Origin of the sequence: Pseudomonas putida, assembly GCA_041071465.1 — a bacterium.
Taxonomy (GTDB): Bacteria; Pseudomonadota; Gammaproteobacteria; order Pseudomonadales; family Pseudomonadaceae; genus Aquipseudomonas; species Aquipseudomonas putida_P.
In genome coordinates this window covers 1,557,896-1,788,581 of record CP163498.1, presented here as the reverse complement: position 1 = coordinate 1,788,581, position 230,686 = coordinate 1,557,896, and the positions used below count along the sequence as shown (strand labels likewise).

178 protein-coding genes, 2 tRNA genes, 18 pseudogenes and 2 riboswitches (2 of these 200 cut by a window edge) are annotated in these 230,686 nt (G+C 62.7%); of the genes and pseudogenes, 113 read left to right on the top strand and 85 right to left on the bottom strand.

Annotated elements, in window-relative coordinates; translation table 11 throughout:
* Together betB and betI are read right to left on the bottom strand one after the other, a co-directional pair.
* Window positions 1–356, bottom strand: the 5' portion of a protein-coding gene (betB, locus tag AB5975_08260) for a betaine-aldehyde dehydrogenase (GenBank protein XDR21811.1). It extends 1,117 nt beyond the left edge of the window; the window shows 356 of its 1,473 coding nt (coding positions 1–356); it begins with the start codon at window positions 354–356; the stop codon falls past the left edge of the window.
* Window positions 357–395: 39 nt separating this feature from the next.
* Window positions 396–1,052 carry a transcriptional regulator BetI gene (gene betI / locus AB5975_08255; protein ID XDR21810.1) on the bottom strand — a complete coding sequence of 219 codons (657 nt, stop codon included), beginning with the start codon at window positions 1,050–1,052 and terminating at the stop codon, window positions 396–398.
* A 533-nt stretch (window positions 1,053–1,585) separates the two neighbouring features.
* Here betI and AB5975_08250 point away from each other — a divergent pair.
* The 3 genes from AB5975_08250 (at window position 1,586) to AB5975_08240 (ending at window position 8,379) form a co-directional block, all read left to right on the top strand.
* Entirely contained in the window at window positions 1,586–3,532 is a 1,947-nt protein-coding gene (locus AB5975_08250; protein ID XDR22942.1) for a BCCT family transporter, read from the top strand.
* Between the two features lie 168 nt (window positions 3,533–3,700).
* A complete protein-coding gene (locus AB5975_08245) occupies window positions 3,701–6,502 on the top strand; it encodes a DUF6543 domain-containing protein (GenBank protein ID XDR21809.1) in 2,802 nt (933 codons plus the stop codon).
* Window positions 6,499–8,379 carry a hypothetical protein gene (locus AB5975_08240; protein XDR21808.1) on the top strand — a complete coding sequence of 627 codons (1,881 nt, stop codon included), beginning with the start codon at window positions 6,499–6,501 and terminating at the stop codon, window positions 8,377–8,379. The genes AB5975_08245 and AB5975_08240 overlap by 4 nt, the downstream gene beginning before the upstream one ends.
* A 47-nt stretch (window positions 8,380–8,426) precedes the next feature.
* On the opposite strand, the gene AB5975_08235 is transcribed toward AB5975_08240, so the two are convergent.
* From AB5975_08235 to gpmI, 4 genes are all read right to left on the bottom strand, one after another.
* Window positions 8,427–9,194: a divergent polysaccharide deacetylase family protein gene (locus AB5975_08235; GenBank protein XDR21807.1), complete on the bottom strand. Its 768-nt coding sequence runs from the start codon at window positions 9,192–9,194 to the stop codon at window positions 8,427–8,429.
* Between the two features lie 8 nt (window positions 9,195–9,202).
* Window positions 9,203–10,519, bottom strand: coding sequence for a S41 family peptidase (locus AB5975_08230; protein ID XDR21806.1), 1,317 nt, complete (start codon window positions 10,517–10,519; stop codon window positions 9,203–9,205).
* 78 nt (window positions 10,520–10,597) lie between these two features.
* Complete coding sequence (locus AB5975_08225) at window positions 10,598–11,914, bottom strand: murein hydrolase activator EnvC (GenBank protein ID XDR21805.1); 1,317 nt, start codon at window positions 11,912–11,914, stop codon at window positions 10,598–10,600.
* A 142-nt stretch (window positions 11,915–12,056) separates the two neighbouring features.
* Window positions 12,057–13,592: a 2,3-bisphosphoglycerate-independent phosphoglycerate mutase gene (gene gpmI, locus AB5975_08220; protein XDR21804.1), complete on the bottom strand. Its 1,536-nt coding sequence runs from the start codon at window positions 13,590–13,592 to the stop codon at window positions 12,057–12,059.
* 206 nt (window positions 13,593–13,798) lie between these two features.
* On the opposite strand from gpmI, the gene AB5975_08215 reads away from it, so the two are divergent.
* The 3 genes from AB5975_08215 to secB are packed head-to-tail and all read left to right on the top strand — an operon-like array spanning window position 13,799 to window position 14,993.
* Entirely contained in the window at window positions 13,799–14,212 is a 414-nt protein-coding gene (locus AB5975_08215; GenBank protein ID XDR21803.1) for a rhodanese-like domain-containing protein, read from the top strand.
* 1 nt (window position 14,213) lies between these two features.
* Window positions 14,214–14,468 (top strand): glutaredoxin 3, encoded by a 255-nt coding sequence (gene grxC / locus AB5975_08210; protein ID XDR21802.1) that lies wholly within the window; start codon window positions 14,214–14,216, stop codon window positions 14,466–14,468.
* Window positions 14,469–14,507: 39 nt separating this feature from the next.
* Window positions 14,508–14,993 (top strand): protein-export chaperone SecB, encoded by a 486-nt coding sequence (gene secB / locus AB5975_08205; protein ID XDR21801.1) that lies wholly within the window; start codon window positions 14,508–14,510, stop codon window positions 14,991–14,993.
* 58 nt (window positions 14,994–15,051) lie between these two features.
* On the opposite strand, the gene trmL is transcribed toward secB, so the two are convergent.
* Window positions 15,052–15,513 (bottom strand): tRNA (uridine(34)/cytosine(34)/5-carboxymethylaminomethyluridine(34)-2'-O)-methyltransferase TrmL, encoded by a 462-nt coding sequence (gene trmL / locus AB5975_08200; GenBank protein ID XDR21800.1) that lies wholly within the window; start codon window positions 15,511–15,513, stop codon window positions 15,052–15,054.
* Between trmL and AB5975_08195 the strand changes: the two genes are divergently transcribed.
* A complete protein-coding gene (locus AB5975_08195) occupies window positions 15,512–15,949 on the top strand; it encodes a hypothetical protein (protein XDR21799.1) in 438 nt (145 codons plus the stop codon). The two genes, trmL and AB5975_08195, sit on opposite strands and share 2 nt — an antisense overlap.
* A gap of 457 nt (window positions 15,950–16,406) precedes the next feature.
* Here the strand turns inward: AB5975_08195 and ntrC are convergent, their stop codons facing one another.
* The 3 genes from ntrC to glnA form a co-directional block, all read right to left on the bottom strand.
* Complete coding sequence (gene ntrC, locus AB5975_08190; GenBank protein ID XDR21798.1) at window positions 16,407–17,843, bottom strand: nitrogen regulation protein NR(I); 1,437 nt, start codon at window positions 17,841–17,843, stop codon at window positions 16,407–16,409.
* Window positions 17,840–18,925 carry a nitrogen regulation protein NR(II) gene (gene glnL, locus AB5975_08185; protein XDR21797.1) on the bottom strand — a complete coding sequence of 362 codons (1,086 nt, stop codon included), beginning with the start codon at window positions 18,923–18,925 and terminating at the stop codon, window positions 17,840–17,842. The genes ntrC and glnL overlap by 4 nt, the downstream gene beginning before the upstream one ends.
* A gap of 364 nt (window positions 18,926–19,289) precedes the next feature.
* On the bottom strand, window positions 19,290–20,696 hold the full coding sequence (gene glnA, locus AB5975_08180; protein ID XDR21796.1) for a type I glutamate--ammonia ligase: 1,407 nt from the start codon (window positions 20,694–20,696) through the stop codon (window positions 19,290–19,292).
* 427 nt (window positions 20,697–21,123) lie between these two features.
* Here glnA and thiI point away from each other — a divergent pair, with 427 nt between their 5' ends.
* Together thiI and typA are read left to right on the top strand one after the other, a co-directional pair.
* Window positions 21,124–22,578, top strand: coding sequence for a tRNA uracil 4-sulfurtransferase ThiI (thiI, locus tag AB5975_08175; protein XDR21795.1), 1,455 nt, complete (start codon window positions 21,124–21,126; stop codon window positions 22,576–22,578).
* Window positions 22,579–22,706: 128 nt separating this feature from the next.
* Window positions 22,707–24,527 carry a translational GTPase TypA gene (gene typA / locus AB5975_08170; GenBank protein ID XDR21794.1) on the top strand — a complete coding sequence of 607 codons (1,821 nt, stop codon included), beginning with the start codon at window positions 22,707–22,709 and terminating at the stop codon, window positions 24,525–24,527.
* 113 nt (window positions 24,528–24,640) lie between these two features.
* Here typA and AB5975_08165 read toward each other — a convergent pair whose 3' ends face one another.
* Window positions 24,641–25,045, bottom strand: a complete 405-nt coding sequence (locus tag AB5975_08165) for a YkgJ family cysteine cluster protein (protein ID XDR22941.1) — start codon at window positions 25,043–25,045, stop codon at window positions 24,641–24,643.
* 184 nt (window positions 25,046–25,229) lie between these two features.
* Between AB5975_08165 and AB5975_08160 the strand changes: the two genes are divergently transcribed.
* The 5 genes from AB5975_08160 to AB5975_08140 all read left to right on the top strand — a co-directional run bounded on the left by AB5975_08160 (window position 25,230) and on the right by AB5975_08140 (window position 30,593).
* A complete protein-coding gene (locus AB5975_08160; GenBank protein XDR21793.1) occupies window positions 25,230–27,680 on the top strand; it encodes a glycogen/starch/alpha-glucan phosphorylase in 2,451 nt (816 codons plus the stop codon).
* Window positions 27,681–27,936: 256 nt separating this feature from the next.
* A complete protein-coding gene (locus AB5975_08155; GenBank protein ID XDR21792.1) occupies window positions 27,937–28,947 on the top strand; it encodes a class 1 fructose-bisphosphatase in 1,011 nt (336 codons plus the stop codon).
* 3 nt (window positions 28,948–28,950) lie between these two features.
* Window positions 28,951–29,547 carry a DUF924 family protein gene (locus AB5975_08150; GenBank protein XDR21791.1) on the top strand — a complete coding sequence of 199 codons (597 nt, stop codon included), beginning with the start codon at window positions 28,951–28,953 and terminating at the stop codon, window positions 29,545–29,547.
* 222 nt (window positions 29,548–29,769) lie between these two features.
* Window positions 29,770–30,024, top strand: coding sequence for an outer membrane protein assembly factor BamE (gene bamE, locus AB5975_08145; GenBank protein XDR21790.1), 255 nt, complete (start codon window positions 29,770–29,772; stop codon window positions 30,022–30,024).
* Window positions 30,021–30,593 carry a lipocalin family protein gene (locus tag AB5975_08140; GenBank protein ID XDR21789.1) on the top strand — a complete coding sequence of 191 codons (573 nt, stop codon included), beginning with the start codon at window positions 30,021–30,023 and terminating at the stop codon, window positions 30,591–30,593. The genes bamE and AB5975_08140 overlap by 4 nt, the downstream gene beginning before the upstream one ends.
* 31 nt (window positions 30,594–30,624) lie before the next feature.
* On the opposite strand, the gene AB5975_08135 is transcribed toward AB5975_08140, so the two are convergent.
* Window positions 30,625–31,989, bottom strand: coding sequence for a formimidoylglutamate deiminase (locus AB5975_08135; protein ID XDR21788.1), 1,365 nt, complete (start codon window positions 31,987–31,989; stop codon window positions 30,625–30,627).
* Between the two features lie 145 nt (window positions 31,990–32,134).
* On the opposite strand from AB5975_08135, the gene hutC reads away from it, so the two are divergent.
* From hutC to AB5975_08065, 14 genes and pseudogenes are all read left to right on the top strand, one after another.
* Window positions 32,135–32,845 carry a histidine utilization repressor gene (gene hutC / locus AB5975_08130; GenBank protein XDR22940.1) on the top strand — a complete coding sequence of 237 codons (711 nt, stop codon included), beginning with the start codon at window positions 32,135–32,137 and terminating at the stop codon, window positions 32,843–32,845.
* Window positions 32,842–33,414: a HutD family protein gene (locus AB5975_08125; GenBank protein XDR21787.1), complete on the top strand. Its 573-nt coding sequence runs from the start codon at window positions 32,842–32,844 to the stop codon at window positions 33,412–33,414. Before hutC ends, AB5975_08125 begins: the two co-directional genes overlap by 4 nt.
* Before the next feature lie 202 nt (window positions 33,415–33,616).
* Window positions 33,617–35,290, top strand: coding sequence for a urocanate hydratase (hutU, locus tag AB5975_08120; GenBank protein ID XDR21786.1), 1,674 nt, complete (start codon window positions 33,617–33,619; stop codon window positions 35,288–35,290).
* 107 nt (window positions 35,291–35,397) lie between these two features.
* A complete protein-coding gene (hutH, locus tag AB5975_08115) occupies window positions 35,398–36,930 on the top strand; it encodes a histidine ammonia-lyase (GenBank protein ID XDR21785.1) in 1,533 nt (510 codons plus the stop codon).
* A 159-nt stretch (window positions 36,931–37,089) separates the two neighbouring features.
* Window positions 37,090–38,493: an amino acid permease gene (locus AB5975_08110; protein ID XDR21784.1), complete on the top strand. Its 1,404-nt coding sequence runs from the start codon at window positions 37,090–37,092 to the stop codon at window positions 38,491–38,493.
* Window positions 38,494–38,508: 15 nt separating this feature from the next.
* Entirely contained in the window at window positions 38,509–39,714 is a 1,206-nt protein-coding gene (gene hutI / locus AB5975_08105) for an imidazolonepropionase (protein ID XDR21783.1), read from the top strand.
* Window positions 39,715–39,724: 10 nt separating this feature from the next.
* Window positions 39,725–40,527 (top strand): annotated as a pseudogene (gene hutG / locus AB5975_08100) (N-formylglutamate deformylase).
* Between the two features lie 77 nt (window positions 40,528–40,604).
* On the top strand, window positions 40,605–41,576 hold the full coding sequence (gene pip, locus AB5975_08095) for a prolyl aminopeptidase (protein XDR21782.1): 972 nt from the start codon (window positions 40,605–40,607) through the stop codon (window positions 41,574–41,576).
* Window positions 41,573–42,010 carry a D-aminoacyl-tRNA deacylase gene (gene dtd, locus AB5975_08090; GenBank protein XDR21781.1) on the top strand — a complete coding sequence of 146 codons (438 nt, stop codon included), beginning with the start codon at window positions 41,573–41,575 and terminating at the stop codon, window positions 42,008–42,010. Before pip ends, dtd begins: the two co-directional genes overlap by 4 nt.
* A 263-nt stretch (window positions 42,011–42,273) precedes the next feature.
* A pseudogene (locus AB5975_08085) lies at window positions 42,274–44,012 on the top strand (glucan biosynthesis protein G).
* A complete protein-coding gene (gene mdoH / locus AB5975_08080; protein ID XDR21780.1) occupies window positions 44,005–46,578 on the top strand; it encodes a glucans biosynthesis glucosyltransferase MdoH in 2,574 nt (857 codons plus the stop codon). The pseudogene AB5975_08085 and the gene mdoH overlap by 8 nt, the downstream one beginning before the upstream one ends.
* 252 nt (window positions 46,579–46,830) lie before the next feature.
* Window positions 46,831–47,628: a transporter substrate-binding domain-containing protein gene (locus AB5975_08075; protein ID XDR22939.1), complete on the top strand. Its 798-nt coding sequence runs from the start codon at window positions 46,831–46,833 to the stop codon at window positions 47,626–47,628.
* A gap of 79 nt (window positions 47,629–47,707) precedes the next feature.
* A complete protein-coding gene (locus AB5975_08070; GenBank protein ID XDR21779.1) occupies window positions 47,708–48,670 on the top strand; it encodes an amino acid ABC transporter permease in 963 nt (320 codons plus the stop codon).
* Window positions 48,663–49,397, top strand: a complete 735-nt coding sequence (locus AB5975_08065) for an amino acid ABC transporter ATP-binding protein (GenBank protein ID XDR22938.1) — start codon at window positions 48,663–48,665, stop codon at window positions 49,395–49,397. The genes AB5975_08070 and AB5975_08065 overlap by 8 nt, the downstream gene beginning before the upstream one ends.
* A gap of 34 nt (window positions 49,398–49,431) precedes the next feature.
* On the opposite strand, the gene AB5975_08060 is transcribed toward AB5975_08065, so the two are convergent.
* The 11 genes and pseudogenes from AB5975_08060 to ubiE all read right to left on the bottom strand — a co-directional run bounded on the left by AB5975_08060 (window position 49,432) and on the right by ubiE (window position 59,537).
* On the bottom strand, window positions 49,432–51,375 hold the full coding sequence (locus AB5975_08060; protein ID XDR21778.1) for a methyl-accepting chemotaxis protein: 1,944 nt from the start codon (window positions 51,373–51,375) through the stop codon (window positions 49,432–49,434).
* A gap of 162 nt (window positions 51,376–51,537) precedes the next feature.
* Window positions 51,538–53,453 (bottom strand): annotated as a pseudogene (locus AB5975_08055) (methyl-accepting chemotaxis protein).
* Window positions 53,454–53,553: 100 nt separating this feature from the next.
* A complete protein-coding gene (locus AB5975_08050) occupies window positions 53,554–54,261 on the bottom strand; it encodes a 16S rRNA (uracil(1498)-N(3))-methyltransferase (GenBank protein XDR21777.1) in 708 nt (235 codons plus the stop codon).
* Window positions 54,258–55,046, bottom strand: a complete 789-nt coding sequence (gene tatC, locus AB5975_08045; protein ID XDR21776.1) for a twin-arginine translocase subunit TatC — start codon at window positions 55,044–55,046, stop codon at window positions 54,258–54,260. The genes AB5975_08050 and tatC overlap by 4 nt, the downstream gene beginning before the upstream one ends.
* Window positions 55,043–55,423 (bottom strand): Sec-independent protein translocase protein TatB, encoded by a 381-nt coding sequence (gene tatB / locus AB5975_08040; GenBank protein XDR21775.1) that lies wholly within the window; start codon window positions 55,421–55,423, stop codon window positions 55,043–55,045. Before tatB ends, tatC begins: the two co-directional genes overlap by 4 nt.
* 3 nt (window positions 55,424–55,426) lie before the next feature.
* Window positions 55,427–55,697, bottom strand: a pseudogene (locus tag AB5975_08035) (twin-arginine translocase TatA/TatE family subunit).
* A 25-nt stretch (window positions 55,698–55,722) separates the two neighbouring features.
* Window positions 55,723–56,058, bottom strand: coding sequence for a phosphoribosyl-ATP diphosphatase (locus AB5975_08030; GenBank protein XDR21774.1), 336 nt, complete (start codon window positions 56,056–56,058; stop codon window positions 55,723–55,725).
* A 1-nt stretch (window position 56,059) separates the two neighbouring features.
* A complete protein-coding gene (gene hisI / locus AB5975_08025; protein XDR21773.1) occupies window positions 56,060–56,452 on the bottom strand; it encodes a phosphoribosyl-AMP cyclohydrolase in 393 nt (130 codons plus the stop codon).
* Between the two features lie 72 nt (window positions 56,453–56,524).
* Window positions 56,525–58,147, bottom strand: a complete 1,623-nt coding sequence (gene ubiB / locus AB5975_08020; GenBank protein ID XDR21772.1) for a ubiquinone biosynthesis regulatory protein kinase UbiB — start codon at window positions 58,145–58,147, stop codon at window positions 56,525–56,527.
* Window positions 58,144–58,767 carry an SCP2 domain-containing protein gene (locus AB5975_08015; GenBank protein ID XDR21771.1) on the bottom strand — a complete coding sequence of 208 codons (624 nt, stop codon included), beginning with the start codon at window positions 58,765–58,767 and terminating at the stop codon, window positions 58,144–58,146. Before AB5975_08015 ends, ubiB begins: the two co-directional genes overlap by 4 nt.
* Complete coding sequence (gene ubiE, locus AB5975_08010; GenBank protein ID XDR21770.1) at window positions 58,767–59,537, bottom strand: bifunctional demethylmenaquinone methyltransferase/2-methoxy-6-polyprenyl-1,4-benzoquinol methylase UbiE; 771 nt, start codon at window positions 59,535–59,537, stop codon at window positions 58,767–58,769. The genes AB5975_08015 and ubiE overlap by 1 nt, the downstream gene beginning before the upstream one ends.
* Before the next feature lie 124 nt (window positions 59,538–59,661).
* Between ubiE and AB5975_08005 the strand changes: the two genes are divergently transcribed.
* On the top strand, window positions 59,662–59,937 hold the full coding sequence (locus tag AB5975_08005; protein XDR21769.1) for a polyhydroxyalkanoic acid system family protein: 276 nt from the start codon (window positions 59,662–59,664) through the stop codon (window positions 59,935–59,937).
* A gap of 12 nt (window positions 59,938–59,949) precedes the next feature.
* On the opposite strand, the gene AB5975_08000 is transcribed toward AB5975_08005, so the two are convergent.
* Entirely contained in the window at window positions 59,950–64,647 is a 4,698-nt protein-coding gene (locus tag AB5975_08000; GenBank protein ID XDR21768.1) for a DUF6543 domain-containing protein, read from the bottom strand.
* A 177-nt stretch (window positions 64,648–64,824) separates the two neighbouring features.
* On the opposite strand from AB5975_08000, the gene AB5975_07995 reads away from it, so the two are divergent.
* Together AB5975_07995 and AB5975_07990 are read left to right on the top strand one after the other, a co-directional pair.
* Window positions 64,825–65,244 (top strand): phasin family protein, encoded by a 420-nt coding sequence (locus AB5975_07995; protein ID XDR21767.1) that lies wholly within the window; start codon window positions 64,825–64,827, stop codon window positions 65,242–65,244.
* A gap of 10 nt (window positions 65,245–65,254) precedes the next feature.
* On the top strand, window positions 65,255–66,031 hold the full coding sequence (locus AB5975_07990; GenBank protein XDR21766.1) for a phasin family protein: 777 nt from the start codon (window positions 65,255–65,257) through the stop codon (window positions 66,029–66,031).
* A 121-nt stretch (window positions 66,032–66,152) separates the two neighbouring features.
* On the opposite strand, the gene AB5975_07985 is transcribed toward AB5975_07990, so the two are convergent.
* From AB5975_07985 to gshB, 14 genes and pseudogenes are all read right to left on the bottom strand, one after another.
* Window positions 66,153–66,767, bottom strand: a complete 615-nt coding sequence (locus tag AB5975_07985; GenBank protein ID XDR21765.1) for a TetR/AcrR family transcriptional regulator — start codon at window positions 66,765–66,767, stop codon at window positions 66,153–66,155.
* 13 nt (window positions 66,768–66,780) lie between these two features.
* Window positions 66,781–68,462: pseudogene (gene phaC / locus AB5975_07980) on the bottom strand (class II poly(R)-hydroxyalkanoic acid synthase).
* A gap of 52 nt (window positions 68,463–68,514) precedes the next feature.
* Window positions 68,515–69,366, bottom strand: coding sequence for a poly(3-hydroxyalkanoate) depolymerase (phaZ, locus tag AB5975_07975; GenBank protein ID XDR21764.1), 852 nt, complete (start codon window positions 69,364–69,366; stop codon window positions 68,515–68,517).
* 61 nt (window positions 69,367–69,427) lie between these two features.
* Window positions 69,428–71,106, bottom strand: a pseudogene (gene phaC, locus AB5975_07970) (class II poly(R)-hydroxyalkanoic acid synthase).
* 268 nt (window positions 71,107–71,374) lie between these two features.
* Window positions 71,375–71,752 (bottom strand): gamma-butyrobetaine hydroxylase-like domain-containing protein, encoded by a 378-nt coding sequence (locus AB5975_07965; GenBank protein XDR21763.1) that lies wholly within the window; start codon window positions 71,750–71,752, stop codon window positions 71,375–71,377.
* An 88-nt stretch (window positions 71,753–71,840) separates the two neighbouring features.
* Window positions 71,841–73,184: an ATP-dependent protease ATPase subunit HslU gene (hslU, locus tag AB5975_07960; protein ID XDR21762.1), complete on the bottom strand. Its 1,344-nt coding sequence runs from the start codon at window positions 73,182–73,184 to the stop codon at window positions 71,841–71,843.
* Window positions 73,185–73,260: 76 nt separating this feature from the next.
* Window positions 73,261–73,791: an ATP-dependent protease subunit HslV gene (gene hslV / locus AB5975_07955; protein ID XDR21761.1), complete on the bottom strand. Its 531-nt coding sequence runs from the start codon at window positions 73,789–73,791 to the stop codon at window positions 73,261–73,263.
* A gap of 256 nt (window positions 73,792–74,047) precedes the next feature.
* On the bottom strand, window positions 74,048–75,319 hold the full coding sequence (locus AB5975_07950; protein XDR21760.1) for a dihydroorotase: 1,272 nt from the start codon (window positions 75,317–75,319) through the stop codon (window positions 74,048–74,050).
* Window positions 75,316–76,320 (bottom strand): aspartate carbamoyltransferase catalytic subunit, encoded by a 1,005-nt coding sequence (locus AB5975_07945; GenBank protein XDR21759.1) that lies wholly within the window; start codon window positions 76,318–76,320, stop codon window positions 75,316–75,318. Before AB5975_07945 ends, AB5975_07950 begins: the two co-directional genes overlap by 4 nt.
* A 12-nt stretch (window positions 76,321–76,332) precedes the next feature.
* On the bottom strand, window positions 76,333–76,851 hold the full coding sequence (gene pyrR, locus AB5975_07940; GenBank protein XDR21758.1) for a bifunctional pyr operon transcriptional regulator/uracil phosphoribosyltransferase PyrR: 519 nt from the start codon (window positions 76,849–76,851) through the stop codon (window positions 76,333–76,335).
* Window positions 76,852–76,900: 49 nt separating this feature from the next.
* Window positions 76,901–77,326, bottom strand: coding sequence for a Holliday junction resolvase RuvX (gene ruvX / locus AB5975_07935; protein XDR21757.1), 426 nt, complete (start codon window positions 77,324–77,326; stop codon window positions 76,901–76,903).
* On the bottom strand, window positions 77,326–77,895 hold the full coding sequence (locus AB5975_07930) for a YqgE/AlgH family protein (GenBank protein ID XDR21756.1): 570 nt from the start codon (window positions 77,893–77,895) through the stop codon (window positions 77,326–77,328). The genes ruvX and AB5975_07930 overlap by 1 nt, the downstream gene beginning before the upstream one ends.
* A gap of 166 nt (window positions 77,896–78,061) precedes the next feature.
* Window positions 78,062–78,967 (bottom strand): TonB family protein, encoded by a 906-nt coding sequence (locus AB5975_07925; GenBank protein ID XDR21755.1) that lies wholly within the window; start codon window positions 78,965–78,967, stop codon window positions 78,062–78,064.
* A gap of 91 nt (window positions 78,968–79,058) precedes the next feature.
* On the bottom strand, window positions 79,059–80,012 hold the full coding sequence (gene gshB, locus AB5975_07920) for a glutathione synthase (GenBank protein XDR21754.1): 954 nt from the start codon (window positions 80,010–80,012) through the stop codon (window positions 79,059–79,061).
* A gap of 154 nt (window positions 80,013–80,166) precedes the next feature.
* Here gshB and AB5975_07915 point away from each other — a divergent pair, with 154 nt between their 5' ends.
* The 7 genes and pseudogenes from AB5975_07915 (at window position 80,167) to AB5975_07885 (ending at window position 89,714) form a co-directional block, all read left to right on the top strand.
* A complete protein-coding gene (locus tag AB5975_07915; GenBank protein ID XDR21753.1) occupies window positions 80,167–80,568 on the top strand; it encodes a PleD family two-component system response regulator in 402 nt (133 codons plus the stop codon).
* A 47-nt stretch (window positions 80,569–80,615) separates the two neighbouring features.
* Complete coding sequence (gene pilH / locus AB5975_07910) at window positions 80,616–80,981, top strand: twitching motility response regulator PilH (GenBank protein ID XDR21752.1); 366 nt, start codon at window positions 80,616–80,618, stop codon at window positions 80,979–80,981.
* Window positions 80,978–81,532: a chemotaxis protein CheW gene (locus AB5975_07905; GenBank protein ID XDR21751.1), complete on the top strand. Its 555-nt coding sequence runs from the start codon at window positions 80,978–80,980 to the stop codon at window positions 81,530–81,532. Before pilH ends, AB5975_07905 begins: the two co-directional genes overlap by 4 nt.
* 47 nt (window positions 81,533–81,579) lie before the next feature.
* The gene (locus AB5975_07900) at window positions 81,580–83,604 is read left to right on the top strand and encodes a methyl-accepting chemotaxis protein (protein ID XDR22937.1); all 2,025 of its coding nucleotides are present in this window, start codon (window positions 81,580–81,582) and stop codon (window positions 83,602–83,604) included.
* A 22-nt stretch (window positions 83,605–83,626) separates the two neighbouring features.
* Window positions 83,627–88,569: pseudogene (locus AB5975_07895) on the top strand (Hpt domain-containing protein).
* Complete coding sequence (locus AB5975_07890) at window positions 88,562–89,035, top strand: chemotaxis protein CheW (GenBank protein XDR21750.1); 474 nt, start codon at window positions 88,562–88,564, stop codon at window positions 89,033–89,035. Before AB5975_07895 ends, AB5975_07890 begins: the two are co-directional and overlap by 8 nt.
* Window positions 89,036–89,096: 61 nt before the next feature.
* A complete protein-coding gene (locus tag AB5975_07885) occupies window positions 89,097–89,714 on the top strand; it encodes a hemolysin III family protein (protein XDR21749.1) in 618 nt (205 codons plus the stop codon).
* Here the strand turns inward: AB5975_07885 and AB5975_07880 are convergent, their stop codons facing one another.
* The 3 genes from AB5975_07880 to AB5975_07870 all read right to left on the bottom strand — a co-directional run bounded on the left by AB5975_07880 (window position 89,715) and on the right by AB5975_07870 (window position 92,586).
* Window positions 89,715–90,434 (bottom strand): 16S rRNA (uracil(1498)-N(3))-methyltransferase, encoded by a 720-nt coding sequence (locus AB5975_07880; protein ID XDR21748.1) that lies wholly within the window; start codon window positions 90,432–90,434, stop codon window positions 89,715–89,717.
* Window positions 90,435–90,608: 174 nt separating this feature from the next.
* Window positions 90,609–92,015 carry an adenosylmethionine--8-amino-7-oxononanoate transaminase gene (locus AB5975_07875; protein ID XDR21747.1) on the bottom strand — a complete coding sequence of 469 codons (1,407 nt, stop codon included), beginning with the start codon at window positions 92,013–92,015 and terminating at the stop codon, window positions 90,609–90,611.
* A 79-nt stretch (window positions 92,016–92,094) separates the two neighbouring features.
* Complete coding sequence (locus AB5975_07870; GenBank protein ID XDR21746.1) at window positions 92,095–92,586, bottom strand: hypothetical protein; 492 nt, start codon at window positions 92,584–92,586, stop codon at window positions 92,095–92,097.
* Window positions 92,587–92,796: 210 nt separating this feature from the next.
* Here AB5975_07870 and AB5975_07865 point away from each other — a divergent pair, with 210 nt between their 5' ends.
* The 3 genes from AB5975_07865 to AB5975_07855 all read left to right on the top strand — a co-directional run bounded on the left by AB5975_07865 (window position 92,797) and on the right by AB5975_07855 (window position 96,011).
* Window positions 92,797–94,647, top strand: a complete 1,851-nt coding sequence (locus tag AB5975_07865) for a flavin monoamine oxidase family protein (GenBank protein XDR21745.1) — start codon at window positions 92,797–92,799, stop codon at window positions 94,645–94,647.
* A gap of 201 nt (window positions 94,648–94,848) precedes the next feature.
* The gene (locus AB5975_07860) at window positions 94,849–95,400 is read left to right on the top strand and encodes a cytochrome b (protein XDR21744.1); all 552 of its coding nucleotides are present in this window, start codon (window positions 94,849–94,851) and stop codon (window positions 95,398–95,400) included.
* 32 nt (window positions 95,401–95,432) lie between these two features.
* Entirely contained in the window at window positions 95,433–96,011 is a 579-nt protein-coding gene (locus AB5975_07855) for a YceI family protein (protein ID XDR21743.1), read from the top strand.
* A gap of 85 nt (window positions 96,012–96,096) precedes the next feature.
* On the opposite strand, the gene AB5975_07850 is transcribed toward AB5975_07855, so the two are convergent.
* The 5 genes and pseudogenes from AB5975_07850 to ahcY all read right to left on the bottom strand — a co-directional run bounded on the left by AB5975_07850 (window position 96,097) and on the right by ahcY (window position 102,593).
* The gene (locus AB5975_07850; GenBank protein XDR21742.1) at window positions 96,097–97,989 is read right to left on the bottom strand and encodes a DEAD/DEAH box helicase; all 1,893 of its coding nucleotides are present in this window, start codon (window positions 97,987–97,989) and stop codon (window positions 96,097–96,099) included.
* Window positions 97,990–98,206: 217 nt separating this feature from the next.
* Window positions 98,207–98,994: pseudogene (locus AB5975_07845) on the bottom strand (substrate-binding periplasmic protein).
* 51 nt (window positions 98,995–99,045) lie between these two features.
* On the bottom strand, window positions 99,046–100,122 hold the full coding sequence (locus AB5975_07840) for a hypothetical protein (protein XDR21741.1): 1,077 nt from the start codon (window positions 100,120–100,122) through the stop codon (window positions 99,046–99,048).
* Window positions 100,123–100,215: 93 nt separating this feature from the next.
* Window positions 100,216–101,061: a methylenetetrahydrofolate reductase [NAD(P)H] gene (gene metF, locus AB5975_07835; GenBank protein XDR21740.1), complete on the bottom strand. Its 846-nt coding sequence runs from the start codon at window positions 101,059–101,061 to the stop codon at window positions 100,216–100,218.
* 122 nt (window positions 101,062–101,183) lie between these two features.
* Window positions 101,184–102,593, bottom strand: coding sequence for an adenosylhomocysteinase (gene ahcY / locus AB5975_07830; GenBank protein ID XDR21739.1), 1,410 nt, complete (start codon window positions 102,591–102,593; stop codon window positions 101,184–101,186).
* Window positions 102,594–102,613: 20 nt separating this feature from the next.
* Window positions 102,614–102,710: riboswitch (S-adenosyl-L-homocysteine riboswitch) on the bottom strand.
* Window positions 102,711–102,889: 179 nt separating this feature from the next.
* Between ahcY and AB5975_07825 the strand changes: the two genes are divergently transcribed.
* Window positions 102,890–103,291, top strand: a complete 402-nt coding sequence (locus tag AB5975_07825) for an acyl-CoA thioesterase (GenBank protein XDR21738.1) — start codon at window positions 102,890–102,892, stop codon at window positions 103,289–103,291.
* Between the two features lie 32 nt (window positions 103,292–103,323).
* Here the strand turns inward: AB5975_07825 and AB5975_07820 are convergent, their stop codons facing one another.
* Complete coding sequence (locus AB5975_07820) at window positions 103,324–104,559, bottom strand: cation:proton antiporter (protein ID XDR21737.1); 1,236 nt, start codon at window positions 104,557–104,559, stop codon at window positions 103,324–103,326.
* 180 nt (window positions 104,560–104,739) lie between these two features.
* Between AB5975_07820 and AB5975_07815 the strand changes: the two genes are divergently transcribed.
* Both AB5975_07815 and AB5975_07810 read left to right on the top strand, forming a co-directional pair.
* Window positions 104,740–105,573, top strand: coding sequence for an EamA family transporter (locus tag AB5975_07815; protein ID XDR21736.1), 834 nt, complete (start codon window positions 104,740–104,742; stop codon window positions 105,571–105,573).
* 27 nt (window positions 105,574–105,600) lie between these two features.
* The gene (locus tag AB5975_07810) at window positions 105,601–105,987 is read left to right on the top strand and encodes an MAPEG family protein (GenBank protein XDR21735.1); all 387 of its coding nucleotides are present in this window, start codon (window positions 105,601–105,603) and stop codon (window positions 105,985–105,987) included.
* 50 nt (window positions 105,988–106,037) lie between these two features.
* On the opposite strand, the gene AB5975_07805 is transcribed toward AB5975_07810, so the two are convergent.
* Entirely contained in the window at window positions 106,038–107,189 is a 1,152-nt protein-coding gene (locus tag AB5975_07805; GenBank protein XDR21734.1) for a murein transglycosylase A, read from the bottom strand.
* 119 nt (window positions 107,190–107,308) lie between these two features.
* On the opposite strand from AB5975_07805, the gene AB5975_07800 reads away from it, so the two are divergent.
* A complete protein-coding gene (locus AB5975_07800; GenBank protein ID XDR21733.1) occupies window positions 107,309–107,767 on the top strand; it encodes a cytochrome c in 459 nt (152 codons plus the stop codon).
* Window positions 107,768–107,837: 70 nt separating this feature from the next.
* Here AB5975_07800 and AB5975_07795 read toward each other — a convergent pair whose 3' ends face one another.
* From AB5975_07795 to AB5975_07780, 4 genes are all read right to left on the bottom strand, one after another.
* Entirely contained in the window at window positions 107,838–108,230 is a 393-nt protein-coding gene (locus AB5975_07795; protein XDR21732.1) for a DUF1090 domain-containing protein, read from the bottom strand.
* 131 nt (window positions 108,231–108,361) lie between these two features.
* A complete protein-coding gene (gene ligB, locus AB5975_07790) occupies window positions 108,362–110,062 on the bottom strand; it encodes an NAD-dependent DNA ligase LigB (GenBank protein ID XDR21731.1) in 1,701 nt (566 codons plus the stop codon).
* A 145-nt stretch (window positions 110,063–110,207) separates the two neighbouring features.
* A complete protein-coding gene (metK, locus tag AB5975_07785; protein XDR21730.1) occupies window positions 110,208–111,398 on the bottom strand; it encodes a methionine adenosyltransferase in 1,191 nt (396 codons plus the stop codon).
* Window positions 111,399–111,416: 18 nt separating this feature from the next.
* Window positions 111,417–112,409, bottom strand: a complete 993-nt coding sequence (locus AB5975_07780) for an ArsR/SmtB family transcription factor (protein ID XDR21729.1) — start codon at window positions 112,407–112,409, stop codon at window positions 111,417–111,419.
* Between the two features lie 228 nt (window positions 112,410–112,637).
* On the opposite strand from AB5975_07780, the gene tkt reads away from it, so the two are divergent.
* The 9 genes and pseudogenes from tkt to AB5975_07735 all read left to right on the top strand — a co-directional run bounded on the left by tkt (window position 112,638) and on the right by AB5975_07735 (window position 122,062).
* Window positions 112,638–114,635 carry a transketolase gene (gene tkt, locus AB5975_07775; GenBank protein ID XDR21728.1) on the top strand — a complete coding sequence of 666 codons (1,998 nt, stop codon included), beginning with the start codon at window positions 112,638–112,640 and terminating at the stop codon, window positions 114,633–114,635.
* Between the two features lie 190 nt (window positions 114,636–114,825).
* A pseudogene (gene epd, locus AB5975_07770) lies at window positions 114,826–115,886 on the top strand (erythrose-4-phosphate dehydrogenase).
* 12 nt (window positions 115,887–115,898) lie between these two features.
* Window positions 115,899–117,062 (top strand): phosphoglycerate kinase, encoded by a 1,164-nt coding sequence (locus AB5975_07765; protein ID XDR21727.1) that lies wholly within the window; start codon window positions 115,899–115,901, stop codon window positions 117,060–117,062.
* Entirely contained in the window at window positions 117,062–117,313 is a 252-nt protein-coding gene (locus tag AB5975_07760) for a hypothetical protein (GenBank protein ID XDR21726.1), read from the top strand. The genes AB5975_07765 and AB5975_07760 overlap by 1 nt, the downstream gene beginning before the upstream one ends.
* Window positions 117,314–117,376: 63 nt before the next feature.
* The gene (locus AB5975_07755) at window positions 117,377–117,706 is read left to right on the top strand and encodes an MliC family protein (GenBank protein XDR21725.1); all 330 of its coding nucleotides are present in this window, start codon (window positions 117,377–117,379) and stop codon (window positions 117,704–117,706) included.
* Between the two features lie 100 nt (window positions 117,707–117,806).
* Window positions 117,807–118,871, top strand: coding sequence for a class II fructose-bisphosphate aldolase (fba, locus tag AB5975_07750; protein ID XDR21724.1), 1,065 nt, complete (start codon window positions 117,807–117,809; stop codon window positions 118,869–118,871).
* Window positions 118,872–119,087: 216 nt separating this feature from the next.
* Window positions 119,088–121,213: pseudogene (locus AB5975_07745) on the top strand (putative bifunctional diguanylate cyclase/phosphodiesterase).
* 39 nt (window positions 121,214–121,252) lie between these two features.
* The gene (locus AB5975_07740; GenBank protein XDR22936.1) at window positions 121,253–121,753 is read left to right on the top strand and encodes a M48 family metallopeptidase; all 501 of its coding nucleotides are present in this window, start codon (window positions 121,253–121,255) and stop codon (window positions 121,751–121,753) included.
* Window positions 121,754–121,765: 12 nt separating this feature from the next.
* Window positions 121,766–122,062 (top strand): helix-turn-helix domain-containing protein, encoded by a 297-nt coding sequence (locus AB5975_07735; protein XDR21723.1) that lies wholly within the window; start codon window positions 121,766–121,768, stop codon window positions 122,060–122,062.
* A gap of 114 nt (window positions 122,063–122,176) precedes the next feature.
* On the opposite strand, the gene AB5975_07730 is transcribed toward AB5975_07735, so the two are convergent.
* A complete protein-coding gene (locus tag AB5975_07730; protein ID XDR21722.1) occupies window positions 122,177–122,629 on the bottom strand; it encodes a GNAT family N-acetyltransferase in 453 nt (150 codons plus the stop codon).
* A 153-nt stretch (window positions 122,630–122,782) separates the two neighbouring features.
* Between AB5975_07730 and AB5975_07725 the strand changes: the two are divergent.
* A pseudogene (locus AB5975_07725) lies at window positions 122,783–123,519 on the top strand (substrate-binding periplasmic protein).
* Between the two features lie 33 nt (window positions 123,520–123,552).
* Here AB5975_07725 and yccS read toward each other — a convergent pair.
* The 7 genes from yccS to AB5975_07690 form a co-directional block, all read right to left on the bottom strand.
* Window positions 123,553–125,736, bottom strand: a complete 2,184-nt coding sequence (gene yccS / locus AB5975_07720; protein XDR21721.1) for a YccS family putative transporter — start codon at window positions 125,734–125,736, stop codon at window positions 123,553–123,555.
* Window positions 125,737–125,819: 83 nt separating this feature from the next.
* Complete coding sequence (locus AB5975_07715; GenBank protein ID XDR21720.1) at window positions 125,820–127,001, bottom strand: NAD(P)/FAD-dependent oxidoreductase; 1,182 nt, start codon at window positions 126,999–127,001, stop codon at window positions 125,820–125,822.
* A gap of 128 nt (window positions 127,002–127,129) precedes the next feature.
* Window positions 127,130–128,467 carry an ATP-dependent RNA helicase DbpA gene (gene dbpA / locus AB5975_07710; GenBank protein XDR22935.1) on the bottom strand — a complete coding sequence of 446 codons (1,338 nt, stop codon included), beginning with the start codon at window positions 128,465–128,467 and terminating at the stop codon, window positions 127,130–127,132.
* A gap of 112 nt (window positions 128,468–128,579) precedes the next feature.
* Window positions 128,580–130,007 (bottom strand): multidrug transporter subunit MdtD, encoded by a 1,428-nt coding sequence (gene mdtD / locus AB5975_07705; GenBank protein ID XDR21719.1) that lies wholly within the window; start codon window positions 130,005–130,007, stop codon window positions 128,580–128,582.
* Window positions 130,008–130,116: 109 nt separating this feature from the next.
* Entirely contained in the window at window positions 130,117–131,436 is a 1,320-nt protein-coding gene (locus AB5975_07700; GenBank protein ID XDR21718.1) for a TldD/PmbA family protein, read from the bottom strand.
* Window positions 131,436–132,878, bottom strand: a complete 1,443-nt coding sequence (locus tag AB5975_07695) for a TldD/PmbA family protein (protein ID XDR21717.1) — start codon at window positions 132,876–132,878, stop codon at window positions 131,436–131,438. Before AB5975_07695 ends, AB5975_07700 begins: the two co-directional genes overlap by 1 nt.
* Window positions 132,879–132,909: 31 nt before the next feature.
* Entirely contained in the window at window positions 132,910–134,712 is a 1,803-nt protein-coding gene (locus AB5975_07690; GenBank protein ID XDR21716.1) for an acyl-CoA dehydrogenase, read from the bottom strand.
* Between the two features lie 756 nt (window positions 134,713–135,468).
* Here AB5975_07690 and AB5975_07685 point away from each other — a divergent pair.
* Both AB5975_07685 and AB5975_07680 read left to right on the top strand, forming a co-directional pair.
* Window positions 135,469–135,603 carry a hypothetical protein gene (locus AB5975_07685; GenBank protein ID XDR23067.1) on the top strand — a complete coding sequence of 45 codons (135 nt, stop codon included), beginning with the start codon at window positions 135,469–135,471 and terminating at the stop codon, window positions 135,601–135,603.
* Between the two features lie 114 nt (window positions 135,604–135,717).
* Window positions 135,718–135,981 (top strand): DUF3077 domain-containing protein, encoded by a 264-nt coding sequence (locus tag AB5975_07680; GenBank protein XDR21715.1) that lies wholly within the window; start codon window positions 135,718–135,720, stop codon window positions 135,979–135,981.
* A 135-nt stretch (window positions 135,982–136,116) separates the two neighbouring features.
* On the opposite strand, the gene AB5975_07675 is transcribed toward AB5975_07680, so the two are convergent.
* Both AB5975_07675 and AB5975_07670 read right to left on the bottom strand, forming a co-directional pair.
* Window positions 136,117–137,766 (bottom strand): ATP-binding cassette domain-containing protein, encoded by a 1,650-nt coding sequence (locus AB5975_07675; GenBank protein ID XDR21714.1) that lies wholly within the window; start codon window positions 137,764–137,766, stop codon window positions 136,117–136,119.
* Window position 137,767: 1 nt separating this feature from the next.
* Window positions 137,768–138,922, bottom strand: a complete 1,155-nt coding sequence (locus tag AB5975_07670; GenBank protein XDR21713.1) for a YcaO-like family protein — start codon at window positions 138,920–138,922, stop codon at window positions 137,768–137,770.
* A 634-nt stretch (window positions 138,923–139,556) separates the two neighbouring features.
* Here AB5975_07670 and AB5975_07665 point away from each other — a divergent pair.
* Window positions 139,557–139,667, top strand: a pseudogene (locus AB5975_07665) (DUF3077 domain-containing protein).
* A gap of 432 nt (window positions 139,668–140,099) precedes the next feature.
* Here AB5975_07665 and putA read toward each other — a convergent pair.
* Entirely contained in the window at window positions 140,100–144,053 is a 3,954-nt protein-coding gene (gene putA / locus AB5975_07660; protein XDR21712.1) for a trifunctional transcriptional regulator/proline dehydrogenase/L-glutamate gamma-semialdehyde dehydrogenase, read from the bottom strand.
* 357 nt (window positions 144,054–144,410) lie between these two features.
* Here putA and putP point away from each other — a divergent pair, with 357 nt between their 5' ends.
* The 9 genes and pseudogenes from putP (at window position 144,411) to AB5975_07615 (ending at window position 155,079) form a co-directional block, all read left to right on the top strand.
* Window positions 144,411–145,889, top strand: a complete 1,479-nt coding sequence (gene putP, locus AB5975_07655; GenBank protein XDR21711.1) for a sodium/proline symporter PutP — start codon at window positions 144,411–144,413, stop codon at window positions 145,887–145,889.
* Between the two features lie 106 nt (window positions 145,890–145,995).
* Complete coding sequence (locus tag AB5975_07650) at window positions 145,996–146,832, top strand: 23S rRNA (adenine(2030)-N(6))-methyltransferase RlmJ (protein XDR21710.1); 837 nt, start codon at window positions 145,996–145,998, stop codon at window positions 146,830–146,832.
* Between the two features lie 107 nt (window positions 146,833–146,939).
* A complete protein-coding gene (locus tag AB5975_07645) occupies window positions 146,940–148,697 on the top strand; it encodes a carbamoyltransferase (protein XDR21709.1) in 1,758 nt (585 codons plus the stop codon).
* Window positions 148,681–149,810, top strand: a pseudogene (locus AB5975_07640) (glycosyltransferase). Before AB5975_07645 ends, AB5975_07640 begins: the two are co-directional and overlap by 17 nt.
* Complete coding sequence (locus AB5975_07635; protein ID XDR21708.1) at window positions 149,810–150,706, top strand: antimicrobial resistance protein Mig-14; 897 nt, start codon at window positions 149,810–149,812, stop codon at window positions 150,704–150,706. The pseudogene AB5975_07640 and the gene AB5975_07635 overlap by 1 nt, the downstream one beginning before the upstream one ends.
* On the top strand, window positions 150,703–152,106 hold the full coding sequence (locus AB5975_07630; GenBank protein ID XDR22934.1) for a PIG-L deacetylase family protein: 1,404 nt from the start codon (window positions 150,703–150,705) through the stop codon (window positions 152,104–152,106). Before AB5975_07635 ends, AB5975_07630 begins: the two co-directional genes overlap by 4 nt.
* A gap of 48 nt (window positions 152,107–152,154) precedes the next feature.
* A complete protein-coding gene (locus AB5975_07625) occupies window positions 152,155–153,111 on the top strand; it encodes a glycosyltransferase (GenBank protein ID XDR21707.1) in 957 nt (318 codons plus the stop codon).
* 65 nt (window positions 153,112–153,176) lie between these two features.
* Window positions 153,177–153,950, top strand: a complete 774-nt coding sequence (locus AB5975_07620; protein ID XDR21706.1) for a glycosyltransferase family 2 protein — start codon at window positions 153,177–153,179, stop codon at window positions 153,948–153,950.
* A gap of 37 nt (window positions 153,951–153,987) precedes the next feature.
* A complete protein-coding gene (locus AB5975_07615; GenBank protein XDR21705.1) occupies window positions 153,988–155,079 on the top strand; it encodes a glycosyltransferase in 1,092 nt (363 codons plus the stop codon).
* A 3-nt stretch (window positions 155,080–155,082) separates the two neighbouring features.
* Here AB5975_07615 and AB5975_07610 read toward each other — a convergent pair whose 3' ends face one another.
* The gene (locus AB5975_07610) at window positions 155,083–155,688 is read right to left on the bottom strand and encodes a toluene tolerance protein (protein XDR21704.1); all 606 of its coding nucleotides are present in this window, start codon (window positions 155,686–155,688) and stop codon (window positions 155,083–155,085) included.
* 100 nt (window positions 155,689–155,788) lie between these two features.
* Between AB5975_07610 and AB5975_07605 the strand changes: the two genes are divergently transcribed.
* The 3 genes from AB5975_07605 (at window position 155,789) to hldE (ending at window position 160,340) form a co-directional block, all read left to right on the top strand.
* Window positions 155,789–156,964: an O-antigen ligase family protein gene (locus AB5975_07605; protein XDR21703.1), complete on the top strand. Its 1,176-nt coding sequence runs from the start codon at window positions 155,789–155,791 to the stop codon at window positions 156,962–156,964.
* A 15-nt stretch (window positions 156,965–156,979) separates the two neighbouring features.
* Window positions 156,980–158,788, top strand: coding sequence for a lipid A export permease/ATP-binding protein MsbA (gene msbA / locus AB5975_07600; protein XDR21702.1), 1,809 nt, complete (start codon window positions 156,980–156,982; stop codon window positions 158,786–158,788).
* Window positions 158,789–158,918: 130 nt separating this feature from the next.
* Entirely contained in the window at window positions 158,919–160,340 is a 1,422-nt protein-coding gene (gene hldE, locus AB5975_07595; GenBank protein XDR21701.1) for a bifunctional D-glycero-beta-D-manno-heptose-7-phosphate kinase/D-glycero-beta-D-manno-heptose 1-phosphate adenylyltransferase HldE, read from the top strand.
* Window positions 160,341–160,370: 30 nt separating this feature from the next.
* Here the strand turns inward: hldE and AB5975_07590 are convergent, their stop codons facing one another.
* The 4 genes from AB5975_07590 to AB5975_07575 form a co-directional block, all read right to left on the bottom strand.
* Window positions 160,371–161,339 carry a metal ABC transporter ATPase gene (locus AB5975_07590; GenBank protein XDR21700.1) on the bottom strand — a complete coding sequence of 323 codons (969 nt, stop codon included), beginning with the start codon at window positions 161,337–161,339 and terminating at the stop codon, window positions 160,371–160,373.
* A 52-nt stretch (window positions 161,340–161,391) separates the two neighbouring features.
* Entirely contained in the window at window positions 161,392–162,204 is an 813-nt protein-coding gene (locus AB5975_07585; GenBank protein ID XDR21699.1) for an aldo/keto reductase, read from the bottom strand.
* Entirely contained in the window at window positions 162,201–163,376 is a 1,176-nt protein-coding gene (locus tag AB5975_07580) for an NAD(P)/FAD-dependent oxidoreductase (GenBank protein XDR21698.1), read from the bottom strand. Before AB5975_07580 ends, AB5975_07585 begins: the two co-directional genes overlap by 4 nt.
* Before the next feature lie 78 nt (window positions 163,377–163,454).
* On the bottom strand, window positions 163,455–163,787 hold the full coding sequence (locus AB5975_07575) for a multidrug efflux SMR transporter (GenBank protein ID XDR21697.1): 333 nt from the start codon (window positions 163,785–163,787) through the stop codon (window positions 163,455–163,457).
* 87 nt (window positions 163,788–163,874) lie between these two features.
* On the opposite strand from AB5975_07575, the gene AB5975_07570 reads away from it, so the two are divergent.
* Both AB5975_07570 and waaA read left to right on the top strand, forming a co-directional pair.
* Window positions 163,875–164,765 (top strand): LysR family transcriptional regulator, encoded by an 891-nt coding sequence (locus AB5975_07570; GenBank protein ID XDR21696.1) that lies wholly within the window; start codon window positions 163,875–163,877, stop codon window positions 164,763–164,765.
* Between the two features lie 11 nt (window positions 164,766–164,776).
* Complete coding sequence (gene waaA, locus AB5975_07565) at window positions 164,777–166,048, top strand: lipid IV(A) 3-deoxy-D-manno-octulosonic acid transferase (protein XDR21695.1); 1,272 nt, start codon at window positions 164,777–164,779, stop codon at window positions 166,046–166,048.
* Window positions 166,049–166,138: 90 nt separating this feature from the next.
* On the opposite strand, the pseudogene AB5975_07560 reads toward waaA, so the two are convergent.
* Window positions 166,139–167,574: pseudogene (locus AB5975_07560) on the bottom strand (TolC family outer membrane protein).
* A 160-nt stretch (window positions 167,575–167,734) separates the two neighbouring features.
* Window positions 167,735–167,841, top strand: a riboswitch (TPP riboswitch).
* Window positions 167,842–167,996: 155 nt separating this feature from the next.
* On the opposite strand from AB5975_07560, the gene thiC reads away from it, so the two are divergent.
* Together thiC and cytX are read left to right on the top strand one after the other, a co-directional pair.
* Entirely contained in the window at window positions 167,997–169,877 is a 1,881-nt protein-coding gene (gene thiC / locus AB5975_07555) for a phosphomethylpyrimidine synthase ThiC (protein ID XDR21694.1), read from the top strand.
* Window positions 169,878–170,042: 165 nt separating this feature from the next.
* Complete coding sequence (gene cytX, locus AB5975_07550) at window positions 170,043–171,326, top strand: putative hydroxymethylpyrimidine transporter CytX (GenBank protein XDR21693.1); 1,284 nt, start codon at window positions 170,043–170,045, stop codon at window positions 171,324–171,326.
* On the opposite strand, the gene AB5975_07545 is transcribed toward cytX, so the two are convergent.
* A complete protein-coding gene (locus AB5975_07545; GenBank protein XDR21692.1) occupies window positions 171,295–172,041 on the bottom strand; it encodes an RsiV family protein in 747 nt (248 codons plus the stop codon). The genes cytX and AB5975_07545 overlap by 32 nt on opposite strands.
* Before the next feature lie 185 nt (window positions 172,042–172,226).
* On the opposite strand from AB5975_07545, the gene AB5975_07540 reads away from it, so the two are divergent.
* The 9 genes and pseudogenes from AB5975_07540 to AB5975_07500 all read left to right on the top strand — a co-directional run bounded on the left by AB5975_07540 (window position 172,227) and on the right by AB5975_07500 (window position 181,481).
* Window positions 172,227–172,844 (top strand): NUDIX domain-containing protein, encoded by a 618-nt coding sequence (locus AB5975_07540; protein ID XDR21691.1) that lies wholly within the window; start codon window positions 172,227–172,229, stop codon window positions 172,842–172,844.
* Window positions 172,835–173,287, top strand: coding sequence for a DUF1249 domain-containing protein (locus AB5975_07535; protein XDR21690.1), 453 nt, complete (start codon window positions 172,835–172,837; stop codon window positions 173,285–173,287). The genes AB5975_07540 and AB5975_07535 overlap by 10 nt, the downstream gene beginning before the upstream one ends.
* A gap of 85 nt (window positions 173,288–173,372) precedes the next feature.
* Window positions 173,373–174,173 carry a 3',5'-cyclic-AMP phosphodiesterase gene (cpdA, locus tag AB5975_07530; protein ID XDR21689.1) on the top strand — a complete coding sequence of 267 codons (801 nt, stop codon included), beginning with the start codon at window positions 173,373–173,375 and terminating at the stop codon, window positions 174,171–174,173.
* Between the two features lie 110 nt (window positions 174,174–174,283).
* Window positions 174,284–174,892, top strand: coding sequence for a YqiA/YcfP family alpha/beta fold hydrolase (locus tag AB5975_07525; protein XDR21688.1), 609 nt, complete (start codon window positions 174,284–174,286; stop codon window positions 174,890–174,892).
* 35 nt (window positions 174,893–174,927) lie between these two features.
* Complete coding sequence (parE, locus tag AB5975_07520) at window positions 174,928–176,832, top strand: DNA topoisomerase IV subunit B (protein XDR21687.1); 1,905 nt, start codon at window positions 174,928–174,930, stop codon at window positions 176,830–176,832.
* Window positions 176,829–177,814 (top strand): annotated as a pseudogene (locus tag AB5975_07515) (esterase-like activity of phytase family protein). The gene parE and the pseudogene AB5975_07515 overlap by 4 nt, the downstream one beginning before the upstream one ends.
* Complete coding sequence (locus tag AB5975_07510) at window positions 177,811–178,329, top strand: TIGR02281 family clan AA aspartic protease (protein ID XDR21686.1); 519 nt, start codon at window positions 177,811–177,813, stop codon at window positions 178,327–178,329. The pseudogene AB5975_07515 and the gene AB5975_07510 overlap by 4 nt, the downstream one beginning before the upstream one ends.
* A 10-nt stretch (window positions 178,330–178,339) precedes the next feature.
* Window positions 178,340–180,598, top strand: coding sequence for a DNA topoisomerase IV subunit A (gene parC, locus AB5975_07505; protein XDR21685.1), 2,259 nt, complete (start codon window positions 178,340–178,342; stop codon window positions 180,596–180,598).
* A gap of 172 nt (window positions 180,599–180,770) precedes the next feature.
* Window positions 180,771–181,481, top strand: a complete 711-nt coding sequence (locus AB5975_07500) for a membrane integrity-associated transporter subunit PqiC (protein XDR21684.1) — start codon at window positions 180,771–180,773, stop codon at window positions 181,479–181,481.
* 78 nt (window positions 181,482–181,559) lie between these two features.
* Here the strand turns inward: AB5975_07500 and AB5975_07495 are convergent.
* Window positions 181,560–183,019: pseudogene (locus tag AB5975_07495) on the bottom strand (AhpA/YtjB family protein).
* 134 nt (window positions 183,020–183,153) lie between these two features.
* Here AB5975_07495 and serB point away from each other — a divergent pair.
* Window positions 183,154–184,368 carry a phosphoserine phosphatase SerB gene (gene serB / locus AB5975_07490; GenBank protein XDR21683.1) on the top strand — a complete coding sequence of 405 codons (1,215 nt, stop codon included), beginning with the start codon at window positions 183,154–183,156 and terminating at the stop codon, window positions 184,366–184,368.
* 108 nt (window positions 184,369–184,476) lie between these two features.
* Here serB and asd read toward each other — a convergent pair whose 3' ends face one another.
* From asd to AB5975_07475, 3 genes are read right to left on the bottom strand one after another with little or no spacing between them, the layout of a single operon-like run.
* Window positions 184,477–185,340: an archaetidylserine decarboxylase gene (asd, locus tag AB5975_07485; GenBank protein XDR21682.1), complete on the bottom strand. Its 864-nt coding sequence runs from the start codon at window positions 185,338–185,340 to the stop codon at window positions 184,477–184,479.
* A 9-nt stretch (window positions 185,341–185,349) separates the two neighbouring features.
* A complete protein-coding gene (locus AB5975_07480; GenBank protein ID XDR21681.1) occupies window positions 185,350–186,159 on the bottom strand; it encodes a rhodanese-like domain-containing protein in 810 nt (269 codons plus the stop codon).
* Window positions 186,160–186,203: 44 nt separating this feature from the next.
* On the bottom strand, window positions 186,204–187,739 hold the full coding sequence (locus AB5975_07475) for an HDOD domain-containing protein (GenBank protein XDR21680.1): 1,536 nt from the start codon (window positions 187,737–187,739) through the stop codon (window positions 186,204–186,206).
* A gap of 131 nt (window positions 187,740–187,870) precedes the next feature.
* On the opposite strand from AB5975_07475, the gene motA reads away from it, so the two are divergent.
* Both motA and motB read left to right on the top strand, forming a co-directional pair.
* On the top strand, window positions 187,871–188,722 hold the full coding sequence (gene motA / locus AB5975_07470; GenBank protein ID XDR21679.1) for a flagellar motor stator protein MotA: 852 nt from the start codon (window positions 187,871–187,873) through the stop codon (window positions 188,720–188,722).
* Window positions 188,723–188,725: 3 nt separating this feature from the next.
* Complete coding sequence (gene motB, locus AB5975_07465) at window positions 188,726–189,778, top strand: flagellar motor protein MotB (GenBank protein ID XDR21678.1); 1,053 nt, start codon at window positions 188,726–188,728, stop codon at window positions 189,776–189,778.
* Window positions 189,779–189,867: 89 nt separating this feature from the next.
* On the opposite strand, the gene AB5975_07460 is transcribed toward motB, so the two are convergent.
* The gene (locus AB5975_07460) at window positions 189,868–190,347 is read right to left on the bottom strand and encodes a molecular chaperone Tir (GenBank protein XDR21677.1); all 480 of its coding nucleotides are present in this window, start codon (window positions 190,345–190,347) and stop codon (window positions 189,868–189,870) included.
* Between the two features lie 134 nt (window positions 190,348–190,481).
* Window positions 190,482–191,513 carry a small ribosomal subunit biogenesis GTPase RsgA gene (gene rsgA, locus AB5975_07455; GenBank protein ID XDR21676.1) on the bottom strand — a complete coding sequence of 344 codons (1,032 nt, stop codon included), beginning with the start codon at window positions 191,511–191,513 and terminating at the stop codon, window positions 190,482–190,484.
* 152 nt (window positions 191,514–191,665) lie between these two features.
* Between rsgA and orn the strand changes: the two genes are divergently transcribed.
* A complete protein-coding gene (gene orn / locus AB5975_07450; protein XDR21675.1) occupies window positions 191,666–192,208 on the top strand; it encodes an oligoribonuclease in 543 nt (180 codons plus the stop codon).
* A gap of 91 nt (window positions 192,209–192,299) precedes the next feature.
* The gene (locus AB5975_07445) at window positions 192,300–192,911 is read left to right on the top strand and encodes a trimeric intracellular cation channel family protein (GenBank protein XDR21674.1); all 612 of its coding nucleotides are present in this window, start codon (window positions 192,300–192,302) and stop codon (window positions 192,909–192,911) included.
* 25 nt (window positions 192,912–192,936) lie between these two features.
* Here the strand turns inward: AB5975_07445 and queG are convergent, their stop codons facing one another.
* Window positions 192,937–194,001: a tRNA epoxyqueuosine(34) reductase QueG gene (gene queG, locus AB5975_07440; GenBank protein XDR21673.1), complete on the bottom strand. Its 1,065-nt coding sequence runs from the start codon at window positions 193,999–194,001 to the stop codon at window positions 192,937–192,939.
* Window positions 194,002–194,066: 65 nt separating this feature from the next.
* Between queG and AB5975_07435 the strand changes: the two genes are divergently transcribed.
* The 13 genes and pseudogenes from AB5975_07435 to AB5975_07375 all read left to right on the top strand — a co-directional run bounded on the left by AB5975_07435 (window position 194,067) and on the right by AB5975_07375 (window position 209,034).
* Entirely contained in the window at window positions 194,067–194,927 is an 861-nt protein-coding gene (locus AB5975_07435; GenBank protein XDR21672.1) for an NAD(P)H-hydrate dehydratase, read from the top strand.
* A complete protein-coding gene (gene tsaE / locus AB5975_07430) occupies window positions 194,915–195,388 on the top strand; it encodes a tRNA (adenosine(37)-N6)-threonylcarbamoyltransferase complex ATPase subunit type 1 TsaE (protein XDR21671.1) in 474 nt (157 codons plus the stop codon). Before AB5975_07435 ends, tsaE begins: the two co-directional genes overlap by 13 nt.
* 11 nt (window positions 195,389–195,399) lie before the next feature.
* Window positions 195,400–196,830, top strand: a complete 1,431-nt coding sequence (locus tag AB5975_07425) for an N-acetylmuramoyl-L-alanine amidase (GenBank protein XDR21670.1) — start codon at window positions 195,400–195,402, stop codon at window positions 196,828–196,830.
* Entirely contained in the window at window positions 196,830–198,728 is a 1,899-nt protein-coding gene (mutL, locus tag AB5975_07420) for a DNA mismatch repair endonuclease MutL (GenBank protein XDR21669.1), read from the top strand. Before AB5975_07425 ends, mutL begins: the two co-directional genes overlap by 1 nt.
* A gap of 1 nt (window position 198,729) precedes the next feature.
* Window positions 198,730–199,701, top strand: coding sequence for a tRNA (adenosine(37)-N6)-dimethylallyltransferase MiaA (gene miaA / locus AB5975_07415; GenBank protein XDR21668.1), 972 nt, complete (start codon window positions 198,730–198,732; stop codon window positions 199,699–199,701).
* A gap of 94 nt (window positions 199,702–199,795) precedes the next feature.
* Entirely contained in the window at window positions 199,796–200,056 is a 261-nt protein-coding gene (hfq, locus tag AB5975_07410) for an RNA chaperone Hfq (GenBank protein XDR21667.1), read from the top strand.
* A 12-nt stretch (window positions 200,057–200,068) separates the two neighbouring features.
* On the top strand, window positions 200,069–201,370 hold the full coding sequence (gene hflX, locus AB5975_07405) for a ribosome rescue GTPase HflX (protein XDR21666.1): 1,302 nt from the start codon (window positions 200,069–200,071) through the stop codon (window positions 201,368–201,370).
* Window positions 201,371–201,466: 96 nt separating this feature from the next.
* Window positions 201,467–202,647, top strand: a pseudogene (gene hflK / locus AB5975_07400) (FtsH protease activity modulator HflK).
* Window positions 202,647–203,516, top strand: coding sequence for a protease modulator HflC (gene hflC / locus AB5975_07395; GenBank protein ID XDR21665.1), 870 nt, complete (start codon window positions 202,647–202,649; stop codon window positions 203,514–203,516). The pseudogene hflK and the gene hflC overlap by 1 nt, the downstream one beginning before the upstream one ends.
* A gap of 300 nt (window positions 203,517–203,816) precedes the next feature.
* Entirely contained in the window at window positions 203,817–205,004 is a 1,188-nt protein-coding gene (locus tag AB5975_07390) for an ATP phosphoribosyltransferase regulatory subunit (GenBank protein ID XDR21664.1), read from the top strand.
* A 56-nt stretch (window positions 205,005–205,060) separates the two neighbouring features.
* Window positions 205,061–206,353, top strand: coding sequence for an adenylosuccinate synthase (locus tag AB5975_07385; GenBank protein ID XDR21663.1), 1,293 nt, complete (start codon window positions 205,061–205,063; stop codon window positions 206,351–206,353).
* Window positions 206,354–206,539: 186 nt separating this feature from the next.
* The gene (locus AB5975_07380; protein XDR21662.1) at window positions 206,540–208,474 is read left to right on the top strand and encodes a methyl-accepting chemotaxis protein; all 1,935 of its coding nucleotides are present in this window, start codon (window positions 206,540–206,542) and stop codon (window positions 208,472–208,474) included.
* Window positions 208,475–208,563: 89 nt separating this feature from the next.
* Window positions 208,564–209,034, top strand: a complete 471-nt coding sequence (locus tag AB5975_07375) for a DUF2867 domain-containing protein (GenBank protein XDR21661.1) — start codon at window positions 208,564–208,566, stop codon at window positions 209,032–209,034.
* Between the two features lie 50 nt (window positions 209,035–209,084).
* Here AB5975_07375 and AB5975_07370 read toward each other — a convergent pair whose 3' ends face one another.
* The 4 genes from AB5975_07370 to AB5975_07355 all read right to left on the bottom strand — a co-directional run bounded on the left by AB5975_07370 (window position 209,085) and on the right by AB5975_07355 (window position 212,124).
* Window positions 209,085–210,650, bottom strand: a complete 1,566-nt coding sequence (locus tag AB5975_07370) for an ABC transporter permease (GenBank protein XDR21660.1) — start codon at window positions 210,648–210,650, stop codon at window positions 209,085–209,087.
* Window positions 210,650–211,663, bottom strand: a complete 1,014-nt coding sequence (locus tag AB5975_07365) for an extracellular solute-binding protein (GenBank protein XDR21659.1) — start codon at window positions 211,661–211,663, stop codon at window positions 210,650–210,652. Before AB5975_07365 ends, AB5975_07370 begins: the two co-directional genes overlap by 1 nt.
* A 199-nt stretch (window positions 211,664–211,862) precedes the next feature.
* Window positions 211,863–211,949: transfer RNA gene (locus tag AB5975_07360), tRNA-Leu, on the bottom strand.
* A gap of 88 nt (window positions 211,950–212,037) precedes the next feature.
* Window positions 212,038–212,124: transfer RNA gene (locus AB5975_07355), tRNA-Leu, on the bottom strand.
* Window positions 212,125–212,395: 271 nt separating this feature from the next.
* On the opposite strand from AB5975_07355, the pseudogene rnr reads away from it, so the two are divergent.
* The 7 genes and pseudogenes from rnr to dnaB all read left to right on the top strand — a co-directional run bounded on the left by rnr (window position 212,396) and on the right by dnaB (window position 219,556).
* Window positions 212,396–214,968 (top strand): annotated as a pseudogene (gene rnr, locus AB5975_07350) (ribonuclease R).
* A complete protein-coding gene (gene rlmB / locus AB5975_07345) occupies window positions 214,965–215,711 on the top strand; it encodes a 23S rRNA (guanosine(2251)-2'-O)-methyltransferase RlmB (protein XDR21658.1) in 747 nt (248 codons plus the stop codon). The pseudogene rnr and the gene rlmB overlap by 4 nt, the downstream one beginning before the upstream one ends.
* Window positions 215,712–215,996: 285 nt before the next feature.
* On the top strand, window positions 215,997–216,422 hold the full coding sequence (gene rpsF / locus AB5975_07340; protein XDR21657.1) for a 30S ribosomal protein S6: 426 nt from the start codon (window positions 215,997–215,999) through the stop codon (window positions 216,420–216,422).
* Window positions 216,423–216,450: 28 nt separating this feature from the next.
* Window positions 216,451–216,681: a 30S ribosomal protein S18 gene (gene rpsR, locus AB5975_07335; protein ID XDR21656.1), complete on the top strand. Its 231-nt coding sequence runs from the start codon at window positions 216,451–216,453 to the stop codon at window positions 216,679–216,681.
* A gap of 33 nt (window positions 216,682–216,714) precedes the next feature.
* A complete protein-coding gene (locus tag AB5975_07330; protein XDR21655.1) occupies window positions 216,715–217,578 on the top strand; it encodes a hypothetical protein in 864 nt (287 codons plus the stop codon).
* 20 nt (window positions 217,579–217,598) lie between these two features.
* Window positions 217,599–218,045 (top strand): 50S ribosomal protein L9, encoded by a 447-nt coding sequence (gene rplI, locus AB5975_07325; protein ID XDR21654.1) that lies wholly within the window; start codon window positions 217,599–217,601, stop codon window positions 218,043–218,045.
* A 113-nt stretch (window positions 218,046–218,158) separates the two neighbouring features.
* Window positions 218,159–219,556 (top strand): replicative DNA helicase, encoded by a 1,398-nt coding sequence (gene dnaB, locus AB5975_07320; GenBank protein ID XDR21653.1) that lies wholly within the window; start codon window positions 218,159–218,161, stop codon window positions 219,554–219,556.
* 42 nt (window positions 219,557–219,598) lie between these two features.
* Here dnaB and AB5975_07315 read toward each other — a convergent pair whose 3' ends face one another.
* The gene (locus AB5975_07315) at window positions 219,599–220,537 is read right to left on the bottom strand and encodes an RHS repeat-associated core domain-containing protein (GenBank protein ID XDR21652.1); all 939 of its coding nucleotides are present in this window, start codon (window positions 220,535–220,537) and stop codon (window positions 219,599–219,601) included.
* A gap of 476 nt (window positions 220,538–221,013) precedes the next feature.
* Here AB5975_07315 and AB5975_07310 point away from each other — a divergent pair, with 476 nt between their 5' ends.
* Window positions 221,014–223,314, top strand: coding sequence for a YgiQ family radical SAM protein (locus AB5975_07310; GenBank protein XDR21651.1), 2,301 nt, complete (start codon window positions 221,014–221,016; stop codon window positions 223,312–223,314).
* Window positions 223,315–223,357: 43 nt separating this feature from the next.
* Here AB5975_07310 and AB5975_07305 read toward each other — a convergent pair whose 3' ends face one another.
* Window positions 223,358–223,945 (bottom strand): TIGR00730 family Rossman fold protein, encoded by a 588-nt coding sequence (locus AB5975_07305; protein ID XDR21650.1) that lies wholly within the window; start codon window positions 223,943–223,945, stop codon window positions 223,358–223,360.
* A 349-nt stretch (window positions 223,946–224,294) separates the two neighbouring features.
* Here AB5975_07305 and azu point away from each other — a divergent pair, with 349 nt between their 5' ends.
* Window positions 224,295–224,744: an azurin gene (gene azu, locus AB5975_07300; GenBank protein XDR21649.1), complete on the top strand. Its 450-nt coding sequence runs from the start codon at window positions 224,295–224,297 to the stop codon at window positions 224,742–224,744.
* Window positions 224,745–224,858: 114 nt separating this feature from the next.
* Here azu and nadE read toward each other — a convergent pair whose 3' ends face one another.
* Together nadE and pncB are read right to left on the bottom strand one after the other, a co-directional pair.
* Window positions 224,859–225,686 (bottom strand): ammonia-dependent NAD(+) synthetase, encoded by an 828-nt coding sequence (nadE, locus tag AB5975_07295; protein XDR21648.1) that lies wholly within the window; start codon window positions 225,684–225,686, stop codon window positions 224,859–224,861.
* Between the two features lie 3 nt (window positions 225,687–225,689).
* Complete coding sequence (gene pncB, locus AB5975_07290) at window positions 225,690–226,895, bottom strand: nicotinate phosphoribosyltransferase (GenBank protein ID XDR21647.1); 1,206 nt, start codon at window positions 226,893–226,895, stop codon at window positions 225,690–225,692.
* A 448-nt stretch (window positions 226,896–227,343) separates the two neighbouring features.
* Here pncB and AB5975_07285 point away from each other — a divergent pair, with 448 nt between their 5' ends.
* The 3 genes from AB5975_07285 to livM form a co-directional block, all read left to right on the top strand.
* Window positions 227,344–228,480: a branched-chain amino acid ABC transporter substrate-binding protein gene (locus tag AB5975_07285; GenBank protein XDR21646.1), complete on the top strand. Its 1,137-nt coding sequence runs from the start codon at window positions 227,344–227,346 to the stop codon at window positions 228,478–228,480.
* 154 nt (window positions 228,481–228,634) lie between these two features.
* A complete protein-coding gene (locus tag AB5975_07280) occupies window positions 228,635–229,549 on the top strand; it encodes a branched-chain amino acid ABC transporter permease (protein ID XDR21645.1) in 915 nt (304 codons plus the stop codon).
* A gap of 5 nt (window positions 229,550–229,554) precedes the next feature.
* Window positions 229,555–230,686: the 5' portion of a high-affinity branched-chain amino acid ABC transporter permease LivM gene (gene livM, locus AB5975_07275; protein XDR21644.1), read on the top strand. It continues 170 nt past the right edge of the window; only the first 1,132 of its 1,302 coding nucleotides appear in the window; its start codon is at window positions 229,555–229,557; its stop codon lies off the right edge, out of view.

Genomic DNA, 230,686 nt, shown 5'->3' with positions numbered 1-230,686 from the left:
AGGCCTGCGTAGTATTCCAGCACATCGGCGCCGGTAACGATGTCGACGTAGCGGGTTTCGGAGTACGACTTGCCGGTGTCCAGGGTTTCCAGCTGAGCCAGTTCATCGTTGCGCTCGCGCAGGATGTCGACAGCGCGGCGCAGGATGCGCGAACGCTGCATGGCGGTCATCGCAGCCCAGACCTTCTGGCCACGCTCGGCGCTTTCCACGGCCTTCTCGACGTCGGCCTCGGTGGCACGCTGTACGTGGGCGAGGACTTCGCCAGTGGCCGGGTTGATGGCTTCGAAAGTGGCATCGCTGCCAGCGTCGACGTAAGCGCCATCAATGTAGAGTTTTTGCGTTCCGAAACGGGCCATAGTGTCCTCGCAAGTGCAGTGTGTGGTTTGGCTAGCGCGTCACGCTCCTGCCGGGTTGGCAAGGGCCGTGCGCGCTTGTTCAGCGGCCTGGTCGTTTGTGCCCAGGGTGTGCTGTTTAGCCAGTTGTAGATCCATGTATTCGTAAGCGATCCGTATTGCCTGGTCGGTGTCGAATGCATCACCCGACAGGGCACCACGCAGCCACAAGCCGTCGATCAAGGCCGCCAGGCCGCGGGCTGCCTTGCGCGCATGGTAGAGCGGCAGGGTGCGGCGGAACTGGCAGCACAGGTTGGAATACAAGCGGTGGTCGTTGATCCGCTGCAACCTGTGCAAATCGGGCTGGTGCATGCTGGAAGCCCAAAAGGCCAACCAGGTTTTCATTGCCGGGCCGTTCACCTGGCTGGCATCGAAGTTGCCCTCGATGATCACTTTCAGGTGGGCACGCGGGCTGTCGTCCGTCAGGGCCTGGCGACGTGCTCTAACGCCTTCGTTGAGCATGCTCATGATGTAACCCATCGTCGCTGCGATCAGGCCATTCTTGTCCCGAAAGTAGTGACTGATGATGCCGTTCGACACACCGGCCAAACGGGCAATCAGCGCAATGCTGGCGTCCCCCAGACCGACCTGATCGACCGCCTGCAATGTGGCTTCGATCAACTGCTGGCGGCGGATGGGTTGCATACCGACCTTGGGCATCTTGCTATCTCCTCAGGCCTGCGAGCAGACGACAGGCGGCTGACTCGGCGAAGGCCAGTCTATTTTGTTTTGATTGAACGTTCAATCAATAAAGAATAAGCTCTGCGACAATTTGTGCCATTGACAGTTTTTCAGGCGGTCGAGAAGGCACGGATTGACACCCCAGGAAATCGCGTAACCCCCGGAATACAAGGCGTTGACGGGCATGAGCGATGCGAAATGCAGATTCTGCCGCGCGGCTTTTGGCCCTGCGGCAGGCCCTTGGAGCGGGCGGGGTGATCTGTGACGAATGCGCGCACCTCTGCGGATGCGTGGCATTTTCAGCAGGCCACCTGTCTGTTTTTTTGCAACGTATCGATTCGGGATCACGGTTTCCAGGGTGCTTTTATAACACCTGACGCAGTGGGGATATTCCACCAATTGCTCGGGAAAGACTGATTAGCCTCCACAGCCGTACTGCCCGGAGCATTCGTGCAATGAGTTCTGCCTCACTTACCAAGCCCCCCGCCGAGAGGGTACGGGTCAACCGCGTGGTGTTCTTCACCTCCGCGCTGATGATCCTTGTTCTGACTGCCTTGCTGATCGCTGTACCCGAAACCGCGGGCCAAGTGCTGGGCGTGGCCCAGAAATGGCTGACGCGTACCTTTGGCTGGTACTACATGCTGGTCATCTGCGGCTACTTGCTGTTCGTCGTCTACCTGGCCTTCTCCGACTACGGCAGCCTCAAGCTGGGTGGCAAGGATGACCAGCCTGACTTCAGCTATGGCGCCTGGGCGGGCATGCTGTTCTCGTCCGGTATCGGTATTTCGCTGCTGTACTTCGGCGCTTCCGAGCCGCTGGACCACTACTTCAACCCACCGGAAGGCACCCCAGCCAGCCTCGAGGCCGCGCGCCAGGGCCTGCAGCTGACCTTCCTGCACTGGGGCCTGCACGGCTGGGCGATCTATGCCCTGGTCGGCCTGGCCGTGGGTTACTTCGCCTACCGCCACAACCAGCCGCTGGCCCTGCGTTCGGCGCTGTACCCGCTGGTCGGCGAGCGTTGGGTCAAGGGTGCTGCCGGCAACGCCGTCGACATCTTTGGCATGTTCGTCACCCTGCTGGGCCTGGTGACCAACCTAGGTATCGGCTCGATGCAGGTATCCTCGGGCCTGGAATACCTGTTCGGCATGGACCACAGCAAGACCAACCTGCTGGTGGTGATCCTGGTCATGGCCGGTGTGGCCACCGTGGCTGCGGTGTCGGGTGTGGAAAACGGCATTCGCCGCCTGTCCAACCTGAACATCATGCTGTTCAGCGGCCTGCTGATCTTCGTGCTGCTGGGCGGTGAAACCCTGCACCTGCTCAACGGCTTCGTGCAGAACGTCGGCGACTACCTGAACGGCATCGTGCTGAAAACCTTCGACCTGTATGTGTACGAAGGCGAAGCCGGCAAGTCCGAGCGCTGGCTGGGCCTGTGGACCGTGTTCTATTGGGCCTGGTGGATCTCCTGGGGCCCATTCGTCGGTATGTTCATTGCCCGTATCTCCAAGGGCCGCACCGTGCGCCAGTTGGTGATGGGTGTGCTGTTGATCCCGCTGGGCTTCACCTTGGCGTGGCTGTCGATCTTCGGCAACACCGCACTGGACTTGGTGATCAACCAGGGCGCCGTGGAGCTGGGCAAGACTGCGCTGGAACAGCCGTCGATGTCGATCTACCAACTGCTGGAATACTTCCCGGCAGCCAAGATCGTGATTGGTGTGGCGGTGTTCGTCGGCTTCGTGCTGTTCCTTACCCCGGCCGACTCCGGTGCGGTGATGATGGCCAACCTGTCGTGCAAAGGCGGCAAGGTCGACGAAGACGCCCCGCACTGGATGGTGGTGTTCTGGTCGGTGGTTATCACCCTGGTCACCATCGGCCTGCTGTTCGCCGGTAACTTCGAGGCCATGCAGACCATGGTGGTGCTGGCGGGCCTGCCGTTCTCGGTGGTGCTGGTACTGTTCATGTTCGGGTTGTACAAGGCCATGAAGCAGGACGTGGCAGTCGAGCAGGAGCGTGCCGAGCTGGCCGCCCGCGGTCGCCGCGGCTTCAGCGAGCGCCTGAGCCAGCTGGAGCTGCAGCCGACCCAGGCCGTGGTGCAGCGGTTCATGGACAAGCAGGTCAGCCCGGCGCTGAAAGAAGCGGCCGCACAGCTGCAGACCCTGGGCTTCGAGGTAGAAACCCGGGTTGGCCAGTCGCGCAACATGATGGGCCTGCGGGTGATGATGGAAGAGGGCAACCCCTTCGTCTACGAAGCCAGCCTGGACGGTTACCTGGCCGCGCCGAGCGAGGCGCCGGTCGAAGGCGAGCCGGAGGTGCAGCAGCGCTTCTACCGCGCCGAGGTGTACCTGCACGACGGCAGCCAGGAATACGACCTGATGGGCTTCACTCGCGAACAAATCGTGCGTGATGTGCTGGATCAGTTCGAAAGCCACCGCCAGTTGCTGGGGCGTGTGTACAGCTGATTGCTGTTGCTGTGAGGCAGAGGCCCGGTTCGAAGGAATCGGGCCTCTTTTGTTTCCTGCAGGTGATCGTTGAGCCGGGTGAATGACTTGTGCAGCATTAATTAGTGCCTCCCGCCTTTCGCGAAAACGCACCCTGGGTGATTCATTCATCACCCAGGGTGACCTCGCATGCCAATCGAAACCAGAACCACACCGGACTACCAGCGCGCGGTGTCGCTGGCGTTCGCTGATCGCCCGACCCTGCGCCAGCTGGCCTCGCAGCAGGCCTTGCAAGTGCTGGCTGCGCATCTAGGTAGCATTGCCGCTGCCGAGTTACCGGATGCAGGCCCTGTCATCCTGGATATCCCCTACGACGGGGCTGTCACTGGCCAGTACCGCCCTTATGATTCCTGGTTTTCGCGGCCACTGGTCGATGCCTTGCTCGATGCCCTGCGCCAGGGCTGCACGTTGGAGGCGATGGGGCTGGCAGGTGGAACTTTCTCTGTCCGGGTTGCACTGCCGTACGTTATGCGTAATACCGCCGGCGAGCCGTTGGAATTTACCTCGGTAGCTGCGGACGGCGTACTGGCTGAGCTGAACCGACTGGTGTCGACACTGCCAGAGCGGTTTCGCCAGGCCCAGGTCGCCTATTGGGCGGCCGTCGGCTTCCATGGCGTTAGCCGGGATCGCTGGCTTGCGCAGGTCATCAAGTCGACCCTGCTGCAAAGCCTGCCCCTGCAAGACCTCGATGCCCAGCAACGTGACTGCGTATTGGGGCTGCTCAAGGGTGGGGCGCAGCTACCTTCGGTGTTCAGCGTCGAGGTGCAACTGAATGATGGCGCTGACAGCGTCGACCTTTTGCAGACGCAACTGCTTGTGCGCGGTGAGTGGGACGAAAGCGAGCAGGTGCTGTGGTGTGCCCCCAGTGGGGTGGTCAAAGGGTTTTCCGGCTACGATGCCTTCGCCACCGCATTGCGCGATGAGTTGGCCGAGACCCAGCGTTTTACCTCGTTGACTTGGCGCCGCCATGAATGCACTGGCGACGTGTTTTCCGTGCAGTGCACCCTGTTGCTTGAGCGCATGCTGGGCCAGGTGGATCGCTGGCAGGTTTCGACGTTCAATGATGTGGCGTCGCTTGAGCATTTCTATTCGAGCGCCAGCGACCCCGCGCAGTGGTTCATCGCGGGTTATCACGCAGCGGACGAGGCCGACGTTTCGACCCCTTTGGGGCTCTACCGCGCACAGGCGCAGGATAAATTCGCGTTCCAGCGCGGGCTGTTCGAGCTGGCTTTGGCGCAGGCCGAGTCGCTAGGCAGCTCTGCCCTCGAGGGTGTCGAGGACCTGCACAGCTACACTGATGCGCAGCTCAGGCAGCAGATGCTGCTGGATCAACCCGATGAAACGAACTACCACGCCGCCGATTTGCTGCTGACCCTGACCACAGCGCGGGGCGTGCCCGGAGGGGTGGGTGTGGGGCCTGGGGATGGCGTCATCGAAACCCGCAGCATCACGCTGACCGAATTTGCCATCGGCAACCTGAGCGTGCTGGGCGATGCGGTGATCACGAAAATCGAGCATCGTGACGAGCAACTGATCGCCCCCTGGTTGACCGGCGACTATCTACGATCACTGGTCGAGCGTGTCGATATCGGCGGTCGCTATCCCACCTATGTATCCGAACAGCTCGACCCCGCCCTGCAGCCAGAGCGGGTCACCCGCTTTGCCCGCGAATGGCGCTGCTCCCTGCTGTTCAGTGCCCTCAGCGCCAAGCTGGGCGGCACGCTGAGTGAGGTAGGTCTGCAAGCTATCGTCGACTACTGTGCCGGACGGTTGGATGCCCAGCGCCCCCGAACCACGCTCATGCCGCTGGCGTTTCAGCGTGCGGTGGATCATCCGGCTCCGGATCTGGTCATGGGCATGTTCGTGCTGCACTCGGTCGAGCCGTTTTCGTTGGTACTTTATCGGCCGCTGTATGGCCAGCAGGGCTTGACCGAGTTTTCGGGCTTTGAGGCGCTGATGGAGGCGGTTCGCGACAATAAGGCGCTGCGCGAAAGTGTCCTGCAATGGCTCGATCCCCAGGCTCGCGCGGTATACGACCATGGCGGATTCTTCGAGCCACACCTGGGGGCGCCGATCATCGATACTTCGCTGTTGCCGGGCCGGGCAGATCCACCGACCTTAATCCAACTACCCTGGGTAGCGGATGTCGACCGGCTGATGTACGACGGCAATCGCCGCTTGCTGGTCGAGTTGGCCGGCCGGCAATCGGTCTCTACTCGCCAAAGCCGTTGGGCCCTGTTACGGCAGGGCGCCTGGCTGTTGTTCGATGTGGCCACACTGTTGCTGCGCGGGCCGATTGCCACGGTCGCCTGGCTGGCGCAGTCGGTGCTGGGGGCTATGCGCGATGCGCAGGCATTCTCCGAGGGCAGCGCATTCGAGCGCAGCGCGGCGGTGGTGGATGCGCTGCTGAATCTGGGCATGGCGTTGGTGCATGTACGCTTGCCATCGGTCGACCCTGTCGGGCCGACGCGCATGACAAAACCACTGCCACGGCTTGCCATGGCCAGCACGGACAGCGCGCTGGCGGTAATGCCCGTACAAGGCGAGGCGTCTCAGCTGGCCAATCGTACCAGTCAGGTGCTGGATTTCTCCTGGCGAGGTGCACAGGGGGTCAATGTACTGACCTCCCAGCAGCGCACATCGCTTCGCCGTCTGGCTTCGGCCGTGGAACTGACGGGGGTGTCGCCGGATGCCTTGGGGGTCTATCAGGTGCAGGGCCGTCAATACGTCATCCTTGCCGGTGATACCTACCAGGTCGAATTGCAGGGAAGCGCTGCACGCATCGTTGGGCCGCAGGATGCGCATGGGCCCTGGCTTGTCCGGGGCCAGGGAAACTGGCGCATCGATACCGCGCTGAGACTGGTGGGGGCGGGCCGAAGAGTCGCCTGGAGCTGGCGCAAAGGAAGAACAAGAGCGATTTCGAGCAGTTGAACCAGCGCCAGAACGAGTTGCTTGCAGAGCGCAACACCCTGGGCAATTTCTTCGAGGCGAGCAAGGACAAGGTCAAGGCCAAGGAAGCAGAGCTCGATCGGCTGCGCCAGCATGCCCAGTCGATCACCGATTCGAGCCTGGCAGCGAAGTTCGATGAGCGGATTGCCAGCGTCCAGGGGGAAGTTGCCATTGCGAAGGCGCTTTCCCTGGATGACCTCAAGAAGATGGTGGACTGCACCATAAGGTTGGATGACGTGATGACTTCAATGAGTGAGCAGCGCTTTGCGTCTCAGGCGTTGTTCGCTGTGCTGCCCCGTCAGCGGGGCATCATACGTCATGAGTTGATCGATTACGGCGTGGGGTTCTACAACGAAGCCGTGATGCAGGTGAACGAGGCGGATCTGCCTGATGTGCTCAATGGCATGGCCGCCAAGCCGGAGAGTGCCGAAGAGCTCAATCACTATCGGTTTGCCAGGGCGAAGTTGGAAAAGGTGCTGAGCTGGCAGCTGGATCTGATCGAAGTGTCCGAGGTGCTGGATGTGCTGATTGAGAGCTTGCAGAGCGACGGTCTCGTGCTATGGGACGCGGTGCTCGATACGAGGGTGGAGAAGCGTACCGTCCTGAAGTTTCTGCAGGATAGCCGCAAGCTCAGCGGTATCGGCTTGCGCCTGCGGAGCTTGCTGGACCTTGGTGAACTGAGCCTGACGCGTGAGGCCCCGGTGGACGAGCGGGAATTGATTCAGGCGCTGGATTATCTGGCTGGTGACGAGCTCAAGAGTGCAGGCGCCGCCCATGAAGAGTTGATCACCGCCGACGGCCTGCCATTGACCACTCAACAGCAGGTACTGAGCAGTACCTTGGATACCTACCAGAGCACCCGGGCACGCTTGGATTATCTGGCCGAAACATCTCCCGAGCTGTTGGTAGAGGCCAAGGTCGCGCAATACAAGGACGTGCTGCACAGGCTGACCAGCCAGGCCGAACAGCTGCTTGCGCAGGTGGTGCGCGAGCTTGAGCTATCGACTCCGGCGCAGCCCAAGACGCGTCTGTATGCCCAGCGCCCTGGCACCTTGCGCATAGCGCGTACCTATGACGGGCGCAGTGTAGTGGGCGAGGAAGTCGAGGTTTCTGGCGAGCGGGTTGTTCAGCAGCATGATGTCACGGGTCAGGTGCTGCGCACGTTCCGCCAGGACGGCGATAGGTTCGTTGAGCAACGTCCTGCGGTGGCGGAGGAGCAAGGCACCGAAGCAGCCGTCAATGCAGGGCTCGCCAGGGGTAAGGCCAGGGCCGCGCTGAAGCAGGTCGATGGTGTGATTCGTCTTGTGCGCAAGTATGCCAAGGCAGAAGACCCGTTTGGTATCCGTACCATCATCGACCATCATGTCAGCCAGCTGGAGGAGGCTGGGAAGCTGCTGAAGCGGGCTGGCATCGAAAGCGAGTTTGGCAGTCGCCTGGCCGACGACATCGAGCGCCTGGAATCGGTGCAGCGGGATTACCTGATTTCCACTTACACCTCGACCAGCCATCCTTCGGCCAACAGCCTCCGGTTTCTGGTGGAGCAGGAGCAGGTCCGGATCACTCGGACCGTGACCCGCAAGCCACTGGGCGCCGGTGATTTTCTCGATGTGTTCGAGATTCGACGCGTGCCCGCGCCCGGCAAGGCCAAGGGTGCGGGGTTATGGGAAGCACACTTCCACTACCCGGCCGCCGACACGCCTGTGCGGCAGTTCAGCAAGGGACATCTCAAACTGTGGGCGCAGCGCACGCTGGGGCGGGAGGCACAGCTGCGCGCTGCTGCCAGCGCCGGTGAACTGCTGGCCATTTATCGCGGTAATCTGCGCTGGGCGGATGTCGAGGGTCTGATTCCCTTCGAGTGAAGAGCTGGCGCGCACTTACTGCAGGCAAGTGCTTGTGCTACCGGCCTTCAGCGGTTCTGATACACGCCCTGTCGGCCATGTGCCGGCATCGCCTTGTTACTGCGTTCGGCGATCATCTGGCGCAGTGGGATCAGCTCGATGCCTTGGTGTTTGAGACCAGGCATCGCGCTTTCCAGCACTTGCAGCGTCTGCGGGTAGGGATGCCCGATCAGCACAGCCGACCCCTGCTTGCGGGCGAGCGCGACGCCTTGTTGCAACTGGGCGGCGATGGCCTCCGGGGTGCGCACGTCGTCCAGGAATACATCCCGCGACACGTGCGCCAGGCCAATGCGTTGGGCCTCGGCCGCCGCCACGGTGGCGGCGCTGGTGCGGCTGTCGACGAAGAACAGGTGGCGTTGCTGCAGTTCGCCCATCAGCCAGGCCATGGGTTCACGTTGTGCCGTCATGCGGCTGCCCATGTGGTTGTTGATGCCCGCTGCGTAGGGGACTTTGGCCAGGGCGGCTTGCAAGCGGCTGGCAAGTTCCGGCAATGGCGCGCCGGGGTGCCAGGCGTAGGGCCCGGTGGCCGGGTCCATGGGCATGTGCAGGATCACCGTCTTGCCGGCCCTGTGGGCCTGGCGGGCGAAATCGCTGGCGTGGGGGGTGTCGGGCATGATCGCCATCGTGACTGGGCCGGGGAGGGCGAGGGTGCGGTTGTCGCGCTCGCTGCTCTGGCCCAGGTCGTCGATGATGATGCTCAGGTAGGCCTTGGCGGCCGGCGCCGCTTGCGCGACTCCGGCCAACAGGCACAACAACAGACACAGCAGGTAACGCATCGCGTGAATCATTTGCCCGAGGTGATGTTCAGCCCTTTGAGCAGGCTCAGCGCCTGGCTCAGTTGGAAGTCATCGTCCTGCGGACGTTCCTTGCGTTTGCTGCTGCCCGTCGGGCGGTCGGCGCCGCCGTTGCCGTTGCCCAAGTGGCCCTGCAGGTCGGCTTCCTTGAAGTTTTCGGTGTCGACTTCGGCGGTGAGCTTGGCCGGGCGCACCTCGATGTCCGGTACGATGCCCTGGGCCTGGATCGAGCGGCCGTTGGGGGTGTAGTACAAGGCGGTGGTGAGTTTCAGGGCACGGTCGTTGGCCAGCGGCAGCACAGTCTGCACCGAGCCTTTGCCGAAGCTGTCGGTCCCCATCAGCACGGCGCGCTTCTGGTCCTGCAGTGCGCCGGCGACAATTTCCGACGCCGAGGCACTGCCACCGTTGATCAGCACCACCAGGGGTACGCCTTCGCTGGCGTCGGCCGGGTCGGCCGAGAAGCGCAGCTCGGAGTTGGCGATACGGCCCTTGGTGTAGACGATCAGGCCCTTGGTCAGGAAGTGGTCGGCCACTTCCACGGCCGACTGCAGCACGCCACCTGGGTTGTTACGCAGGTCCAGCACTACCCCGCGCAGCTTCTTGCCGTTGTCCTTGCGCAGCTTGGCCAGGGCTTTGCCCACTTCGTCGCCGGTCTTGACCTGGAACTGGGTGATACGGATGTAACCGTAGTCGTTCTCCAGCAGTTGGCTCTTCACGCTCTTGACCTGGATGACCGCGCGGGCCAGGGTCACATCAAACGGGTTGCCGCCATCGCGCACCAGGGTCAGGGTGATTTTTTCGCCGACCTTGCCGCGCATCTTGTCGACCGCTTCGGTCATGGTCTGGCCGCGTGTCGGGGCACCGTTGATCTTGACGATCAGGTCACCCGCCTGCACGCCGGCACGTGAGGCCGGGGTGTCGTCGATCGGCGACACCACCTTGATGAAGCCATCTTCCTGGCCCACTTCGATGCCCAGCCCGCCGAATTCGCCGCTGGTGCTCTCCTGCAGCTCCTGGAAGTCCTCGGGGCCAAGGTAGGCCGAGTGCGGGTCCAGGTTGCTGAGCATGCCCTTGATGGCGTTTTCCAGCAGGGTCTTGTCGTCTACCGGTTCGACGTAGGCGGCCTTGATACGGTCCATGACCTCGGCGAAGGTGCGCAGTTCTTCCAACGGCAGTGGTGCCTTGGCGGTCACCTCGGTGGCGGGCACTGCGGCAGCCTTGGCCGGCTCGGCGGCAGTGGCCAGGGGCGCGCCGACCGCCAGGGCGATGGACAGGGCCAGCTGGGTGAGACGAGGCGAGTGCAGCATGTCGAACGAACTCCTGATCCTGTAAGCGCTCCCTGGGGAGCATCGGCGCAGCACTCAGGCTACGCCGTAGAAATTTGACTAGCCCCGACACCACTGCGAGGGGTCGGTAGGCCGACCCTGCTGGCGAATGGCGAAGTACAAGCCTGCCGCGTCCTGGCCACCGCTGTCGCCAACGGTGGAAATGGCTTCACCAGCCTTGACGATATCACCGGCGCTCTTGAGCAGGCTCTGGTTGTGGCCGTACAGGCTCAGGTAACCGTTGCCATGGTCGAGAATGACCAGAAGCCCGGCGCCGCGCAACCAGTCGGCGAATACCACGCGCCCGCCGTGCACCGCACGTACCTGGGTGCCTGGGTTGGCGCTGATCATCACCCCGTCCCACTTGGCACGGGCATCGCTGCCACGGGCATCACCGAAGCGTGCCAGCAGTCGACCATTGACTGGCCATGGAAGTTTGCCCCGCGCGGCAGAAAAAGCGCCGCCGTAGTTCGCGCCATCGCTGGAAACCAGCGGGCCGAGGGTGGTGCGGGCTTTTTTCGGCGGCTCCACAGGCTCTGCAGGCTCACGGGCTCGGTCGCGTGCGGCGGCGGCGGCCAGCGCTTCCTGCTGGCGGCGCTTTTCCGCTTCCTGCTGCGCCAACAGGGCCTTCTTGCGTGCTTCTTCGGCTTCGCGGGCCTGGCGAGCGAGGGTTTCCTCGATGGTCTTAAGCACCTTGGCCAGGTCGGCCTGGTCCTGTTCGCGCGATTGCAGCTTCTGGTCGCGGTCCTTGACATCGCTGTTGAGCTTGGCCAGTACCTGCTGGCGCTTGCTGCGCTCGGTTTCCAGGGCCTGGCGACGGCTGTCGAGGTCAGCGCGTTGGGCCAGCAGCTGTTGTTGCTGGCTGGCAATGTCCTGCTCGACGTTGGCCAGTTGGCGCAAGGTCTCGTTGAAGGTGCGCAATTGCTCCAGGCGCGCCTTGCTCAGGTAGTCGTAATACGTGAGGGTGCGGGCGAACTTCTCGGGGTTCTGCTGGTTGAGCAGCAGTTTGAGGTATTCCTCGCGACCGTTGTTCTGGTAGGCCGAACGGGCCTGAATGGCGATCAGCCGCTGTTGTTCAACGCGGGCGCTCTGGAGTTTTTTTTTCTCGGTATCAAGGCGCTCCAGCTCGCCTTCAGTCTTTTTTAGTTCTTGCTGCAGGGCCTCCACCTGCTTTTCGAGGTTGCCGATGTCGGTCTCGGTGGCTTTGAGGTCCTTTTGCACACCGGCCTTTTCTTCCTGGAGCTTGCCCAGCGTCTTCTTGAGCTCGGCAATGTCCTGGCGGGTGGCGTCCAGTTGCTGCTGGGTCTGCGCACGCTCATCGGCAATAGCCGGGCTGAGCAGGCAAGACAGGGCTAGGAGAATCAGGGCGCGAAGCATGGGGTTTGGCGTACCAAGGATGGAGACTGGCCTAGTATGCCCGCCTGGGCCGGCAAAAAAAACGCCTCGCTGCGGGTGCAGAGGGGCGTTTGTCCGGAATTCATGTGCCATTGGGGCTGCATGGCAGCCCCAGCGCCTGGGATCAGGCGTCGACCAGAATCGAAGTACCGGTCATTTCCACCGGCTTTTCCAGCCCCAGCAGTTGCAGCATGGTCGGCGCCACGTCGGCCAGTACGCCACCGTCGCGCACTTTCAGGTTGCGCTTACCCACATAGATGAACGGTACCGGCTCGGTGGTGTGCGCGGTGTGCGCCTGGCCGGTGCATTCGTCTTCCATCTGCTCGACGTTGCCGTGGTCGGCGGTGATCAGGGCTTCGCCGCCGACTTTCTCCAGTGCATCGACGATGCGGCCGACGCAGGTATCGAGTGCTTCGACGGCCTTGACCGCAGCTTCGAACACGCCGGTATGGCCGACCATGTCGCCGTTGGCGTAGTTGACCACGATCACGTCGAAGCGCTGCTGCTCGATGGCTTCGACGATGCGATCGGTCACTTGCGGTGCGTTCATTTCCGGCTGCAGGTCATAGGTGGCGACCTTCGGCGACGGGATCAGAATGCGCTCTTCGCCCTCGAACGGCTCTTCGCGGCCGCCGGAGAAGAAGAAGGTGACGTGGGCGTACTTCTCGGTTTCGGCGATGCGCAGTTGGGTCTTGCCGTTTTTTGCCAGGTACTCGCCCAGCACGTTGTTCAGGCTGGAGGGCGCAAAGGCTGCCGGTGCAGGGATTTTTGCCGAGTACTGGGTCAGGCCGATGTAGGCCGCCATTTTCGGCAGGCGCGCGCGGGCAAACTCAGTGAAGTCCGGCTCGACAAACGCACGGGACAGCTCGCGAGCACGGTCGGCGCGGAAGTTCATGAAGACCACGGCGTCGCCGTCCTCAACCTTGACGGCTTCGCCGATGCGCGTGGCTTTGACGAACTCGTCGCTTTCGTCACGGGCGTAGGCCGCTTCCAGGCCGGCCTGGGCGGTGTCGGCCGTGTATTCGGCTGTGCTGTCGACGATCAGGTTGTAGGCGGCGCTGACGCGGTCCCAGCGGTTATCGCGGTCCATGGCGTAGTAGCGGCCGATCAGGCTGGCGATGCGGCCCTTGCCCAGTTTGGCGAAGGTGGCGTCGAGCAGTTCGATCGACGACTGTGCGCTGCGTGGCGGGGTGTCGCGGCCATCGAGGAAAGCGTGCAGGTAGATCTTTTCCGCTCCGCGCTGCGCAGCCAGTTCGGCCATGGCCACCAGGTGGTCCTGGTGGCTGTGTACGCCACCATCGGACAGCAGGCCGAGGATGTGCACGGCCTTGCCGGCACTGGCTGCCTTGTCCACGGCACCGGTGAGCACCGGGTTTTTGAAGAACTCGCCATCGCGGATGGCTTTGGTGACGCGGGTGAAGTCCTGGTAGACGACGCGGCCGGCCCCCAGGTTCATGTGACCGACTTCGGAGTTGCCCATCTGCCCGTCCGGCAGGCCGACATCCATGCCCGAGCCGGAAATGAGGCCATGCGGCAAGGTAGCGCGCAGGCGATCATAGACCGGCGTATTGGCGGCAAAGATGGCGTTGTGTTCGGGGACTTCGCTGTGGCCGAAGCCATCCAGGATGATCAGGACCAGGGGTTTGGGCGTACTCGTCATCAATCAAACTCACGGTTGTTCAAAGATGATAAAGACACGCATTTTAGGGCAAATACGCCACCTGCGGCGAATATTCGTCCTGTTCCCTGACCAGCGCGGCCAATGCGGCAACATGAAGGTACCTTTCCGGCCGGCCCGTCGGGCTTTGGTGGCACTGGGGGGCTGTGTATACTGGCCGGCATTTTCAATCGCCTGGAACACCGCTGATGGTTGCTCACCTGATTCAATTCGCGACAGATCACTACATCCTGGTTGCGATCTTCCTCATTCTGCTGGTCCTGCTGCTGATCAACGAAATCCGTCGCGGCGGCCAGAGCCTGAGCAATGGCCAGCTGACGGCCCTGGTCAATGCCGAGAAGGGCCTGGTGGTCGACATTCGCCCGGCCAAGGAATATTCGGCCGGTCACATCGTCGGTGCGATCAACATTCCGCAGGACAAACTGGCCGCCCGCATGAGCGAGCTGGAGAAGCACAAAGAAAAGACCCTGATCGTCGTCGACGCAATGGGCCAGCAGTCCGGCACCCACTGCCGCGAACTGCTCAAGGCTGGCTACACCGCCGCCAAACTGAGCGGTGGCGTTTCCAGCTGGAAAGCCGATAACCTGCCCCTGGTGAAGTGATATGAAGCCCGTCATCGTCTATTCCAGCGACTACTGCCCCTACTGCATGCGCGCCAAGTACCTGCTCGAGAGCAAGGGCGTGGCCTTCGAGGAAATCAAGGTGGACGGCAAGCCGCAAGTTCGCGCCGAGATGAGCCAGAAGGCCGGCCGTACGTCGGTGCCGCAGATCTGGATCGGCAGCACCCATGTCGGTGGATGCGATGACCTCTATGCCCTGGAGCGCGCCGGCAAGCTCGACGCGCTGCTGGCGGCCTGATTTGCACTGCATTCAAAAACATTAGGATAAGGATCTGCCATGACTGACCAACAGACCAACGGCGCTGCTGCAGAAGACAACAGCCCTCAGTTCTCCCTGCAACGCATCTATGTGCGTGACCTGTCGTTCGAAGCCCCGAAAAGCCCGCAGATCTTCCGCCAGACTTGGGAGCCGAGCGTTGCGCTGGACCTGAACACCAAGCAGAAAGCCCTGGAAGGCGACTTCCACGAGGTGGTGCTGACCCTGTCGGTAACCGTCAAGAACGGTGACGAAGTGGCCTTCATCGCTGAAGTGCAGCAGGCCGGTATCTTCCTGATCGCCAACCTCGATGCGCCTTCGATGAGCCACACCCTGGGCGCGTTCTGCCCGAACATCCTGTTCCCTTACGCCCGTGAAACCCTGGACAGCCTGGTGACCCGCGGTTCGTTCCCGGCGCTGATGCTGTCGCCTGTCAACTTCGATGCCCTGTACGCGCAAGAAATGCAGCGCATGCAGGAAGCGGGCGAAGTGCCGACCGTGCAGTAATTCTGCCTGTATCGAAAAAGCGCCTCTAGGGGCGCTTTTTTGTTGCCTGCAAGGGCGATCAGCTACCAGCGAACCCGTTCTGCCGCCATGCCTCGTACACCGTCACCGCCACGGTATTGGACAGGTTCAAGCTACGGCACCCCGGCCGCATCGGCAGGCGCAGGCGTTGTTCGGCCGGCAGGCTGTCCAACACCTCGGCCGGCAACCCGCGGCTCTCTGGCCCGAACAGGAACGCATCGCCCGGCTGGTAAGCCACTTCGTGGAAGGGGTGCGAGCCCTTGGTGGTGAAGGCGAACAGCCGTGGGTTGCCCAGGCTTTCCAGGCATCCGGCCAGGCTCTCGTGGCGCTTGAGCGTGGCATACTCGTGGTAGTCCAGCCCCGCGCGGCGCAGGCGCTTGTCATCCAGTTCGAAACTGATGGGTTCGATCAGGTGCAGGTGGCAGCCGCTGTTGGCGCACAGGCGAATGATGTTGCCGGTATTCGGCGGAATTTCTGGTTGAAAAAGGATGACGTGAAACATGCACGGCTCCAAGCGTGAAGATGACGGGCATTCTACCCCTGAACCGGACGTGCGTTCGAAGGCCTTCCCGCGGGTGATGCTGTCGTTGGCGATTGTCGGCTTGATGGTGGGGCTAATGATTGGTCGCCTGACTACGCCCGACGAGCGTGAGCTGCAGCAGGTGCAAGTGGTGCAGGACGGCCTGCAGCTGTGGTTCAACGAAGAGCCCAAGCTGCACGGCGAGAACGTGGAAGGTACAGTGGCATTGCTGTTCCAGGCCCAGGGCAAGGCCCAGCAGGGGCAACTGAGCCTGCAGGGCAAGCCGGTGAGCTGGCGGGTACAGAACAGCCAGGAAGGGTTGTTGCTGACGGTGGTGGCCGCGCGCCCCCTGCACGGCGAGTGGAGCGGTGCAGAGGACGACGGGCGCTGGCGTGTGCAGGTGAAATTGCACGAATAAAAGAGGGGATTTCCCGGCCTGCCTGTACCAGGGTCCCCAAAAGGGGTGCTGCGTATAAAGGGGGGATTTCCCGGCCTGCCTGTACCGAGGTCCCCAAAACGGGCGATGCTGCGAATAAAAGAGGGGATTTCCCGGCCTGCCTGTACCAGGGCCCCCGAAACTGGGTATGTATTAGCTATTGCAGGGGGCGTGCCAGTTTTGCAAAGCCCGTGAATGTTGGGCTTTGAGGTGGAATTGGCCGGGTTTTGAGGGGATTTGTGCCTTTGAGCGGTGCATGGGGCACAGGATCGGTGCATCGGGGCTGAAAAGCCGGGCCTGCTTCGCAGGCCTATCCCGACACAAGGCCGCTCCCGCAGGGATAGCACCGCCTCTGAACTGAGCGGCGTCCTGTGGGAGCGGCCTTGTGTCGCGATGGGCTGCGCAGCAGCCCCAGAGATCTTACGGGCTAACCCAGCACTCAGTGCTCGTCACCTTCCTCGTCATCCCCACCTGCCACATTCATCCCCAGCTCCTTGATCTTGCGCGTCAGGGTATTACGCCCCCAACCCAGCAACAGCGCGGCATCCCGGCGCCGTCCGGCGGTGTGCTTGAGCGCCGTCTCGATCATGATCCGTTCAAAGCTGGGCACTGCGCTGTCCAGCAGGTTGGTCTGCCCGCGCGCCAACGCCTGGTCGGCCCACTGGCGCAGGGCCTGCTCCCAGTTGGTCACCGGTGCGGCGTCCTGTGGCAGGTTCAGAAGCTCGGGCGGCAGGTCGCCGATCAGCACTTCGCGGCTGGAAGCCATCACGGTGATCCAGCGGCAAGTGTTTTCCATCTGCCGCACGTTGCCCGGCCAGGGCAGGTTGCGGATGAACTCTTCGGTCTCAGGCTTGAGGACCTTCGGCTCGACCGCCAGCTCCTGAGCGGCCCGGGCAAGGAAGTGGCGGGCGAGCGCGGGGATGTCTTCGCGGCGGTCGGCCAGGCGCGGGATATGGATACGGATCACGTTCAGGCGGTGGAACAAGTCCTCACGGAACTTGCCGGCTTGCACCAGTGACTCCAGGTTCTGGTGGGTGGCGGCGATGATGCGCACGTCGACCTTGACCGGTACATGGCCGCCCACACGATAGAACTCGCCATCGGCCAGCACGCGCAGCAGGCGGGTCTGGGTGTCGGCAGGCATGTCACCGATTTCGTCGAGGAACAGCGTACCGCCATCGGCCTGCTCGAAACGGCCCCGGCGCAGGTTGGCAGCGCCGGTGAAGGCCCCCTTTTCATGGCCGAACAGCTCCGATTCCATCAAGTCCTTGGGGATGGCGGCCATGTTCAGGGCAATGAACGGCGACGCCGCGCGCGGGCTGTGCCGGTGCAGGGCGTGGGCCACCAGCTCTTTGCCGGTGCCGGACTCGCCGTTGATCAGCACGGTGATGTTGGAGTGGCTGAGGCGGCCGATGGCGCGGAACACCTCCTGCATCGCCGGGGCTTCACCGATAATTTCCGGGGTACGCGCCAGGTTCTGTGGCACATCCAGGCCCTGCTGTTCCTGAGCGTGCTGGTTGGCACGCTTGACCAGCGAGACCGCTTCGTCGACGTCGAATGGCTTGGGCAGGTACTCGAAGGCCCCCCCCTGGTACGAGGCCACCGCGCTGTCCAAGTCGGAATGGGCGGTCATGATGATCACCGGCAGGCGCGGGTGCTGTTCGCGGATCTGTGCCAGCAAGTCGAGGCCGCTGGCGCCAGGCATGCGAATGTCGGAGATGATCACGTCCGGTTGCTGGCGCGCCAGGCGCCCCATCACACCGTCTGCGCTGTCGAAGCTCTGGGTGGTCATGCCTTCTTGTTGCAGGGCTTTTTCCAGGACCCAGCGGATGGAGCGATCATCGTCGACGATCCATACGGTTTCACTTCGGCTCATGAGGCGGTGGCTCCTTGTTCCAGGGGCAGGTAGATCGAGAAGGCGGTGTGGCCTGCGTGGCTTTCACACTCGATCAGGCCCTGGTGCTGGCTGATGATGTTCTGGGTAATGGCCAGGCCCAGCCCGGTGCCGTCCGGGCGGCCACTGACCATGGGATAGAAGAGAGTGTCCTGCAGTTCCGGCGGGATGCCCGGGCCGTTGTCGATGATCTCGACCCGCGCCACCAGGCGGTGGCGCACGTGGCCGATGGTGAACTGGCGCAAGGCGCGACTGCGCAAGGTAATGCGGCCCAGCCGCAGCTCATTCTGCGAGCTGATCGCCTGCATGGCATTGCGTACGATATTGAGTACGGCCTGGATCATCTGCTCGCGGTCGATCAATACGTCCGGCAGGCTAGGGTCGTAATCGCGCACCAAAGTGATGCAGCCCTGGCTTTCAGCGTCGACCAGGCTGCAGACCCGCTCGAGCACTTCGTGAATGTTGGTCATGGCCAGCGATGGCAGCTTGTTCGAGCCGAGCATGCGGTCGACCAGGTTACGCAGGCGGTCGGCCTCTTCGATGATCACGTTGGTGTAGTCGCGCAGGCCTTCCTCGGGCAGTTCGCGGGCCAGCAACTGGGCCGCGCCACGGATGCCGCCAAGGGGGTTCTTGATTTCATGGGCCAGGCCGCGCACCAGCATCTTGGTGGTTTCCTGCTTGCTCAGCTGAGCCTCTTCCTTGGTGATGCGCAGCAGCCGGTCGCGTGGGTGCACCTCAAGCAACAGCAGGGTCTGGCCCTGATGCAGGATTGGCGTTACCGCGTAGTCGACGGTGATGGTCTGCCCGGTCAGCGAAGTGAGCTGTGCTTCACGCTTGGTGAATGGGTGCGCCTGCTCGACCGCCTGGCGCAGCGAGCTGAGTGCCTCGGTCGATTCGGTGAACAGCTCGCTGATGAACTGCCCATGGCTACGCTGGCCACTGACGGCCAGCAGCATTTCCGCTGCCGGGTTCATGTACTCCAGGCGCAGCTCGGCGTTGAGCAGCAACGTGGCGGTAGTCAGGTTGTCCAGAAGCAGACGGTGCTGTGCATCGCTGATGGTCATAAGGCGTCGTTGACCTCTTTTGGCGCTTGCCCGGCACTGCTTTGGCCTGGGCCGGACGCGGGGTGGTTCCGCTGGTGCGAGACTCTCGGCAAGAAAATGCAAGAAACAAACCAAAGCTCCGAAAAGAAGCGGAATTTGCCGATAAAGGCCTGGATCTGCGCAACTTCGGACCAGAAAGTCTGGATGAAACGTTTAACTTGACCCAGATTGGGGAGCAAATGAGGGCACGGTGTCAATTTGTGCACCAAGATAGAGCATAGCGTGATGGCGGGGTGGCGGTGCTTCTGCAGGGCGTGCAGAAACGAAAACGGCCTCCCGAGGGAGGCCGTTATGATCACGTCACCGGCACGAGGCGCCGATCAGATCAGCAGCTGTAGTACAGCTCGTATTCCAGCGGGTGTACGAAGGTGCGGACCTTGATTTCCTCTTCGCTCTTCAGCTCGATGAAGGCATCGATGAAGTCGTCGGAGAACACGCCGCCCTTGGTCAGGAACGCGCGGCCTTTGTCCAGCTCTTCCAGAGCCTCTTTCAGGCTGCCGCACACTTGCGGGATGTTCTTGGCTTCTTCTGGTGGCAGGTCGTACAGGTTCTTGTCGGCCGCGTCGCCTGGGTGGATCTTGTTCTGGATGCCATCCAGGCCAGCCATCAGCAGGGCCGCGAAGGCCAGGTACGGGTTGGCCGATGGGTCCGGGAAGCGGGCTTCGATACGGCGGGCTTTCGGGCTGCCGACGTAAGGAATACGGATCGAGGCGGAACGGTTGCGAGCCGAGTAGGCCAGCATTACCGGGGCTTCGAAGCCTGGGACCAGACGCTTGTAGGAGTTGGTCGACGGGTTGGTGAAGCCGTTCAGGGCCTTACCGTGCTTGATGATACCGCCGATGAAGTACAGGGCGGTGTCGGACAGGCCGGCATAGCCTTCACCCGAGAAGGTGTTCTTGCCGTCTTTCCAGATCGACATGTGTACGTGCATGCCCGAGCCGTTGTCGCCGTACAGAGGCTTAGGCATGAAGGTGGCGGTACGGCCGTAGGCGTCGGCAACGTTGTGCACGACGTATTTCAGCGCCTGTACTTCGTCAGCCTTTTTCACCAGGGTGTTGAACTTGACGCCGATTTCGTTCTGGCCGGCAGTCGCCACTTCGTGGTGGTGAACTTCAACGGTCTGGCCCATTTCTTCCAGTGCGTTGCACATGGCAGTACGGATTTCGTGGTCGTGGTCGAACGGCGGAACCGGGAAGTAGCCGCCTTTCACGCCTGGACGGTGGCCTTTGTTGCCGCCTTCCACGTCAGCGTCGGTCATCCACGAGCCTTGCTCGGAGAAGATCTTGAACATCGAGCCGGAAATGTCCGACTTGAACTTCACTTCGTCGAAGATGAAGAACTCAGGCTCTGGGCCGGCGAAGACGGTGTCACCGATGCCGGTGCTCTTCAGGTACTCTTCGGCACGCTTGGCGATGGCGCGTGGGTCGCGATCGTAGCCCTGCATGCTCGACGGGTCGACGATGTCGCAGGTGATGATCAGGGTTGGCTCTTCGGTGAACGGGTCCAGGACGGCAGTGTCGTCGACCGGCATCAGGATCATGTCGGAGGCTTCGATGCCTTTCCAGCCAGCGATGGAGGAACCGTCGAACATCTTGCCGACTTCGAAGAAGTCTTCGTCCAGCGCATCACGCGACGGCATGGTCACGTGGTGCTGAATGCCTTTGGTGTCCGTGAAACGCAGATCAATCCACTTGACGTCATGATCTTTGATGAGTTGAACCGACTTCGACATGTTGTCCTCCGGATGGTCTAGAGCGCGGTGGGCCGCTGCCCTGGAAAAAGGGTGTTGCCGGGCGCGGATAGTCGGCCAAGCTTACCTGCCTCACAAGGGAGCAAATTGCATGCCAGTGCCCGAAAATGGCGAAGGCGGGATAAAAGGGGGCGTTTGTGGGCATTTGGCGTAGGGGTGGCGGGTAAAAATGCACCCTTTAGATGCGAGTTTTGGTGTCAGCGCACCAATACAGTGCGCGATCTGGGCTTTGTGCTTTCTTTGAGGGCTTTCCGCGGGTTTGCACGCGAAAAGGCCGGAACAGGCGGCACAAAACCCGCCTCATGCATTTATCTCAAAGCTTCTGATCAAAAGTTGGTCAAATCCTGAGCAATTTCCGATATAATTCGCGCCCCTCATTTTCGGCAGGCCCTGCGCGCGCTGTTAACCAATGAAACTTATCGTCAAAGTCTTCCCAGAAATCACCATCAAGAGCCGGCCGGTGCGCAAGCGTTTCATCCGCCAGCTCGCCAAGAACATCCGCAACGTGCTCAAGGACCTCGATCCTGAGCTCGCGGTCGATGGTGTCTGGGACAATCTCGAAGTGGTCACCCGCATCGAGGACGAAAAAGTCCAGCGCGAGATGATCGAGCGCCTCACCTGCACGCCGGGTATCACCCACTTCCTGCAGGTAGAGGAATACCCGCTGGGTGACTTCGACGACATCGTCGCCAAGTGCAAGCACCACTTCGGTCACCTGCTGGCCGGCAAGCACTTCGCCGTGCGCTGCAAGCGCGGTGGCCACCATGACTTCACCTCGATGGACGTCGACCGTTACGTCGGCAGCCAGCTGCGCCAGCAGTGTGGCGCCGCCGGCATCGAGCTGAAGAAGCCCGAAGTGCTGGTGCGCATCGAAATCCGCGACCAGCGCCTGTACGTCATCCACAACCAGCACCAGGGCATCGGCGGTTACCCGCTGGGCGCCCTGGAGCAGACCCTGGTGCTGATGTCCGGTGGCTTCGACTCCACCGTGGCGGCTTACCAGATGATGCGCCGTGGCCTGATGACCCACTTCTGCTTCTTCAACCTCGGCGGCCGTGCCCACGAGCTGGGCGTGATGGAAGTGGCCCACTACCTGTGGAAAAAGTACGGCAGCAGCCAGCGCGTGCTGTTCATCAGCGTGCCGTTCGAAGAGGTGGTTGGCGAGATCCTCAACAAGGTCGACAACAGCTACATGGGTGTGACCCTCAAGCGCATGATGCTGCGCGGTGCCGCGCACATGGCCGACCGCCTGGAAATCGACGCGCTGGTGACCGGCGAGGCGATCTCCCAGGTATCCAGCCAGACCTTGCCGAACCTGTCGATCATCGACTCGGCCACCGACAAGCTGGTGCTGCGCCCTCTGCTGGCGAGCCACAAGCAGGACATCATCGACCAGGCCAACGAAATCGGCACCGCCGACTTCGCCAAGCACATGCCAGAATACTGCGGCGTGATTTCGGTGAACCCGACCACCCATGCCAAGCGCCACCGCATGGAGCATGAAGAGAAGCAGTTCGACATGGCGGTGCTGGAGCGCGCCCTGGAACGCGCCAAGCTCATCTCCATCGACCATGTGATCGACGAGCTGGGCAAGGACGTCGAAATCGAGGAAGTGACCGAGGCTCTGTCGGGGCAGATCGTCATCGACATTCGTCACCCTGATGCCCAGGAAGACGAACCTCTGGTGCTGGACGGTATCGAAGTCCAGGCCATGCCGTTTTATGCCATCAACAGCAAGTTCAAGCACCTGGACCCCACGCGCCAGTACTTGCTGTATTGCGACAAGGGTGTGATGAGCCGTTTGCACGCACACCACCTGCTCAGTGAGGGACATGCCAATGTGCGTGTTTATCGTCCGACATAAGACGCCGGGGCTGTATGGCGGCAGTATCCGCCATCGCCCTCCCGACCGCCGGGCCCGCTGAGCCTTAAACAGTACATATTGGCCGCCTACACTGGGCGGCAACCGAATCCTCTGATCGAGATACACTTGTGATCGAAAATCTGCGTAACATCGCCATCATCGCCCACGTTGACCATGGTAAAACCACCCTGGTCGACAAACTCCTGCGTCAGTCCGGCACTCTGGAGCGTAACGAGCTCAACGACGAGCGCGTCATGGACTCCAACGACCAGGAAAAAGAGCGCGGTATTACCATTCTGGCGAAAAACACCGCCATCAACTGGAACGGCTACCACATCAACATCGTCGACACCCCCGGCCACGCCGACTTCGGTGGCGAGGTTGAGCGTGTAATGTCGATGGTCGACTCCGTGCTGCTGCTGGTCGACGCCCAGGACGGCCCAATGCCGCAAACCCGCTTCGTGACCAAGAAGGCCTTCGAAGCCGGCCTGAAGCCAATCGTCGTGATCAACAAGGTTGACCGTCCGGGCGCACGTCCTGACTGGGTTCTGGACCAGATCTTCGACCTGTTCGACAACCTCGGCGCTACCGACGAGCAGCTGGACTTCAAAGTGGTCTACGCCTCGGCCCTGAACGGCATTGCCGGTCTGGACCACACCGAAATGGGCGAAGACATGACCGCCCTGTACCAGTCGATCATCGACAACGTACCGGCTCCTTCCGTTGACCGTGACGGCCCGTTCCAGATGCAAATCTCGGCACTGGACTACAACAGCTTCCTCGGCGTTATCGGTGTTGGCCGTATCGCCCGTGGTCGCGTCAAGCCGAACACCCCGGTTGTCGCCATCGACACCAACGGCAAGAAGCGTAACGGCCGTATCCTGAAGCTGATGGGTCACCATGGCCTGCACCGCATCGACGTCGAAGAAGCCCAGGCTGGCGACATCGTCTGCATCAGCGGTTTCGACGAGCTGTTCATCTCCGACACCCTGTGCGCCCCGGACGCGGTAGAAGCGATGAAGCCGCTGACCGTTGACGAGCCAACCGTTTCGATGACCTTCCAGGTCAACGACTCGCCGTTCTGCGGTAAAGAAGGCAAGTTCGTCACCAGCCGTAACATCAAGGACCGTCTGGACAAGGAGCTGCTGTACAACGTTGCTCTGCGCGTTCAGGAAACCGATTCCCCAGACAAGTTCAAGGTTTCGGGCCGTGGTGAGCTGCACCTGTCGGTACTGATCGAAACCATGCGTCGTGAAGGCTTCGAGATGGCTGTGGGCCGTCCTGAAGTGATCATCCGCGAAGTCGACGGCGTCAAGCAGGAACCGTTCGAGAACGTCACCATCGACATCCCTGAAGAATCCCAGGGCAAGGTGATGGAAGAGATGGGTCTGCGTAAAGGCGACCTGACCAACATGGTTCCGGATGGCAAAGGCCGTGTTCGCCTGGAGTACAACATTCCAGCCCGTGGTCTGATCGGTTTCCGTAACCAGTTCCTGACCCTGACCAACGGTGCAGGCATCCTGACCTCGATCTTCGATCGCTACGACACCATGAAGTCGGGCCAAATGTCCGGCCGCCTCAACGGTGTACTGGTTTCGGTCGAGACCGGCAAGGCGCTGACCTACTCGCTGGAAACCCTGCAGGCACGTGGCAAGCTGTTCGTTGAACACGGCCAGGAGATCTACAACGGTCAGATCATCGGCCTGAACAGCCGCGATAACGACCTGGGCGTGAACCCGACCAAAGGCAAGAAGCTCGACAACATGCGTGCTTCGGGCAAAGACGAAGTCATCGCCCTGGTACCGCCAGTTCGCCACACCCTCGAGCAGGCCCTGGAATTCATCCAGGACGACGAGCTGTGCGAAGTGACGCCGAAGTCGATCCGTCTGCGCAAGAAGATCCTGGACGAAGGCGAGCGTACCCGCGCTGCCAAGAAAGCCAAGAACTGAGTTAGCTCAGGCTGAATGAAAACGCCCCCGGTCGAAAGGCCGGGGGCGTTTTTTTTTGCCTTGAGATTTTGGAGGCTGCAAAGCAGCCCCAGGGGCTCAAATGCAACGCAGGATCAGCGCCCAACCACTTTGGGCTTGTACGCACAATACCCCGGCCGCGGCCCGACCTTGGGGTGGTTGCGGCAGGTATCCGGGCGCTTGTCATAAATGGTGCACAGGCGGCTTTTACGATCCAGGTACATGCAGTCATCGTTGCTCATCCGGGTCAGGGTGAAAATCCCCGACTTCTGGTTGAAGCGCTCGATGATGCCTTCCTTCTGCAAGCGTTTAGCCACGTTCTTCGGCGGTTCGTCTTTTTCGAACTCGTCGACCACGCCGATACGGATCAGATCCTTGATCTTCACCTCCACCGGCAGGGTGCAGCAGGTCGAATGGCAGCCATGGCACATGTTGCTGGTATAGCGCTGCCAGGTCTCCAGGCGGTCGACTTCGGCCGCGGCGATCAGGGTCGTTTTCATCTTTATAGGGTGGATCACGGTCTTGGGGCGCGCGATGATACCGGAATTGTTCAATTTATGAACAACCTTTTGCCGGAATCGCAGCGTCGGCATGAAAACTGCGAACCGTAACTGTCACTCCCGGTCGAAGGGTCTAGTCTCATCAATCTCCCTCCGCTTTCGTCAACTTGCCCGAGGATGCCGCATGTCCCAGGAACCTAAAGCTCGTGACGCCGAAGTCGCGGATTTTCGCGCTGCTGTACTGAACAAGCTGACCTACGCGGTCGGCAAGGACCCGGAGCACGCCTTCGACCATGACTGGTTCGAAGCCATTGCCCTGGCTGCGCGCGATCACATGGTCGATCACTGGATGGATCATACGCGTCAGGCCTATCGGCGCAGCCAGAAACGGGTCTACTACCTTTCCCTGGAGTTCCTCATCGGCCGCCTGCTGTACGACAGCCTGAGCAACTTGGGCTTGTTGGACATCGCGCGCGATGCGCTGGAAGGGCTGGATGTGGACCTTGAACGTATTCGTCTGCTTGAGCCGGATGCTGCGTTGGGCAATGGTGGCCTGGGCCGACTGGCTGCATGCTTCATGGAGAGCATGTCTACCTTGGGTATCGCTGCCCATGGCTACGGCATCCGCTACGAGCACGGGCTGTTCCGGCAGGCGGTGGTCGATGGCTGGCAGCAGGAGCAGACTGAAAACTGGCTGGATTTCGGCAACCCCTGGGAGTTCGAACGCGCCGAGGTGATCTACCCGATCAGCTTCGGCGGCAGTGTCGAAACCGTGCACGATGCCAGCGGTACCCCGCGCCAGGTATGGTCGCCCGGTGAAACGGTGCGGGCGGTGGCTTACGATACGCCGGTGGTCGGCTGGCGCGGAGCCAGCGTCAATACCCTGCGCTTGTGGCGTGCACGGGCGTTGGAAGAGCTGCACTTGGAGCGTTTCAACGCCGGTGACCATCTGGGGGCGGTGGCCGAAGTGGCGCGTGCCGAGAGCATCTCGCGTGTGCTGTACCCGGCTGACAGTACCGAGGCCGGTCAGGAGTTGCGCCTGCGCCAGGAGTATTTCTTTGTGTCGGCTTCGCTGCAGGACTTGCTGCGCCGTCACCTGAACATGCACAAGGACCTGCTCAACCTGCCCGATGCGGCGGCCATCCAGCTCAACGACACCCACCCCTCGATTGCCGTGGCGGAGTTGATGCGGTTACTGGTGGATCAGCACGAAGTGCCTTGGGAAAAGGCCTGGGAGCTGACCGTCGGTACGCTCGCCTACACCAACCACACCCTGTTGCCCGAAGCCCTGGAAACCTGGCCGGTAGCGTTGATGGAGCGCATGCTGCCGCGGCACATGCAGATCATCTACCTGATCAATGCCTTCCATATCGATGCCTTGCGGGCCAAAGGCCTGCACGATTTCGACGTGCTGCGCGCGGTGTCGTTGATCGAAGAAGACAACGGCCGTCGGGTGCGCATGGGCAACCTGGCGTTTCTTGGCTCGCACAGCGTCAACGGCGTGTCGGCGCTGCACAGCAAGCTGATGAAGAGCACGGTGTTTTCCGAACTGCACAAGCTCTATCCGCAACGGATCAACAACAAGACCAATGGCATTACCTTCCGCCGCTGGTTGTACCAGTCCAACCCTCAGCTGACCGAGATGCTGGTCGAGGCGCTTGGCCCGGAACTCAAGGACGACCCGGAGGCGCTTCTGGCCGGCCTGGTGCCGTTCGCCGACAAAGCCGGTTTCCGCAAGCAGTTCGCGGCCCAGCGCCTGCACAGCAAACGCGCCCTGGCCAGCATCATCCAGGACCGCATTGGCGTTACGGTCAACCCCGAGGCGCTGTTTGACGTGCAGGTCAAACGCATTCACGAGTACAAGCGCCAGCTGCTGAACCTCCTGCACACCGTTGCGCTGTACCAGGCCATGCGCAATGACCCAGGCACCAATTGGGTGCCGCGGGTGAAGATCTTCGCTGGCAAGGCTGCGGCCAGTTACCACCAGGCCAAGCTGATCATAAAGCTGGCCAACGACATCGCCCGGGTGGTGAACAACGACCCGACCGTGCGCGGCTTGCTGAAGGTGGTGTTCCTGCCTAACTACAACGTCAGCCTGGCCGAAAGCATCATTCCGGCGGCGGACCTTTCCGAACAGATTTCCACCGCCGGTTACGAGGCCTCTGGCACCAGCAACATGAAGTTCGGCCTCAATGGCGCGCTGACCATCGGCACCTTGGATGGCGCCAACGTAGAGATGTGCGAGCAGGTAGGGGCCGACAATATGTTCATCTTCGGCCTGACCGCGCAGCAGGTCGAGGCACGCAAGCGGGCCGGTGATTTTGGTGCCAATGCCGCCATAGCCGCCTCCAGCCGCTTGAGCGATGTGTTGCAGGCCATTCGCAGCGGCGTGTTCTCGTCAGACGACCCGTCACGCTACACCGGGTTGATCGATGGCCTGGTGGCCTACGATCGTTTCCTCGTATGCGCCGATTTCGATGCCTACTGGGATGCCCAGCGACGGGTCGAAGACCTGTGGCACACGCCGCAGGAATGGTGGCGCATGGCGGTGCTGAACACCGCGCGGATGGGTTGGTTCTCGTCGGACCGGACCATTCGCGAATATGCCAACGAGATCTGGAAGGCTCTGGATTGATGTAAGCCTGTGCTGATCTCTTCGCGGGTAAACCCGCTCCCACAGGGAAATCTACAGCTGCAAGGCCTGTGTAGATCCTTGTGGGAGCGGGTTCACCCGCGAATGGCCCTCACTCCGACCACCGGCCTGGCGAAGGCTGAACTACCGACCTATTGTGCCGTCTGAGAGCCGTGGCGAGTCTCATCACTCGCTAGCCCGCCACTCTCCCTGTAAACTGCGGGGGTTTTTTATCTCCCCCATCCATTCGGAGCCATACATGTCCCGCGTTACCCTGAGTCGCTATCTGATTGAGCAGACCCGCAGCAACAATACCCCTGCCGATCTGCGCTTCCTGATCGAAGTGGTGGCGCGTGCGTGCAAGGAAATCAGCCATCACGTCTCCAAAGGCGCCCTTGGCGGCGTGCTGGGCAGCATGGGCACTGAAAACGTGCAGGGCGAAGTCCAGAAGAAACTGGACGTGATTTCCAACGACATCCTGCTGGAAGCCAACGAGTGGGGCGGCCACCTGGCCGGCATGGCGTCCGAAGAAATGGACAACGCCTACCAGATCCCGGGCAAGTACCCGAAAGGCGCCTACTTGCTGGTCTTCGACCCACTGGACGGCTCGTCGAACATCGACGTCAACGTATCGGTCGGCACCATCTTCTCGGTGCTGCGTTGCCCTAACCAGTACCTGAGCCAGAACGAAAGCCTCAACGAAGAAGCCTTCCTGCAGCCAGGCACCGAGCAGGTTGCCGCCGGCTATGCCATCTACGGCCCGCAGACCATGCTGATCCTGACCCTGGGCAACGGCGTCAAGGGCTTTACCCTGGACCGTGAGCTGGGCAGCTTCGTACTGACTCACGAAAACATCCAGGTGCCGGCCACCACCGCCGAGTTCGCTATCAACATGTCCAACCAGCGTCACTGGGAAGCCCCGGTACAACGCTACGTTGGCGAACTGCTGGCAGGTGAAACCGGCCCGCTGAAGAAGAACTACAACATGCGCTGGATTGCCTCGATGGTAGCCGACGTGCACCGCATCCTGACCCGTGGCGGCCTGTTCATGTACCCACGTGATGCCCGCGAGCCAAGCAAACCGGGCAAGCTGCGCCTGATGTACGAAGCCAACCCGATGTCGTTCATCATCGAACAGGCCGGCGGCGCTTCCACCAACGGTTACGATCGCATCCTCGACATCAAGCCAGAAAGCCTGCACCAGCGCGTGTCGGTGATCCTTGGCTCGAAGGAAGAGGTCGAGCGCGTCACCGCCTACCACAAGGAGTAAGTCATGCTCGCACCTTGGCAGCCGTTGCTGGAGTGGTGGTTCGGTTGGGGCACCAGTGCCCAGGCCGTGGCTGACGAGAAGAGCACGCTGTGGTTCGGCAAGCATCATGATGCCGACGCCCATGCGCTGTTTGGCGACCTGGTCGAGCAGGCCCTGGCGGGCGGGCTCGACGAGTGGCAGCAAAGCCCGCAGGGCTGGCTGGGCCTGCTGATCTTGCTGGACCAGCTGCCGCGCATGATTTACCGCGACACGCCGCGCGCCTTCGAGGGCGACCGGCGTGCCCAGGTGGTGGCCATGCAGGGGCTGCAGAAGGGCTGGGACTATCAACTGTTGCCCATCCAGCGGGTGTTCGTACTGCTGGTGCTGGAGCATGCCGAGGTGCTGGACTGGCAGAACTTGTGTGTCGAGCGCTATCAGATGCTGCTGGATGAGCAGCCAGAGGCTACCCGCCGGCTGTTCGAAGGCTTCCTCGACTATGCCGAGCAGCACCAGCGAGTCATTGCCCGGTTCGGGCGTTTCCCGCACCGCAACCTGGTGCTGGAGCGACCGAGTACCAGCGAAGAGATGGACTTTTTGCTGGAGCCTGGTTCCAGGTTCTGATGCCCGAAGGGCCTGCTGCGCAGGCCATCGCGATGCAAGGCCGCCCTCAGGGCGGCCTTTTTATTGGGCGAACGACTATTTCTTTGTGATTAATCGCACAGTAATGGCCATCCGACCAATGGTGTAGGGGCAAAGGGGGTGGGGCAGGGAACCAGGGAGGGATTTTCCCGTCGAAGATCACTGCAGGCCACTCGCCTGTATCATCTTCCAGGAGTGTCCTTCATGTCGTTGCGTTCCCTCGCCCTGTTGTCGCTGTGCGTCGTTCTGACTGCCTGCAGCAAGATCAATCAGGAAAACTATTCCAAGATCAAGGCCGGTATGAACAAGGCCGAGGTCGAGCAGTTGCTCGGCACGCCGACCGAGTGTTCGGGCGCGCTGGGCATGAGCAGCTGCACCTGGGGGGACGAGAAGAGCTTCATCAGCGTGCAGTACGCGGCTGACAAGGTACTGATGTACTCCGGGCAGGGCCTCAAATGAGGCGCCTGTACCTGCTGATGGGGGTATGCCTGGCGTTGCTGCTGGGTGGTTGCGCAGGCTCCGTGCACGACCCGCTGGCGCCGAAAACCGCTGGCAATGTCGACCTCAAGCGCTACCAGGGCAAATGGTTCGAACTGGCGCGCCTGCCCATGCGCTACCAGACCGGCTGCGAGCAGTCCGAGGCACACTACAACCTCAAGCCGGACGGCACCTTTGGCGTGCTCAACCGCTGCCGTACCATGGGTGATGAATGGCTGCGCGCCGAAGGGCATGCCAGCATCCAGGAGCCGGGGCATACCGACAAGCTGTGGGTAGAGTTCGATAACTGGTTCACCAAGCTGGTGCCTGGCGTGGCGCGGGGCGAGTACTGGATTCTGTACGTGGATGATCGCTACCGCACAGCGGTGGTCGGCAGCCCGGACCGCAAGCACCTGTGGATTCTGTCGCGCACGCCGACGTTGCCGGCCTGGGAGCGCGAGAACCTGCTGTCCAAGGCGCGGCAGCAGGGGTATGACACCAGTCGGTTGATCTGGCGAGCGTCCGATCAGCAAATCGTGAAAATGCACTGATGTTTGGGGCTGCTTTGCAGCCCCAATACGCTCAACCCAAGAGCTGGCGCAGCACGCCGGCAAATGCCTGCGCGCTTTCCGCTTCCTGCGCATGCCGACCCTGGCGCACCACCCACTGTCCGTTCACCATCACGTCGCGTACCTGGCGATCCCCACCGGCGAACAGCCAGCGGTTGAGAATGGCGTCGCCATCCGCCATGGCGATGTAAGGGTCCTGCCCATCGAGCACCAGCCAGTCGGCGCGCTTGCCCACGGCCAGCTCCCCGACCGCCTGCCCCAGCGCCTGCGCGCCGCCTGCCAGTGCAGCGTCGTACAGCGTGCGCCCGACCATCGGCTGGTCGCCACGATACAGGCGATTGCGTCGCTGGTCCCGTAGCCGCTGGCCATACTCCAGCCAGCGCAGTTCTTCCACCACGCTCAGCGACACATGGCTGTCCGAACCAATGCCCATGCGCCCGCCCTGGGCCAGGAAGTCCACCGCCGGGAATATCCCGTCGCCCAGGTTGGCTTCGGTCGTCAGGCACAGCCCAGCCACCGCGCCACTGCGGGCCATGGCGGTGACCTCGTCCGGCTCGGCGTGGGTGGCGTGCACCAGGCACCAGCGCGGGTTCACGTCCACATGTTCGTACAGCCACTGCAATGGACGCAGGCCACTCCAGGCCAGGCAATCGTCCACCTCCTTCTGCTGCTCGGCGATGTGGATATGCACCGGGCATTGTGGGGCGCTGGCTGCCAGCACATCGGCGATTTGCCCAGGCGTTACCGCCCGCAGTGAATGGAAGCACAAGCCCAGTTGCTGCGCCGGTTGCGCGGCCAGCAGCGGGGCCAGTTGTGCCTGCAGCTTCAGGTACTGTTCGGTGGAGTTGATGAAGCGCCGCTGCCCGTCGTTCGGTGCTTGGCCGCCGAAGCCTGCGTGGCTGTACAGTACCGGCAGCAAGGTCAGGCCTATGCCGCTGTCGGCTGCGGCCGCGCTGATGCGGCAGGACAGTTCGGCCGGGTCCGCGTAGGGCTTGCCGGCCTGGTCATGGTGCACGTAGTGGAATTCCGCCACCGAGGTGTAGCCGGCCTTGAGCATTTCGATGTACAGCTGGCGGGCGATGATCTGCAACTGGTCCGGCGTGATCTGCCCGACCAGGCGGTACATCAGGTCGCGCCAGGTCCAGAAGCTGTCGTTGGGGTTGCCGGCCACTTCCGCCAGGCCCGCCATGGCGCGCTGGAAGGCATGCGAGTGAAGATTGGGCATGCCGGGCAGCAGCGGGCCGGCCAGGCGCTCGGCGCCTTCGGCCGAAGCGCCGGGCTCGATGCGGGCCACATGGCCATCGCTGGCGACCTCGATACGGACATGGCTGGCCCAGCCCGTGGGGAGCAGGGCGCGTTCGGCGAAGTAGGCGGACATCTGTGCAAATCCTGTTATTGTTAACTTGTATATACATATACAGCCGTTTGCCTGCCGGGTAAACTGCGGCAAGCTACCGCTCACTCCATATGCACAAGGATCCAACGCCGTGCCGACACCTCCTGTCTCCGCGCTGGTTGCCCAGATGGGCGAGGGCCCGGCGCCGTTGTACGCCCGGGTCAAACAGATGATCATCCAGCAGATCGACAACGGCAGCTGGCCACCCCATCACCGGGTCCCCTCGGAGAGTGAACTGGTCAGCGAGCTGGGCTTCAGCCGCATGACCATCAACCGTGCCCTGCGTGAACTCACCGCCGAAGGGCTGCTGGTGCGCATGCAAGGGGTCGGCACCTTCGTGGCCGAGCCCAAGGGCCGTTCGGCGCTGTTCGAAGTCAACAACATTGCCGACGAAATTGCCGCGCGCGGCCACCAGCATAGCTGCCAGGTGATCACCCTCAATGAGGAAGCCGCCGGCTCCGAGCGGGCCTTGGCCCTGGACATGCGCGAAGGCCAGCGCGTGTTCCACTCGCTGATCGTGCATTTCGAGAACGGCGTGCCGGTGCAGATCGAGGACCGCTACGTCAACGCGGCCATTGCCCCCGACTACCTCAAGCAGGACTTCACCCGGCAGACGCCTTACGCCTACCTGTCCCAGGTGGCGCCGCTGACCGAAGGTGAGCACGTGGTCGAGGCCATTCTGGCCGAGCCGGAAGAGTGCCGCCTGCTGCAGATCGAGCGGGGCGAGCCGTGCCTGCTGATTCGCCGCCGTACCTGGTCCGGCCGCCAGCCGGTGACCGCTGCACGGCTGATCCACCCCGGTTCCCGTCATCGCCTGGAAGGACGTTTCAGTAAATGAGCCAGCTGCAGTTGTTGCGTGCGCAGGATTACCCGCGCATGCCGTGGAAGAACGGTGGCGGTTTCACCGAAGAAATTACCCGCGACAGTGGCGAGGGCCTGGATGGCTTTGGCTGGCGCCTGTCGATTGCCGATATCGAAGAGTCGGGTGGTTTTTCCACCTTCGCCGGTTATCAGCGAATCATCACCGTGCTGCAGGGCGACGGCATGCGCTTGATGGTCGACGGCCAGGCCAGCCGGCCGTTGCTGCCGTTCGATGCCTTTGCCTTCAGCGGTGAAAGCCAGGTCAGTTGCAAGCTGCTGGGGGGGGCGATCCGCGATTTCAACCTGATCTATGCGCCGCAGCGGTATCGGGCGCGGTTGCAGTGGTTCGATGGCACCAGCCGGTTGTACAGCTCGGCGTCGACGGTGCTGTTGTTTGCGGCCGGTAGCCAGGTCGAGGTTGGCGTTGCCGGGCGTGAGACGCAGCGGTTGGGGTTGTATGACTGCCTGCGGCTGGAGGGCAACGACGAGTTGCTTGGGCTGGAGGTTCAGGGGCGGTTTTGCTTGATCGAGCTCATTTTGCGCTGATGGGCTTGGCAATGCATTTTCATTGCCTGTGAGATCGAGCGCCGCCCGCGCGGCGCTCGATCTATGCACCACCACAAAACCCAAGCCAGGAACGCACAGGTCCAATTATTTTGGTTGTCCATGCTTGTACATACAAGTAAAGGTGTGTTTGTATATTCACCACGACATACCCGCCCGCGGACGACCGCAGAGGACCTTTCCCGTGACCGACAACAACAAATACCGTGACGTTGAAATCCGTGCCCCACGTGGCAACAAGCTGACCGCCAAAAGCTGGCTGACCGAAGCGCCACTGCGCATGCTGATGAACAACCTCGACCCGCAGGTCGCGGAAAACCCGAAAGAACTGGTGGTGTACGGCGGTATCGGCCGCGCCGCCCGTAACTGGGAATGCTACGACAAGATCGTCGAAACCCTGACCCGCCTGGAAGACGACGAAACCCTGCTGGTGCAGTCGGGCAAGCCGGTCGGCGTGTTCAAGACCCACAGCAACGCCCCGCGCGTGTTGATCGCCAACTCCAACCTGGTGCCACACTGGGCCAACTGGGAACATTTCAACGAACTGGACGCCAAGGGCCTGGCCATGTACGGCCAGATGACCGCTGGCAGCTGGATCTACATCGGCAGCCAAGGCATCGTTCAGGGCACCTATGAAACCTTCGTCGAAGCCGGTCGCCAGCACTACGGTGGCAGCCTGAAAGGCAAGTGGGTGCTCACAGCAGGCCTCGGCGGCATGGGTGGCGCGCAGCCACTGGCCGCTACCCTGGCCGGTGCCTGCTCGCTGAACATCGAGTGCCAGCAGAGCCGCATCGACTTCCGTCTGGAAACCCGCTACGTAGACGAGCAGGCCACTGACCTTGACGACGCCCTGGCGCGCATCGCCAAGTACACCGCCGAAGGCAAGGCCATTTCCATCGCCCTGCACGGCAACGCCGCCGAAATCCTGCCAGAGCTGGTCAAGCGTGGCGTGCGCCCGGACATGGTCACCGACCAGACCAGCGCCCACGACCCGCTGAACGGCTACCTGCCTGCCGGCTGGACCTGGGAACAGTACCGCGATCGTGCGCAGACCGAACCGGCTGCAGTGGTCAAGGCCGCCAAGCAGTCGATGGCCGTGCACGTACAGGCCATGCTGGACTTCCAGAAACAGGGCATCCCGACCTTCGACTACGGCAACAACATCCGTCAGATGGCCAAGGAAGAAGGCGTGGCCAATGCCTTCGACTTCCCAGGCTTCGTCCCTGCCTACATCCGCCCGCTGTTCTGCCGTGGTATCGGCCCGTTCCGCTGGGCGGCGCTGTCTGGCGAGGCAGAGGACATCTACAAGACCGACGCCAAGGTCAAGGAACTGATCCCCGACGACGCCCACCTGCACCGCTGGCTGGACATGGCCCGCGAGCGCATCAGCTTCCAGGGCCTGCCGGCGCGTATCTGCTGGGTTGGCCTGGGCCTTCGCGCCAAGCTGGGCCTGGCCTTCAACGAAATGGTCCGCAGCGGCGAGCTGTCGGCACCGGTGGTGATCGGCCGTGACCACCTGGACTCGGGTTCGGTATCCAGCCCCAACCGCGAAACCGAAGCCATGCGTGATGGTTCGGACGCCGTTTCCGATTGGCCACTGCTCAACGCCCTGCTGAACACTGCAGGCGGCGCCACCTGGGTGTCGCTGCACCACGGCGGTGGTGTGGGCATGGGCTTCTCGCAGCACTCGGGCATGGTCATCGTCTGTGACGGTACCGATGAAGCTGCCGAGCGTATCGCCCGCGTACTGACCAACGATCCAGGGACTGGCGTCATGCGCCACGCCGATGCCGGTTATGACATCGCCATCGACTGCGCCAAAGAGCAGGGCCTGGACCTGCCGATGATCACTGGCTGATCGCCACGCTTTGGATCGCACCCCGCAAGGGGTGATACTGAACAACAAGAAGGAGCGCGCAGGCACCCAACGACGGGCCTGCGGCTCCACGCGATTGGAGTAGCAAAGTGACCGAACTCACCCTCAAGCCTGGCACCCTGACCTTGGCCCAGCTGCGCGCGATCCACGCCGCGCCCGTGCGCCTGCAACTGGATGCCAGCGCCGCGCCGGCCATCGACGCCAGCGTTGCCTGCGTCGAGCAAATCATTGCCGAAGACCGCACCGCCTACGGCATCAACACCGGTTTCGGCCTGTTGGCCTCGACCCGCATTGCCAGCCACGACCTGGAAAACCTGCAGCGCTCGCTGGTGCTGTCCCACGCCGCCGGTATCGGCGCGCCGCTGGATGACGACCTGGTGCGGTTGATCATGGTGCTGAAAATCAACAGCCTCAGCCGTGGCTTTTCCGGCATTCGTCGCAAAGTCATCGACGCCCTGATTGCCCTGGTAAACGCCGAAGTCTATCCGCACATCCCGCTGAAAGGCTCCGTGGGTGCTTCCGGCGACTTGGCACCGCTGGCGCACATGTCGCTGGTGCTGCTGGGTGAAGGCAAAGCCCGCTACAAGGGCCAATGGCTGTCGGCTACCGAAGCCCTGGCGGTTGCCGGCCTCGAACCGCTGACCCTGGCTGCCAAAGAAGGCCTGGCCCTGCTCAACGGCACCCAGGCGTCCACCGCCTATGCCCTGCGTGGCCTGTTCCAGGCCGAAGACCTGTATGCCGCCGCCATCGCCTGCGGCGGCCTAAGCGTCGAAGCCGTATTGGGCTCGCGTTCGCCGTTCGATGCGCGTATCCACGAAGCGCGTGGCCAGCGCGGCCAGATCGACACCGCCGCCTGCTTCCGCGACCTGCTGGGCGATTCCAGCGAAGTGTCGCTGTCGCACAAGAACTGTGACAAGGTTCAGGACCCGTACTCGCTGCGCTGCCAGCCGCAGGTCATGGGCGCGTGCCTGACCCAGCTGCGCCAGGCCGCCGAGGTACTGGGCGTCGAAGCCAACGCTGTGTCGGACAACCCGCTGGTGTTCGCTGCCGAGGGTGACGTGATTTCCGGTGGTAACTTCCACGCAGAGCCCGTGGCCATGGCTGCCGACAACCTGGCCCTGGCCATTGCCGAAATCGGCTCGCTCAGCGAGCGCCGCATCTCGCTGATGATGGACAAGCACATGTCCCAGCTGCCGCCGTTCCTGGTGGAAAACGGTGGGGTGAACTCCGGCTTCATGATCGCCCAGGTGACCGCTGCCGCCCTGGCCAGCGAGAACAAGGCCCTGTCGCACCCGCACAGCGTCGACAGCCTGCCAACCTCGGCCAACCAGGAAGACCATGTGTCGATGGCCCCGGCTGCCGGCAAGCGCCTGTGGGAAATGGCCGAAAACACCCGTGGCGTACTGGCCATCGAATGGCTGGGCGCCTGCCAGGGTCTGGACCTGCGCAAGGGCCTGAAGACTTCGGCCAAGCTGGAGAAGGCACGCCAGGCGCTGCGCAGCGAAGTGGCGCACTACGACCGTGACCGTTTCTTCGCGCCAGACATCGAAAAGGCTGTGGAACTGTTGGCCAAGGGCAGCCTGACCGGTTTGTTGCCGGCGGGCGTGCTGCCAAGCCTGTAATGCCCCTGGGGGCCGCATTGCGGCCCTTTGCGGGCGCGCCCGCTCTCATAGGTACGGCACAAAGCTGCGGTATTCCTGTGGGAGCGGGCGTGCCCGCGAATGGGCTACGCAGCAGCCCCTTCTGATCTCACGACCACAAAAACAATTTAAGGACGTGACATGCAACAAGCTCAAGGTCTCAAACGCGGGCTAAGTGCCCGCCACATCCGTTTCATGGCCCTCGGTTCCGCCATCGGCACCGGGCTGTTCTACGGTTCCGCCTCGGCCATCCAGATGGCCGGCCCGGCCGTGCTGCTGGCCTACCTGATCGGCGGCGCCGCCGTGTTCATGGTCATGCGCGCCCTCGGCGAAATGGCCGTGCACAACCCAGTGGCCGGTTCCTTCGGTCACTACGCCAGCACCTACCTCGGCCCCATGGCCGGCTTCATCCTCGGCTGGACCTACGCCTTCGAGATGGTCATCGTCGCCATCGCCGACGTCACCGCCTTCGGGATCTACATGGGCTTCTGGTTCCCGGAGGTCGCCCGCTGGATCTGGGTGCTGGGTATCGTCTTCATCATCGGCGGCCTCAACCTGTGCAACGTCAAGGTATTTGGCGAGATGGAGTTCTGGCTGTCGCTGCTCAAGGTCGGCGCCATCGTCGCGATGATCCTGGCCGGGCTCGGCATCATGGCCTTCGGTTTCAGCCAGGTGGGCACCGGGCATGCCGTGGGCATGAGCAACCTGTTCGACCACGGCGGCTTCATGCCTAACGGCATCGGCGGGCTGATTGCGTCGTTTGCCGTGGTGATGTTCGCTTTCGGCGGTATCGAGATCATCGGCGTCACCGCCGGTGAGGCCAAGGACCCGCAACGCGTCATCCCCAAAGCGATCAACGCGGTGCCCCTGCGCATCCTGCTGTTCTACGTGCTCACCCTGTTCGTGCTGATGTGCCTGTACCCCTGGCCGCAAATCGGCAGCCAGGGCAGCCCGTTCGTGCAGATCTTCAGCAACCTGGGGATTGGCTCGGCCGCCGCCGTGCTGAATGTCGTGGTGATTTCCGCCGCCATCTCGGCCATCAACAGCGACATCTTCGGCGCCGGCCGCATGATGTACGGCCTGGCCCATCAAGGCCATGCGCCACGCAGCTTCGGCAAGCTGTCGAAACATGGCGTGCCGTGGATGACCGTGGTGGTGATGGGCGCTGCATTGCTGATCGGCGTGCTGCTCAACTACCTGATCCCGGAAAACGTGTTCCTGCTGATTGCCTCGATCGCCACCTTCGCCACGGTGTGGGTGTGGCTGATGATCCTGCTTACCCAGGTGGCCATGCGCCGCAGCATGAGCCGTGAGGAAGTGGCCCAGCTCAAGTTCCCGGTACCGTTCTGGCCCTATGGCCCGGCCATGGCCATTGCGTTCATGGTGTTCATCTTTGGCGTGCTTGGCTACTTCCCGGACACCCAGGCGGCATTGATCGTCGGCGTGATCTGGGTGGTGTTCCTGGTGGCGTCCTACCTGCTGTGGTGCAAGCCGCGCGCAGGGCAGGGCCAGCCGGCAGTGGAACCGGCCGAGCTGCACCGCTAGTAAAGGAGATTGTGCATGAGAACCCTCTGGCAGCATTGCCATGTGGCAACCATGGCCGAAGGCCGATACTCGGCCATCGAAGACGCGGCCATCGTCACCAGCGCCGGGCTGATCGAATGGATCGGCCCACGCGCCGAGCTGGCACCGGTCGAGGCTGACCGCACGGTGGACCTGGGCGGCGCATGGGTCACCCCGGGGCTGATCGACTGCCACACCCACGCGGTGTTCGGTGGCAACCGCAGCGGTGAGTTCGAGCAGCGCCTGCAAGGCGTGAGCTATGCCGAAATCGCAGCGCAAGGCGGTGGTATCGCCAGCACCGTGCGGGCCACCCGCGCGGCCAGCGAAGACGAGCTGTTCGCCAGTGCTCGCCAGCGGGTCCAGGCGCTGATGCGCGATGGCGTGACCACGATCGAGATCAAGTCCGGCTACGGCCTGGACCTGGCCAACGAGCGCAAGATGCTGCGTGTGGCCCGGCGCTTGGCCGACGAGCTGCCGTTGGCGGTGCGTGCCACCTGCCTGGCGGCGCATGCCTTGCCGCCGGAGTACGCGGGCCGGGCCGACGATTACATCGCGCACATCTGTGACGAGATGCTGCCAGCCCTGGCCGCCGAAGGCCTGGTGGATGCGGTGGATGCCTTCTGCGAACACCTGGCGTTCTCCCCAGCCCAGGTCGAGCGGTTGTTCATCAAGGCGCGCGCGCTGGGCCTGCCGGTCAAACTGCACGCCGAACAGCTGTCGTCGTTGCATGGCTCCAGCCTGGCAGCACGCTACCAGGCACTGTCGGCCGACCACCTGGAGTTCATGACCGAGGAAGACGCCATTGCCATGGCAAAAGCCGGCACGGTCGCCGTGCTGCTGCCGGGCGCCTTCTACTTCCTGCGCGAAACCCAGTTGCCGCCCATGGACGCCTTGCGCCGCCACGGAGTGAAGATTGCCCTGGCCAGCGACCTCAACCCCGGCACTTCGCCAGGGCTGTCACTGCGCTTGATGCTGAACATGGGCTGTACCTGTTTCCGCATGACCCCGGAAGAAGCCTTGGCCGGCGTCACCGTGCATGCCGCCACTGCTTTGGGCCTGGGCGACAGCCACGGCTCGCTGGAGGTGGGCAAGGTGGCTGACTTCGTCGCCTGGCAAATCGAACGTCCCGCCGACCTGGCCTACTGGCTGGGTGGCGACCTGCCCAAGCGCGTGGTGCGCAAGGGCCACGAAATCTCCAACTGAGCGAGGCATGATGGACAAGGCACTGAGTTTTCACCAAGGCCGCCTGCCGCTGCTGATCAGCATGCCGCACGCCGGCCTGCGCCTGAGCGACGCCGTGCGCGACGGCCTGGTCGACCAGGCGCGCAGCTTGCCGGACACCGACTGGCACATCCCGCGGCTGTATGACTTTGCCCGTGACCTGGGTGCCAGCGTGGTGGCCGCGGAGTATTCGCGTTTCGTCATCGACCTGAATCGCCCGGATGACGACAAACCGCTGTACGCCGGCGCCACCACGGGCCTGTACCCGGCCACGTTGTTCGAAGGCGAGCCGCTGTTCAAGGATGGGCTGGTGCCGTCCGGCGAAGAACGTAAACGTTACCTGGAGCAAATCTGGCGCCCTTATCACGACACCCTTCGTCACGAGCTGGACCGGCTGCGCGAGCAGTTTGGCTATGCGCTGCTGTGGGATGCCCATTCGATCCGTTCGCATATCCCGCACCTGTTCGACGGCAAGTTGCCGGACTTCAACCTGGGCACTTTCAACGGTGCCAGTTGCGACCCGGCACTGGCTGAGCGGCTGCAGGCCGTGTGCGCCGAGGCGCAAGGTTACAGCCATGTGCTTAATGGCCGGTTCAAGGGCGGGCACATCACCGGCATTATGGCGACCCGGCCAACCATATCCATGCGGTGCAGTTGGAGCTGGCGCAAAGCACGTACATGGAGGAAACCGAGCCGTTTGCCTACCGGGAAGACTTGGCGCAACCGACGCAAGTGGTATTGAAGCAGCTTTTGCAAGCGCTGCTGGCTTGGGGGGAAGCGCGTTACCCGCGTTGAGTGGAAGAGGCGGTGCTCAAAGCGCAATTCAGGTTTATGATGGCCCACGGCCGAATAATCCTCACACGGAGTGCGCAATGCAGACCCTCTACCCGCAGATCAAACCCTACGCCCGGCACGATCTGGCCGTGGAAGCGCCGCATGTGCTGTATGTCGACGAGAGCGGCTCGCCAGAAGGTCTGCCGGTGGTGTTCATCCACGGTGGGCCGGGCGCCGGTTGCGACGCCCAGAGCCGTTGCTACTTCGACCCAACGCTGTACCGCATCATCACCTTCGACCAGCGCGGCTGTGGCCGCTCCACGCCCCATGCGAGCCTGGAGAACAACACCACCTGGCACCTGGTCGAGGACCTGGAGCGCATTCGTGAGCACCTGGGTATCGACAAGTGGGTGCTCTTCGGCGGCTCGTGGGGCTCGACCCTGGCCCTGGCGTACGCCCAGGCCCACCCCGAGCGTGTGCATGGCCTGATCCTGCGCGGCATCTTCCTGTGCCGGCCACAGGAGATCGAATGGTTCTACCAGGAAGGCGCCAGCCGCATGTTCCCGGACTACTGGCAGGACTACATCGCACCGATTCCACCGGAAGAGCGTGGCGATCTGGTCAAGGCTTTCCACAAGCGCCTGACCGGCAACGACCAGATTGCCCAGATGCATGCGGCCAAGGCCTGGTCCACCTGGGAGGGCCGTACCGCCACCCTGCGTCCGAACCCGCTGGTCGTCGACCGGTTCTCCGAACCGCAGCGTGCGCTGTCGATCGCCCGTATCGAATGCCACTACTTCATGAACAATGCCTTCCTCGAGCCGGATCAGCTGATCCGCGACTTGCCGAAAATCGCCCATCTGCCGGCGGTGATCGTGCACGGCCGCTACGACGTGATCTGCCCGCTGGACAACGCCTGGGCCCTGCACCAGGCCTGGCCGAACAGCGAGTTGAAAGTGATCCGTGACGCCGGTCACGCGGCTTCGGAGCCTGGCATCACCGATGCCCTGGTACGTGCCGCCGACCAGATGGCCCGGCGCCTGCTCGACCTGCCCCTGGAAGAAGCATGAGGGGCCTGCTGCAGCGCGTGCGCGGTGCACGCGTCGAAGTAGCGGGGGAGGTGGTCGGCGCCATCGACCAGGGTCTGCTGGTACTGGTGGCGGTCGAGCCTGAAGATTCCCGTGAACAGGCCGATAAGCTGTTGCACAAGCTGTTGAACTACCGTGTGTTCAGCGACGAGCAAGGCAAGATGAACCTGTCGCTCAAGGATGTCGGGGGTGGCTTGTTGCTGGTGTCGCAGTTCACCTTGGCGGCCGACACGCGCAATGGCATGCGCCCAAGCTTCTCGACGGCAGCGCCACCGGCCCTCGGCGCCGAATTGTTCGACTATCTTTTGCAGCAGGCAAACGCTCAGCACGCCGACGTGGCCAGCGGCCGCTTCGGTGCGGATATGCAGGTGCACCTGGTCAATGATGGCCCCGTAACATTTATGTTACAAATGTGAGGTCAAAAAACCCTTTGTTTATAGGAAAACAAGGGGTTTTGTACGATAAATAGTTGTTCCAGCCTGATGCGTTGTCACGCGACCTGCTGGATAATCGCGCGCTGCATGGACCTGCGTTCGCAGGTTCGTTTCACTCTGACTCGAGCATTGTCTGGATCCGTTTGGGGAATCATTACGCCCTCACGGGGTCCGAACAGTGCTCGCCAACCCGGCATTTGTCGCTGGCCGTTGGTTTCATGATCTGTTTTCGGCGAGGGTTGCTCGTGATTGTTAGTCCCCAAAAAGCATCAAGAATCCCCGGCGTGCGTCTACGCAAGGCCCTGATGGCCAGTGTGGCACTGGTCGGCCTGATGAGCGCGGGCCAGCTGTGGGCATTCAATCTTGACGATGTTGCAGCCAAGGCAAAGGATCTGGCCGGCCAGAAGTACGACGCACCAAAAAGCAACCTGCCTGCGGTGTTCCGCGACATGAAGTTCGCGGACTACCAGAAAATCCATTTCCTGCAGGAAAAGGCCGAGTGGGCCAAGGACAAGACCCCGTTCAAACTGTCGTTCTATCACCAGGGCATGCACTTCGACACCCCGGTGAAAATCAACGAAGTCACCGCCTCCAAGGTCGAGGAAATCAAGTACGACCCGAGCCGCTTCGAGTTCGGTGACGTGCCGCACGACCCGGAAACCACCAAGAACCTTGGTTACGCCGGCTTCCGCGTGCTGTACCCGATCAACAAGGCCGACAAGCAGGACGAGATCATGACCCTGCTTGGCGCCAGCTATTTCCGCGTGGTCGGCAAGGGCCATGTGTACGGCCTGTCGGCCCGTGGCCTGGCCATCGACACTGCACTGCCATCGGGCGAAGAGTTCCCGCGCTTCACCGAGTTCTGGGTCGAGAAACCCAAGCCGGCCGACAAGCACCTGGTGATCTACGCCTTGCTGGACTCGCCGCGCTCCACCGGTGCCTACAAGCTGACCCTGCGCCCAGGCAACGATACCGTGGTCGACGTGCAGTCCCGCGTGTTCCTGCGTGACCAGGTCAGCCGCCTGGGCATTGCCCCGCTGACCAGCATGTACCTGTTCGGCCCCAACCAGCCGTCCAAAGTGCTCAACTACCGCCCGGCCCTGCACGACTCCGAAGGCCTGTCGATTCACGCCGGCAATGGCGAGTGGCTGTGGCGCCCGCTGAACAACCCGAAACACCTCGCGGTGAGCAACTTCAGCGTCGAGAACCCGCGTGGTTTCGGCTTGATGCAGCGTCAGCGTGCCTTCAGCGACTTCGAAGACCTCGACGACAACTACCAGAAGCGCCCAAGCGCCTGGATCGAGCCAAAGGGTGACTGGGGCAAGGGCACCGTCGACCTGGTCGAAATCCCGACTGCCGACGAAACCAACGACAACATCGTAGCTTTCTGGAGCCCGGAGAAGCTGCCAGAGCCAGGCAAGCCGATCGAGTACGCCTACCGCCTGCACTGGACCATCGACGAGGCGAAATTCCAGGCGCCTGATCTGGGCTCGGTCAAGCAGACCCTGCGCTCCACCGGTGACGTCAAGCAGTCCAACCTGATCCGCCAGCCAGACGGCAGCGTGGCCTTCCTGGTCGATTTCACAGGCCCCGCCTTGGCCGCCTTGCCGGAAGATACCGCCGTGCGCAGCCAGATCAGCGTTGACGACAACGCCGAGGTGGTCGAAAACAATCTGCGCTATAACCCTGAGACCAAGGGCTGGCGCCTGACCCTGCGTCTTAAGGTCAAGGAAGCCAACAAGTCGACCGAAATGCGTGCCGCGCTGGTGCGTGATGTGCCGGTCGAGCCCGCCAAGCCTGCCCAGGACGCCAAGCAGGACAAGGCCGCAGCCAAACATGCCAAGGCCGAGAAAGCCGTGAAGGCCGAGCAACCTGCCAAGGCCGAACAACCTGCCGCCGATGCGGCGCCCACCAACGGGCCCCGGCCACCACCGAGAAGGTGCTGACCGAGACCTGGAGCTATCAGTTGCCTGCCGATGAGTAACTCAAACGCAAGGCCAGTATCGCTTGGCGAGTACCTGGCTCACCTGCCACTGAGTGACGAGCAACGGGCGGAACTCGCCAGTTGCTCGTCGTTCAGTGAGCTGCACCAACGTCTGGCGGCCGACCCGGCCGCCGGCCCTGCCGAGGCCGTACAGGCCTCGGTCGGTCCACGTTTGACCGTGGGCAGTGCTGCCGAGCTGGAAGATGCCGAAATGCTCGGTGTCGATGGCAGCGGCCGCCTGTGCCTGAAGATCGCCCCGCCGATCAAACGCACCAAGGTCGTGCCCGAGCCGTGGCGCACCAACGTGCTGATCCGCATGTGGCGGCGCATGACCGGCCGTCCCAACGCGCCGCAGCCACCCAAGCGCGAGCTGCCGCCGGCACGCTGGCGCACGGTTGGGTCGATCCGCCGTTACATCCTGCTGGCCCTGATGATCGGCCAGACCATCGTCGCCGGTTGGTACATGAAGGGCATCCTGCCGTACCAGGGCTGGTCGTTCGTCGACCTCGACGAAATCCTCAGCCAGTCGCTGTGGGACACCGTCGTGCAGGTGTGGCCGTATGCCTTGCAAACCTCCATCCTGATCCTCTTCGGCATCCTGTTCTGCTGGGTATCGGCGGGCTTCTGGACCGCACTGATGGGCTTCCTCGAGCTGCTCACCGGGCGCGACAAATACAAGATTTCGGGCAGTAGCGCCGGCAACGAGCCGATTGCACCCGAGGCGCGTACCGCGTTGGTGATGCCGATCTGCAACGAAGACGTGCCGCGTGTGTTCGCCGGCCTGCGCGCAACGTTCGAGTCGGTGGCCGCCAGCGGCAACCTCGACCGCTTCGACTTCTTCGTGCTCAGCGACACCAACGACACCGACATTGCCGTGGCCGAGCAACAGGCCTGGCTGGACGTGTGCCGCGAAACCAAAGGCTTTGGCCGCATCTTCTACCGCCGCCGTCGGCGCCGGGTGAAGCGCAAGAGCGGCAACCTCGACGACTTCTGCCGTCGCTGGGGTGGCGAGTACAAGTACATGGTCGTGCTCGACGCCGACAGCGTCATGAGCGGCGAGTGCCTGAGCAGCCTGGTGCGCCTGATGGAGGCCAACCCGGACGCCGGCATCATCCAGACCGGGCCAAAAGCCTCGGGCATGGACACCCTGTATGCACGCATGCAGCAGTTCGCCACCCGCGTGTACGGCCCGCTGTTCACCGCTGGCCTGCACTTCTGGCAGCTGGGCGAGTCGCACTACTGGGGCCACAACGCGATCATCCGCATGAAGCCGTTCATCGAGCACTGCGCCCTGGCGCCGTTGCCGGGTAAGGGCGCGTTCGCCGGTGCCATCCTTTCCCACGACTTCGTCGAAGCCGCGCTGATGCGCCGCGCCGGCTGGGGCGTGTGGATCGCCTACGACCTGCCGGGCAGCTACGAAGAACTGCCGCCGAACCTGCTCGACGAGCTCAAGCGCGACCGCCGTTGGTGCCACGGCAACCTGATGAACTTCCGCCTGTTCCTGGTCAAGGGCATGCACCCGGTACACCGTGCGGTGTTCCTCACCGGGGTCATGTCGTACCTGTCGGCACCGTTGTGGTTCCTGTTCCTGGTGCTGTCGACTGCGCTGCTGGCGACCAACACGCTGATGGAGCCGCAGTATTTCATCGAGCCGTACCAGCTTTACCCGCTGTGGCCGCAGTGGCACCCGGAAAAGGCCGTGGCGCTATTCTCCACCACGATCGTGCTGCTGTTCCTGCCCAAGCTGCTCAGTGTCATCCTGATCTGGGCCAAGGGCGCCGTCGAGTTCGGCGGGCGGATCAAGGTTACCTTGTCGATGCTGATGGAGATGCTGTTCTCCATGCTGCTGGCACCGGTACGCATGATCTTCCACACCCGCTTCGTGCTGGCCGCGTTCCTCGGCTGGGCCGCGACCTGGAACTCGCCGCAGCGTGACGACGACTCCACGCCGTGGAGCGAAGCGGTGCGTCGCCACGGTCCGCAAACCCTGCTGGGTATTGCCTGGGCCGCGCTGGTGGCGTGGTTGAACCCAAGCTTCCTGTGGTGGCTGGCGCCTATCGTCGGTTCGCTGGTGCTGTCGATCCCGGTGTCGGTAATTTCCAGCCGCACCCGCCTGGGCCTGGCGGCCAAGGACGAGAAGCTGTTCCTCATCCCCGAGGAATACGCCACCCCGCAAGAGCTGCTGGCTACCGACCAGTACACCCACGAAAACCGCTGGCATGCCCTGCATGATGGCTTCGTGCGGGCAGTGGTCGACCCGCGGCAGAACGCCCTGGCCTGCGCCATGGCCACTGCCCGTCACGGCCAGGCGGCGCCAATCGAGGCGCTGCGTGCCGAGCGCGTGGCCAAGGCGATTGAAGTCGGACCGAAAGGGCTGGACCTCAACACCCGCCTGGCCCTGCTCAGCGACCCGGTGGCACTGACGCGCCTGCACGAGCAGGTGTGGGCCGAGCACAATGCGGCGTGGATCGATGTGTGGCGTGCTTCCATCAAAAACGACCCGCACTCGCCGCTGTTGCCGTTGCATCCGGAGAGTGAAGGCCAACCAGTACTCGCCGGCGCCTGATAGATCTTGGGGCCGCTTTGCGGCCCATTCGCGACACAAGGCCGCTCCTACAGGGATATACATTCCTCTGTAGGAGCGGAAGCCCTCGCCAGCAATGTCCCTGCATAACCGATTTTGGCCAACAAAGTCCCCCCCAGCTCTAGGTCCCCGGGCCGCCATGCGTTAGCATCCCTCTCCGATACGACTCATCGGCCTGCACGGCCGTGCCAACAATAAGATTCGCTACTTTTCTTGCTAGGGGACTTGGTGATGATCAAGAAATACCTTTCGCGACTGTTGGTCGGTGTTACCGCCCTGGTCGCCGTGACAGCGGCCCAGGCGGGCGCCATCGATGACGCGGTCAAGCGCGGCACCTTGCGGGTGGGCATGGACCCGACCTACATGCCGTTCCAGATGACCAACAAGCGTGGCGAGATCATCGGCTTCGAAGTCGATATCCTCAAAGCCATGGCCAAGTCGATGGGCGTCAAGTTCGAGGCAGTGTCCACCGCCTATGACGGCATCATCCCGGCCCTGCTGACCGACAAGTTCGACATGATCGGCAGCGGCATGACCCTGACCCAGGAGCGCAACCTGCGCCTGAACTTCAGCGAACCCTTCATCGTGGTTGGTCAGACCCTGCTGATCCGCAAAGAGCTGGCTGGCGAGATCAAGTCGTACAAGGACCTGAACAACGAGAAGTACCGCCTGACGTCCAAGCTGGGCACCACCGGCGAAATGGTTTCCAAGAAGTTGATCGGCAAAGCCAAGTACCACGGCTACGACAACGAGCAGGAAGCGGTGATGGACGTGGTCAACGGCAAGGCCGATGCCTTCGTCTATGACGCCCCATACAACGTGGTTGCCGTGGAAAAAGCCGGCGCCGGCAAGCTGCTGTTCCTCGAAGAGCCCTTCACCTACGAGCCGCTGGCCTTCGGCCTGAAGAAAGGCGACTACGACAGCATCAACTTCATCAACAACTTCCTGCACCAGATCAAGCATGACGGGACCTACGATCGTATCCACGACAAGTGGTTCAAGAACAAGGACTGGCTGAAGGAAATGGAATAAGGCCCAGGCCAAAAGCCCGGCTTTATGACCCCGACGCGCAGGCAAACCCTGCGCGTTCGCATTTACGGAAGTACCCCACGTGATCAAACACAAGAAAGCCCAGTGGCCCTGGCACGGGCTGACCGCCCTGGTCCTGGTGGGCCTGGCGCTCAGCCTGTACATGGCCACTTCGATGATTTCCTACGAGTGGCGCTGGAACCGCGTACCGCAGTACTTTGCCTACAAGGCCGAGGAAACACAGCGCGCTGCCAATTACGGCACCGTGCAGGAAATCGTCATCTCCGGCGATAACGCTCGCGTCACGCTGAAGGATGAGAGTGGTGCCGAGCAAGTGCTCGATGTGGCCAAGGACAGCCTGCAGCTGAGCCGTGGCGACGATGTCGCCGAAGGCGACCCGATTGGTGTAACCCGGCATTGGGCAGCGGGCCCGCTGGCCTGGGGCCTTTGGACCACCTTGTGGATCTCGGTGGTGTCCGGGGCGCTGGGCCTGGTGATCGGCCTGTTCGCTGGCTTGTGCCGGTTGTCCAACAACCCCACCCTGCGCGACCTGTCGACCGTTTATGTCGAACTGGTGCGCGGCACGCCGCTGCTGGTGCAGATCTTCATCTTCTACTTCTTCATCGGCACTGTGCTCAACCTGTCCCGGGAATTTGCCGGGGTGGCGGCGCTGGCGCTGTTCACTGGCGCCTACGTGGCCGAAATTGTCCGTGCCGGCGTGCAGTCGATCGCCAAGGGCCAGAATGAAGCAGCTCGTTCCCTGGGCCTGAACGCTGGCCAGTCGATGCGCCACGTCATCTTGCCGCAGGCGTTCAAACGTGTGCTGCCACCGCTGGCCGGCCAGTTCATCAGCCTGGTCAAGGACACTTCGCTGGTGTCGGTAATCGCCATCACCGAGCTGACCAAGAGTGGCCGTGAGGCTATCACCACCTCGTTCTCTACCTTCGAAATCTGGTTCTGCGTGGCAGGCCTGTACCTGCTGATCAACCTGCCGCTGTCGCACATTGCCAGTCGGCTCGAGCGGAGGCTTGCGCAAAGTGATTGAAGTCCGTGACCTGCTGAAAGTCTTCGACACCCGTGGCCAGGTGGTACGGGCTGTGGATAACGTCACCACCCAGGTCGCCAAGGGCGAAGTGGTGGTGGTGCTCGGCCCATCGGGTTCGGGCAAATCGACCTTCCTGCGCTGCCTCAACGGCCTGGAGCATTTCGACCAGGGCCATGTGGCCATCGACGGTCTGCAGCTGGCCGACCCCAAGACCGACATCAACGCCTACCGCCGCGAAGTCGGCATGGTGTTCCAGCACTTCAACCTGTTCCCGCACATGACCGTGCTGGAAAACCTGTGCCTGGCGCAGAAGGTGGTGCGCAAGCGCAACAAGGCTGACCGCGAAGCCAAGGCCCGGGCGCTGCTGGAAAAGGTCGGCATTGCGCAAAAGGCCAACGAGTTCCCGTCTCGGCTTTCTGGCGGGCAGCAGCAGCGCGTAGCGATTGCCCGAGCGCTGGCGATGGACCCGAAAGTGATGCTGTTCGACGAACCAACCTCGGCGCTCGACCCGGAAATGGTCGGCGAGGTACTGGACGTGATGAAGACCTTGGCCCAGGAAGGCATGACCATGGTCTGCGTCACCCACGAAATGGGCTTTGCCCGCGAAGTGGCCGACCGTGTGCTGTTCTTCGATCATGGCAAGCTGCTGGAGGATTCGGCCCCGGCCGCGTTCTTCGCCGCCCCGAAAGACCCGCGTGCGCAGGCCTTCCTGCGCCAGGTGCTGTAACCGCATGGGGGGCGCTTTGCGCCCCCCAGCAATTTCAGATGTTGAACCGCCCCACCATCCCCCGCAACTGCTGCCCCAGCTGCTCCAGCTCCCCGCTCGAAGCCGCCGTCTGTTCACTGGCCGCACTGGTCTGATCCGACACATCCCGCACGTTGATCACACTGCGGTTGATCTGCTCGGCCACCACGCTCTGTTCTTCACTGGCCGTGGCGATTTGCTGGTTCATGCCCTGAATGCTCGACACCGTATCGGTTATCTGGCCCAACGCCTGCCCGGCCTTGCGGCTCAGCTCCACGCTTTGCTCGGTCAGGCTCTTGCTGCTGTCCAGCAGGCGGGTCACTTCGTCGGTACCGTTGTGCAGGCTGTCGATCAACTGGCCAATCTCCTCGGTCGCCGTCGAGGTGCGCTGGGCCAGGCCCCGCACTTCATCGGCCACCACGGCAAAGCCACGCCCGGCTTCTCCCGCCCGTGCAGCTTCGATCGCCGCGTTCAGGGCCAGCAGGTTGGTCTGTTCGGATACCGACTTGATCACGTCGAGGATGCTGCCAATGCGCTGGCTCTCGCCCGCCAGGTGTTGCATGGCCGCCAGGCAATGGTCCATCTGCCCGGCCAGTTGTTCGATACGGCCGATGGCCTCTGCCACCACTCGGTCGCCCAGTTGTGCCTGCTGGTCGGCGTTGCTCGCGGCCAGCGAGGCCTGCTCGGCGTTCTGTGCCACTTCCTGCACGGTGGCGCTCATCTGGTTCATGGCGGTGGCCACTTGGTCGGTCTCTTCGCGCTGTTGGTTGATGCGCAGCTTGGTGTCCTCGCTACTGGCCGCCAACTGAGTGGCGGCCTGTGACAGTTGGCCGACACCCTGGTCGATGCCACCGATCAGTTCGCGCAGGCTCAAGGTCATCTGGCGCATGCTGGTTTGCAGCTGGCCCATTTCGTCGCGGCGGTGCACTGCGTCAACCTGGCTCAGGTCACCCTTGGCGATACGCGCGGCCACGGCGAGTGTCTGGCGCAACGGTTGGGTGATCTGCACGGTGATCAGCCAGGCGGCCAATACCCCTACCACCAGTGCCATCAGCGCAACGCTGGTCAGCAGCGAGCGGGCGGCCAGGGCCTCACTGTCGCGTTGTTCGACCTTGCGTTTGCCCAGTTCGAGGCTCGTCGCGCGCAGCTCGGTGCCCATGATGTCCAGGTTGTTCTGCAACTGCTCGACACGTACGGCGGCGTGGCGGTACTGCTCAAGGCTGGCGCGGTACTTGGCCAGCTCGACACCAGGCTGCTCGCTGACTGCGCGTGGCAAGCCCAGCGGCGCGAGGCCTGCAAGCAGTTGCCCGAGGCTACTGTTGGCGGCATCCAGGGCGTTGTCGCCGACTTTGGCGAAATCCTCGACCGGATCGAAGGTATAGGCCGGCACCAGGCTTTGCTGGTTGGCCCCGTCGACATGCCGGGTGAGGGTGTCCATCAGCCCCAGTACACCGTTTTGCTGGCTGTCTGCAGGCATCTTCAGTAAAGCCTGGGTTTGCAGTTCGTCGATCGCCTCGTTGAGTTTCTGCTCCTGTATCTGCATGGCCTTACGCAAGCCAGTACGCTTGGCGACGTATTGCTGCAGTTCGCTGAAGTCGCTGCGCATGCGCTGCAACAATGCCAGGTCTTTAGCCAGCAACTGCCGTGATTCATCGATGCTGCTGCGATGCTGCAACGTGGTCAGGAGGTTTTCGAGCTGGTCGAAGATGCCGGTCATGCGCGTCTTGCTGGTGTCGTCGCTGAGCACGCGGTAGGTGATGCGTTCTGCGCGCAGGTCTTTGCCCAGGTCGTTGATCAGGTTTATTTCGCCGAGCTGCTGCGAGCGCACGATCGCGCCATCCAGGGCGCGCCAGCCACTGAGTGTGGTGGCCAGGGTGAGTAACAGGACCACGGCGAAGCCGAGGGCCAGCTTGGCAGCGACACTGATGTTGCCGAGCTTGCGGTTGAGGTAGCCGAGCATGGGGAATCTCCGAGCGATTGGGAAAATGCATGCAGGCGTATTGCCGGCATCACATCCCTGCCAATCGGCAGCGGAGTTGTAGGACTTGACCTGATAATCAGGTAGGAAATTTCACTGCTGCATGTAGGATGGTTCGCCTGTATAGGCGAACCACCTCTCAGCTCAGAGCTTGAACCGCCCCACCAACCCCTGCAGGTGGGTCCCCAGCCGCGCCAGCTCAACGCTGGAGCTGGCCGTCTCTTCGCTGGCCGCCGAGGTCTGGTCAGAAATATCCCGCACATTCATCACGCTGCGGTTGATCTCCTCGGCCACGGCTGTCTGTTCTTCTGCCGCCGTGGCAATCTGCTGGTTCATCGCCTGAATCGACGACACGGTACGGGTGATGGTTTCCAGCGAGCTGCCGGCGCGGCGGGTCAGCTCGACGCTGCTGTCGGTCAGTTGGCGGCTGTTGTCCATCACGCTGGCCACCCGTTGGGTGCCGCTTTGCAGGCCGGCAATCAGCTCTTCGATCTCTTCAGTCGACTGCTGGGTGCGTTGGGCCAGGCTGCGCACTTCGTCGGCCACCACGGCAAAGCCACGCCCGGCCTCACCGGCGCGGGCGGCTTCGATCGCCGCGTTGAGGGCCAGCAGGTTGGTTTGCTGGGCCACCGACTTGATCACGTCGAGCACGCTGCCGATCTTGTCGCTTTCGGCCTTGAGCTGGTTCATCGCTTCGCTGGAGTTGATCACTTCGCCCGCCAGGCGCTCGATCTGCGCCACCGCTTCGCCCACCACCCGGTCGCCTTCGCGGGCCTGCTGGTCGGCCATCAAGGCGGCTTCCGAGGCCTGTTCGGCATTGCGCGCCACTTCGTGCACGGTGGCCGTCATCTGGTTCATGGCAGTCGCCACTTGGTCGGTTTCGACCTTCTGGTTGTTGACCCGGCGCTGGTCTGCTCGGTGACGGCCGACAGCTGCTCGGCAGCGCTGGCGATCTGCGTGACGCCGTCGCCAATGCCGCCGATCAGTTCCCGCAAGCCTTGGGTCATGCGCTGCATGCTGGCCTGCAACTGGCCCAGTTCGTCGCGACGTTGCACTTGCAGGTTCTGGGTCAGGTCGCCACTGGCCACGCGCTCGGCGGCGCGCAAGGTTTGGCGCAGGGGGATGATGATCTGCCGGGTAATGGCCCAGGCGGCCAGCAGGCCGAGGGCTAGGGCCAGCACCGTGGCCACGGCGAGCAGGGTCTTGGCCTGGGCTGCGCCTGCGTCACGTACCTCGGTCTGCGATGTGGTCATCGCCTGGCTGGTCTGCAGCAGCAGCGTACCTTGCTCGGCCATGTGCTGCAGGGCCTGCTCGCTGGCGGCCTGGGCATTGCCGAACTGGGTGACCGCATCGCGGTAGCCGCCCATGGCAGTGGCAGCATCGTCGAGGCCGGCGGCATGTTCGGCCGACACTTTGGCCGGCAATGCGCGCAGCTCGGCCAGGGCCTGGTCGATGGCCTTCAGCGCCGTTTGCTGGAACTCGGCATTGCCGCTGTAGGTGTAGCCACGCACCTGGAAGCGGGCTTGCTGGAGCAGGGCGCTCACCTCCACAGCGTGCTGGTACTGGTTGATATCGCCACCTTGCAGCAGGCCCCGCTGCACGCGGCCGATCAGCTCTGCGGCCTTGTCGGCGCTGTCGCCAAGCACACTACGGCTGGCCTCGCGGCGCTGGCCGGCCTGCTTCAGCTCGTTGAATGCCTGCTGGTAGATGCGCACAGCCTCACGCTGCTGCTCCAGGCGCTGGCGGTCGGCGGGGTGTTCGATCTGCCCGAGCATCAGCTGCACCTGGCGGTCGAGGTTGGCCAGGGCTTTTTCCAGCTCGGCCACCGACGCATCATCACTGCGGCGCTCGTAATGCTGGCGGGCAATGCGCAGTTCCTGGGTGTACTGCTGGATGACCGAGATGTTACCCAGCTTGTCGCCACGGTCGATGATGCTGTCCATGCCGTGCCAGCCGGCCAGGGTAATGGCCAAGGTCAACAGCAGCACCAGGCCGAAGCCCAGCCCCAATTTGCGATTGACGCTCACATTGCCCAGCGATTGGGCTAACCATTGATACATGTACGACTCCCCGGCGGCTTGGCAGCACAAATAGTTGTTGTGTTGCCAAGGCCATCGGCCCCGGGGAGGAAACTTGATGGGTGAAAAAGGGGCGTTTACGTCAGAAAATACGCGAAAGCAGCGCGGTGACGGCGGTCTCTACCCGTAGGATGCGATCACCCAGTTGCACCGGTGCCAGCCCAGCCTTGCCCAGCAGCTCGATTTCGTAGGGGATCCAGCCGCCCTCGGGGCCAATGGCCAGGGTTACGGCTTGCTCCACGGCACGCGGGCAGGCGGGGTAGGGGCCGGGGTGGCCGACCAGGCCCAGGGTGCCAGTGGCGATGGCGGGTAGCCGATCTTCGACGAAAGGCTTGAAACGTTTCTCGATGATCACCTCGGGCAGCACCGTGTCCCGCGCCTGTTCCAGGCCGAGGATCAGGTTTTCGCGAATGCTCTCGGGCTGCAGGAAAGGCGTTTGCCAGAAGCTTTTCTCGACCTTGTAGCTGTTTACCAGGATCAGCCGTGATACGCCGAGGGTGGCCACGGTCTGGAACAGCCGCCGCAGCATTTTGGGCCGCGGCACCGCCAATATGAGGGTTAATGGCAGCTTGGCCGGTGGTGGCTGGTCGAAGGCTACTTCAAGTTCGGCTTCGTGCTTTTCCAGGCGCAGCACCGTGGCTTTGCCCATCAGGCCGTTGATGCGGCCCACGCGCAGGTTGTCACCCACCGCCACGCGATGGATTTCCTGCATGTGAATGAAGCGTCGGTCGGCGAGAACGACGCGGTCGGCCGAGACGAAGTCGGCCTCTTCAAGAAGCAACAGGTTCACGGTTGGGTCGCAGGTGGCTGGTCGTTGTGGTCGTTGGCTTCTTCGTCGTGGGCACTACGCTTGCGGATCAGGCTGCCGCACAGCACACCGACCTCGAACAGCAGCCACATGGGCACGGCCAGCAAAGTCTGGGAGAAGATGTCCGGCGGGGTGAGGACCATGCCGACCACGAAACAGCCGATGATCACGTAGGGGCGGATCTTCTTCAGGTACTTCACGTCGACCACGCCGATCCACACCAGCAGCACCACCGCCACCGGGATTTCGAAGGCAACGCCAAAGGCGAAGAACAGCGTCATCACGAAGTCGAGGTAGTTGGCGATGTCGGTCATCATTGCCACGCCTGCCGGGGTGGCGGCGGCAAAGAACTTGAACATCAGCGGGAACACCAGGAAATAGGCAAAGGCCATACCGGCGTAGAACAACAGAATGCTCGACACCAGCAGTGGAATGGCAATGCGTTTTTCATGGCGGTACAGCCCTGGCGCGATAAAGCCCCAGATCTGCTGGAGAATGAACGGGATGGCCAGGAACAGCGACACGATCATGGTCAGCTTGAACGGCGTGAGGAACGGCGAGGCCACGTCGGTGGCGATCATCGTCGCGTTGGCCGGCAAATGGTCGCGCAGAGGCGCCGAGACCAGGGTGTAGATCTGCTGGGCGAAGGAGAACAGCCCGGCAAAGATCAGGAAAATGACGGCAACGCAGCGCAGCAGGCGGGTGCGCAGTTCGGTCAGGTGCGAAACCAGCGGCATAGGCTGGTCGTGTTCCGGATTCTCGCTCATGGGGCTCGCGGCGGCGGTTGAGGCGGTTCAGAAGGTGCGACCGGGGCGGCAGGTGCTTCGACCGGCCTGGCTTCGAGCCCGGCAGGCGGCTGCACGCTGGCCGTGGTTACCGGCGGCTGCGCGGGTGGCGTCAGCGGGTTGAGGATGCGCTTGGCTTCCTCTTCCATCTGCAGGATGTGCTCGTTGTGCAGCTGCCGGCGGATGTCGTCAGCGCCGATCTCGCGCTCCACTTCCATCTTGATGCTGTTGAAGCTGCGCTTGAGCCGGCCGATCCACAGCCCTGCCGTGCGTGCGGCACCCGGCAAGCGCTCGGGGCCGAGCACCAGCAGGGCGACCAGGCCTACGAGCAGCAGCTCGCTGAAACTGATGCCGAACATGGGTCAGTCTTTCCGCTGCGGCTCTTGGACCGGTTGGGCCTGGCCATCGATGGTGTGGCCTTGCTGCGGCTGCGCGGTGTTTTGCACCGGTGGCACGGGCTGGGCAGGCGGCGGCGTTTGCTCGGCTGGCTTGGTCTTCTTCGTTCATGGCCTTGCGGAAGCCCTTGATCGATTCGCCCAGGTCGCTGCCGAAGTTTTTCAGCTTCTTGGTGCCGAACACCAGGACCACGACGACCAACAGGACGATCCAGTGTTTCCAGTCAAAAATACCCATGGTGCTCTCCTAGAATGCTTTGTGCTCAAGCCGAGGGCTGACGCGCGGCCTTTTCATCGTGCCCGGAAAGCCCGAAACGGCGCTCCAGCTCATCGAGTACGGCTTGTGGATGCTGGCCCAGTGCGCTGAGCATCACCAGGCTATGAAACCACAGGTCGGCGGTTTCGTAGATGACATCGCTGTAATCCTTGCTGTGCTCGGCATCCTTGGCAGCAATGATCGTTTCGACCGACTCTTCGCCGAGCTTTTCGAGAATCTTGTTCAGGCCCTTGTGGTACAGGCTGGCCACATAGGAGCTGTCAGGCGCCGCGTGCTTGCGTTCTTCAAGCACTTCGGCCAGGCGGTTGAGGGTGTCGCTCATGTCAGTGTCCTGCGCTGTAGATGGCATCCGGGTCCTTCAGGACCGGGTCGACGATTTTCCACTGGCCGTCTTCATACACGCGGTAGAAGCAGCTTTCACGGCCGGTATGGCAGGCGATATGGCCCAGTTGCTCGACCATCAGGATGATCACGTCGGCGTCGCAGTCCAGGCGCAGCTCATGCAGCTTTTGCACGTGCCCGGATTCCTCGCCTTTGCGCCACAGCTTGCCGCGCGAACGCGACCAGTAGATGGCGCGTTGCTCGGTGGCGGTCAGGGCCAGCGATTCACGGTTCATCCAAGCCATCATCAGCACGCGTCCGGTCTTGTGGTCCTGGGCGATCGCCGGTACCAGGCCATCGCTGTTCCACTTGATCTCGTCCAGCCAGTCTTTCATCGTCGACTCCAAAGCGGGCCCGCTCCTGTACCGGGCCCTTTGCGCTAGTGTGCCAGCCACGGGCGCGGCTGGCTATTGGCGCACGATCAGGTAAAGGCCGGCGGCCAGCATCAGCCAGGCCGGCCAGGCAGCAGGGCCGGCCAGGCTCGCGGCCTCGGCGGCGCCTGCGGCCAATACCGCACCACCGCCGAGCAGGCCGGCACCCAGCAGGCGCAGTGCCCAGCGGTCACCCTGGCGGCGACGCTCCGGCAGTTGCGGGTCGTTCAGGTGCGGCTGCGACAGGCGTTCGAGCAGGTCGCGGGCCATGTTGGCCAGGTGCGGCAACTGCTCGACCTGCCCATGAATGTTGCCGAACACGGCCTTTGGGCTGTAGCGATCGCGCATCCAGCGTTCAAGGAACGGTTTGGCGGTGCTCCACAGGTCCAGGTCAGGGTACAGCTGGCGGCCCAGCCCTTCGATGTTGAGCAGGGTCTTCTGCAGCAGTACCAGCTGCGGTTGTACTTCCATGTTGAAGCGCCGCGCGGTCTGGAACAGGCGCATCAGCACCTGGCCGAAGGAAATATCCTTTAACGGTTTTTCGAAGATCGGCTCGCACACGGTGCGGATCGCCGCTTCGAACTCGTTGACCTTGGTGTGCGCCGGCACCCAGCCCGAATCGATGTGCAACTGGGCGACGCGGCGGTAATCACGCTTGAAGAAGGCAATCAGGTTGCGCGCCAGGTAGTCCTGGTCCTCGGCGGTCAGGCTGCCGACGATGCCGCAGTCGATGGCGATGTACTGCGGGCTCCACGGTTTGACCGTGCTGACGAAGATGTTGCCGGGGTGCATGTCGGCGTGGAAGAAGCTGTCGCGGAACACCTGGGTGAAGAACACCTCCACGCCACGCTCGGCCAGCAGCTTCATGTCGGTGCGCTGGTCGGCCAGGGTGACCATGTCGGTTACCGGTACGCCGTAGATGCGCTCCATTACCAGCACCTTGGGGCGGCACAGGTCCCAGTACACCTGGGGCACGTACATCAGCTCGGAGCCTTCGAAGTTGCGTCGCAGCTGGCTGGCGTTGGCCGCCTCGCGCAGCAGGTCGAGTTCGTCGTAGATGGTCTTTTCGTAGTCGCCGACGATTTCCACCGGGTGCAGGCGACGGGCATCGGCCGAGGCTCGCTCGGCGGCCTTGGCGATCAGGAACAGCCAGGCCAAGTCCTGGGCGATGACCGGCTTCAGGCCCGGGCGTACCACCTTGACCACCACCTCTTCACCGGTTTTCAGGCGGGCGGCATGTACCTGGGCCACCGAGGCCGAGGCCAGTGGCTCGACGTCAAAGCGGCTGAACACCTCGCCGACTTTTGCACCGAGCTGTTCCTCGATCAACGCCACGGCTTTTTGCGGGTCGAACGGTGGCACACGGTCCTGCAGCAGCATCAACTCGTCGGCGATGTCGGTGGGCAGCAGGTCGCGGCGGGTGGACAGCAGTTGGCCGAACTTGATGAAGATCGGCCCCAGGTCCTGCAGCGCCAGGCGCAGGCGCGCGCCACGGCTGAGTTCGGTGGGCTTGCGGGGCAGCCAGCGCCACGGCATCAGCAGGCGCAGGCTGGCCAGCCACCAAGGCAGCAGTGGCTGTTCGAACAACAGGTCATCGAGACGGTAGCGGATCACCACACGCTGGATGCGAAAAAGACGGCGGACGGCGAGCAGCTTCATGCGTTATCGCTGGTATCAAGGGATCGGGAGAGGCGCTTGAGGCGCGCCTCGAGGCGTTCTGTATCGAGCTTCAGGGCATCGAGTTCGCTGAAGGCGGCTTCGGCTTCGCGCTTGCCGACCAGGGTGCGGGACTCTTCGGCCAGGTACTCGGACAGGTTCTGGCTGAAACGTGCCAGGCCTTGGCGGGTCCAGCGTGCACGCAGGCGGATATGGCCGGCCAGCATGGCCGTGGCGACGGGGCCGAGCCAGCGTTGCAGCTCGTGCTCCCAGTCCAGCTCCAGGTCCTGCAGCACGCCGAACAGGTCGAGCAGTACGGCACTGTCGCCATGCAGCTCGACCTGCGGGCTGTGCAGCACAGCGGTCTTGTCCCTGGCCAGGGCCAGCTGCGCCAGGCTGCCAGCCGGGGCACGCAGGCTGCAGTCGACTTCGCCCTCCCAGTGGGCGGCGAGCATCAGGCCGTCTTCATCGGGCAGGATGAACACCTGCAGGGCCGGTTGGCGGCAGTCGATCTCGATGACCTTGCCTTCCAGCGCGGCCAGGCGCGGCAGGGCCGTGCTGTCCATGCGCAGGACGCGGTTCAGGCCATGTTCGACGCTGGCGAGCAGCCCGGCCAGCAGCATCAGGGCTTGATCCCCCGGTGTACGGCAACGATACCGCTGGTCATGTTGTGGTAGGTGACGCGGTCGAAGCCGGCCTCGACCATCATGCTCTTGAGGGTTTCCTGGTCCGGGTGCATGCGGATCGACTCGGCGAGGTAACGGTAGCTCTCGGCGTCATTGGTGATCAGCTTGCCGGCCAGCGGCATGAAGGCGAACGAGTAAGCGTCGTAGGCCCTGGACATCAGCTTGTTGGTCGGCTTGGAGAACTCCAGGATCAACAGGCGGCCACCGGGCTTGAGCACGCGCAGCATCGAACGGATGGCTTCGTCTTTGTGGGTGACGTTGCGCAGGCCGAAGGCGATGGTCACGCAGTCGAAGTGGTTGTCCGGGAACGGCAGCTTTTCGGCGTCGGCCTGGACGAACTCGATGTTGCCGGCCACACCACGGTCAAGCAGGCGGTCACGGCCAACCTTGAGCATCGAATCGTTGATGTCGGCCAGTACCACTTGCCCGGTCGGGCCTACCAGGCGCGAGAACTTGGCCGCCAGGTCACCGGTGCCGCCGGCAATGTCCAGTACGCGGTTGCCGCTGCGCACACCCGACAGCTCGATGGTAAAGCGCTTCCACAGCCGGTGCATGCCGCCGGACAGCACGTCGTTCATCAGGTCGTACTTGGCGGCTACCGAGTGGAACACTTCGGCGACTTTCTTCGCCTTCTGGCTTTCAGGCACGTCCTGGTAGCCAAAATGAGTGGTGGGTTCGGCGTGGTCGCCTTTGCGCTGGTCGTTCATATCGCTTCACCGAAAAAAATTACCGCCATTCTAGGGCGAACGGGCGGATTTGTCTTGGCGGGGTGTGCCAGTGGGCAGGGGCGGGCATAATGCCAATTATGTCTACATCTTCAGGAATGCCCGCATGACCCAGATCAGCGTCGAACGCAAACACTCCCTCGGCCGCGATGCCGCCCGCGCCAAGGCCGAAGCGCTGGTCGACAAGCTCAGCCGCGAATATGACCTCAAGGCCACCTGGAACGGTGACCGGGTCGATGTGGCCCGCAGCGGCGCCAATGGCAGTGTGCACATCTTTGATGACAGCATCCGCGTGGAACTGAAGCTGGGCATGATGCTGTCGATGATGAGCGCCACCATCAAGGGTGAGATCGAGCGGGCGCTGGACAAGGCGCTGGCCTGACGCCCGCGGCCTTCAGCTATCGGGGAACGGGATGATGTCCTCGACCTGCTCGAGGCGCAGATCACCCCGGTAGATTTCGTATCGCTCTGCCGGGGCCTGTGCGCGTTGCAAACGCTCGTCGCGGCTCATGGTGTTCGGGAACTTCAAATGGCCTTTGGCAAAGCGCCGTGGGTTGGCATTTGCGCTGGTGTAGTGGAAATGCGCTTCCCAGAGCTTCTGCCTGGGTTCCAGGCGATAAACGTCATAGACATCCAGAAAGTCATTGGCCTTGAGCCTTTTGCGGGCCCTGGTGAGCTTGACCTCGATTTCGTTTGCCTCCAGGAGGAAATGCAGGGCCTTGCTGTCCGGGTGCTGAGTGCCCAGGTAGGCGGTGGTCAAGAGGCGCTTTTTTTCTGCCCGCACTTCGGTAACTGCCAGGTCCAGCCTGGTGGCCAGTGCATGCCCTTGGTCCGGGCCGGCGCGCAACGCGTCGGCGATGTCTGCCATGTCCTGAATGTAGAAATCAAGCTGGTCCGCCAGGCTGTTTGGCCCGTCCAGGTGGCGGGAGGCGTGGGCGATCCTGGTATCTTTCTGAGCCAGCAGGTCGGCGCCGGTGCGGCGCAAGCGCGTGTAGTCGGGTGCTGACGCAGCTTGCGGCACCGCTTCCCAGTGATCACCTTGTTGCTGATAGCGCGCAACCGTTTTTTCGGTCAACGGGTCGACCTGCACGGCTTCGTCGCCGTCCTTGGTTTCTTCGACCACCACTGATTTGCCCCGGCTGGTGCGGATAACCTTGCGTTTCACAGATCGCACTTTGTGGGTCAGCGGCTGTTCGAGCGCTGTTTCCTGCAGATCGGCCGCGGCAGAAGTGGCGGCCAAGTCACGCTCAGTCAGGGTTATCAGTGCATTCAGCTCTGCGATGTATTCGTTGAGTTTGCTGCTGTTCACCGCCGGAATGTTGCGTGAAAGCAAATACTCGGCATTGCCCAGTGACAGTTTGTATTCGCCTAACGCGCTTTCCAGTGGCTCTTTCTGTTCTTCTGGGGCCAGCTGGGCTGCAGCCAGGCTGTCGTGGCTAAGCAGCGCTTCGTGCAGTGGCTTGTTACGCAGGGTTTTATGCGAGAGCAGGACACTTTCGAAGTCCTCCGCAGTTAGCTGATCTCTGCTCACGACCAACTGATACAGGTCGCTCAGGATCTGAGCTCGGACCATCAGTGTGGAATATCGCCGGTTGTTGATGATGACATCGAGCTTCTTGCGTTTGCCAGAGAACTGGATCTGCCCATCTGTCAGTGCCTCGCTGAGGTTGTGGTCAAGGCGTTGGCTGACGTTGAAGAGGCGTCTATGGGTGGCCAGTGCTGCTTCGACCTTCTTGCTGTAGTCCAGGTACAGCTGTGCCTGCTCCTGGCCGAAGGGTAACTGCAAGAGCCGACGTGACTGGTCTTTAAGTGCGGCATAGTCATTCATATCGAGCAGTCGGTGGAACTGATGCAAGTCGGCGGTAAGCAACTGTTCCCACCATTGCCCACGGGCGAAGGAGGCCACTGCGTTGGGGTCGAATCTGGCGTATTTGGGGTCACTCATGCTGGCGAAGAGCTGCGCTTGATTCCTTATCAGCTCGGCCTGTTTTTCGTAGGTGAGGGCGAGCACATCAAAGTTCGCACGTGACTCGTTGCGCAGCGTGCGCAGTGCCCGCCGCCTTGCTTGCAGCTCCTCCGGCAGGTCGTCGAGGGCTGTGTCGGGGTAGGCATCGAGGGATCGCTGAAATGCCAGGTATGCCTCGTCATATGGCTTTACCCGTTGCAGATAGCCGTCGAGGAATATTTCTGTGTTGGTGAGCTTTTTGTCATTCGCCGCTCGGTCTTCCTGCATTTTCTTCAGCGCTTGTTTTTTTTCGTCGATCAGTGCCTTGGCTGTTCTCGGCATACCGCCCGACAGGTGCAGGTCGAGCATCCATTCTCCGTTCCAGCGCGTCAGCCAAGGGCCGCGGCTGCGTTCGCGGCCGACAATGTAGTAGCCGTCAGGGGCTGCACCCCATGACTGCGACCATTCGCTGTGACTGACCTGCGGTCCGATGATGCGTACGCCGCTCCAACTTTCTTCGACCTCGTAGGCGACATCCTGCAATTTCACGTAGTAGCGGTCCTCAACCTTGTACAGGCCCCGCAGACGGCCGCTGGCCAGCGCAGTCTGCTCGTTAAGGCTGATCTTGGCGCGTAAGGTGGCGAGCGCCGCACGGGCTTCGCGGGGCAGGTTGCCGAGCCGTTGGTCGTGGCCCCATTGGCTGATGTGGATTGGTGCGGGCCGGGACTGCTCGGCAGGAGCTTGCCAGGTTTCCTGTTCGGACGGCTGCTGTGCAATTGCGCTGCGAGCACGGCGCGGTTCGGGCTGAAGCGGCAGTTCAGCTTCGTGCTCGGCAGTACCGGGCCCGTGGGCCAGCAGCATGGCCAGGTTCAGCAGGATGTCGGCACCGGCGAGCAACTTTTCTTCGTCGCTACCCTGGGTCAAGGCTGTCAGGTCATCCTTGATGGCGAGCAGGGCTTCTACCAACCAGGCCAGCAGACCTGCCGGCCCACGCAGCAGTGGCGTGACCGTGTTGAACGCCAGCCATGCGAGCCGCACGACCAAAGCCCAGCGTTGCTGGGCATTGGAGAGGCTCTGCCGTGAGGCCAGTAGCAGGAGAACGCTCGCCCTGGCCTGGTACATCGAACTGTCCACATCGCCTGACCATGGCGTGAAAGCCAATGTGGCAGGTGCTCGCAAGCGCTCGAGGGCATCAGCGGCCAGCCCAGGGCCAGGTCCCAACAGGTGGGCCAGTTCAGCGAGACCAGCATGCAAGTGTGGGTGGGTGAAACCATCATTGGCATAAATGGGGCGGGCATCGTCATCCAGCCAGTCAAGGACTTCTTGCTGCAGGGTGTGTTCGGTCCGAATGCTCGTCATCAATTGGCTGCGGCTGTCGAACTGCCTGATGGCCTGCCTGGCAAACAAGGGCCGGTAGAGTATCCAGGCCCCAGTTGCGGGTACTTCGATGACGAACATGCCATGCACCAGGTTGGTCTTTGGGCCACCCGGCACGCTGCACAATGACAGTGGCCCCATCTTCAGCGATGTACTGGCATGGGCTTCACGGCGGCAAAAATCCGCAACGGCCTGCCAGGTGCGCTCGTTCAACTGCCCCGTGATCTTGGCCTGTAGCGCGCTAAGCAGTAGCGCAACACGCCATTCTTCAGCAAAGCGCTGGCGACGTTCGTCGTTCTCAGAACCCGTCTGCAACTGGTCGTGGACATACTTCGGGTACTGGCCTCCGACATCCACGGCAGTGATCAGTGCATCGACATAATCAAGGTCCATCCAACTGCCGGGCGGCTGTTGCCCGGCCAGTTGAACCGCCGAAGCCACCTGGTCGCTACCCAATGGCAAACGTGAGATGGCCAGCTCGGTCAGGCTGATGGTTTTCAGGTACTCAAGCTTTGCGGGCCCCACGGAGGACACCTGCACGACTTGTGAAATCGTGATCCGCACCTGGTCAGGGTCGCAAAGCGGCTGGTTCGGGTGGTCATGACGCATTTGCTCGCGCAGGCGGCGAGCCGTGTAGTGCTGCAAGTCTTCGATCCCGTCCAGGGAGGTTTCACCGCGTGCCAGCATGTGCCCTGCCGTTAGCTCCAGCAGTGCCATGTGGTATTGGAAGCGGTCAGTTGCCGTGGCTTTTTCAAGCCAGTCAGGCAGCGTGATCGAGGGTGCCGACCGTTCGATACGAAAGCTCGCCGGGAATATCGATGAGGGGTCGCTCAGCTTGCTGAATACGCGCTCCAGATCAACAACATGTTCGATAGTGCCAAGCTGCACCCGGTCAATCTTTTGCAGCAGGCCGTTGAGCAATTGCCGGGCCTGATAGGCGAACGGGTCTTCGGTCAATGCCGCGCAGGCCCAGGTCATCGTATCGAACGCATGGTGCTCGGAAAGCTCGTCGCGCAGGGCGGCGGCGAACGCGCTGAGCCCGTTGAAACCGCGCACGGTACCGGAGGGGCTGCACCACAGAACCAGATCGCGTGCATCTTTTTTGCCCGTGATGAGCAGGTCCGGCAACACCTCATGGGCCACGTTGCCTGGGTTGCCGAGCGAAACCTGCAAAGCCTGTACGTCTACCGTTGTATGGGATCGAGCGAGCAGGGTGTACAGCAAGGCCTTCTGATCACTGTCCAGGCCTTGGTGCTCAAGCGTGGCGAGCAGTGCGGCCTTGAGTACCTGTTTCATCCACTGAAGGCGGGTTACGTCCGAGTCACCGTCGCGGCCGTTCCAGTAACTGATCTGTGCCTGCTGAAATGTCTCGCAAAGGGTTGCCAGCACATCGTCGTAGTCAGTGTTCAGGTCGGCCATGCGAATATCGATGGCCGGCGCGACATGCTGGGGGCGAAAGACGGTTGGTGGGTTCAGGCTGAGCTGATCCGTGGGCTCGAGCGCCATGGGCTGGCCGCTGAGAAAATGTTCGAGCAGTGTGTCCACCAAGTTGCTTTGCTGTGCAGGTAGCTCTTCATCCAGGCTATGCAGGATGCTGAAGCCCGCTATGGAGCGCAGCTCTGGGTGGTTTTCGCGGGTCCATGGGTAGCGTGCCACGAGTGCGTCGTAACCTGCGCTGGCTACGACTTCGCGCAGGCTGGGGCGGTTGGCGAACTGCTGCGCTACCTGTTGCTTGAATGATAGGTATGCCAGGGGCAGTGATTGGGGCATGGTTTGTGGCTCCGGTCAAAGGGAGCCGAATGCTGAAACGCCAACCTGAAGCAGTGGCGGTAGATAAGTCAGCGTGGCGATCTTAGGGTGAAGATTCTAATTACAGCCTCTACCTTATGCTCAAGCCCAGCCTCCATGGGCGGTTCCTCCTCCACTCATGAGCATGAGGTACAGAGCATGGCCAAAGTGACTGTGAAGAAAAAGGACGACGCCCTGGGTACGCTGGGCGAAGTGCGCGGCTACGCGCGCAAGATCTGGCTGGCTGGCATCGGCGCTTATGCGCGCGTGGGCCAGGAAGGCTCCGATTATTTCCAGGAGCTGGTCAAGGCCGGCGAAGGCGTCGAGAAGCGTGGCAAGAAACGTATCGACAAAGAGCTCGATGCTGCCAACAACCAGATCGATGAAGCCGCTGAAGAAGTCAGTCGCGTACGCGGCAAGGTAGAGATTCAACTCGACAAGATCGAAAAAGCTTTCGACGCACGGGTAGGGCGCGCCTTGAATCGCCTCGGCATTCCGTCTAAACATGACGTTGAGGCGTTGTCGATCAAGCTTGAACAGCTGCACGAACTGCTTGAACGCGTCGCGCACAAACCATAAGGAGAGCAGGATGGCTGGCAAGAAGAACACCGAAAAAGAAGGCAGCTCCTGGGTCGGCGGGATCGAGAAATACTCCCGCAAGATCTGGCTGGCGGGGCTGGGTATCTATTCGAAGATCGACCAGGACGGCCCGAAGCTGTTCGACACGCTGGTGAAAGATGGCGAGAAGGCCGAGAAGCAGGCGAAGAAGACGGCTGAAGAAGTAGCCGAATCCGCCAAATCATCGACCACTTCGCGTGTGTCTGGTGTGAAGGACCGTGCGCTGGGCAAGTGGAGCGAGCTCGAAGAGGCTTTCGACAAGCGTCTGAACAGCGCCATCTCACGCCTGGGCGTGCCGAGCCGCAACGAGATCAAGGCCCTGCATCAGCAGGTGGATAGCCTGACCAAGCAGATCGAGAAACTGACCGGTGCTTCGGTTACGCCGATATCGTCGCGCACTGCCGCGGCCAAACCGGCTGCGAGCAAGGCAGCAACCAAGCCATTGGCCAAGGCCGCAGCGGCCAAGCCTGCGGCGGCAAAACCTGCAGCTAAAACTGCGGCGGCCAAACCTGCGGCCAAGCCAGCAGCCATACCCGTGGCAGCCAAGCCTGCGGCGAAACCGGCAGCAGCCAAACCAGCGGCAGCGAAGAAACCCGCAGTGAAGAAGGCACCGGCCAAACCGGCAGCCGCGAAGCCTGCAGCTCCAGCGGCCAGCGCCGCACCGGCCGCGACCGCAGCACCGGCACCTGCCGCCGCCCCGGCAAGCAGCACGCCGTCGGCTCCGACTGGCACCGGTACCCTGATCTGATACCGCGTCGCCTTCTTCGCGGGCTTGCCCGCTCCCACAGGTACAGTGCCGATCAGCAGGTCAGCGCAGGCCCTGTGGGGGCGGGCATGCCCGCGAAGGCCTCTGCGCCGAAACAGCAGGTTTATCCTTCCAGATAGCGCACCGCCAATTGCTCTGCCGCCGCCCGTGCCTGCGCCTGCAGATGCGGCGCCACCAGCATCATCACCTGGTACACCACGATCCCCACATCCCCCTCGCGCCCCAGCACCCGCTGGTAATCCAGCGAAAACATCAGCGTCAATGTGATCTGCTCCACCAGCTGCCCCAGCGCCTGGGTCTCACTCTCTACCAGCCCCTGGCCCTTGAGGCTGGCCAACAGCGCCGCGAGTGTGCGTTTGAGCGCATTGATCAGGCCGCGCATGCCACGGGCCAGCTTGGGCAGGCGCCCGGTCAGGTTGGACAGGTCCTGGAACAGGAAGCGGTACTGTGACATGCGCTCGACGATCAAGTGCAGGAACAGCCAATAGTCCTCGGCATCCAGGCGCACATCCAGGGGAGGGTCGAGCAAGGGCATCAGCGCTTCCTCGAAACGCTCGAAAAGGCCCAATACCAAGGGTTCCTTGCCATGGAAGTGGTAATACAGGTTGCCTGGGCTGATGCCCATTTCGTTGGCAATTTCCAGGGTGGAGACGTTGGGTTCGCCCTGCTGGTTGAACAGCTGCAGGGCGCATTCCAGGATACGGTCGCGGGTTTTCATCCAGTCAGCATGCTCATCGGGTCAGCACATAGGTGCCTGGCGCGGGGCCTAGCGGTGGGTAAGTGGTATTGCCCAGCTCGCTGCGCGGCGCCTTGAGCGGGCCGGAGCGTGCAGTGATCCACTCCAGCCACAACGGCCACCAGCTGCCTTCGCTGCGTTTGGCGTCGTGGAACCAGGCGCGGGGGTCGCTGCTCAGCCTGGGGTTGGCCAGGTAGTAAGCCTTGGGGTTGCCGGGCGGGTTGATGATGCTCTGGATATGCCCGCTGTTGGCCAGCACGAAGCGCCGCTCGCCACCCAGCAGCAAGGCCGAGCGGTACACCGCGTCCCATGGGGTGATGTGGTCGTTGCTGCCGGCCACGGTAAAGCTGTCCAGGTTGACCTGCTGCAGGTCGATGGGCGTGCCGCACACTTCCAGCCCGGCCGGGTAGGTCAAGGGGTTGAGCTTGAAGAACTCCAGCAGGTCGCCATGCAGCGCGGCGGGCAGGCGCGTGCTGTCGGCGTTCCAGTACAGGATATCGAAAGCCGGCGGTGTCTTGCCGAGCAGGTAGTTGTTGACCCAGTAGTTCCAGATCAAGTCGTTGGGCCGCATCCAGGCAAAGATCCGTGCCACCTCGCCACCGTCCAGCACGCCGCGCTGATAGGAGCGGCGTTTGGCGGCTTCGATGGTCTGCTCATCGGCGAACAGGCTGGCTGGGCTCTCGAACTTGCTGTCCAGCAAGCTGACCAGGTAGGTGGCGCTGCGCACGCGACGCAACTGATTCTTGGCTTGCAGGTGGCCCTGCAGCGCAGCCATGGTCAGGCCACCGGCACAGGCGCCCATCAGGTTGGGGTCACGGTTGCCGCTGATGCTGCGGCAGGCATTCAGTGCTTCTTCCAGGGCCTGCACGTAACTGGAAAGGCCCCATTCGCGGTGGCGTGGGTCGGGGTTGCGCCAGCTGACCATGAACACCTGCAAGCCGTTCTTGAGCATGTACTGGACGAAGCTGTTGGTCGAGCTGAGGTCGAAGATGTAGAACTTGTTGATCTGTGGCGGCACCACCAACAGAGGGCGGGCGTGCTGCGTCTCGCTCAGCGGCTTGTACTGGATCAGCTCCAAAAGCTCATTGCGAAAAACCACGGCGCCAGGCGTCGCGGCGAGATTGCCGCCCACCTCGAACGCACGCTCGTCCACCTGGCGCGGCAGGCCATCGTTGTGGCGCAAGTCTTCGAGCAGGTGGGCTACGCCACGCACCAGGCTCTGACCGCCGGTGTTGAGCAGCTCCTTGATTGCCAGCGGGTTGAGCAGTGAGTTGCTGGGGGCCAGCGCATCGTTGATCAGGTTGAACAGGAAATGGGCGCGTGCTCGATCATCGTCGTTCAAGTGGCTTTCATCGATCCACTGGCGCGTCTGTTTCTGCCAGGCCAGATAGGCCTGCAGGCCACGGCGGTAGAACGGGTTCTGGCTCCAGGTCGGGTCACTGAAGCGCGCGTCACGTGGGTTTGGCTGGTAGGGCGTGTCCCCAGCATCACCCGCCCCAGTTGCCCGCCAAGCGCCAGTAGATGGTGCGCGGTATGCAGCGGGTGGCGCAGGCCGTGGCGGCCGACGTTGCGTAATGTGGACAGCAGGTCGCGGCCGCGCAGGCCGAGGATGGCGTTCTGCACGTTCATGCGGGTGGCGGGGAGCGTTGTCGATCCTTTGCCCGGTTTGTCTTTCATGGCAACACTCCCTCGTTCTGGCCATGGCGCCGCCTCGCGGGCAAGCCCGCGCCTACACGCCCGAAGCCGGGCGAGGGTGCATGACTGCGCGCTGACGTTCTTGCTGCAGAAACTTCATGATGATGGGGGCGACGGCCTCGGCCCGGGTGATCAGGAACAAATGGCCGTCGTCGATAATGTGTAGCTGGGCATTGGGAATCCGCCAGGCCAGCAGGCGCATGTTGATCAGCGGGATCAGCGGGTCGTCGTCGCCGGCCAATACCAGGGTGGGCTGCTGGATCTTGTGCAGCCAGTGGATGCTGGTCCAGCCAAGCCCGGCGAACAGCTGCCAGTAGTAACCCAGCTTGCCGCCAGAGCGCACCTTGGCGGCATGGTGCATGGCCAGGTCCGGGTCGCGCCGGAAGCCGCCGCCATAGATCATCGGCGCAATGCGTATGACATGCGACGGCTGCACGTAGCGGCGGGGGCTGGCCATCATCCACAGCACCTTGGGCTTGCCTGGCACCATGACCGCGCCAGCAGCGGTGGCGGCCAGCACCAGCTTCTTGCAGCGCTCGGGGTAGTCGTGCGCGAACTGCTGGGCCAGGGCGCCGCCCCAGGACACGCCGATGACGTTGACCTGGCCGTAGTCGAGGTAGTCGAGCATCCGTGCCGTCAGCTTGGCCAGCCCAGGGAAGCGATACGGGTGGCGTGGGGTGGACGAGCCACCGACACCGGGCACGTCGAAAGCGATGACTTCCAGGTCCGGGTCCAATGCTTCGATGAACGGAAACACCAGCTCCAGGTTGGCGCCGATGCCGTTGAAGATCAGCAACGGCGTCAGGTGCGGCTTGCCCGGGCGGACGGCGGTGCGGATGGACTGGTCGTCCAGCTCGACGGTCCTGAAAATGTAGGGTTGCGGCATGCGCGTGACTCTTGGGTGAAGTAAACACCGTGGCGCCCGCAGGTGGCCACGGCGCTGCTACTCAACGTTCGTGAACGTACGTGCCTGGGGAGGCCTCGCCGGCAGCGTAGGCACGGTTGCCCAGGCGGGTGGGCGCCTTTTCAGCGCGCCGGCACGCTCGCCCAGCCAACTTTGCCAGTGCAACCACCAGGAGTCGGCATGCTTGGTGGCGTTTTCCTGCCAGGCCACTGGGTCGCCTGGGCGGTCGGCACCGGTCATGAAGCGTGCCTTGGGGTTGCCCGGCGGGTTGAGGATGCTCTGGATATGCCCGCTGTTGGACAGCACGAACTCGATCTTGCCGCCAAACAGGTGTGCCGAGCGGTAGCACGACTGCCAGGGGGTGATGTGGTCGTTGGTGCCGGCAAGGCTGTAGATGTCGCATTTGACCTGCTTCAGGTCGATTGCGGTGCCGCACACTTCCAGGGCTTCGGGGCGCGTCAGCGGGTTGCTCTTGAACATTTCGATCAGGTCGCCGTGGAAGGCGGCCGGCAGGCGCGTGGTGTCGTTGTTCCAGAACAGGATGTCGAACACCGGCGGTTCATTGCCGAGCAGGTAGTTGTTGACCCAGTAGTTCCAGATCAAGTCATTGGGGCGCATCCAGGCGAACACCTTGGCCATTTCGCTGCCTTCCAGCACGCCTGCCTGGTAGGAGTGGCGCTTGGCGGCCTCCAGGGTCTGCTCGTCGACGAACAATGCAACCTGGTTGTCCATGGTGGTGTCGAGCACGCTGACCAGCAGGGTCAGGGCGTTGACCTTGTTTTCGCCAATGGCGGCATAGTGGCCCACCAGTGCGGTGCAGGTGATGCCGCCAGAGCAGGCACCGAGCATGTTCAGGTCCTTGCTGCCGGTAATCGCCAGCACCGCGTCGACTGCTTCTTTGAGCGCATCGATGTAGGTGGACAGGCCCCATTCGCGCTGGGCCTTGGTCGGGTTGCGCCAGCTGATGATGAAGGTCTGCTGCTGCGAGCGCAGGCAGAAGCGTGCCAGGCTCTTTTCCGGGCTCAGGTCGAACACGTAGAACTTGTTGATCTGCGGCGGTACCACCAGCAGCGGGCGAGCGTGTACCTGCTCGGTGATGGGGCTGTACTGGATCAGTTCCAGCACATCGTTGCGGTACACCACCGCGCCTTCGCTGGTACCCAGGTTCTTGCCCACTTCGAAGGCATCCATGTTCACCTGGCTGGGCATGCCGCCATTGTTGACCATGTCCTTGGCCAGGTTTGACAGGCCATCGAGCAGGCTCTTGCCGCCTGTTTCGAAGAAACGTTTGACCGCGGCCGGGTTGGACAGGGTATTGGTCGGCGCCATGGCCTCGGTCATCAGGTTGATGACGAACTGGCCGCGGCTGATGTCCTGGGGTGACAGGTCGCTGCTGCCGATCCAGTCCTGTAGTTCATTGCGCCAGGCCAGGTAGGTTTGCAGGTAGCGGCGGTACAGTGGGTTGTTGCTCCAGGCCGGGTCATTGAAGCGACGGTCGTCGCCTTCCGGGGCCAGGTTGGACGTGCCCAGCAACACGTTCTTCAGTTCCAGGCCAAAGTGGGCCACATGCTTGGCGCTGTGCAGCGGTTGGCGCACGGCCTGGCGCAGCACAGTGCGTGCCGAGCTCAACAGGTCCTTGCGGCGAATGCCGATGACCGGGTTCAGCCCCAGGGTGTTTTCCGAGGCCTGCCGCTGCAGCTCATCGTTGTTCTTGTTACTCATCTACGACGCTCCGTTGTCCTGAGACGAGTACCGGTTGCCGTGGCGGGTGCACAGCGCTGAGCCCGGTACTGCTACTCGGGTGACCAGTGATAAGGAACAGCGGTGCTGCGGGGGTTCTGACGACCTGCAAAGTGATGCAGGGAACTTGCCACACCCATTGGTTACCCGACTTTCATGTAATGCGCAAGACAGCCCCTCACTGGGCTGTCTGCAAGCCATTCAAACAGATGAATTTAGAAAATGCGCTCTAAACCCCGCAGGCCTTGCGCTAGAGCATCAGTTTGACCACCGACTCGGCCGGGTCGCGGGATTTGCCGGCCTTGTGCAGCTCGTCGAGGTATTCCGCCCACAGCTGTTCCTGGCGCAGGCACAGCTGCTCGAGGTATTCCCAGGTGAACAGACCGCTGTCGTGGCCGTCGTCGAAGGTCAGTTTCAGTGCATATTGGCCGGCGGGTTCGAGGCCGACGAGGCCGACGTTGATCTTGCCGAACTGCAGAATGGGGTTGCCGTGGCCTTGGACTTCGGCGGAGGGGGAGTGCACGCGCAGGAATTCGGCGGGCAGTTGGTAGACCTCGCCGGGGGCGTAGGTGAGGCTTAGGGTTTTCGAGGCTTTGTGCAGGTTGATGGCAGTGGGCAGGCGGGCCATGGGCAGAATCTCTCGGGAGCTGATGAAGCACAGCTTCAGGAGATTTGGGGGAATGTGCAAGGGGGCCGCAAAGCGGCCCCCTGCGGTATTACAGGATGTAACGCGACAGGTCTTCGTTCTGCGCCAGCTCACCCAGGTGGCTGTTCACGTACGCCGCGTCGATCTGGATCGGCGCTTCGTCGTGGGTGCTGGCCAGGTCGCCCGCGCTGAACGACACCTCTTCGAGCAAACGCTCGAGCAGGGTGTGCAGGCGACGGGCACCGATGTTCTCGGTCTTCTCGTTGACCTGGTAGGCAATCTCGGCCAGGCGCTTGATGCCGTCAGCCTGGAACGCGATGTTCAGGCCTTCGGTCTTGAGCAATGCCTGGTACTGCTCGGTCAGCGACGCGTGCGGTTCTTGCAGGATGCGCTCGAAGTCTTCTGGGGTCAGCGCCTTCAGCTCCACACGAATTGGCAGGCGGCCTTGCAGTTCAGGCACCAGGTCGCTCGGTTTGCTCAGGTGGAACGCGCCCGAGGCAATGAACAGGATGTGGTCGGTCTTGACCATGCCCAGCTTGGTGTTGACGGTGCAGCCTTCGATCAGCGGCAGCAGGTCGCGCTGTACGCCTTCACGGGACACGTCGGCACCGCCAACGTTGCCACGCTTGGCCACTTTGTCGATTTCGTCGATGAACACGATACCGTGCTGCTCGACTGCTTCCAGGGCCTTGGCCTTGAGTTCTTCCTCATTGACCAGGCGGCTCGCTTCTTCATCGCGAACCATCTTAAGCGCTTCTTTCACCTTCAGCTTGCGCGCTTTGCGCTTGCCCTTGCCCATGTTGGCGAACAGGCTCTGCAACTGGTTGGTCATTTCTTCCATGCCGGGCGGTGCAGCAATTTCCACGCCTACGGCATCGGCCACTTCGATCTCGATTTCCTTGTCGTCCAACTGGCCTTCGCGCAGGCGCTTGCGGAACAGTTGGCGCGTGTTGGAGTCGCTGCTGGTCTGTGCGGCTTCCTCGCTGAAGCTGGTGACGCGCGCTTGTGGCAGCAGGGCATCGAGAATGCGGTCTTCGGCGGCATCTTCGGCGCGGTGGCGCACGCGGATGATTTCTTGCTCGCGCAGCATTTTCAGCGCGGCATCGGCCAGGTCACGGATGATCGACTCGACGTCGCGGCCTACATAGCCCACCTCGGTGAACTTGGTGGCTTCGACCTTGAGGAACGGCGCGTTGGCCAACTTGGCCAGGCGGCGGGCGATTTCGGTCTTGCCGACGCCGGTAGGGCCGATCATCAGGATGTTCTTCGGGGTGACTTCGGCACGCAGTTCGGCAGGGAGCTGCATGCGCCGCCAGCGGTTGCGCAGGGCAATGGCCACGGCGCGCTTGGCGTCGTCCTGGCCGATGATGTGGCGGTTGAGTTCGTGGACGATCTCGCGGGGGGTCATGGACATGATCAATAGGGTCCTTGGGCAGATGAGTCAGCGTGGAAAAACCCCTTCACCGGGAAGGGGCGCCAGAACAGCTGAATCAGTCGGCCAGGTCCTGCTCCTCGATGGTCAGGTTATGGTTGGTGAACACGCAGATGTCGCCGGCGATGTTCAGGGCGGTTTCGGCGATTTCGCGTGCCGAGAGGTCAGTCTTGTTCAGCAGGGCGCGGGCGGCGGCCTGGGCATAGGCGCCGCCGGAACCCATGGCGATCAGGCCATCTTCGGGCTCGACCACGTCACCGTTGCCGGTGATGATCAGGGAGGCGTCCTTGTTAGCCACGGCCAGCATGGCTTCCAGGCGGCTCAGGGAGCGGTCTGTACGCCATTCCTTGGCCAGCTCGACGGCGGCGCGGACCAGGTGGCCCTGGTGTTTTTCCAGCTGGCCTTCAAAGCGTTCGAACAGGGTGAAGGCGTCGGCGGTAGCACCGGCGAAGCCCGCAATGACCTGGCCGTGGTACAGGCGGCGCACCTTTTTGGCGTTGCCTTTCATCACGGTATTGCCGAGGGATACCTGGCCGTCGCCGCCCATGACGACTTTGCCGTTACGGCGGACAGAAACGATGGTGGTCAAGGGGAGAGTCTCCACGCAGCGGGGCGAAAGTGCCTGATGCAGACTCATATGGGGGTGGGGGAAGGATTTCAACCGTGGGGGATGAATGGTTGGTCCGGTCTTCGAACCGGGCACGGTCGATGTAGGAGCGGCCTTGTGTCGCGAAAGGGCCGCAAAGCGGCCCCAGCGATTCATGCGTGATGCAGAGACCCTGGGGCCGCTGCGCGGCCCGTTCGCGACACAAGGCCGCTCCTACACAAAGCAAGTTCGCGCTTTGTCAGGCCTCGTGGCAGACGTGCCCATCGACCAAGGTATAGCGCACCGCACCCGGCAGGCAGTGGCCGATGAACGGGCAGTTCTCGCCGCGCGAGAACCACTGCTCGCCGGCAACGGTGGAGGCTTGCGGGTCGAACAGCACCAGGTCGGCCGCCCCACCCACTTTCAGCTCGCCGGCTGGCAAGCGCAAGGCGGCAGCGGGGCCGCTGCTCAGGCGGGCGAGCAAGGTTGGCAGGTCGAGCAGGCCATCCTGCACCAAGGTCATGGCCAGCGGCAGCAGCAACTCGACGCTGCTGATACCCGGCTCGGTGGCGCCGAACGGGGCCAGCTTGGCGTCGCGCTCATGCGGCTGGTGGTGGCTGGAAATCGCCTGAATCACCCCCGACTTCACTGCCTCGCGCAGGCCGTCACGGTCGGCTGCGGTCCGCAGCGGCGGCTGCACGTGGTACAGGCTGGAGAATTCGCGCAGCGACTCGTCGGTGAGGATCAGCTGGTACAGCGCCACATCGGCGGTCACCGGCAGGCCCAGGGCTTGGGCTTGGGCGATCAGCCGCGCGCCACGGGCGCTGGTGATCTGGCTGAAGTGCGCACGCACACCACTCTGCTCCACCAGCAACAGGTTGCGCGCCAGGGCCACGGTTTCGGCACTTTCCGGGATGCCCGGCAGGCCAAGGAAGCTGGCCATGGCACCTTCGTGGGCCAGGCCGCCCTGTGCCAGGTCGCGGTCCTGGGAGTGGAACACCACCGTCAGATCGAAGGTGGCCGCGTACTCCAGGGCACGAGCCAGGGTACGGTTGTTGGGGATTTCCTTCAGGCCGTTGCCGAATGCCACGCAGCCGGTGTCACGCAGGGCCACCAGCTCGGCCAGTTGCTCGCCCTCCAGGCCTTTGGTTAGGGCGCCGATCGGGTAGACCTTGCTGTTGGCCGCTTCGCGGGCACGGTCTAGGATCAGCTCGGCCACCGCCGAGGTGTCCAGCACCGGCTTGGTCTGCGGCGGGCAGCACAGGCTGGTAACGCCGCCGGCCACGGCCGCGCGGGTTTCACTGGCGATGTTGCCTTTGCGGCTGTAACCCGGCTCGCGCAGGGAAACGCCAAGGTCGACCAGGCCGGGCGCGGCGACCAGGCCATCGGCCTGGATCGTGCGGCTGGCGCTGAAACCGGCCGGGGCGGCGCCGATGGCGGCAATGCGGCCGCCCTCCAGGTGCAGGTCGGTGACTTGGTCCAGGCCGCTGTTGGGGTCGATGACCCGGGCGCCGAGAATACTGATGGTCACTGGGCGTTCTCCTGGTCGAATTGACGTTGCGCGTTCTGCCCGCTCATGGCCATGGACAACACGGCCATGCGCACGGCGATGCCGTAGGTGACCTGGTTGAGGATCACCGAGTGCTTGCCGTCGGCCACTGCAGACTCGATTTCGACACCACGGTTGATCGGGCCTGGGTGCATGACGATGGCGTCGGGCTTGGCCCCGGCCAGGCGTGCGGTGGTCAGGCCGAACAGGCGGTAGAACTCGCCTTCGCTGGGTAGCAGGCCACCGGCCATGCGCTCACGCTGCAGACGCAGCATGATCACCACGTCGACGTCTTTCAGGCCTTCGGCGAGGTCGGTGTAGACCTTTACGCCGTACTGCTCGATACCGATCGGGATCAGGGTTTTCGGGCCGATCACGCGAATGTCCGGGCAACCCAGCGCTTTGAGCGCGAGCATGTCGGAGCGGGCCACGCGCGAATGCAGGATGTCTCCGACGATGGCCACCGACAGGTTTTCGAAGCTGCCCTTGTGGCGGCGGATGGTGAGCATGTCGAGCATGCCCTGGGTCGGGTGCGCGTGGCGGCCGTCACCGCCGTTGATCACGGCAACGTCCGGGCACACATGTTCGGCGATGAAGTGCGCGGCGCCCGAGTCGGAGTGGCGCACGACGAACATGTCGGCCGCCATGGCCTCGAGGTTGCGCAGGGTGTCGAACAGCGTTTCGCCCTTGCTGGTCGAGGAGGTCGACACGTTCAGGCTGATCACGTCGGCCGACAGGCGCTGGGCCGCCAATTCGAAGGTGGTACGGGTACGGGTCGAGTTCTCGAAGAACACATTGCATACGGTCTTGCCGCGCAGCAGCGGGACTTTTTTCACGGCCCGGGCACCGACTTCCAGGAAGGAGTCGGCGGTGTCGAGAATCTCGGTGAGCAGTTCGCGGGGCAAACCGTCGAGCGAGAGGAAGTGGCGCAGCTGGCCCTGATCATTGAGCTGCAGCGGGCGCTTGGCGTCGATTGGCGTCATCGCGGGGGACTCTTAAAGGGCGGAAGCGGAGGCGAGGTCCTGGCGCTCGAGGGCGAGCGGTGCGGGTCCGGTCAATTTTACCCGTTCATGGGCCGCCAGCGACAGGGTGGCGCCAAGCACGTTCGGACGGATTGGCAGTTCGCCGGCATCCAGGTCCAGCAGGCAGACCAGGGTAACGCTGGCCGGGCGGCCATAATCGAACAGCTCGTTGAGCGCAGCGCGAATGGTGCGGCCGCTCATCAGTACGTCATCCACCAGCACCAGGTGTTGGCCTTCGACTTCGAACGGCAGCTCGGACGGACGCACTTGCGGGTGCAGGCCGTTCTGGCTGAAGTCATCGCGGTAGAACGAAACGTCCAGGGTGCCCATGGGGCTGGTGTCGCCCATGGCTTCCTGCAGGGCCTGGGCAACCCAGACACCGCCGGTGCGGATACCGATATAGCGCGGCTCGCTGATGTGACGGCGGGCCAGGTGGGCGCGAAGGTCGACAGCCATCTGCCGGATCAGCTCGGCGGGATTGGGTAGGCTCATTGCGGGCTCCTCGGAAGGGTGCGCCGGGTGGGCCCGGCGGCAAAGATGATCAGGTGTTGGCCTCCAGCCAGCCTTGCAGCAACAAGGCAGCGGCGATGGCATCGACCGGGTTGTCGCGGTAGCTGCCGCGCTGACCGCCACGGGCCATGCGTTCGCCTTTGGCCTCGAAGGTGGTCAGGCGCTCGTCGTGGGTGTGCACGGGCAGGTTGAAGCGGCCGTTCAGGCGGCGGGCGAACTTTTCGGCGCGGGCGCTCATTTCGCTAGGCGTACCGTCCATGTTCAGTGGCAGGCCGACGACAATGGCGTCCGGCTTCCATTCGGCGATCAGCTTTTCCACCTGGGCCCAGTCCGGCACGCCGTTCTGTGCCTTCAGGGTGCACAGTTCGCGGGCCTGGCCGGTTATCACCTGGCCGACGGCCACACCGATCTGTTTGCTGCCGTAGTCGAAGCCCAGCAGTAGGCGTAGCTCGGCCATCAGGCGTGGCCCGCCTGGCTGGTCAGCAGGTGCAGGTTGATCCCCAGGCTGGCGGCTGCAGCTTCCAGGCGCAGGTCGTTGGCCATGCCGAAGATGATTTCCGGGTCGAACGGGCAGTTCAGCCAGGCATTGTCGGCCAGCTCGGCCTCCAGTTGGCCCGCTTCCCAGCCGGCATAACCCAGGGTGATCAGGCTCTGTTTCGGGCCTACCCCTGCGGCAATCGCAAGCAACACATCCTGCGATGTGGTCAGCGATAGGCCTTCCAGGGCCACTGTGGCCTGGAAGCTGCACTCGCTGCTGTGCAGCACGAAGCCGCGGTCGGTCTGCACCGGGCCGCCCTGGTAGATCGGCACCTGCGAGGTGCTGGCCGGCGGCATTTCGTCCGGGCGCAGCTGCTCGAGGATGTCGGCCAGGCTCAGTTCCTGCGGCCGGTTGACCACCAGGCCCATGGCGCCATGCTCATTGTGCTCGACGATGTAGGTGAGGGTCTGGGCGAAGTTCGGATCGGCCATGTGCGGCATGGCGATCAGAAACTGATGCTTGAGGTAGCTGGGGGCTAGGGTTTTCATGGGGGATAGTGTGGCGCCAGGTGGCGAGGCTGACAAGGTGCGGATTTGTGTCGTTTGGTTGGTGTCTGTCTTGAGGTTTTTGGTGTCTTTGAGATCGAGCGCCGCCCGCGCGGCGCTCGATATCCGCGCCACCGCATCTCGCAAGCCCTACGCCCAAGGCCAATACTCAATTACTGGACAAACGGTCCCCACGGGCAAACCGCCATGTCCGAATAATCTCCAACCGGTCAAACTCAGCCAAATCCCCAGTAAACGGTGCAAACGGCGCCGCCAGCCTTACGATGCGCTGTGCCGCCTGGTCCAGCACCGGTTGCCCGGACGACTCCAGCACCAGCACCTCGTACAGCGAGCCATCACGGTTGATCGACACCATCATGCGCAAGTTGCCGTAAATCTGCTGCCGGCGCGCTTCGTCGGGGTAGTTCAGGTTGCCCACCCGCTCGACCTTCTTGCGCCACTCTTCCTTGTACCAGGCGCCCTTGTCGCGCATGGTCGAGGCGGCGTTCAGGCGGTGAATGCGCGGGCGTTTGGCGTACATCTGCTGTTCGTTGGAAAGCTCCGCCTCCAGGCTGGCGATCTGGCTGGACAGCTGCGAGCTGTCGAAGTCTGGCGCAGGCGCGGCCGGTTTGGGCTGCACCTTGCTTTCCTTGGGCTTGGGTTCGACCTTTTGCGGCTTGGGCGCGGTCGTCACTACCGCCGACTTCTGCGGGGTAGGCGGGGGTACCACTTCGGGCCTGGCGGCGGGTGGTGGGGTGATCTTGTTGATCTTGCTGTCCTGGAACGGGGCCAGTTCGGTGGTCGTGGGGACCGCCTTCTTGTCCAGGGTGCCGCTGCCCTGCTGGTTGTCCTGGGCCTGGAAATCGGCCTTCTCGGGCGCTTTCTCGCTTTTGAAGGTGGCCAGGGTGATGTCCATGGTGTGGCGAATTTCGGCAGGCTTGACCACGGTGAAGCCGACGCCAAGAATCAGCGCCAGGTGCACCAGGGCAGCCAGAAACAGGGTGAAGCCGAGCCGGTCCACCGGGCGAACACGGGGAGGCAGCAGGTCGGCAGGGATGTCAGCGGGCAGCGTCATCAGGTATCCAGCAACCGCAGGGCGGGGCAGTAGCTCAGTCGAATAGGACCGGCATCATACCCCACTCTAGGGTCTAGCTTCGCGTTGGCTGTCAGCGCGCCTTGAGCTTGCGATCAATGGCATCCATCAACTTGCCACCGATATCGGTGTTGTAGGCGGCATCGATCTCGCGAATGCAGGTGGGGCTGGTGACGTTGATTTCGGTGAGGAAGTCGCCGATCACGTCCAGGCCCACGAACAGCAGGCCCTTCTCGCGCAGGGTCGGCCCGACCTGGGCGGCGATCCAGCGGTCGCGCTCGGTCAGCGGGCGGGCCTCGCCCCGGCCGCCAGCGGCCAGGTTGCCACGGGTCTCGCCACTGGCAGGGATACGCGCCAGGCAATAGTCCACCGGCTCGCCATCGATCATCAGGATGCGCTTGTCGCCGTCCTTGATCGCCGGCAGGTAGGCCTGGGCCATGATCTGCTGGGTACCCAGCGCTGTCAGGGTTTCCAGGATCACCGACAGGTTGGGGTCGCCAGCGCGGTGTCGGAAGATCGACGTACCGCCCATGCCATCCAGTGGTTTGAGGATCACGTCAGCATGCTTGGCGGCGAATTCGCGAATGATGTCCGGGCGGCGGCTGACCAGGGTCGGCGTGGTGCACTGCGGAAACAGCGTGGCGAACATCTTCTCGTTGCAGTCGCGCAGGCTCTGCGGGCGGTTGACCACCAGCACGCCATCATTCTCGGCCTGTTCCAGCAGGTAGGTGCTGTAGACGAACTCCATGTCGAACGGCGGGTCCTTGCGCATCAGGATCACGTCCAGCTCGGCCAGCGGGCTGTCCTGCTCCTCGCCCAGCTCGAACCAGCGTGCCGGGTCGGCGAACACCTTCAGCGGGCGCATGCGTGCACGGGCCTTGCTTTCGCCCTGGTACAGGTCTTGCTGTTCCATGTAGAACAGGCTCCAGCCGCGTGCCTGGGCGGCCAGCAGCATGGCCAGCGAACTGTCCTTCTTGTAGGAGATGGACGCGATGGGGTCCATGACAATGCCGAGGCGAACGCTCATGGGGTGGTTCCTCTTGGCGGCGCTTGGCCGCGATGGCTCGAAAGAAAAGTGGCTCAGGGTGGCGCCGCGAGCGCCGCCGGTCAAGGGGCGGCGCAGATGGAATGGCCTTCCGGAGTGTGCTAAAAGTGCAGCTAATTTCCATTGGTAGGCGTCTATGGAACAACCCCTGAAGGTGATGGTGATCGACGATTCCCGCACGATCCGCCGCACCGCACAGATGTTGCTCGGTGAAGCGGGCTGCGAGGTGATCACCGCCAGCGATGGCTTCGATGCCCTGGCCAAGATCGTCGACCACCAGCCCAGCATCATTTTCGTCGATGTGCTGATGCCGCGCCTGGACGGTTACCAGACCTGCGCGGTCATCAAGCACAACAGTGTCTTCAAGGACACCCCGGTGATCCTGCTGTCGTCGCGCGACGGCCTGTTCGACAAGGCTCGTGGCCGGGTGGTCGGTTCCGATCAGTTCCTGACCAAGCCGTTCAGCAAGGAAGAATTGCTCGACGCGATCCGCGCCCACGTGCCCGGGTTTGCCGTACCTCAACAACACGCACCCTGACCGCGCCCCGCCATGGCACGGTCCTACTTTCCTGATGGGGAAACAGCATGGCCCGAGTTCTGATTGTCGACGACTCGCCGACAGAGATGTACAGATTGACCGAATGGCTGGAGAAGCACGGCTACCAGGTGCTCAAGGCCAGCAACGGTGCCGATGGCGTGGCCCTGGCCCGGCAAGACAAGCCCGACGCTGTGCTGATGGACATCGTCATGCCTGGCATGAACGGTTTCCAGGCCACTCGCCAGCTCAGCAAGGACCCAGAGACCAGCGCCATCCCGGTAATCGTGGTGACCACCAAGGACCAGGAAACCGACCGCATCTGGGCCACGCGCCAGGGTGCACGTGACTTCCTGACCAAGCCGGTGGAAGAGGACGCGCTGATCGCCAAGCTCAAAGAAGTGCTGGGGGCTTGACCACCCGCCCGCAGGGCGCGTCGCTGACCGCCTTCGAGTTGTTGCTGGACATCGACCGGCGCTGCCGCCTGCTGGTGGCCGACCAGCCACCGCAGGACAACCGACTGCAGCAGTGGAGCGGCATCGGTTTTCGCATTGCCGGGCAGTGGTTCGTCGCGCCCATGGGCGAAGTGGCCGAAGTGTTGCGCGAACCGCGCAGTAGCCGTGTTCCCGGCGTGCAGCCGTGGGTGTGCGGGGTGGCCAACCTGCGTGGCCGGCTGTTGCCGGTGATGGACCTGAGCAGCTTCTTCGGCCTGGGCCACGCCGCCCCAGGCAAGCAGCGGCGGGTGCTGGTGCTGGACCACGATGACCTGTTCGTCGGCCTGCTGGTGGACGAGGTACTGGGCCTGCAGCACTTTGCCCTCGACAGCTTGCAGTTGTCGCCGCCGCAACCACTGATCCGGGCCGCTGCACGCTTTGTGCAGGGGCACTTCCCGCGTGAACGCAACTGGGCGATCTTCAGCCCCTTCGCCCTGGCCCAGGCGCCGGGCTTTCTCGATGTGGCGTTATAGGACCTGCGAACGTGAACAAGCCTGCCACCCCAGTCACTGCCACCACCGTGACCCCACGTACCCGCAGCATCGCGCAGATCACCGTGCTGTTCCTGATCCTGATCCTGTCGATCATCCTGCTGTTCGCCAACTTCGCCTACCTCAATACCCAGTCCAACTACGACAAGCAGTACATCGGCCATGCCGGCGAGCTGCGTGTGCTGTCGCAACGCATTGCCAAGAACGCCACCGAAGCGGCCACCGGCAAGGCGTTGGCGTTCAAGCTGCTGTCGGATGCGCGCAACGATTTCGAGCGTCGCTGGGGCTACCTGCGTCAGGGTGACAAGTCCACCGGCCTGCCGCCTGCGCCACCCTCGGTGCGTGACGAGATGGAGTCGGTACGCCGTGACTGGGAAAACCTGCGTAAGAACACCGACATCATCCTGGCCAGCGAGCAGACCGTGCTGTCGTTGCACCAGGTGGCGGCGACCCTGGCCGAGACCGTGCCGCAGTTGCAGGTGGAATACGAAAAAGTGGTCGAGATCCTGCTGCAGAGCGGTGCCCCGGCCAATCAGGTGGCGGTGGCCCAGCGCCAGCTGTTGCTGGCCGAGCGTATTCTCGGCTCGGTCAACACGGTGTTGGCCGGTGACGACAGCGCAGCCCAGGCGGCCGATGCCTTTGGCCGCGACGCCGGGCGCTTTGGCCAGGTGCTGGAGGGCATGCTCAATGGCAATGCGACCATCCAGGTAACCCGCGTCGAGGACGCCGACGCTCGCGCACGGCTGGCCGAAATTGCCGAACTGTTCCAGTTCGTTGCAGGTTCGGTCGATGAAATTCTCGAAACTTCGCCCGAACTGTTCCGTGTGCGTGAAGCCGCAGGCAACATTTTCAGCCTTTCGCAAACCTTGCTCGACGAAGCCTCGCACTTGGCCAACGGTTTCGAGAACCTGGCCGGTGGGCGCACCCTCGACACCGTTGGCGGTTACGCCCTGGGCCTGCTGGCGCTGGCCTCGATCATCCTCATCGGCCTGGTCATGGTGCGTACCACCAACCGCCAGTTGCGCGAGACCGCAGAAAAGAACGAACGCAACCAGCAGGCGATCATGCGCCTGCTCGACGAAATCGAAGAGCTGGCCGACGGCGACCTGACCGTGACCGTGTCGGTGACCGAAGACTTCACCGGCGCCATTGCCGACTCGATCAACTATTCCGTGGACCAGCTGCGCGACCTGGTCGCCACCATCAACCACAGCGCCATGCAGGTTGCCGCCGCTGTGCAGGACACGCAGAACACCGCTCGCCAACTGGCCAAGGCCTCCGAGCACCAGGCCGCACAAATCAGCGAAGCGTCCGAGGCGGTTGGCGACATGGTCGAGTCGATCGATCGGGTGTCGGCGCATGCCTATGAATCGGCCAAGGTGGCCGAGCGCTCGGTGGCTATTGCCAACAAGGGCAACGAGGTGGTGCATAACACCATCAACGGCATGGACAACATTCGCGAGCAGATCCAGGACACCGCCAAGCGGATCAAGCGCCTGGGCGAGTCTTCCCAGGAAATCGGCGACATCGTCAGCCTGATCGACGACATTGCCGACCAAACCAACATTCTCGCACTCAACGCTGCGATCCAGGCCTCGCTGGCCGGTGAGGCCGGCCGCGGGTTTGCCGTGGTCGCCGACGAGGTACAGCGCCTGGCCGAACGCTCGTCGTCGGCTACCCGCCAGATCGAGGCACTGGTGCGCACCATTCAGGCCGACACCAACGAAGCGGTGATCTCCATGGAGCAGACCACCGCCGAAGTGGTGCGCGGCGCCCGCCTGGCCCAGGATGCCGGGGTGGCGCTGGCCGAGATCGAAGGGGTATCGCAGAACCTTGCCGACCTCATCCACAGCATTTCCGACGCTGCCCAGTTGCAGACTTCTTCGGCAGGGCAGATCTCCCATACCATGGCGGTGATCCAGCAGATTACCGCGCAAACCTCCGCAGGCTCGGGTGCCACCGCCGACAGTATTCGCCACCTGGCCCGCATGGCCAGCGAGATGCGCCGTTCGGTGTCCGGTTTCACCCTGCCGCCACCGGCAGAACCCAAGTGAAGCGCCGCGCAGAGGAGTGCCCATGGCTGTCGCTGCTGTAAGCCCCGAGCGCCACGAAACGGTGGCGCTGGCCTGGACCAAGGCCGCCATTCTCGATTGCCTGGGCCAGGCACGGCAGGCGCTGGAGCGCTTCGCCGGCGAACCGGGCGACTTGTCGATGCTGGCCTTCGTGGTCGACAACTTGCACCAGGTGCATGGCTGCCTGCGCATGCTCGAGCTGCGTGGCGCCACGCGCCTGGCAGAGGAACTGGAGCTGTTCGCCAAGGCGTTGGCCGATGGCCAGGTCAGCCCACGGGGCGATTGCCTGGGTGCGCTGTTCCGTGGTCTGGAGCAGTTGCCGTCGTACCTTGAGCGCTTGCGCGGCGCCCGCCACGATCTGCCGTTGGTGATGCTGCCACTGCTCAACCAGCTGCGCGCCTGCCGTGGCATCGAGCCGCTAGCCCAGGCAAGCCTGATAAGTGGTGCTGCGCAACGCTTTGCCGGGTCCGACGACCTGGCCAACCTCGACCTGTCGTTGGGCAACTGGCGCGATCAATTGCAGGCCGGGCCGGGCCGCGATGCCCTGCGCTCGGTGGTGACCGCGCTCTGCGACGACCTCATGCGCATCAAGGAGCGCCTGGACCAGTTCGTGCGCAGCGATCGTCAGCACAGCGAGCAGCTCGATGCCCTGCTGGCGCCGCTGCGCCACGTGGCCGATACCCTGGCTGTACTGGGCTTCCAACAACCACGGCGGGTGATCATCGACCAGGTGCTGGCGCTGCAGGCCTTGGCCCAGGGCGAGCGGTCGGTGGACGATGCGGTGCTTATGGATGTGGCGGGGGCCTTGCTGTACGTGGAGGCTTCGCTGAACGGCATGGTCGGCCCACTGGAGGAAAACGGCCAGGGTAGCCTGCCGGGCTCGGACCTGGCCGAGATACGCCAGCTGGTGTTGAGCGAGTCGCTGAATGTATTGCAGCAGGCCAAGGACCTGATCGGCGACTACCTGGAGTCCGACTGGCCTCGGCAGCGCCTGCAACCTTTGCCAGGGCTATTGCAGCAGGTTCGCGGGGCTTTGGCCATGTTGATGCTGCCCGCCGTGGCCGAGCTGTTTGCCGGCTGCGCAAGTTATGTGCAGCGTTGGTTGCAGCACCTGGACGAAGAGCCGCCCGCCGATGAGCTGACGCACCTGGCCGAGGCGCTGAGTGCTGCCGAGTGTTACCTGCAATGGCGGGTGGCCGACCCGTTGGCGGATGGCCAGCCCTTCATCGACAGGGCGCGTGCCAGCCTGGCGGCGCTGGGCGTGCACTGTGCGCAGGCTGACGCCCGAGCGGGCCTGGGAGCCGATGGCGATGGCATCGACGACGAGCTGCGCGAAGTGTTTCTCGAGGAAGCTGGCGAGTTGCTTCCGGAAATCGAGCGTCACTGGCTGCGCTGGCGTGCGGACAACCAGCAGCGTGGGGCGCTGGGGAAGTACGTCGTGCGTTGCATACCCTCAAAGGCAGCGGTCGCATGGTGCATGCCGAGGCGGTGGCTGAACTGGCTTGGGGCGCCGAGCACCTGCTGAACCGGGTACTGGAAGGCCGCAGCGTGCTCAGCCCGGAGGGCGTGGTGGCCCTGCAGCAGGTGTTTGTCCATCTGCCCGATTTGCTGGCCGACTTTGCCGCCGGCCAGCTGCCGCAACTGACCGAAATCGAGCAACTGGCTGGGCACCTGCACGCCCTGGCTGAAAACGACGCACCAGCCACGGCCAATATCGATGGCCTGGATCCGCAGTTACTGGATATTTTTCGCAGTGAAGCGCAGGGCCACTTGGCCAGCCTCGATGCCTTCCTGCAGGGCGCCGATGGTCACGATACGCCGGTCAGCGATGGCCTGCAGCGTGCCCTGCACACGCTCAAAGGCAGTGCCGCCATGGCCGGGGTGATGCCGGTCGCCGAACTCGCCACCGCCTTCGACCGCTTGGCCCGTGAGTACAAGGGGCATCAACTGCCGCTGCAAATGGCCGAGATGGAATGGTTGGAAGCCGCGCGCTCGCTGTTTCATCTGGGCCTGGCGCAACTTGACAGCACGCCGCTGGCTGCCATTCCCGGCGCTGCGGAGCTGATCGAGCAGGTTGGCCAGGCAGTGGACGGCCGCCTGGCCAGCTTGCATGACGACCCGCAGCACGCGCGGCGCAGCAAGCGCGACCCGCAGTTGGTCGCCAGTTTCCTGGCCCAGGCCATGGACATTCTGCTCAATGCCGAGTCGGTGCTGTCGCGCTGGCAGCAGCAGCCAGGTCAGCGTGACGCACTGGACACCCTGCTTGATGAAATGACCACCCTGGGCCATGCCGCTCACCTGGCTGACCTGTGGCAGATGGATGATGTGTGCGAGGCCTTGCTCGACCTGTACGGTGCAGTAGAAGAGGGCAGCCTGCCCGCCGATGCACGCTTCTTCGCCCAGGCGCAGCACGCCCATGAAGCCCTGCTGGACATGCTCGACGAAGTGGCGGCTGGACAGGATCTGGCGCCGCGCCCAGAACTGGTTGGCAGCCTGCGCAACCTGTTGGACCAGGCCCTGCCCCCGGATGCAACCGGCCTTGTGGGCATTGATACGGTCACACCGCTGCACCCGGACATGGACCTGACCGATACCTTGGGGCTGGGGCACCCGTCGTTGCTGCCGGGGGCCGCCGAGCCGCTGGTCGAGAAGCCGGAAAACCCCGGCGAAGAACTGCTGGAAGTGTTCCTCGAAGAAAGCTCGGACATCGTCGAAAGCGCCGCAGCAGCCCTGGCGCGCTGGCAGGCCGACCCGCGCAACAGCGTCGAGGTGGACAACCTGATGCGCGACCTGCACACCCTCAAGGGCGTGGCGCGCATGGTCGAAATCGCCCCGATCGGCGACCTGGCCCACGAACTGGAGTTTCTCTACGAACTGTTGGCCGCCGGCCGTTTGCCACCGAGCGCGCCGCTGTTCGCCCTGCTACAGAACTGCCACGACCGTCTGGCGCACATGCTCGATGCCGTGCGCCTGGGGCAGCCGCTGCATGCTGCCACGGCGCTGATCGACTACATTCGCAATTTCAGCAGCGCGGCACTGACCGACAGTGCCGCGGGCCAGGGAGCGCTGGAGGCTGCAACCGCCGAAGTGCCGGCAGCGGCGCCAGAGCGGGCGCCGGGCGACATGGTCAAGGTCGATGCCGAGCTGCTCGACGACCTGGGTAACCTGGCCGGCGAGCACTCGATCATTCGTGGGCGCATCGAGCAGCAGGTCAACGATGCGCAGTTCACCCTCAACGAGATGGAAACCACCCTCGAGCGCATGCGCGACCAGTTGCTGCGCCTGGACGTCGAGACCCAAGGGCGAATTTCCAGCCGTCAGCAGTTCGAAGGCGATGCCTATGACGATTTCGACCCGCTGGAAATGGACCGCCATTCGCAGCTGCAGCAACTGTCGAGGGCCCTGTTCGAGTCTGCCTCGGACCTGCTCGACCTGAAGGAAACCCTGGCCCAGCGCGCTCAGGAGGCGTATAGCCTGCTGCAGCAGCAGGCGCGGGTGAACAGCCAGTTGCAGGAAGGCCTGACCGCCACCCTGATGGTGCCGTTCGAACGCCTGGTGCCGCGCTTGCAGCGCGTGGTGCGGCAGGTGGCCAGCGAGCTGGGCAAACAGGTGGAGCTGGTGGTCGGCAATGCCGAGGGTGAGCTGGACCGCAGCGTGCTCGAACGCATGGTGGCGCCGCTGGAGCATATGCTGCGCAACGCCGTCGACCATGGCCTGGAAAGCCGCGAAATGCGCCTGGCTGCCGGCAAGCCGGAGCAGGGCACCATTCACCTGAATTTGTTGCACGAAGGTGCCGATATCGTCATCGAAATGACCGATGACGGTGCCGGCGTGCCACTGGAGGCGGTGCGGCGCAAGGCCATCAAACGCGGCCTGCTGGACCCGCAGGCCCAGTTGAGCGATCACGAGATCCTGCAGTTCATCCTGCGCCCGGGCTTTTCCACCGCCGAAAAGATCACCCAAATTTCCGGTCGCGGGCTGGGCATGGATGTGGTGCATGAGGAGGTCAAGCAACTAGGGGGCTCGATGAGCATCGAGTCGGCCCAGGGCAAAGGCGCGCGCTTCTTGATCCGCCTGCCGTTCACGGTGTCCATCAACCGCGCGTTGATGGTGCACCTGGGCGAAGAGCAGTACGCAATTGGGCTCAATACCATCGAAGGTATCGTTCGTGTGCCGCCGGCCGAGCTGGCGGCGTGCTACCAGTTGGACGCGCCACGTTATGTCTACGCCGGCCACGAATACGAGCTGCGCTACCTGGGCGAGTTGCTGCAAGGTGTGCCACGCCCGACGCTGCTGGGGCAGAGCGTGCCATTGCCGGTGCTGCTGGTGCATGCCAAGGAGCAATCGTTCGCCATCCAGGCCGACGGCCTGTCGCCCAGCCGCGAGATCGTGGTGAAGAGCCTGGGGCCGCAGTTTGCCGCGGTTGCCGGGTTGTCGGGGGCAACGTTGCTGGGCGATGGTCGGGTGGTGTTGATTCTTGACCTGCTGGGCCAGCTGCGCGGCCAGCAGCGACGGCTGGCTCGCCTGCCCGCTGGTGGCAGCCAACGCCAACTGCTTGGCCCGGCACCACGCCGCCCCTTGCTGGTGATGGTGGTGGACGATTCGGTAACCGTGCGCAAGGTCACCAGCCGCCTGCTGGAGCGCCACGGCATGAGCGTGCTCACAGCCAAAGACGGTGTTGACGCCATGGCCTTGCTGGAAGAGCACCGGCCCGACGTGTTGCTACTGGACATCGAGATGCCACGTATGGATGGTTTCGAGGTGGCTACACGTATCCGCCGTGACGCCCGCCTGAAGGACCTGCCTATCATCATGATCACTTCGCGTACCGGGCAGAAGCACCGCGACCGCGCCATGGCCATCGGCGTCAACGAGTACCTGGGCAAGCCGTACCAGGAGTCGCTGTTGTTGCAGAGCATCGCCCATTGGAGCCAGACCCATGCTTGAACTGATTGCCGGCCAACGCAGCAGCCTGACCGGGCTGTTGCTGCCGTTGGGTGACCGCACCCTGGTGCTGCCCAACGTGGCGGTGGCCGAGTTGAGCGGGCAGCGCAACCTGGTGTGTCAGCACGGTGATCCCGCTTGGCACCTGGGCTGGATCGACTGGCGCCAGCAACGCTTGCCGCTGATTGGTTTCGAGGCGGCGTGCGGTGGCGAGACGCCGTGCGGTGAGCGGGCACGCGTGGTGGTGCTCAATGCCTTGGGCGATACCGGGCTGCGTTACCTGGCGCTGTTGCTGCAGGACATCCCGCGTTCATGCAAGCTCGACAGCCAGCTCAACTATGTGGACGTGGCACTGGGGCGCCTGGAGTTGGCGGCGGTGCAGGTGGGCGAGCAGGTGGCAAGGGTGCCGGACCTGGTTGCATTGGAAAGGCTGGTGCGTGACGCGGATCTGCAACCTGATCTTGGGTAGGATGTAAGGCCGAAAAAGACTGCTTCAGGAACCCAGCCCACCTCGGGAGGTCTGTGTTTGCATGTATTACGGTGAACGCTTCAACGCCTGGACTCACCTGGTCGGTGCTGTCCTCGCCTGTATCGGTGCCATCTGGCTGATCGTGGTCGCGGGCCTGCAAGGCGACCCGTGGAAGATCGTCAGTTTCTCCATCTACGGCAGCACGCTGCTGTTGCTGTACAGCATTTCCACCCTGTACCACAGCACCCGCGGGCGAGCGAAGGTGATCATGCGCAAGCTCGATCACCTGTCGATCTACCTGTTGATCGCCGGCAGCTACACGCCGTTTTGCCTGGTCAGCCTGCGCGGCCCGTGGGGCTGGAGCCTGTTCGGTGTGGTCTGGGGGCTGGCGGTGATTGGCATGTTGCAGGAGATCAAGCCGCGCTCCGAGGCGCGGATCCTGTCGATCATCATTTATGCCGTGATGGGCTGGATCGTGCTGGTTGCAGTCAAGCCATTGCTCAATACGCTGGGCACCGCAGGTTTTACCTGGCTGGCGGCCGGCGGGGTGTTCTACACCGTCGGCATCATCTTCTTCGCCTTCGATAGCCGTTTCCGCCACTGGCACGGCATCTGGCACCTCTTCGTAATTGCCGGCAGCCTCATGCACTTCGTGGCGGTGTCGTTCTATGTGCGTTAGTTAAAAGTCGCCCCACAGCTGCTGTGCCACCGACAGCGCCACCACCGGCGCGGTTTCGGTGCGCAGCACGCGTGGGCCAAGGCGTGCTGCGTGGAAACCGGCGGCTTTGGCCTGTTCGACTTCGGCTTCGCTAAGGCCGCCTTCGGGGCCGATCAGGAAGGCCAGGCCTGCAGGCTTGGCATGGCTGGTGAGCGGTTCGGCCACCGGGTGCAGGACCAGCTTCAGGTCAGCCTGAGTGCTGCTCAGCCACTCGGTTAGGGGCACGGGTGGGTGGATGACCGGCAAGGTTGAGCGCCCGCATTGTTCGCAGGCACTGATCGCCACTTGGCGCCAGTGGGCCAGACGTTTGTCGGCACGTTCGTCCTTCAGGCGCACTTCGCAGCGTTCGCTGACGATCGGGGTGATTTCGTTGGCGCCCAGTTCGGTGGCCTTCTGGATCGCCCAGTCCATGCGTTCGCCGCGCGACAGGCCTTGGCCGAGGTGCACGTGCAGCGGTGAGTCGGCCTGGCCGGTGAAGGCTTGGTCGAGGCTGACACGCACGGTTTTCTTGCCCACTTCAAGCAGTTGGCCGAGGTATTCCTGGCCGCTGCCGTCGAACAGCTGCACGGCGTCGCCGGGGGCCATGCGCAGCACGCGGCCGATGTAGTGGGCCTGGGCCTCGGGCAGGTCGTGTTCGCCAAGGCTCAGGGGGGCGTCGATGAAGAAGCGGGACAGTCTCATGGGGTGCTCGTTTTAAAGGTTTACTCGCCCGTTGTAGGAGCGGCCTTGTGTCGCGAAAGGGCTGCGCAGCGGCCCCAGGGTTTCAGCGGCGATGCATGAATTGCTTGGGGCCGCTGCGCGGCCCTTTCGCGACACAAGGCCGCTCCTACAGGGGGTCGGCGCCGGCTTTCGGGCTTAGCCCGGATCGCGGAAGTCGGGGTGGAAGTTGGCCGGCACGGCAACGCTGACGCTATCGCGGGTGGCTATGTCGATGCCTTCACTGGCCACCTCGGCAAGGAAGTCGATCTGCTCCGGGGTGATCACATACGGCGGCAGGAAGTACACCACATTGCCCAGCGGCCGCAGCAGGGCGCCGCGGGTCAGGGCGTGTTCGAATACCTTCAGGCCACGCCGCTCTTGCCAGGGGTAGGCAACCTTGCCAGTCTTGTCTTTCACCATCTCGATGGCCAGGGCCATGCCGGTCTGACGAATTTCGGCAACGTGAGCATGGTCGGCCAGGTGCGCAGTGGCTGTGGCCATACGCGTGGCAAGAGCCTTGTTGGCCTCGATCACGTTGTCCTGCTCGAAGATGTCCAGGGTCGCCAGCGCCGCTGCGCACGCCAGCGGGTTGCCGGTGTAGCTGTGCGAATGCAGGAACGCACGCAAGGTCGGGTAGTCATCGTAGAAGGCCTGGTACACCTTGTCGGTGGTCAGGCAGGCGGCCAGCGGCAGGTAACCGCCGGTCAGGGCCTTGGACAGGCACAGGAAGTCTGGGCGGATGCCGGCCTGCTCGCAGGCGAACATCGTGCCGGTACGGCCGAAGCCCACGGCGATCTCGTCGTGGATCAGGTGCACGTCGTAGCGGTCGCAGGCCTCGCGCAGCAGCTTGAGGTAAACCGGGTGGTACATGCGCATGCCGCCTGCACCTTGGATCAGCGGCTCGACGATCACGGCGCTGATCGAGGCGTGGTGCTCGGCCAGGGTCTGTTCCATGGCCTGGAACATGTTGCGCGAGTGCTCTTCCCAGCTCATGCCCTCGGGGCGCAGGTAGCAATCGGGGCTGGGCACCTTGAGGGTGTCGAGCAGCAGCGCCTTGTAGGTTTCGGTAAACAGCGGCACATCGCCTACCGACATGGCGGCAATGGTTTCGCCGTGATAGCTGTTGGTCAGGGTGACGAAGCGCTTCTTGTCCGGTTTGCCGACATTCTGCCAGTAGTGGAAGCTCATCTTCAGCGCCACTTCGATGCACGACGAGCCATTGTCGGCGTAAAACACCCGGTCGAGGCCGGCCGGGGTCATGGCCACCAGGCGCTCGGACAACTCGATGACCGGCTGGTGGCTGAAACCGGCCAGGATCACGTGTTCCAGCTGATCCACCTGGTCCTTGATGCGCTGGTTGATGCGCGGGTTGGCGTGGCCGAACACATTGACCCACCAACTGCTCACCGCGTCCAGGTAGCGCTTGCCTTCGAAGTCCTCCAGCCACACACCTTCGCCGCGTTTGATCGGGATCAGCGGCAGCTGCTCGTGGTCTTTCATCTGGGTGCAGGGGTGCCACAGGACCTTGAGGTCGCGTTGCATCCACTGATCATTGAGGCCCATCGGCACTTCTCCTGGCTTTACGGCGTGGTTCGACCGCGTAAGCTTAAGCAATGCCGCAGGGCAGGACAACCGCTGCCGTTCAATGGCGGTGGGTGCCGGTCCATTCGAGGCGACGGATGTGCACGGTGCCAGCCTGCGAGGTGGAAATGGTCAGGCGCCGGAATGGCCCTTCGATCAGCTGGTAGTAGGGGTGTGTGGCGATGGGGCCGGGGCGCAGGTCGCGCAAGCCGTTGCCTTCCAAGGTAAGCCAGTAGAAGTTGAGCAGCGTCGGTGCAGCCAGGTCATGGCCTTGGTTCTCGGCATCGAACAACATGTGCAGGTCGTCGCAGAGAAAATCGCTGACCACATAGTATTCCAGCCGCAAGCATTCGACTTCCTGGGCGAAGGTGATTTCCACGTCGCTGTGTTCACCAATCACCAGTTCGGTGCCGTCTTCACCCTTGAACGCTTCATGAAAGCCGGTCCAGGAGGTGCTGTTGGAGCGGATACTCAGCCCGGATGCCATATGAAGCGTCTGCTTGTGCCACAGATACTGCCGTTCGACGTGTTGGAAGTGCTCCTCGAAGATCATGCGTATGCCCTCCTGGCGGGGCTGCTGGCCAACTTCGCCAGCTTTACCTGCCATCGTGTGACATGGCTACTGGCAAAAATGTCAGTTGCCAAAAGGACTTGATGTCACTGCGCTGGCAGGGTGGTCGGACCTGACGTATTCTTAACGCATCTTCCTGGGGCATCCCTGCCTCTCCCCGTTTCTGTAACCTCTGACTCGGAGTTCGCCAACATGGCTGCTGCTTGGGTGCGCCTGTGCGCGTTGGTATTGATTGGTGTGTCCAGCGGCGCCGCGCTGGCAAAGGACAAGACGCCTACGGCAATTGTCGTGGGTGGCGGCCTGGCAGGCCTGACGGCCGCCTACGAGTTGCAGAACAAAGGCTGGCAGGTAACGCTGCTGGAGGCCAAGGCGGGCATGGGCGGGCGTTCTGGCCTGGCAACCAGCGAGTGGATCGGCAATGCCAAGGCGCAGCCGGTGCTGAACCAGTACCTGGACCGTTTCAAGCTTGAAACACTGCCAGCGCCGGAGTTCGTGCGTACCCCCGGTTACCTGATCGACGGCGAGTACTTCAGTGCCACCGACCTGGCCACCAAGCAGCCGGCTACCGCCGAGGCGCTCAAGCGTTACGAGAAAACCCTCGACGACCTGGCCCGTTCGATCGACGACCCGCTGAACCCGCAAGCAAACAGCACGTTGTTCGCCCTCGACCAGATCAACGTCTCCACCTGGCTGGACAAACTGCAACTGCCGACCACCGCCCGCCAGCTGGTCAACCAGCAGATCCGTACGCGCTACGATGAACCGTCGCGCCTGTCGTTGCTGTATTTCGCCCAGCAGAACCGCGTGTACCGCGGCGTCAGCGACCGCGACCTGCGCGCCGCGCGGCTGCCCGGTGGCAGCCCGGTGCTGGCCCAGGCCTTCGTCAAGCAATTGAAAACCATCAAGACCAGCTCGCCGGTCACCGCCATTGTCCAGGACAAGGACGGCGTCACGGTAAAAGTCGGCAGCGTCGGCTACCAGGCGGATTACCTGGTAATGGCCGTGCCGCTGCGCGCCCTGGCCAAAATCCAGATGACCCCAGGCCTGGACAGCCAGCACCTGGCCGCGCTCAAGGGTACCAACTATGGCTGGCGCGACCAGCTGATGCTCAAGTTCAAGAAGCCGGTATGGGAAAGCCGCGCGCGCATGTCGGGCGAAATCTTCAGTAACGCCGGCCTTGGCATGCTGTGGATCGAGCCGGCGCTCAAGGGCGGCGCCAACGTGGTCATCAACCTGTCCGGCGACAACGCCCGCCTGCTGCAGGCGTTTGGCGACAAGCAGATGGTCGACCAGGTGCTGATACGCCTGCATGCCTTCTACCCGCAGGCCCGTGGTGCCTTCACCGGTTATGAGGTCAAGCGCTACAGCACCGACGCCGGTACCGGCGGCGCCTATCTGGCCTATGGCCCAGGGCAGATCAGCAAGTACTGGCGCCTGTGGGAGCGCCCGGTGCAGCGCATCACTTTTGCTGGCGAGCACACCGACGCCCTGTATCCAGGCACCCTGGAAGGCGCCCTGCGCAGCGGCCAGCGTGCGGCCAGCCAGGCCCAGGATCTGCTGGCCGGCAAGTCGTTTGACCCTGCCAAGGCGGCACCGGTCGCAGCGGCGGCGGCGGGTTCGGCGGCCGCCAAGGCGAGCAAGGGTGGGTTCTTCTCGAACATGTTTGGTGGTTCGTCTGACAAGGCTGACAAGCCTGACGCGGCGCCTGCCAAAGCTGAGTCGAAGCCTGTCGATGAGGCCAAGCAGGACAAACCTGGCTTCTTCAAGCGTCTGTTTGGTGGGGCGGACACGCCCGAGGTGAAGGCAGAACCGATTGCCAAGGCTGAAGCAGTGGCGCCAGCCCCAGCGCCTGCTCCCCAAACCGCGCCCGCCCCGGTCGCGCCTGCACCTGCAGTGAAGGAAGCGGCTGCCAAGCCTGCGGCCACCAAGGCGGCACCGGCCAAGCATGCGCCGACGCACAAACCTGTTGAGGCCAAGAAAGCGACAGCCAAGTCCGAGCCTGCGAAGAAGGCTGTGGCCAATACCCAGGCCAAGGCTGGCTGATCGATCGCCAGTACCGACCGCTTGGCAGCACGAGGCCGGTACTGGCAACCTCTATTTCCCCGGCTATCGTTAATGTTTCCTTAATGGGAAGCTTACAGAATACATATCGGATTTCTCGATAATCCGAAGCAATTTTTTCCGCTTTTATTCGATACGTTACGCGTTAGTCTGTGCACAGCTTTCACGGAGAAACACGCCAACATGCAACTGCGCAATTCACCCTCTCGCTACGGCGTGGTCAGTATCGTCCTGCATTGGGGCGTGGCGCTGGCAGTCTTCGGCCTGTTCGGCCTGGGCCTGTGGATGGTCGGTCTCGACTACTACAGCCCCTGGCGCAAAGCCGGGCCGGACCTGCACAAGAGTATCGGCCTGGTTTTGCTGGCAGTGATGTTGCTGCGGGTGGTCTGGCGTTTCATCAGCCCCCCACCTCCGGCGCCCGCCAACCATGGCGCGGTCACACGCCTGGCGGCCAAGCTGGGCCATTTGGCCCTGTACCTTGGGCTGTTTGCGGTGATGGCGGCCGGTTACCTGATTTCCACCGCCGACGGCGTCGGCATTCCGGTGTTCGGCCTGTTCGAAGTGCCGGCACTGGTCAGCGACCTGCCCGACCAGGCAGATGTGGCGGGGGTGATTCATCTGTGGCTGGCATGGGGCCTGGTGATTTTTGCCGTGCTGCATGCCCTGGCAGCGCTCAAGCACCATTTCATCGACCGTGACGCGACCCTGACCCGTATGCTGGGCCGCAAAGCTTGACTCTCAACCTCAATTGCATAGGAAGGAACAGGATGTTGAAAAAGACTTTTGCCGCTCTGGCGCTCGGTACCGCTCTGCTCTCCGCTGGCCAGGCCATGGCTGCCGAGTACAAGATCGACAAGGAAGGCCAGCACGCGTTCGTTGACTGGAAAATCAGCCACCTGGGCTACAGCTTCATCCACGGTACCTTCAAGGACTTCGACGGCAACTTCACCTGGGACAGCGCCAAGCCTGAAGCCAGCAAGATCAGCGTCGACCTGAAGACCGCCAGCCTGTGGTCGAACCACGCCGAGCGTGACAAGCACATCGCCAGCGCCGACTTCCTCGATGTGAAGAAGTATCCTGAAGCCAAGTTCGTTTCTACTGCCGTCAAGTCGACTGGCGAAAAGACTGCTGACGTTACGGGCGACCTGACCATGCACGGCGTAACCAAGCCGGTCACCTTCAAGGCAACCTTCAACGGTGAAGGCAAGGACCCATGGGGCGGTGAGCGCGCTGGTTTCAACGCCACCACCACCCTGAACCTGAATGACTTCGGCATCAAAGGCCCAGGCGCTACTTCGCAGACGCTGGACCTGGATATCAGTGTCGAAGGTGTGAAGCAGAAGTAAGCATTGCCTTGGCAATGAAAAACGCCGCCCATTGGGCGGCGTTTTCGTTTCCCGTGGAGTGCCCTGAAATCGGGCTACTCCGGGTTCAGCCTTTTCGGGTCAACAAGGCCGGGCGCTCACCGCGTGGTCGGGTCGGCACGTCATCCAACTGCTCAGGCGTCGGGTAACGGTCGAGCTTGGATTCCTTGCGGATGATCACCGGTTGTTTTTCTGGCTGGCGTGGGTTACGCACGGCAGGCTCCTGCCGGGCTGCGTCATCACGGGCTGGGCGACCACGGCCACCGCCGTCACGACGGGCACCGCCACCGTTGTTGGCGCGGGCAGGGCGCTTTTCGCCGCCACCACCGCTGCCGCCACTACGCTGCTGGCCGCCACTGCGAGCTTGGCCCTGGCCCCCAGCGTTGCTGCGTTGACCGCTATTCTGGCCCTGGCCTGCACCGCCACCCGGGCGGCGATTGCGGCCTTGGTTCTTGCCTTGGTACGGGCTGACGTAGTCGGCACGGTTACCGAAGTTGTCGACATCGTCGTCCAGGAATTCTTCCGGGTCGCGGTCGGCCGGTACTTTCGGCACGCTGTTGCTGCTGGCCTGCTGCTGTTGGCGTGGCTTCTTGTCACGCGGCTTGCGCGGCTGCTGTTGCTTGTCGCCGCTGTTTTCCTTGTCGGCCGGCTTTTCTGCAGCTTGCTGCTTGGCCTTGCCTTTGTCCTTGCCCTTGTCCTTGCGGCCGCCGTTGGCGTCTTTACCGCCTTCGCCGCGGCCCTGCTGGTTGCGGCCACCGCGGCCGCTGTTCTGCGGGCGCTCGCGCACTTCAGGCTTTTCGGCTTCTACCTGGCTGGCGTCGAAGCCCATCAGGTCGCCATCCTGGATGCGTTGCTTGGTCACCCGCTCGATGCTCTTGAGCAGCTTCTCTTCATCTGGCGCGACCATGGAAATGGCTTCGCCCGAGCGACCGGCACGGCCGGTACGGCCGATGCGGTGAACGTAATCTTCCTCGACGTTCGGTAGCTCGAAGTTGACCACGTGCGGCAGCTGGTCGATGTCCAGGCCACGGGCGGCGATGTCGGTGGCGACCAGCACGCGCACACTGTTGGCCTTGAAATCGGCCAGGGCTTTGGTGCGGGCGTTCTGGCTTTTGTTGCCGTGGATTGCGGCGGCTGTCAGGCCGTGCTTTTCCAGGTACTCGGCCAAGCGGTTGGCGCCGTGCTTGGTCCGGGTGAACACCAGTACCTGTTCCCAGGCGCCCTGGGTGATCAGGTGTGCCAGCAGTGCACGCTTGTGGCTGGCGGGCAGGCGATAGACGCGCTGCTCGATACGCTCGACAGTGGTGTTCGGCGGCGTGACCTCGATGCGCTCCGGGTTGTGCAGAAGCTTGTCGGCGAGGTCGGTGATGTCCTTGGAGAAGGTGGCCGAGAACAGCAGGTTCTGGCGCTTGGCCGGCAGGCGGGCGAGGACCTTCTTGACGTCGTGAATGAAGCCCATGTCGAGCATGCGGTCGGCTTCGTCGAGCACCAGGATTTCCACGTGGGCCAGGTCGACCTTGCCTTGGCCGGCCAGGTCGAGCAGGCGGCCTGGGCAGGCGACCAGCACGTCAACGCCTTTGGCAATGGCCTGGATCTGCGGGTTCATGCCAACGCCGCCGAAGATGCAGGCGCTGACCAGTGGCAGGTCACGGGCATAGACCTTGAAGCTGTCATGCACCTGGGCTGCCAGTTCGCGGGTCGGGGTCAGGACCAGCACGCGGGGCTGGCGCGGGCCGTGACGCTGCGACTTGTCGGGGTGGCCGGCCGGGAACAGGCGCTCGAGGATCGGCAGGGCGAAGCCGCCGGTTTTACCCGTACCTGTCTGTGCGGCAACCATCAGGTCGCGGCCTTGCAACACGGCGGGAATGGCCCGCTGTTGCACGGGGGTCGGCTGGGTGTAGCCCGCAGCCTCGATAGCGCGGACAAGAGCCTCGGAGAGACCGAGGGAAGCAAAGGACATGGGCGATCCTGTTCTCGTGTGGGCTGGGCCCGTTGGGATGTTCTGCCTGGCGCGACGGGCATCGGTGGGATGCGATCGCGTCCGGTCCAGCTGGGCTTTCACTGCACATCCGGGAAACGGGGGCTGGACGCGAGGGGCGTCTGTGCCGATCGGGATGCCTGTTGCGAGGCCGAGCGTCCGGGCGTGAGCCGGGCGGGAAGGCCCGAGTATAACAGAGCTATCGCGCTGTGCTGCTTTCCTGCTGCTCAACGGCGTTGAGAATGTTTCCAATGTCGCCTGTGTAGCGGTTGCTGATCGCTGCATAGGCCGGTTCTTGCTTGAACCGCTGCAGTTCTTCGGCAAAGGCCAGGGCCAGTGCTTCCGCCCGGGCTTGCGCACCAACCCCAGATACTGGGTCTGGCGGCTGATCACCAACGGTAATTCCTCGACTTGCTGTTGCAGGCCCAGCTGATGGAGCAGGTAATGCCCAACCCTACGGTCGGTGATCGCCAGGTCGATGCGGCCCAGCATCAATTTGCCGAAATTGGCCTCGAGAGTAGGCGCGGGTTCGCGTGCGAAATAGGGGGCGTCGTTGAACGCTGCACCATAGGCGTAGCCGGGCGATGTGCCGACGGTGAGGCCGGCGAGGTCCTCCAGGTGGGCTACGCCATGGCGACGTGCACGCGCCTGGAACAGGACGAATTCGACGTCCGACATAGGCTCGGGGGCGTACACCAGGTAGGGCTGACGCGATTCGGTCTGGAAGATGTCGAGGATGCCATCGGCCAAGCCTTGTTCGACCATGGCCAGGCAGCGTTTCCACGGCAGGAACTGCCACTCCACTTCTACGCCGAGGCGCTTGAAGACCTGGCTGGTGACTTCGTAGTCGATACCGCGCGGTTGGCCGTTGTGCTGATACACATAGGGTGCCCAGTCGTCGGTCACCAGGCGCAGGCGCTCGCCCAGAGCCAACGGGCTCAGGCAGGCGAGCAGCAGGATCCAGAACAGGCGGGCGATGTGTGGCATGGCCGGAGATTACGCGGTCGGCCGGCCCAAGACCAGTGCCCCTCGAATGTCTCAGCCTTGCGATGTTTGCAGCAGATGTGCCTCGACATCCTTGCGCCGCTCACCCAGCGACAACCGCAACCCTGGGTGGCGCAGGCATTGTCGCAGTCGCTCGGGTTCCATGTGGCCATGGCGGGCATTGAGGTTTTCCAGGGCCTTGTCCCACCAGGCCGGCGCGCAGGCACGGTCGAATTCGTTGGGGTAGGGGTAGCAGCCATACAGTAATTCGCGGGCGAATTGGCGCTCTTGGCTGGGCAACGTCAGGCTCAGTGCCTTGTAACCCAGGCGGTGCAGGGTGGGTGGCCGCGGCAACTGGTCGTTGACCAAACTAACGTCGGCCAACGCTGCCGGGCTCAGTGGGTCGTGGCCGTGCTTGCGCAGCCAGGCCTGAATCTTGGCGCGGAACTGCGCCTTGCGGCTCCAGTAGTGATGGATGACGTCGGTGCACTCGGCCAGTTCCAGCTTGCGATAAGCCGCCACTGCCAAGCAGAACTCCTCGAGGGTGTAGGCTTCGCGCGCCAAGGGGTAGAACTCGTCCATCATGGCGATGGAGCGGTCCAGGGTGTTGCTGTCTTCGGCAGTAAGGCCGATCAACCCGGAGTTGATCAGTGGCATCTGGCAATCGGCCAGGCCCCGTGAGCCGAGAATGGCCAGCAGGTTTTTGTACAGCAGGCACTTCTGGTCGGCGCCATAGCGCGGGCCGATGGCGTTGCACAGTAGGCGGCCGGGCGCCACGCGCGCGAACAGTTGCAGTGGCGAAGTGCGGAAGAACGTGTCGGTGTCGATCAACACTGCCAGCGGGTGTTGCTGCAGTACCTGGCGCAGCAGTACATGCTTGCTGCGAAAGTGATAACCGTGCGGGGCGTTCCATGCCTGGCGGGTGGCCTCGTCCAGCAGGTGCACGGTGACGGGCAGGCTGGCGTAGGGCTGCGGATTGTCGGTGTAAACCTGGATGCCTATGGCGTCGCTGGCTGCGCTGCCCAGTTGGGCGAGGGCGCTGATGATGCTGAAGCAGGCTTCCTGATGATAGGTGGCTGGGCCGAAAGCCAGGTAGACAAGCTGTGGGCGCGAAGGCTGGGGGTGCTGCATGGCAGGCAAGACCTGTTTAACCCGAAAATGAATAAGGCTTTAGTCTATGACCAAAGCCTTAATCATTTCTTAAGCAGACTTTGCCAAAAGATTTCAGCGTGGCAGCTTCAGGTTGTTCCAGATCGCCAGGCTCGGTTCGGCTTGGTTCAGGGTATAGAAGTGCAGGCCCGGTGCGCCGCCTTGCAGCAGCTGTTCGCACATGCGGGTAATCACTTCTTCGCCGAAGGCCTGGATGCTGGCGGTGTCGTCGGCATAGGCTTCCAGCTGCTTGCGGATCCAACGTGGGATCTCGGCGCCGCAGGCATCGGAGAAGCGGGCCAGCTTGCTGTAGTTGGTAATCGGCATGATGCCCGGTACTACCGGGATGTCCACGCCCAGCTTCTGCGCGCGCTCGACGAAGTAGAAGTAGCTGTCGGCGTTGAAGAAGTACTGGGTGATGGCGCTGTCGGCACCGGCCTTGACCTTGTGCACGAAGTTGGCCAAGTCGGTTTCGAAGTTGCGCGCCTGTGGGTGCATTTCTGGGTAGGCGGCCACTTCCAGGTGGAAGTGATCGGCGGTTTCCTGGCGGATGAACTCGACCAGGTCACTGGCGTAGCGCAATTCGCCACTGGCCATGCCCATACCCGACGGCAGGTCACCACGCAGGGCGACAATGCGCTTGATGCCGGCAGCCTTGTATTCGGCCAGCAGGGCGCGCAGGTCGTCCTTGGAGTCACCCACGCATGACAGGTGCGGCGCGGCAGGCACCTTCACTTCGTTTTCCAGCTGTAGCACGGTGTTCAGCGTGCGGTCGCGGGTCGAGCCACCGGCACCGTAGGTGCAGGAAAAGAAGTCCGGGTTGTAAGTGGCCAGCTGGCGGGCGACGCCCATCAGCTTTTCGTGACCGGCATCGGTCTTGGTCGGAAAGAACTCGAAACTGTAGCGGCGTTCTTGTGACATCACTCGTTCCTCAAGCAGCCAGCTGCTAGCGGCAAGCTGCAAGTAAAAGCCAGATCGGTGATGGCCGATCTGGCTTGGGCATCGTTCATGAACCTTGAAGCTCGATGCTTCAAGCTTGCCGCTTAGTAGCGGTAGGCGTGTGGCTTGAACGGGCCTTCGACGGTCACGCCGATGTAGTCGGCTTGCTGCTTGGTCAGTTTGGTGACCACGCCGCCGAAGCCGCGGACCATTTCCAGGGCCACTTCTTCGTCGAGCTTCTTCGGCAGCACTTCAACGGTCAGGCGCTCGGCTTTCTTCTCGGCCGACAGGTCGGCGTACTTCTGCTCGAACAGGAAGATCTGTGCCAGTACCTGGTTGGCGAACGAACCGTCCATGATGCGGCTTGGGTGGCCAGTGGCGTTGCCCAGGTTGACCAGGCGGCCTTCGGCCAGCAGGATCAGGTAGTCGTCGTTCTGCGGGTCGAAGCTGCCAGCGCCGGTGCGGTGGATCTTGTGCACCTGCGGCTTGACCTCTTCCCAAGCCCAGTTCTTGCGCATGAAGGCGGTGTCGATCTCGTTGTCGAAGTGGCCGATGTTGCAGACCACGGCACGCTTCTTCAGGGCCTTGAGCATGTTGGCGTCGCAGACGTTGACGTTACCGGTGGTGGTCACGATCAGGTCGATCTTGCCCAGCAGGGCCTTGTCGATGCTGGCTTCGGTGCCGTCGTTGATACCGTCGATGAACGGCGAGACCAGCTCGAAGCCGTCCATGCAGGCCTGCATGGCGCAGATTGGGTCAACTTCGGTGACCTTGACGATCATGCCTTCCTGACGCAGGGACTGGGCCGAACCCTTGCCCACGTCACCGTAGCCGATCACCAGGGCTTGCTTGCCCGACAGCAGGTGGTCGGTACCACGCTTGATGGCGTCGTTCAGGCTGTGACGGCAGCCGTATTTGTTGTCGTTTTTGCTTTTGGTGACCGAGTCGTTGACGTTGATCGCCGGGACTTTCAGCTCGCCCTTGGCCAGCATGTCCAGCAGGCGGTGCACGCCGGTGGTGGTTTCTTCGGTCACGCCGTGAACACGGTCCAGCACCTGTGGGTACTTCTTGTGCAGCAGTTCGGTCAGGTCGCCGCCGTCGTCGAGGATCATGTTGGCGTCCCATGGCTGGCCATCTTTCAGGATGGTTTGCTCCAGGCACCACTCGTACTCTTCTTCGGTTTCACCTTTCCAGGCGAATACCGGGATGCCGGCGGCTGCGATCGATGCGGCGGCCTGGTCTTGAGTCGAGAAGATGTTGCAGGACGACCAGCGCACTTCGGCACCCAGGGCAACCAGGGTTTCGATCAGTACGGCGGTCTGGATGGTCATGTGGATGCAGCCCAGGATCTTCGCACCCTTGAGCGGTTGCTCGGTCAGGTACTTGCGACGCAGGCCCATCAGGGCTGGCATTTCCGATTCGGCAATGATGGTTTCGCGACGGCCCCAGGCGGCCAGGGAGATGTCAGCGACTTTGTAATCGGTAAAACCAGCAGGCATGTTTGCAGCGCTCATGAGAGCCTCCATTCGTAGTGTGCGAATGGGCGCCGTTGTGCGTTAAGCGCCCGCGAGAGCGAGCAACGCCCCATCCGAGCCTGACAGGCCTAGCCTGCTGCAGCGCCCCTCGGACAGGTGGCGGGCATGGCCCCGCTGTGGGCAGCCATGTGAAGCGGCGCAGATCATAGCCGCGAGCGGCACCTTCACCCAAGGTTTTCTGTCGATTAATCGCGACGATAGTCGATGTTCAATGGAGCGATGGCGGCCGCTCTGCCATCATTGCTACACGTTAGCCAAGCAGGTCAGGAGTACAGATGAACTTTCACACCCGCAAATGGGTTAAACCCGAAGACCTCAACCCCAATGGCACCCTGTTCGGTGGCAGCCTGTTGCGCTGGATCGACGAAGAGGCGGCGATCTACGCCATCGTCCAGCTGGGCAACCAGCGCGTGGTGACCAAGTACATGTCGGAAATCAACTTCGTCAGTGCGTCGCGCCAGGGCGACATCATCGAGCTGGGCATTACCGCCACCGAGTTCGGCCGCACCTCGATCACCCTCAAGTGCGAAGTGCGCAACAAGATCACCCGCAAGAGCATCCTGACCGTCGACAAGATGGTGTTCGTAAACCTGGGTGAAGACGGCTTGCCGGCAGCCCATGGGCGCACCGAGATCAAGTACGTGCAGGACCAGTTCCCGGATTCGGCAGTAGAGTGATTTTCTGGGGCCGCAAAGCGGCCCCAAAAACCTCACGGCTGGGCGCTGACCTTGCGCACCACCCGCCCGATGCTCAAACCCTGCACCAGAATCGATGACAACACCACGATGTAGGTGATCGACAGCAGCAGGTCACGCTCCTCGCCCAACGGCAGCGACAGTGCCAGGGCCACCGACACCCCGCCGCGCAGGCCGCCCCAAGTCAGCACCCGTACCGTGCCCTTGGGCACAGGGCGCCAGCGGCGCAGCAGCACGATCGCCGGGGCCACGGTCAGCAACCGCGACAGCAGCACCGCCAGCGCCAGCACGCCGCCGGCCGCCAGGTGCATCCAGTTGAACGGCAGCAGCAACAGCTCCAGGCCGATCAAGGCGAACAGCAAGGCATTGAGCATGTCATCGATCAGCTCCCAGAAACCGTCCATGTAGCGGCGCGTCATGTCATTCATCGCCAGGTTTCGCCCCAGGTTACCGATGATCAGGCCGGCCACCACCATGGCGATCGGTGCCGACACGTGCAGCTCGTAGCACATCGCCGAGCCACCGATAACCAGTGCCAGGGTCAGCATGACCTCCACCTGGTACTGCTCGATGCTCTTGATCATGCGGTACGTGGCATAGCCGATCAGGCCGCCGAATACCACGCCGCCAATGGCCTCGCGGGCGAACAGGATCGCCGTGTCGGTCAGGCTTGGCGTTTCACCCAGCTGGATGATGCCCAGCAACACGGTGAACACCACGACCGCCGTGCCGTCGTTGAACAGCGATTCGCCAACGATGGTGGTTTTCAGCGGTTTGGACGCATTGGCGGTACGCAGCGCGCCCAGTACGGCAATCGGGTCGGTGGGCGAGATCAGCGCACCGAACAGCAGGCAGTAGATCAGCGGTACCTGCCAGCCGAACAAGGCGAATACCCAGTGCGACAGGTAGCCAATGACCACGGTAGCGATCAGCACGCCCAAGGTGGCCAGCAGGCCAATGGGCCAGCGGTAGCTGCGCAGGTCGCTGAGGTTGACGTGCAATGCACCGGCAAACAGCAGGAAGGCCAACATCCAGTGCATCAGCAGGTCGTTGAAATCGATTTGGTTCATCAAGCCTTCGACACGTTCTTCCAGGCCAGGGAAGCCGATCAGGCTAAGGCCCTGCAGCATCAGGGAGAACAGCAGTGCCGTGACCATCACGCCGATGGCGGGTGGCAGGCCGATGAAGCGGTAATTGACGTAGGTAAGGAGGGTGGTGAGGCAGATAAACGCGGCAACTAATTCAAGCATCCCGAATCCTGTAACAGTGGCTTCCAAGTCGTAACCCGAATGGCTCGGGCAGCTCTTTGATGACCTGGCGCGGGGTTCGGGACACAGGGTTTGACCGGAATCTCTGTAATCGTTCCCATGCAGTGGCCCTCTGGAATGCCATATATTCAACCCTTGAACACCGCACAAGGATAAGAAGGCGTGTTGGCAACATCCCTGGTGCTGGTCGCCGCCCTGCTGCATGCGACCTGGAATACCCTGATCAAATTCAGCGGCGAGCGCTTGCTGGTCATCGCCAGCATGGACACGGTGGCGCTTGCGTTCGCGTTGCTGGCCGTGCCTTTCGTCGATGTGCCACCTGCCGAAATCTGGCCCTGGCTGATCGCCTCCGCGTTGGCCGAGCAGCTGTACCGCTATTTGCTGATCCAGGCCTACCGCGTGGGTGACCTGGGGCTGGTCTATCCTCTGATGCGCGGGCTGTCGCCGCTGGTGGTGCTGGGGCTGACCCTGGCCTTTGCCGGGGAATCGCTGAGCCAGCAGCAGATCATCGGTATCCTGCTGATCCCCTGCGGCATGGCGTGCCTGTTGTGGCAGGGCGGCGGCGGTGACCGGCTGCCCTGGTCGATGCTGCCGGTAGTCGCCTTGATTGGCCTGTGCATCGGCTGCTACACCTGGTTCGACGGCCAAGCCGTGCGCCTATGGGGCAAACCGTGGGATTACCTGGTGTGGCTGACCCTGCTCAGCGCCTGGCAGTTCCCGTTGCTGGCCAGCGTGGCGCGGCGAGCACCGTTCGTCCTGTTTTGGCGAACGCAATGGCGTTTGGGTTTGGCGGTTGGGTTTTGCGTATTGTTCAGTTATGCCCTGGTGTTGTGGGCCATGCACCTGGGGTCGGTGGCCGAGGCGGCAGCGTTACGGGAACTGAGCGTGATTCTGGTGGTGCTGCTGGGTATGCGCTACCTCAAAGAACCTTTTGGCGGGCCGAGACTCCTAGCTTGCGGGCTGGTCCTGGCAGGCACGCTGGTGATGAAGCTCTAACCCATTTTCGAACAAGGAGTCTTGAGCATGACCGTTGCCCTGTGGTGCATCCTGATCGCGCTGCTGTTGAACCCGCTTTGTGCCTTGATCGCCAAGGTGAGCAGTGGCCGGTTCGGACTAAAGGACAATCACGATCCGCGTGCCTTCCTCGATACCTTGTCGGGCCTGCCACGGCGCGCCCATGCTGCGCAGCAGAACGGCTATGAGGCGTTTCCGGCATTTGCAGCGGCGGTGCTGGTGGCGGATATCGTCGGCAATGCCGAGCAGGTGACCCAGGATGTGTTGGGGGTGATGTATATCACCAGCCGCCTGCTATACATCATCTGCTACCTGGCCGACTGGGCGGCCTTGCGCTCGCTGGTGTGGTTTGCCGGATTGGCAATTATCGTATCGTTCTTCGTGGTTTCCATCTGAAGCCGCGTTGCCTGCTTCGCGGGCAACGCCCGCGAAGAAACCAACGCCGATCAAAGTACTTTAGGTACTCCTGGCAGTGGTTGGCCCTTGGGCCACAACATCCAGATCTGCCCTTGCTGCTTCATGTTCCCGGCCAACTCGCCGGCTTCCGGCCCGGTGCCCCAGAACAGGTCTGCACGCACTTCACCCGTAATCGCCCCGCCGGTGTCCTGTGCGCCTACCGGTCGTACCACGGGTGAACCGTCCGGGCGTGTGGTAGACAGCCATAACAGGCTCCCCAGCGGAATCACCTTGCGATCGATGGCCACGCTGTAGCCGGCGGTGAGCGGCACGTTCAGCGAACCGCGCGGGCCTTCATTGCTGTCCGGCCGGGTGCTGAAGAACACGTAGCTGGGGTTGCTGGCCAGCAGTTCCGGTACGCGCTGCGGGTTGGCCTGGGCCCAGGCATGAATGGCACCCATGCTTACTTCCTCTTTCTTCAGCTGGCCCTGTTCCACCAGCCAGCGGCCGATCGGCCGGTAAGGGTGGCCGTTCTGGTCGGCGTAGCCCAGGCGCAGTTGGCGGCCGTCTTCCAGTTGAACCCGGCCGGAGCCCTGGATCTGCAGGAACTGCAGGTCCATTGGATCAGTCAGCCAGGCCAGCACAGGCGCCTTGACGCCATTGCGGTTGATCACTTCGGCTGTGTCGTACGGTTTGAGCACCCGGCCATCGAGCCGACCGCGCAGGCGTTTACCCTTGAGCTCGGGGTACACGCTGGCCAGGTCCACCACGATCATGTCATCCGGGATGCCGTAGACCGCCACATGGTTGCTCGCCGATTGCCTCAGGCTGCCGGGGTAGACCGGCTCGTAGTAACCGGTAATCAGACCGTTGGCATTGTTCTCGGCGGAGCGCAGGCCGTAAACCTGCAAGTTCTGCTCAAGGAAGGTACGCACCTGGGCGGCGCTGGCTGTGGCGTTGCCGGCGGCTTCGCAGGTGGCGGCCCACACCGCGTCACGCTTGAGCTTTTCGCAGCCGCTGCGCCAGGCGTAGAAACCGGCCAGCAAGTCTTCATCGCTGACCGCGGGCAGGTCTTTCCAGGTGGCCGGGGCGTAGGTGGCGATGGCGTGGGGCTCGGGCTTGGCGTTTTCGCCGCCGTTGCAACCGGCCAGCAAAGCCAGCACTGGCAGTGTCCAGGCCAGATGGCGCAGGGCAGATTTCATGTGTGCATTCCTGTCATGGGCGAACATGAAGATTCGCCCCTGTTTTTTATGTGGCTATTGGTCTTTGGCCCTTGGGCAGCGATACTGGCTGCCCATTTGCGTAGGCCGAAGTGAGTGTGATGTTGAAGCGATTGACCGTTGTTGTTCTGGCCGCACTGGCCCTGGGCGGTGCCCTGAGTGGGTGCGATAGGGTCGACCCCAACTCGCCGCTGGGCAAGCGCAAGGTAATTTTCAAGGACATGCTCAAGACCAGCGAAGACTTGGGCGGCATGTTGCGTGGCCGGTTGCCGTTCGACGGGGTGAAATTTGCCGACGGTGCGTTGAAGCTGGACGGCCTTGCGCACCAGCCCTGGCAGCACTTTCCACAGGTACGCGATGGGGGTGACAGCGCCGCCCGTGCCGAAGTATGGGAGCGTCAGGCGCGCTTTCATGACCTGGCCCGTCAGCTGGAGGGTGTTACCGGCGAACTGGTCGAGGTAACCCGCAGCCAGCCGCTGGATGCTGCGCAGTTGAAAGTGCCGATGGACAAGGTCGAAGCGGCTTGCAAGGCGTGCCATACCGAGTTTCGTAATCATTGATGGCCTGCGCTGCCCTCTGTGGAACTGTCTTGAATTCCTGTAGGGCGGCCGCGCTTATCCGTCGGATGCCTCAGCGGTCGAGGTCGTCGACCGCTTCCTGCAGCTCTTTACGCGATTCGGCCAGCTTGTCCTTGCGCTTGTTGATCTTCTCCGCGTCGCCTTTCTTCTCGGCTTTCTTCAGGTCCTTTTCCCGCTGCGCCACTTCGTGACGTGCATCGAGCACCTTCTGCTCACGCTCTTTGCGCAGGCTGGCATCCGTGCAGTTGTCTACGCCGCGCAGCGCTTCTTCCAGCCCCGCGACTTGGTCGCTGTTACCGTGGTCACGGGCAATTTTCAGCTGGTTCTCGATGGCGCTGCGTTTGGCGGCGCAACCGGTCAGGCCAGGGTCCGGCTGGGCCGCTTGCACGGCGCCTGCAGCCAAACCCAGCGATGCGAGCAGGAAAAGAGTCGAAATGCGTTTCATGAAAAGCCTCCTGAACGGGGCGGGGCAGCAAAAGTTGCTGGAAATCCTGCCTTGGTTTTGCCCATTTAGAAACCCTTGGTGAGGTTTTCCGGTTGAATCCCGGGTTTTCCTGCAGGCTTTTTGGTAAAAAATCATTGCTCGATGCGCTCAGGGGGGGGCGAAAACCCTTCAATGCCGGATTCCGCCAACCGTGTGGCAATGGCTTGCACCTCCGCGGCCGCGAAGAAACCCACAAGCTGACGCGAGCGTTTTACGCCGATGTCGGGCACTGTTTGCCATTGACCCGCGCTGCGCGAAGCCATTTCTTGCCAGCCGCCTGTCAGTTGCAAATGCTTGCCAATGGGCGCGCCAAGGCCGCGCAGCCACTGATCGAAGGGGCGTGAGCGGGCTTGGTCGAAACTGCCCAGCAGTTGGGCCGCTGTAAGGCTGCTGATGCCGGGCACCTGCTGCAGGCGTTCGGCATCGAGCTGCAGCCAATCGGTCATCGAAGTTACCAGGCCCGCATCGACCAGCCGACGCCATGTGCCGGGCCCGGTACGTGGGAGGGCCAAGCCCTGTTTGCCGCTGAGCCAGGTGAGCCGGGCGATGAATTGTTCCTCGCAGCCTTCGCTGGGCTGCCAGCAACTGAGGGCATGATGCCGACCGGGTGCAGGCGCGCCCAGTGGTTGGCGTTCGACCGCGCGGTGCACGACGTGCTCAAGGCGAGGGATGGTCAGCCCGGCGAGGCTGATAGCGACCTGGTCACCGGGGCGAATATCCAGGGCTTGCCAACGCGCCAGCGAGCCGAGGCTGACCTGGGTGATGCGCCGGTCATCGAGGGTTACCGGCTGCACATGCGCAATGGGCGTGATCCTGCCAGTGCGGCCAACCCGAAAGCGCACGTCGCGTACTTCGGCCAACGCTTGTACATAGGGGTATTTCCAGGCGGCGATCCAGTACGGCGCCTTGGCCTGCCAGCGCTCGGCAGGCGGCCGGCTGCCCAGGCGCAGGATCACGCCGTCGCTGGCAAAGGGCAGGGGTGAACGGTACCAGTGCTCACGCCAGCGCGCTGCATCCTCCAGCGTGTCGACGGCGATACTGTAATGATGGCTATCCGGGAAGCCCAGTTGTGCCAGCTGCGCGAGGCGATCGGCCTGTCGCTCGGGGCCATGCGGCCAGCCCCACACGAACAGGCCGATCGTGTTCCCTTGCTCGCGAGTCAGTTGTTTGCGTGCGAGCAGCCCGGCCACGGTACCGCGAGCGTTGGCACTGCCTGCCTTGGCCTGTACGTGTTCGTTCAGGCGCAGGTACAGCTCACCCTGCAAGTGCAGGTCAATCGCCTGAGGCAACTGTCGGGTGACTGCATCGAGCTGGGGAATGTGCCTGCTCCAGTCATGCCCCTGCAGCCCGTCCCCCCGGCTGATCAGCTGTACCAATTGGCCTTGTCGATAAATGAGGGAAGCTGCGACACCGTCGACCTTGGGCTGTACCCATACCCCGGTTTTCCCGGCCATCCAGCGTGCCACGGCCTGGCGGTCCGCCAGCTTGTCGACACCGGTATGCGGCACGGGGTGAGGGAGTGGACCGCGAGCGCTGGTCAAGGGTGACGGGCTGGGCGCGAGGCCAAAGCACTGCTGCAGGTGCACCAGGCGCTGGCGGCTCTGGTCGTAAAGCTCATCAGCCACCAGCGCGATACCCTGGCGATGGTAGTGCTCGTCCCAGCCGGTAAGGGTGGCCTGTAGTTGCGCGGCTTCAGCCTCGGCCTTTTGCGGGGTCCAGTCGGGGCATGAGGCGGCCCAGGCCAGTGGGGTATTTAGCGCAAACAGCATGGCGAACAACAGCAGGTACGGCATGGCCAGCATCCTTGCATGGCAGGTAGGAACCCCCAGACTAGGCAGGTTCTCTGGCGCTTGCTGAAGCACCATTGTCAGCCGATATGTCACAAAAAAGCCCCTGCCGATTGCTCGGCAGGGGCTTTCGCCTGGTGCTGTAGGAAACTTACAGGCCGGCAGCGTCACGCAGCGACTGGGCGCGGTCGGTGCGCTCCCAGGTGAAGGTGGTGAAGGTGTCGTCGCCGACAGTCTTCTGCTGCGGGGTACGGCCGAAGTGACCGTAGGCAGCGGTTTCCTGATACATCGGGTGCAGCAGGTCGAGCATGGTGGTGATGGCGTATGGACGCAGGTCGAAGCACTCGCGCACCAGCTGGATGATCTTGTCGTCGGAGACCTTGCCGGTGCCGAAGGTGTTGATCGAGATGGAGGTCGGCTGGGCCACGCCAATGGCGTACGACACCTGGATCTCGCAGCGCTCGGCCAGGCCAGCGGCAACGATGTTCTTGGCCACGTAGCGGCCGGCGTAGGCGGCGGAGCGGTCGACCTTGGACGGGTCCTTGCCGGAGAACGCGCCACCCCCGTGGCGGGCCATGCCGCCGTAGGAGTCGACGATGATCTTGCGGCCGGTCAGGCCGCAGTCACCCACCGGGCCACCGATGATGAAGTTGCCGGTCGGGTTGATGTGGTACTGGGTGCCTTTGTGCAGCAGTTCGGCCGGCAGGGTGTGCTTGACGATCAGCTCCATCACGGCTTCTTGCAGGTCTTTCTGCGACACTTCCGGGTTGTGCTGGGTCGACAGCACCACGGCGTCGATGCCGACTACCTTGCCATTTTCGTAGCGGCAGGTGACCTGCGACTTGGCATCCGGACGCAGCCATGGCAGCAGGCCGGACTTGCGCGCTTCGGCCTGGCGCTCGACCAGACGGTGCGAGAAGCAGATCGGCGCCGGCATCAGCACTTCGGTTTCGTTGCTGGCGTAGCCGAACATCAGGCCCTGGTCACCGGCGCCCTGGTCTTCTGGCTTGGAGCGGTCCACGCCCTGGGCGATGTCTACCGACTGCTTGCCGATGATGTTCATCACGGCGCAGGTGGCACCGTCGAAACCGACGTCGGAGCTGTTGTAGCCGATGTCGATGATGACTTTGCGCACCAGGTCTTCCAGGTCGACCCAGGCCGAAGTGGTGACTTCGCCGGCGATGATGGCGACACCGGTCTTGACCAGCGTTTCGCAGGCTACGCGGGCGTACTTGTCCTGGGCGATGATGGCATCGAGGACAGCGTCCGAAATCTGGTCGGCGATCTTGTCCGGATGCCCTTCGGACACGGACTCGGAGGTGAAAAGGGAGTATTCGCTCATCTCGAAGGTTCCTGAAATTTACCGATGGTGTATGTCGTCAGCCGTCCGCTGGAAATGGCGGACCTGGATCTGGAAACCGTTACGCAAGCCCACGTACAGGCTGTCCCCATGGGCCAGCCCGGCAGCGTTGGCCCAGCGCGCCAGGTCGTCCTGCTCAAAGCCAAGCCACAGGTCGCCGCAGGCTTCGCGCGCCCACCCCTGGTCATGGCTGCACAGTTCGGTTACCAGCAGGCTGCCGCCTGCCTTCACCCGTTTGGCCAGCTGGCGCAAGGCCAGGGCCGGGTCGCTGAAATGGTGCAGCACCATGTTCAGCACAACGCAGTCGGCGGCCACATCCGTTGCACCCAGTGCATCGGCCAACTGCAGGTTCACGTTTTCGAGCCCTTCGCGCTGGCACACCTGGCGCGCCAGTTCGAGCATGGTCGGGCTGTTGTCCAGGGCGGTGACCTGGGCGAAGCGCCGTGCCAGGTCAGGCAGGAAGCCACCGTCACCGGGGCCGACCTCAAGCGCGCTGGCAGCCGGGTCGAAATGCAGCTTGTCGAGCAGCGCCAGCAGGCTTTCGCGGTACTGCGGCAGGCCGGCGATCAGGTCTTGCTGGGCGCGGAACTTCTCTTCCACGCGCAGGAAGAAGTCCTGGCTGGTGGCCGCGCGGCGTTGCTGCACTTGGGCGATGCGTGCCTGCACATCGGGCGGCAGGGCCAGGTCGTCGACTTCTTCGAGCAGCGCCACATGCAGCCGACCGCCCAGGCGCAGGCCGTCAGGCAGGGCGCGGCGGTAGAAGATGGCGTTGCCTTCGCGCCGGGTTGCCACCAGCTCGGCCTGGGCCAGCACCTTCAGATGGTGACTCATGCCCGACTGGCCGATGTCGAAAATCTGCGCCAGTTCCAGCACGCCGAACGAATCGTTGGCCAGTGCGCGCAATACGTTCAGGCGCAACGCATCGCCACTGGCTTTGCACAGGGCGGCCAATGCTTCGCGTTGCTCGGGTGTCGATTGCGTGCGCAGGTTCATGGGGCGGCAGTCTAGACAGGCATCGATGCCCTAGCAAGGCCAATATCAAAAAGTTTTGATATTGAGTGATGAGCGGGGCGGCTAACCCGGTTTTGCCCCGAATTGAATGCCAATCACAGGAAAATCCCCCGACTGCGACCATACGTCATTGCCCCAAGCCCCCCCAGTGGGCGAAAATGGCCGCCTTTTTCGTGACACCACCTATTCAAGCCCCCCAGGAGATCAGCGATGCCCAGCCGTCGTGAACGTGCCAACGCCATTCGTGCCCTCAGCATGGATGCCGTGCAAAAGGCCAACAGCGGCCACCCAGGTGCCCCTATGGGCATGGCGGATATCGCCGAAGTACTTTGGCGCGACTATCTGAAGCACAACCCGAGCAACCCGAACTTCGCCGACCGTGACCGCTTCGTGCTGTCCAACGGCCATGGCTCGATGCTGATCTACTCGCTGCTGCACCTGACCGGCTACGACGTCACCATCGATGACCTCAAGTCGTTCCGCCAGCTGCACAGCCGTACTCCGGGCCACCCGGAATTCGGCTACACCCCGGGTGTCGAAACCACCACCGGCCCGCTGGGCCAAGGCCTGGCCAACGCCGTGGGCTTTGCCCTGGCCGAGAAAGTACTGGGCGCCCAGTTCAACCGTGAAGGCCACAACATCGTCGACCACAACACCTATGTGTTCCTGGGCGACGGTTGCATGATGGAAGGCATCTCCCACGAAGTCGCCTCGCTGGCCGGCACCCTGGGCCTGAACAAGCTGGTTGCCTTCTATGACGACAACGGCATCTCCATCGACGGTGAAGTGGAAGGCTGGTTCACCGACGACACGCCGAAGCGTTTCGAGTCCTACAACTGGCTGGTGATCCGCAACGTCAATGGCCATGACGCCGACGAGATCCGTACGGCCATCGAGACCGCCCGCAAGAGCGATCGTCCGACCCTGATCTGCTGCAAGACCATCATCGGTTTCGGCTCGCCGAACAAGCAGGGCAAGGAAGACTGCCACGGCGCTCCGCTGGGCAACGACGAAATCGCCCTGGCCCGCAAGGAACTGAACTGGAACCACGGTCCGTTCGAAGTCCCTGCCGACATCTACGCCGAGTGGGATGCCAAGCAAGCCGGTGCCAAGGCCGAAGCCGAATGGAACACGCGTTTCGACGCCTACGCCGCCGCCTTCCCAGAACTGGCCAGCGAGCTCAAGCGCCGCCTGAGCGGTGAGCTGCCGGCCGACTTCGCGGAAAAAGCCGCTGCCTATATTGCTGAAGTCGCGGCCAAGGGCGAGACCATTGCCAGCCGCAAGGCCAGCCAGAACACCCTGAACGCCTTCGGCCCGCTGCTGCCGGAATTGCTGGGCGGCTCGGCCGACCTGGCCGGTTCCAACCTGACCCTGTGGAAAGGTTGCAAGGGCGTCAGCCATGAAGATGCCAATGGCAACTACATGTACTACGGCGTGCGCGAGTTCGGCATGACCGCCATCATGAACGGCGTTGCCCTGCACGGTGGCCTGGTGCCTTACGGCGCGACCTTCCTGATGTTCATGGAATACGCCCGCAACGCCGTGCGCATGTCTGCACTGATGAAGCAGCGTGTGATCCACGTCTACACCCATGACTCCATTGGTCTGGGCGAAGACGGCCCGACTCACCAGCCGATCGAGCAGCTGGCCAGCCTGCGCAGCACGCCGAACCTGGACACCTGGCGCCCGGCCGACGCGGTGGAATCCGCCGTGTCCTGGAAACACGCCCTGGAGCGCAAGGACGGCCCTTCGGCGCTGATCTTCTCGCGCCAGAACCTGCAGCACCAGGTACGCAGCGATGCACAGATCGCCGACATCGCCCGTGGCGGTTACGTGCTCAAGGACTGCGCTGGCGAGCCTGAGCTGATCCTGATCGCTACCGGTTCCGAAGTGGGCCTGGCCGTTCAGGCCTTCGACAAGCTGACCGAGCAAGGCCGCAAGGTGCGGGTCGTGTCGATGCCGAGCACCAGCGTGTTCGACGCCCAGGACGCAGCCTACAAGCAGTCCGTGCTGCCGCTTGAAGTGGGTGCGCGCATCGCCATCGAAGCCGCCCACGCCGACTTCTGGTACAAGTACGTCGGCCTGGAAGGTCGTATCATTGGCATGACCACCTACGGTGAGTCGGCGCCAGCTTCGGCACTGTTCGAAGAGTTTGGTTTCACCCTGGAGAACATCCTGGGTACTGCCGAAGAGCTGCTGGAAGACTGATGTAACAATGGAGGGCAGTGACGCCCTCCAGGTCGTGCAAGGGGAGGGCTTCGCCCTCCATCGCGACGCAAGGCCGCTCCTACAGGTACCGCGCAACCCCGATGTTGCCGCGGTACCTGTAGGAGCGGCCTTGTGTCGCGATGGGCCGCAACGCGGCCCCAAAAGCCATCATGCGTTAGCGAGCCAACGAATGCCCCACCTGCGTCCCTACAAAGTTGCACTCAACGGTTATGGCCGCATCGGCCGCTGTGTCCTGCGCGCGCTGTTCGAGCGGGGGGCAAAGGCCGGTTTCGAGATCGTCGCGCTGAACGACCTGGCCGACCAGGCCAGCTTGGAATACCTGACCCGCTTCGACTCCACCCACGGCGTTTCCCCGGCGAGGTGAAGGTCGACGGCGACTGTCTGCATATCAATGGCGACTGCGTGAAGGTGATGCGCAGTGCCACCCCCGAAGGCATCGACTGGGCCGCGCTGGGCATCGACCTGGTGCTGGAGTGCTCCGGTGCCTACAACACCCGTGCCGATGGCCAGCGCTTCCTCGATGCCGGTGCGCCCCGGGTGCTGTTCTCGCAGCCGATGGCCAGCGAGGCCGACGTTGACGCCACGGTGGTCTATGGCATCAACCAGGCCTGCCTGACCGGCAGCGAGCGCCTGGTGTCCAACGCCTCGTGCACCACCAACTGCGGCGTGCCACTGCTGCGGGTGCTGGACCAGGCGTTCGGCATCGAATATGTGCAGATCACCACCATCCACTCGGCCATGAACGACCAGCCGGTGATCGACGCCTACCACCACGAAGACCTGCGCCGCACGCGCTCGGCCTTCCAGTCGGTGATCCCGGTGTCCACTGGTCTGGCGCGTGGCATCGAACGCCTGCTCCCGGAACTTGCCGGGCGAATCCAGGCCAAAGCGGTACGGGTACCGACCGTCAACGTCTCGTGCCTGGACATCACCCTGCAGACCGCCCGCGACACCAGCGCGGCCGAGGTCAACCGGGTGCTGCGCGAGGCCGCGCTGGAAGGCCCGCTGAAAGGCCTGCTGGCCTACACCGAGCTGCCGCACGCCAGCTGTGATTTCAACCATGACCCGCATTCGGCGATCGTCGATGCCAGCCAGACTCGTGTTTCCGGCCCTCGCCTGGTGAACCTGCTGGCCTGGTTCGACAACGAATGGGGTTTTGCCAACCGTATGCTCGACGTTGCAGAACACTTTCTGCACGTCGTCCACCCAACCCGCAACAAACAGCCCTGAAGGACTGCATTCATGACCGTGTTGAAGATGACCGACCTCGACCTGCAAGGTAAGCGCGTACTGATCCGCGAAGACCTCAACGTGCCTGTGAAGGACGGTGTGGTAGCCAGCGACGCGCGTATCCTGGCAGCGCTGCCGACCATCAAGCTGGCCCTGGAGAAGGGCGCGGCGGTAATGGTCTGCTCGCACCTGGGCCGCCCGACTGAAGGCGAATTCTCTGCCGAGAACAGCCTCAAGCCGGTTGCCGACTACCTGAGCAAGGCCCTGGGCCGTGATGTGCCGCTGGTTGCCGACTACCTGGACGGTGTCTCGGTACAGGCCGGTGAGCTGGTGCTGTTCGAGAACGTGCGCTTCAACAAGGGCGAGAAAAAGAACGCCGACGAGCTGGCGCAGAAATACGCCGCCCTGTGCGATGTGTTCGTCATGGACGCTTTCGGCACCGCGCACCGCGCCGAAGGTTCGACCCATGGCGTAGCCAAGTTCGCCAAAGTCGCTGCTGCCGGCCCGCTGCTGGCGGCCGAGCTGGATGCCCTGGGCAAGGCCCTGAAGGCCCCGGCCAAACCGATGGCGGCCATCGTTGCCGGCTCCAAGGTTTCCACCAAGCTGGACGTGCTGAACAGCCTGAGCAGCGTCTGCGACCAGCTGATCGTCGGCGGCGGTATTGCCAACACCTTCCTGGCCGCTGCTGGGCACCCGGTGGGCAAGTCGCTGTACGAGCCGGACCTGGTCGATACTGCAAAAGCCATCGCTGCCAAGGTCAGCGTACCGCTGCCAGTCGACGTGGTGGTCGCCAAGGAATTCGCTGAAACCGCCGAAGCCACCGTCAAGGCCATCGCCGACGTTGCCGCCGACGACATGATCCTGGACATCGGCCCGCAAACCGCAGCCAACTTCGCCGAACTGCTGAAGTCGTCGAAGACCATCCTGTGGAACGGCCCGGTCGGCGTGTTCGAGTTCGACCAGTTCGGCAACGGCACCAAGGTGCTGGCCAAAGCCATTGCCGACAGCGCCGCGTTTTCCATCGCCGGTGGCGGTGACACCCTGGCAGCCATCGACAAATATGGCGTCAGCAAGGAAATCTCCTACATTTCTACCGGGGGTGGTGCCTTCCTCGAATTCGTCGAAGGCAAGGTTCTGCCAGCGGTGGCAATCCTGGAAGAGCGGGCCAAGGCCTGATGACGTCGGCGCTTGGCAAAGGGAGTGGCCTGATGGTCAAGCAGTTGCCTGTGATGATGCTGGCTGGCCTGCTGAGCGCCTGCTCGGGTAGCCCGGCCTCCGATGGCGACCCGGCGCACCCGCCCAAGGGCGGGTGCTACCAGTCCGAGTGGCAGGCCGAAACCGTGCCGGTCATCAGCAAGCGCGTGGGCCCGGAAGGCCTGGAAAAGTACGACGAAGACCACCAGCGCAAGGCACCAGGCTGCCCTTGAACCCGGCGTTTCGTCGGCTCAGGCAACCAAGCGGCCGCTGTGTGGTCAGCTAGAGGATATGCAATGAAAGCGCTTTTGGCCGTGACGGCCCTGGCGACACTGGCAGGATGCTCACTGCTGCAGCCGGCGCAACCCGCCCCGGCAGACAACTGGACCCGTTGGGTCTGCGACACCCAGGCCGAAGTGCTGTGGCGCTTCGCCGATGCACAACGCGACCAGGTCGACGTGCGCCTTGGCGGCGGTGACCAGGTCTACCGGCTCAAGTCCGAGCCGGGTGCTTCGGGTGCGCTGTACAGCGATGGCATGCTGGCCTTCCACACCAAGGGCGAAGAAGGCCTGGTGTACTGGGTGGCAACCAACGATCTGATTGGGCGGGGCTGCAAGGCACCGTGACTGGCCGGGCCGCGAGGGTGGCCCACACTACTTGAACAGCAACCGCCCCTGCGGCAGGCTTGCACGAAACAAACGACGCTTGTCGGGAGAGAGATACACAATGGCACTCATTAGCATGCGCCAGATGCTGGACCACGCCGCCGAGTTCGGTTACGGCGTACCAGCTTTCAACGTCAACAACCTCGAGCAGATGCGCGCCATCATGGAAGCGGCCGACAAGACCGATTCCCCCGTGATCGTCCAGGCTTCGGCCGGTGCCCGCAAATACGCCGGCGCCCCGTTCCTGCGCCACCTGATCCTGGCTGCCATCGAAGAGTTCCCGCATATCCCGGTGTGCATGCACCAGGACCACGGCACCAGCCCTGACGTCTGCCAACGTTCGATCCAGCTGGGCTTCAGCTCGGTGATGATGGACGGCTCGCTGGGTGAAGACGGCAAGACCCCGACCGACTACGAGTACAACGTCCGCGTTACCCAGCAGACCGTTGCCATGGCGCACGCCTGCGGCGTTTCGGTAGAAGGCGAGCTGGGCTGCCTGGGTTCGCTGGAAACCGGCATGGCCGGTGAAGAAGACGGTATCGGCGCCGAAGGCGTGCTGGACCACAGCCAGATGCTGACCGACCCGGAAGAGGCCGCCGACTTCGTCAAGAAGACCCAGGTCGACGCCCTGGCGATTGCCATCGGTACCAGTCACGGTGCCTACAAGTTCACCAAGCCACCTACCGGTGACGTGCTGGCCATCGACCGCATCAAGGAAATTCACAAGCGCATCCCCAACACCCACCTGGTGATGCACGGTTCGTCCTCGGTACCGCAAGAGTGGCTGGCGATCATCAACCAGTACGGCGGCGACATCAAGGAAACCTACGGTGTACCGGTCGAAGAGATCGTCGAAGGCATCAAGTACGGTGTGCGCAAGGTCAACATCGATACCGACCTGCGTCTGGCCTCTACCGGTGCCATGCGCCGCCTGATGGCGACCAACCCGAGCGAGTTTGACCCGCGCAAGTTCTTCGGTGAAACCGTCAAGGCCATGCGTGACGTGTGCATCGCCCGTTACGAAGCCTTCGGCACCGCTGGCAATGCCTCGAAGATCAAGCCGATCTCCCTGGAAGGCATGTATCAGCGTTACCTGAAAGGTGAGCTGGCCGCCAAGGTCAACTGATCGACAGGCAGCCCATAAAAAAAACCCGCAGCGATGCGGGTTTTTTTTATGGGCAAAGAAAGCCTGCGCATAATTTCGGCAGACCGACCGTTAGTCGGCTACCGTACAGTTGAGCCACTGATAGCGTTCTGATTGCATTGCGCGTTACAGCCTCGGGTCTAGAGTATTGATGGATCCAACCGTATTTTGAAGTCGGTCACATAACAGAGAAGCAGCATGGATGGCGCTCACCCTCAACCACAGCCACTGGATGGCAGCTCGGTTCTTCTGGTAGTAGACGACTACCCCGAGAACCTGATCAGCATGCGGGCCTTGCTGGCCCGGCAGGATTGGCAAGTGTTGACGGCAAGCTCGGGGATGGAAGCCTTGAGTGCGTTGCTTGAACACGAAGTCGACCTGGTGCTGCTGGATGTACAGATGCCGGAAATGGACGGTTTTGAGGTTGCCCGGCTGATGCGCGGCAGCCAACGCACCCGGCTGACCCCGATCATTTTCCTCACCGCCAACGAACAGTCCGAAGCGGCCGTGCTCAAAGGCTACGCCAGCGGCGCCGTGGACTACATGTTCAAACCGTTCGACCCGCAGATTCTCAAACCCAAGGTTCAGGCGCTGCTCGACCAGCAGCGCAACCGTCGCATGCTGCAGCGGCTGAGCCGTGAGCTGGAAGCGGCCAGGGCCTTCAACGCGTCGATCCTGGAAAATGCCGCCGAAGGCATCCTGGTGGTAGATGCCGAAGGCACCATCAGTTTTGCCAACCCGGCCATCTCGCGCTTGCTGTCGTCCCCGGTGCAGCAGCTGCAGGGCGCCCACCTGCTCGACCTGATGCAACTGGCCAGTGCCAGCCTGTGGCGCGAATCGGACTTCTACCAGGCCTATCTGGGCGCCAGATTTTCCGTGTACACGATGCCCAACTACGCACACAGGGGGGCGAACTGGTGCCGGTGGCGCTGTCCTGCGCACCGTTGCCCGTCGACCAGCAGGCCATGGTGGTGACCGTGCTGGACATGTCGGTGGTGCGCAACCTGCACCAGCAACTGGAGTACCAGGCCATTACCGACCCGCTCACCGGTCTGCTCAACCGTCGCGGTTTCTATCAGGCCGCCGAAGGTGCGCTATTGCGCAACGAGCGCTCGGACAAGGCGCAGGCGTTGATGTACATGGACCTGGACGGCTTCAAGCGTATCAACGACTCGCTTGGCCATGATGCGGGCGACCGGGTGTTGCGCTGGGTGGCCGAGCAGCTCAAGGACTGCCTGGGCAGTGAGGCTTTGCTGGCGCGCATGGGCGGGGATGAGTTCACCGCACTGTTCGACAGCTTGCCTTACCCGGAGCAGGCCGGGCGTTATGCCGAACGGCTGCTCGAGCGTGTTTCCATCAGCCATGAGGTAGACGGGCTCGACGTATGCCTTGGGGTGAGCATCGGCATCGCCACCTACCCGGACTGCGGCGCCAATGTAGAAGGCCTGCTACGCGCAGCCGATGCCGCGATGTACGCGGCCAAGCGGGCCGGCCGCCAGCAATATCGCTTCTACGATCAGGAACTCAATGGAAGGGCGCGCTCGCGGTTGATGCTTGAGGACGGTGTGCGCACGGCCATCGAGCAGCAAGACTTCACCTTGGTGTACCAGCCGCAGGTCTCCTTCAACGATGGCCGTCTGCGAGGGTTCGAAGCCTTGCTGCGCTGGCAGCACCCCAGTGTTGGCGATGTGCCGCCGGGGCTGTTCATCCCGTTGCTGGAGGAGGCGCGGTTGATCAACCGCCTGGCCAGCTGGATCTACCGCCAGGGCGCGGCCCAGCGGCAGGCCTGGTACGAACGCTTTCCGGCAGACCTTGTGCTTGGCATCAGCCTGAGCCGCGCGCAGTTCGTGATGCCAGGCCTGGTCGAAGAGCTGCAGCGGGTCATCCAGCTTTACCAGCTTGTCCCGGCGCAGCTGGAGGTGGAGGTGGCGGAAACCTCGCTGATGTACAACATCGATGCGGCCGTCAAACAGATACACCGCTTGCGCGAGCTTGGCGTGCGGGTGGCCCTGGATGACTTTGGTGCGGGCGACTGTTCGCTGCGCATGCTGCGTGACTTGCCGATCGACACCTTGAAACTCGACCGTCACCTGGTAGCGCGCTTGCCCGACTCGGCAGTGGATGCCGCCCTGGTGCGCAGCGTTATCGGGCTGTGTGCCGACTACAGCATCACGGTGATCGCCGAGGGTGTGGAAACCCCGGCACAGGCGGCCTGGCTCAAAGCCAATGGTTGTGAATACGTTCAGGGTTTCCTGGTGGCTTATCCGATGACTGCCGCGGACGCCAGCGGCTTCCCGGCGATTTTCTCCTGGCCAGGGCCATGATTGGCTAGAATCGGCATTCGTTACGCCGACTACAGCGCCATGACCGTATTACGTTACTTGCAAGCCTACCCGCCGCACCTGCGGCAGCAGGTGCGGCAGATGATCGACAGTGACCGCCTGGGTGAGTACCTGCAGCGCCGCTATCCCGACCGCCATGACGTGCAAAGCGACAAGGCGCTGTACGGCTATGCCCAGGATCTGCGCCAGCAGTACCTGCGCAGCGCGCCGGGCCTGGACAAGGTGCTGTTCGACAGCCGCCTCGACCTGACCCACCGCGCCCTGGGCCTGAACACGGCAGTGTCCCGGGTGCAGGGCGGCAAGCTCAAGGCGAAGAAGGAAATCCGTATTGCCTCCTTGTTCAAGGAGGCCGCGCCACAGTTCTTGCGCATGATCGTGGTGCACGAGCTGGCGCACCTGCGCGAGCGCGATCACAACAAGGCGTTCTACCAGCTCTGCCAGCACATGGAGCCGGACTATCACCAACTGGAATTCGACCTGCGCGTCTACCTGACCTACCGGGAGCTGCCGGGCAACCTCTAAGGAACATGCAGCATGGAAGTGAGCAAGACCAAGAGCAGCTTCTACCGGCGCCTATACGTGGCCTGGCTGATCGACAGCCAGACCGCGACCAGCGTGCCCGCCCTGATGGAGGCCACCGGCATGCCCCGGCGCACAGCCCAGGACACCATCGCCGCCCTGGCCGACCTGGACATCGTCTGCGAGTTCGAGCAGCTGGAAGGCGCACGCAACCACGCCGGGCATTACCGCATCCATGAGTGGGGGGCGATCGACAAGCAGTGGATCATCCGGCACCTGCGGCAGATCCGCGAAGTGCTGGGTTACCCCTGATCAAGCGGGCGGCTGTAGGAGCGGGCTTGCCCGCGAACACGGGCGAAGCCCGTGCCATCCACCTCGGTGCCTGCTTCGCGGGCGCGCCCGCTCCCACAGTGTCCCCAGGTAGCATCAGCCTTTACGCATGCCGATATGCGGAATGTCGTCTTCAAGATATTCCTCGCCCACCACCACAAACCCATGGCGGGCGTAGAAAGCCTGCAAGTGCGCCTGCGCCGACAGATAAACCGGCACCCCTGGCCAGCAATGCTCCGCAGCTTCCAACCCCTTGAGCAGCAATGTATGACCAAGCTTCAGCCCACGTGCCTCGGGTGCAGTCACCACGCGCCCGATCACCACGTCCCCGCCCTGTGACTGCGGGTCGAGCAGCCGCAGGTAGGCCACCAGCTTGTCTTCCTGCCAGGCCATCAGGTGCAAGGTATCGCCGCTCAGGTCCTGGCCATCGACTTCCTGGTACGCGCAACGCTGCTCGACCACGAACACTTCGGTGCGCAATTGCAAAATGGCATAGAGCTGGTCCTTGCCGAGGTCGGTGTGGTGCTTGCAGAGCCAGTCGATGGACATTGGCGAACTCCTTGAATGGGCTGTCGATCATCGCACGTCATCTGTGCTTCGGCCAAAATAGAGGCTAAATGACACTATTGGCCGCTGCCCTCGGCAACGGCTTTGTGTAATCTCATCGGCAGTGTGCGCCCCCCATTGCGAAAGGACGTGAGCATGCGGCCACTGCTTTGTGTTCTGGGATTACTGGCAATGATGCTGGCAACACCCGCCCCGGGTCACGACAGGCTACGCCTGGTGGCCGACAACTGGCCACCGTTCACCGATGCCAACATGGCGGGTGGCGGCCTGGCGACCAGCATCGTCACCACGGCATTGGCCCGTGCCGGCTACGCCAGCGGCTATGAAGAAGTGCCGTGGGCGCGGGCGTTGCTGGGGGTTGGTGAAGGGCGCTACGACGTGCTGATCAATGCCTGGTACAACGACTCACGCGCCAACATCGGGCAATTTTCCAAAGCCTATCTGAGTAACCGCATTCGCCTGCTGCAGCGCAAGGGCGAAGCGTTCCACTACAAGCACCAGTCTGACTTGTACCCCTACAGCATCGCCGTGGTGCGTGATTACGCCTACTCACCAGAATTCGACGGCGATACTCGCCTGCACAAGGTGCCGGTGCGCAACTTCTCTTCCGCGGTGCGCATGCTGGCGGCAGGGCGGGTGAACCTGGCGGTGGAGGACGAGTACGTGGCGCGTTACAACCTGCAGCGCGAGCCGCAGGACGTGCGTGATGGGGTGATGCTGGTGGAGCCGCCGTTGGGGAAAACACCCTGCACATCCTGGTCAGCCTGAAGCACCCGGAGCATCAGCGAATCGTCGAGCGTTTCGAGCAGGCGATTGCGGCGATGAAGGCCGATGGCAGCTATGCCCGGCTGCTGCGCCAACATGGCTTTTGACTTCTGAGGCCCGCACCGGCTTATCGAGCAAAATCAGGCCGGCGCACCTTCCTTGATCAGGTGCGCCGCCAAGGTCCTCAATGGCCCCAACTGCCGGCAGATCAACGCCAACTGCGTCTGCACCAGCCGTTGATGCTCATCCAGTTCTTCCGGCATTTGCTCCAGGGCATTGGCCAGTGCTTCTTCGGCATCACTGTGAATCGCGATCGGCAGCCGCGCCGCCAAACCGTTGGCGATCTCGTCCAGGCTGCTGGCCAGGCTTTGCCCGGCACCTTCGATCAACTGCTCCTGCACCTGCGCCGGCAACGCCGTGTCGCGGTGCGCGCCCAGCCCCGAGAGGTAGCTGAGCAAGGTGTGCGACAGCACCAGGAAGCGGAAGCCAACGTCGGCCTCCTTACGGAAATGCCCCGGCTCCATCAGCATGTTGGCCAAGGTGGTGGACAGTGCCGCGTCGGCGTTGTGAGCATTGCGCCGGGCCAGGCGGTAAGCCAGGTCGTCACGCTTGCCATGGGCATACTGCTGCATGATCTGGCGCAGGTACACGCTGGCGCAGGCCAGGGTATTGGCCAGCGCCTTGTTCAGCCGTCGCCCTTGCCAGTCAGGCAAGAACAGGAACACCGCAAGGATGGCGATCAGGCTGCCCACCAGGGTATCGAACAGGCGTGGCAGGAACAGGCCGTAGCCATCGCCGATCTGGTTGAAGCAGAACAGCACCATCAGGGTGATCGCGGCCGTGGCCAAGGTGTAGCGGGTGGTGCGGTTGACGAAGAACACCACCCCGGCGACCACGGCGAACAGCGACTGGATGACCGGGTTGGGGAACAGGTCGAACAAGGCCCAGCCCACCGTCAGGCCGACAGCGGTGCCGAAGATGCGCTGCACCAGCTTGCGCCGGGTTGCGCCGTAGTTGGGCTGGCACACGAACAGCGTAGTGAGGATGATCCAGTAGCCCTGGGTCGGGTGAATCAGGTGCACCATGCCGTAGCCGATCGACAGCGCCAGCGGCAGGCGCAAGGCGTGGCGGAACAGCAGCGAGGTCGGTGTGAGCTGGGTGCGCAGGCGCGTCCACACGTCCTTCAGCGAGCGTGGCGAGCGGTCGAGCAGGCTGCTGTCGCTGGCGTCGGCCAGGCTGTCCGGGTTGCTGGCGGCACTGAGCTGGCGGTCCAGCGTTGCCAGGTTGGCGGCCAACGCCCGCAGCGAGCGCAACAGGCCGCGCCAGGCCGGGTTGCTCTGGATACGCAGGTGCTCAAGCGAAGCGTTGAGGTCCTCGAGGGCTTCGGGATAACCGCTGGCCAGCACGAATGGCTGGCGCAGGCGGATTGAGCGGGCCAGCTCCTGGCAGGATGAACCCTGCTTACGCAGCAGGCGCTGGCAGCGGAACATCACATCACTGTGGAAAAACGCCTCGGTCAAGGCGTTGTAGGGGTAGTGCGAGGCACTGACCCGTTCGTGAATGTCCTGGGCCAGGAAGTACAGCTTGAGGTAACGGCTGACCTTCGAGTTCGGTTGGCTGTTGCCCACCCGGTGCAGGATGATTTCCTTGGCTGCGTTCAGCGCAGCTACCACCTTGCCGTTCTGTTGGGCCAGCTCCAGGCGCCGGGCCTCGACGTCGAGGGTGCGGATCGGTTCGAACAGGCTGGCCTTCAGCTTGAGGTAGCTGCCCAGTTCGTAGAACAGCTTGGCCAGGCTCTGCTGCACCGGCTGGTTGGAAAACAGCGCCTGCCAAAGTACTGAAAGCAGCCCGTACCAGGCCGCACCCGCCACCAGCAGCAGCGGCTCGTGCCAGAAGTCCGTCACTTGGCCGCCGCGCTGGTCCACACCGATCATGGTGTAAACCGCCGTGATCAGTGTCGCCGAGGCAATCGCACCATAGCGCTCGCCCAAGGCGCCGAGCATGGTCAGGCCAAACGCCGCGAGGGCTAGGGCGACCACAAAGACCCAGGGGTAGGGGAACAGTAGTTCGACCGCCAGCGCAGCGATGGCGAAACACACCAGGGTAACGGCCAAGGCGCTAAGGCGGCCTTGCCAGCTGTCGTCGGTTTCGGCCAGGGCGCTGGCGATGATGCCGAGGAACAGCGGAATCAGCAGGGCCATCTCGTTCTGGTACCAGCACAGGGCCAGGCTGCCGGTGAGGGCGATGGTGACCCGGATGCTGTAGCTGAACTTGTCTTGGCCCCACAGGCGACGCAGTGACTGACGGAACGAGCTCGATGACATGATGGCCTGCTAGGCAGTGAGCGAAGAATGCAATGCAGCACGGGCCAGCAAGAAGCGTTCCGTGCTGCTGAATGGATTCTACTCTACACGAACTGCGCTGCGGCGTTGGCCGATGCCCAGGCCCACTGGAAGTTGAAACCGCCCAGGTGGCCGGTGACGTCCAGCACTTCGCCGATGAAGTACAACCCAGGGCTTTTCAGCGACTCCATGGTCTTGGACGACACTTCGCGGGTATCGACGCCGCCCAAGGTCACTTCGGCGGTGCGATAGCCTTCGGTGCCGGCCGGCACCACTTGCCAGTTCGCCAGCTTTTCGGCGATTTGCGCCAGCTCCGCTGGGGTGTACTGCTTCATCGGCTTGGACTCGAACCACTGCTCGGCCAGCAGGTTGGCCAGCTTGCGGGTGAACACTTCACCCAGCACGGTCTTCAGTTCAGCGTTGGCGCGTTCGGCCTGCATCTGTTGCAGCCAGGTCAGCGCATCGCGGTCGGGCAGCAGGTTGATCTCGACCGTGTCACCGGCTTCCCAGAACGACGAGATCTGCAGGATTGCCGGGCCGCTCAGGCCGCGGTGGGTGAACAGCAGGTTCTCGCGGAAGCTGGTGCCATTGCAGCTGGCGGTGCAATCCAGCGAGGTGCCGGACAACTCGGTGCACAGTGCCTTGAGTTGGGGCTCGGTGATGGTGAACGGCACCAGGCCGGCGCGGGTCGGCAGCAGCGCGTGGCCAAACTGGCGCGCCACTTGGTAGCCGAAGCCTGTGGCGCCCAGGGTCGGAATCGACAGCCCGCCAGTGGCGATCACCAGCGACTGGCAGGCGAACTGGCCGCCGTTGGTCTGCAGCAGGTAGCCGTTTTCGGTCTTCTCGATCTGTTCGATGCTGGTGTGCATGCGGATCTCGGCGCCGGCCTCGTCGCATTCGGCCAGCAGCATGTCGAGGATGTCGCTGGCCTTGTTGTCGCAGAACAGCTGGCCAAGTTTCTTCTCGTGGTACGCCACGCCGTGTTTGCACACCAGCTCGATGAAGTCCCACTGGGTGTAGCGGGCCAGGGCCGACTTACAGAAGTGCGCATTCTGCGACAGGAAGTTGGCTGGCTCGGTGTACATGTTGGTGAAGTTGCAGCGCCCGCCGCCGGACATGAGGATCTTCTTGCCTGGCTTGTTGGCGTGGTCGAGCAGCAGTACCCGGCGGCCACGGCGGGCGCTGAGCTGGGCGCACATCAGGCCGGCGGCGCCGGCGCCGAGGATGATCACGTCGGTGGAGTGCACGGTATAAACCTATCTGGATTCGTAATGGCTACGCCGAACCTGTGGGAGCGGGTTTACCCGCGAATAGGGCGGTGCACGCACCATCGAATTCGCGGGTAAACCCGCTCCCACAGGGACCTTGCCTGGCTTTAGATAATGCGGACTTTCAGGGCGCGACCCTTGATCTTGCCGCTGTTCAGTCGCTGCATGGCCTGTTTGGCCAACGCCCGCTCCACGGCCACGAACGCCTGGAAGTCGAAGATGGCGATCTTGCCCACCTGCTTGCCCGGGATCCCGGCATCACCGGTCAGTGCACCGAGAATGTCGCCAGGGCGCAGCTTGTCCTTGCGGCCAGCGGCAATGCACAGCGTGGTCATCACCGGCAGCAGTGGTTCGCCGCCCTTGTTCTTCAGGCTGTCCAGCGAGTCCCAGCGCAGCGGGCTTTTCTGCAGGTCTTCGATGGCTTGGGCACGGTGGCCTTCGGCCGGTGCCACCAGGCTGACCGCGGTCCCTTTCTCGCCAGCACGGCCAGTACGACCCACACGGTGCACGTGGATTTCCGCATCACGTGCCAGTTCCACGTTGATGACCATGTCCAGGCCATCGATGTCCAGGCCACGCGCGGCCACGTCGGTCGCCACCAGCACCGAGCTACTGCGGTTGGCGAACATGGTCAGCACCTGGTCGCGGTCACGTTGCTCCAGGTCGCCGTGCAGGGCCTGGGCGACGATGCCCTTGGCGGTCAGGTGGGCAACCACGTCCTCGCACTGCTGCTTGGTGAAGCAGAACGCCACGCAGGACTGCGGGCGGTAGTGGCCGAGCACGCGGGTGACGGCCTCCAGGCGGTGCTGCGGGTCGATCTCGATGAAGCGCTGCTCGATCTGGTTGTCGGTGTGCAGGCTCTCGACCTTGACTTGCTGCGGGTTGCGCATGAAGTCGGCGGCCAGCTGCTTGATGCCAGCCGGGTAAGTGGCCGAGAACAGCAGGGTCTGGCGGCGCGCCGGGGTCTTGCCGATGATGCTGGCGATGGCATCGAAGAAGCCCATGTCGAGCATGCGGTCGGCTTCGTCGAGTACCAGGGTGTTGAGGCCATCGAGCACCAGGGTGCCTTTGTCCAGGTGTTGCTGGATGCGCCCTGGGGTGCCGACGATGATGTGCGCACCGTGCTCCAGCGAAGCGATTTGCGGGCCCAGCGAAACGCCGCCGCACAGGGTGAGGATCTTGATGTTGTCCTCGGCGCGGGCCAGGCGGCGCAGTTCCTTGGCCACCTGGTCGGCAAGCTCGCGGGTAGGGCACAGCACCAGTGCCTGGCAGCCGAAGTAGCGCGGGTTGATCGGGTTGAGCAGGCCGATGCCGAAGGCGGCGGTCTTGCCACTGCCGGTCTTGGCCTGGGCGATCAGGTCCTGGCCTTTGAGGATGACTGGCAGGCTCTGGGCCTGGATCGGCGTCATCGAGGCATAGCCGAGGGCGTCCAGGTTCGCCAGCATGGCGGTGGACAACGGCAGAGTGGCAAAGGCGGTGGATTCGGTGGTCACGAGGCGGGCCTGCGTTGCGAAGCGAAAAATGCCGCACAGTCTACCAGCCTCGTGGCCATTCGCCCTATGGTTCCATGTGTTGTTCCGGACGACGGGCACGCCTTCCGTCCGTCGGCGCCAGTTGCAGGAAGATCGCCGCCGCCAGCATGGCCATGATGCCGATGGTGACGAAGGTCAGCTGGAAGGCGCCCAGGGTGCTTTCCACGCCCTCGGCACTGCCCGCTGCGGTAAAGCCGCCGAGCAGTGCGCCGGCGCAGGCCACGCCCAGGCTCAGCGCCAGTTGCGCGACCACCGACAGCAGGCTGTTGCCGCTGCTGGCGCTGGCGTCGTCCAGGTCGATCAGGGTTACCGTGTTCATGGCCGTGAACTGCATGGAGTTGACCGCGCCCAGCAGGCCCAGCTGGATCAACAGCACGGCGTAGGGCGTTTGCTCGTCGACCAGGCCGAGGCTGGCCAGCAGCAGGCCCAGCAGCAACGTGTTGCCGGTGAGGATGATGCGGTAGCCGAACCGCTCGATCAGCGGCCTGGCGATGGACTTGGCAAGCATGGCCGCCGCCGCCAGCGGGATCATGCTCATGCCAGCCTGCGCCGGAGAGTAGCCCAGCGCCACCTGCAGCAGTAATGGCACCAGGAAGGGCAGGGCGCCGCTGCCCAGGCGGGCGAACAGGTTGCCGAGGATGCCGATGGCGAAGGTACGCACGCGGAACAGGCTGGGCGAGAACAGTGGCTCCGGGTCGCGCCCGGCGCGCAGCCAGTAGGCGGCAAGGCAGGCCATACCGGCGAACAGCAGCAACATGACCCGCAAGTGCGGCAGGTGCAACTCGCCCAGGCCTTCCATGGCGATGGTGATCAGCACCATCGCCGCGCCGAACAGCAGGAAGCCGGGGCCGTCGAACGAGGTTCGCTCCGCCCCGCGCAGGTCCGGGATGAACTTCCATACTGCAATGCAGCCGATCAGGCCAACCGGCAGGTTGAGCAGGAAGATCCAGTGCCAGCTGAGGATTTCCACCAGCCAGCCACCGACCGTGGGGCCCAACAATGGCCCCAGCAGGCCGGGGATGGTGATGAAGCTCATGATTCGCACCAGTTCGCTGCGCGGGTAAGCACGCAGCACCACCAGCCGCCCAACCGGCAGCATCAGCGCACCGCCCAGTCCCTGCACGACGCGGGCGAAGATCAGGAAGCCCAGGCTGTTGGCGGCGGCGCACAGCAGCGAACCGAAGCTGAACAGCAGGATGGCGCTGAAGAAGATGCGTTTGGTGCCAAAGCGGTCGGCGATCCAGCCCGAAGCAGGGATCAGCAGTGCCACGGTGAGCATGTAGGCGATGATCACGCCCTGCATGCGCAGCGGGTCTTCGGCCAGCGAGCGGGCCATGGCCGGCAGCGCGGTGTTGAGGATGGTGCCGTCCAGGGACTGCATGAAGAAGGCGATGGCCACCACCCAGGGGATCCAGCGGGCGGTGACGGGGTCCAGCGGGGTGCGTTCGGGCATGACTTCCTCGTTTGTCAGTGCCGGCCTCTTCGCGGGCAAGCCCGCTCCTACAAGGATTGTGCGTTCCCTGTAGGAGCGGGCTTGCCCGCGAAGAGGCCGCTAATGCCTATCACAATGTCAGGGTCAGGCCTTTGACCAGTGCCCCCGGCAAATGACTCGACCCGGTACTGCGCTGTCCATAGGTACTGGTCGACAGGATCATTTCGCGCGCCTGGGTCAGGTCCTCCAGCTGGCTGCCGAGCAGGCTGTACAGGCTGTCATCGAAACGCATGGTACTTACCGGCCCCTGGATCTGCCCGTTTTCCACCCAGAAAGTGGCGAATCGGGTCAAACCGGTCATCCGCGCTGCCGGAAGGTCAGAGTAGTTCAGGTACCACAGGTTACTGATGTACAGCCCAGTACCCAGTCGCTCAAGGACCTGCTCGCTGGCCAGGTTACCCGGTGCCAGGCTGAGCGCACAGGGCGACTCGTAGCTGTCGGCGCCATTGGCCAGCAGCTCGAACTCGGCCGCACTGCGCGCACTGATCAATCGCTGCTGGGCCTGGCCCTGCTGGATCAACGGCACATCCAGGCGCGGCGCACCTTCGTCGGAAAACGCCGGGCTTAGCGACCCGCTGACCTGCTCGGTGAAACTCACCAGCGGGCTCAGCCGTGCATCGCCGTTGTACAAGCGCTGCAGGGCGCTGTTGCCAGTGGCCAGGGCCTGCGCGGAAAAACCGCCCCAGCAGAGCATGCCGGCGATCTCGTCCATGGCTGCCGGGGCCAGGTAGGCGCGGTAGCTTCCCGGTTTGAGGGTGATCGCCGGGCGACCGAGGAAGCCCAGTTGTTCACGTGCCTGGCGCAGGCGTGCGATGAAGTCTTCGGCGCTCCACAGCTGGCCGGCATAGTTGGCCTTCACCGCCTGGCCGTTTTCGTGGAAAAGGCTCCAGTCGAAGTTGAAACTGTTGGCCTGGTGCCAGCCAAAGGCCCCGAACGAACTGGCAAAGCCTCGGCAGATAGGGCCTGCGGCGTAGATGCCGACCAGGTCCAGGTCACCTGCCTCGCTGTCGAGCAAGGCCAGCACTTCGTCCAGCTCGGGCAGTGGTTGTTCTTGCAGGCTGTGGCTGTGCCAGGCGCTTTCGTCCAGGCGCAGGTAGGGGTCGAGGGCCAACAGCGGCAGGGTCTGGCGCAATTGCGCCAGAGCATCGGCCAGGCGCTGGCGGTCCACCTGCACCTCGCCACTCAAGGTCACTTGCTGTTCCGCCTGGCGGCCATCGTGCACCAGCCGCAGTTGAGCGCTGGCCTGGCTCACTTCACCGGCCTGGCGCACCTTGGCGTGGTTGAAACGCACGAATTGCGACTGTTCGGCGCTGTAGCCGAGGGTGAACTGTTCGCCTGCTTGCAGGGCGGCGCGCACATCCCCGACCAGGGTTTCGAAAGCATGTTGCATCAGGCGTCTCCTCCGAATACGTCGATCTGGCGGAACACGCAGGCCGGCGAGGCATGGCCGACCCGCACCACCTGGTTGGGTTCGCCCTTGCCGCAGTTGGGCGTGCCCAGTACCTGGAAGGTGCTGCGGTCGCCGACGGCCGACAGGTTGAGCCAGAACTGCGCGGAGATGCCACGGTAGTTGGGGTTCTTGACGATGCCCTTCAGCTCGCCATTTTCGATCAGTTGGCCCCATTCGCAGCCGAACTGGAACTTGTTGCGCGCATCGTCGATGGACCAGGAACGGTTGGTACGCATCAGGATGCCGTGCTCGATGCCCTGGATCAGCTGCTGCAGGCTTTGGTCGCCCGGTTCGATGTTGAGGTTGGCCATGCGGTCGATCGGGGCACGGTTCCAGCCACAGGCGCGGCTGTTGGCCACGCCGTCCAGGCCAGAGCGGAACTGCGACAGCGCGCCGCCCAGTGGGCGCAGCAGCAGGCCGTCGCGGATCAGGAACTGCTTGCTGGCCGGGGTGCCGTCATCATCAAAGCTGTAGCTGGCCAGCTCTTCGCCGATGGTCGGGTCGAAGGTTACGTTCAGCAGGCTGGAACCGTATTGCAGGTGGCCGAAGTCGCTGGCTTTGACGAAGCTGGTGCCGGCGTAGTTGCGCTCGTCGCCGAGGATGCGGTCCATCTCCAGCGGGTGGCCGATGGACTCGTGGATCTGCAGCATCATCTGGTCCGGCATCAGCAGCAGGTCGCGCGGGCCGCTTGGGGTGTTGGGGGCCATCAGCAGTTGCAGTGCCTCGTCGGCGACCTGCCGCGCGGCGCCGACCAGTCCGCAGCGCTCGATGATCTCGAAACCGCCCTGTTGGCCGAAGTTGTCGCGGCCCAGGCTGCGGCTTTGGCTATCCTGGCCGTCGCTGGCGGTCACACCCAGGCCTGGGAACAGGAAACGCTGGGCATGGCGTAGCTCGGCGCCGGCCGAGTTCAGGTAGGTTTGCTCGACCAGGCTCAGGCCCAGGCTGGCCTGCCAGTCCACCAGGCGGCTGTCCTTTGGCACGCTGGCCGATTCGGCAGCCAGCAGGCCGAGGCAGTCGGCGAGGCTAGGCACGGGCTGGTCGAAATGGGGTGAGAGGTGGTCGTGACGAGCGCTGGTCACCGGCTGCTCGCGCAGGTCCAGCAGGCTGTGCGGAGCGATCTGCCGGGCAAGTGCCTCGGCTTGTTCCAGTGCGCGTTGCAGGCCGGCCTGGGACATGTCGGCGGTGGCCGCATAGGCCTCCACGCCGTTGACCCGCACGGTGAGCATGGCGCCTTCGTCCTGGCTGAAGAACGGTGGTTCGGCAACGTTGCGCCGAACCGACAGCGCCTGGTGCGACTGTTTCACATGGCGCAGGGAAAACAACTCGGCCGTACTGCGCAGCGCGGCGAAGCGCTGGCGCAGCAGGGCGCTGGAATCGAACATGCAAAAGCCTCCGTGTACACGGTGGCTCCCCCTAGAACCACCCGTCTTGCATGGCGAGGCAGGTATCGTCGCGCGCCTCTAGCAATGCCAGCTCATTATGGCAGCCCGGTACTTCCCAGGTCAGGAAATAACGTGCGGCCTGGAGCTTGCCGAGGTAGAAGTCGCGGTCGGCAGCGTTGCCCTTGAGCAAACCAAGCTCGGCGTGAATCGCCTGCTCCAGCCAGCGCCAGCCGATCACGCAATGGCCGAAAGCCTTGAGGTACAGGGCTGAGTTGGCCAGGGTGCCAGCGACTTTGCCTTGTGCCAGGTCGCCGAGCAGGGCCAGCGTTACGCTTTGCAGGCGGTTGACCAGTTGTTCCAGTGGCTGGCGCAGTGGGTCGAGGTTGGGGTGGTGGCTGGCGCGCTCGCCGGTGTTGGCGATCAGGCGGATGAGTTGTTTGAGCCCGGCGCCATTGTTTTGCGCCAGCTTGCGGCCAAGCAAGTCGAGCGACTGAATACCCTCGGTGCCTTCGTGAATCGGGTTCAGGCGGTTGTCGCGGTAATACTGTTCCACCGGATATTCGCGGGTGTAGCCGTGGCCGCCGAGAATCTGGATCGCCAGTTCGTTGGCCTTGAGGCAGAACGTCGACGGCCACGACTTGACGATCGGAGTCAGCAGGTCGAGCAGTTCCTGGGTCTGCTGGCGGGTGCTTTCTTCGCTGGCGGTGTGAGTATCGTCGAATAGACGGGCGGCATACAGGCCCAGGTCAAAGGCACCTTCCACGTAAGCCTTCTGGGCCAGCAGCATGCGCTTTACATCGCTATGTTCGATGATCGGCACCGCTTGGCTGTGTGGGTCTTTGTTGTCCGGTAGCCGGCCCTGCGGACGCTGTCGGGCGTATTCCAACGAGTGAAGGTAGCCGGCGTAACCTAGCATCACTGCACCCATGCCGACGCCGATACGCGCCTCGTTCATCATCTGGAACATGCAGGCCAGGCCCTGGTGCGGCTGGCCCACCAGGTAGCCGACGCACTCGCCGTTGTCGCCGAAGTTCAGCGCGGTGGAGGTGGTGCCACGCCAGCCCATCTTGTGGAACAAGCCGGCCAGCAGCACGTCGTTACGCGGGCCACGGCTGCCGTCCGGGTTGACGTTGAACTTGGGCACGATGAACAGCGAGATGCCTTTCACCCCGGGCGGGGCGTCCGGCAGCTTGGCCAGCACCATGTGCACGATGTTTTCCGACAGTTCGTGGTCGCCACCGGAGATGAAGATCTTGTTGCCTTTGAGCCGGTAGCTGCCGTCGGGTGCAGGTTCGGCGCGGGTGCGGATGTCGGCCAGAGACGAGCCGGCGTGGGGCTCGGTCAGCGCCATGGTACCGAAGTAGCGGCCCTCGATCATCGGTTGCAGGAACAGGCGCTTCTGTTCCTCTGTGCCGAAACTCTCGATCAGGTTGGCTGCGCCCATGGTCAGGAATGGGTAGGCCGTGGTGCCGGCGTTGGCGGCCTGGAAGTGGGCGAAGCAGGCCTGCGACACCAGGCTGGGCAGCTGCATGCCACCCACCTCGAAGTCCCGGTTGGTGTTGAGAAAGCCGGCTTCGAGGAAGGCGTCGACGGCAGGCTTCACCTCGGTGATCAGCTCCGCGCGACCATCCACGTAGCGCGGCTCGTTTTCGTCGGCCTTGCGGTTGTGCGGGGCGAAGTACTTTTCGGCGATGGTGCGGGCGGTGGTCAGTGCCGCGTCGAAGGTTTCACGGCTGTGCTCGGCGAAACGCGGGCGCTGGGTGAGGGCTTCGGCGTCGAGTACTTCGTAGAGCTCGAAGGCCAGGTTACGAGGGCTGAGCAGGGTCTCGGGCATGGGGGCGGTCCTGAGGCGGGATGCTGCGAGTGTAGGGAATCGGGTGGTGTGGGGGGAGGTTAATAGGTTTGGGTGATATGGGTTTAGAACGGGTGGGGCATACAGGTGCTTGCCTTGATGCTTTCTGCGCCTGTGAGACCGAGCGCCGCCCGCGCGGCGCATCGCGACGCAAGGCCGCTCCCACATCTGTTTCGGGCCAGTCCATCCTGTTAGGCCACCGCTGCCCGCCTTGTTTGTTCCATGCGGTATCGAAGGGGGCGCAGTCGCTCTTATCGATCTCCAGCCATGCACCCAGGCTACGCGCGCCATAGGCACAGGAGAGACTGGCCCGAAACAAATGTAGGAGCGGCCTTGCGTCGCGATGCGCCGCGCGGGCGGCGCTCGATCTCACAGGCGCTGCAAAGGGTGAGTCGAACACCTTCCAGCCTCACCGCATTCCGGCCAGTTTCGGCAGACAATTTTAGGTTTTCACCTATTCCATGTAGTCCATTCCCCAAACATACTCCCAAACCCCTTCAAGCCATTGCGGTGCTCTGGATCGGGCCCTAGTCTCGGGTGGTCGCTGCCAAATCAGTGACCGGCTTTGACAGGCTGCTTAGGTCAAACCGCATGGCTCTGCCTTTATGGCAGCTGTGCATGGGGCACTTCGTGTGCGCCGGGTTTTGGTTTGCCTACCGGTCTGTCAACCCATGTACAGCTGCCACCCTCTTGTTTGACAGCAGGTGTGTGGTGGCCTTTATCACTAGGTGAACCATGATGCTGAAGATAGTCCTCGATCCACCCCATAACGCCCATTCCCTTGAAGACACCCTGATCCAGGCCACGGACTACGCGCTATGTGCCGCCACCGTGGTGCATCAGGCAATGCTGCTTCAGCCCAGATGCCCGTAGGGCCTCGGCCTTTGCATTAAGGCTTGTGTGATGTGTCGCTTGGACGGGCCTCTTCGCGGGTAAACCCGCGAAAGGGCCCGCCCAGGCACTAGAGAATTTTCAGGTGATTGAACAATGACAACAGAAGACACCCAGTTCACCGTCGGCAAGACCGCTTTTTACCAAGGCGAAAACGGCACGCATCCACTGTTCCGAATCGAGCCCGGCATCCCCTGCAGGGACGCCCGCGAGCAGTCGTCGGAATTGATGGGCTATGTACGCGAACTGACCATCACCGGCCTGATGGACGAGAAGCCGATGATGATCTGGGCTGCCCACTACCTGAGCGCCATGGCCAAGGCGCTGATGGATGATGCCGAGTTGGGCATGAAGCAGTGAGTGGTCGCCTTCGGATCGCATGAAGGCTGACAGGTGTCCGCCACAACAACTTCTGCGCCTGTGAGATCGAGCGCCGCCCGCGCGGCGGATCGCGACACAAGGCCGCTCCTACAGGGTCTGGTAATGCAATGTAGGTTATGTGCGAGCGCCCGGTAGCCCAGCGTCCTGAGCGATCTTCGTTTTCTCTTGGTTGATGATCCGTCCCTCGCTCATGGTGATCACCCGATCAAAGCGTGACAGGGCACTCTGATCGTGCGTTACGCAGATCAGCCCTTTCCCTTGGAATGTTTCGAACAGCAGATCCCAGGTTCGCGCAGCCGATCCGGCATCAAGCCCAGCTGTGGGCTCGTCAAAAAAATTGAATTCGCCGGGCCGGTTAAGCAAGCGAAGCAACATCAGCCTGCGTGCTTCGCCACCCGAAATGGATTCCGCGCGTGCATCCAGATCAAGCTCGTACCAGTCTTTGCTCAGCCCCAGGTGTTCAAGCCACCGTTCGATTTGAACGCGATCATGAGCATGCTCGAACAGGACTGCGCGAGGCAGTGGACCGGGTATGAAGTACGCATCCTGAGGGCAGAGTCGTAAACGACGGAACTGCTCACACGCGCCGAGCGCAGCCAGGCATCTGCCGTGCAAGTAAACATGCTTGCGCAACTGGAATACCGTTCCTGCCAGCGCATGCAGAAGTGTCGACTTGCCGCACCCGCTGGGCCCAACCAGTGCGACCCGTTCTCCTGCACGAATTACCAAGGGCTCATCGATCAGCAGTTGCAGCGCGTTTCGAGCGCTGAGTTGGCAGGGGGTAATGCAAAGCCCTGCGTTTTCATTTTTGGGTTCTGCCTCTATGGAGACTGTCGGTCCGAACACAGGAAGCCCGAGCCAGTGTTCGAGCTTGCGTTTGTCGAGTCTGAATTGGTCGAGCACCCGCCAGGCTTCCGCCAGTTGTGCAACGCCGGCGAGCAATCCACTCACCAGGGTAAAGAGGGCAACAAGCTCGCCCAGGCTCAGATGCGGTGTTGCCTGTGATTGATCTTGGATACCCCACAAGAGCAAACCACCACTGCCCAGGCCAATGAATAGAGTACGCAAGCCCTGAAGCCATCCGCCACTGTAGGCAACCCCTACCGCTGAGTCGGCATAGCCCGACAGTGTCTGGTTCACGGGAATCATTGCGGCATCCTCGGCCTTCTCCAGCTTGACCGTTGAGGCGCTGGCGAAGGTATCAACCCATTGTTCCGCCAGTTCGTCCTCCCGCGAGTTGACTGCCTCGATACGGGGCCGGCGCCAGCGCACCAGCCGATCGTTTGCCCACAGATACGCCAAGCTCAAGGGGACCAGGCCGATCAATACCGAGGTAGCTCCGAGGTACGTGAACAGCGTGATCAGTACCACAGCTTCGACCAGTACCGGCCATGCCGAGCCGATCAGAAAGCCTAGCCATCGCTCCTGGGCCGTAATTCCTCTATCCAGTACCTTCACCAAGGTTCCGCCATGGAGTTGTCCATAGGCCTCGAAGCGTTTGTCCAGCAACCCTCGGCACCAGCGCATGGAAAGCTGCTTCACGCGCTCCTGGCAGAGCCGCGCCAGGCACCAGGCTTGCAAAGGGGTCAACGAGGCTTGTAGGGCGACAAGGCATATGAAGGCACCGAGCAGAACGAGAGAAGACGAGGCCGAGGTGGACAGGTTGTCGATAATGTCAGCCAGGATCAGGGCAGGTACGACGGTCGCGACTTTGAGAACTAAGGTCGCGCTCAGGGCGGCGAGTATGCCTCGGTATATATGCATATCATTGCCTTATGCGTTTGAACGCGCTTTGCGGCGCGACTGGAATCCCGGACCTTATCAAATGGAAGCGCTCCAGTCCGGGTATAAAAACTTGTACGACTGTGGCGAAGTCGGGGTGCTCATATAGGGTGCGGTAGAATACGGTTTTATTATTCTTGCCCAGGTTGATTAGCGTGCGCTTGATCTGTCCGCGTACGCTGAGTTCTATACGAGGCGGATGATATTCAGGCGCGTTGTACTTAGGGCGTGGGTGTAGAAGTTGAGAAAGTTTTTCTGAGTAGGCAAGCACTTTCTTCGTGGCGAGATCTTCTTGTTTTTCTTTCGGTCCGGAAAGTTGTTCGCACTGAATCTGTTCAGTTACAGCGCGGTACATTGCAATCGATGGGTTTATGGAGCTTCCCGAGCCGATGCCGCTGAGAGAGCCTTCTTTTTTGTTGCGAGAGATAGCAATGCAAAATGGAACGTCATAGAAATCGTGGGTCAAGTATATTTCTAGGTTGCTTGCGTGGCGCAAAAGTTTCTTGTCGTGAGTGAAGGTGTCTTCCAGAAATGAATTGGAGGGTCGGTAGATCTCTAGGGGGGAGGTCAGGTTGCAAAGCGATAGATAGTACATCGACAGGGTGTGGCGTTCGATAGATTCATTTATGGCGTGTAAGAGAGCTTCGCTCTCAGTACAGCCAATAGCTGTGCCAGAATTGGTCGCATATTTGGCAAGATACCCTGCCGCGGTTTTCTCAATCTCATCGGTATTTCTGGAGGAGGGGGCTATCAGTATCGCGGGTATTTTTATTTCGTCATAGCTGTCCAGTGCTTGAAGTCCAAAGTAAGGTATTTGGCAATGAGGCGGGATTGACTTTAGTAGCCAGTCGTCAAACGGGTCTATCGACTGCAAAATTTTTTCGCTTGCGATGGTGGTTGGCGTCGACTTGTCGACAAAGTAATGCTCTAAGCTTTCAGCAAGAGCTCCTAGCTCACAGTGTTCTCCCTTTCCTGCACCGCAGGACACTTCTTGGTAGGCGCTGTTGTATAAGTGGCATGTGGCGACCAAGCTATTATTTTTTGATAGTTTTGTTTTCGAGTGAAGGCCCAAGTGCTGATGCAGTCTTATCAGGCGGTTGTATGCTTCTTCTGTGGTCAGCTCGCGTTCGGTAATCATCTCTAGCTCCTATGTCGGACCAGAAGGGGCTAAGCCCCTTCTGGTTTATGGCTTACAGCATGTTGAGGAACTCAATCTCGGACTCGGTAAATGTGTAGTTCATCACGCGAGGGATTTGCAGAGTATTGATTTCAGAACGACGACGTCCCATGGCTACTGCTCCTATAGAGTTGGTTTGAGTGCGCTTTTTGCGCAGGGCTTTTGTATCACTTGTTTTTTCCTTGGTTCAAGATCTGCCCGGAATTCTTAGTGGAAGATCGGCGTAGGAATTCTTTCTGGCATTTGTAGCTTTATTCCTACACTTCTTCGAAGGGTCAGAAAAATCACCCATTAATTAACGGGTTGGCGCTTGTGGAGGGTTAGGGGGGTTAAATTTTTTGTAAAACACTGAAAGGATTACGATCCCTCAACAGAGAGGCGGGTCATGATCGGTCCGGGGGAAGGTTGTTTCTGGGGAATCACCTGGTTCTTGGTGTTCCTCTAGATAGAACGCCGAAGAAACAAGCCAATCTTACGCATTGGTGCAGACCTAACTTGCCAGAAAGAGATGGGCAGCCTTGTACTGCGAAGCCCGCGCGGGCGGCGCTCGATCTGGTTGGTAAAGCAAATTTGCCGGCATACCACCGGGGCACCGACCATCACCGGGCTGATGGACGAGAAACCGATGATGATATGGGCTGCGCATTACCTGAGCGCCATGGCCAAGGCGCTGATGGATGATGCCGAGTTGGGCATGAAGCAGTGAGTGGTCGCCTTCGGATTGCATGAAGGCTGACAGGTGTTCGCCACAACAAATTCTGCGCCTATGAGATCGAGCGCCGCCCGCGCGGCGCATCGCGACGCAAGGCCGCTCCTACATTTGTTTCGGGCCAGTCCATCCTGTGAGACCACCGCTGTCCGCCTTGTGTGTTCCATGAGGTATCGAAGGGGACGCAGTCGCTCTTTATCGATCTCCAGCCATGCCACCCAGGGTACGCGCGCCATAGGCACAGGAGAGACTGACCCGAAACAAATGTAGGAGCGGCCTTGCGTCGCGATGCGCCGCGCGGGCGGCGCTCGGTCTCACAGGCGCAGATAATGCTGTGGCGAGAACCTGTCAGCCCAACCCTATCTCAAGACAACCGCCCATAAAAAAGGGAGAGCCTAAGCCCTCCCTTTTCTTCAACAACCCTCAGCCTCAGCCAATGGTCATCAGGCTGGCGTTACCACCCGCCGCCGCAGTATTCACACTCACCGCCCGCTCAATCACCAACCGCTCCAGCGCAATCTGGTGATCCCCGCTGGACAGCCCGTGCACACCGACGATCGCCCCGGCGCGCTTGGCCACCTGCTGGCACACGCTGCGCAGCTGGTCCGAGTCGCCATGGTGGATCACGGCGTCGAACGCCACGTCATCCTTGTTCCAGTCCGCCACCAGCTTGACCTTGGCCTGCAGCTCACGCGGCAGGCGGGCACGCAGGGCCTTGCCCGGTTCGCTGTCAGCCCACACCGCCGAGCTGCCAACGGCCAGTACCGCAGCCAGTTGCGCCAGCAGGTCGGCTTCGTTGTCCGCCAGGCACAGCACGTGCTCGCGCGGCAGGATGGTGTAGCTGTTGCGCTCGCCGGTCGGGCCTGGCAGCAGGCGGGCGATGCCGCTTTGCGACTGGCTGGCGAACTGGTCGCACAGCGCAGCCAGGTCAGCCAGCTGGTTGCTCTCGGCCCAGGCCTTCAGACCATGCAGCGGCTTGATCAGCTGTTCGTGCAGGGTGCGGTCTGGCTTGCCTTCGCCGTCCTGCTGCTGGAAGTGGCGGCCAATCGCGTCGGCCGGGCGGGTCGACAGCAGGCGGTACAGGTACAGCGGGCCGCCTGCTTTCGGGCCGGTGCCGGACAGGCCTTCACCGCCGAACGGCTGCACGCCCACCACCGCACCGACAATATTGCGGTTTACGTACATGTTGCCGGCATTGGCGGTTTCCACCACCTTGGCGATGGTCTCGTCGATGCGGGTGTGCACGCCGAGGGTCAGGCCATAGCCAGAGTTGTTGATCTGCTCGATCAGCTGGTCCAGGTTGCGGCGGTTGTAGCGCACCACGTGCAGTACCGGGCCGAAGATTTCACGCTTGAGCTCGTCGAAGCTGTCCAGCTCGATCAGGGTTGGCATGACGAAGGTGCCGCGCTTGATCTCGGCAGCATCGGCAATGGCAACCTGATAGACCGAGCGGCCTTTTTCACGCATGCCCTGGATGTGCTTCTCGATGCCGGCCTTGGCTTCGGCGTCGATCACCGGGCCAATGTCCACGGCCAGGCGGTCCGGGCAGCCCAGGCGGCTTTCGGCCATGGCGCCCTTGAGCATTTCGATCACGCGGTCGGCGGAGTCTTCCTGCAGGCACAGTACGCGCAGGGCCGAGCAACGCTGGCCAGCGCTGTCGAAGGCCGAGGAAACCACGTCGATCACCACCTGCTCGGTCAGTGCCGAGGAGTCGACGATCATCGCGTTCTGGCCACCGGTTTCGGCGATCAGCGGGATCGGGCGGCCCTGGTTGTCCAGGCGACCGGCGACGTTGCGCTGCAGCAGGCGGGCGACTTCGGTGGAGCCGGTGAACATCACGCCTTTGACGCGCTCGTCACCGACCAGGCCAGCACCGACGGTTTCACCGCGGCCTGGCAGCAACTGCAGCACGCCCTCGGGGATGCCGGCTTCCAGCAGCAGGCGCACGGCCTGGGCGGCGATCAGCGGGGTTTGCTCGGCGGGCTTGGCCAGTACCGGGTTGCCGGCAGCCAGGGCTGCGGCCACCTGGCCGGTGAAGATCGCCAGCGGGAAGTTCCATGGGCTGATGCACACCACCGGGCCCAGCGGGCGGTGGGCGTCGTTGCTGAAGTCGTTGCGTGCCTGCACCGCGTAGTAGCGCAGGAAGTCCACGGCTTCACGCACCTCTGCGATGGCGTTGGCGAAGGTTTTGCCGGCTTCGCGGATGAGCAGGCCCATCAGCGGTTGGATCTCGGCCTCCATCAGGTCGGCGGTGCGCTCCAGAATGGCGGCACGTTCGGCGGGTGGGGTGGCCTGCCAGATCGGTGCGGCGTTCAGTGCACACTGGATGGCGTTGTCGACATCGGCGACGGTGGCCTCCTGCACATGGCCCACCACATCGCGAAGGTCGGCCGGGTTCAGCACCGGCACGGCAGCGCTATCGCTGGCGGCGCAGGCCAGCAGCGGGGCGGCTTTCCAGTCGTTGTGAGCGGTGGCCAGCATGGCGCAGGACAGCGACGCCAGGCGGTGTTCGTTGGCCATGTCGATGCCGGCCGAGTTGGCCCGCTCGTTGCCATACAAGTCGCGCGGCAGCGGGATGCGTGGGTGCGGCAGGCCGATGCTGCCTTCCTGGGTGCCCATGCGCTCGATGCTGGCGACCGGGTCGGCGACCAGTTCCTGGATGGAGATGGAGTGGTCGGCGATGCGGTTGACGAACGAGGTGTTGGCGCCGTTTTCCAGCAGGCGGCGTACCAGGTAGGCCAGCAGTGTTTCGTGGGTGCCGACCGGCGCATAGACGCGGCACGGGCGGTTCAGCTTGCCATCGGCAATCTTGCCGACCACTTGCTCATACAGCGGCTCACCCATGCCGTGCAGGCACTGGAACTCGTACTGCCCCGGGTAATAGTTCTGCCCGGCGATGTGGTAGATGGCCGACAGGGTGTGGGCGTTGTGGGTGGCGAACTGCGGGTAGATGGCTTCTGGTACGGCCAGCAGCTTGCGGGCGCAGGCAACGTAGGACACGTCGGTGTACACCTTGCGGGTGTACACCGGGTAGCCTTCCAGGCCTTCGACCTGGGCACGCTTGATCTCGCTGTCCCAGTAGGCGCCTTTAACCAGGCGGATCATCAGGCGGTGGCGGCTGCGCTTGGCCAGGTCGATGACGTAGTCGATCACGTACGGGCAGCGCTTCTGGTAGGCCTGGATGACGAAACCGATGCCGTTCCAGCCCGCCAGCGAAGGTTCGAAGCACAGGCGCTCGAGCAGGTCGAGCGACAGCTCCAGGCGGTCGGCCTCTTCAGCGTCGATGTTCAGGCCGATGTCGTACTGCTTGGCCAGCAGGGTCAGCGACAGCAGGCGCGGGTACAGCTCTTCCATCACGCGCTCGTACTGGGCACGGCTGTAGCGTGGGTGCAGTGCCGACAGCTTGATCGAGATACCTGGGCCTTCATAGATGCCGCGGCCATGGGAGGCCTTGCCAATCGAGTGGATGGCCTGCTCGTAGGACGCCAGGTACTTCTGCGCGTCGTGTTCGGTCAGCGCGGCTTCGCCGAGCATGTCGTAGGAATAGCGGAAACCCTTGGCCTCGAAGCGGCTGGCGTTGGCCAGGGCTTCGGCGATGGTTTCACCGGTGACGAACTGCTCGCCCATCAGGCGCATGGCCATGTCGACGCCCTTGCGGATCATCGGCTCGCCGCTCTTGCCGATGATGCGGGTGAGCGAGGAGGTGAGGCCGGATTCGTTATGGGTGCTGACCAGCTTGCCGGTCAGCAGCAGGCCCCAGGTAGCGGCGTTGACGAACAGCGACGGGCTGTTGCCCAGGTGCGGCTGCCAGTTGCCGGTGCTGATCTTGTCGCGGATCAGCGCGTCGCGGGTGCCCTTGTCAGGGATGCGCAGCAGCGCTTCGGCCAGGCACATCAGTGCCACGCCTTCCTGGGACGACAGCGAGAACTCCTGCAACAGGCCCTGGACGATGCCGGCACGGCCGCCAGCGCTCTTCTGGTTGCGCAGTTTTTCGGCGATGCCGGCTGCCAGCTTGTTGGTGGCTTCGGCCAATGGCGCGCTCAGGCGTGCCTGCTCCAGCAGCATCGGCACCACTTCCTGCTCGGGGCGGCGGTAGGCGGCAGTGATCGCCGAGCGCAGTACCGACTGCGGCAGGATGCTCTCGGCGAATTCGAGGAAGCACTGGTGGCTGTGGTCGGCCTGGACTTCACCGGCATCATCGGCCAGGTTGCTGACATGACCGTTGAGTTCGGTCAGGGTGGCACCACCCTCGAGCTTCTCCAGATAGTTGAAGATCGCTTGCTTGATCAACCAGTGCGGCGTGCGGTCAATGGACTGCGCAGCTGCTTTGAGTCGCTCACGGGTCGGGTCGTCGAGTTTGACCCCAAGGGTGGTCGTCGCCATTTCTTATCCTCGTTATTGCCACGGCTGTGGCCTAAGCTGGCGCCAAGAGTAGCTGTAGGACAATTCGGGTGCAACCAGGTGCAACCCGAATTTTTTCTGAAGAAGGTGCAACTCGTCCGACAGGCATTTCCACACCTTGAAAAGGGGTGCTTTCGGTGCGTTTTATTCTGAAAAACCGCCTTTTTGCTCCAAAAAGGAGCAAAAAGGCTGCTGTTACGAAAAATGCTCGGCAAGGTGCAACTTGCAAATGAAAAATGGTTGCACCTGCTTTGCGTTGTTGCATAGGATTCGCCGCCTGGGTGCAACCGCCATGGCTGCGGTTGTGCATGAGATAAAAACAAACGCCAGGGCACACGCATGGGCAATCCACTAACGATCACTTTTGTGGTCTACATCGCGGCAATGGTGCTGATCGGCTTCGCCGCCTATCGCGCCACCAACAACCTTTCCGATTACATTCTGGGCGGTCGCAGCCTGGGTAGCGTGGTCACCGCGCTGTCTGCCGGCGCATCCGACATGAGCGGCTGGCTGCTGATGGGCCTGCCGGGCGCCATCTACTTCTCGGGCCTGTCCGAGGCCTGGATCGCCATCGGCCTGACCGTTGGTGCCTACCTGAACTGGCTGTTCGTGGCCGGCCGTCTGCGTGTGCAGACCGAACACAACGGTGACGCACTGACCCTGCCGGACTACTTCTCCAGCCGTTTCGAAGACCAAAGCGGCCTGCTGCGGATCATTTCGGCGATCGTCATCCTGGTGTTCTTCACCATCTACTGCGCTTCCGGCATCGTTGCCGGTGCCCGTCTGTTCGAAAGCACCTTCGGCATGTCGTACGAGACAGCCCTGTGGGCCGGCGCCGCGGCGACCATCGCCTACACCTTCGTGGGTGGCTTCCTGGCGGTAAGTTGGACCGACACCGTGCAGGCTTCGCTGATGATCTTCGCGCTGATCCTGACCCCGGTGATCGTGCTGATCTCCACGGGTGGCTTCGACACCACCTTCGCTGCCATCGAGGCGGTCAACCCGGCCAACTTCGACATGTTCAAGGGCGCTACCTTCATTGGCATCATCTCGCTGATGGGTTGGGGCCTGGGCTATTTCGGTCAGCCGCACATCCTGGCGCGTTTCATGGCCGCCGATTCGGTGAAATCGATTGCCAAAGCCCGTCGCATCTCCATGACCTGGATGATTCTGTGCCTGGCCGGTACCTGTGCCGTGGGCTTCTTCGGTATCGCCTACTTCTCGGCCAACCCTGATCTGGCGGGCCCGGTGACCGAAAACCACGAGCGCGTGTTCATCGAGCTGGCGAAGATCCTGTTCAATCCATGGATCGCCGGTGTATTGCTGTCGGCCATTCTGGCGGCGGTGATGAGCACCCTGAGCTGCCAACTGCTGGTGTGCTCCAGTGCCCTGACCGAAGACTTCTACAAGTCGTTCCTGCGCAAGAACGCTTCGCAGCTCGAGCTGGTGTGGGTCGGCCGTCTGATGGTGCTGGCCGTAGCCCTGATCGCCATTGCCATGGCTGCCAACCCGGAAAACCGCGTGCTGGGCCTGGTGGCCTACGCCTGGGCCGGCTTCGGCGCTGCCTTCGGCCCGGTGGTGCTGATTTCGGTACTGTGGAAAGGCATGACCCGCAACGGCGCACTGGCCGGTATCGTGGTGGGCGCAGTGACCGTGATCGTGTGGAAGCAGATCGATACCTGGGGCCTGTACGAAATCATCCCAGGCTTCCTGCTGGCGAGCATCGCCATCGTGCTGGTGAGCAAGATGGGCAGCCCTTCGAAGGCGATGGTGCAGCGCTTCGAGACTGCCGATGCGGCGTACCACGCTGACAAGTAACACCCGTTGAATTGGCGGCGCCTGCTCAGCGGGCGCCGCCAATCAGCAGCCAGGCCTGACTCCGCCTGCAAGGCAAGGTAAACTTGCCCTCCCCGCAGGAGTTGCCATGAACTATCGTCACGCCTTCCACGCCGGCAACCACGCCGACGTCCTCAAACACATCGTGCTGACCCGCCTCATCGCCCTGATGTCGCGCAAGGAGCAGCCGTTCGCCTACATCGATACCCACGCAGGCCTTGGCCTGTACGACCTGCAAGGCGACCAGGCAACTCGCACCGGCGAGTACCTGGAAGGCGTCGCTCGTCTGTGGAACCGCGATGACCTGCCGGCCATGGCCGACGACTACCTGCGCGTCATCAAGCGCCTGAACGCCGACGGCGAGCTGCGCTACTACCCAGGTTCGCCCGAACTGGCCCGCCGCCTGATGCGCCAGCAGGACCGTGCCCTGCTCAACGAGAAGCACCCCGAAGACGGCCCGCTGCTCAAAGAGAACATGAAGAAAGACCCGCGCGTGGTCGTGCATCTGGGCGAAGGCTGGCATGTGCCGCGTGCCTTGCTGCCTGTGCAGGAAAAGCGCGCGATCATGCTGATCGACCCGCCGTTCGAACAGGCCGATGAGCTCAAGCGTTGCACCAATGCCATGAAAGAGGCGATTGGCCGCATGCGTCAGACGGTTGTGGCCATCTGGTACCCGATCAAGGACCAGCGCTCGCTGACCCGCTATTACCAGGACCTGACCAGCACCGGCGCGCCGAAATTGCTGCGGGTCGAGCTATACGTGCACCACCAGGACAGCCCGCAGGGCCTTAATGGTTCGGGCCTGGCCATCGCCAACCCGCCGTGGGGCCTGGAAGAAGAGCTCAAGGAGTTGTTGCCTTGGCTGGCCAAAGAGCTGGCGCAGACGGACGGTAGCTACCGCATGGATTGGCTGATCGCCGAATAATACAGGTTGCCGCGTTGCGCACATGTTTGCGTTATAATTCCGCCCTTTAGCCGCCACCCGCCCAAGAGGCAGCTGGCGCATTTTTACCGAATGAAGAGGCTAATCCCTTGGCATTGACGATTCTTGGCCTGTCCGGCGCCCTTAGCCATGACCCTTCCGCGGCCCTGTACATTGACGGCAAGCTGATTGCCGCCGCCGAAGAAGAGCGCTTCGTGCGTGACAAGCATGCGAAGAACCGCATGCCCTACGAGTCGGCGAAGTTCTGCCTGGAACAGGCAGGCATCAAGCCGTCCGACGTCGACGTGGTAGCCATCCCGTTCGCCCCGATCAGCCTGTTCGGCAAGGCGCGCTGGCACTATGCCAAGCGCTACTGGTACGCCCCGGATCGCGCCCTCGACGCCATCCTGATGGGCAACCGTCGCTACAAGCGCTACCGCAAGAAGATCGTCTGGTGCCTGGAGCAACTGGGCTTCGACCCGAAAAAGGTCAAGATCGAGCCGGTCGAGCACCACCTGGCCCACGCTTCCAGTGCGTACCACTGCTCGGGCTTCAAGGAAAAAACCGCGATTCTCGGCATTGACGGTAAAGGCGAGTACGCCACCACCTTCTTTGGCTACGGCGAAAACGGCAAGATCCACAAGATCAAGGAATTCTTCGACCCGGACTCGTTGGGCGGCCTGTACGGCGCGATCACCGAGTTCCTCGGCTTCGAGATGCTCGATGGCGAGTTCAAGGTCATGGGCATGGCGCCTTACGGCGACGCCAGCAAGTACGATTTCTCGCGCCTGGCCAGCTTCGAAAACGGCGAGCTGGTGATCAACACCGAGTACGCCAACGTCATCGGCCTGCGCCGCTATAAAGAGAAGGGCAAGGGTTTCTACTTCTCGCCGAAACTGATCGAATGGCTGGGCCCCAAGCGCGAAGGCGACATCGCCGACGAGCCGTACATCCACTACGCGGCCAGCATGCAGGCGCTGTTCGAGAAGCTGGCGCTGCAGATGATCGACCACTACCTGGGCGACACCCTGCGTGAAACCGGCAAGCTGGCCTTCGCCGGCGGCTGCGCGCTGAACGTCAAGCTCAACCAGAAGATCATCGCCCGCCCGGACGTGAAGGAACTGTTCGTCCAGCCGGCCTCCGGCGACGCCGGCACTGCCGTTGGCGCCGCAGCCTACGTTTCCCACGCCCGTGGCGTACCGGTCGAGAAGATGGAACACGTCTACCTCGGCCCTTCGTACTCCAACGAGGACGTGATTGCCGCCTGCGCCCGTCATCCGAACCAGCCGAAGTGGCGCAAGCTTGAGAACATGCCCCAGCAGATCGCCAAGATCATGGTGGATGGCAATCCGGTGGCCTGGTTCCAAGGCCGCATGGAGTTCGGTCCGCGTGCCCTGGGTGGCCGTTCGATCATTGGCTGCCCGAGCGTCGAAGGCGTGGCCGACCGCATCAACCACCAGATCAAGTTCCGTGAACGCTGGAGACCTTTCTGCCCGTCGATGCTCGACACCGTTGCCCCGCAGATGATCAAGGTCGACCACCCGGCGCCATTCATGACCTTCACCTTCGAAGTGGCTGAGGAGTGGAAGACGCGCGTACCGGAAGTGGTGCACGAGGACGGCACTTCGCGTGCCCAGGTGCTCAAGCGCGAGTACAACCCGCGCTACTACGACATGATGAAGGCGCTGGAAGACCTGACCGGCAACGGCGTGTCGCTGAACACCTCGCTGAACCGCCGTGGCGAACCGATGATCTGCTCACCGACCGATGCCCTGAACATGTTCTTCGGCTCGGACCTGCAGTACCTGATCATGGAAGACATCCTGGTCGTGAAGGACGGCGCCGCCGCCTATGACCAGCCGCTCTGAACCGCGCATCCTGCAGTTCTGCCATGGTTATGACGGGCCTTTCCTCGACTGCGCCCGTCAGTACGCCAGCCTGTTCCAGGGGCGTGGCTACCAGGTCACCACGGTGTTCCTCACCGGGGCAGCCGACCCGCAGGTAGCGGCCGGCTGTGCGTCGGACGAGGTGTTGTTCCTGGAGTTCAGCTCCAAGGCCGTGCGCGGTTTGAAGCTCGGGGCGATCCGCGCGTTGCGGCGGATCGCGGCCGAGCGCAACTTCGCCTTCTGCATCGCCCACCGCTTCAAGCCCATCTACGTCGCCCTGCTGGGTACCGGCCTGCCGGTGATTGGCGTGCACCATGCCTTTGGTGACTATGAGCGCAAGGGCCGCCGGCTGTTCGCCAACCTGTTCAGCAAGCGCCTGAGCCTGCTGGGTGTGTCGGACGCGGTGCGTGACGACATGCGTCGGTGCCTGCCACAGTGGCCGGCCGAACGCATCCAGACCCTGTACAACCGCATCGACATCGACGCCCTGCAAATGGCCCTGGTGCCGCATGCCGAGGCGCGCCAGGCCCTGGGCCTGGATGCGCAGGCGTGGATCGTCGGCAACGTCGGCGCTTGCACCCGGACAAGGACCAGGCCACTTTGTTGCGTGGCTTTGCCCAAGCGCTGCCGGGGCTGCCGGCGGGTGCTCGCTTGGCTATCCTCGGCAAGGGCCGCCTGGCGGACGAACTCAAGGCCTTGGCTGCCGAGCTCGGTATTGCCGGGCAGGTGGACTTCCTGGGTCAGGTGCCGGATGCGCGGCGTTACTTCCAGGCCTTCGATGTGTTCGCCCTGAGCTCCGACCATGAGCCGTTCGGCATGGTCCTGCTCGAAGCCATGGTCGCCGGCGTGCCGGTGCTGGCCACGGCCTGTGGCGGTGCCCGCGAAGTCGTCGAGGGTGTTGGCGTGCTGTTCCCGTTGGGCGATGCTGCCCAGCTGGCTCAAGGCCTGAAGCACATGGCCACGCTGGACGCCGAGCAGCGCCAGGCTTGTGCCGAGCACATGCTGCAGCGCCTGCGTGAGCGTTTCTCCGACCAGGCAGTGCGCGAGGCCTTCTGGCAGCTGCCGCAGGTGCGTGCGCTGGTGGGGCAGGCCTGATGCTCAATCGTATCCAGGCCTTCCGCGAACGCGGTTGGCAAACTGTCGACGCCAAGGCCTATGCCGAGGCATGGGCGCGCTTTGGTGGCAGTGTCGCCACCCATCCGCTGGTGGTCGAGCAACTGGCTGATCTGGCGCAGATCCCGGTGCGATACCTGGGTTGGTATCAGGCCGGTGAGCTCAAGGCCGCCATTCCCACCTGGGGGCACCACCTGGCGCTGGCCAAGGACGTGCTCAAGCGTGCCGGCAAGAAAGCCCTGTTCGACCTTGGCAATGCCGAAATCATCCTGCCGGCGGCGGCCGATGCCGCGGCACCGTTGCGCCATACCGTGCGTTACCTGTCCGAGCTGAACCAAGGGCGCTTCAGCGGCCTGAAGGCGCAGAAGGAGCAGTTGGCGATGGCCCGGGCGCCCGAAGATCTGTCGAAGAAGTTTCGCTACAACCAGCGCCGCGAACTGCGTCTGCTGGAAGAGGCGGGCGGCGTGGTGCGCCCGATCAGTGACTTCGCTGCCCAGGACATCGCCAGCATGTACTGCGACCTGTTCCTGCGCCGCTGGGGCTTTCCAGCCACAGGCGCCGAGCGCATGGCCGATGTGCTGGAGCGCCTGCGCGAGCTGCTGATCGGCTCGGTGCTGCTGCTGGACGGCAAGCCGATTGCCATCCAGTTGGTGTACCGCGTCGAAGCGCCAGAATGGATCAGCGTCGAATACATCAATGGCGGCGTCGACCCTGAAACCAAGGCCTTCAGCCCCGGCAGTGTGCTGAGCTTCCTCAATACCCAGGCCGCCTGGGAAGATGCCCGCGCGCGCAACAAGCCACTGCGGTTCTCGTTCGGCCGTGCCGACCGCGAGTACAAGGACCGCTGGTGCAACCCCGTGCCGGTGTATCAGGCGTGAGCCGCAAGCAGCAGTTGCTCAAGCGCCACCGGCGCAACAAGCGCCTGGGCCTGCTGGTGGGCCTGGTCGCGCTTGTCGCCCTCGGTGTTTTCAGCTGGTGGTGGCTGCCACTGCTGCTGTTGCCGCTGCTCTGGGCTGCCCATGAAGCCTGGTTTGCCGACCACCTGTTCTATGCGCCAGGTGAGGACTATGCCTACGACTTTGGCGACCAGGCGCAACCGGTACCAGCCAGCCTGCAGGACGGTCTGCTCAAGGCCGAGTGCGCGCTGCAGGGCGACGAAACCCTGGTGCTTGAGCTGCACGTAAAAAGCAGCTGGCTGGGGCGGTTTCTCGACCCTCGGGTCGAGCTGACCGCTGCCGATCAGTCCGATCGGCAAACGTTCGAGCGTGGTGTCGATGGCGTGCGCTTCCTCAATCTGACTGGCTTGGCTGCGCCGCTGCAAGCCGGCACGTTGTGCCTGCGCGGTCGGCATTGCCGGCTGCAAGGCCAGGCTCGGCTGTGGAAAACCCCAGCGGTCGAGCTGCAGCGGCGTCGGGTGATGGTAATCGCGCCACATGCCGACGACGCCGAGCTGGCCGCGTATGGCCTGTACAGTCAGGCCGACGAAACCTGGGTGGTGACCCTGACCGCCGGTGAGATCGAGGCCGAGCATTATCAACAGATGGGCCTGGCAAAAGCTGAGGCCGCGCGTCTGAAGGGCCGCCTGCGTGCCTGGGACAGCATCGCCGTGCCGCGTTGGGCCGGTGTGCCGGAGTCGCGTTGCGTGCAGCTGGGTTACTTCTGCCTGCAACTGCCTGCCATGCAGGCCGCGCCCGACCAGCCTGCCGTTTCTCGTGAAGCCGACCTCGCCGATATTCGCCTGTTCCGCCAGTTCAACCCGTTCCCGTTGCCGGGCGACCGCGATGGCGCGCCAACCTGGCACAACCTGCTGGCCGACCTGCGTGCCTTGCTGGAACTGGCAAGGCCAGAGGTGTTGGTGATGCCGCACCCGCAACTCGACCCGCATCCCGACCACATCTGCGCTCAGGCGGCAGTGCTGGAAGCCCTGCAAGGCCTGGCCTGGCAGCCACAAACCCTGCTGTGCTATGCCAACCACCTGCATGACAACGACCGCTGGCCTATGGGCGACAGCGGCGATGGCGTGGCCCTGCCTCCGCAGTTGAGCGCTGCGCAGGCCTGGGCACCTTGCAGCCTGGTCCTGGACCGGGCTACCCAGCACGACAAGGCCATGGCCCTGGGCATGATGCACGACCTGCAGCCGCCCGCGCCGTTCAAGCGCCGCCTGCGCCGCTGGTTGCAACGCTGGCTGGCCGCGCGTCGGCCGTCGCCTTATGGGGAGAACGAGTTCTTCCGCAAGGCCGTGCGCCGACACGAACTGTTCTGGCGACGTGAACTGTAAGCACGCCCCATGGTTGACCGCGATGGCGCAGAGCGCCCAAGGAAAGCAATGAAAGTCCTATTTCTGGTACAGAAGGAACAGCGGGCGATTCTCGACCGCCTGTACGACGGCGTCGCGGCCAACTGCGAATGCGACCTGCGCTGGCTGACCAGCGAAGACCAACGCAACCTGCGTCGCTATTTCAAGCGTGAAGTGCAGGTTGAACGCTATGACCGCATCGTGTTCTTCCTGCGCTTCAAGCAGGAGATACGCCAGGTGGCCTTCATCCGTACCGTGCCGAACCTGGTCATCCTCGAGCACGACGCCTACCAGAACTACATCCCGTGCAAGTACACCGGCAAGTTCAGCGCCCATTACCGGCAACTGCCATGGGCCCGGGTGATCAGCTCTGGCTACATGGTCAGCGAACGCCTGCGCCAGGAGGGTTTTGACGCGGTATTCGTGCCCAAGGGCTACGACGAGCAGTTGCTGACGGACCAGGGGCGTGAGCGCGATATCGAACTGGCCTTCGTCGGCAGTGTCAACAGCGTGGCCTACAGTGGTCGCAAGGCGCTGCTGGACGAGTTGGGGCAGGTCGAGAACCTGCTGGTAACCCGCACCAAGTCGGGTGAGGACTACTGCAACACGCTCAACCGTATCCGTTTTTTCGTCAGTGCCGACGTCGGTATGGGCGAATACATGATCAAGAACTTCGAAGCCATGGCCTGTGGCTGTGTGTTGCTGGCGTACGACCAGGGCGAGGAAGAAAACCGCGCATTGGGCCTGCAGGACATGCACAACGTGGTGTTCTATGACAACATCCCGACCCTTCAGGAAAAGCTCCGCCGCTTGCGCGCGGACCCTGATCTGGCCCGGCAGATTGCAGAAAATGGCCGCCATTTGGCGGTTTCCCGTTTCAGTTTCGGCGCAGTTGGACGTAGCATCGTCGACCACATGCGCCCGGCGCTCAGGCCCCACCCGCCATTGTCTGCATGGCAGCGGCTGCGCCTGAAGCTGGGCATCTAAATAAGAGCTTTCACGCCCAGGAGCGGGTTGTTGAAAGCCGACAGTCGCAATGCGGAGGGAGTCCGGTGCGCTTTTCAAATGAGAGTGACGTCACGCTCGTCGTGACCAGTTGTGGGCGGTTCGATCTGCTCAAAGACACCCTTGAGAGTTTCGATCGCTACAACACCGCGCCCATTCGCGAGGTATTCATCACCGAAGATTCCGGTGACGATGCCGTGCATGCCGCTGTGCCGGAGCACTGGAAGCCGTACTGCAAGGTGTTCGTCAATCGGCCCAAGCTTGGCCAATTGCCGTCTATCGACCTGGCTTACAGCCACGTCAAGACGCCGTACATCTTTCACTGCGAAGACGACTGGCATTTCTACCGCCAAGGCTTCGTCGAAGACTCGCGGGCCATTCTGGAGGTCAGCCCCAACCTGTTGCAGGTGTGGCTGCGCAGCCATGCCCACGACCTGGCTATCCACAGCCCGTACATCCACCTGGGTGATCGCCAGGTAATCGCCGGCGTGCCGTGTTATCCGCTGCTTTCCGAAAAAGCCGAATGGCAGGCATTCTCGCTCAATCCTGGCCTGCGTCGCTTGAGCGATTACCAGCGCTGCGCGCCATTTGCCGCCTATGCTGGAGAGAAGGCGCTTTCCCGACGCTACGCTGAGTTAAATCTGACAGCGGTCACCTTGGAGGGTGATGCAGTCTTGCACACAGGATTCGGTAATCACGTGACCTTGCCCATTGAAGTGGAGCGTAAGGCCAAGCGTCGTCAACGTGATCGGATAAAGCTGGCATTGACGCTGGTGACGGGTGCCTTGATCGGCATGGGTATCACCATTTTTGTTCAATGAAGTCGCTGTCCCACCTGACATGAGCGGGAGAGGGCCCATGAACATCGTCAATATGATGTGGGCGGGTGGAACGCCGTACATGTCCATCCACAAGGTGCATCGGCAGGTGTTGTCGAACGCGGGTGCCGATGCCCGGATCAGTAACTGGCTGCTGCTGGGCAGCGGGCTCTGCTGTGGGCTCGGTTCTACCCGGGAGTGGCACATGCCGTCACGTGCGCTCAAAGGGCGGCACTTGTGGCGCTTGCTTCGCCCGTGGCTGCGCATGCGCTTGCGCAAGGCGCTGGCCGAAGCCAGGGCAGAAATCGTGCTGCTCGACGGTATTGGCGTCGCGCGGCTGGTGCTGCCGTTGCTGCAGAACATTCCCGAGGTGCGCGCCAAGGTGCTGTTCCATGGCAAGACGCGTCTGCACGCCAGCGATATTCGCCTGTTGCGCAGGCTCCCGGCCGAGCGCCTGAGTATCGCAGCGGTGTCGCAGACCTTGGCCGAGTCGCTGGAACGCGATCTGGGCAGGCCGGTGCAGACGCTACGCATGGCGCTCGACCCACTGGCGTTCGTCGAGCCGTTGCTGAGCCGGGACCAGGCCAGGCAGGCGCTGCGATTGCCTCAGGCCGGCGGGGTGATGTTGGGTGCGGTAGGGCGTTTGGTAGAGAGCAAGGGCTTTGAAATGCTGATCGAGGCATTCGCCAAAGCCTGTGCTCGGCAACCGAGCCTGCAACTGGCGATCATTGGCGAGGGGCCGCAGCACGCCGCGCTCCAGGCACGTATCGACGCGCTGGGCCTGGCTGGGCGGGTTCATCTATGTGGCCACCGCGAAGACCTGCAGCAGTTGTATCGGGCCTTCGACTGGCTATTGGTGCCTTCGCGTTCCGAAGGGCTGGGGCTGGTAGTGCAAGAGGCCGTGATGGCCGATGTGCCGGTGGTGTGCAGCGACCTGCAAGTGTTCCGCGAGCAGTTGCGCGACACCGGGGGCTACCTGCCCATTGCCGACGAGAGCGCCTGGGCCGAGGCGATCGAGCGTTGTTCGGCGTTGAGCGCTTCGGCGGTTGCCGCGCAGCAGCGCCAGGCGTTGGCGCCGGAGCAGGCCTGGCAGGCGTTCTGCAACGGCTCGCAGAGCCTGTTGCGCAGCTGACGCTCAGCGCGCCAGCAGGGCTGCCTCGAAGGCGGCGAGGGGGAACCGGTCGCCCAGGTTCTCCCGCTCGATATAGCGCACCATATGCTGCACATTGCGCCGAATCATGCGTGCCGACAGCGGCGGGCGCAGGAAACGCATATCGGCCACGTCGATCAGGCCCAGGCGCTGGTCGGGGGTGACCACCACGTTGCCCAGGTGCAGCGAGCGAAAGTACACACCGCTGCGGTGCAGCTGGCGAATCAGTTCGATCAGGCGTGGCAGGTAAACGTCCCAGCTGAAGCCTTCATCGCGCGACATCTGCAGCAGCGTGCGCCCGGGCAGCGGGCGATACAGCACGGCGGTGCGGCCAGGCAGGTCGAGCTTGTGCTGGCTGATCACCTCGAGGGTGGGGATGCCCAGTTGCGCCAGCTGCGCGGCGTTATCGACAAAGCGCTGGGAGTAAGGGCGCAAAAGCGCAGATGAAATCAGTCGCTTCCTACGAAAAACCTTAAGGAAATTTCCATTCGCGAGCAGGTAGACTTTGGCACCATGGCTGTCTGCCTCAAGCACCTGTGCGCCTTGTGTCAGCTGATCGAAGTCGACCTGGGTGAGCCGGGAGCATTGCATGAATAGAGCCTTGTCGTCTGGCGAGCAAAATGACCGGCAATAATGCCGAAAATAATGCTGTAGCACCATGGATGGTGTCTTTGATTCATCGGGGGAAAGGATGTTGTATCAAAAAAGCTGGGCACGGGCCTGGTTAGGTTTGGGTCTGGTCTGGTTCCTGGCGGCGATTGCCCTGGCACCGAGCAACAAGGTTTATCAGCAGGGGCTGGTGTTGTTCCTGTGGCTGCCGACGCTGGTCTTGGCCTGGTCGGCGCGTGACGTGCTGGTGCAGGCCTGGAAGCGCCAGCCGGCGCTGTGGGGGAGCGTGCTGCTGCTGTTGGCCTGGAGCGGGCTGAGCCTGGTGTGGTCATCTGCGGAAGATGACGGGCGCGAGATCAAACGGCTGCTCTACATCCTGGTGTTCCTGTTGGCTTTCCCGTTGCTCGCCCAGCTTGGCCTGGGCCGTATTCGCCAGCTGTTGCTGCTTGGCAGCGCGCTACTGGCCATTGCGGCACTGGTCTCGATCATCAAGTTCTATGGGTTGCAGCGCATGCCTTTGCTGATGAGGCTGGCGGGTATCGGTGAGATATCCCACCCCATCCTGGGCGCCTATGTCATTGGCTCGGCCGTGCTCTTCCTGCTCTACGAGCCACCTCGGCAACGAGGCTTGCAGCTGTTGTGGCTGGCGGCACTGGCTTGCCTGGGGGCCTTCGCCATGCTCAGCCAGAGCCGTGGGGCGCTTCTGGCGCTGGTGATCACCGTGGTGATGGCGCCGCTGTGGTTCCGCGACCGCCACAGCCGAGTGTTTTCCATCCTCGCAGTCATTGCCACGGGCCTTGCTTTCTACTTGGTGTACGATCTGATCGCCAAGCGTGGCTCGTCGTACCGGCCGGAAATCTTCCATGCTGTGGTGGACATGATTGCCGCGCATCCCTGGACTGGCCTGGGCCTGGGCTCGGCCTACGAGGTGAGTGCGGTTGGCAAGCATTTTGACCATACCCACAACATGTTCACCCACATCGCGGTCGAGATGGGGCTGCCCGGTATGCTGCTGTGGACCATGGTATGGCTGTTCACGCTGGGTGAAATCGTGCGCGCGCGCGGCACCCTGTTCGGCAAGGTCCTGCTGGGGTTCTGGGTGTATTCGACCCTGGCCATGCAGTTCGATGCTGCCAGCCTCACTGGTACGCCGCGTGCCGAATGGTTCATCAGCTGGCTGCCGGTGGGCCTTGCCATGATGCTGCCATGGGGGCGTGCCGAAAATGACGCCTGTGGTAAAATTTCCGGTTCAACCTGAACAGCGAGCTCGATAATGGCCGAAACCCCGCGACCGGCGGAGCACACCTCCAGCCTGAAGATCTACTTCCGGCTGCTGAGCTATGTGAAACCCTATGTCGGCATTTTCCTGCTGAGCATTGTCGGTTTCGTGATCTTTGCCTCGACCCAGCCGATGCTGGCCGGCATTCTCAAGTATTTCGTCGATGGCCTGAGCAACCCCGAAGCGGTGTTGTTCCCCAACGTGCCCTACCTGCGTGACCTGCAATTGCTGCAGGCGGTGCCGCTGCTGATCATCCTGATCGCCGCCTGGCAGGGCCTGGGCTCGTTCCTCGGCAACTACTTCCTGGCCAAGGTGTCCCTGTGCCTGGTGCACGACCTGCGTGTGGAGTTGTTCAACAAGCTGCTGGTGCTGCCTAACCGCTACTTCGACAACCACAACTCCGGTCACCTGATTTCGCGCATCACCTTCAACGTGACCATGGTCACCGGCGCGGCCACCGATGCCATCAAGGTGGTGATCCGCGAAGGCCTGACCGTGGTGTTCCTGTTTGCCTACCTGCTGTGGATGAACTGGCACCTGACCCTGGTGATGGTCGCCATCCTGCCGGTGATCGCGGTCATGGTCAGCATCGCCAGCAAGAAATTCCGCAAGCAGAGCAAGAAGATCCAGGTGGCAATGGGCGACGTTACCCACGTGGCGTCGGAAACCATCCAGGGCTACCGCGTGGTCCGCAGCTTCGGCGGCGAGGCCTACGAGGAGCAGCGTTTCGGCAAAGCCAGCCAGAGCAACACCGACAAGCAACTGCGCATGACCAAGACCGGCTCGCTGTACACGCCGATGCTGCAACTGGTGATCTACAGCGCCATGGCCGCGCTGATGTTCCTGGTGCTGTTCCTGCGGGGCGAGTCCACCGCCGGTGACCTGGTAGCCTATATCACTGCTGCTGGCCTGCTGCCCAAGCCGATTCGCCAGCTGTCAGAAGTCAGCTCGACCATCCAGAAGGGCCTGGCAGGTGCCGAGAGCATCTTCGAGCAGTTGGACGAAGAGCCTGAGCTGGACACCGGTACTGTCGAGAAGGAGCGTGTGGAAGGGCGCCTGGAAGTGCGCAACCTGAGCTTCACCTACCCGGGTACCGAGCGTGAAGTGCTGAGCGACATCAGTTTTGTCGCCGAACCTGGGCAGATGATCGCCCTGGTCGGCCGTTCCGGCAGTGGCAAGTCGACCTTGGCGGCGCTTATCCCACGCTTCTATCACCACGACCAGGGGCAGATTCTGCTCGATGGCGTGGAAATCGAAAACTATCGCCTGCGCAACCTGCGTCGCCATGTTTCGCAGGTAACCCAGCACGTCACCCTGTTCAACGACACCGTGGCCAACAACATCGCCTACGGTGACTTGGCCGGTGCCCCACGCGCAGACATCGAAGCCGCCGCAGCCGATGCCTACGCCAAGGAGTTCGTCGACCGGCTGCCGAAGGGCTTCGATACCGAAGTGGGAGAGAACGGTGTACTGCTGTCCGGTGGCCAGCGCCAGCGCCTGGCAATTGCACGGGCGCTGCTGAAAAACGCGCCGCTGCTGATCCTCGACGAGGCTACTTCTGCGTTGGATACCGAGTCCGAGCGGCATATCCAGGCTGCCCTGGATCACGTGATGCAAGGCCGTACCACGCTGGTGATCGCTCACCGCCTGTCGACGATCGAGAAGGCCGACCAGATCCTGGTCATGGACCAGGGCCGCCTGGTCGAGCGTGGCACGCATGCCGAGCTGCTTGCGGCCAATGGCCATTATGCCCGCTTGCATGCCATGGGCCTGGATGAGCCGGCCAAGGCCGATATCACCTGAACCCTCCTTGATCGGGGCCGTCATGGCCCCGATTGTCACGGGAATTTTCTGGGTACGATCTGGCCATAAAGCCGTCGACTACCCTGTGCTAATATCCTGCCCCTGTTCATTATTTCCATATGGGTTGCCCATGAAGTTGTCCATGCCGCGTTTCGATCAAGCCCCGGTACTGGTGGTCGGCGATGTCATGCTCGACCGCTACTGGCATGGCGGTACTTCGCGTATTTCGCCTGAAGCGCCAGTCCCGGTGGTCAAGGTCGATCAAATCGAGGATCGCCCCGGCGGCGCGGCCAACGTTGCCTTGAACATTGCCGCGCTGGGCGCGCCGGCTTCGCTGATCGGCGTCACCGGCCAGGACGAAGCTGCCGACAGCCTGGCCAACAGCCTGCAGGCTGCCGGTGTGCGTTCGGTGTTCCAGCGCATCGCGCACCAGCCGACCATCGTCAAGCTGCGGGTCATGAGCCGTCACCAGCAACTGCTGCGTATCGATTTCGAAGAGCCGTTCGCCACCGACCCATTGTCGCTGGCCACCGAGGTCGACAGCCTGCTCGAGGGCGTCAAGGTGCTGGTTCTGTCCGACTACGGCAAAGGCGCGCTGAAGAATCACCAAAGCCTGATCCAGGCGGCGCGGGCCAAAGGCATTCCGGTGCTGGCCGACCCCAAGGGCAAGGATTTTTCCATTTACCGTGGTGCCAGCCTAATCACCCCGAACCTCAGCGAGTTCGAGACCATCGTTGGCCGTTGCACCGATGAGGCCGACCTGGTTGCCAAGGGTTTGCAACTGCTGCAGGACCTGGACCTCGGCGCCTTGCTGGTAACCCGTGGCGAGCACGGCATGACCCTGCTGCGCGTGGGCCAGCCGGCGCTGCACCTGCCGGCGCGGGCACGTGAAGTGTTCGACGTGACCGGTGCCGGTGATACCGTCATCTCCACCCTCGCCGCAGCCATTGCCGCTGGCGAGGACCTGCCCCATGCTGTGGCCCTGGCCAACCTGGCGGCAGGCATCGTGGTCGGCAAGCTGGGTACGGCGGCCATCAGCGCCCCTGAACTGCGCCGCGCCATCCAGCGTGAGGAAGGCTCCGAGCGCGGTGTGCTGGGCCTGGAGCAACTGCTGCTGGCCATCGATGACGCGCGGGCACACAAAGAGAAGATCGTCTTCACCAACGGCTGCTTCGACATCCTGCATGCCGGGCATGTCACCTACCTGGAACAGGCACGGGCCCAAGGCGATCGCCTGATCGTCGCGGTCAACGACGATGCTTCGGTCAGCCGCCTGAAAGGGCCGGGCCGGCCAATCAACAGTGTCGACCGGCGCATGGCCGTACTGGCCGGCTTGGGCGCGGTGGACTGGGTGATCAGCTTCCCGGAAGGCACCCCGGAAAACCTGCTGAGCCAGGTCAAGCCGGATGTGCTGGTCAAGGGTGGCGACTACGGCATCGACCAGGTGGTGGGTGCCGATATCGTCAAGGCCTATGGCGGCACCGTGAAGGTGCTGGGGCTGGTCGAGAACAGCTCGACCACGGCGATTGTCGAGAAGATTCGCAAGAACTGATACAGCTGGGGCTGCAGAGCAGCCCCGCTATCACTTGTTCAGGCTAGTACGAGCCCGCTCCAGCAGTGCCCGCGCCTTGTCGCCAAAGCGCTGCAGGTGCGATGCCTTCACCGGCTTGTTTTCCACCAGCCCCTGCTGCTTCACCCAGTCCTTCCAGCGTACCCGCTCATCCGCCACCACCCAGCCTTCCTGCCGGGCAAAACTCTCGGCCAGGTACAGCCCGCGTGTGCTCGCCGGCACCAGCTCATCCTTTTTAAGCGTATACAGCTCCGCCAGCGGCTGGCCGTCCTTTAACGGCATCAGATAAAGGTCTGGCCGTTTGCGGTTGAGTCGCGCCACCAGCTGGCCGCCCTCCAGCCGTTCATCGACGTGGAACAGGCTGAGTTTCTTGGCCTCACGGGGTACCTGCAGGCGCATATCGTAGATCAGTTGCAGCGAGGCGGTGGGCAAGTGCACATAGGCCCGTGGGCGCTCCAGCAGCATCAGCTGGCCGCAGTGTACCGGGCGTGCTGCGCCGGACTGCGGGGCCAGCACGAAGTGCGGCGTTTCACGGTAGTGCAGGGCGGCAGCGTAAGGGACGGGCAGCCAGGTATCGTTGAAACGCCCGCCAAGCCAGCCCTCTGGGGTTTCCAGCAGGCACTCCTCGGCCACTTCCTGCACAGCCGTGTGCAGCGGCAGGTTCAACTCCTGCGCCGGTACATAACCGGAAATCAGTTTCAGCACCACGTCGCCACGGTCTTGCCGGCGCTGGCGCACCAGCACCCAGTAATCGCGGTTTTGCCAATGCAGGGTAAGGCGCACCGACACGCCCAGGTTTGCCAGTTCGACCACAAAACGCTGCACGTCGGGTAACTGGATCGCCTTGCGCCGCTGCTGGGTCTGGGCAAAGTTCAGCGGCATGCCGATGCTTTGGTAGATCAGGCCTTCAGCCGTGGCCTCGACATGCAGTGGCAGTGTCTTGAAGTTGCTCGGGTTCTTGCGGATCAGCGTTCGCGCCACGAGGCTACTCCTTGCGTCGGGTCAGTCTCCTGGCCCTTGGGCCAGGGGTAACTCAATGCTGGCCCAGGATACGGGCGACGGTGGCCACGTTATGGGCCAGGTGCAACGGGTTGATGGTGCCGACGATAGCACTGCTGACGCCGGGGTGGGCGAACAGCAGCTCAAAGCTGGCCTGCACCGGGTCAACGCCCGGGGCCAGGCAGATATGCCCGCTGGCCAGGGCCTTTTTTACCAGGATGGCCTTGCCGTGTTCGGCAGCGTAGTCCAGCACCGGGCGTTCTGCCTGCTCGTTGAGGTTGTAGGTGACCATGGCGCAGTCGCCTTGCTCCAGCGCCTTCAGGCCGCCGGCGACGGTCTTGCCGGACAGGCCGAAGCCAAGGATCTTGCCCTCCTGCTTGAGCGCTGCCAGGGTCTGGTAGACCTCCTGCTGTTCGAGGATGGCCAGGTCGTTACCGTCGGAATGTACCAGTACCAGTTCGATGCGGTCGGTTTCCAGGCGTCGCAGGCTGCGCTCCACCGAGCGGCGGGTGTGGGCGGCACTGAAATCGAAATGCGATTGGCCTTGATCGAATTCTTCGCCGACCTTGCTGACGATCACCCATTCATCGCGCTGGCCGCGCAGCAGCGGGCCGAGGCGTTCTTCACTGCGGCCATAAGCCGGGGCGGTGTCGATCAGATTGATGCCAAGCTCGCGGGCCTGGGCCAGCAGCAAGCGGGCTTCGTCATCGCCGGGGATGGTGAAGCCGGTGGGGTATTTCACACCTTGGTCGCGGCCCAGTTTTACCGTGCCCAGGCCCAGCGGTGAAACCTTGAAGCCGGTGCTGCCCAGCGGGCGATGGAAGTCGTGCAGGGTTGGCAAGGTCATGGCAGCAGTTGCTCCCAAGCCGGTACGCCCAGCGGTGGGCGTGGCAGGTCGGCCAGGTCGGCTTGTGCTTGTGGACGGATGCCGTCACGCTCCAGGTGGCTGATGACCCGGTCGCTGAAGTCAGGTGCCAGCGCCAGCTTGGTCGGCCAGCCCACCAGCAGGCGCTGCTGGTCGGCAAGGAAGGCATTGTCCGGGCGTACCAGGCCCGATTGCGCAGGTTCGGCGCGGTCGACGCGCAGGGTGGCCCAGCGCACCAAGCTTTGGTCGACCCATGGCAGCAGGTTGGCGATTTCCTTTTGCGCTGCGGCGATTTGTGCGGCTGGCTCGCGCGCCACGCCATCGGCTTCGGCCAGGTCGCCGCCCAGGTACCAGACCCACTGGCCATCGGCTGCCGGATGAGTGGTCACCGTAACGCGCGGCTTGGGCCCGCCACCCAGGCAGTGAGCGTAAAGGGGTTTCAGGTTGGCGCCTTTGGCCATGACCATGTGCAGCGGCCGTGTTTGCATGGCCGGTTGGTTCAGGCCCAGGGCGTGCAGCAGTTCCTCGGTGCCGGCGCCGGCGCTGAGCACGACGCGTTGGGCACGGATGTCGCGACCGTCAACGCGCAGGCCGACCAGCTCGTCGTTTTCGCGCAGCGGCTCAATGCGCTCCCCAGCCAGCAGGCTGTCGCCCGCCAGTTCGGCCAGGTTGGCCAGCAGGCTGGGCACGTCGATGACCAGTTCGGCCAGGCGGTAAACCTTGCCCTTGAAGGCGCGGTCTTGCAGGGCCGGCGGCAGTTGCTCACCTTTTACTTGGTCGACTCGCCCACGTACGGCCTTGCTGGCGAAGAAGCTGGTGAGGTTGCCGGCCAGGGTGCCTGGCGACCACAGGTAGTGCGCATCGGACAGCAGGCGAGTGCCGCTCAGGTCCAGTTCGCCGCTGCCGCTCAAGGCTTCGCGCCAGCGGCGCGGCATGTCGGCAATGGCTTCCGAGGCGCCGGTCAGGGCACCGTGCAGGGCGTACTTGGTGCCGCCGTGGATGATGCCCTGCGACTTGATGGTCTGCTCGCCGCCAAGGCTGGCGCGCTCCACCAGCACTGTCGAGTAGCCCTGGCGGCGCAGGCGGGCATTGAGCCAGAGGCCTGCGACCCCGGCGCCGACGATCAGCACGTCAGTGGAAATGGCAGATGGCATGGCGGTACCTCGAAGACTGGGACAGCTGGCAAGTATACAGGCTATACCTGAGAGGGCCCTATCGCCGGCAAGCCAGCCTCAGTGCCCAGCCGCTTTCGAAAACAGCTGTATCACCACCACGCCCCCCACAATCATGGCCATGCCCAGCATCGCCGGCACATCGAGCTTCTGCCCGTAGATCACCAATGCCGCCACACTGATCAGCACAATCCCCAGCCCCGACCAGATGGCATAGGCAATCCCTACAGGAATGCTGCGCACCACCAAGGTCAGCATCCAGAAGGCAACGCCATACCCCACCACCATCAGCAGCAGTGGCAACGGCGTGCTCAGGCCCTTCACCGCTTTCATCGAAGCGGTGGCGATGACTTCTGCGCAGATGGCAATGGCGAGGTAGGTGTAGGCATTCATGGCGGGATCCTCCGGTAACTGGTTGGGCATTCTAGACCTTGGCCAGATGCGGTAAAGTCATTACCTATCTGATATGGGGATAGGATGATGGCTGAGCAATGGAGTCTGGAGCAGTTGCGTATTTTTTTGCGCGTCGCCGAATTGCGCTCGTTTTCTGCCGTGGCCCGCGAACAACGCAAGGCCCAATCGGCCATCAGCAATGCCATCGCCCTGCTGGAAGCAGACTTGGGTGTCACGTTGTTCGAGCGCAGCAGCGGCCGGCAACCAAAACTGACCGAAAGTGGCAGCGCGTTGCTGGAAGACGCCCGCGAACTGCTGCGCCAGTGCGAACACCTGGATGGTCGCGCCCTGGCCCTGATGCGTGGGCAGGAGGCCTTGCTGCGGGTTGCTCAGGATGAGGCCATGCCTTATCAACCGGTGATCGACAGCCTCGACGAACTGGCCAGCCGCTTCCCGTACCTGGAGGTACAACTGGCCAGCGGCGCCCAGGGCGATGTAGCGCGCAAGCTGGTTGAGCGCCGAGCCGATCTGGGGCTGTTCTTCCACCATGAAAGCATCCCGTCTTCGCTGGAGCGTCGCGTCCTGGGCAGCGTCGAAATGGTCACGGTGTGCGCAGTCGGCCACCCGCTCGCGGGGCAAGGCCGGGCAACCCGCCAGCAACTGGCGCGCCACCGGCAATTACTCATCACCCCACAGCAAAGCGGTTACCCTGGCGGCGAGGCAATCAGCCCGCAGGTATGGCGTGCCGACAGCTTCTACGCCATGGCTGAACTGCTGATGCGTGGTCTGGGCTGGGCCTGGCTGCCGCGGCACGTGGTGCAGTACCCGACCTACCAGGCGCACATGGTCGAACTGGACAGTGAGTGGCGCCCGCCGGCGCTGGTGGCGGAGCTGGCCTGGCGCCGCGATGAGCCACTGGGGCCCGCTGCGCAGTGGCTGGCCGAGCGCTTTGCAGTACACCTGCGTGCGATCGGGTAAACTTCGCCGCCATGAACAGAACACTCTATACCTTGCTGTTTCACCTGGGCCTGCCGCTGGTTGCGCTGCGCCTGTACCTGCGCGCACGCAAGGCGCCGGCCTATGGCCAGCGTATCGGTGAGCGCTTTGCCTTCAAGCTGCCGACCATGCGCCAGGGCGGCATCTGGGTGCATGCGGTGTCGGTGGGTGAGAGCATTGCTGCCGCGCCCATGGTGCGTGCCCTGCTCAAGGCCTACCCCGAACTGCCCATCACCCTTACCTGCATGACTCCCACCGGTTCCGAGCGTATTCGCGCCATGTTCGCCGACGAACCGCGCGTGCAGCACTGCTACCTGCCCTACGACCTGCCATGGGCGGCGGGGCGTTTTCTCGACCATGTGCGGCCGAAGCTGGGCATCATCATGGAAACCGAGCTGTGGCCCAACCACATCCACCAGTGCGCCAAACGCGGGATTCCGGTAGCGCTGGCCAATGCGCGGTTATCCGAGCGCTCGGCCCGTGGTTATGGGCGCTTTGCCAAGCTGACCCGGCCGATGCTGGCCGAAATGAGCCTGATTGCCGTGCAGACCGAAACCGAGGCGCAGCGTTTCCGTGACCTGGGTGCGCGCACTGAGTGCGTGCAGGTCACCGGCTCGATCAAGTTCGACCTGCAGATTGATGAGCAACTGCTACCACGTGCAAAGGCACTGCGTGAGCAGTGGGGTGCCGAGCAGCGCCCGGTGTGGATTGCTGCCAGCACCCATGAAGGCGAGGATGCGCTGATTTTGCAGGCGCACCGGCAGTTGTTGCAGGTGCATGGCGATGCCTTGCTGATCCTGGTGCCGCGCCATCCCGAGCGATTCAATGCGGTACACGCGTTGTGCAGCGAGCAATTCGCCACCGTGCGCCGTTCTGCTGGCACGCCGGTCGATGGGCAAACCCGGGTATTGCTGGGCGACACCATGGGCGAACTGCTGTTCCTGTATGCCTTGGCCGACATTGCCTTCGTCGGTGGCAGCCTGGTAGCGACCGGCGGGCACAACCCGTTGGAGCCTGCGGCGCTTGCCTTGCCGGTGCTCATGGGGCCGCATGTGTTCAACTTCCTAGAAATCAGCGCGATGCTGCGCGAGGCGGGGGCGTTGCAGCAGGTGGATGATACCGATGGACTGGCCGGTGCTGTGCGGCGTCTGGTCGAGCTGCCGCAGGATGCCCAACGCATGGGTGAGGCGGGCAGGGCGGTGATGCAGGCCAATCAGGGGGCGCTGCAGCGCTTGCTCGATGGGCTGAGTGCGCTTATCCGCTGATTATTGCATCGCTTTCTTCGCGGGCTTGCCCGCTCCCACAGGATTTGAATTGTGGGAGCGGGCGAGCCCGCGAAAAAGCCAACATCTATCTCAAGGGCGGCGCTCGAAGTTCTTCGCCGCGGCAGCCGCCAGGTCCGGTGGCAGGAAGTCCTTGTCCGGGTTGTAGTCCGCTTTCAGGTAACGCTTGAGGTCCTGCAGGTCTTGCGGGCTCAGGGTGCCGGCTGCCTGCTTCAGGCTCAGGTTGTCGAGAATGTAGTCATAGCGGCTGTTGTTGTAGTCGCGCACCGAGGTGTACAGCTGGCGCTGGGCATCGAGCACGTCGACGATGTTGCGTGTACCGACCTGGTAACCGATTTCGGTGGCTTCCAGCGCACTCTGGTTGGAGATGATCGACTGCTTGCGCGCCTGTACCTGCTCTACATCGGTGTTCACCGCGCGGTGCAGGTTGCGGTGTTTTCCACCACCTGGCGGCGCAGGCTTTCGCGTTGCTGCTCGCTCTGGCTCAGGCGCTGGTAGGCCTCGCGCACCTGCGAGCTGGTCAGGCCGCCGCTGTAGATCGGGATGTTCAGTTGCAGGCCGATGCTGGTCTGCTCGACATCGCCGCCGTAGCGCGTGACGGGGGCTGGTGCGGGGTTGGTGAAACCGAAGTTGTCGTTGTCACCTTTCTGGTACTTGGCCACTGCGTCAAGGGTCGGCGCATGGCCGGCCTTGCGCTGGCGCAGGGTTTCTTCGGCGGCGGAAACCGCGTAGTTGGTCGCCAACAGGTTGAGGTTCTGGCGACCAGCGGTTTCTACCCAGGCCTTGGCGTCGTTAGGTGTAGGCACCTGCACCGGCAGGGTGTGCACCACCCCCTGGATCGAGGTGTATTCGCGGTTGGTCAGGGTCACCAGGGCCTCGAAGGCGTCTTGCACCTGGCGTTCGGCGATGATCCGGTTGGCCCGGGCGGTGTCGTAGCTGGCTTGGGACTGCAGCACGTCGGTCTTGTCGGAAAGGCCGACGTCGAAGCGTTCGTTGGACTGGTCCAGCTGGCGTTTGAAGGCCGCTTCCTCGGCCTTGGTCGCGGCCAGGTTGTCCTGTGCGCGAAGTACGGCGAAGTAGTTCTGCGCGGTTTGCAGGATCAGGTTCTGCTCGGTCGCCGACAGCTCCAGCGCTGCCTGTTCGTTGACCGCTTCGGCCGCTTGCAGCTGGAACCAGCGGTCAGCGCGGAAGATCGGCTGAGCCAGGGTGGCGCTCCAGGTGTTGCCGCTGCGGTTGCTGGTGGTCGATGGTTCGTCCAGCTTGGTGCGCGTGTTCAGCATTTCGGCGCCGGCCGACAGGTTTGGCAGCAACCCGGCACGGGCTTGGGGCACCACCTCTTTGCGGGCGCCGTAATCGGCGCGTGCCGCCGCCAGGTCGGCGTTGTTGTCGACCGCTTCCTGATAGACGCTGACCAGGTCGGTCTTTACTGATTGGGGCACGTCCGCTGCCCAGACCACTCCGTTGGACGCACAAGACACGGCTATCGCCAGTGAGAGTTTGCGCAGCATAGAGGCAATCCTTGTACGAAATTTAATTACTGAACTGTTGAGTATCGCGCGACGGGCCAGTGTAGTGCCATGCGCACCCGGCAACAATCGCTTGGTGTGCCTTTCATCATCCGCGCATTTACCCGCTTGGCTTTGCCGACCACTCCAGTCTAGACTGCGCAGGTTCTTGTCGGGGTGCCTTGAAGCAAAGGCTGAGATCGCAGAGGTGCGGATCCCGTTGAACCTGATCAGGTTAGCGCCTGCGTAGGGAACAAGATTGCTCGCCTTCCCGGGGAGCCTCTTGTGCCAGGTCCGGGATTGTCACAGCTGCATGCAGCTTCAGGCACCCCCATACCCGGCACTGCACTCCAAAGAGGGTGCGTCCGCGCGTTTCAGGTTCACCCCGACATTCCACTGCTAGGAAGCCGTCTGGAGAGCCTGTGATGACCAAACAAGAAAAAGCGATCAACCTCAGCGAATCGGCACAAGTCGATCAGCAGTCCGTGCAACCGTTCCCGCGTTCGCGCAAGGTCTATGTCGAAGGCTCGCGCCCGGACATCCGTGTACCCATGCGTGAAATCAGCCTGGATGACACCCCTACCGATTTTGGTGGCGAGACCAATGCCCCGGTGCTGGTGTACGACACCTCCGGCCCATACACCGACCCCAACGTGATTATCGACGTGCGCAAAGGCCTGGCCGACGTGCGTTCAGCGTGGATCGACGCCCGCGGTGACACCGAGCGCCTGGACGGCCTGAGCTCCGACTTCGGCCAGCAGCGCCTGAACGACGCCGAGCTGGCCAAGCTGCGTTTCGCCCATGTGCGCAACCCGCGTCGTGCCAAGGCGGGCGCCAACGTCTCGCAGATGCACTATGCCCGCCAGGGCATCATCACCGCCGAGATGGAATACGTGGCCATCCGCGAAAACATGAAGCTGCAGGAGGCCCGTGCAGCTGGCCTGCTCAAAGAGCAGCACGCTGGCCACAGCTTCGGTGCCAACATCCCGAAAGAAATCACCCCCGAATTCGTCCGCCAGGAAATCGCCCGTGGCCGCGCGATCATTCCGGCCAACATCAACCACCCGGAAGTTGAGCCGATGATCATCGGCCGCAATTTCCTGGTGAAGATCAACGGCAACATCGGCAACAGCGCCTTGGGGTCCTCGATCGAGGAAGAAGTGGCCAAGCTGACCTGGGGCATCCGCTGGGGCTCGGACACGGTCATGGACCTGTCCACCGGCAAGCACATTCACGAAACCCGCGAGTGGATCATCCGCAACTCGCCGGTGCCGATCGGCACCGTGCCGATCTATCAGGCCCTGGAAAAGGTCAACGGCGTGGCCGAGGACCTGACCTGGGAGCTGTTCCGCGACACACTGATCGAGCAGGCCGAGCAGGGGGTGGACTACTTCACTATCCACGCCGGTGTGCTGCTGCGTTATGTGCCGCTGACCGCCAAGCGTGTCACCGGTATCGTCAGCCGTGGGGGCTCGATCATGGCCAAGTGGTGCCTGGCGCACCACAAGGAAAACTTCCTGTACACCCACTTCGACGAAATCTGCGAAATCATGAAGGCCTACGACGTCAGCTTCTCGCTGGGCGACGGCCTGCGCCCTGGCTCGATTGCCGACGCCAACGACGCCGCGCAGTTCGGTGAGCTGGAAACCCTCGGTGAACTGACCAAGATTGCCTGGAAGCACGACGTGCAGTGCATGATCGAAGGCCCTGGCCACGTGCCGATGCAATTGATCAAAGAGAACATGGACAAGCAGCTGGAGTGCTGCGACGAAGCGCCGTTCTACACCCTCGGCCCACTGACCACCGACATTGCTCCGGGCTACGACCACATCACTTCGGGTATTGGTGCGGCGATGATCGGCTGGTTCGGTTGCGCCATGCTGTGCTACGTCACGCCCAAGGAACATTTGGGCCTGCCGAACAAAGACGACGTCAAGACCGGCATCATCACCTACAAGATCGCCGCGCATGCCGCCGACCTTGCCAAGGGCCACCCAGGTGCGCAGATTCGCGACAACGCCCTGTCGAAGGCGCGTTTCGAGTTCCGTTGGGAAGACCAGTTCAACCTTGGCCTTGACCCGGACACGGCCCGTGCCTTCCACGACGAGACGCTGCCGAAGGAATCGGCCAAGGTCGCGCACTTCTGCTCGATGTGCGGGCCGAAGTTCTGCTCGATGAAGATCACCCAGGAAGTGCGTGAGTACGCCGCCAAGATCGAGGCCGTGGATGTGACGGTCGAAGAAGGCATGCGTGAGCAGGCCGAGCGGTTCCGCCAGGAAGGCAGCCAGCTGTACCACAAAGTGTAAGAACGCTGGGGCCGCTTAGCGGCCCTTTCGCGACACAAGGCCGCTCCCACAGGGACCGCACAAGGCTCAAGGCCTTCGCGGCCCCTGTGGAAGCGGCCTTGCGTCGCGATTCGAGGACGAAGTCCTTGCCAAGAACACCAACAACATTGCCGGCGAGCGCCAACCATGACATCACCCAGCCAATTCTCCCCCGACCACCCGGTCCCCACCCACCAGCGTATCTTCGGTGCCCGCGACCTGTTTTCGCTGTGGTTCTCCCTAGGCATCGGCCTGATGGTGCTGCAAGTCGGTGCCATGCTGGCGCCAGGCCTGGGCCTTGCCGGCGCGGTGCTGGCCATCGCCCTGGGCACCGGTGTCGGTGTGCTGTTGCTGGGCGCCGCCGGGGTGATCGGCAGCGACACCGGCCTGTCCGCCATGGGCACGTTGAAACTCAGCCTGGGCAGCCATGGCGCGCGTTTGCCGGCGTTGCTCAACCTGCTGCAACTGGTGGGCTGGGGCGCGTTCGAAATCATCGTCATGCGCGATGCTGCCAGCCTGTTGGGCGCGCGAGCCTTCGGTGAGGAGAGTGCCTGGAACAGCCCGATGCTGTGGACCCTGTGTTTCGGTGCGCTAGCCACCTTGCTGGCCGTCAGCGGGCCACTGGCCTTCGTGCGCAAGGTGCTGCGCGCCTGGGGGATCTGGTTGCTGCTGGGCGCTTGCGTCTGGCTCACCTGGAACCTGTTCGCCAAGGCCGACCTGGCTGATCTGTGGAGCCGCGCGGGTGACGGTTCGATGTCCCTGGCGGTGGGCTTTGATATCGTCATCGCCATGCCGCTGTCCTGGTTGCCACTGATTGCCGACTACTCGCGTTTCGCCCGCAACGGCAAGCATGTGTTCGGTGGCACGGTCGTGGGCTATTTCATCGGCAACACCTGGCTGATGAGCCTGGGCGTGGCCTACACCCTGGCTTTCGCCGCCAGTGGCGAAGTCAATGCGCTGCTGCTGGCGCTGGCGGGGGCCGGCATGGGTATCCCGTTGCTGCTGATTCTGCTGGATGAGTCGGAAAAAGCCTTCGCCGACATCCACTCGGCGGCAGTTTCAACCGGTGTGCTGCTGCCGCTGAAGGTCGAGCACCTGGCACTTGCGATCGGCGTGCTGTGCACCTTGATCGCCCTGCTGGCCCCCTTGGCCCAGTATGAGAACTTCCTGTTGCTGATCGGTTCGGTATTCGCGCCGCTGTTCGGTGTGGTGCTGATGGACCATTACGTGATCCGTCGTCGTCGCCTGCCTGCGCAAATCGATGGCTTGCACTGGCAAGCGCTGGTGGCCTGGTTTGCGGGTGTGGCGGCCTATCACCTGATTGCCGCTAATGCACCGGAACTGGGCGCTACCCTGCCAGCATTGCTGCTGGCAGGTGTGCTGCATGGGCTGCTAAGCCTCAGCCGCGGCCGGGAAACAGCTCAGGCTTGAGCACGCCATTGAGGCGTGGGTAGGGGATCTTCAATTCCACGTGGCCCATGGAGTAGGGCGCGATGGCATAGACCTCGTACTTGACCACTACCGCGCCGTACGTCAGGGCGATGTGCGGCGACTTCTTGAACGGCCAGGTTTTGACGAACTCGGCGTCCTTGTCCATGCCCACGCTCATCAACCAGGCGCGGTGTGACTCCTCGACGGTTTTCCAGAAGGTGTCCTCCTGGCCCGGCACCAACATGTCCTGCAGGGTCAGTACCTTGTCCAGCTTGCGCGAGTAGTTGATGAAGCCACGCCCCGGCATGCCGTGGGCGCCACCGCTGTCCAGGTAGCTGGACAACTCGATGATCACCAGCCCGTCATGCTGCTCGCGTACCTTGGCCTGCAAGTAGCTGCTGTTACGTTTGTCGGCATTGGCCAGGTATTGCTGTTCGTAGGCCTGCAGGGTGCTTGGCGCGGTGCCATGCTGATTGTCTTCGGTCAATTGCAGCAGGCGTTTTTCAACGATGCCATCGAGCTTGGGCAGGGCCGGGAAGTGGACCATGTCGATATTCACCAGCGGGCAGTCACGCTCGCTGCAGCCGGGTTTGACATGCTCCCAGGCGTCGCGCTTGACCTCGAGCGGAGCCCGGTAGTTGGGCGTGAACAGGCTCTGGCAGGCGCCTAGAGCGAGTGCCAGCACGGCCACGGAAGTCAGTTTGACAAGTGTCATGATGATCCTTGCAGAACAGGGAAAAGTCGGCCTTTGACCGTCTGCGCGGCCTTCAGTTCGCCACTAAGCTAACAGAGTGAAGACCTGCTGTCCCGAGTGCGCCAGCGGTTGCCAGAAAGGGGTGAAACCGGCAGGCGTGCAGAGTAGGATGGCGCGAAGCAGTATTCGAGGTAATGAGGATTTCCATGTCAGACGCGTTGAACTCAGTGCCCAAGGGCTTCGAAATCATCGAGCGGGCCAATTGCTTCCAGGGCTTTTACAAGCTCGACAAGCTACGCCTGCGCCATGAGTTGTTTGCCGGGGGCATGGGCCGCGAGATCAGCCGTGAACTGTTCGTGCGCCATGATGCCGTGTGCGTGCTGCCGTACGACCCGTTGCGCGATGAAGTGGTGCTGATCGAACAGTTCCGTGTGGGTGCACTGGACAAGGTCGATAACCCCTGGCTGATCGAAATGGTTGCCGGGCTGATCGACAAGGACGAGCAACCCGAGGAAGTCGCTCACCGCGAAGCTGAGGAAGAAGCTGGCCTGACATTCAGCGCCCTGTGGCCTATGACGCGTTACTTCCCGTCGCCTGGCGGTAGTGACGAATATGTTCACCTGTTCCTTGGCCGTTGCAGCAGCCAGGGCGCGGGCGGCCTGCATGGCCTGGAAGAAGAGGGTGAAGACATCCGTGTGCGTGTGTGGTCGTTCGAGGATGCCTTGCAGGCGGTGCGCGACGGGCGCATCTGCAACGCAGCGACCATCATTGGCCTGCAATGGCTGGCGCTGAACCGTGACGAAGTACGAGGTATGTGGAAGTGAACCTGCTGCGTGAGCGCTATCGAGTCGACCTGGTCGGGCTGCAGGCAGCCTGCGAGGCCAACTACGCCCGGCTGATGCGTCTGTTGCCTGACATGCGCACCACTCAAAGCTCGCGCCGTATCGGTATGACCCAGGGCGACCAGATGCTTGGCGTGCTGGTACTCGACGTGGTCCTGGCCTGCCCGTATACCACCACCCTGCATGTGCGCCAGGAACACAGCCTGCCGTGGTTGCCCGTGCCGCACCTGGAGGTGCAGGTGTACCACGATGCACGCATGGCCGAAGTGGTCAGCGCCGAACACACCCGGCGCCTGCGCAGTATTTACCCCTACCCGAACGCGGCCATGCATCAGCCGGACGAAAAGGCCCAGCTCAACCTGTTCCTCGGTGAATGGCTCAGCCACTGCCTGGCCTGTGGCCATGAACTGGCAAGTGTTCGCTGAATTGTGACGTGGGTCGGTTGCGGGTGTTTGCTCGTGACCTTCGCGCAGCCATAATTCGTGCTGAAATCGTTCGAGGAGATGGCCGTTGTCGCCGCCAGACCAATCCCGCCCCGTGCATGTGGTGCAACTGACTGATGCCCACCTGTTCGCCGACCCGGCCGGCAGCATGCTGGGCCTGAAAACCCGTGACAGCCTGCGCCATGTGGTGGCCCAGGTGCGGCGCGAGCAGCCGCTTGTCGATTTGTTGCTGTGTACGGGCGACCTGTCCCAGGACGCCAGCGTTGCATCCTATGAAGCGTTTCGTGAACTGACCGCAACGTTTGCCGCGCCCACCCGCTGGTTGCCGGGCAACCATGACGAGGCCCAGGTGATGGCGCACGTGGCGCCAGAGCTGGTACAAGCGGTCACCGATATGGGTACGTGGCGCGTCATCATGCTCAACACCGCCGTGCACGGCGCTACCCACGGGTTTCTCGAAGATGGCCAGTTGGCCGTGTTGAAAGAAGCCTTGAAAGATGCGGGCGAGCGGCATTGCCTGGTGTGTTTCCACCATCAGCCGGTGGACATTGGCTGCGCCTGGATCGCGCCGATCGGCTTGCGCAATGCCCAGGCGCTGTTCGACATTGTCGAGGGTTATCCACAGGTGCGGGCCTTGCTGTGGGGGCATGTGCATCAGGAGTGGGATGAAGTACGCGGGGGGCGGCGTTTGCTGGCTACTCCGTCGACCTGTATCCAGTTCGCCGCACGCAGCGAAGACTTCAAAGTGAGCGAAGAACAGCCGGGCTACCGCTGGTTGCGTCTGCATGCCGACGGGCGGCTGGAAACCGGGGTGGAGCGGGCGCTGGACTTCGCTGTGAAACTCGACTTCGATAGCCCAGGGTATTGAAGAAATTGTTGCGAAACCCGTGACACTGCGTCAAAACCCGGCGAACGCGCTACACTGCGCGTCCCTGCGCCCGCACCATCAGGCGCGAAGCCACAGATTCCGGGGGCAGCATGTCGGGTTCCATCCTCTATATCCATGGCTTCAACAGCTCGCCGCTTTCGACCAAGGCGCGCCAGCTCGAAGCCGTGATGCAGCAACTGGGCTTGTCGGCCCAGCTACGTGTGCCCGCCTTGCACCACCACCCACGTCAGGCCATCGCCCAGCTCGAAGCGGCCATCGCCGAACTTGGTGCGCCACTGTTGGTGGGCAGTTCGCTCGGCGGCTACTATGCCACCCATCTGGCCGAGCGCCATGGCCTCAAGGCGTTGCTGGTCAACCCGGCGGTAACCCCGCACAAGCATTTCGACGGTTACCTGGGCACCCAGCGCAATCACTACAGCGGTGAAACCTGGGAGCTGACCCACGACCACGTGCAGGCACTGGCCGAGCTGGAAGTGCCGGCCCCGGTAGATGCCAGCCGCTATCAAGTGTGGCTGCAGACCGCCGATGAAACCCTGGACTATCGCCACGCCGAGCGCTATTACCGTGCTTGTGCCCTGCGCATTCAGGCCGGTGGCGACCACAGCTTCCAAGGCTTCGCCGAGCGCCTGCCGGCACTGTTGGCGTTCGCCGGCATTGCCCGTGGGCAGTATGCTGCGCTCGATTTTTCTGTATTTTGACTTTTTTGCACTCACCAGACTGACGACGAGACCCTATGGCCAATCCCAGCGCTAGCGCCTATAACGCAGACGCCATCGAAGTCCTCTCGGGCCTTGACCCGGTCCGCAAGCGGCCGGGCATGTACACCGATACCAGCCGCCCCAACCACCTGGCCCAGGAAGTCATCGACAACAGTGTCGACGAAGCCCTGGCCGGCCACGCGCGTTCGGTGCAGGTCATCCTGCATGCCGACCACTCGCTGGAAGTCAGCGACGACGGCCGTGGCATGCCGGTGGACATCCACCCGGAAGAGGGCGTGTCCGGGGTCGAGCTGATCCTCACCAAGCTGCACGCTGGCGGCAAGTTCTCCAACAAGAACTACCAGTTTTCTGGCGGCCTGCATGGTGTGGGCATTTCGGTGGTCAACGCCCTGTCGACCCAGGTGCGCGTGCGTGTCAAACGTGACGGCAACGAATACCAGATGACGTTCGCCGACGGCTTCAAGGCCAGCGAGCTGGAAGTGGTCGGCTCGGTCGGCAAGCGCAACACCGGCACCAGCGTGTACTTCAGCCCCGACCCCAAGTACTTCGACTCGGCCAAGTTCTCCATCAGCCGCCTCAAGCACGTGCTCAAGGCCAAGGCAGTACTGTGCCCGGGCCTGCTGGTCACCTTCGAGGACAAGGCCAGCGGCGAGAAGGTCGAGTGGCATTATGAAGATGGCCTGCGTTCTTACCTGGTCGATTCGGTCAGCGAATTCCAGCGTCTGCCCGACGAGCCGTTCTGCGGCAGCCTGGCTGGCAACAAGGAAGCCGTGGACTGGGCGTTGCTGTGGTTGCCAGAAGGTGGCGACAGCATCCAGGAAAGCTACGTCAACCTGATCCCCACCGCTCAGGGCGGCACCCATGTCAACGGCTTGCGTCAGGGCCTGCTGGATGCCATGCGTGAGTTCTGCGAGTTCCGCAATTTGCTGCCGCGTGGCGTGAAGCTTGCGCCAGAGGACATCTGGGAGCGCATTTCCTTCGTGCTCTCGATGAAAATGCAGGAGCCGCAGTTCTCTGGGCAGACCAAAGAGCGCCTGTCATCGCGCGAGGCGGCCGCGTTCGTTTCCGGCGTGGTCAAGGACGCCTTCAGCCTTTGGCTCAACGCCCACCCCGAGCTGGGCATGCAACTGGCAGAGCTGGCCATCAGCAACGCCGGGCGCCGCCTCAAGGCCAGTAAAAAGGTCGAACGCAAGCGCATCACCCAGGGCCCCGCACTGCCTGGCAAGCTGGCCGATTGCGCCGGCCAGGACCCGATGCGTGCCGAACTGTTCCTGGTTGAGGGTGACTCGGCAGGTGGCTCGGCCAAGCAGGCGCGGGACAAGGAGTTCCAGGCCATCCTGCCGCTGCGCGGCAAGATCCTCAACACCTGGGAAGTGGACGGTGGCGAAGTCCTGGCCAGCCAGGAAGTGCATAACATTGCCGTGGCCATCGGCGTAGATCCGGGTGCCACCGACCTTGCGCAGCTGCGCTACGGCAAGATCTGCATCCTCGCCGACGCCGACTCCGACGGGCTGCACATCGCCACGCTGCTGTGCGCGCTGTTCGTCCAGCACTTCCGTGCGCTGGTCGAGGCCGGGCATGTGTACGTGGCCATGCCGCCGCTGTACCGCATCGACCTTGGCAAGGAAATCTACTACGCCCTCGACGAAGCCGAGCGTGACGGCATTCTCGACCGCCTGGTGGCCGAGAAGAAGCGCGGCAAGCCGCAGGTCACCCGCTTCAAGGGCCTGGGCGAGATGAACCCGCCACAGCTGCGCGAAACCACCATGGACCCGAACACCCGGCGCCTGGTGCAGTTGACCCTGGATGACGTGGAGGCCACCTGCGAGCTGATGGACAAGCTGTTGGCCAAGAAGCGCGCCGGTGACCGCAAGAGTTGGCTGGAAACCAAAGGCAACCTGGCCGAGGTCATGGTTTGATTCGGCAAGTACTTGCCGTTTGCCTTGCGCTGGTTGCCCTGCCTTGCCTGGCGGGCAACTGGCCAGAGCTGAAGCTCAGTGGCGAGCACCCGATCGATGGCATGCGCGGTGGCAACCTGTCTGGCCTGGCGCAATGTCGGGGCGGGCTGTGGGGTGTTTCCGATCGCGACGACGACCGCATTTACCGCTTCGACCAGCAGAACACCACCTGGCGCGCACAACCGCTTACCTTCACCCCGCCAACGCCGCCGGAAAGCGGCCTGCCGTGGGGGCTGAAGTCGCGCAACTGGGCAGCGTCGTACATTCGCGGTGGCGAGCTGGATTTCGAAGGCATCACCTGTGACCAGGCGGGTAACCTGTACCTGGTCAGTGAAGCCCATGCCGCGGTGCTGCAATTGCCGCTGCAAGGCGAGCCGGACTGGTTGAAGATCGACCCGGCCATGGTGCGTCAGGCCCGGGCCAGTGGCATGTTGCTGAACTTCAATGCCTTGTTCGAAGGCTTGGCGATCAACCCGGCGGGGGACCGTCTGTGGCTGGCCGCCGAGCGTGAACGCCGCGGCCTGGTGGCTATCGAGCGCCAGCAATCGGTATGGACCTGCGGGCGTAGTTGCGTGCTGCTGAGCGAGGCCGGGGTCGAGATGCAGCCGGCGCAAATGCCCGATGCCCGGGCCTTGTCGCGCGATTTCGCCGACCTGGCCTGGTACGAGGGCAAGCTGTTTACCCTCGAACGTAACGCCTACCGGGTGTGCCGGCGGGATGCCGACAGTGGCAAGGTCGAGCGTTGCTGGTCGTTCGCTGCCGATGCGCTGGTGGAATCACGCCGCTATTCGCAGCCGTTTGGCCTTGCCGAAGCACTGGTGATCGATGCCAAGGGCGCCTGGATAGGCCTGGACAACAACAACGGCGCCCGCGCCGATGGCGAAACCCGCCGATCGTCTGGCGTTTTGATGCGCCGCAAGGCGGCTGGAGCGCCAAGCCATGAGCCAGGCGCCGGGCAAGCGCGCGGGCAGGGTGCTGATGGTCGTCGCTTGGGCGGCGGCGCTGTTCCTTGCCACGCGCTTTTTCGGCCAATGGGAAGACAGCCAGCGCAACCCCAATAGCCAGGTGCAGTCCGAGCATGGCGAAGGTTTTATCGAAGTGCGCCTGTTGGGCAACGGCCAAGGGCACTTCGTGCTCGACGGTGCGATCAACGGCCAGGTGGTGCACTTCATGCTCGACACCGGTGCCACCGACGTGGCGATCCCTGAAGCGCTGGCCCGCGAGTTGAACCTCGAACGCGGCAGCCCGGTGCTGCTCAGCACTGCCAACGGCCGTACCGAGGGTTACCGCACGCGTCTGGCAAGCCTGCAATTGGGCGATATCCGCCTGCAGGACGTACGCGCCATCGTGGTACCGGGCCTGGACGGGCCCACCGTATTGCTGGGCATGAGTGCCCTGCAGCAACTTGAATTTACCCAGCGCGGCGGCACCATGCTGTTGCGCCAGAACCTGAAATGACGAGGCCCGCATGAGCGACTCACTGGAACTCAGCCTGGACGGTGTCGAACGCCGCTCGCTGGCTGACTTCACCGAACAGGCCTACCTCAACTACTCCATGTACGTGATCATGGACCGCGCCTTGCCGCACATCGGCGACGGCCTGAAGCCGGTGCAGCGACGCATCGTCTACGCCATGAGCGAGTTGGGGCTCGATGCCGATTCCAAGCACAAGAAGTCGGCGCGTACCGTCGGTGACGTGCTCGGCAAGTTCCATCCCCACGGCGACTCGGCCTGCTACGAGGCCATGGTGCTGATGGCGCAGCCGTTCAGCTACCGCTATACCCTGGTCGATGGCCAGGGCAACTGGGGTGCGCCGGACGATCCGAAGTCATTCGCCGCCATGCGTTACACCGAAGCGCGGTTGTCGCGCTACGCCGAAGTGCTGCTTAGCGAAGTCGGCCAGGGCACCGTGGACTGGGTGCCGAACTTCGACGGCACCTTGCAGGAGCCGGCCGTGTTACCGGCGCGCCTGCCCAATATCCTGCTCAATGGCACCACCGGTATCGCCGTGGGCATGGCCACCGACGTGCCGCCGCACAACCTGCGTGAAGTAGCCAGCGCGTGCGTGCGCCTGCTCGACGAGCCCAAGGCCACCATCGAGCAGCTGTGCGAGCATATCCAGGGGCCGGATTACCCGACCGAGGCCGAAATCGTCACGCCACGGGCCGAAATCCTCAAAATGTACGAAAGTGGCCGTGGCTCGATCCGCATGCGCGCCGTGTACCGTGTCGAGGATGGCGACGTCGTTGTCACCGCGCTGCCGCACCAGGTCTCCGGGGCCAAGGTGCTGGAGCAGATCGCCGCACAGATGCAGGCCAAGAAGCTGCCGATGGTCGCCGACCTGCGCGACGAGTCGGACCACGAAAACCCGTGCCGTATCGTCATCATCCCTCGGTCCAATCGCGTGGATGCCGACGAGCTGATGCAGCACCTGTTTGCCACCACCGACCTGGAGAGCACCTACCGGGTCAACGTGAATATCATCGGCCTCGACGGCCGGCCGCAGTTGAAAAACCTGCGAACCATCCTGGTGGAGTGGCTGGAGTTCCGTACCAATACCGTTCGTCGCCGCTTGCAGCACCGTCTGGATAAGGTCGAGAAGCGCTTGCACCTGTTGGACGGTTTGCTCACCGCGTTCCTCAACCTGGATGAAGTGATCCACATCATCCGTACCGAGGAGCACCCCAAGCAGGCGTTGATCGCCCGCTTCGAACTCACCGAAATCCAGGCCGACTACATCCTCGAGACCCGCCTGCGGCAGTTGGCGCGCCTGGAAGAAATGAAGATCCGCGGCGAACAGGACGAGTTGCTGAAGGAGCAAGCCAAGCTGCAGGCCCTGCTGGGCAGCGAGGCCAAACTGCGCAAGTTGGTGCGCAGCGAGCTGATCAAGGATGCCGAAACCTATGGCGACGATCGCCGTTCGCCAATTGTCGAGCGCGCCGAAGCCAAGGCCCTGTCGGAAAACGAGCTGATGCCGACCGAGCCGGTCACCGTGGTGCTCTCCGAGAAGGGCTGGGTGCGCTGCGCCAAGGGCCATGACATCGACGCCACCGGCCTTTCCTACAAGGCTGGCGACGGCTTCAAGGCCGCTGCGGCCGGGCGCTCCAACCAGTTTGCCGTGCTGATCGATTCCACCGGGCGCAGCTACTCGCTGCCCGCCCACAGCCTGCCATCGGCGCGTGGCCAGGGCGAGCCGCTGACAGGCCGCCTGACACCGCCACCGGGGGCCACTTTCGAATGCGTATTGCTGCCTGATGACGATGCGCTGTACGTGGTGGCTTCGGATGCCGGCTACGGCTTCGTGGTCAAAGGTGAAGACCTGCAGGCCAAGAACAAGGCCGGCAAAGGTTTGCTCAGCCTGCCCAACGGCGCCAAGGTCATGACCCCACGCCCGGTGGCGGACCGCGAGCAGGACTGGCTGGCGGCGGTGACCACCGAAGGTCGCCTGTTGGTGTTCAAGGTCAGCGACCTGCCACAGCTGGGTAAAGGCAAGGGCAACAAGATCATTGGCGTGCCCGGCGATCGGGTGGCCAGCCGTGAAGAATTTGTCACCGATCTGGCCGTGATTCCCGAAGGTGCAACCCTTGTATTGCAGGCCGGCAAGCGTACCCTGTCTTTGAAAGGGGACGATCTGGAGCATTACAAGGGCGAGCGTGGGCGGCGCGGCAGCAAGCTGCCACGCGGGTTCCAGCGCGTCGATGGGTTGCAGGTGGAAGTGCCGGCGTAACGACCAGAAATGTCTGGAACGGCAATTTCAGCGCCGTTCCGGGCAGAAATGCTGGAGTCGGACGGTTATTTCGCGGATGATATGGCCCTTGCGGTGCCGACGTAGTCGTGTGCCCGTTTGAATCTACATGTATCACTGCGGTGTGCCTTGTGGCGGCCGCCTGGATGGGATGATGAAATTTCTGCGCCTTCCATTTGCGCTGTTGATGACTGGCCTGCTGGGCCTTGGCGGGTGCACCATGCATCAGCCGGTTGCCCTGTACCAGCTCGACAGTGGTGATCCTGGCCAGCCTTCGCAGAGTGCGGGCATGGCCGTGGTGCTCGGCCCGGTATCGGTGGCCGATTACCTGCAGCGTGAAACCTTTCTGCAGCGTCAAGCCGATGGCAGCCTGAGTGCGGCGACCGACGGCCGTTGGGCTGGCAGCCTTTCGTCGGATATCGACCAACTGCTGGTGCGCCAACTGGCCTGGCGTCTGGACAGCCAACGCGTTGTGCTGGCACCGGCGACCACGGGCTTCAGCCCGGACGTGCAGGTGTTGTTGTCGATCACTCGCCTGGACTCGGGCAAGGATCAGCCGGCCATACTGGATGCCCAGTGGCGTCTGCTCGACCGCCGTGGCCATGTGCGTGACAACCGTATCGTTCACCTCGAACAGCCGCACGAGGGCAGTGAATCGTCGCAGGTTCAGGCTCAGGGCCAACTGCTGCAGAAGCTGGCCGAACAGCTGAGCACAGCGCTGAAGCCGCTGGCCAACCAGCCGGCGATTGCCGAAGAGTCGCCTAAAAAGCCCGCTGCGCCGGTACAGGTGAAGAAGGCACCGGAGAAATCCAAGATCCCGATGGCCTCCCCGATTCGTACCGATATGGAAGTTTATCGGTTCTGATCGAACTGCCAGGTACGAAAAAGCCCGCGATCATGCGGGCTTTTTTTTGCCTCTACAGAGAGGCCGCTTCCATAGCTGTCAGGCCCTGCGCTCGTGCATCCGCGCCAGCTGCCGTTCCAGCATCGACGGGTAGGGCTCCATCAGGCGCTCTACGCAGCAGGCGCCTTCTGGGCTGGCAATCGGACGAATGCGGGCGCGCTGACGAATCAGCGCGTCATCGCTGATCTGCCGCTCCACCAACAACAGGTTGCGGCTGTGCTGCGACAGTGCCAAAGCATCCTGAACCTTCTCGGCCATCAGCAGATCAACCAGTTCCAGCCCATGCAGGTCGTTGCCCAGCACCAGGCCCAGTTGCAGCTGCAAGGTGATGCCGCTGTCGGCCACTTCGATCTGCAGAGCATGGCCCAGGGCGCGCAACAGCTCGCCGCAACAAATGGCGTTGGTCAGATAGTCTTCGCCACACTCGCGGCTGTGGAACAGCACCAGGGTGCTGCCATCGTCGAGCGTGTGGGTTTCGCCGTCGTAGAGTGAGGCCGCGTGCTCCAGGCAGTCGCGGTAGCGCTCGGTCAGCTCGGTCAGGCGTGTGCGTGGCAGGCGGCGCAGTTGCTCCTGCGAGCCCAGCTGCACGGCCAGTACGGCGCTGTACTGCGGCTCATCGGACTCGACCAGCGCGGCGGCTTTGGGCGCAGGGTCGTCGTCCAGCAGGCCGGCGAAGGCTTCGTCGTCATGCTCGTCTTCCACGGCGACAACCTTGGCGCGCGGCGCGGCCTTGGCGGGGGGGCAGCTTCGTGCAGGTCGTCAAACGACTCGTCGTCGTCTTCCTCGAGCTCTGGTTCTGGCGGCGGCGGTGGAGCCAGGCGTGCATGCAGCTGGCGGGCGATGTCGCCAATCTCGTCCTGGCGGTCGGTGGCCGGGGTATAGGGCTGTGGGTCGCGCAGCCATACCCGCAGTTGCAGCAGCGGCAGGGTGATGTAGCGGCCTTGACGCAAGCTCAGGGCCAAGGCCAGGGCCAGCAGAATCGCGGCCAGAATGCCCATGCTCTGCAGGCTGATCAACATCGGCTGCTGGAACTGGCTCATGTCCAGGCTGATGCGCAACTGCCCGGCTGTCACGTCCTGGAAGGTGATCTTGGTCTGGTACAGGCCTTCGGCTTCGCCCAACAGGCTGTTGCGCGGGCGCTGGCCAGCTTCGGCGAGGATACGGTTGTCCACGCTGTAGATCGCCGCATGGGCCACCAGCGGGTTTTTCACCAGGTTGCCGAGCAGCACATTGAGGCTGAGGATGTCGTTCGACACCAGCAGCTCGGTTGCCGACGTGGCAGTCTGGGTGGTCAGGCTCTGCCCCAGGGCATCGGCCTGCTCATGCATGGCCTGCTTGAACTGCAGGCCCATCACGCAGGCGTAGATCACCAGCGCCAGCGCCACCAGGAAGATGTTGGTGCAGGCGATGCGCAGTGCCAGCGGCACGCGACGTTGACTCAGGGCACGATAGATCATCAGGAAGAAGTTATCTGGTTTGACTGGCGTGGGCCGGTTCACTGAGCTCGGCTCTTAATGGCATGAAAGTGGGGGGAGTATAGCGAGCCGGGTTTTGTCGGCAAAGTATCGTTGGCGCCCGATGGTCATGGAAAATCGGTAGAATGCGCATTTTTCATCGAAGTCGGAGCCAGGTTGTGCGCGAAATCGTCCTGATCAACATCACCGGTGAGGACCGTCCCGGTCTCACTGCGGCTATCACCGGCGTCCTGCTGCAGGGCGGTGTGAGTATCCTCGACATCGGCCTGGCGGTCATGCACGGCACCTTGTCGTTTGGCATCCTGGTCGATATCCCGGACAACGAAGTGGCGACTGCCCTGCTGCAAAGCGTGCAGGCCAAGGCCCACGAGCTGAACCTGCAGGCCCGCTACACCCCGATTTCCGAGGCGGATTACCAGCACTGGGCCGATGGCCATGGCGAAGCGCGCCACATCGTTACGCTGCTCAGCCGCAAGATCACCCCCGAGCAGTTGCAGCGGGTGAGTGCGGTGATCAGCCAGTACGGCCTGACCATCGAGCGCATCGAGCGCCTGTCGGCCCGTGTGGCGCTGGATGCCGAAACCGACAAGGGCAAGGCAGCCGTCGAGATTTCCGTGCGCGGCGTACCGAGCGATGCCCAGGCCCTGCGTGCCGATTTCTTTGCCTTGGCTGAAGCGCTGAGCATCGACATCGCCTTCCAGAAAGACGACCTGTTCCGCCGCAACCGCCGCCTGGCCGTGTTCGACATGGATTCCACGCTGATTGAGGCTGAAGTCATCGACGAGCTGGCCAAGGCGGCCGGTGTGGGCGAGCAGGTCGCGGCGATCACCGAGCGTGCCATGCGCGGGGAGCTGGATTTCCGCGCCAGTTTCAAGGAGCGCATGGCGCTGCTCAAGGGCCTGGATGTGGGGGTGCTGGACGAAATCGGTGCCTCGCTGCGCCTGACCGAGGGTGCCGAAAACCTGTTCGCCGAGCTCAAGCGCCTGGGTTACAAGACTGCGATCCTGTCCGGTGGCTTTACCTACTTCGCCCGCCAGGTGCAGGCGCGCCTGGGTATCGACTATGTGTTCGCCAACGAGCTGGAAGTGGTCGATGGCAAGGTGACCGGGGTGGCGGTAGAGCCGATCGTCGACGCCCAGCGCAAAGCCGAGCTGTTGCAAAAGCTGGCCAACGAAGAAGGCTTGCAGCTGGAGCAGACCATTGCCGTGGGGGATGGTGCCAACGACCTGCCGATGCTGTCGCTGGCTGGGCTGGGTGTCGCGTTCCGTGCCAAGCCGCTGGTGCGCCAATCGGCCAAGCAGGCTATTTCTACCCTGGGGCTGGATGGCGTGCTGTACCTGCTGGGCCTACGCGACCGCGACGCGCGCGGCTAGTTTGTCGTTGTATCTTCAGTGCCTGTGAGATCGAGCGCCGCGCGGGTGGCGCTCGATCTCACAGGCGCTAAATAAACCGCGCCAGCCACTTCAAAGCAAAAACCGCAGTCAAGCCTGTGCAGGCTCTGCCAGCAGTTGCCCCATGCGCACTGCAGAACCAGCACCCAGGCTTTCAGCCCACTTCACCTGCTCCGGCCCGAACAGCACGATGGCGGTCGAGCCCAGCTTGAAGCGGCCCAGCTCGGCGCCCTTTTCCAGATGGATCGGCGCGCGGCTGGCTTCGTCGTAACGGAAGGTTTTCAGCTCACGCTTTGGCGGCGTGACCAGCCCGGCCCATACGGTTTCGATCGAGGCAACGATCATCGCGCCAACCAGCACCACAGCCATTGGCCCACGTTCGGTATCGAACAGGCAGACCACACGCTCGTTGCGAGCGAACAGCTCGGGAACGTTCTCTGCGGTGGTCTGGTTGACCGAGAACAGGCGGCCCGGCACATAGACCATTTCACGCAGGGTGCCGGCCAGCGGCATGTGCACGCGGTGGTAGTCCTTGGGCGACAGGTAAATGGTGGCGAACTCGCCGCCCATGAACGGCGCGGCCATGGCCGGGTCACCGCCCAGCAGCTCTTGCGCGCTGAAACCGTGGCCTTTGGCCTGGAAGATGCGGCCGTGCTCGATCGGGCCGAGCTGGCTGACAGCACCGTCGGCCGGGCACAGGATGGCGCCCGGGGTTTCGTCCAGCGGGCGGGCGCCTGGCTTCAGGGCGCGGGTGAAGAACGCGTTGAAATGCTCGTACGCGCTCAGGTCTTCGACCAGCGCTTCGCTCATGTTGACCTGATAGCGCTTGGCGAACCAGGCAGTGAAGGCATTTTTGAACCAGCGTGCGCGGCACTCGGCGACGCAGCCGGCCAGTCGCGACAGCAGGTGGTGCGGCAGCAGGTACTGGCTGATGATGAACAAACGGGATTTCATGCAGGTTCCTTAAACTTCTACAGGCGTGTCCGGGTGGTTGCCCCATTCGCTCCACGAGCCGGCGTAAGCCTTGACGCGTGGGTAGCCGAGGGCCTTGGCCACCAGATAAGTGAAGCCGGAGCGGCGGTGGGTCTGGCAATGGGTGATCACTTCCTTGTCCGGTGTGATGCCCAGCTCCAGCAGGACGTCGGCGATGTCCTGGCGAATGCGCAGGTGGTCGTTGAGGTCCATGCCGGCGGTCCACTCGAAGTTGATCGCACCGGGGATGTGGCCGCCCTTGGCTGCCAGCACTTTCTCGCCACTGAATTCCTGCGGGCCGCGCGCGTCCCAGATGACCAGGTCATCGGCGCCCAGGCGGCTTTGCAGGTACTCGCGCGTGGCCGTGGGGGCGCTGTCGATACGCAGGCGTACCCGGGCGTTGCCGCTGGCGGGCACTTCAGTGGACAGCGTATCTGCCGGCCAGGCCTGGATACCGCCATTGAGGTAGTGGTAGCCCTTGTGCCCGATCACATCGAGCAGCCAGATGAAACGCCCCGCCCAGCCGCCGCCTTCATCGTCGTACACCACATACACGGCGTCGTCGCGATGGCCGAGTTCGCTGAACAGTTTTTCCAGTTCGCCCAGGGCCGGCAGCAGGCCGGGCGCGGGTGGCTGGCCAAGCTGGGTGCGCTTGCCTTCGACAAAGCGTGCGCCGGGGATATGCCCGCTGACATAGCGGTTGGCGCTGCTCAGGTCGACCAGGATCAGCTGCGGCGAATCCAGGCGTGGCAGCAGGTCTGCAGCTTCGATCACCAGGGGCAGGCCGGAAAAGTCAGTCATCCACGGTCTCCAGTGTGGAAAGAGGGGCGATTGTAGCGCAAGGCTCAGCCCTTGCGGTTGGCAAACACCGACAGGGCGCGCTCGATGCATTGCGCGGTCTTGCCGACAGCTTGCACGCTGATATCGGCCAAGGGCCGACAGCCCTGGTCGGCCACCAGCAGCATCAGCACCTGGTCGTTCACCGCCAATGAGCGCAGCAGTACATGCTCGCTGCGGAACAAGGCACGCAGCGGGGCGGGCAGCAGGGCCGAAAACTGGCTGTGGTTTTCCGGGGTTATGCGCAGTTGCCCAGCCTGGCTCATCAGCTTTTGCAGCAGCTTGTTCTGCGACACCTGCAGGGCCAAAGCCCCGGCTTCCTTGGGCAGGCCGGCAATCTGCTGTACGCGCAGGTAGTCACTGGCCTTGTCCAGGCTCAACAGCATGATGCGTTGCATGCCGCAGGCCAGCAGGGCCTCGCGGGCCTGGGTGGCCAGGTGCACGGTGTTGGTGAACGGGCTGGGTTGGGCCAGCAGGTCCTGGCACAGTGTGCGCCAGCGTGCCAGGTCGTCGCTGCTGGGCGGTGGCGGGGCCAGCATGTCCGGGTGCGGGCGGCGTTGGTGCCACGGCCAGATCAACGCTTCTGCCGGATGGAACAAGGCATGTCGGGCGTGGCGGCGGGCGCTGGCAGCGGCCTGCTGGTGCACCTGATGCTGCACGTCTTCCAGCGAGGTCTGCAGGTACAACGCAGTCAGCAGTTGCCAGCGCAGCAAGTGTGGGTTGTCCCAGCCGACCTGTGCTGCCAGTGCCAGGTTGTTGGCCAGCAACACGGTATTGGCCGGCTGGTTGAACCAGCGCCGCAGGCCGGGCTCGGCGTCCAGGCGGTGCTGCTGGCTGAGCAGGTCTTCGTCGCGGGCGATGTTCAGCACCTGGGCCAGTTGATCGCGTTCTTCCAGCAGCAGGCGGTAACCCTGGGTGACCCATTGTGGCAGGCGCCAGTACTCGGCCATGGTCTGGCACAGCGCCATGATGCGCACGCCAAACAGTTCTTCCTCCACCCCTGCTGCGTCCTCCCCCTTGTGGATTACCCGCAACTCCCAGATATCGAGCAACTTGGGGTAGGCCAGCGCCAGCGGCCACAGTGGCGAAAGGAACAGCAGGCTGCCCCAGTGAATTTCCTGCCAGAGCCGTGCCAGGCGGCTGGCGAACAGACCACTGGCCTGCTGTGCGGCGTGCTGGCTGATCATCTGGAACTGGCACAGTACCGGCGGGATTTCTTCCACAGGCAACGCTGGCAGGCGTCTGAGCAGCTGTTCGCTGCGCTCCAGGCCCAGGCGGTTGAGTGCGACTTCCAGGCTTTCGGCGGGCTCGGCCAGGCTGGCATTGGTGGGGTGATTGGCTTCGCGCATCACCGACAGCACCAGTGCCGGGCTGTCCTGCATCAGTTCGGCGATATCGCGCAGCGAGCGGCGGCTATCGTTTATGGCGGCCATGACCCGGTCGTAGCTGTGCTTCGGCACGGGGATGCGAACACTCTCGAGCAGCTTTACCCAGGCCTCTAACGTACGCGGGGCCTGAGCGGGCACCTTGGTTTCAATTGGCATTTTGACATCAGTCCGAACTGGCTTTTCGCATTGAGTGGCTATAGTCTGGCGCAGTTCTGCCGATAAGTAGAAGAAGAGTTTTAAAGCTTCCCGTCTCTTCCCCTGACCACGACAGCAAGTGCTTTGAACCTATGGCTAAAATTATCGGCATCATCGTCGTATTCGCGAGCGTGCTCGGCGGCTACGTGCTCTCCCACGGCAAAATCGCAGCGCTGATCCAGCCGTTCGAAGTACTGATCATTGGCGGTGCGGCCTTTGGTGCGTTCCTGCAGGCCAACCCTGGCCACATGACCATGCACGTCATCAAGAAGTCGATGAAAATGTTCGGCTCGCGCTTCAGCCATGCCTTCTATCTGGAGGTGTTGGGCCTGGTGTACGAGATCCTCAACAAGAGCCGTCGCGAAGGCATGATGGCCATCGAGGCCGACATCGAGGACGCCGCCGCCAGCCCGATTTTCGCCAAGTACCCGACGGTACTGGCCGATGAACGCATGACTGCGTTCGTCTGCGACTACCTGCGCATCATGTCTACCGGCAACATGGCCCCGCACGAGCTCGAGGGCCTGTTCGACATGGAACTGCTGAGCATGAAAGAAGAGCTGGAGCACCCGTCGCACGCGGTGACCGGCATCGCCGACGGCATGCCGGGCTTCGGCATCGTCGCGGCGGTACTGGGTATCGTGGTGACCATGGCCTCGCTGGGCGAAGGTGACCAGGCGGCCATCGGCATGCACGTGGGTGCGGCGCTGGTCGGTACCTTCTTCGGTATTCTGGCGGCGTACGGCTTCTTCGGCCCGCTGGCCAAGTGCCTGGAGCACGACGCCAAGGAAGAGCTGAACTTGTACGAATCGATCAAGGCTTCGCTGGTGGCCTCTGCCTCGGGCATGCCGCCTTCGTTGGCGGTCGAGTTCGGGCGCAAGGTGCTGTACCCCAAGCACCGCCCAAGCTTCGCCGAACTGGAACAAGCGGTTCGCGGTCGCTGAGTCATGGAAAACAACCAGCCCATTATCGTCAAGCGCGTCAAGCGCTTTGGCGGCGGCCACCACGGCGGCGCCTGGAAAATCGCCTTCGCCGACTTCGCCACGGCGATGATGGCGTTCTTCCTGGTGCTGTGGCTGATGTCCACGGCCACGCCAGAACAGAAGATCGCTATTGCCGGCTACTTCAAAGACCCGATCGGCTTTTCGGAAAGCGGCACGCCCTACGTCATCGACCTGGGCGGCTCGCCTGAGCTGGCACCGGAAAAGACCATCAACCCGGAAGTGAAGGCCGAACCGACGCAAGAGTCCACCACCCAACTGAGCAAGGACCAGGTCGAGACCATGGCCGAGCAGGTGGAGCGTGAGCGCCTGGAACTGCTGCTGCAAGAACTGCAGAACAAGGTGGAAGAGAACCCGCAGTTGCAGAAGTTCAAGGACCAGATTCTGTTCGAGATCACCCAGGACGGCCTGCGTATCCAGATCATGGACGCCGAGAACCGGCCAATGTTCGACATTGGCAGTGCGCGCCTGCAGCCGTACTTCGAAGACATCCTGCTGGCCATGGCCGACACCATCAAGGCGGTGCCGAACAAGATCAGCATCAGCGGCCACACCGATGCCAAGCCGTATGCCGGCACTGGCGAGTTCGGTAACTGGGAGCTGTCGGCCAACCGCGCCAACGCCGCACGTCGTGCGCTGGTGGCCGGTGGTTACCCGGACGGCCAGGTGGCGCGGGTGGTGGGCTACGCCTCGTCGTCGCTGTTCGACCGCAAGGACCCGTTCAACCCGGTCAACCGCCGCATCGACATCATCGTGCTGACCAAGAAGGCCCAGCGCAACATCGAGGGTGAGCAGGGAGCGCCGGAGGCACCGGCCGCCCCGCCTGCCGCACCGCCAGCCAATGACGCTGCGCCAGGGGCTTCGGCACCGGCCGCGCCAGCTGCATCGGGGACGGGTGGCGAGGCCGAACAGGCACCGATGCAGCCGCGCGAACTGCGCCAGAAACTGAACATCTTCGAGGATGGTACGTTGAAGATGGATGACGCCAAGGACCAGTAAGCCCGGCATTTCGCGGGCACAACTGTCTTGCTCAACATCCAGGGGGTTCGCGATCACCGGCGTAGCCGGTGTTTGCGGCTGCATCTCCGTCAGAACCCCCGCCTGATCTTGGCCTTGAGATCAGCATGAAAGAAGGCTGCATTATCCCTGTCAGTGCAAGAGCCGCGCCCCGGCGGCAGTGTCATGGCTCGCTCGAACATGCGTTCGTCATGATAAGCCCGCACGAACAGGTCGATATGCGTACGTTCGCGCATGGCCGGCCATTTGCTCAGGCAAACCGGCAGTGCGCCTGAACCTTTGCGGAAGAAACTCACTCGCCGGCAGGTAATCGCTGCCGCCCCCAGCAGCCAGGCGGTCCACCAGGCGTCGTTGGTATCGGTCGGCAATACTCCGATCCAGTGGGTGGCATCGTTCATCTGCTGGCAGAAACTGCCATACAGGTCGTCATGGGTTTGCCCGTCGCAGTCCAACTGCACCACTTGGGTGGGGATGCCTTCGAGCAGCAGGCGCTCGTTGAGAATAAAGGCGTCGAGCCGCACTTCGTGGCGGTAGCTGATAAGAACCGGCATGGCGGTTACCCTCCCTGATAGAAGCCATGACCATCAGGGAAAGCGGACGTGTGGGCAATAGATGACGGCGAAACCAGAGCCGTCCTACACGGCTCGGTAATAAATCCTACAGATTGCTCTGGCCCGCCGCCCAGTCAGTAGCTGTCTTCTGTGAGGCTGGCGATGATCGAGCGGTAGCTGTTCATGCGCTGCGGCTTGATACGCCCCTCGTCCAGGGCCTTGAGCAACGCACAGCCCGGTTCTCGGTCATGCTTGCAGTCGCGGAAACGGCATGTACCGAACAGGTCACGGAACTCGATGAAGCCATCTTCCACGTCGTCGCGGCTGACGTGGCCAAGGCCGAACTCACGAATACCCGGCGAGTCGATCAGGTCGCCGCCGTTCGGGAAGTGGTACAGCCGCGCCGTGGTGGTGGTGTGAGTGCCTTGGCCCGACCATTCCGACAGGTCGCCGACGCGAGTGCCAGCGTCTGGCAGCAGGCTGTTGACCAGCGATGACTTGCCCACCCCCGACTGGCCGACGAACACGCTGATGTGACCGTCGAGTTGCTGTTGCAGGCGCTGCATGCCGTCACCCTGGTGTGCCGATACTTCCAGCAGCGGGTAGCCCAGTTCGCGGTAGACCTCCAGCAGTGCATGCAGGCCGGGGCCGTTCTCGTCGTTGATCAGGTCGGCTTTGTTCAGCAGCAGCAGCGGGCGCAGGCCGGCGTGCTCGGCAGCTACCAGGTAGCGGTCGATCAGGTTCGGGTGTGGCTCCGGGGCCGGGGCAAAGACAATCACGATCAGGTCGACGTTGGCCGCCACCGGTTTCAGCTGGCCGTGGTTGTTCGGCCGGCAAAGCTCGGTGCTGCGAGGCATCTGCGCCACGATCACGCCAATGCCCTGGTTGCCCGCCCGCCACACGACGCGGTCGCCGGTAACCAGCGCCGGCAGGTTGGCGCGCAGGTGGCAGCGGAATACCTGGCCTGCGCCTTCGCCGTCCTGGGCTTCTACTTCTACCTGCACGCCGAAGTGCGCGATCACCAGGCCCAGTTGCTCCGGCCCCAGGTCGCCTCCCTCCAGTTCCTGCAGCGCATGCTGCTCGCGTTTGGCTGCACGAGCGGCGCGCTCGCCCTGGATTTTTTCGATCCGCCAGTTCTGGCGGCGATTGAGCTGGCGTTTGGCCATGAAGGTACCGTGAGAAAGGCCCGGGGTGGGGCATTGAAAACGGCAGGCAGTTTAGCACGCCAGGCGCTGGACTATTCCGCTAACCTTTGAGCGGTGAATGGGCGTGCCTGGGCCACTAGGCTACTATGACGGGCTATACGAGGAGCCCCTGCATGCAAAACCCACAGAACCTGATCTGGATCGACCTGGAAATGACCGGCCTGGATCCAGACAGCGACGTCATCATCGAAATGGCAACCATCGTCACCGACAGCGAGCTGAACACCCTGGCCGAAGGGCCGGTGATCGCCATCCACCACAGTGACGACGTGCTGGCGCGTATGGATGAGTGGAACACCCGCACCCATGGCGCTTCGGGCCTGACCCAGCGCGTGCGCGAGAGCAAGGTCAGCATGGCTGAAGCCGAGGCGCAGACCATCGCCTTCCTTGAACAGTGGGTACCCAAAGGCAAGTCGCCGATCTGCGGCAACAGCATCTGCCAGGACCGCCGTTTCCTCTACCGTCACATGCGCAACCTGGAAAACTACTTCCACTATCGCAACCTGGATGTTTCCACTCTGAAGGAGCTGGCCGCGCGCTGGGCGCCGAATGTGCGTGACAGCTTCAAGAAGGGCAATACCCACCTGGCGCTGGACGATATTCGCGAGTCGATCGCCGAACTGCGTCACTACCGCGAGCACTTCATCAAGCTGTGATCCGAAACGGCGCAGATATTGTGTCTGCGCCCCCTTTTGGTGCCTTGGGCAACTGGTTAGACTGCGCGCCTTTCCTGCACGGACCCGCACCATGTTGTTGATGCTCTATCTCGTTGCCATCACCGCCGAAGCCATGACTGGCGCGCTGTCTGCCGGGCGTCGCGGCATGGACTGGTTCGGCGTGGTGCTGATTGCCTGCGTCACCGCCCTGGGGGGCGGCTCGGTGCGTGATGTGCTGCTCGGGCACTACCCGCTGACCTGGGTGAAGCACCCCGAGTACCTCGTGTTGACCAGCTTTGCGGCGCTGCTGACTATTTTCATTGCGCCGATGATGCGCCGCCTGCGCTCGCTGTTTCTGGTGCTCGATGCCCTGGGGCTGGTGGCGTTTACCCTGATTGGCTGCATGACGGCGCTGGAAATGGGGCAGGGCATGCTGGTGGCGTCCATCAGCGGGGTGATCACCGGGGTGTTTGGCGGCATCCTGCGGGATATCTTCTGCAACGACATCCCACTGGTGTTCCGTCGCGAGCTGTATGCCAGCGTGTCGTTCGCGGCGGCGTGGTTCTATCTGGGCTGCGTGTATTTCAAGGTGCCGGCGGAGCAGGCGATGCTGCTGACCTTGTTTGGCGGGTTCCTGCTGCGCCTGTTGGCGATTCGCTTCCACTGGGAAATGCCCAAGTTCCACTACAACGACCAGCAGTGAATTCTGGGCCGCGCCGCGGCCCCAGCTATTGAATGTCGTGTCGGGCCAGCGCCCATGCAACGTGCTCGCGCACCAGCTCAGATGCATCCTCGCGCCGCGCCTTCAGTGCCTCTATCACTGGAATCGTGGACGGCGCATTGCCCAACCCCACCGCCAGGTTGCGCAAGAACCGCTCATACCCCGCCCGTCGCAACGGCCCGCCTTCGGTCTTGCGCAGGAAGGTGCGTTCATCCCACAGGAACATTTCCGCCAACTCGGCATTCTCCAGCCCGTGCCGTGGCTGGAAGTCCTGCTCCTGGCTGTGCTTGGCGAAGCGGTTCCAGGGGCAGACGATCTGGCAGTCGTCGCAACCGAACACCCGGTTGCCCATCTTCGCGCGCAGCTCGACAGGGATCGCGCCCCTCAGCTCGATGGTCAGGTACGAGATGCAGCGCCGTGCATCCAGCACATAGGGCCCGACAAACGCCTGGGTCGGGCAGATGTCCAGGCAGGCCTGGCACCGCCCGCAGTGCTCGCTGGTGGTGGCTTCGTCCACCGGCAACGGCAGGTCGACAAACAGTTCGGCAAGGAAGAAATAGCTACCGGCCTTGCGGTTGAGCAACAGCGTGTTCTTGCCGATCCAGCCCAGCCCGGCCTGTTCGGCCAAGGCCTTTTCCAGCACCGGGGCGCTGTCGACGAAGGCGCGGTACCCGAACGGGCCGATGGCTTCCTGAATACGATCGGCAAGGAACTGCACGCGCTTGCGCACCAGTTTGTGGTAGTCCCGGCCCAGCGCATAGCGCGAAATGTAGGCCTTTTCCGGTTGTGCCAGGCGCTGCGCCATTTGTGTGTCGCCAGGCAGGTAGTCCATGCGCAGCGAGACCACGCGTACCGTGCCGGGGATCAGCTGGTCGGGGTGTGACCTTTTGCTGCCGTGGGCGCCCAGGTATTCCATTTCGCCCTGGTAGCCGGCGTCGAGCCAGCGCTGCAGGTGGTGTTCGTGTTCGCCAAGGTCAACCCCGGCGATGCCAACATGGGCAAAACCGAGTTCCTGGCCCCAAATCTTGATCGATTGGGCCAGTTGGGCGAGGTCAGGTGTAGAGGCGGACATGGATGGGCAAGGCAATACGGGCTCGGGTGCGTATAATTCTGCCAGACATTGGAGCCTTTGACCCCATGCCGCAGACCAAACACCCCAGCAATGCCCCTCAATTGCTCAGCAGCGTGACCGTGGCGCACCTGCCGGCACGCCACGCGCTTGCCCATAAAGGTGACTTTGGCCATGTGCTGGTGGTCGGTGGCGACCTCGGCACGGGTGGCGCCGTATTGCTCAGTGCCGAAGCCGCCCTGCGTTGCGGGGCCGGGCTGGTCAGCGTGGCAACCCGGCCGGAGCATGTAGCGGCCAGCCTGGCGCGCCTGCCCGAAGTCATGTGCCTTGGCGCCAGTTCGGCCAACCAGCTGATGGGCGTGCTGGAGCGCGCCTCGGTGCTGGTGGTCGGTCCGGGCCTCGGGCAGGCGGCGTGGGGCCGCAGCCTGTTGTCGGCGGTGGCCAACGCCGAGCGGCCGCAGGTGTGGGATGCCGATGCCCTGAATTTGCTGGCGCGCACCCCGCTGGCCTTGCCCAGTGGCAGTATCCTCACCCCTCACCCGGGGGAGGCGGCGCGGCTGCTGGGCATTTCCACCGAGGCCGTGCAGGCCGACCGCCCAGGGGCTGCGCGCAAGTTGGCGCGCCGTTACAACAGCGTCTGCGTACTCAAAGGTGCCGGCACCCTGGTGGCCGCACCGGCCGGGCAACTGGCGCTATGCGAGCGCGGCCACCCGGCGATGGCTGGCGCCGGGCTGGGCGACGTGCTGACCGGCGTGCTGGCGGCACTGTTGGCCCAAGGCCTGGACGCCTGGAGCGCGGGTTGCTTGGGAACATGGCTGCACGCCTGTGCGGGCGAGCGTCTGGGGGTAAAAGGTAGAGGCCTGGCGGCCAGTGATCTGGCGCCGGTCATTCGTGAGTTGTTGGAGGAGCATTCTGCGTGTCTGGCTTAAATCTGTTTCTGGCCGATGAAGCGGCCACGGTCGACTTCGGTGCAAAAATGGCCGAGGTGACCGGTGGTCGCGGCGTGATCTTTCTTGAAGGCGACCTGGGGGCGGGCAAGACTACGCTTTCCCGGGGGCTGATCCGTGGCCTGGGCCATACTGGTGCAGTGAAAAGCCCGACCTTTACCGTGGTCGAACCCTACGAAATCGGCGAGGTCCGAGCCTTTCACTTCGACCTGTATCGCCTGGTCGACCCGGAGGAGCTTGAGTTCATGGGTATTCGTGATTATTTCGAGGGCGACCCGCTGTGCCTGTTCGAGTGGCCACAAAAGGGTGCGGGCGTTTTGCCAAAGCCTGACCTGACCATTACCATAAGCCCCCAAGCGGGCGGACGCTCGCTGATCCTTTCGCCGCAGGGGGCTCGCGGCGAGGCCTGGTGCGTGGCACTGGCCGAACACTATAAACAGTAAGTGGGGTAGGTATGCGCATACGCGCACTGGTCGCCATCGTTGGGCTGCTGCTGACAACGGTGACCGTTGACGCTCTGGCCGTCACACAAGTCAAGAGCATGCGCCTGTGGCGCGCGCCAGACAACACGCGGCTGGTCTTCGACCTGTCTGGCCCCGTGCAGCACAGCGTCTTCACCTTGAGCGCACCGGATCGTCTGGTTATCGACATCAATGGTGCGACCCTGGCCGCGCCATTGAACGTGGCCACCTCCAACACGCCGATCAGCAGCGTGCGTTCGGCACAACGTACCCCGACCGACCTGCGCGTGGTGGTCGACCTGAAAAAGTCGGTTACCCCAAAAAGCTTCACCTTGGCGCCCAATGCCCAGTACGGCAATCGCCTGGTGGTCGACCTGTACGACCAGGAAGCCGACGCCATTGCAGCCAGCGCGCCACCTCCTGCCCCGACCCCGGTACAAACACCTGCGACCACGCCTGCGGTGCCGGTAAGCCCGGCCCAGCCTGCCATCAAGCTGCCACCGGTGCCGAGCGGCAAGCGTGAAATCGTTGTGGCCATCGATGCCGGTCACGGTGGCGAAGACCCCGGTGCATCCGGTTCGCGTGGCCAGCATGAAAAAGACATCGTGCTGCAGATCGCCAAGGAACTGCAGCGCCAGATCAACAGCGAACGCGGCTTCCGGGCGGAGCTGACCCGCACTGGCGACTACTTCATTCCACTGCGTAAACGCACGGAAATCGCCCGCAAGAAGGGCGCCGACCTGTTCATTTCGATCCACGCCGACGCCGCGCCGTCGCGTGCGGCCTTTGGCGCCTCGGTATTTGCCCTGTCCGACCGCGGCGCCACTTCCGAGACTGCGCGCTGGCTGGCCGACACGGAAAACCGCTCCGACCTGATCGGTGGTGCGGGTAACGTCAGCCTCGACGACAAGGACCGTATGCTCGCGGGGGTGCTGCTCGACCTCTCCATGACCGCCACGCTCAGCTCCAGCCTCAATGTGGGGCAGAAAGTGCTGGGCAACATGGGGCGTGTCACCTCGCTGCACAAACAGCGCGTGGAACAGGCCGGCTTCATGGTGCTGAAGTCGCCGGATATTCCGTCGATCCTGGTTGAAACCGGGTTCATTTCGAACAACAACGAAGCCGCCAAGCTGGCCACTGCGAGCCACCAGCAAGCCCTGGCCCGCTCGATCCACACCGGTGTACGCCAGTACTTCCAGCAGAACCCGCCGCCAGGCACTTATATCGCCTGGCTGCGCGACACCGGCAAGATTGCGGCTGGGCCGCGTGAGCACACCGTCCGGCCTGGCGAAACCCTGGCGATGCTGGCTGTGCGCTACCAGGTCAGCGTGGCCAGCCTGCGCAGCACCAACAGCCTCAAGACCGATGAGCTGAAGGTCGGCCAACGCCTTGATGTACCCGCCACGACCCTGGCGGCGCAATAATGAGCGGCGGTTCGCGCATTCAGCTGCTTAGCCCGCGGCTGGCCAACCAGATTGCCGCCGGCGAGGTTGTCGAGCGGCCGGCTTCTGTCGCCAAGGAATTGCTGGAAAACAGCCTGGACTCCGGTGCCCGGCGCATCGATGTGGAAGTGGAGCAGGGCGGCGTCAAGCTGCTGAAGGTACGGGACGATGGCAGCGGTATTTCTGCCGATGACCTGCCGCTGGCCCTGGCGCGTCACGCCACCAGCAAGATTCGTGAGCTGGAGGACCTGGAACGCGTCATGAGCCTGGGCTTCCGTGGCGAGGCGCTGGCCTCGATCAGCTCGGTGGCGCGTTTGACCATGACCTCCCGTACTGCCAGTGCCAGCGAGGCCTGGCAGGTGGAAACCGAAGGCCGCGACATGACCCCACGGGTGCAGCCAGCGGCGCACCCGGTCGGGACCTCTGTGGAAGTGCGCGACCTGTTCTTCAATACCCCGGCCCGGCGCAAGTTCCTCAAGGCCGAAAAAACCGAATTCGACCACCTGCAGGAAGTGATCCGCCGGCTGGCGCTGGCGCGTTTCGATGTCGGCTTCCACCTGCGCCACAACGGCAAGAGCATCCTCAGCCTGCACGAGGCTCACGACGAAACCGCCCGTGCACGGCGGGTGGGTGCCATCTGCGGCCCTGGCTTCATGGAGCAGGCGCTGCCGATCGACGTCGAGCGCAACGGCCTGCGCCTGTGGGGCTGGGTTGGCCTGCCGACGTTCTCGCGCAGCCAGGCCGACTTGCAGTACTTCTTCGTCAATGGCCGTGCGGTGCGCGACAAGCTGGTCGCCCACGCCGTGCGCCAGGCCTACCGCGATGTGTTGTTCAATGGTCGTCACCCCACGTTCGTGCTGTTCCTGGAGCTGGAGCCCAACGGCGTCGATGTGAACGTGCACCCGACCAAGCATGAAGTGCGCTTCCGCGAAGGGCGCTCGGTGCACGATTTCCTGTATGGCACTTTGCACCGAGCCCTGGCTGATGTTCGCCCGGAAGACCAACTGGCCGCGCCTGCCGCCGTGCCCGAGCTGGCTCGCCCCACTGGCCAGCAGGCTGGTGAGTTCGGCCCCCAGGGTGAAATGCGCCTGGCCTCGCCGGTGCTCGAACAGCCGCGAGCCCCGCAACAGTCATTTTCCAATGGCGGCAGTGGCGCCGGTTACCAGTACCAGTACACCCCGCGTCCTTCGCAGCCGCTGCCGGCCGCCGAGGCGCAGGCGGTGTATCGCGAGTTCTACAAGCCGTTGGACAACGGTGCCGCAGCTGCGACGGCCTTGCCCGAAAGCCAAGGTGACATTCCCCCGCTTGGCTACGCGCTGGCGCAGCTCAAGGGTATCTACATCCTGGCCGAGAATGCCGTCGGCCTGGTGCTGGTGGACATGCACGCCGCCCATGAGCGGATCATGTACGAGCGGCTCAAGGTGGCCATGGCCAGCGAGGGCCTCAGTGGCCAGCCGCTGCTGGTGCCGGAAACCCTGGCCCTGAGCCAGCGTGAGGCCGACTGTGCCGAAGAGCATGCTCAGTGGTTCCAGCGCCTGGGCTTCGAATTGCAACGCCTGGGCCCCGAGACCTTGGCGGTTCGCCAGATCCCGGCCTTGCTCAAGCAGGCCGAGGCCAACCGCCTGGTGCAGGACGTGCTGGCCGACTTGATGGAATACGGCACCAGCGACCGTATTCAGGCGCACCTCAACGAACTGCTCGGTACCATGGCCTGCCATGGCGCCGTGCGCGCCAACCGGCGCCTGGCAATTCCCGAGATGAACGCCCTGCTGCGCGACATGGAAAACACCGAGCGCAGCGGCCAGTGCAACCATGGCCGTCCCACCTGGACCCAGATGGGCCTGGACGACCTGGACAAACTCTTCCTGCGCGGTCGATGAAATGAGCAGCAAGCCCCCTGCAATATTCCTGATGGGTCCGACGGCGGCCGGCAAGACCGACCTGGCCATCGAGCTGACCAAAGTGCTGCCCTGTGAACTGATCAGCGTCGATTCGGCACTGGTCTACCGGGGCATGGACATCGGCTCGGCCAAACCCTCGAAAGAAATCCTCGCCGCCCACCCGCACCGGCTGATCGACATTCGTGACCCGGCCGAGAGCTATTCGGCCGCACAGTTCCGTGCCGATGCCTTGGAGGCCATGGCCGAGATCACTGCGCGCGGCAAGATCCCGTTGCTGGTCGGCGGCACCATGCTCTATTACAAGGCGTTGATCGATGGCCTGGCCGACATGCCGGCGGCCGATGCCGCAGTGCGCGCCGAGCTGGAAGCCCAGGCCGAAGCCTTGGGGCTGGCCGAGTTGCACCGTCAACTGGCCGAGGTCGACCCGGTGTCGGCGGCGCGCATCCACCCCAACGACCCGCAGCGGCTGATCCGGGCGCTGGAGGTATACCGGGTGAGCGGCGAGAGCATGACGGCCCATCGTCAACGTCAATTCGCGGAAAGTCGCGGCGCAGACGCAGGCGCTGGCGGACATTTGCCCTATACTGTCGCCAGTTTGGCGATTGCTCCTACAGATCGTCACATTTTGCATCAGCGAATTGCGTTACGATTTTCGCAGATGCTGGAACAGGGCTTCGTTGAGGAGGTCCGATCGCTGCGAGCCAGAAGTGACTTGCACGCCGGGCTGCCGTCTATACGGGCAGTGGGTTATCGGCAAGTCTGGGATTACCTGGACGGCAAGCTGACTGAGAATGAGATGCGTGAACGCGGTATCATTGCTACTCGGCAGCTGGCCAAACGGCAGTTCACCTGGTTGCGTGGCTGGCCTGAAGTGCACTGGCTTGACAGCCTGGCCTGCGACAATCTGTCCCGCACCTTGAAATACCTTGGGGCCATCTCCATATTGAGCTGAGTCCCTGCTGATTGCCGTCTATTCTTGCGAAGGGGCGGCCTAATTTATCGATTTTATTGATTTTCTATTATTTATCCTTACAGGAGTGCGGCATATGTCAAAAGGGCATTCGCTACAAGACCCTTACTTGAACACCTTGAGAAAAGAAAAGGTCCCGGTATCCATCTACCTGGTCAACGGTATCAAGCTGCAGGGTTCGATCGAATCGTTCGACCAGTTCGTGGTTCTGCTGAAGAACACCGTCAGCCAGATGGTCTACAAGCACGCCATTTCGACCGTGGTTCCGGCCCGTCCGGTCCGCCTGCCAAGCCCGACCGATGGCGAGCACGGCGACAGCGAGCCAGGCAACGCCTGATAGGAGCCTGCATTGTTCTTTGAGCGCCACGGTGGTGGTGAGCGAGCGTTGCTCGTTCACTTGGAAGGTCAGAACCCTGAGGCGCGCGAAGACCCGCAGGAGTTTCAGGAGTTGGCATTGTCGGCCGGTGCCGACATCGTCTCGCTGGTCACGGTGACAAGGCATCAGCCTTCCGCCAAATACCTGATTGGCAGTGGCAAGGTCGAGGAATTGCACGACCTGGTCCATGCCGAGCAGGTAGACCTGGTGATTTTCAATCACACCCTCACGCCCAGTCAGGAGCGCAACCTTGAACGTGTGTTCGAGTGTCGTGTGCTCGACCGTACCGGGCTGATCCTCGATATCTTCGCCCAACGGGCGCGTACCCATGAAGGCAAGCTGCAGGTCGAACTGGCCCAGCTGGAGCACATGAGCACGCGGCTGGTGCGCGGCTGGACTCACCTTGAGCGACAGAAAGGTGGTATCGGCCTGCGCGGCCCGGGTGAAACGCAGCTCGAAACCGACCGCCGACTGTTGCGGGTGCGCATACGCCAGATCAAGTCACGCCTGGAGAAAGTGCGCAGCCAGCGCGAGCAGGCGCGGCGTGGGCGCAAGCGTGCGGATATTCCGTCCGTGTCGCTGGTGGGTTACACCAACGCCGGCAAGTCCACACTGTTCAACGCCCTGACCGAGTCCGAGGTGTACGCTGCGGACCAGCTGTTCGCCACCCTCGACCCGACCCTGCGCCGGCTCGAGCTCAATGACCTGGGGCCAATCGTGCTGGCCGACACCGTGGGCTTCATTCGCCACCTGCCGCACAAGCTGGTCGAGGCATTTCGGGCTACGCTCGAAGAGTCGAGCAACTCCGACCTGTTGCTGCATGTGATCGACGCCCATGAGCCAGAGCGCATGGAGCAGATCGAGCAGGTGCTGGCCGTGTTGGGTGAGATTGGCGCTGAAGGCTTGCCGATCCTCGAGGTGTATAACAAACTCGACCTGCTCGAAGATGTCGAGCCACAGATCCAGCGCAATGCCGATGGCAAGCCGGAACGGGTCTGGGTATCGGCACGCGATGGGCGTGGCCTGGAGCTGGTTGGCCAGGCGGTTGCCGAGTTGCTGGGGGATGATCTGTTTGTCGGTACCCTGTGCCTGGAGCAGCGTTTTGCCCGCTTGCGCGCGCAATTCTTTGCCCTGGGTGCCGTGCAGAGTGAAGAGCATGATGAAGAAGGGCGCAGCCTGCTGAGCGTGCGACTGCCCATGGTCGAACTGAATCGCCTGGTCAGCCGCGAAGGCATGGAGCCGCAAGTGTTTGTCGAGCAACACACTTTGCAATAAATGCTCGTCGAGGTCGCCGGGCAGCAGTGACAGGCATTCTGTAGCATTGGACGGCGCGCCGTGGGCGCGTCTTTGCTTTATCAGATGGAGAGCGCTATGGCTTGGAACGAGCCGGGTGGCAACTCGAACAATCAGGATCCCTGGGGCGGCCGCCGTGGTGGCGGTGGCGGTGGTGGTGACAAAAAGGTCCGCCGGATCTGGACGAGGCCTTCCGCAAACTGCAGGACAGCCTCAACGGCATGTTCGGCGGTAGCAAAAAACGTGGCGGCGGTGACCGCAATGTCGGCAAGGGCGGTGGCCTGGGCCTGCTGGGCATTGGCCTGGCGGTACTGGCGGCCATCTGGCTGTACAGCGCCGTGTACGTGGTCGACGAGCAGGAGCAGGCCGTGGTGCTGCGCTTCGGCAAGTACTACGAGACGGTCGGTCCCGGCCTGAACATCTACTTCCCGCCGATCGATCGCAAGTACATGGAAAACGTCACGCGCGAGCGTGCCTATACCAAGCAGGGCCAGATGCTGACCGAAGACGAGAACATCGTCGAGGTGCCGCTGACCGTCCAGTACAAGATCAGCAACCTTCAGGACTTCGTGCTCAACGTCGACCAGCCTGAGGTGAGCCTGCAGCACGCGACCGACAGTGCCTTGCGCCACGTGGTGGGTTCCACCTCGATGGACCAGGTGCTGACCGAAGGCCGTGAACAGATGGCCGTGGATATCCGCGAACGTCTGCAGCGCTTCCTCGACAACTACCGTACCGGTATCACCGTTACCCAGGTCAACGTACAGAGCGCGGCAGCCCCGCGTGAAGTGCAGGAAGCCTTCGATGACGTGATCCGTGCCCGCGAAGACGAGCAGCGTGCCCGCAACCAGGCCGAATCCTACGCCAATGGCGTGGTGCCGGAAGCCCGTGGTCAGGCCCAGCGCATCATCGAGGACGCCAACGGTTACCGCGACGAAGTCATCGCCCGCGCCAAGGGTGAGGCCGACCGTTTCACCAAGCTGGTTGCCGAGTACCACAAGGCACCTGACGTGACCCGTCAGCGTCTGTACCTGGAGACCATGCAAGAGGTCTACAGCAATTCGAGCAAGGTCATGGTGGCGACCAAGGACGGGCAGAACAACCTGCTCTACCTGCCACTGGACAAGATGGTCGAAGGCAGCCGCAACCCGTCCACGCCAAGCAGCACTGTGTCGCCATCGGTCAACGATGCGGCCGCCCGTGCGGCGCAGGACATGCAACAGCAACAGCAGCCGCTGCGTACTAGGGAGAGCCGCTGATGAGCAATAGATCGCTGATCGCCCTGATCGCCGCCGTGGTCCTGGCCATCGTGGCCTGGAACAGCTTCTACATCGTGTCCCAGACCGAACGTGCGGTACTGCTGCGCTTTGGTAAGGTGGTCCAGGCGGACGTTCAGCCTGGCCTGCACGTGAAGATTCCGTACGTGAACCAGGTGCGCAAGTTCGACGCCCGCCTCATGACCCTCGACGCCCCGACCCAGCGGTTCCTGACCCTGGAGAAGAAAGCCGTGATGGTCGACGCCTACGCCAAGTGGCGCGTCAAGGATGCCGAGCGCTTCTACACTGCCACGTCCGGTATGAAGCAGATCGCCGACGAGCGTCTGTCGCGTCGTCTGGAAAGCGGCCTGCGTGACCAGTTCGGTAAACGTACCTTGCACGAGGTGGTTTCCGGTGAACGTGACGCACTGATGGCTGACATCACTGCATCGCTGAACCGCATGGCCAACAAGGAGCTGGGTATCGAGGTGGTCGACGTGCGCGTCAAGGCCATCGACCTGCCGAAGGAAGTCAACCGCAGCGTGTTCGATCGCATGAGCACCGAGCGTGAGCGTGAAGCCCGCGAGCACCGTGCCAAAGGTAACGAGCTGGCTGAAGGTATCCGTGCCGATGCCGACCGTCAGCGCCGTGTGCTGCTGGCCGAGGCCTATCGCGAAGCAGAAGAAACCCGCGGTGATGGTGACGCCCAGGCGGCCGCCATCTATGCCAAGGCCTACAGCCAGGACGCTGATTTCTATGCGTTCCACCGTAGCCTGCAGGCATACCGCGAAAGCTTCTCGAGCAAGAGCGACGTGCTGGTCCTGGACCCGAAGAACGAGTTCTTCCGTTACCTGGACAAGAGCAAGCCGTGATGCTCAGGCCCTGATTTTAATGCAGCGGCGCCCGCCTGGCAGCTAAAACACCAGGCGGGGTGCATCCTGAATGAAAAGGGGTGTATGATGAGGCAGCCGGGAAATTTCCCGGCTTTTTTGCGTCTGCAAGGTTGATTGGCACCGCGCCAGTTGACGGTTTGGTCAGGTCGCAAGGCAATTCGAGGGTGTCGGGTACGGTGGCTGCGCTGGGATCAGTGCTGCCCGCTGCTGTGCGCGATACCGGCTTTACTGACGGCTCGCCTGCTGGCAAGCCGCCCGGACCAGAGGGGAAATGGCGTAATGGCAACGGTAGACCGCTGGCTGCTGCCAGATGGCATCGAGGAAGTACTGCCACCTGAGGCTGCGCGCATCGAGATCGCGCGTCGCCAGGTGTTGGACCTGTTCCAGAGTTGGGGCTACGAACTGGTCGTCACCCCGCATATCGAGTACCTGGAGTCGCTGCTCACCGGCGCCGGCCAGGACCTGGATCAGCGCACCTTCAAGGTAGTGGACCCGCAGTCCGGCCGCCTGATGGGCTTCCGCGCCGACTTCACTCCGCAGGTGGCGCGTATCGACGCCCATACCCTGCGCCGTGAAGGCCCGAGCCGCCTGTGCTATGCCGGCAGCGTGCTGCACGCTCAGCCGCGTGCACTGTCCACCTCGCGCAGCCCGATCCAGTTGGGCGCTGAACTGTATGGCGATGCCAGCCCGACCAGCGACGTCGAAGTCATCAGCCTGATGCTTGCCACGCTGCAACTGACCGATGTGCCGGACGTGCACATGGACCTGGGCCACGTCGGTATCTACCGCGGCCTGGCCCGTGCTGCCGGCCTGTCCGGCGCGGTCGAGCAGCAGCTGTTCGACGCCCTGCAGCGCAAGGCCGTCGATGAAGTGCAGGCGCTGACCGCTGACCTGCCGAAGGATCTGGGCAACATGCTGCGCGCACTGGTCGAGCTGTGCGGTGGCCGTGAAGTGCTGGCCGACGCCCGCGTGCGCCTGGGCCGTGCCCCGGCCAGCGTGCTGGCGGCGCTGGACGACCTGCTGGCGATCGCTGATCGCCTGGCGTCGCGCTACCCCGACCTGCCGCTGTACTTCGACCTCGGCGAACTGCGCGGTTACAACTATCACACTGGCGTGGTGTTCGCCGTGTTCGTGCCGGGCGAGGGTCAATCGATCGCCCAGGGCGGGCGCTACGACGACATCGGCGCCGACTTTGGCCGGGCACGCCCGGCCACCGGTTTCTCCACGGATTTGAAGACCCTGGTCACACTGGGGCGAGCGGAGGTCGTATTGCCTACGGGCGGCATCTGGATGCCGGACAGTGGCGACGCGGCCCTCTGGCAGCAAGTCTGCCAGTTGCGCAACGAGGGCCAGCGTGTGGTCCAGGCTTTGCCTGGCCAGCCGTTGAGTGCTGCTCTCGAGGCGGATTGTGATCGGCAATTGATTCAGCAAGACGGGCGCTGGCAGGTTCTGCCGCTGGCCCAGTGAGTTTCTGCGTCGGCAACAGGCCGGCAACCAAGTTTGCGTGAATGAGGACCAATGTAATGGGTAAGAATGTCGTCGTCCTGGGCACCCAGTGGGGTGATGAGGGCAAAGGCAAGATCGTCGATCTGCTGACCGAACATGCTGCCGCCGTAGTGCGCTACCAAGGTGGCCACAACGCGGGCCACACCCTGGTGATCAACGGTGAGAAGACCGTTCTGCACCTGATTCCGTCCGGCATCCTGCGTGAAGGCGTACAGTGCCTGATCGGCAACGGCGTGGTCGTTGCCCCGGACGCACTGATGCGTGAAATCACCAAGCTGGAAGAGAAGGGCGTACCGGTGCGCGAGCGCCTGCGCATCTCCCCGGCTGCGCCGCTGATCCTGTCGTACCACGTGGCCCTGGACCAGGCCCGTGAAAAAGCCCGTGGCGAAGCCAAGATCGGCACCACCGGCCGTGGCATCGGCCCAGCCTACGAAGACAAGGTCGCGCGCCGCGGCCTGCGCGTGGGTGACCTGTTCCACCGCGAGCGTTTCGCTGCCAAGCTGGGTGAACTGCTGGACTACCACAACTTCCAGCTGGTGAACTACTACAAAGAGCCGGCCATCGACTTCCAGCAAACCCTGGATGAGTGCATGGCCTACGCCGAACAGCTCAAGCCGATGATGCTCGATGTCACCGCCGAGCTGCACAACCTGCGTCGCGCCGGCAAGGACATCATGTTCGAAGGCGCCCAGGGCTCGCTGCTGGACATCGACCACGGTACCTACCCGTATGTCACCAGCTCCAACACCACTGCTGGCGGTATCTCCACCGGTTCCGGCGTTGGTCCTATGTACCTGGACTACATCCTGGGTATCACCAAGGCCTACACCACTCGCGTAGGTTCCGGTCCGTTCCCGACCGAGCTGTTCGACGAGACCGGCGCTACCCTGGCCAAGCGTGGCCACGAGTTCGGTTCCACCACTGGCCGTGCCCGTCGTTGCGGCTGGTTCGATGCCGTGATCCTGCGTCGCGCCATCGACGTCAACAGCATCTCGGGCATCTGCCTGACCAAGCTGGACGTACTGGACGGCCTGGAAACCATCAACATCTGCGTGGGCTACAAGAACGAGAACGGTGCGGTCATCGACGCGCCTTCCGACGCCGACAGCTACATTGGCCTGGAGCCGGTGTACGAAGAGATGCCAGGCTGGAGCGAGTCGACCCTGGGCGTGAAAACCCTGGAAGAGCTGCCGCAAGCTGCGCGTGACTACATCAAGCGCATCGAAGCGCTGGTCGGCGCACCGATCGACATCATTTCGACCGGCCCGGACCGCAACGAGACCATCGTGCTGCGTCACCCGTTCGCCTGATCTGCCCTCCAGGCTGATCTGACGCCGTGGCCCTGAAAGGGGCTGCGGCGTTTTCATTTGTGGGGCAGGTAACCGCCTTGCTGAACCTTGGCGTTTATCCCTGCTGCCTCCGGCACAACCCTTGCTGTAAGAAGTTTCTGTAGATGCCATCAAAATAGTGGCGCCAGAAAACACGAGGGTTACACCGTGTCTGCCATCCTCTCACTGTTACGAAGCCGCCTCTTGCGGCCTGTGTTTGTTGCCCTTGGTATCGCTCTTTTGGTGCAGGTGCTGGTGGCCGTTGCGCTTACCCGAAGCACAGTCACTGCTCTGGAGGCCGACCTTGGCGAGCGCCTGGGCAATGACAGCCGCCAGCTCGCCAGCGACCTGGAGCAAGCTGGGCAAGATGTGCGCACGGGGCTCGACGGCCTGTCCAGCAGCACCCGTCAGCGCCTGAGTGCAGGGTTGTCGGAACGCCTGCAAAGCGAACAGCAGCAACTGCGCAACACCCTGGAAAAGAACCTCAAGGACTCCGCCAACGACATGGCCGAGCTACTGGCTTCGGTTGCGCCTAGGGCGATCTGGGACAACGATGTGCCGGTACTCTCCGACTTCGCCCGGCGCGCCCAGCGCAACCCTAACGTGCTGTTCGTGGTGTACGACGACGCCCAGGGCCAGCACCTGACCCGCTACCTCAACCGGCAAAACCCGATCAATCAGGCGCTGATGGAAAAGGGCCAGGGCGAACGTGCGCTGGACAAGGTGATCGACGCCGCCCGGCGCGACCAGGCGGTGTACTTTGTCGAAGCCTCGATCAACCCCAATGGCGCAGAAATCGGCAAGGTGGTGATGGGGGTTTCCACGGCCGGTATCGATCAGGAGCTCAAAGCCCTGGATCAACGCTTTGCGGCACTGATCGCCAGTGGTGAACAGCTGGTTGGTGACAGCCTGGTCGGCGCTGCTGCCGACAGTGGCAAGACCCTGCGCGAACGCCTGGAGAAAGCCCAAGGCAGCGCGGCCGCAATGCAGGCCAATACCGCGCAGACCGTGCGCGAAGCCGCCGCCGAGCTGCGCTGGCGCATCGGTCTGGGCCTGGTGCTGGTTGGCCTGGGCGTACTGTTGGTGGTGGCTTTAGTGCTGGGTCGTCGAGTGTTGAGCAAGCTGCGTTTGTTAATTGGCGCCTTGGACGATCTGGCGGCCGGTGAAGGTGACCTGACCAAGCGTGTGCCGCTCGACAGCCGCGATGAAATTGGCGACATGGCCTCGGCGGTGAACCGCTTTGTCGACAAGCTGCAACCGATCGTGCGCGAGGCGGGTGAAGTGGCGCAGCGCACCGGCGTGGAAATTGGTGCAATGGCCCAGCGCAATGCGGGTGCCGATGCCGCTGCTGCGCTGCAGCGCGATGAAGTGGCGGCTAGCCTGCGTGACCTGTCGAGCATGGCCGATGAGGCTCAGGCCGAAAGCCATGCGATGCAGGCGGCCTTGCAGCAGGTGGTGGATATCCGCCAGGCCACTGACGAGAACAGTCGCACCTCGACCCAGCTCGCCGGCTTGATCGAGAACCTGGCCGGGCAAGTGAATACCGGCTCCCAGGTGATCGAGCGGCTGGCCAAGCAGAGTGAGCAGATCGAAGTGGTGCTGACAGTGATCCATGGCATCGCCGAGCAGACCAATCTGTTGGCCTTGAATGCTGCCATCGAGGCGGCCCGAGCTGGTGAAACCGGGCGCGGTTTTGCCGTGGTAGCCGACGAAGTGCGGGCGCTGGCGAGCAAGACGCAAAGCTCCACCGGGGATATCCAGGCGCATATTGCCGCGTTGCAGAAGGGCGCCAAGGAAGCAGTGGCGACTATCAGCCAGGCCGGGCTCAAGGCCAGCGAAGGGTTGCTGGTGCTGCGTGACAACGAACGCCGGCAACAGTCGGTGCAGGCGGCGGTCGAGCAGGTGCATGCGGCCATTGGCCTTGCTACCCGCGCTGCTGAGCAGCAGGCGAATGGCGCGCAGGCGGTGCGTGGCCGGGTGGAAACCATCCATGCCCAGGCTGAGCGCTCGGCTGAGGTGGTGATGCAGACCACGGCCAGCAGCAAGGTGCTGGATGACTTGGCGGCGCAATTGCGGGCAAGCCTGGGACAATTCAGGGCATAAGGTGAGCGTTGTGGGAGCGGCACACAGGGCCGTTACTCCGTGGGCGGCATTGCTATGATGGCGGCGACACGTGACAAAAGGAGTTGTTCATGTCCGCCCAACTGGTCGCCGCTCCGGCGGAGCTGGATTTTCTTCATAGCGATGGCATAAACGTCACTGCGCCAATGACTGCCATCAAGGCCTATTACGCCATGACCTCGGACGTGCCGGGCTGGTTGGCTGCAGCCTTCCGCCTGCGCGACTTCATCTCGCGCCGGTTCAACGTCGCTGCTATCCACGGCTTCTCGTCACTTAACCCCGAGCGGGCTCCGGTAGTGGGTGGGCTTCTGGATTTCTTCACCGTTGAGGCGATCAGCGACCAGCAACTGGTCCTGACTTCACGTGACACGCACTTGGCGGTCATGGTGAGCATGGACCTGGATGAAGCAGAGCAAGGCCGGCAGCGCCTTAGCGTCACCACCTCGGTGCAGTGCTTCAATCGTTTCGGTCGCTACTACATGCTGCCTGTCGGCATGGCTCACGGGCCAATCGTGCGGCGCATGCTGCGCAATATCGCGTGATGGCTGGGGTGCCCTCATCGCTGCCTTGCAGGTGATGAGGGCTACACGACTCATGCCTTGTTCAGGTACATCCGCGTGGTCAGCAGATAAACCGGCAGCCCCGACACCACAATCAGCAATGCCGCATAAGGCGCCGCTGCGGCGAATTCGACGTTGGCGGTGTGTGCCCATACCTCGGTCGCCAGGGTGGTCATCCCGGTCGGGCTCAGTAGCAGGGTAGCGGTCAGCTCTTTCATGGCATCCAGGAACACCAGCGCAAACGCTGCCGCCATGGCTGGGAAGATGATTGGCAAGGTCACCCGGCAGAACGCCGCGAAGCTGTTGGCACCCAGCGTGCGCGCGGCTTCCTCCAGCGTCGGCGAGGCCTTGTTCAGCGCGGTGCGCACTGGCGACTGGGCCAATGGCAAGAAGAGCAGCGCATAAGCCAGCAGCAGCAATGCCGTGGTCTGGTACAGCGCCGGCACGTAGTGCAGGGCGAAGAACACCAAGGTCAGGGCAATCACTAGGCCGGGGAGGGCGTGCAACAGGTACGGCAGGCGCTCGGCCCAGATCGCCAGGCGACCTTTGTAACGTACCACCAGGAAGCTGATCGGCAGGGCCAGCAACACACAGAAACCTGCACCGCCAAGTGACACCGACAGCGAAGTGAACAGCGCCTTGGAAATGGCTGCCACCGGGAACGCTGCCGATGAACCGACGCTAAGCCAGTAGCCGAGCATGGCCAGCGGAATACCGCTGCCCAGCACTGCCAGGCCAATGCAGAACAGCTGCGCCAGCACCGCCCAGCCCCGCAGCCGCACGGGTTGCGCGCGCCGCGCTACGCCTTGGCCGATGCGCACATGGCGGGCTTTGCCGCGTACGCGCAGTTCCAACCAAAGCATCACCAGGCACATCGCCAGCAGCACAGCAGACAGCATGGCCGCGTTGGCATTGCTGAACTCCAGTTCGAACTGCTGGTAGATGGCCGTGGTGAACGTCTGCAGGCCTAGGATCGACAGCGCGCCAAACTCCACCAGCATATGCAGGGCAATCAGTAGCGCACCACCGAGCATCGACGGCCACAGCAGCGGCAGGGTGACCTTGCTGAACACGCCCCAGCGGCTGCAGCCCAGGGTGCGCGCCGATTCCTCAAGCGAGGTGTCGAGGTTGCGCAGGGTCGCGGCAACAGGCAGGAACACCAGCGGGTACTTGGACAGGGCCATGACCATGATCGCCCCGCCAAGGCCTTCGAAGTTCGAGCTCAGCGACACCCAGGTGAAGCTGCTGACGAACGATGGCACGGCGAACGGCAGGCACAACACCACGCCCCACAGCCGACGGCCGGCCAGGTTGCTGCGCTCCAGCAACCAGGCCAGCGCCAGGCCGACCACCATGCAGGTCAGTGTCACCCCGACCATCAGCATCAGGGTGTTGCGCATCAGCCCCCAGACAAAGGGCCGCCACAGCAGGTGCAAGGCTTCGCGCCAGCCTGCTTCCCAGGCTTTGATGGCGACGTAAGCCAGTGGCAGCAAGCTCATCGCCACCAGGAACAGCACAGGCAGCACCACCCAGATGGACGGGCGCTTGCGGCGCGGAACGAAGCGTACCGGCGCCGGTTCGGACAGGGCGGCAGTCATCAGAGCAGACCGACCTCGCGCTCGAGCTCGATGGCTTCTTCGGCATTACCCAGGTCGGCTGGCGAGATGTTCGGCGGGCGCAGCTCGTTGAACGGCTTCAGGCCACGGTCCGAAACCATGCCCTTGTGCAGCGGGTACTCGGCGGTAGTCTGGGTAATCACGCGTTGGCCCTCTTCGCTGGCCATCCAGTTGAGCAGAGCCTGGGCTTCTTTCGGGTGCTTGCTGGCCTTGACCACGGCCGCGCCAGAGATGGTGACCAGGTTGCCGGCATCGCCGTCGGCCAGGTAGTAGAGCTTGGTGTCCAGCTTGCCGCGCTCGCGTTCAAGCGCGTACCAGTAGTAATTGTTCACCAGGACCGCCGCCACTTCGCCTTTTTCCACGGCTTTGAGGGCGACCATGTTGTTGGTGTAGGTCTTGCCGAAAGCTTTCAGGCCGGTCAGCCATTCTTCGGTGGCTTCGCGGCCATGCATCTTCAGAATGGCCACGGCCTGCTCCTGGAACGCACCACTGGTGGGCACGTAGCCGACGCGGCCTTCCCACTCAGGGTTGGCGAAGTCCATCACCGTGGTTGGCAGGTCTTTTTCGTCGACCTTCTTCGGGTTGTACACCACGATGCGCGTACGGGCCGTGATACCCATCCAGGTACCGTTGGCGCCAACGTACTCCTTGGGCATCATGTTCGCGGTGGCGTCGTCGATCTTGGCCAGCAGGCCCAGTTCGCCCAGGTTGTTCAGGGGTGGGGACTCTTCGGTGTAGATGATGTCGGCCGGCGAACGGTCGCCTTCCTCGATGATCTGGCTGGCCAGCTGGTTGCTGCTGCCCTTGCGGATGTCGATATGAATACCGGTCTTGGCCTCGTAGGCCTTGGCGATGGCTTCGCCGATTTCCTTGTGCTGACCGTTGTACATGGTCAGGCTGACCGGTGCGTCTGCCATGGCGGCCGGAGCGCCGATGACCAGGCTCAGCACGGCGGCGGCCAAGGTGCGCATCAGCGGTTGCGGGCGGATCGTCATGCGGGTACTTCCTCGCTTACGGCTACATATTTGGAAACAATGGTAAACGAAATCGTTTCTCAAGTGGCCGGGTGACGAGAAATTCATGGTCAGACGATGGTGTAACCGTCGAAATGGGTTTGCACCAATGGCCGAAAGGGGAGGGATGCACAAAACGCAGGCAAGAAAAAACCCACTAGCAAGCTAGTGGGTTTTTGTATGGTGCCCAGGAGAAGACTCGAACTTCCACGACCTTGCGGTCACTGATACCTGAAACCAGCGCGTCTACCAATTCCGCCACCTGGGCAAAGCTTTACATCATCTGCAGAAGGCGACTATCGTTCGCTTTCACACAGTAGTAACAGATCCTTGGTCATCTGTTACTTGAAAATATTTGGTGCCCAGGAGAAGACTCGAACTTCCACGACCTTGCGGTCACTGATACCTGAAACCAGCGCGTCTACCAATTCCGCCACCTGGGCACACATTCGAGATTACAAGATGCTTTACAGCGCCGTTCATCTCTACTACAACTTCGGGGTTGTCCGTCGTTGTGGTGCGCACTATACGGACGCTCCCCAAGGCTGTAAAGCCCCCAATCAAAAAAAAATCAAAAAATTCAACTTGTTGATTCCACAGGCCTATTACGGCTGTCTATGCACTGCAGCGGGGGCTGTCCAAGGCAGACATTTCCGGTTTCAATACGCCTATGCCAGAATTCCTATCTATATACCCCAAGGTGAACCCCTTCTGATGGCCGATTGGCAATCCCTCGATCCCGAGGCCGCTCGCGAAGCGGAAAAATACGACAACCCCATTCCCAGCCGTGAGCTGATCCTGCAGCGCCTCGCCGACCGTGGCGAACCCGCTGCCCGCGAGGAGCTGGCGAAAGAGTTTGGTCTGTATGAGGAAGACCAGATCGAAGCCCTGCGCCGCCGCCTGCGTGCCATGGAGCGCGATGGCCAGCTTATCTATACCCGGCGCGGCACTTATGCCCCGGTGGACAAGCTGGACCTGATCTGCGGCCGTATCTCCGGCCACCGCGACGGTTTTGGTTTCCTCATCCCCGATGATGGCAGTGATGACCTGTTCCTTGGCCCGTCGCAGATGCGTCTGGCCTTCGATGGCGACCGCGCGTTGGCGCGGGTTTCCGGCACAGACCGCCGTGGGCGCCGTGAAGGGGTGATCGTCGAGGTCATTTCCCGCGCCCATGAGAGCGTGGTCGGTCGCTATTTCGAAGAAGGCGGCATTGGCTACGTGACGCCGGACAACCCGAAGATCCAGCAGGAAGTGCTGGTGACCGCCGGGCGTAACGGCGGTGCCAAGATCGGTCAGTTCGTCGAAATCAAGATCACCCACTGGCCAACCCCGCGCTTCCAGCCGCAAGGCGATGTGGTCGAGGTCATCGGCAACTACATGGCCCCAGGCATGGAAATCGACGTAGCCCTGCGCAGCTACGACATCCCGCACGTCTGGCCTGCTGATGTGGTCAAGGAAGCACGCAAGTTCCGCTCCGAAGTCGAGGAGAAGGATAAAGAGAAGCGCGTCGACCTGCGCCATCTGCCGTTCGTCACCATTGATGGTGAAGACGCCCGCGACTTCGACGATGCCGTTTATTGCGAGCCCCTGGGCAAGCTGCGCCTGTTCTCCGGTGGCTGGCGTCTGTACGTGGCCATTGCCGACGTTTCCAGCTACGTGCGCCTGGGCTCGGCCCTGGATGTCGAAGCCCAGCAGCGCGGCAACTCGGTGTACTTCCCCGAGCGTGTGGTGCCGATGCTCCCCGAAGAGCTGTCCAACGGCCTGTGCTCGCTGAACCCGCATGTCGACCGGTTGGCCATGGTTTGTGAAATGACCATGAACAAAGCCGGCCAGATGGTCGACTATCAGTTCTACGAAGGCGTGATCCACTCTCACGCCCGCCTGACCTACAACAAGGTCAGCAGCATGCTCGAGCACGCCCGTACCCGTGAGGGCAAAGCGCTGCGCGAAGAGTACAAGGAAGTCGTGCCGGACCTGAAGAACCTGTACAACCTGTACAAGGTGCTGGTGGATGCGCGTCATACGCGTGGTGCCATCGACTTCGAAACCCAGGAAACCCGCATCATCTTCGGTGACCAGCGCAAGATCGCGGAAATTCGCCCGACCGTACGCAATGATGCCCACAAGCTGATCGAGGAATGCATGCTGGCGGCCAACGTGGCCACCGCCGAGTTCCTGCAGAAGCATGGCGTGCCAGCCCTGTACCGCGTGCACGACGGCCCGCCGCCAGAGCGCCTGGAAAAGCTGCGCGCCTTCCTGGGTGAGCTGGGCCTGAGCCTGCACAAGGGCAAGGACCCGTCGCCGAAGGACTACCAGGCTCTGCTGGCGAGCATCGCCGGGCGCCCGGACTTCCACCTGATTCAGACCGTCATGCTGCGCTCGCTGAGCCAGGCGGTGTACAGCACCGAGAACAACGGCCACTTTGGCTTGAACTACGAGGCGTACACCCACTTTACCTCGCCGATCCGCCGTTACCCGGACCTGCTGGTGCACCGCGCCATCCGCAGCATCATCCGTTCCAAGGTAGATACCCCGCACGTCAAGCGTGCCGGTGCCATGAGCATCCCCAAGGCGCGTATCTACCCGTACGACGAAAACACCCTGGAGCAACTCGGCGAACAGTGCTCGATGACCGAGCGCCGGGCCGACGAGGCCACCCGTGACGTGGTCAACTGGCTCAAGTGCGAGTTCATGAAGGACCGTGTGGGCGAGACGTTCCCGGGTGTGATCACTGCGGTGACCGGTTTTGGCCTGTTCGTCGAGCTGACCGATATCTATGTGGAAGGCCTGGTGCACGTCAGTGCGCTGCCGGGCGACTGTTACCACTTCGACCCGGTGCATCACCGCCTGTCCGGCGAGCGCACAGGGCGCAGCTTCCGCCTGGGCGACACCATCGAAGTCAAGGTCATGCGCGTCGATCTGGACGAGCGCAAGATCGACTTCGAAGTGTCGGACAAGACCCTCGCCGCACCGATCGGCCGCAAGCAGCGCGGCGCCGCACAGGCTACCGAAAAGGCCGAGCAGCCGCCGGTTGCCGAAGCGAAAGCCACGCCCAAGCCGCGCAGCCGCAAAAGCGAAGCGTCCGAAGCGTATTTCCCAAGGATGCCGTGCAGCGCAATGCTGAAGTGCGTAAAAGCCGTGAGATGAAAAAAGCCCTGATGACCGACGCGCGCAGCAGCGCTGGCAGCAAGGCGGAAAAAGGTGGCAAACCGTCCGGCAAACCGACCAAGCACCGTAAAGGCCCGCCGAAGTCCGGCGCGCCACGCAAGAGCAAGAGCAAGTCATGAGTCAGCTGGAAAAGATCTACGGCGTGCACGCCGTGCAGGCATTGCTGCAGCACCATCCAAAGCGGGTCAAGCAGATCTGGCTGTCGGAAGGGCGCAGCGAGCCACGCCTCGAAACCTTGCTGGCGCTGGCCGCGGAGAACCGCGTGCCGGTCGGCCAGGCCGAGCGCCGTGAGTTGGATGCCTGGGTAGAGGGCGTGCATCAGGGCGTGGTCGCCGAGGTGAGCCCGAGCCAGGTATGGGGCGAGTTGATGCTCGAGGAGTTGCTCGAGCGCACTGAAACGCCGCCGCTGATCCTGGTGCTGGACGGTGTCACCGATCCGCACAACCTTGGCGCTTGCCTGCGCACGGCCGATGCGGCGGGTGCCACGGCAGTGATCGTGCCCAAGGACAAGTCTGCAACGCTGACGCCGGTTGTGCGCAAGGTGGCATGCGGTGCGGCGGAAGTGATCCCGCTGGTGGCCGTGACCAACCTGGCGCGTACCCTGGAAAAGCTGCAGCAGCGTGGCTTGTGGGTAGTGGGTACCGCTGGCGAGGCCGAGCAGGAGATCTACCAGCAGGACCTGACCGGCCCCCTGGTGATGATCATGGGCGCAGAAGGCAAGGGCATGCGCCGTCTCACCCGCGAGCATTGCGATTTTCTGGTGAAATTGCCGATGGCTGGCAGCGTCAGCAGCCTGAACGTGTCGGTTGCGACCGGGGTTTGCCTGTTCGAAGCGGTGCGTCAGCGTCAAGCCAAGCGCTGATCTTCAGCCAGTTCCACCGTCTTCGCGAGCGCGCCCGCTCCCACTGGTTCACTGTTGCCTTTGGCAATGCGGATTGCTTGTGGGGGCGGGCGCATTCTGAATATGTTTCAGGCTGTTCAAATATTCACCAATTGCCTTGCTTGTGCGCCCCGCCTTCTCTACAATTGCGCCCCTTGCCGAGCTGGCAGGCGCTTATGTGCCTCCCCTCCGTGCAAGACATACAGTGTCATTCACTCCTTGTCTGACCAGATTCGCTGGCAGACTACTAACCCGTAAGGAGCATTCATGCGTCATTACGAAATCATCTTCCTGGTTCACCCGGACCAGAGCGAGCAAGTCGGCGGCATGGTTGAGCGTTACACCAAGCTGATCGAAGAAGACGGTGGCAAGATCCACCGCCTGGAAGACTGGGGCCGTCGTCAACTGGCCTACGCAATCAACAATGTTCACAAGGCTCACTACGTGATGCTGAACGTTGAGTGCACCGGCAAGGCCCTGGCCGAGCTGGAAGACAACTTCCGCTACAACGATGCCGTTATCCGTAACCTGGTCATCCGTCGCGACGAAGCCGTTACCGGCCAGTCCGAGATGCTGAAGGCTGAAGAAAACCGCAGCGAGCGCCGTGAGCGTCGTGAGCGTCCTGAGCATGCTGACTCCGCCGAAGGCGACGACAGCAATGACAGCGACTCCAGCGATAACGCTGACGAGTAATCCACGGACCTTTAGAGGAGCCTATTAAATGGCACGTTTCTTCCGTCGTCGTAAATTCTGCCGCTTCACTGCTGAAGACGTGAAAGAGATCGACTTCAAAGATCTCAACACCCTGAAAGCTTACGTATCCGAAACCGGCAAGATCGTTCCAAGCCGTATCACCGGTACCAAAGCTCGTTATCAGCGTCAGCTGGCTACCGCTATCAAGCGCGCCCGCTTCCTGGCCCTGCTGCCCTACACCGACAGCCACGGCCGCTGAGACCGGGTCGTCGACAAGCAGTAAGGGATTAGCATGCGAGCGTTAGCAAGTTTCATCATGCGCGGTCGTGTGCAGGCCACCCTGGTGGTGGTCATCAGCGCGGTACTGCCGCTGCTGTTCTGGTTGAGTGCCGCTGCCTGCAGCCTTGTGCTGCTGCGGCGTGGGTTCAAGGATGCTACAACGGTCATCGCCGGCGGCCTGCTGGCCGGGCTGGCCGTATGGGTCATGGGCGATCCCATCACCTTTTTGGTGATTGCGGGTGCTGTGGCCTTGGCCGCCCTGTTGCGTGCCGAGCATCCCTGGAGCCGTGTGTTGCTGGTCAGTGCCGTGTTCGCCGTGGCTTTCAGCCTCGTGCTCGATCTGGCGCTGGCGCAAACCTTCGATGTGCTGGCCAAGGCGTTTGCCGAAGCCATGCCGAAAATCGAGGGGCAGCCGGTGCTCTCCGGTGAGCTGATCCGCCCTGTGCTGGTCGCTTCCACAGCAGTGACGGTGCAGTTGTTCAGTGTGCTGGCCTTGGTGCTGGCGCGCTACTGGCAGGCAGCGTTGTACAACCCTGGAGGCTTCGGTCGCGAGTTTCGCGCGCTGAAGTTGCCGAAACAGACCATGGCGGTCTTGGTGGCAGTGATGGTGGTGGCCCCGTTCATCGGGCCGCAGTTCATCATCCTGGCATCGGCCTCAAGCCTGGTTCTGGTGCTGGCCGGCATCGCTTTGATGCATGGGCTGGTGGCACAGGGCCGACTGGCTGGTTTCTGGCTGGTGGGCATGTACGTGACGCTGCCGCTGATCATGCAGCTGATTTACCCCTTGCTGATGGTTTTGGCCATTGTCGACAGCCTGATTGATTTTCGCGGTCGCAAGTCCCCCAAGGGGAATGACTCCGCGAACGGTGAAGGTTAAAAGTTAAGAGGTTTTACCAAATGGAACTGATCCTGCTGGAAAAAGTCGCTAACCTGGGCAACCTGGGCGACAAAGTAAAAGTTAAGGCTGGTTACGGCCGTAACTTCCTGCTGCCATTCGGCAAGGCCACCGTTGCCAACGCCGCCAACCTGGCTGCGTTCGAAGAACGTCGCGCCGAGCTGGAAAAAGCAGCTGCTGACAAGAAATCGTCGGCTGAAAGCCGTGCTGCCCAACTGGCCGAGCTGGAAGTGACCATCACTGCCACCGCTGGCGACGAAGGCAAGCTGTTCGGTTCGATCGGCACCCACGACATCGCTGACGCCCTGACCGCCTCCGGCGTAGAAGTGGCCAAAGCTGAAGTTCGTCTGCCGAACGGCACCATCCGTCAGGTTGGCGAATACGACGTAGCCGTGCACCTGCACAGCGACGTTGAAGCCACCGTACGTGTGGTCGTCGTAGCTGCCTAAGCTGCGCTAACTGGCTGGCTCCTTGCGAGTCAGGCGGTTAACATCGGGCACGGTCCTGTTTTTTACAGGCCGTGCCCTTTGTCTTTTTCATCCTCCAGAATTCTTTCGTGGCCATGAACGAGATCACCACCTCCGAACAGCTAGACCTGCAAACCGCAGCCCTGAAGGTACCGCCGCATTCCATCGAGGCCGAACAGGCCGTGCTCGGTGGCCTGATGCTGGACAACGATGCCTGGGAGCGGGTGCTGGACCAGGTGTCGGATGGTGACTTCTACCGGCATGACCACCGGCTGATCTTCCGCGCCGTGCACAAGTTGGTCGATGCCAACCAGCCATTCGACGTGGTGACCCTGCACGAGCAGTTGGACAAGGAAGGCCTGTCCTCGCAGGTAGGCGGCCTGGCGTACCTGGCCGAGCTGGCCAAGAACACCCCGTCGGTGGCCAACATCAAGGCCTACGCCGCGATCATTCGCGAACGGGCTACGCTGCGCCAGTTGATCAGTATCAGTACCGACATCGCCGACAACGCGTTCAACCCCCAGGGGCGCAACGCTGCAGAGATTCTCGACGATGCCGAGCGGCAAATCTTCCAGATCGCCGAGGCTCGGCCAAAAACCGGTGGCCCGGTAGGCGTCAACGAGCTGTTGACCATGGCCATCGACCGTATCGATACGCTGTTCAATTCCGACAGTGATATCACCGGTATCTCTACCGGGTACACCGACCTGGACGAAAAAACCAGCGGCCTGCAGGCTGCCGACTTGATCATCGTCGCCGGCCGTCCGTCGATGGGTAAAACCACCTTTGCCATGAACCTGGTTGAGAACGCCGTGCTACGCAGCGAAAAGGCGGTGCTGGTGTTCTCCCTCGAAATGCCAGGTGAATCGCTGATCATGCGTATGCTTTCCTCCCTTGGCCGTATCGATCAGACCAAGGTTCGTTCCGGCCAGCTGGACGACGACGACTGGCCACGCCTGACCTCGGCAGTCAACCTGCTTAACGACCGCAAGCTGTTCATCGACGATACCGCCGGCATCAGCCCGTCTGAAATGCGTGCGCGTACGCGGCGCTTGGCGCGTGAGCACGGTGAAATCGGCATGATCATGGTCGACTACCTGCAGCTGATGCAGATCCCGGGCTCTTCCGGTGATAACCGCACCAACGAGATTTCCGAAATTTCCCGCTCGCTCAAGGCCCTGGCCAAGGAATTCAACTGCCCGGTCATCGCCCTGTCGCAGCTGAACCGCTCCCTGGAACAGCGCCCGAACAAACGCCCGGTGAACTCCGACTTGCGTGAATCCGGTGCAATCGAGCAGGACGCCGACGTGATCATGTTCGTGTACCGCGACGAGGTGTACCACCCCGAGACCGAGCACAAGGGTGTGGCGGAAATCATCATCGGTAAACAGCGTAACGGCCCTATTGGCTTTGTGCGCCTGGCGTTTATCGGCAAGTACACCCGCTTCGAGAACCTCGCACCGGGCATGTACAACTTCGACGACGACGAATGAGAAGAGTCGGTAGAGGCTCGCCTCGTTAGAGCGACTCAATGTTCAGGCGGTCCTGATCCGCTTGGATATCTCAGCCTGAATGTCGTCAGTGGCGTCTTGCTGCTTTCTACCTTTACCCGCTCGGGTCTTTGTCGATGTCATTCCATGGTGCGGCAGCACCCTTTGTTTCTCTACAATGTATTCGTTGCCTTGACGGCGCTCCACGACTGCAACTGTGGTCGCGTAGCCAGAAACTTGAAACTTTGTAAGGGCGCTTAGGTCGCTGATATATGAGCTGCCGGTAAGCGGGTCGGGGAAAGCTGTGTCACATGCAAGTACATGAATTTGCCTGTTGTGCAGCTGGATATTGCGGCTTGTCAGTGCCTTGAAAGTGCGTGTTGCATCGTAAATATTGGTGCCGTCAGCACCTATCACGCCTGGAGCGCCATGGGCGCTGATATACAGGGTGGGTAATTTTCCGTCCGGTCGTTCTTGCCCAGTAAAAACAACAATTCCGTCGAACTCCGCCACGATAGGTCCGCGATAGGTCTTGTTGACGAATAGCTTACGAATGAACTCGAAAGCGTGCCCCGTCGGATCACGGCGGTTGATCGGGTCGCAAAGAGCAAATGAGTAGGTATTCAACCCTCCTTTTGCGAATGGGCTGTCGCTGTCTGGACTGTTGAAACGCATGAGATGAGGGTTGTAAGCGCGGTAGCCATTTCCCAGCAGGTAATGGCCGGTGACCAGATCCTCAAGCTCGCCTTTGAAGGCAGGTATTTGTCCGTGGTCGACTCTAGCGCCGTATGCACTGAAGGTCAGCTGGGTGCGGCCGTTTTGGTCAAGTGTGCAAGAGGGTGAATTGGACATTTCACTGCCGATCAAGCGGCTGTGATTTTCCTGGTGCGTGGTAAGGGTGCCTGGCCCTGCATTGAAGATACGGGTGAATCCACGGCCATCCAGCAATAGGGTTGGGCGATGAGACGCGTAGAATATTTTCATCACTTGCTTCCTGGGTTGGGTGTTTCCTAAATGCTAGGTGGGCCAGGAAGTTGATGAAACTGGCAACATTGCCAGATCATTCGAGGGAGATCAGCCGGCCATTGCAGTCGGATTAGGTCAAAATTTGTGCTATATCCCGCACCTGCTAGTTCCTATTACATCAGAGCCGGTTATCTGTTAGTACACCCGCTTCAATAACTTGGCGCCGGGTATGTATAACTTCGATGATGAATAAAGCCTGTTTTCGTGTAGCAGCGCGTAATTCACTGGGTTAGCAGGGACACCTCTGGGAGCGGCTTCAGTCGCGAAGAATCCAGCGCGGAGGATGGCACCGCCTGCGCCGGTGATCGCCGACACCCCGCGCCCCCAACTGTCGTCCCAGCTCATCAATCCCCACGAATCCAGTCGGATTTGGTCAAAATTTGTGCTATATTCCGCGCCCGCGATTTCCCTGCACACCAGAACCGGTCACTGACATGCAAGCAGCCAAACCACTCTACGACTATCCCAAGTACTGGGCCGAATGCTTCGGGCCAGCACCTTTCCTGCCGATGAGCAGGGAGGAGATGGATCTGCTCGGCTGGGATTCCTGCGACATCATCATCGTGACCGGTGATGCCTACGTCGACCACCCATCGTTCGGCATGGCCATCATCGGCCGTCTGCTGGAGGCCCAGGGCTTCCGCGTGGGCATCATCGCCCAGCCGAACTGGCAGTCGAAAGACGACTTCATGAAGCTCGGCGAGCCGAACCTGTTCTTCGGCGTGGCCGCCGGCAACATGGACTCGATGATCAACCGTTACACCGCAGACAAGAAGATCCGTTCCGACGACGCCTACACCCCAGGTGGCCTGGCCGGCAGCCGTCCGGACCGCGCCAGCCTGGTGTACAGCCAGCGCTGCAAGGAAGCCTACAAGCATGTGCCGATCGTGCTCGGCGGCATCGAGGCTTCGCTGCGCCGCATTGCCCACTACGACTACTGGCAGGACAAGGTTCGCCATTCGATCCTGATCGACGCCAGCGCCGATATCCTGCTGTTCGGCAACGCCGAGCGCGCGGTGGTCGAAGTGGCCCAGCGCCTGTCCAACGGCGAGAAGATCGAGACCATCACCGACGTGCGTGGCACCGCCTTCGTGCGCCGTGATACACCACAAGGCTGGTACGAAATCGACTCCACCCGTATCGACCGCCCGGGCCGCGTCGACAAGATCATCAACCCGTACGTGAACACCCAGGACACCCAGGCCTGCGCCATCGAGCAGGCCAAGGGCGACCAGGAAGACCCGAACGAAGCCAAGGTGGTGCAGATTCTCGACAGCCCGAGCGTGACCCGGGAAAAGTCGGTGATCCGCCTGCCGTCGTTCGAAAAGGTGCGTAACGACCCGGTACTCTACGCCCACGCCAACCGCGTGCTGCACCTGGAGACCAACCCAGGCAACGCCCGCGCACTGGTGCAGAAGCATGGCGAAGTGGATGTGTGGTTCAACCCGCCACCCATCCCCATGAGCACCGAAGAAATGGACTACGTGTTCGGCATGCCTTACGCCCGTGTGCCGCACCCGGCCTATGGCAAGGAGCGCATCCCGGCCTACGAAATGATCCGTTTCTCGGTGAACATCATGCGTGGCTGCTTTGGTGGCTGCACCTTCTGCTCGATCACCGAGCACGAAGGCCGCATCATCCAGAACCGCTCGCACGAATCGATCCTGAACGAGATCGAAGAGATGCGCGACAAGGTGCCGGGCTTCACCGGCGTGGTCTCCGACCTTGGCGGCCCGACTGCCAACATGTACCGCATCGCCTGCAAGAGCCACGACATCGAGAAGCACTGCCGCAAGCCGTCGTGCGTGTTCCCGGGCATCTGCGAAAACCTCAACACCGACCACAGCTCGCTGATCGAGCTGTACCGCAAGGCCCGTGCCTTGCCGGGTGTGAAGAAGATCCTGATCGCCTCCGGCCTGCGCTACGACCTGGCGGTGGAATCACCGGAGTACGTCAAGGAGCTGGTGACCCACCACGTTGGTGGTTACCTGAAGATTGCCCCGGAGCACACCGAGCGTGGCCCGTTGGACAAGATGATGAAGCCGGGTATCGGCACCTACGACCGCTTCAAGCGCATGTTCGAGAAGTTCTCGAAGGAAGCGGGCAAGGAGCAGTACCTGATCCCGTACTTCATCGCCGCCCACCCAGGCACCACCGACGAAGACATGATGAACCTGGCCCTGTGGCTGAAGGGCAACGGCTTCCGCGCCGACCAGGTGCAGGCGTTCTACCCGTCACCGATGGCGTCGGCTACGGCCATGTACCACTCGGGCAAGAACCCGCTGCGCAAGGTGACCTACAAGAGCGAAGGGGTGGAGATCGTCAAGAGCGACGAGCAACGCCGCCTGCACAAGGCGTTCTTGCGCTACCACGACCCGAAAGGCTGGCCAATGCTGCGTGAAGCGCTGGAGCGCATGGGCCGCGCCGACCTGATCGGGCCGGGTAAGCACCAACTGATCCCGCTGCACCAGCCGCAGAGCGATACCTACCAGAGCGCGCGCCGCAAGAACTCGACGCCGGCGGGTAGCCACAAGGTGGGCAAGGACCAGAAGATCCTGACCCAGCACACCGGTCTGCCGCCGCGTGCCAGCGATGGCAGCAAGCCTTGGGACAAGCGTGAGAAGGCCAAGGCCGAAGCGTTTGCCCGAAACGAGAAGGCGGCCAAGGAGCGCAAGGAAGCGGCCAAGGGTGGCAAGGGCAACAAGAAGCCACGTCAGCCTGTTATCCCGCGCTGATCGATCCATGTTGGGACCGCAAAGCGGTCCCAACATCTCAAGGTCAATCAGGCTTCTTGTCGACCCACTTCGGCGCCACCGGCGCGACGAAGCTGTCCATGCCATTTAGCAGCTCATCTGGCTGCTGCGCCAGCAGCAACATCGCCCGGTGCTGCGGGCGCACAAAGCCTTCTTCGACGATATGGTCGAGGAAGCCGCCCAGCTTGTCGTAGAAGCCATTCACATCGAGCAGCCCCAGCGGCTTGGCGTGATAGCCCAACTGCCCCCAGGTCCACACTTCGAACAACTCCTCCAGCGTACCGAGCCCGCCCGGCAAGGCAATGAAGGCATCGCTCAGCTCGGCCATGCGGGCCTTGCGTGCGTGCATGCCATCAACCACTTCAAGGCGGGTCAGGCCTTTGTGGCCGACTTCAGCGTCCAGCAGGCTCTGCGGAATGATCCCTACCACCTCGCCACCTGCTGCCATGGCCGCGTCGGCCACAACACCCATCAGGCCTACGGCACCTCCGCCATACACCAAGGTCAGGCCGCGACGCGCAATGGCCTGGCCCAGTGCGACGGCCGCTTCACGGTAGGCGGGGTTGGCGCCGATGCTGGCGCCGCAGAACACACAAACGGAACGTACGGGCATTGCTCATCTCCTGTCACTCAGGTGCACAGGGTACGGTGCATGTCCGTCGCTTCCAAGGCCGCTTTCACTCCGGCCGGGAGAATTCGCAGATGGCGCCGGTGGCTCCATGGGCGTAGGCAGCGAGCAGGCTATTCAGGAAGTTGGAGATGGGCATTTGGTATTGCTCCTAAATGAGAGGTTGTCCCATCGTCCAATAAAAGGGCATGATGTGCCCTTAGATTGGTTGTATACAATCCATTGAACAATTCTACTGGCTGGCCACTTGACACCCCCTTGACCCATATCAGCAAGGGGCTGAACGGGTTCAGGCAGTCTCGCAATTGATAAAACCCTGCCAAGGAGATTCATGATGTTTGCGAAAGCTGTAGCGGTATCCCTGCTGACCCTCGCCAGCGCCTCTGTCTTCGCCGCCGAGTGCTCGGTAACTGTCGAATCGACGGACCAAATGTCCTATACCACCAAGGAATTCACCGTCGACAAGAGCTGCAAGGAATTCACCGTCAAACTGACCCACTCCGGCAACCTGCCGAAGAACGTCATGGGCCACAACCTGGTGATCAGCAAGACTGCCGACATGCAGGGCATTGCTACCGAAGGCATGAGCCAGGGCATTGAAAAGGGTTACCTTAAGGAAGATAACGCCAACATCATCGCCCACACCGCAATGATCGGTGCGCCAGAAAAAGAAACCGAAGTGAAGTTCGACACTTCCAAGCTGGAAGCCGGTGGTGACTACAGCTTCTTCTGCACCTTCCCGGGCCACATCTCGATGATGAAAGGCAAGGTCATCGTCAAGTAACGATAGCGCTGCAGGGCTTTCGGGCCTATTCGCGGGCACGCCCGCTCCCACAGGTACACCACAAGGTTCAGCTTGCGTGGTGTATCTGTGGGTGCGGGCGTGCCCGCGAAGCTTTCATGGGGCGAACGGCAGTTCGCGCTTGTGCTGGGTCTTGCGGTAGGTGGCGACGATGATGTCGAACGCTGCCTGGTCAACCGGCTGCCCATGCAGGAAGGCATCGATCTGCTGGTAGGTCACGCCATGCGACGCTTCGTCCGGCTTGCCCGGCTCCAGGTCTTCCAGGTCCGCCGTCGGCACTTTCTCCACCAGTGACTCCGGTGCGCCGAAGCTGCGTGCAATCGCTCGCACCTGGTTCTTCACCAGCCCGCTCAGCGGCGCCAGGTCGCAGGCACCATCACCAAACTTGGTGAAGAAGCCCATCACCGCCTCGGCAGCGTGGTCGGTACCGATCACCAGGCCTGCGCGGGCGCCAGCGATGGTGTATTGGGCGACCATGCGCGTACGCGCCTTGACGTTGCCGACCACGAAGTCCACCAACGTCGGCGAGCCGTTCTTCAACTCCACCACTTCAGCCGCCAAAGCCCGTACCGCCGGGGCAATGTCCACGGTGTGCACTTCATCGGCCTTGATCACGTCCAGGCAGGCCTGGGCGTCATGCTCGTCATGCTGCACCTGGTACGGCAGGCGCACGGCTATGAAGGTGTAGGCCTTGTCGCCGGTCTCGGCGCGCAACTCGTTGATGGCGCGCTGGGCGAGCAGGGCGGCAGTCAGCGAGTCGACGCCACCGCTGATGCCCAGCACCAGGGTCTTGAGCCGGGCGTTGGCCAGGCAGCCCTTGATGAACGCCACGCGCCGGGCAACTTCGGCCTCAAGCGCTGCAGCGTCGGCGAACGGCGGCTGTACCTTCAGCGCCTGGGCAATCTCTTGCTGAACCGCTTGCATGGGTTACTCCTTGCTGGGGACTTTGAATACGTGGCGCATGTAGGCGACGAAGTTCTCGTCGCGGCACTGGGTCTTGGCGGCTTCGTCCGAGATCTTGGCCACCGGCGCGCCGTTGCAGTCGGTCATTTTAAGCACGATGCTCATTGGCGCCACACCCGGGATGTCGCAGGTCAGGTTGGTGCCGATGCCAAAACTGACGTTGATGCGACCGCGCAGGGCACGGAAGATCTCCAGCGAGCGGGTCAGGTTGAGGCCATCGGAAAACACCAGGGTCTTGGTCATCGGGTCGATACCCAGTTTCTGGTAATGGGCGATGGCCTTTTCTGCCCAGGCCACCGGCTCGCCCGAGTCGTGGCGCAGGCCGTCGAACAGCTTGGCGAAGTACAGATCGAAGTCGCCGAGGAAGGCATCCATGGTGATGCAGTCGGTCAGTGCGATGCCGAGCAGGCCGCGGTACTCGCGCACCCAGCAGTCCAGCGCGGCAATCTGGCTGTCGATCAGCCGTGGGCCGAGCTGCTGGTGGGCCATGATCCATTCATGGGCCATGGTGCCTAGCGGCTTGATATCCAGTTTCCATGCCAGGTCGACATTGCTGGTGCCGACGAAGCGGGCCGGAAAATCATCGCGCAACACGCGAACCACTTCTTCCTGCACGCGGCTGGAGAAGCGTCTACGGGTACCGAAGTCGGCTACCTGCAGTTCGGCCAGTTCTTCGTCGCTGGCATGCGCGCGCAGCCAGTCGAACTTGCGGTACAGCTGGTCGCGCGCCTCGGCCAGGCGCATGTGCGGGTGCAGCTGGCGGTTGCGCACTTCGCTGATGATGGCCAGCAGCGGCACTTCGAACAGGATTACATGCAGCCATGGGCCTTTCAGGCGCAGGAACAGCTGGTCGTTCTCGATGCCGACGCGCACATAGCGCAAGTTGAAGCGAAACAGGCGCAGAAAGCGCAGGAAGTCGGGCTTGAGGAAGCTGATGCGTTCCAGGAAAGGCAGTTGGCCATCGTCCAGCGTAAGGTCGTTGAGCCGTTCCAGCTGGTTGCGGATCTCGCCGAGGTAAGGGCGCAAGTCCTCGCCGTTGCGGCAGCGGAATTCCCATTCGACGTCGGCGTCCGGGTAGTTGTGCAGCACACCCTGCATCATGGTGAGTTTGTAGAAGTCGGTGTCGAGCAGGTTGTGCACGATGCGCTCGGCGAATGCGCTTTCGCTCATCAAGGGGGCTCCGGAAGCGGCGAATGGCCGACATTGTGCCAGCCTTTTGCGCCTTGTTGTGCCTGTTCCGGCCCGCGAAGAAGCCAGAACAGCCAAAACAGAGGTGTTTTTCCGTGCACCGGCTAGCCTTCAAACGGTGCCGCCTGTAGCAGTCGCGCACCAGCGGTGTGCACTTCGGTGACGTCCGCTGTTACAGGGCGGTTGCACGTAAACACTTGCCGAGGTTGCAATGATGGCACCAGGCGGTTGCTCCTTGTCTGTACGTGTGGTGGCGCCCGCCGCACGGCAGACGGTTGCACGCTCAATAAAGAAAAGGCCGCCGGTCGCCTGCTGGCACCCTGCACAGTGTGTTTTCCCGGAAGACAAAACCTATGGCACGGCCCTTGCTCAGAGCACAGGGCTGAGAAGTTGTAGTGCCAACCAAAAAAAACTCTAGGAGCACCACCTCATGTCGCAGACGTTTTACAAGAAAGGTTTCCTGGCTCTGGCCGTAGCTACGGCACTGGGTGTTTCTTCGTATGTTCAGGCCGACGTCAAGATCGGTGTAGCGGGCCCCATGACCGGGGCAAACGCAGCGTTTGGCGAGCAGTACATGAAAGGTGCGCAGGCAGCGGCCGACAAGATCAACGCCGCCGGTGGCGTGAACGGCGAGAAAATCGTCCTGGTCAAAGGCGATGACGCCTGTGAACCGAAGCAGGCCGTGGCCGTGGCCAACCGCCTGGTGGATCAGGACAAGGTGATCGGCGTGGTCGGCCACTTCTGTTCCTCCAACACCATCCCGGCGTCCGAGGTGTATGACGAGGCGGGTGTCATCGCCATTACTCCGGGCTCCACCAACCCACAGGTTACCGAGCGCGGCCTGAGCGCCATGTTCCGCATGTGCGGCCGTGACGACCAGCAGGGTATCGTCGCTGGCGACTACATCGTCGACGTGCTCAAGGGCAAGAAAGTCGCGGTACTGCACGACAAGGACACCTATGGCCAGGGCCTGGCGGACGCGACCAAGGCGCAGCTGGAAAAACGCGGCGTGAAGCCAGTGTTGTACGAAGGCCTGACCCGTGGCGAGAAAGACTTCAGCGCCGTAGTGACCAAGATCCGCTCCACCGGCGCCGACGTGGTCTACTTCGGTGGTCTGCACCCGGAAGCCGGCCCGCTGGTACGCCAGATGCGCGAGCAGGGCCTGAAGGACGTCAAGTTCATGTCCGATGACGGCATCGTCACCGACGAACTGGTGTCCACCGCTGGCGGTGCGCAGTACGTCGATGGCGTGTACATGACCTTCGGTGCCGACCCGCGCCTGCTGCCAGACAGCAAGGCGGTGGTGGAGGAGTTCCGTAAGGCCGGTACCGAACCTGAAGGCTACACCCTGTACGCTTATGCCTCGCTGCAGGCCCTGGCCGCCGCGTTCAATGGCGCCAAGTCGAACAAAGGCGAAGACGCTGCCAAGTGGCTCAAGGCCAACCCGGTGCAGACCGTCATGGGCGAGAAAAAGTGGGACAGCAAAGGTGACCTGACCGTCTCCGACTATGTGGTCTACCAGTGGGACGAGACCGGTAAATACCACCAGCTGGAAAAACAAAAATAAAAACGGCCCACGGCCCGGGCTGATGCTCGGGCCCAAGCCCCGCGGTACCAGTCTTTATTCGTAGATCTGCACAGTTCTGCGCTGCGAGGGCCCCGCTCAGGTGGCCCGCGCCGTGGTCGGCGCTCGTGCAATCTCAATCAGGTGAGATTGCGTTATGGATGGTATTTTCCTGCAGCAACTGGTCAACGGCCTGACCCTCGGGTCGGTCTATGGCCTGATCGCCATCGGCTACACAATGGTCTATGGCATCATCGGCATGATCAACTTCGCGCACGGCGAGGTGTATATGATTTCCGCGTACCTCGCGGCAATCAGCCTGGCATTGCTGGCTTACTTCGGCGTCGAGTCGTTCCCGCTACTGATGTTGGGCACGCTGTTGTTCACCGTCGTCGTCACGGGCGTCTATGGCTTCACCATCGAGCGCATCGCCTACAAACCCCTGCGTAACTCCACCCGTCTGGCGCCGCTGATCAGTGCCATCGGCATTTCGCTGATCCTGCAGAACTACGCTCAGATCAGCCAGGGCGCCCGCCAGCAAGGCGTGCCAACCTTGCTGGAAGGTGCCATGCGTGTCGAAGTCGGCACCGGCTTCGTGCAACTGACCTATACCAAGATCTTCATTCTGGTGGCAGCCTTCGTCGGCATGGGCCTGCTGACCTACGTGATCAAGTACACCAAGCTCGGCCGCATGTGCCGTGCCACCCAGCAAGACCGCAAGATGGCCTCGATCCTGGGCATCAACACCGACCGGGTAATCTCCTACGTGTTCGTCATCGGTGCAGTGATGGCCGCCCTGGCCGGCGTGCTGATCACCATGAACTACGGCACGTTCGACTTCTATGCCGGCTTCATCATCGGTATCAAGGCATTCACCGCCGCGGTGCTCGGGGGGATCGGCTCACTGCCTGGCGCCATGCTCGGCGGCATCATCCTGGGTATTTCCGAGTCGCTGTTCTCTGGCTTGATCAACTCCGACTACAAGGATGTGTTCAGCTTCTCGCTGCTGGTGATGATCCTTATCTTCCGCCCACAAGGCCTGCTGGGTCGCCCGCTCGTGGCTAAGGTGTGATGAACATGTCCGTTGCCAAAACTGCCTCTGTTAGCGAAACCAAGGGTTTCGACATTAAACGCAGCCTGCTGGAGACCCTCGTCGCTGGCCTGCTGGCACTCATCGTGTTTGGCCCGGTCGTTGGCGTGGTGCTCGACGGCTACACCTTCAATGCCGAGCCGCGCCGCGTGGCGTGGCTGGTCGGTGGTGTGATGGTCGGGCGCTTCCTGCTCAGCCTGTTCCTGCAGACTGCCCCTGGGCAGCGCATGCTCCAGGGCTTCGACAGCGGTGGCTCGGGCGTGCATGTGAATGCCCCGGACTACAAGTCGCGCCTGCGCTACATCATCCCTGCACTGATCGTGATTGCCATCGTCTTCCCGATCTTCGCCAACAAGTACCTGCTGACCGTGGTCATCCTCGGCCTGATCTACGTGCTGCTGGGCCTTGGCCTGAACATCGTGGTCGGCTTGGCCGGCCTGCTCGACCTGGGCTACGTGGCGTTCTACGCCATCGGTGCCTACGGCCTGGCGCTGGGTTACCAGTACCTCGGCCTGGGCTTCTGGAGCGTGCTGCCGCTGGCGGCCATCGCTGCGGCGCTGGCGGGGTGCATCCTTGGTTTCCCGGTGCTACGAATGCACGGTGACTACCTGGCGATCGTGACCCTGGGCTTTGGCGAGATCATCCGCCTGGTGCTGAACAACTGGCTGTCGTTCACCGGTGGCCCCAACGGCATGCCGGCGCCTTCGCCAACCTTCTTCGGCCTGGAGTTCGGCCGCCGGGCCAAGGATGGCGGGGTGCCGATCCACGAGTTCTTCGGCTTCGAGTACAACGTCAACCTCAAGTTCGTGTTCATCTACGCCGTGCTGTTCCTGGTTGTGCTGGCCGTGCTGTACATCAAGCACCGCCTGACTCGCATGCCGGTCGGCCGGGCCTGGGAAGCGCTGCGCGAAGACGAAATCGCCTGCCGTTCGATGGGCTTGAACCACGTGCTGGTCAAGCTTTCGGCGTTTACCTTGGGTGCCTCCACCGCCGGCTTGGCCGGGGTGTTCTTCGCCACCTACCAGGGCTTCGTCAACCCGTCGTCATTCACCTTCTTCGAGTCGGCGCTGATCTTGGCCATCGTCGTACTGGGTGGCATGGGGTCGACCGTGGGCGTGG

Bases quoted from the DNA above. Each gene is read 5' to 3' on its own strand.
- AB5975_07760 (XDR21726.1), top strand. From the start codon at position 117,062: ATGACGTCGGCGCTTGGCAAAGGGAGTGGCCTGATGGTCAAGCAGTTG.
- metF (XDR21740.1), bottom strand. From the start codon at position 101,061: ATGTCACAAGAACGCCGCTACAGTTTCGAGTTCTTTCCGACCAAGACC.
- AB5975_07445 (XDR21674.1), top strand. From the start codon at position 192,300: ATGTTGTTGATGCTCTATCTCGTTGCCATCACCGCCGAAGCCATGACT.
- AB5975_08060 (XDR21778.1), bottom strand. From the start codon at position 51,375: ATGCTCGGCTACCTCAACCGCAAGCTCGGCAACATCAGTGTCGCTGCC.
- bamE (XDR21790.1), top strand. From the start codon at position 29,770: ATGTCGTTGCGTTCCCTCGCCCTGTTGTCGCTGTGCGTCGTTCTGACT.
- mdoH (XDR21780.1), top strand. From the start codon at position 44,005: ATGAGTAACTCAAACGCAAGGCCAGTATCGCTTGGCGAGTACCTGGCT.
- AB5975_07510 (XDR21686.1), top strand. From the start codon at position 177,811: ATGAGCCAGGCGCCGGGCAAGCGCGCGGGCAGGGTGCTGATGGTCGTC.
- asd (XDR21682.1), bottom strand. From the start codon at position 185,340: ATGAAATCCCGTTTGTTCATCATCAGCCAGTACCTGCTGCCGCACCAC.
- rplI (XDR21654.1), top strand. From the start codon at position 217,599: ATGGAACTGATCCTGCTGGAAAAAGTCGCTAACCTGGGCAACCTGGGC.
- AB5975_07650 (XDR21710.1), top strand. From the start codon at position 145,996: ATGAACTATCGTCACGCCTTCCACGCCGGCAACCACGCCGACGTCCTC.
- tkt (XDR21728.1), top strand. From the start codon at position 112,638: ATGCCCAGCCGTCGTGAACGTGCCAACGCCATTCGTGCCCTCAGCATG.
- ahcY (XDR21739.1), bottom strand. From the start codon at position 102,593: ATGAGCGCTGCAAACATGCCTGCTGGTTTTACCGATTACAAAGTCGCT.
- dtd (XDR21781.1), top strand. From the start codon at position 41,573: ATGAGGGGCCTGCTGCAGCGCGTGCGCGGTGCACGCGTCGAAGTAGCG.
- AB5975_07850 (XDR21742.1), bottom strand. From the start codon at position 97,989: ATGTCCTTTGCTTCCCTCGGTCTCTCCGAGGCTCTTGTCCGCGCTATC.
- grxC (XDR21802.1), top strand. From the start codon at position 14,214: ATGAAGCCCGTCATCGTCTATTCCAGCGACTACTGCCCCTACTGCATG.
- AB5975_07460 (XDR21677.1), bottom strand. From the start codon at position 190,347: ATGCCGGTTCTTATCAGCTACCGCCACGAAGTGCGGCTCGACGCCTTT.
- betI (XDR21810.1), bottom strand. From the start codon at position 1,052: ATGCCCAAGGTCGGTATGCAACCCATCCGCCGCCAGCAGTTGATCGAA.
- AB5975_07780 (XDR21729.1), bottom strand. From the start codon at position 112,409: ATGAACCTGCGCACGCAATCGACACCCGAGCAACGCGAAGCATTGGCC.
- msbA (XDR21702.1), top strand. From the start codon at position 156,980: ATGGCCGAAACCCCGCGACCGGCGGAGCACACCTCCAGCCTGAAGATC.
- AB5975_07570 (XDR21696.1), top strand. From the start codon at position 163,875: ATGGCTGAGCAATGGAGTCTGGAGCAGTTGCGTATTTTTTTGCGCGTC.
- AB5975_08160 (XDR21793.1), top strand. From the start codon at position 25,230: ATGTCCCAGGAACCTAAAGCTCGTGACGCCGAAGTCGCGGATTTTCGC.
- AB5975_08030 (XDR21774.1), bottom strand. From the start codon at position 56,058: ATGAGCGACACCCTCAACCGCCTGGCCGAAGTGCTTGAAGAACGCAAG.
- AB5975_08110 (XDR21784.1), top strand. From the start codon at position 37,090: ATGCAACAAGCTCAAGGTCTCAAACGCGGGCTAAGTGCCCGCCACATC.
- hflC (XDR21665.1), top strand. From the start codon at position 202,647: ATGAGCAATAGATCGCTGATCGCCCTGATCGCCGCCGTGGTCCTGGCC.
- putP (XDR21711.1), top strand. From the start codon at position 144,411: ATGGGCAATCCACTAACGATCACTTTTGTGGTCTACATCGCGGCAATG.
- AB5975_07870 (XDR21746.1), bottom strand. From the start codon at position 92,586: ATGATCTTCGAGGAGCACTTCCAACACGTCGAACGGCAGTATCTGTGG.
- AB5975_08005 (XDR21769.1), top strand. From the start codon at position 59,662: ATGACCCAGATCAGCGTCGAACGCAAACACTCCCTCGGCCGCGATGCC.
- AB5975_07435 (XDR21672.1), top strand. From the start codon at position 194,067: ATGCCGCAGACCAAACACCCCAGCAATGCCCCTCAATTGCTCAGCAGC.
- hutC (XDR22940.1), top strand. From the start codon at position 32,135: ATGGGCGAGGGCCCGGCGCCGTTGTACGCCCGGGTCAAACAGATGATC.
- AB5975_07390 (XDR21664.1), top strand. From the start codon at position 203,817: ATGGCAACGGTAGACCGCTGGCTGCTGCCAGATGGCATCGAGGAAGTA.
- AB5975_07825 (XDR21738.1), top strand. From the start codon at position 102,890: ATGAACTTTCACACCCGCAAATGGGTTAAACCCGAAGACCTCAACCCC.
- AB5975_07880 (XDR21748.1), bottom strand. From the start codon at position 90,434: ATGAGACTGTCCCGCTTCTTCATCGACGCCCCCCTGAGCCTTGGCGAA.
- ubiE (XDR21770.1), bottom strand. From the start codon at position 59,537: ATGAACGACCAGCGCAAAGGCGACCACGCCGAACCCACCACTCATTTT.
- miaA (XDR21668.1), top strand. From the start codon at position 198,730: ATGAGCAGCAAGCCCCCTGCAATATTCCTGATGGGTCCGACGGCGGCC.
- phaZ (XDR21764.1), bottom strand. From the start codon at position 69,366: ATGCCGCAACCCTACATTTTCAGGACCGTCGAGCTGGACGACCAGTCC.
- AB5975_08215 (XDR21803.1), top strand. From the start codon at position 13,799: ATGGTTGCTCACCTGATTCAATTCGCGACAGATCACTACATCCTGGTT.
- rlmB (XDR21658.1), top strand. From the start codon at position 214,965: ATGAGTCAGCTGGAAAAGATCTACGGCGTGCACGCCGTGCAGGCATTG.
- glnL (XDR21797.1), bottom strand. From the start codon at position 18,925: ATGACCATCAGCGATGCACAGCACCGTCTGCTTCTGGACAACCTGACT.
- AB5975_07930 (XDR21756.1), bottom strand. From the start codon at position 77,895: ATGAAAACCCTAGCCCCCAGCTACCTCAAGCATCAGTTTCTGATCGCC.
- pip (XDR21782.1), top strand. From the start codon at position 40,605: ATGCAGACCCTCTACCCGCAGATCAAACCCTACGCCCGGCACGATCTG.
- AB5975_07330 (XDR21655.1), top strand. From the start codon at position 216,715: ATGCGAGCGTTAGCAAGTTTCATCATGCGCGGTCGTGTGCAGGCCACC.
- secB (XDR21801.1), top strand. From the start codon at position 14,508: ATGACTGACCAACAGACCAACGGCGCTGCTGCAGAAGACAACAGCCCT.
- AB5975_07820 (XDR21737.1), bottom strand. From the start codon at position 104,559: ATGCTTGAATTAGTTGCCGCGTTTATCTGCCTCACCACCCTCCTTACC.
- AB5975_07985 (XDR21765.1), bottom strand. From the start codon at position 66,767: ATGAAAACCCGCGACCGTATCCTGGAATGCGCCCTGCAGCTGTTCAAC.
- AB5975_07990 (XDR21766.1), top strand. From the start codon at position 65,255: ATGGCTGGCAAGAAGAACACCGAAAAAGAAGGCAGCTCCTGGGTCGGC.
- motB (XDR21678.1), top strand. From the start codon at position 188,726: ATGGAAAACAACCAGCCCATTATCGTCAAGCGCGTCAAGCGCTTTGGC.
- AB5975_08165 (XDR22941.1), bottom strand. From the start codon at position 25,045: ATGAAAACGACCCTGATCGCCGCGGCCGAAGTCGACCGCCTGGAGACC.
- AB5975_07810 (XDR21735.1), top strand. From the start codon at position 105,601: ATGACCGTTGCCCTGTGGTGCATCCTGATCGCGCTGCTGTTGAACCCG.
- AB5975_07965 (XDR21763.1), bottom strand. From the start codon at position 71,752: ATGGCCCGCCTGCCCACTGCCATCAACCTGCACAAAGCCTCGAAAACC.
- AB5975_08225 (XDR21805.1), bottom strand. From the start codon at position 11,914: ATGCTTCGCGCCCTGATTCTCCTAGCCCTGTCTTGCCTGCTCAGCCCG.
- AB5975_08140 (XDR21789.1), top strand. From the start codon at position 30,021: ATGAGGCGCCTGTACCTGCTGATGGGGGTATGCCTGGCGTTGCTGCTG.
- AB5975_07475 (XDR21680.1), bottom strand. From the start codon at position 187,739: ATGCCAATTGAAACCAAGGTGCCCGCTCAGGCCCCGCGTACGTTAGAG.
- AB5975_07580 (XDR21698.1), bottom strand. From the start codon at position 163,376: ATGCCATCTGCCATTTCCACTGACGTGCTGATCGTCGGCGCCGGGGTC.
- AB5975_07700 (XDR21718.1), bottom strand. From the start codon at position 131,436: ATGCAACATGCTTTCGAAACCCTGGTCGGGGATGTGCGCGCCGCCCTG.
- AB5975_07885 (XDR21749.1), top strand. From the start codon at position 89,097: ATGTATTACGGTGAACGCTTCAACGCCTGGACTCACCTGGTCGGTGCT.
- ntrC (XDR21798.1), bottom strand. From the start codon at position 17,843: ATGAGCCGAAGTGAAACCGTATGGATCGTCGACGATGATCGCTCCATC.
- hisI (XDR21773.1), bottom strand. From the start codon at position 56,452: ATGAAAGACTGGCTGGACGAGATCAAGTGGAACAGCGATGGCCTGGTA.
- rsgA (XDR21676.1), bottom strand. From the start codon at position 191,513: ATGGCCAAACGCCAGCTCAATCGCCGCCAGAACTGGCGGATCGAAAAA.
- AB5975_07670 (XDR21713.1), bottom strand. From the start codon at position 138,922: ATGATTACCGAACGCGAGCTGACCACAGAAGAAGCATACAACCGCCTG.
- parC (XDR21685.1), top strand. From the start codon at position 178,340: ATGAGCGACTCACTGGAACTCAGCCTGGACGGTGTCGAACGCCGCTCG.
- AB5975_07855 (XDR21743.1), top strand. From the start codon at position 95,433: ATGTTGAAAAAGACTTTTGCCGCTCTGGCGCTCGGTACCGCTCTGCTC.
- hutI (XDR21783.1), top strand. From the start codon at position 38,509: ATGAGAACCCTCTGGCAGCATTGCCATGTGGCAACCATGGCCGAAGGC.
- AB5975_07500 (XDR21684.1), top strand. From the start codon at position 180,771: ATGAAATTTCTGCGCCTTCCATTTGCGCTGTTGATGACTGGCCTGCTG.
- thiI (XDR21795.1), top strand. From the start codon at position 21,124: ATGAAACTTATCGTCAAAGTCTTCCCAGAAATCACCATCAAGAGCCGG.
- hslU (XDR21762.1), bottom strand. From the start codon at position 73,184: ATGTCCATGACCCCCCGCGAGATCGTCCACGAACTCAACCGCCACATC.
- AB5975_07740 (XDR22936.1), top strand. From the start codon at position 121,253: ATGACCGTATTACGTTACTTGCAAGCCTACCCGCCGCACCTGCGGCAG.
- AB5975_08135 (XDR21788.1), bottom strand. From the start codon at position 31,989: ATGTCCGCCTACTTCGCCGAACGCGCCCTGCTCCCCACGGGCTGGGCC.
- AB5975_08000 (XDR21768.1), bottom strand. From the start codon at position 64,647: ATGCCCCAATCACTGCCCCTGGCATACCTATCATTCAAGCAACAGGTA.
- AB5975_07385 (XDR21663.1), top strand. From the start codon at position 205,061: ATGGGTAAGAATGTCGTCGTCCTGGGCACCCAGTGGGGTGATGAGGGC.
- trmL (XDR21800.1), bottom strand. From the start codon at position 15,513: ATGTTTCACGTCATCCTTTTTCAACCAGAAATTCCGCCGAATACCGGC.
- AB5975_07805 (XDR21734.1), bottom strand. From the start codon at position 107,189: ATGAAATCTGCCCTGCGCCATCTGGCCTGGACACTGCCAGTGCTGGCT.
- AB5975_07865 (XDR21745.1), top strand. From the start codon at position 92,797: ATGGCTGCTGCTTGGGTGCGCCTGTGCGCGTTGGTATTGATTGGTGTG.
- AB5975_07480 (XDR21681.1), bottom strand. From the start codon at position 186,159: ATGACTGACTTTTCCGGCCTGCCCCTGGTGATCGAAGCTGCAGACCTG.
- AB5975_07690 (XDR21716.1), bottom strand. From the start codon at position 134,712: ATGCCCGAGACCCTGCTCAGCCCTCGTAACCTGGCCTTCGAGCTCTAC.
- yccS (XDR21721.1), bottom strand. From the start codon at position 125,736: ATGTCATCGAGCTCGTTCCGTCAGTCACTGCGTCGCCTGTGGGGCCAA.
- gshB (XDR21754.1), bottom strand. From the start codon at position 80,012: ATGAGCGTTCGCCTCGGCATTGTCATGGACCCCATCGCGTCCATCTCC.
- AB5975_07370 (XDR21660.1), bottom strand. From the start codon at position 210,650: ATGACTGCCGCCCTGTCCGAACCGGCGCCGGTACGCTTCGTTCCGCGC.
- AB5975_07615 (XDR21705.1), top strand. From the start codon at position 153,988: ATGAACATCGTCAATATGATGTGGGCGGGTGGAACGCCGTACATGTCC.
- AB5975_07585 (XDR21699.1), bottom strand. From the start codon at position 162,204: ATGACCTTGCCAACCCTGCACGACTTCCATCGCCCGCTGGGCAGCACC.
- AB5975_07840 (XDR21741.1), bottom strand. From the start codon at position 100,122: ATGCAGCACCCCCAGCCTTCGCGCCCACAGCTTGTCTACCTGGCTTTC.
- AB5975_07925 (XDR21755.1), bottom strand. From the start codon at position 78,967: ATGACGCTGCCCGCTGACATCCCTGCCGACCTGCTGCCTCCCCGTGTT.
- AB5975_07285 (XDR21646.1), top strand. From the start codon at position 227,344: ATGTCGCAGACGTTTTACAAGAAAGGTTTCCTGGCTCTGGCCGTAGCT.
- ubiB (XDR21772.1), bottom strand. From the start codon at position 58,147: ATGAAGCTGCTCGCCGTCCGCCGTCTTTTTCGCATCCAGCGTGTGGTG.
- AB5975_07685 (XDR23067.1), top strand. From the start codon at position 135,469: ATGCTGAAGATAGTCCTCGATCCACCCCATAACGCCCATTCCCTTGAA.
- AB5975_08230 (XDR21806.1), bottom strand. From the start codon at position 10,519: ATGCTGCACTCGCCTCGTCTCACCCAGCTGGCCCTGTCCATCGCCCTG.
- AB5975_08195 (XDR21799.1), top strand. From the start codon at position 15,512: ATGCACGGCTCCAAGCGTGAAGATGACGGGCATTCTACCCCTGAACCG.
- AB5975_08125 (XDR21787.1), top strand. From the start codon at position 32,842: ATGAGCCAGCTGCAGTTGTTGCGTGCGCAGGATTACCCGCGCATGCCG.
- AB5975_07635 (XDR21708.1), top strand. From the start codon at position 149,810: ATGCTCAATCGTATCCAGGCCTTCCGCGAACGCGGTTGGCAAACTGTC.
- AB5975_07675 (XDR21714.1), bottom strand. From the start codon at position 137,766: ATGCATATATACCGAGGCATACTCGCCGCCCTGAGCGCGACCTTAGTT.
- AB5975_08245 (XDR21809.1), top strand. From the start codon at position 3,701: ATGCCAATCGAAACCAGAACCACACCGGACTACCAGCGCGCGGTGTCG.
- AB5975_07605 (XDR21703.1), top strand. From the start codon at position 155,789: ATGTTGTATCAAAAAAGCTGGGCACGGGCCTGGTTAGGTTTGGGTCTG.
- rpsF (XDR21657.1), top strand. From the start codon at position 215,997: ATGCGTCATTACGAAATCATCTTCCTGGTTCACCCGGACCAGAGCGAG.
- hfq (XDR21667.1), top strand. From the start codon at position 199,796: ATGTCAAAAGGGCATTCGCTACAAGACCCTTACTTGAACACCTTGAGA.
- hldE (XDR21701.1), top strand. From the start codon at position 158,919: ATGAAGTTGTCCATGCCGCGTTTCGATCAAGCCCCGGTACTGGTGGTC.
- AB5975_07375 (XDR21661.1), top strand. From the start codon at position 208,564: ATGTCCGCCCAACTGGTCGCCGCTCCGGCGGAGCTGGATTTTCTTCAT.
- dnaB (XDR21653.1), top strand. From the start codon at position 218,159: ATGAACGAGATCACCACCTCCGAACAGCTAGACCTGCAAACCGCAGCC.
- AB5975_07425 (XDR21670.1), top strand. From the start codon at position 195,400: ATGCGCATACGCGCACTGGTCGCCATCGTTGGGCTGCTGCTGACAACG.
- AB5975_07540 (XDR21691.1), top strand. From the start codon at position 172,227: ATGTCAGACGCGTTGAACTCAGTGCCCAAGGGCTTCGAAATCATCGAG.
- nadE (XDR21648.1), bottom strand. From the start codon at position 225,686: ATGCAAGCGGTTCAGCAAGAGATTGCCCAGGCGCTGAAGGTACAGCCG.
- fba (XDR21724.1), top strand. From the start codon at position 117,807: ATGGCACTCATTAGCATGCGCCAGATGCTGGACCACGCCGCCGAGTTC.
- AB5975_07280 (XDR21645.1), top strand. From the start codon at position 228,635: ATGGATGGTATTTTCCTGCAGCAACTGGTCAACGGCCTGACCCTCGGG.
- AB5975_08150 (XDR21791.1), top strand. From the start codon at position 28,951: ATGCTCGCACCTTGGCAGCCGTTGCTGGAGTGGTGGTTCGGTTGGGGC.
- AB5975_07365 (XDR21659.1), bottom strand. From the start codon at position 211,663: ATGACGATCCGCCCGCAACCGCTGATGCGCACCTTGGCCGCCGCCGTG.
- AB5975_08155 (XDR21792.1), top strand. From the start codon at position 27,937: ATGTCCCGCGTTACCCTGAGTCGCTATCTGATTGAGCAGACCCGCAGC.
- azu (XDR21649.1), top strand. From the start codon at position 224,295: ATGTTTGCGAAAGCTGTAGCGGTATCCCTGCTGACCCTCGCCAGCGCC.
- AB5975_07575 (XDR21697.1), bottom strand. From the start codon at position 163,787: ATGAATGCCTACACCTACCTCGCCATTGCCATCTGCGCAGAAGTCATC.
- putA (XDR21712.1), bottom strand. From the start codon at position 144,053: ATGGCGACGACCACCCTTGGGGTCAAACTCGACGACCCGACCCGTGAG.
- mdtD (XDR21719.1), bottom strand. From the start codon at position 130,007: ATGCCCGAACGCACCCCGCTGGACCCCGTCACCGCCCGCTGGATCCCC.
- AB5975_07730 (XDR21722.1), bottom strand. From the start codon at position 122,629: ATGTCCATCGACTGGCTCTGCAAGCACCACACCGACCTCGGCAAGGAC.
- ruvX (XDR21757.1), bottom strand. From the start codon at position 77,326: ATGGCCGAGCTACGCCTACTGCTGGGCTTCGACTACGGCAGCAAACAG.
- AB5975_07680 (XDR21715.1), top strand. From the start codon at position 135,718: ATGACAACAGAAGACACCCAGTTCACCGTCGGCAAGACCGCTTTTTAC.
- AB5975_07890 (XDR21750.1), top strand. From the start codon at position 88,562: ATGCTTGAACTGATTGCCGGCCAACGCAGCAGCCTGACCGGGCTGTTG.
- mutL (XDR21669.1), top strand. From the start codon at position 196,830: ATGAGCGGCGGTTCGCGCATTCAGCTGCTTAGCCCGCGGCTGGCCAAC.
- AB5975_07995 (XDR21767.1), top strand. From the start codon at position 64,825: ATGGCCAAAGTGACTGTGAAGAAAAAGGACGACGCCCTGGGTACGCTG.
- AB5975_07915 (XDR21753.1), top strand. From the start codon at position 80,167: ATGGAACAACCCCTGAAGGTGATGGTGATCGACGATTCCCGCACGATC.
- AB5975_07525 (XDR21688.1), top strand. From the start codon at position 174,284: ATGTCGGGTTCCATCCTCTATATCCATGGCTTCAACAGCTCGCCGCTT.
- cytX (XDR21693.1), top strand. From the start codon at position 170,043: ATGACATCACCCAGCCAATTCTCCCCCGACCACCCGGTCCCCACCCAC.
- pilH (XDR21752.1), top strand. From the start codon at position 80,616: ATGGCCCGAGTTCTGATTGTCGACGACTCGCCGACAGAGATGTACAGA.
- waaA (XDR21695.1), top strand. From the start codon at position 164,777: ATGAACAGAACACTCTATACCTTGCTGTTTCACCTGGGCCTGCCGCTG.
- orn (XDR21675.1), top strand. From the start codon at position 191,666: ATGCAAAACCCACAGAACCTGATCTGGATCGACCTGGAAATGACCGGC.
- AB5975_07735 (XDR21723.1), top strand. From the start codon at position 121,766: ATGGAAGTGAGCAAGACCAAGAGCAGCTTCTACCGGCGCCTATACGTG.
- AB5975_07765 (XDR21727.1), top strand. From the start codon at position 115,899: ATGACCGTGTTGAAGATGACCGACCTCGACCTGCAAGGTAAGCGCGTA.
- motA (XDR21679.1), top strand. From the start codon at position 187,871: ATGGCTAAAATTATCGGCATCATCGTCGTATTCGCGAGCGTGCTCGGC.
- dbpA (XDR22935.1), bottom strand. From the start codon at position 128,467: ATGCTGGCGAACCTGGACGCCCTCGGCTATGCCTCGATGACGCCGATC.
- pncB (XDR21647.1), bottom strand. From the start codon at position 226,895: ATGAGCGAAAGCGCATTCGCCGAGCGCATCGTGCACAACCTGCTCGAC.
- AB5975_07860 (XDR21744.1), top strand. From the start codon at position 94,849: ATGCAACTGCGCAATTCACCCTCTCGCTACGGCGTGGTCAGTATCGTC.
- parE (XDR21687.1), top strand. From the start codon at position 174,928: ATGGCCAATCCCAGCGCTAGCGCCTATAACGCAGACGCCATCGAAGTC.
- AB5975_07315 (XDR21652.1), bottom strand. From the start codon at position 220,537: ATGAAAATATTCTACGCGTCTCATCGCCCAACCCTATTGCTGGATGGC.
- tatC (XDR21776.1), bottom strand. From the start codon at position 55,046: ATGAGCGAGAATCCGGAACACGACCAGCCTATGCCGCTGGTTTCGCAC.
- AB5975_07625 (XDR21707.1), top strand. From the start codon at position 152,155: ATGAAAGTCCTATTTCTGGTACAGAAGGAACAGCGGGCGATTCTCGAC.
- AB5975_07310 (XDR21651.1), top strand. From the start codon at position 221,014: ATGCAAGCAGCCAAACCACTCTACGACTATCCCAAGTACTGGGCCGAA.
- AB5975_07305 (XDR21650.1), bottom strand. From the start codon at position 223,945: ATGCCCGTACGTTCCGTTTGTGTGTTCTGCGGCGCCAGCATCGGCGCC.
- AB5975_08015 (XDR21771.1), bottom strand. From the start codon at position 58,767: ATGCTGCTGGCCGGGCTGCTCGCCAGCGTCGAACATGGCCTGAACCGC.
- AB5975_07695 (XDR21717.1), bottom strand. From the start codon at position 132,878: ATGTTCGATTCCAGCGCCCTGCTGCGCCAGCGCTTCGCCGCGCTGCGC.
- AB5975_07610 (XDR21704.1), bottom strand. From the start codon at position 155,688: ATGCAATGCTCCCGGCTCACCCAGGTCGACTTCGATCAGCTGACACAA.
- AB5975_07795 (XDR21732.1), bottom strand. From the start codon at position 108,230: ATGAAACGCATTTCGACTCTTTTCCTGCTCGCATCGCTGGGTTTGGCT.
- tatB (XDR21775.1), bottom strand. From the start codon at position 55,423: ATGTTCGGCATCAGTTTCAGCGAGCTGCTGCTCGTAGGCCTGGTCGCC.
- AB5975_07875 (XDR21747.1), bottom strand. From the start codon at position 92,015: ATGGGCCTCAATGATCAGTGGATGCAACGCGACCTCAAGGTCCTGTGG.
- AB5975_07545 (XDR21692.1), bottom strand. From the start codon at position 172,041: ATGACACTTGTCAAACTGACTTCCGTGGCCGTGCTGGCACTCGCTCTA.
- ligB (XDR21731.1), bottom strand. From the start codon at position 110,062: ATGCCGTACCTGCTGTTGTTCGCCATGCTGTTTGCGCTAAATACCCCA.
- gpmI (XDR21804.1), bottom strand. From the start codon at position 13,592: ATGACGAGTACGCCCAAACCCCTGGTCCTGATCATCCTGGATGGCTTC.
- thiC (XDR21694.1), top strand. From the start codon at position 167,997: ATGACCAAACAAGAAAAAGCGATCAACCTCAGCGAATCGGCACAAGTC.
- rpsR (XDR21656.1), top strand. From the start codon at position 216,451: ATGGCACGTTTCTTCCGTCGTCGTAAATTCTGCCGCTTCACTGCTGAA.
- AB5975_07945 (XDR21759.1), bottom strand. From the start codon at position 76,320: ATGACGCCAATCGACGCCAAGCGCCCGCTGCAGCTCAATGATCAGGGC.
- pyrR (XDR21758.1), bottom strand. From the start codon at position 76,851: ATGAGCCTACCCAATCCCGCCGAGCTGATCCGGCAGATGGCTGTCGAC.
- queG (XDR21673.1), bottom strand. From the start codon at position 194,001: ATGTCCGCCTCTACACCTGACCTCGCCCAACTGGCCCAATCGATCAAG.
- glnA (XDR21796.1), bottom strand. From the start codon at position 20,696: ATGTCGAAGTCGGTTCAACTCATCAAAGATCATGACGTCAAGTGGATT.
- AB5975_07755 (XDR21725.1), top strand. From the start codon at position 117,377: ATGAAAGCGCTTTTGGCCGTGACGGCCCTGGCGACACTGGCAGGATGC.
- AB5975_07800 (XDR21733.1), top strand. From the start codon at position 107,309: ATGTTGAAGCGATTGACCGTTGTTGTTCTGGCCGCACTGGCCCTGGGC.
- metK (XDR21730.1), bottom strand. From the start codon at position 111,398: ATGAGCGAATACTCCCTTTTCACCTCCGAGTCCGTGTCCGAAGGGCAT.
- AB5975_08235 (XDR21807.1), bottom strand. From the start codon at position 9,194: ATGCGTTACCTGCTGTGTCTGTTGTTGTGCCTGTTGGCCGGAGTCGCG.